193 protein-coding genes and 13 pseudogenes (2 of these 206 only partly in view) are annotated in these 226,380 nt (G+C 68.0%); 94 read left to right on the top strand and 112 right to left on the bottom strand.

Annotated elements, in window-relative coordinates; all coding sequences use genetic code 11:
• From GWK50_RS06020 to GWK50_RS06125, 22 genes are all read right to left on the bottom strand, one after another.
• On the bottom strand, positions 1–2,063 hold the 5' portion of the coding sequence (locus GWK50_RS06020) for a conjugal transfer protein TraG N-terminal domain-containing protein (protein WP_059400256.1). Its footprint begins 685 nt before the window's first position; 2,063 of the gene's 2,748 nt are visible here — the first part of the coding sequence; its start codon is at positions 2,061–2,063; its stop codon lies beyond the left edge, outside the window.
• A 21-nt stretch (positions 2,064–2,084) separates the two neighbouring features.
• A complete protein-coding gene (locus GWK50_RS06025) occupies positions 2,085–3,533 on the bottom strand; it encodes a conjugal transfer protein TraH (protein ID WP_059400257.1) in 1,449 nt (482 codons plus the stop codon).
• Between the two features lie 9 nt (positions 3,534–3,542).
• Positions 3,543–4,418 carry a conjugal transfer protein TraF gene (traF, locus tag GWK50_RS06030; protein ID WP_059400258.1) on the bottom strand — a complete coding sequence of 292 codons (876 nt, stop codon included), beginning with the start codon at positions 4,416–4,418 and terminating at the stop codon, positions 3,543–3,545.
• Between the two features lie 7 nt (positions 4,419–4,425).
• Positions 4,426–4,818: a hypothetical protein gene (locus tag GWK50_RS06035; RefSeq protein WP_059400259.1), complete on the bottom strand. Its 393-nt coding sequence runs from the start codon at positions 4,816–4,818 to the stop codon at positions 4,426–4,428.
• Complete coding sequence (traN, locus tag GWK50_RS06040) at positions 4,815–7,232, bottom strand: type-F conjugative transfer system mating-pair stabilization protein TraN (RefSeq protein WP_059400260.1); 2,418 nt, start codon at positions 7,230–7,232, stop codon at positions 4,815–4,817. Before traN ends, GWK50_RS06035 begins: the two co-directional genes overlap by 4 nt.
• A 7-nt stretch (positions 7,233–7,239) precedes the next feature.
• On the bottom strand, positions 7,240–7,965 hold the full coding sequence (gene trbC / locus GWK50_RS06045; RefSeq protein WP_242455308.1) for a type-F conjugative transfer system pilin assembly protein TrbC: 726 nt from the start codon (positions 7,963–7,965) through the stop codon (positions 7,240–7,242).
• 34 nt (positions 7,966–7,999) lie between these two features.
• Entirely contained in the window at positions 8,000–9,019 is a 1,020-nt protein-coding gene (locus tag GWK50_RS06050; RefSeq protein WP_059400262.1) for a TraU family protein, read from the bottom strand.
• Positions 9,016–9,636 carry a type-F conjugative transfer system protein TraW gene (gene traW, locus GWK50_RS06055; protein WP_242455309.1) on the bottom strand — a complete coding sequence of 207 codons (621 nt, stop codon included), beginning with the start codon at positions 9,634–9,636 and terminating at the stop codon, positions 9,016–9,018. Before traW ends, GWK50_RS06050 begins: the two co-directional genes overlap by 4 nt.
• A gap of 14 nt (positions 9,637–9,650) precedes the next feature.
• Positions 9,651–10,052 carry a hypothetical protein gene (locus GWK50_RS06060; protein WP_059400264.1) on the bottom strand — a complete coding sequence of 134 codons (402 nt, stop codon included), beginning with the start codon at positions 10,050–10,052 and terminating at the stop codon, positions 9,651–9,653.
• An 11-nt stretch (positions 10,053–10,063) separates the two neighbouring features.
• Entirely contained in the window at positions 10,064–10,651 is a 588-nt protein-coding gene (traF, locus tag GWK50_RS06065) for a conjugative transfer signal peptidase TraF (RefSeq protein ID WP_162015737.1), read from the bottom strand.
• Positions 10,648–11,001: a hypothetical protein gene (locus GWK50_RS06070; RefSeq protein WP_059400266.1), complete on the bottom strand. Its 354-nt coding sequence runs from the start codon at positions 10,999–11,001 to the stop codon at positions 10,648–10,650. Before GWK50_RS06070 ends, traF (GWK50_RS06065) begins: the two co-directional genes overlap by 4 nt.
• Positions 10,998–13,580, bottom strand: a complete 2,583-nt coding sequence (gene traC, locus GWK50_RS06075; RefSeq protein ID WP_059400267.1) for a type IV secretion system protein TraC — start codon at positions 13,578–13,580, stop codon at positions 10,998–11,000. Before traC ends, GWK50_RS06070 begins: the two co-directional genes overlap by 4 nt.
• A 7-nt stretch (positions 13,581–13,587) precedes the next feature.
• Entirely contained in the window at positions 13,588–14,259 is a 672-nt protein-coding gene (locus GWK50_RS06080) for a TraV family lipoprotein (protein WP_059400268.1), read from the bottom strand.
• Positions 14,256–15,104, bottom strand: a complete 849-nt coding sequence (locus tag GWK50_RS06085) for a DsbC family protein (protein ID WP_059400269.1) — start codon at positions 15,102–15,104, stop codon at positions 14,256–14,258. Before GWK50_RS06085 ends, GWK50_RS06080 begins: the two co-directional genes overlap by 4 nt.
• The gene (locus tag GWK50_RS06090) at positions 15,088–16,509 is read right to left on the bottom strand and encodes a TraB/VirB10 family protein (protein WP_059400270.1); all 1,422 of its coding nucleotides are present in this window, start codon (positions 16,507–16,509) and stop codon (positions 15,088–15,090) included. Before GWK50_RS06090 ends, GWK50_RS06085 begins: the two co-directional genes overlap by 17 nt.
• Positions 16,506–17,510 carry a type-F conjugative transfer system secretin TraK gene (locus GWK50_RS06095; protein ID WP_059400271.1) on the bottom strand — a complete coding sequence of 335 codons (1,005 nt, stop codon included), beginning with the start codon at positions 17,508–17,510 and terminating at the stop codon, positions 16,506–16,508. The genes GWK50_RS06090 and GWK50_RS06095 overlap by 4 nt, the downstream gene beginning before the upstream one ends.
• Complete coding sequence (traE, locus tag GWK50_RS06100; RefSeq protein ID WP_059400272.1) at positions 17,497–18,063, bottom strand: type IV conjugative transfer system protein TraE; 567 nt, start codon at positions 18,061–18,063, stop codon at positions 17,497–17,499. Before traE ends, GWK50_RS06095 begins: the two co-directional genes overlap by 14 nt.
• A gap of 13 nt (positions 18,064–18,076) precedes the next feature.
• The gene (gene traL / locus GWK50_RS06105; RefSeq protein WP_059400273.1) at positions 18,077–18,376 is read right to left on the bottom strand and encodes a type IV conjugative transfer system protein TraL; all 300 of its coding nucleotides are present in this window, start codon (positions 18,374–18,376) and stop codon (positions 18,077–18,079) included.
• Positions 18,377–18,406: 30 nt separating this feature from the next.
• Positions 18,407–18,769, bottom strand: a complete 363-nt coding sequence (locus GWK50_RS06110) for a hypothetical protein (RefSeq protein ID WP_059400274.1) — start codon at positions 18,767–18,769, stop codon at positions 18,407–18,409.
• Between the two features lie 196 nt (positions 18,770–18,965).
• Positions 18,966–19,757, bottom strand: coding sequence for an OmpA family protein (locus tag GWK50_RS06115; protein WP_059400275.1), 792 nt, complete (start codon positions 19,755–19,757; stop codon positions 18,966–18,968).
• Between the two features lie 26 nt (positions 19,758–19,783).
• On the bottom strand, positions 19,784–20,395 hold the full coding sequence (locus tag GWK50_RS06120; protein WP_082136755.1) for a lytic transglycosylase domain-containing protein: 612 nt from the start codon (positions 20,393–20,395) through the stop codon (positions 19,784–19,786).
• 166 nt (positions 20,396–20,561) lie between these two features.
• Positions 20,562–21,071 carry a hypothetical protein gene (locus GWK50_RS06125; protein WP_059400442.1) on the bottom strand — a complete coding sequence of 170 codons (510 nt, stop codon included), beginning with the start codon at positions 21,069–21,071 and terminating at the stop codon, positions 20,562–20,564.
• A gap of 241 nt (positions 21,072–21,312) precedes the next feature.
• On the opposite strand from GWK50_RS06125, the gene GWK50_RS06130 reads away from it, so the two are divergent.
• Positions 21,313–21,663: an H-NS histone family protein gene (locus GWK50_RS06130; protein ID WP_059400276.1), complete on the top strand. Its 351-nt coding sequence runs from the start codon at positions 21,313–21,315 to the stop codon at positions 21,661–21,663.
• Between the two features lie 43 nt (positions 21,664–21,706).
• On the opposite strand, the gene GWK50_RS06135 is transcribed toward GWK50_RS06130, so the two are convergent.
• From GWK50_RS06135 to GWK50_RS06155, 5 genes are all read right to left on the bottom strand, one after another.
• Complete coding sequence (locus tag GWK50_RS06135) at positions 21,707–22,330, bottom strand: DUF4400 domain-containing protein (RefSeq protein ID WP_059400277.1); 624 nt, start codon at positions 22,328–22,330, stop codon at positions 21,707–21,709.
• On the bottom strand, positions 22,327–24,225 hold the full coding sequence (gene traD / locus GWK50_RS06140; RefSeq protein WP_059400278.1) for a conjugative transfer system coupling protein TraD: 1,899 nt from the start codon (positions 24,223–24,225) through the stop codon (positions 22,327–22,329). Before traD ends, GWK50_RS06135 begins: the two co-directional genes overlap by 4 nt.
• 1 nt (position 24,226) lies before the next feature.
• Positions 24,227–26,056 (bottom strand): MobH family relaxase, encoded by a 1,830-nt coding sequence (gene mobH, locus GWK50_RS06145; RefSeq protein ID WP_082136756.1) that lies wholly within the window; start codon positions 26,054–26,056, stop codon positions 24,227–24,229.
• A gap of 96 nt (positions 26,057–26,152) precedes the next feature.
• Positions 26,153–26,800 carry a FlhC family transcriptional regulator gene (locus tag GWK50_RS06150; RefSeq protein ID WP_059400280.1) on the bottom strand — a complete coding sequence of 216 codons (648 nt, stop codon included), beginning with the start codon at positions 26,798–26,800 and terminating at the stop codon, positions 26,153–26,155.
• A 7-nt stretch (positions 26,801–26,807) separates the two neighbouring features.
• A complete protein-coding gene (locus GWK50_RS06155; protein WP_059400281.1) occupies positions 26,808–27,140 on the bottom strand; it encodes a hypothetical protein in 333 nt (110 codons plus the stop codon).
• A gap of 266 nt (positions 27,141–27,406) precedes the next feature.
• Between GWK50_RS06155 and GWK50_RS06160 the strand changes: the two genes are divergently transcribed.
• The gene (locus GWK50_RS06160; RefSeq protein ID WP_162015738.1) at positions 27,407–28,165 is read left to right on the top strand and encodes a S24 family peptidase; all 759 of its coding nucleotides are present in this window, start codon (positions 27,407–27,409) and stop codon (positions 28,163–28,165) included.
• A gap of 76 nt (positions 28,166–28,241) precedes the next feature.
• On the opposite strand, the gene GWK50_RS06165 is transcribed toward GWK50_RS06160, so the two are convergent.
• From GWK50_RS06165 to GWK50_RS06185, 5 genes are all read right to left on the bottom strand, one after another.
• Complete coding sequence (locus GWK50_RS06165; protein ID WP_059400283.1) at positions 28,242–29,303, bottom strand: DUF932 domain-containing protein; 1,062 nt, start codon at positions 29,301–29,303, stop codon at positions 28,242–28,244.
• Positions 29,304–29,615: 312 nt separating this feature from the next.
• Positions 29,616–30,632, bottom strand: coding sequence for a toprim domain-containing protein (locus tag GWK50_RS06170; RefSeq protein WP_059400284.1), 1,017 nt, complete (start codon positions 30,630–30,632; stop codon positions 29,616–29,618).
• Between the two features lie 144 nt (positions 30,633–30,776).
• Positions 30,777–31,085, bottom strand: coding sequence for a hypothetical protein (locus GWK50_RS06175; protein WP_059400285.1), 309 nt, complete (start codon positions 31,083–31,085; stop codon positions 30,777–30,779).
• Positions 31,082–31,294 carry a hypothetical protein gene (locus GWK50_RS06180; RefSeq protein WP_059400286.1) on the bottom strand — a complete coding sequence of 71 codons (213 nt, stop codon included), beginning with the start codon at positions 31,292–31,294 and terminating at the stop codon, positions 31,082–31,084. Before GWK50_RS06180 ends, GWK50_RS06175 begins: the two co-directional genes overlap by 4 nt.
• Positions 31,295–31,347: 53 nt before the next feature.
• On the bottom strand, positions 31,348–31,911 hold the full coding sequence (locus GWK50_RS06185) for a hypothetical protein (RefSeq protein ID WP_059400287.1): 564 nt from the start codon (positions 31,909–31,911) through the stop codon (positions 31,348–31,350).
• Between the two features lie 477 nt (positions 31,912–32,388).
• Here GWK50_RS06185 and GWK50_RS19805 point away from each other — a divergent pair, with 477 nt between their 5' ends.
• Entirely contained in the window at positions 32,389–33,354 is a 966-nt protein-coding gene (locus tag GWK50_RS19805; RefSeq protein ID WP_242455310.1) for a DUF1845 domain-containing protein, read from the top strand.
• A gap of 198 nt (positions 33,355–33,552) precedes the next feature.
• Here the strand turns inward: GWK50_RS19805 and GWK50_RS06195 are convergent, their stop codons facing one another.
• Together GWK50_RS06195 and GWK50_RS19810 are read right to left on the bottom strand one after the other, a co-directional pair.
• On the bottom strand, positions 33,553–33,903 hold the full coding sequence (locus tag GWK50_RS06195; protein ID WP_059400288.1) for an RNA-binding protein: 351 nt from the start codon (positions 33,901–33,903) through the stop codon (positions 33,553–33,555).
• 111 nt (positions 33,904–34,014) lie between these two features.
• Complete coding sequence (locus tag GWK50_RS19810) at positions 34,015–34,224, bottom strand: hypothetical protein (RefSeq protein WP_082136757.1); 210 nt, start codon at positions 34,222–34,224, stop codon at positions 34,015–34,017.
• Positions 34,225–35,042: 818 nt separating this feature from the next.
• Between GWK50_RS19810 and GWK50_RS06205 the strand changes: the two genes are divergently transcribed.
• Positions 35,043–35,273 carry an AlpA family phage regulatory protein gene (locus GWK50_RS06205; protein ID WP_059400289.1) on the top strand — a complete coding sequence of 77 codons (231 nt, stop codon included), beginning with the start codon at positions 35,043–35,045 and terminating at the stop codon, positions 35,271–35,273.
• Between the two features lie 228 nt (positions 35,274–35,501).
• Positions 35,502–36,329 (top strand): inositol monophosphatase, encoded by an 828-nt coding sequence (locus tag GWK50_RS06210; protein ID WP_059400290.1) that lies wholly within the window; start codon positions 35,502–35,504, stop codon positions 36,327–36,329.
• Between the two features lie 65 nt (positions 36,330–36,394).
• On the opposite strand, the gene GWK50_RS06215 is transcribed toward GWK50_RS06210, so the two are convergent.
• Positions 36,395–37,405 carry an AraC family transcriptional regulator gene (locus GWK50_RS06215; protein WP_059400291.1) on the bottom strand — a complete coding sequence of 337 codons (1,011 nt, stop codon included), beginning with the start codon at positions 37,403–37,405 and terminating at the stop codon, positions 36,395–36,397.
• Between the two features lie 694 nt (positions 37,406–38,099).
• On the opposite strand from GWK50_RS06215, the gene GWK50_RS06220 reads away from it, so the two are divergent.
• From GWK50_RS06220 to GWK50_RS20075, 10 genes are all read left to right on the top strand, one after another.
• Complete coding sequence (locus tag GWK50_RS06220; protein WP_082136759.1) at positions 38,100–39,254, top strand: acyl-CoA dehydrogenase family protein; 1,155 nt, start codon at positions 38,100–38,102, stop codon at positions 39,252–39,254.
• Positions 39,255–39,376: 122 nt separating this feature from the next.
• Positions 39,377–40,522, top strand: coding sequence for an acyl-CoA dehydrogenase family protein (locus GWK50_RS06225; RefSeq protein ID WP_059400293.1), 1,146 nt, complete (start codon positions 39,377–39,379; stop codon positions 40,520–40,522).
• Positions 40,523–40,615: 93 nt separating this feature from the next.
• The gene (locus tag GWK50_RS06230) at positions 40,616–41,137 is read left to right on the top strand and encodes a flavin reductase family protein (RefSeq protein WP_059400294.1); all 522 of its coding nucleotides are present in this window, start codon (positions 40,616–40,618) and stop codon (positions 41,135–41,137) included.
• Positions 41,138–41,159: 22 nt separating this feature from the next.
• Entirely contained in the window at positions 41,160–41,834 is a 675-nt protein-coding gene (locus GWK50_RS06235; RefSeq protein ID WP_059400295.1) for a glutathione S-transferase family protein, read from the top strand.
• Between the two features lie 54 nt (positions 41,835–41,888).
• Positions 41,889–42,275: a DoxX family protein gene (locus GWK50_RS06240; protein ID WP_059400296.1), complete on the top strand. Its 387-nt coding sequence runs from the start codon at positions 41,889–41,891 to the stop codon at positions 42,273–42,275.
• Between the two features lie 37 nt (positions 42,276–42,312).
• A complete protein-coding gene (locus GWK50_RS06245; protein WP_059400297.1) occupies positions 42,313–43,134 on the top strand; it encodes a hypothetical protein in 822 nt (273 codons plus the stop codon).
• Positions 43,135–43,238: 104 nt separating this feature from the next.
• On the top strand, positions 43,239–43,814 hold the full coding sequence (locus GWK50_RS06250; protein WP_059400298.1) for a malonic semialdehyde reductase: 576 nt from the start codon (positions 43,239–43,241) through the stop codon (positions 43,812–43,814).
• A gap of 306 nt (positions 43,815–44,120) precedes the next feature.
• Positions 44,121–44,996, top strand: coding sequence for a site-specific integrase (locus GWK50_RS06255; RefSeq protein ID WP_059400299.1), 876 nt, complete (start codon positions 44,121–44,123; stop codon positions 44,994–44,996).
• 269 nt (positions 44,997–45,265) lie between these two features.
• A complete protein-coding gene (locus GWK50_RS06260) occupies positions 45,266–45,508 on the top strand; it encodes a hypothetical protein (RefSeq protein ID WP_242455311.1) in 243 nt (80 codons plus the stop codon).
• Positions 45,509–45,721: 213 nt separating this feature from the next.
• Positions 45,722–46,069, top strand: coding sequence for a helix-turn-helix transcriptional regulator (locus GWK50_RS20075; RefSeq protein WP_082136761.1), 348 nt, complete (start codon positions 45,722–45,724; stop codon positions 46,067–46,069).
• A gap of 118 nt (positions 46,070–46,187) precedes the next feature.
• Here the strand turns inward: GWK50_RS20075 and GWK50_RS06270 are convergent, their stop codons facing one another.
• The 3 genes from GWK50_RS06270 to GWK50_RS06280 all read right to left on the bottom strand — a co-directional run bounded on the left by GWK50_RS06270 (position 46,188) and on the right by GWK50_RS06280 (position 47,207).
• Positions 46,188–46,709: a hypothetical protein gene (locus GWK50_RS06270; protein ID WP_059400300.1), complete on the bottom strand. Its 522-nt coding sequence runs from the start codon at positions 46,707–46,709 to the stop codon at positions 46,188–46,190.
• A gap of 116 nt (positions 46,710–46,825) precedes the next feature.
• Positions 46,826–47,023, bottom strand: coding sequence for a hypothetical protein (locus GWK50_RS06275; RefSeq protein WP_059400301.1), 198 nt, complete (start codon positions 47,021–47,023; stop codon positions 46,826–46,828).
• Positions 47,024–47,027: 4 nt separating this feature from the next.
• The gene (locus GWK50_RS06280) at positions 47,028–47,207 is read right to left on the bottom strand and encodes a hypothetical protein (RefSeq protein WP_139222803.1); all 180 of its coding nucleotides are present in this window, start codon (positions 47,205–47,207) and stop codon (positions 47,028–47,030) included.
• A 713-nt stretch (positions 47,208–47,920) separates the two neighbouring features.
• Between GWK50_RS06280 and GWK50_RS06285 the strand changes: the two genes are divergently transcribed.
• Positions 47,921–48,976, top strand: coding sequence for a DUF6236 family protein (locus GWK50_RS06285; protein WP_059400303.1), 1,056 nt, complete (start codon positions 47,921–47,923; stop codon positions 48,974–48,976).
• A gap of 62 nt (positions 48,977–49,038) precedes the next feature.
• Here GWK50_RS06285 and GWK50_RS06290 read toward each other — a convergent pair whose 3' ends face one another.
• Positions 49,039–50,508 (bottom strand): HNH endonuclease, encoded by a 1,470-nt coding sequence (locus GWK50_RS06290; RefSeq protein WP_092939579.1) that lies wholly within the window; start codon positions 50,506–50,508, stop codon positions 49,039–49,041.
• Between the two features lie 274 nt (positions 50,509–50,782).
• Between GWK50_RS06290 and GWK50_RS06295 the strand changes: the two genes are divergently transcribed.
• Complete coding sequence (locus GWK50_RS06295) at positions 50,783–52,024, top strand: DUF1173 family protein (RefSeq protein ID WP_059400444.1); 1,242 nt, start codon at positions 50,783–50,785, stop codon at positions 52,022–52,024.
• 39 nt (positions 52,025–52,063) lie between these two features.
• Here the strand turns inward: GWK50_RS06295 and GWK50_RS06300 are convergent, their stop codons facing one another.
• The 11 genes and pseudogenes from GWK50_RS06300 to GWK50_RS06345 all read right to left on the bottom strand — a co-directional run.
• A complete protein-coding gene (locus GWK50_RS06300; protein WP_059400305.1) occupies positions 52,064–52,777 on the bottom strand; it encodes a TetR/AcrR family transcriptional regulator in 714 nt (237 codons plus the stop codon).
• 104 nt (positions 52,778–52,881) lie between these two features.
• On the bottom strand, positions 52,882–53,811 hold the full coding sequence (locus tag GWK50_RS06305; protein ID WP_059400306.1) for a LysR family transcriptional regulator: 930 nt from the start codon (positions 53,809–53,811) through the stop codon (positions 52,882–52,884).
• A gap of 795 nt (positions 53,812–54,606) precedes the next feature.
• Positions 54,607–56,067 (bottom strand): annotated as a pseudogene (locus GWK50_RS06310) (IS91-like element ISPps1 family transposase); the annotation flags it as partial.
• A 9-nt stretch (positions 56,068–56,076) separates the two neighbouring features.
• A pseudogene (locus GWK50_RS20080) lies at positions 56,077–56,733 on the bottom strand (methyl-accepting chemotaxis protein); the annotation flags it as partial.
• A gap of 246 nt (positions 56,734–56,979) precedes the next feature.
• On the bottom strand, positions 56,980–58,440 hold the full coding sequence (locus tag GWK50_RS06315) for an alpha/beta hydrolase domain-containing protein (RefSeq protein ID WP_162015739.1): 1,461 nt from the start codon (positions 58,438–58,440) through the stop codon (positions 56,980–56,982).
• 372 nt (positions 58,441–58,812) lie between these two features.
• Complete coding sequence (locus tag GWK50_RS06320) at positions 58,813–60,360, bottom strand: IS91-like element ISPps1 family transposase (protein WP_011117152.1); 1,548 nt, start codon at positions 60,358–60,360, stop codon at positions 58,813–58,815.
• A 108-nt stretch (positions 60,361–60,468) separates the two neighbouring features.
• Positions 60,469–61,062, bottom strand: a pseudogene (locus tag GWK50_RS06325) (FAD-dependent oxidoreductase); the annotation flags it as partial.
• 143 nt (positions 61,063–61,205) lie between these two features.
• Complete coding sequence (locus tag GWK50_RS06330; protein WP_242455312.1) at positions 61,206–62,117, bottom strand: alpha/beta hydrolase; 912 nt, start codon at positions 62,115–62,117, stop codon at positions 61,206–61,208.
• A gap of 105 nt (positions 62,118–62,222) precedes the next feature.
• A complete protein-coding gene (locus GWK50_RS06335) occupies positions 62,223–63,449 on the bottom strand; it encodes an ABC transporter substrate-binding protein (RefSeq protein WP_162015740.1) in 1,227 nt (408 codons plus the stop codon).
• A 51-nt stretch (positions 63,450–63,500) separates the two neighbouring features.
• Positions 63,501–64,202, bottom strand: coding sequence for a transglutaminase family protein (locus GWK50_RS06340; protein ID WP_162015741.1), 702 nt, complete (start codon positions 64,200–64,202; stop codon positions 63,501–63,503).
• A gap of 238 nt (positions 64,203–64,440) precedes the next feature.
• Positions 64,441–65,643, bottom strand: a pseudogene (locus GWK50_RS06345) (IS91-like element ISPps1 family transposase); the annotation flags it as partial.
• Between GWK50_RS06345 and GWK50_RS06350 the strand changes: the two are divergent.
• Positions 65,641–65,910: pseudogene (locus GWK50_RS06350) on the top strand (RidA family protein); the annotation flags it as partial. The pseudogenes GWK50_RS06345 and GWK50_RS06350 overlap by 3 nt on opposite strands.
• A 324-nt stretch (positions 65,911–66,234) precedes the next feature.
• Here the strand turns inward: GWK50_RS06350 and GWK50_RS06355 are convergent.
• The 5 genes and pseudogenes from GWK50_RS06355 to GWK50_RS06375 form a co-directional block, all read right to left on the bottom strand.
• On the bottom strand, positions 66,235–68,028 hold the full coding sequence (locus GWK50_RS06355) for a methyl-accepting chemotaxis protein (protein ID WP_197904984.1): 1,794 nt from the start codon (positions 68,026–68,028) through the stop codon (positions 66,235–66,237).
• 130 nt (positions 68,029–68,158) lie between these two features.
• Positions 68,159–69,589: pseudogene (locus tag GWK50_RS06360) on the bottom strand (DNA gyrase subunit A); the annotation flags it as partial.
• A 189-nt stretch (positions 69,590–69,778) separates the two neighbouring features.
• Complete coding sequence (locus GWK50_RS06365; protein WP_011117152.1) at positions 69,779–71,326, bottom strand: IS91-like element ISPps1 family transposase; 1,548 nt, start codon at positions 71,324–71,326, stop codon at positions 69,779–69,781.
• A gap of 108 nt (positions 71,327–71,434) precedes the next feature.
• Positions 71,435–72,028, bottom strand: a pseudogene (locus GWK50_RS06370) (FAD-dependent oxidoreductase); the annotation flags it as partial.
• Positions 72,029–72,171: 143 nt separating this feature from the next.
• Positions 72,172–75,087 (bottom strand): Tn3-like element IS1071 family transposase, encoded by a 2,916-nt coding sequence (locus GWK50_RS06375; protein ID WP_003049965.1) that lies wholly within the window; start codon positions 75,085–75,087, stop codon positions 72,172–72,174.
• Between the two features lie 258 nt (positions 75,088–75,345).
• Between GWK50_RS06375 and GWK50_RS06380 the strand changes: the two genes are divergently transcribed.
• Positions 75,346–76,458, top strand: coding sequence for a hypothetical protein (locus tag GWK50_RS06380; RefSeq protein ID WP_162015742.1), 1,113 nt, complete (start codon positions 75,346–75,348; stop codon positions 76,456–76,458).
• Positions 76,459–76,898: 440 nt separating this feature from the next.
• Here the strand turns inward: GWK50_RS06380 and GWK50_RS06385 are convergent, their stop codons facing one another.
• The 3 genes and pseudogenes from GWK50_RS06385 to GWK50_RS06395 form a co-directional block, all read right to left on the bottom strand.
• Positions 76,899–78,251 (bottom strand): alpha/beta hydrolase, encoded by a 1,353-nt coding sequence (locus GWK50_RS06385; RefSeq protein WP_162015743.1) that lies wholly within the window; start codon positions 78,249–78,251, stop codon positions 76,899–76,901.
• A gap of 377 nt (positions 78,252–78,628) precedes the next feature.
• Positions 78,629–79,582 (bottom strand): annotated as a pseudogene (locus GWK50_RS06390) (IS3 family transposase); the annotation flags it as partial.
• Positions 79,583–79,781: 199 nt separating this feature from the next.
• Positions 79,782–82,697, bottom strand: coding sequence for a Tn3-like element IS1071 family transposase (locus GWK50_RS06395; RefSeq protein WP_003049965.1), 2,916 nt, complete (start codon positions 82,695–82,697; stop codon positions 79,782–79,784).
• A gap of 104 nt (positions 82,698–82,801) precedes the next feature.
• On the opposite strand from GWK50_RS06395, the gene GWK50_RS06400 reads away from it, so the two are divergent.
• Together GWK50_RS06400 and GWK50_RS06405 are read left to right on the top strand one after the other, a co-directional pair.
• The gene (locus tag GWK50_RS06400) at positions 82,802–83,314 is read left to right on the top strand and encodes a hypothetical protein (RefSeq protein ID WP_162015745.1); all 513 of its coding nucleotides are present in this window, start codon (positions 82,802–82,804) and stop codon (positions 83,312–83,314) included.
• A 204-nt stretch (positions 83,315–83,518) separates the two neighbouring features.
• Positions 83,519–84,019 (top strand): hypothetical protein, encoded by a 501-nt coding sequence (locus tag GWK50_RS06405; protein WP_162015746.1) that lies wholly within the window; start codon positions 83,519–83,521, stop codon positions 84,017–84,019.
• A gap of 522 nt (positions 84,020–84,541) precedes the next feature.
• Here the strand turns inward: GWK50_RS06405 and GWK50_RS06410 are convergent.
• The 3 genes and pseudogenes from GWK50_RS06410 to GWK50_RS06420 form a co-directional block, all read right to left on the bottom strand.
• Positions 84,542–85,894 (bottom strand): alpha/beta hydrolase, encoded by a 1,353-nt coding sequence (locus GWK50_RS06410; RefSeq protein WP_162015743.1) that lies wholly within the window; start codon positions 85,892–85,894, stop codon positions 84,542–84,544.
• A gap of 377 nt (positions 85,895–86,271) precedes the next feature.
• Positions 86,272–87,225 (bottom strand): annotated as a pseudogene (locus GWK50_RS06415) (IS3 family transposase); the annotation flags it as partial.
• Positions 87,226–87,424: 199 nt separating this feature from the next.
• The gene (locus tag GWK50_RS06420; protein ID WP_003049965.1) at positions 87,425–90,340 is read right to left on the bottom strand and encodes a Tn3-like element IS1071 family transposase; all 2,916 of its coding nucleotides are present in this window, start codon (positions 90,338–90,340) and stop codon (positions 87,425–87,427) included.
• 258 nt (positions 90,341–90,598) lie between these two features.
• On the opposite strand from GWK50_RS06420, the gene GWK50_RS06425 reads away from it, so the two are divergent.
• A complete protein-coding gene (locus GWK50_RS06425) occupies positions 90,599–91,711 on the top strand; it encodes a hypothetical protein (protein ID WP_162015742.1) in 1,113 nt (370 codons plus the stop codon).
• A 440-nt stretch (positions 91,712–92,151) separates the two neighbouring features.
• On the opposite strand, the gene GWK50_RS06430 is transcribed toward GWK50_RS06425, so the two are convergent.
• The 3 genes and pseudogenes from GWK50_RS06430 to GWK50_RS06440 all read right to left on the bottom strand — a co-directional run bounded on the left by GWK50_RS06430 (position 92,152) and on the right by GWK50_RS06440 (position 97,950).
• A complete protein-coding gene (locus GWK50_RS06430; RefSeq protein ID WP_162015743.1) occupies positions 92,152–93,504 on the bottom strand; it encodes an alpha/beta hydrolase in 1,353 nt (450 codons plus the stop codon).
• Positions 93,505–93,881: 377 nt separating this feature from the next.
• Positions 93,882–94,835, bottom strand: a pseudogene (locus GWK50_RS06435) (IS3 family transposase); the annotation flags it as partial.
• A 199-nt stretch (positions 94,836–95,034) separates the two neighbouring features.
• Complete coding sequence (locus GWK50_RS06440; protein WP_003049965.1) at positions 95,035–97,950, bottom strand: Tn3-like element IS1071 family transposase; 2,916 nt, start codon at positions 97,948–97,950, stop codon at positions 95,035–95,037.
• A 164-nt stretch (positions 97,951–98,114) separates the two neighbouring features.
• Here GWK50_RS06440 and GWK50_RS06445 point away from each other — a divergent pair, with 164 nt between their 5' ends.
• Entirely contained in the window at positions 98,115–98,852 is a 738-nt protein-coding gene (locus GWK50_RS06445; protein ID WP_017404467.1) for an aspartate/glutamate racemase family protein, read from the top strand.
• Between the two features lie 155 nt (positions 98,853–99,007).
• On the opposite strand, the gene GWK50_RS06450 is transcribed toward GWK50_RS06445, so the two are convergent.
• The 9 genes from GWK50_RS06450 to GWK50_RS06490 form a co-directional block, all read right to left on the bottom strand.
• A complete protein-coding gene (locus tag GWK50_RS06450; RefSeq protein WP_017404468.1) occupies positions 99,008–100,009 on the bottom strand; it encodes an aldo/keto reductase in 1,002 nt (333 codons plus the stop codon).
• Positions 100,010–100,087: 78 nt separating this feature from the next.
• A complete protein-coding gene (locus GWK50_RS06455) occupies positions 100,088–101,047 on the bottom strand; it encodes a Gfo/Idh/MocA family oxidoreductase (RefSeq protein WP_059400363.1) in 960 nt (319 codons plus the stop codon).
• Positions 101,048–101,087: 40 nt separating this feature from the next.
• Complete coding sequence (locus GWK50_RS06460; RefSeq protein WP_059400364.1) at positions 101,088–101,960, bottom strand: class III extradiol dioxygenase subunit beta; 873 nt, start codon at positions 101,958–101,960, stop codon at positions 101,088–101,090.
• A gap of 1 nt (position 101,961) precedes the next feature.
• Positions 101,962–102,411 carry a protocatechuate 4,5-dioxygenase subunit alpha gene (ligA, locus tag GWK50_RS06465; RefSeq protein ID WP_059400365.1) on the bottom strand — a complete coding sequence of 150 codons (450 nt, stop codon included), beginning with the start codon at positions 102,409–102,411 and terminating at the stop codon, positions 101,962–101,964.
• A gap of 12 nt (positions 102,412–102,423) precedes the next feature.
• Positions 102,424–103,344 carry an amidohydrolase family protein gene (locus GWK50_RS06470; RefSeq protein WP_059400366.1) on the bottom strand — a complete coding sequence of 307 codons (921 nt, stop codon included), beginning with the start codon at positions 103,342–103,344 and terminating at the stop codon, positions 102,424–102,426.
• Positions 103,341–104,273, bottom strand: a complete 933-nt coding sequence (locus tag GWK50_RS06475; RefSeq protein WP_017407889.1) for a DUF1932 domain-containing protein — start codon at positions 104,271–104,273, stop codon at positions 103,341–103,343. Before GWK50_RS06475 ends, GWK50_RS06470 begins: the two co-directional genes overlap by 4 nt.
• An 11-nt stretch (positions 104,274–104,284) precedes the next feature.
• On the bottom strand, positions 104,285–104,968 hold the full coding sequence (ligK, locus tag GWK50_RS06480) for a 4-carboxy-4-hydroxy-2-oxoadipate aldolase/oxaloacetate decarboxylase (RefSeq protein ID WP_059400367.1): 684 nt from the start codon (positions 104,966–104,968) through the stop codon (positions 104,285–104,287).
• A 1-nt stretch (position 104,969) separates the two neighbouring features.
• A complete protein-coding gene (locus tag GWK50_RS06485) occupies positions 104,970–106,004 on the bottom strand; it encodes an amidohydrolase family protein (RefSeq protein WP_059400368.1) in 1,035 nt (344 codons plus the stop codon).
• Positions 106,005–106,037: 33 nt separating this feature from the next.
• Complete coding sequence (locus tag GWK50_RS06490; protein WP_017404923.1) at positions 106,038–106,697, bottom strand: substrate-binding domain-containing protein; 660 nt, start codon at positions 106,695–106,697, stop codon at positions 106,038–106,040.
• A gap of 125 nt (positions 106,698–106,822) precedes the next feature.
• Between GWK50_RS06490 and GWK50_RS06495 the strand changes: the two genes are divergently transcribed.
• The 3 genes from GWK50_RS06495 (at position 106,823) to GWK50_RS06505 (ending at position 109,934) form a co-directional block, all read left to right on the top strand.
• On the top strand, positions 106,823–107,734 hold the full coding sequence (locus GWK50_RS06495; protein WP_017404924.1) for a LysR substrate-binding domain-containing protein: 912 nt from the start codon (positions 106,823–106,825) through the stop codon (positions 107,732–107,734).
• A 331-nt stretch (positions 107,735–108,065) separates the two neighbouring features.
• Positions 108,066–109,232, top strand: a complete 1,167-nt coding sequence (locus GWK50_RS06500; protein WP_026062255.1) for an ABC transporter substrate-binding protein — start codon at positions 108,066–108,068, stop codon at positions 109,230–109,232.
• A 405-nt stretch (positions 109,233–109,637) separates the two neighbouring features.
• Complete coding sequence (locus GWK50_RS06505; RefSeq protein WP_017404926.1) at positions 109,638–109,934, top strand: hypothetical protein; 297 nt, start codon at positions 109,638–109,640, stop codon at positions 109,932–109,934.
• 55 nt (positions 109,935–109,989) lie between these two features.
• Here GWK50_RS06505 and fahA read toward each other — a convergent pair whose 3' ends face one another.
• From fahA to GWK50_RS06530, 5 genes are all read right to left on the bottom strand, one after another.
• Entirely contained in the window at positions 109,990–111,312 is a 1,323-nt protein-coding gene (fahA, locus tag GWK50_RS06510) for a fumarylacetoacetase (protein WP_017404927.1), read from the bottom strand.
• Entirely contained in the window at positions 111,309–112,595 is a 1,287-nt protein-coding gene (gene hmgA, locus GWK50_RS06515) for a homogentisate 1,2-dioxygenase (RefSeq protein ID WP_026062256.1), read from the bottom strand. The genes fahA and hmgA overlap by 4 nt, the downstream gene beginning before the upstream one ends.
• A gap of 95 nt (positions 112,596–112,690) precedes the next feature.
• Positions 112,691–113,827: a porin gene (locus GWK50_RS06520; protein WP_017404929.1), complete on the bottom strand. Its 1,137-nt coding sequence runs from the start codon at positions 113,825–113,827 to the stop codon at positions 112,691–112,693.
• Positions 113,828–113,993: 166 nt separating this feature from the next.
• The gene (locus GWK50_RS06525) at positions 113,994–114,989 is read right to left on the bottom strand and encodes a tripartite tricarboxylate transporter substrate binding protein (RefSeq protein ID WP_017404930.1); all 996 of its coding nucleotides are present in this window, start codon (positions 114,987–114,989) and stop codon (positions 113,994–113,996) included.
• 39 nt (positions 114,990–115,028) lie between these two features.
• Positions 115,029–116,645, bottom strand: a complete 1,617-nt coding sequence (locus GWK50_RS06530; RefSeq protein ID WP_017404931.1) for an FAD-dependent oxidoreductase — start codon at positions 116,643–116,645, stop codon at positions 115,029–115,031.
• A 92-nt stretch (positions 116,646–116,737) separates the two neighbouring features.
• On the opposite strand from GWK50_RS06530, the gene GWK50_RS06535 reads away from it, so the two are divergent.
• From GWK50_RS06535 to GWK50_RS06545, 3 genes are all read left to right on the top strand, one after another.
• On the top strand, positions 116,738–117,628 hold the full coding sequence (locus tag GWK50_RS06535) for a LysR family transcriptional regulator (protein WP_017404932.1): 891 nt from the start codon (positions 116,738–116,740) through the stop codon (positions 117,626–117,628).
• A 353-nt stretch (positions 117,629–117,981) separates the two neighbouring features.
• Positions 117,982–118,302, top strand: a complete 321-nt coding sequence (locus tag GWK50_RS06540; RefSeq protein WP_103738494.1) for a hypothetical protein — start codon at positions 117,982–117,984, stop codon at positions 118,300–118,302.
• Positions 118,299–118,583 (top strand): DUF2798 domain-containing protein, encoded by a 285-nt coding sequence (locus tag GWK50_RS06545; protein WP_017404933.1) that lies wholly within the window; start codon positions 118,299–118,301, stop codon positions 118,581–118,583. The genes GWK50_RS06540 and GWK50_RS06545 overlap by 4 nt, the downstream gene beginning before the upstream one ends.
• 46 nt (positions 118,584–118,629) lie before the next feature.
• Here the strand turns inward: GWK50_RS06545 and GWK50_RS06550 are convergent, their stop codons facing one another.
• Complete coding sequence (locus tag GWK50_RS06550; RefSeq protein ID WP_059400370.1) at positions 118,630–119,931, bottom strand: citrate/2-methylcitrate synthase; 1,302 nt, start codon at positions 119,929–119,931, stop codon at positions 118,630–118,632.
• A gap of 111 nt (positions 119,932–120,042) precedes the next feature.
• On the opposite strand from GWK50_RS06550, the gene GWK50_RS06555 reads away from it, so the two are divergent.
• From GWK50_RS06555 to GWK50_RS06565, 3 genes are read left to right on the top strand one after another with little or no spacing between them, the layout of a single operon-like run.
• The gene (locus GWK50_RS06555; RefSeq protein WP_017404935.1) at positions 120,043–121,185 is read left to right on the top strand and encodes an aromatic ring-hydroxylating dioxygenase subunit alpha; all 1,143 of its coding nucleotides are present in this window, start codon (positions 120,043–120,045) and stop codon (positions 121,183–121,185) included.
• A 38-nt stretch (positions 121,186–121,223) separates the two neighbouring features.
• Entirely contained in the window at positions 121,224–121,544 is a 321-nt protein-coding gene (locus tag GWK50_RS06560; RefSeq protein ID WP_017404936.1) for a non-heme iron oxygenase ferredoxin subunit, read from the top strand.
• A 19-nt stretch (positions 121,545–121,563) separates the two neighbouring features.
• Entirely contained in the window at positions 121,564–122,766 is a 1,203-nt protein-coding gene (locus GWK50_RS06565) for an FAD-dependent oxidoreductase (protein ID WP_017404937.1), read from the top strand.
• 93 nt (positions 122,767–122,859) lie between these two features.
• Here GWK50_RS06565 and GWK50_RS06570 read toward each other — a convergent pair whose 3' ends face one another.
• Positions 122,860–123,564, bottom strand: a complete 705-nt coding sequence (locus GWK50_RS06570; RefSeq protein ID WP_017404938.1) for a helix-turn-helix domain-containing protein — start codon at positions 123,562–123,564, stop codon at positions 122,860–122,862.
• 134 nt (positions 123,565–123,698) lie between these two features.
• Here GWK50_RS06570 and GWK50_RS06575 point away from each other — a divergent pair, with 134 nt between their 5' ends.
• From GWK50_RS06575 to GWK50_RS06610, 8 genes are all read left to right on the top strand, one after another.
• Positions 123,699–125,498: an acyl-CoA dehydrogenase gene (locus tag GWK50_RS06575; protein WP_017404939.1), complete on the top strand. Its 1,800-nt coding sequence runs from the start codon at positions 123,699–123,701 to the stop codon at positions 125,496–125,498.
• A gap of 41 nt (positions 125,499–125,539) precedes the next feature.
• Positions 125,540–126,727: an acetyl-CoA C-acyltransferase gene (locus GWK50_RS06580; protein WP_059400371.1), complete on the top strand. Its 1,188-nt coding sequence runs from the start codon at positions 125,540–125,542 to the stop codon at positions 126,725–126,727.
• Entirely contained in the window at positions 126,724–127,605 is an 882-nt protein-coding gene (locus tag GWK50_RS06585; protein WP_059400372.1) for an NAD(P)-dependent oxidoreductase, read from the top strand. The genes GWK50_RS06580 and GWK50_RS06585 overlap by 4 nt, the downstream gene beginning before the upstream one ends.
• A gap of 269 nt (positions 127,606–127,874) precedes the next feature.
• Positions 127,875–129,977 carry a 3-hydroxyacyl-CoA dehydrogenase NAD-binding domain-containing protein gene (locus GWK50_RS06590; RefSeq protein WP_059400373.1) on the top strand — a complete coding sequence of 701 codons (2,103 nt, stop codon included), beginning with the start codon at positions 127,875–127,877 and terminating at the stop codon, positions 129,975–129,977.
• Positions 129,974–133,432 carry an indolepyruvate ferredoxin oxidoreductase family protein gene (locus GWK50_RS06595; protein WP_059400374.1) on the top strand — a complete coding sequence of 1,153 codons (3,459 nt, stop codon included), beginning with the start codon at positions 129,974–129,976 and terminating at the stop codon, positions 133,430–133,432. Before GWK50_RS06590 ends, GWK50_RS06595 begins: the two co-directional genes overlap by 4 nt.
• Before the next feature lie 94 nt (positions 133,433–133,526).
• The gene (locus GWK50_RS06600; protein ID WP_059400375.1) at positions 133,527–134,540 is read left to right on the top strand and encodes a tripartite tricarboxylate transporter substrate-binding protein; all 1,014 of its coding nucleotides are present in this window, start codon (positions 133,527–133,529) and stop codon (positions 134,538–134,540) included.
• A 4-nt stretch (positions 134,541–134,544) separates the two neighbouring features.
• A complete protein-coding gene (locus GWK50_RS06605; RefSeq protein ID WP_082136770.1) occupies positions 134,545–136,374 on the top strand; it encodes an EAL domain-containing protein in 1,830 nt (609 codons plus the stop codon).
• A 10-nt stretch (positions 136,375–136,384) separates the two neighbouring features.
• Positions 136,385–137,578, top strand: a complete 1,194-nt coding sequence (locus tag GWK50_RS06610) for an ABC transporter substrate-binding protein (RefSeq protein WP_162015747.1) — start codon at positions 136,385–136,387, stop codon at positions 137,576–137,578.
• Positions 137,579–137,685: 107 nt separating this feature from the next.
• Here GWK50_RS06610 and GWK50_RS06615 read toward each other — a convergent pair whose 3' ends face one another.
• A complete protein-coding gene (locus tag GWK50_RS06615; RefSeq protein ID WP_059400377.1) occupies positions 137,686–138,597 on the bottom strand; it encodes a LysR family transcriptional regulator in 912 nt (303 codons plus the stop codon).
• A 115-nt stretch (positions 138,598–138,712) separates the two neighbouring features.
• Between GWK50_RS06615 and GWK50_RS06620 the strand changes: the two genes are divergently transcribed.
• The 3 genes from GWK50_RS06620 to GWK50_RS06630 all read left to right on the top strand — a co-directional run bounded on the left by GWK50_RS06620 (position 138,713) and on the right by GWK50_RS06630 (position 140,953).
• Positions 138,713–139,684, top strand: a complete 972-nt coding sequence (locus GWK50_RS06620) for a tripartite tricarboxylate transporter substrate binding protein (protein ID WP_059400378.1) — start codon at positions 138,713–138,715, stop codon at positions 139,682–139,684.
• A gap of 7 nt (positions 139,685–139,691) precedes the next feature.
• Positions 139,692–140,666, top strand: a complete 975-nt coding sequence (locus tag GWK50_RS06625) for an alpha/beta fold hydrolase (protein WP_082136771.1) — start codon at positions 139,692–139,694, stop codon at positions 140,664–140,666.
• Between the two features lie 101 nt (positions 140,667–140,767).
• Positions 140,768–140,953: a hypothetical protein gene (locus GWK50_RS06630; protein WP_146052263.1), complete on the top strand. Its 186-nt coding sequence runs from the start codon at positions 140,768–140,770 to the stop codon at positions 140,951–140,953.
• A gap of 120 nt (positions 140,954–141,073) precedes the next feature.
• Here the strand turns inward: GWK50_RS06630 and GWK50_RS06635 are convergent, their stop codons facing one another.
• Both GWK50_RS06635 and GWK50_RS06640 read right to left on the bottom strand, forming a co-directional pair.
• The gene (locus tag GWK50_RS06635) at positions 141,074–142,075 is read right to left on the bottom strand and encodes a LysR family transcriptional regulator (RefSeq protein WP_059400381.1); all 1,002 of its coding nucleotides are present in this window, start codon (positions 142,073–142,075) and stop codon (positions 141,074–141,076) included.
• A gap of 112 nt (positions 142,076–142,187) precedes the next feature.
• The gene (locus tag GWK50_RS06640; RefSeq protein ID WP_139222804.1) at positions 142,188–144,410 is read right to left on the bottom strand and encodes an endonuclease; all 2,223 of its coding nucleotides are present in this window, start codon (positions 144,408–144,410) and stop codon (positions 142,188–142,190) included.
• Between the two features lie 229 nt (positions 144,411–144,639).
• Here GWK50_RS06640 and GWK50_RS06645 point away from each other — a divergent pair, with 229 nt between their 5' ends.
• From GWK50_RS06645 to GWK50_RS06670, 6 genes are all read left to right on the top strand, one after another.
• Positions 144,640–145,617 carry a tripartite tricarboxylate transporter substrate-binding protein gene (locus GWK50_RS06645; RefSeq protein WP_063840195.1) on the top strand — a complete coding sequence of 326 codons (978 nt, stop codon included), beginning with the start codon at positions 144,640–144,642 and terminating at the stop codon, positions 145,615–145,617.
• A gap of 309 nt (positions 145,618–145,926) precedes the next feature.
• Entirely contained in the window at positions 145,927–146,874 is a 948-nt protein-coding gene (locus tag GWK50_RS06650) for a hypothetical protein (RefSeq protein ID WP_139222805.1), read from the top strand.
• 327 nt (positions 146,875–147,201) lie between these two features.
• On the top strand, positions 147,202–147,891 hold the full coding sequence (locus tag GWK50_RS06655) for an autoinducer binding domain-containing protein (RefSeq protein WP_092939644.1): 690 nt from the start codon (positions 147,202–147,204) through the stop codon (positions 147,889–147,891).
• 99 nt (positions 147,892–147,990) lie between these two features.
• Positions 147,991–148,410, top strand: a complete 420-nt coding sequence (locus tag GWK50_RS06660; RefSeq protein WP_059400386.1) for a DUF4902 domain-containing protein — start codon at positions 147,991–147,993, stop codon at positions 148,408–148,410.
• A 48-nt stretch (positions 148,411–148,458) separates the two neighbouring features.
• On the top strand, positions 148,459–149,061 hold the full coding sequence (locus GWK50_RS06665; RefSeq protein ID WP_092939581.1) for an acyl-homoserine-lactone synthase: 603 nt from the start codon (positions 148,459–148,461) through the stop codon (positions 149,059–149,061).
• Positions 149,062–149,147: 86 nt separating this feature from the next.
• Positions 149,148–149,792: a hypothetical protein gene (locus GWK50_RS06670; RefSeq protein WP_139222806.1), complete on the top strand. Its 645-nt coding sequence runs from the start codon at positions 149,148–149,150 to the stop codon at positions 149,790–149,792.
• A gap of 89 nt (positions 149,793–149,881) precedes the next feature.
• On the opposite strand, the gene GWK50_RS06675 is transcribed toward GWK50_RS06670, so the two are convergent.
• A complete protein-coding gene (locus GWK50_RS06675) occupies positions 149,882–150,607 on the bottom strand; it encodes a TetR/AcrR family transcriptional regulator (RefSeq protein WP_082136773.1) in 726 nt (241 codons plus the stop codon).
• A gap of 541 nt (positions 150,608–151,148) precedes the next feature.
• Here GWK50_RS06675 and GWK50_RS06680 point away from each other — a divergent pair.
• From GWK50_RS06680 to GWK50_RS06720, 9 genes are all read left to right on the top strand, one after another.
• Entirely contained in the window at positions 151,149–152,156 is a 1,008-nt protein-coding gene (locus GWK50_RS06680) for a DEAD/DEAH box helicase (RefSeq protein WP_162015748.1), read from the top strand.
• Between the two features lie 42 nt (positions 152,157–152,198).
• Entirely contained in the window at positions 152,199–153,302 is a 1,104-nt protein-coding gene (locus GWK50_RS06685) for a helicase C-terminal domain-containing protein (RefSeq protein WP_162015749.1), read from the top strand.
• A 162-nt stretch (positions 153,303–153,464) separates the two neighbouring features.
• Positions 153,465–154,172 carry a hypothetical protein gene (locus tag GWK50_RS06690; protein ID WP_059400389.1) on the top strand — a complete coding sequence of 236 codons (708 nt, stop codon included), beginning with the start codon at positions 153,465–153,467 and terminating at the stop codon, positions 154,170–154,172.
• 206 nt (positions 154,173–154,378) lie between these two features.
• The gene (locus GWK50_RS06695; protein ID WP_059400390.1) at positions 154,379–155,236 is read left to right on the top strand and encodes an IclR family transcriptional regulator; all 858 of its coding nucleotides are present in this window, start codon (positions 154,379–154,381) and stop codon (positions 155,234–155,236) included.
• 107 nt (positions 155,237–155,343) lie between these two features.
• Complete coding sequence (locus tag GWK50_RS06700) at positions 155,344–156,894, top strand: AMP-binding protein (RefSeq protein ID WP_059400391.1); 1,551 nt, start codon at positions 155,344–155,346, stop codon at positions 156,892–156,894.
• Positions 156,895–157,019: 125 nt separating this feature from the next.
• Entirely contained in the window at positions 157,020–157,967 is a 948-nt protein-coding gene (locus GWK50_RS06705; RefSeq protein ID WP_063840196.1) for a tripartite tricarboxylate transporter substrate-binding protein, read from the top strand.
• Positions 157,968–158,004: 37 nt separating this feature from the next.
• Positions 158,005–159,132 (top strand): porin, encoded by a 1,128-nt coding sequence (locus GWK50_RS06710; protein ID WP_059400393.1) that lies wholly within the window; start codon positions 158,005–158,007, stop codon positions 159,130–159,132.
• 33 nt (positions 159,133–159,165) lie between these two features.
• Positions 159,166–160,140 (top strand): zinc-binding dehydrogenase, encoded by a 975-nt coding sequence (locus tag GWK50_RS06715; protein ID WP_059400394.1) that lies wholly within the window; start codon positions 159,166–159,168, stop codon positions 160,138–160,140.
• A gap of 33 nt (positions 160,141–160,173) precedes the next feature.
• Positions 160,174–160,944 carry a citryl-CoA lyase gene (locus GWK50_RS06720; RefSeq protein WP_059400395.1) on the top strand — a complete coding sequence of 257 codons (771 nt, stop codon included), beginning with the start codon at positions 160,174–160,176 and terminating at the stop codon, positions 160,942–160,944.
• A 278-nt stretch (positions 160,945–161,222) separates the two neighbouring features.
• Here GWK50_RS06720 and GWK50_RS06725 read toward each other — a convergent pair whose 3' ends face one another.
• The 14 genes and pseudogenes from GWK50_RS06725 to GWK50_RS06790 form a co-directional block, all read right to left on the bottom strand.
• Positions 161,223–161,684 carry a hypothetical protein gene (locus GWK50_RS06725; RefSeq protein ID WP_059400396.1) on the bottom strand — a complete coding sequence of 154 codons (462 nt, stop codon included), beginning with the start codon at positions 161,682–161,684 and terminating at the stop codon, positions 161,223–161,225.
• A 154-nt stretch (positions 161,685–161,838) separates the two neighbouring features.
• The gene (locus GWK50_RS06730) at positions 161,839–162,363 is read right to left on the bottom strand and encodes a hypothetical protein (protein WP_059400397.1); all 525 of its coding nucleotides are present in this window, start codon (positions 162,361–162,363) and stop codon (positions 161,839–161,841) included.
• Entirely contained in the window at positions 162,353–163,111 is a 759-nt protein-coding gene (locus GWK50_RS06735; protein ID WP_059400398.1) for a hypothetical protein, read from the bottom strand. The genes GWK50_RS06730 and GWK50_RS06735 overlap by 11 nt, the downstream gene beginning before the upstream one ends.
• Positions 163,108–163,560, bottom strand: coding sequence for a DUF6878 family protein (locus tag GWK50_RS06740; RefSeq protein ID WP_059400399.1), 453 nt, complete (start codon positions 163,558–163,560; stop codon positions 163,108–163,110). Before GWK50_RS06740 ends, GWK50_RS06735 begins: the two co-directional genes overlap by 4 nt.
• A gap of 200 nt (positions 163,561–163,760) precedes the next feature.
• Positions 163,761–164,057 carry a hypothetical protein gene (locus GWK50_RS06745; protein WP_059400400.1) on the bottom strand — a complete coding sequence of 99 codons (297 nt, stop codon included), beginning with the start codon at positions 164,055–164,057 and terminating at the stop codon, positions 163,761–163,763.
• Entirely contained in the window at positions 164,054–164,512 is a 459-nt protein-coding gene (locus GWK50_RS06750; protein WP_059400401.1) for a hypothetical protein, read from the bottom strand. Before GWK50_RS06750 ends, GWK50_RS06745 begins: the two co-directional genes overlap by 4 nt.
• 88 nt (positions 164,513–164,600) lie before the next feature.
• Positions 164,601–165,272, bottom strand: coding sequence for a hypothetical protein (locus tag GWK50_RS06755; RefSeq protein WP_059400402.1), 672 nt, complete (start codon positions 165,270–165,272; stop codon positions 164,601–164,603).
• Between the two features lie 87 nt (positions 165,273–165,359).
• Positions 165,360–165,974, bottom strand: a complete 615-nt coding sequence (locus GWK50_RS06760; protein WP_059400403.1) for a hypothetical protein — start codon at positions 165,972–165,974, stop codon at positions 165,360–165,362.
• 436 nt (positions 165,975–166,410) lie between these two features.
• Positions 166,411–166,740, bottom strand: a complete 330-nt coding sequence (locus GWK50_RS06765; RefSeq protein WP_059400404.1) for a hypothetical protein — start codon at positions 166,738–166,740, stop codon at positions 166,411–166,413.
• The gene (locus tag GWK50_RS06770) at positions 166,737–167,042 is read right to left on the bottom strand and encodes a hypothetical protein (protein ID WP_059400405.1); all 306 of its coding nucleotides are present in this window, start codon (positions 167,040–167,042) and stop codon (positions 166,737–166,739) included. The genes GWK50_RS06765 and GWK50_RS06770 overlap by 4 nt, the downstream gene beginning before the upstream one ends.
• Positions 167,043–167,590: 548 nt before the next feature.
• Positions 167,591–167,935 carry a hypothetical protein gene (locus tag GWK50_RS06775; RefSeq protein ID WP_059400406.1) on the bottom strand — a complete coding sequence of 115 codons (345 nt, stop codon included), beginning with the start codon at positions 167,933–167,935 and terminating at the stop codon, positions 167,591–167,593.
• A 59-nt stretch (positions 167,936–167,994) separates the two neighbouring features.
• Positions 167,995–168,456, bottom strand: coding sequence for a hypothetical protein (locus tag GWK50_RS06780; protein WP_059400407.1), 462 nt, complete (start codon positions 168,454–168,456; stop codon positions 167,995–167,997).
• Position 168,457: 1 nt separating this feature from the next.
• Positions 168,458–168,739: a hypothetical protein gene (locus GWK50_RS06785; protein ID WP_059400408.1), complete on the bottom strand. Its 282-nt coding sequence runs from the start codon at positions 168,737–168,739 to the stop codon at positions 168,458–168,460.
• Positions 168,740–168,999: 260 nt separating this feature from the next.
• Positions 169,000–169,416, bottom strand: a pseudogene (locus tag GWK50_RS06790) (error-prone DNA polymerase); the annotation flags it as partial.
• A 481-nt stretch (positions 169,417–169,897) separates the two neighbouring features.
• On the opposite strand from GWK50_RS06790, the gene GWK50_RS06795 reads away from it, so the two are divergent.
• The 6 genes from GWK50_RS06795 (at position 169,898) to GWK50_RS19830 (ending at position 176,020) form a co-directional block, all read left to right on the top strand.
• On the top strand, positions 169,898–170,608 hold the full coding sequence (locus tag GWK50_RS06795) for a hypothetical protein (RefSeq protein ID WP_059400410.1): 711 nt from the start codon (positions 169,898–169,900) through the stop codon (positions 170,606–170,608).
• A 277-nt stretch (positions 170,609–170,885) separates the two neighbouring features.
• The gene (locus tag GWK50_RS06800) at positions 170,886–172,199 is read left to right on the top strand and encodes a hypothetical protein (protein WP_059400411.1); all 1,314 of its coding nucleotides are present in this window, start codon (positions 170,886–170,888) and stop codon (positions 172,197–172,199) included.
• Between the two features lie 202 nt (positions 172,200–172,401).
• Positions 172,402–173,193 (top strand): hypothetical protein, encoded by a 792-nt coding sequence (locus GWK50_RS06805; protein ID WP_059400412.1) that lies wholly within the window; start codon positions 172,402–172,404, stop codon positions 173,191–173,193.
• 9 nt (positions 173,194–173,202) lie between these two features.
• Positions 173,203–174,027: a hypothetical protein gene (locus tag GWK50_RS19825; protein ID WP_242455313.1), complete on the top strand. Its 825-nt coding sequence runs from the start codon at positions 173,203–173,205 to the stop codon at positions 174,025–174,027.
• Positions 174,028–174,167: 140 nt separating this feature from the next.
• Complete coding sequence (locus GWK50_RS06815) at positions 174,168–175,067, top strand: hypothetical protein (protein WP_059400413.1); 900 nt, start codon at positions 174,168–174,170, stop codon at positions 175,065–175,067.
• A 443-nt stretch (positions 175,068–175,510) separates the two neighbouring features.
• Positions 175,511–176,020, top strand: coding sequence for a hypothetical protein (locus GWK50_RS19830; protein ID WP_242455314.1), 510 nt, complete (start codon positions 175,511–175,513; stop codon positions 176,018–176,020).
• 51 nt (positions 176,021–176,071) lie between these two features.
• On the opposite strand, the gene GWK50_RS06825 is transcribed toward GWK50_RS19830, so the two are convergent.
• Together GWK50_RS06825 and GWK50_RS06830 are read right to left on the bottom strand one after the other, a co-directional pair.
• Positions 176,072–176,497, bottom strand: a complete 426-nt coding sequence (locus GWK50_RS06825) for a type II toxin-antitoxin system PemK/MazF family toxin (RefSeq protein ID WP_059400414.1) — start codon at positions 176,495–176,497, stop codon at positions 176,072–176,074.
• Positions 176,494–176,763, bottom strand: a complete 270-nt coding sequence (locus tag GWK50_RS06830; RefSeq protein ID WP_059400415.1) for a hypothetical protein — start codon at positions 176,761–176,763, stop codon at positions 176,494–176,496. The genes GWK50_RS06825 and GWK50_RS06830 overlap by 4 nt, the downstream gene beginning before the upstream one ends.
• Positions 176,764–176,895: 132 nt before the next feature.
• Between GWK50_RS06830 and GWK50_RS06835 the strand changes: the two genes are divergently transcribed.
• From GWK50_RS06835 to GWK50_RS06880, 11 genes and pseudogenes are all read left to right on the top strand, one after another.
• Entirely contained in the window at positions 176,896–177,231 is a 336-nt protein-coding gene (locus GWK50_RS06835; RefSeq protein ID WP_059400416.1) for a hypothetical protein, read from the top strand.
• A gap of 41 nt (positions 177,232–177,272) precedes the next feature.
• Positions 177,273–177,551 (top strand): hypothetical protein, encoded by a 279-nt coding sequence (locus GWK50_RS06840; protein WP_059400417.1) that lies wholly within the window; start codon positions 177,273–177,275, stop codon positions 177,549–177,551.
• A gap of 117 nt (positions 177,552–177,668) precedes the next feature.
• Positions 177,669–178,403: a hypothetical protein gene (locus GWK50_RS06845; RefSeq protein ID WP_139222810.1), complete on the top strand. Its 735-nt coding sequence runs from the start codon at positions 177,669–177,671 to the stop codon at positions 178,401–178,403.
• Positions 178,400–179,356, top strand: coding sequence for a hypothetical protein (locus GWK50_RS06850; RefSeq protein WP_139222811.1), 957 nt, complete (start codon positions 178,400–178,402; stop codon positions 179,354–179,356). Before GWK50_RS06845 ends, GWK50_RS06850 begins: the two co-directional genes overlap by 4 nt.
• A gap of 315 nt (positions 179,357–179,671) precedes the next feature.
• A complete protein-coding gene (locus GWK50_RS06855) occupies positions 179,672–181,303 on the top strand; it encodes a helix-turn-helix domain-containing protein (protein WP_162015750.1) in 1,632 nt (543 codons plus the stop codon).
• A 159-nt stretch (positions 181,304–181,462) separates the two neighbouring features.
• Complete coding sequence (locus tag GWK50_RS06860; protein ID WP_162015751.1) at positions 181,463–182,503, top strand: N-6 DNA methylase; 1,041 nt, start codon at positions 181,463–181,465, stop codon at positions 182,501–182,503.
• Positions 182,504–182,752: 249 nt separating this feature from the next.
• Complete coding sequence (locus GWK50_RS06865) at positions 182,753–183,256, top strand: hypothetical protein (protein ID WP_059400422.1); 504 nt, start codon at positions 182,753–182,755, stop codon at positions 183,254–183,256.
• A gap of 41 nt (positions 183,257–183,297) precedes the next feature.
• Positions 183,298–183,822 carry a hypothetical protein gene (locus GWK50_RS06870; RefSeq protein ID WP_059400423.1) on the top strand — a complete coding sequence of 175 codons (525 nt, stop codon included), beginning with the start codon at positions 183,298–183,300 and terminating at the stop codon, positions 183,820–183,822.
• Positions 183,823–184,279: 457 nt separating this feature from the next.
• Positions 184,280–184,408: pseudogene (locus GWK50_RS20015) on the top strand (hypothetical protein); the annotation flags it as partial.
• A gap of 6 nt (positions 184,409–184,414) precedes the next feature.
• Positions 184,415–184,624: pseudogene (locus GWK50_RS19840) on the top strand (sulfite reductase); the annotation flags it as partial.
• Between the two features lie 137 nt (positions 184,625–184,761).
• Entirely contained in the window at positions 184,762–185,295 is a 534-nt protein-coding gene (locus GWK50_RS06880) for an ATP-binding protein (protein ID WP_175518477.1), read from the top strand.
• Positions 185,296–185,389: 94 nt separating this feature from the next.
• Here the strand turns inward: GWK50_RS06880 and GWK50_RS06885 are convergent, their stop codons facing one another.
• From GWK50_RS06885 to GWK50_RS06915, 7 genes are all read right to left on the bottom strand, one after another.
• Positions 185,390–186,076 (bottom strand): hypothetical protein, encoded by a 687-nt coding sequence (locus GWK50_RS06885; protein WP_162015752.1) that lies wholly within the window; start codon positions 186,074–186,076, stop codon positions 185,390–185,392.
• Between the two features lie 39 nt (positions 186,077–186,115).
• Complete coding sequence (locus GWK50_RS06890; protein ID WP_047783224.1) at positions 186,116–188,965, bottom strand: N-6 DNA methylase; 2,850 nt, start codon at positions 188,963–188,965, stop codon at positions 186,116–186,118.
• A complete protein-coding gene (locus GWK50_RS06895) occupies positions 188,958–189,488 on the bottom strand; it encodes a hypothetical protein (RefSeq protein WP_103738758.1) in 531 nt (176 codons plus the stop codon). The genes GWK50_RS06890 and GWK50_RS06895 overlap by 8 nt, the downstream gene beginning before the upstream one ends.
• Before the next feature lie 127 nt (positions 189,489–189,615).
• Positions 189,616–190,074 (bottom strand): hypothetical protein, encoded by a 459-nt coding sequence (locus tag GWK50_RS06900; RefSeq protein ID WP_047783154.1) that lies wholly within the window; start codon positions 190,072–190,074, stop codon positions 189,616–189,618.
• A complete protein-coding gene (locus GWK50_RS06905) occupies positions 190,071–192,146 on the bottom strand; it encodes a hypothetical protein (protein WP_047783153.1) in 2,076 nt (691 codons plus the stop codon). Before GWK50_RS06905 ends, GWK50_RS06900 begins: the two co-directional genes overlap by 4 nt.
• Positions 192,143–193,669 carry a site-specific integrase gene (locus GWK50_RS06910; RefSeq protein ID WP_139222813.1) on the bottom strand — a complete coding sequence of 509 codons (1,527 nt, stop codon included), beginning with the start codon at positions 193,667–193,669 and terminating at the stop codon, positions 192,143–192,145. The genes GWK50_RS06905 and GWK50_RS06910 overlap by 4 nt, the downstream gene beginning before the upstream one ends.
• A complete protein-coding gene (locus GWK50_RS06915; RefSeq protein WP_059400425.1) occupies positions 193,662–194,840 on the bottom strand; it encodes a tyrosine-type recombinase/integrase in 1,179 nt (392 codons plus the stop codon). Before GWK50_RS06915 ends, GWK50_RS06910 begins: the two co-directional genes overlap by 8 nt.
• 249 nt (positions 194,841–195,089) lie before the next feature.
• On the opposite strand from GWK50_RS06915, the gene GWK50_RS06920 reads away from it, so the two are divergent.
• Positions 195,090–195,803, top strand: coding sequence for a phosphoadenosine phosphosulfate reductase family protein (locus tag GWK50_RS06920; RefSeq protein WP_242455315.1), 714 nt, complete (start codon positions 195,090–195,092; stop codon positions 195,801–195,803).
• On the opposite strand, the gene GWK50_RS06925 is transcribed toward GWK50_RS06920, so the two are convergent.
• Entirely contained in the window at positions 195,788–196,129 is a 342-nt protein-coding gene (locus GWK50_RS06925; RefSeq protein ID WP_242455316.1) for a hypothetical protein, read from the bottom strand. The genes GWK50_RS06920 and GWK50_RS06925 overlap by 16 nt on opposite strands.
• A 406-nt stretch (positions 196,130–196,535) precedes the next feature.
• A complete protein-coding gene (locus tag GWK50_RS06930) occupies positions 196,536–196,973 on the bottom strand; it encodes an HU family DNA-binding protein (RefSeq protein WP_059400426.1) in 438 nt (145 codons plus the stop codon).
• A gap of 240 nt (positions 196,974–197,213) precedes the next feature.
• On the opposite strand from GWK50_RS06930, the gene GWK50_RS06935 reads away from it, so the two are divergent.
• A complete protein-coding gene (locus tag GWK50_RS06935) occupies positions 197,214–199,370 on the top strand; it encodes a ParB N-terminal domain-containing protein (protein ID WP_059400427.1) in 2,157 nt (718 codons plus the stop codon).
• A gap of 99 nt (positions 199,371–199,469) precedes the next feature.
• Positions 199,470–199,679 (top strand): hypothetical protein, encoded by a 210-nt coding sequence (locus GWK50_RS06940; protein WP_059400428.1) that lies wholly within the window; start codon positions 199,470–199,472, stop codon positions 199,677–199,679.
• Positions 199,680–199,828: 149 nt separating this feature from the next.
• Here the strand turns inward: GWK50_RS06940 and GWK50_RS06945 are convergent, their stop codons facing one another.
• Positions 199,829–201,049: an integrase domain-containing protein gene (locus tag GWK50_RS06945; protein ID WP_059400429.1), complete on the bottom strand. Its 1,221-nt coding sequence runs from the start codon at positions 201,047–201,049 to the stop codon at positions 199,829–199,831.
• Positions 201,050–202,587: 1,538 nt separating this feature from the next.
• Here GWK50_RS06945 and GWK50_RS06950 point away from each other — a divergent pair.
• The 7 genes from GWK50_RS06950 (at position 202,588) to GWK50_RS06980 (ending at position 209,592) form a co-directional block, all read left to right on the top strand.
• Positions 202,588–205,002 (top strand): copper-translocating P-type ATPase, encoded by a 2,415-nt coding sequence (locus GWK50_RS06950; protein ID WP_092939584.1) that lies wholly within the window; start codon positions 202,588–202,590, stop codon positions 205,000–205,002.
• Between the two features lie 727 nt (positions 205,003–205,729).
• A complete protein-coding gene (locus GWK50_RS06955; RefSeq protein ID WP_059400431.1) occupies positions 205,730–206,755 on the top strand; it encodes a PRTRC system protein D in 1,026 nt (341 codons plus the stop codon).
• Positions 206,742–207,056 (top strand): hypothetical protein, encoded by a 315-nt coding sequence (locus tag GWK50_RS06960; protein WP_059400432.1) that lies wholly within the window; start codon positions 206,742–206,744, stop codon positions 207,054–207,056. Before GWK50_RS06955 ends, GWK50_RS06960 begins: the two co-directional genes overlap by 14 nt.
• 230 nt (positions 207,057–207,286) lie before the next feature.
• Positions 207,287–208,306, top strand: coding sequence for a PRTRC system protein D (locus GWK50_RS06965; protein WP_059400433.1), 1,020 nt, complete (start codon positions 207,287–207,289; stop codon positions 208,304–208,306).
• A complete protein-coding gene (locus GWK50_RS06970; RefSeq protein ID WP_059400434.1) occupies positions 208,303–208,599 on the top strand; it encodes a hypothetical protein in 297 nt (98 codons plus the stop codon). Before GWK50_RS06965 ends, GWK50_RS06970 begins: the two co-directional genes overlap by 4 nt.
• 23 nt (positions 208,600–208,622) lie before the next feature.
• On the top strand, positions 208,623–209,075 hold the full coding sequence (locus tag GWK50_RS06975) for a CFI-box-CTERM domain-containing protein (RefSeq protein WP_059400435.1): 453 nt from the start codon (positions 208,623–208,625) through the stop codon (positions 209,073–209,075).
• Entirely contained in the window at positions 209,065–209,592 is a 528-nt protein-coding gene (locus tag GWK50_RS06980; protein ID WP_059400436.1) for a hypothetical protein, read from the top strand. The genes GWK50_RS06975 and GWK50_RS06980 overlap by 11 nt, the downstream gene beginning before the upstream one ends.
• A 137-nt stretch (positions 209,593–209,729) precedes the next feature.
• On the opposite strand, the gene GWK50_RS06985 is transcribed toward GWK50_RS06980, so the two are convergent.
• The gene (locus tag GWK50_RS06985) at positions 209,730–210,986 is read right to left on the bottom strand and encodes a site-specific integrase (RefSeq protein ID WP_059400437.1); all 1,257 of its coding nucleotides are present in this window, start codon (positions 210,984–210,986) and stop codon (positions 209,730–209,732) included.
• A 310-nt stretch (positions 210,987–211,296) separates the two neighbouring features.
• Entirely contained in the window at positions 211,297–212,010 is a 714-nt protein-coding gene (locus GWK50_RS06990; protein ID WP_162015753.1) for a Crp/Fnr family transcriptional regulator, read from the bottom strand.
• 63 nt (positions 212,011–212,073) lie between these two features.
• Between GWK50_RS06990 and GWK50_RS06995 the strand changes: the two genes are divergently transcribed.
• The 9 genes from GWK50_RS06995 to GWK50_RS07035 all read left to right on the top strand — a co-directional run.
• A complete protein-coding gene (locus tag GWK50_RS06995; protein WP_162015754.1) occupies positions 212,074–214,212 on the top strand; it encodes a TonB-dependent receptor in 2,139 nt (712 codons plus the stop codon).
• A gap of 78 nt (positions 214,213–214,290) precedes the next feature.
• A complete protein-coding gene (locus GWK50_RS07000) occupies positions 214,291–215,316 on the top strand; it encodes an ABC transporter substrate-binding protein (RefSeq protein WP_197904985.1) in 1,026 nt (341 codons plus the stop codon).
• Between the two features lie 94 nt (positions 215,317–215,410).
• On the top strand, positions 215,411–217,402 hold the full coding sequence (locus GWK50_RS07005) for a TonB-dependent receptor (protein WP_162015755.1): 1,992 nt from the start codon (positions 215,411–215,413) through the stop codon (positions 217,400–217,402).
• A gap of 174 nt (positions 217,403–217,576) precedes the next feature.
• Positions 217,577–221,707 carry a cobaltochelatase subunit CobN gene (cobN, locus tag GWK50_RS07010; RefSeq protein WP_347339504.1) on the top strand — a complete coding sequence of 1,377 codons (4,131 nt, stop codon included), beginning with the start codon at positions 217,577–217,579 and terminating at the stop codon, positions 221,705–221,707.
• 35 nt (positions 221,708–221,742) lie between these two features.
• On the top strand, positions 221,743–223,875 hold the full coding sequence (locus GWK50_RS07015; RefSeq protein WP_162015756.1) for a TonB-dependent receptor: 2,133 nt from the start codon (positions 221,743–221,745) through the stop codon (positions 223,873–223,875).
• A 28-nt stretch (positions 223,876–223,903) separates the two neighbouring features.
• Positions 223,904–224,806, top strand: coding sequence for a hypothetical protein (locus GWK50_RS07020; RefSeq protein WP_242455317.1), 903 nt, complete (start codon positions 223,904–223,906; stop codon positions 224,804–224,806).
• 39 nt (positions 224,807–224,845) lie between these two features.
• Positions 224,846–225,382, top strand: a complete 537-nt coding sequence (locus GWK50_RS07025) for a MotA/TolQ/ExbB proton channel family protein (RefSeq protein WP_162015757.1) — start codon at positions 224,846–224,848, stop codon at positions 225,380–225,382.
• Positions 225,379–225,765 carry a DUF2149 domain-containing protein gene (locus tag GWK50_RS07030; protein WP_162015758.1) on the top strand — a complete coding sequence of 129 codons (387 nt, stop codon included), beginning with the start codon at positions 225,379–225,381 and terminating at the stop codon, positions 225,763–225,765. Before GWK50_RS07025 ends, GWK50_RS07030 begins: the two co-directional genes overlap by 4 nt.
• Positions 225,765–226,380 carry the 5' portion of an ABC transporter permease subunit gene (locus GWK50_RS07035; protein WP_242455318.1) on the top strand. The gene runs 179 nt beyond the window's last position, so the window shows 616 of its 795 coding nt (coding positions 1–616); it begins with the start codon at positions 225,765–225,767; the stop codon falls past the right edge of the window. The genes GWK50_RS07030 and GWK50_RS07035 overlap by 1 nt, the downstream gene beginning before the upstream one ends.

Consider the following 226,380-nt stretch of genomic DNA (forward strand, 5'->3'; position numbering starts at 1 on the left):
ACCACCGTCATGAAGCTCCTGTCTCTGGAGACTCGATCGCCAAACTGCTTGAAGTCGGCCAACTGCTCCGCGGTCATTGAGCCAAGGGCCTTTTGCTCGGCCGAGGAGAGGCTCGAACTGTAGTTCTTATCCACGGCGCCCCCAACGCCGAGACGAGCAGAGGCCCCAAAGGCAATGCGCGCCGCCTGGGCCTGTGTTAGGCCTGTTGTGTCCGCCACGCTCTTGCTGACCTGGTCGAGCCGGTGGAGCGTCTCGCCGAACTGTTCGAAGCTGCTCGACGTGGAGCCGCTGCTGCTGCGCGAAGAGTTCAGCTTGGCCATGCCCTTGGTGAAGGCTTCCGCGAGGACGGCCGAGCGCTCGGAGCTGGCCGCGATGGCCTCGCCGCGCGCAGCATCCACCTGATGGCTCGCCTCCTGAACGTCCTGCTCCGACACCCGCATGGAGACTACCCTCGACGCGAAGCCCTGGTTGCGCAGCAGGCTGACCGCGGTCCTTCCGGTGAGCGCGTTCGACGAGAAGGTATTGCCGCTGAGGTCGTGCTGCCAGCTGCCCATGAAGGCCGAGGTGCGTTGCGGCGCGAGCTGCATCTGGTCCATGGAGATGTTGCCCAGCGAGGTGTTCCCGACGGTCGAAGCAGCGGTCGCGCCCGAGAGGCTGGCCTGAAGGCCCGACAGGCCGCCCACGAGCGCGGTGCCGAAGTTCTCCATGCGCTTGAGCGCGGCCCAGGCGACGAACGGGATGCTCATCGCCAGGTAGCCGACGATCGCCTCGCCGGAGAGCGCGCGCGAGTAGATGACGGAGGAGGTCTGGAGGGTCAGTGCCCGTGCGCCCGTGCCGAGGTCCGCCGCGGCGGCCAGGTCGTAGGCCGCATAAATGGAGGCCATGTAGTTCAGCACGGCGTAGAGAGGCGGCCACAACTGGATCCATATGAGGATCGTTGCGTAGCCTTTGATGGCCAGCATGGTCTCGCGCCCGCTGGTCAGCATCAGCAGCAGCACCATGAGCGGGAACAGGACGTAGGTCAGCGCTTCGATGACGTTGCGAAACACCGGCAGCGCCTGCTCGGCCACCTTGCCGTAGTTGAGCCACGAGGCGTTCATCTGCGCCACGGCCTGGGCGCGGCCCACGGCCAGCACCATCGCGGCAGGATCGTTGACCTTCTGCCCGATGATCTTACCCGTGTCCTCCAGTGCGTTGAGCATGGCGTTTTGCCGGATGATGTCGGCGGCGGTCGCCGAGGCATCGGCGATGCTGTTCTTGAGGTAAGCCTGTTGGACTTGCCCCGCGATGGCCGCCGCCGCCGCGGTCGCGGGGAGCGTGGGATTGAGCTGGAATGCCAGGCGTCCCTGGATCCGTTGGAGCTGTGCGGGCAGCCGTCCGTTGAGGCTCTGGTAGACGTTCGGGCAGGTGTCCACCCCCACATTGCCGTTCGCGCCGGTGAGCGTGCTGAAGCGCGCTGGGTTGGGTGAACCCATGAGCGCCCAGACGTCACCCGACGCAGAGAACGCGGCAGGGTCGAGCGTGCCGTCGATGAGGTCGTAGGTCGTGCAGTTGTGGATGAAGTTGATCAGGTCGGTGCGGAAGTCAGGGCTCTGGAACACCACGTTGCCGGTCTCCCGCACGAGGCGATTGCCGAACATCAGGCCGTTGCGCTGGTACGCCAGTTCCTCCGGCAGCGCCCCGGGGCCGGGGATCTGCTGGAACGCCGTCTCGAAGAGTCCCGTGATCGTGTGCCCGACGGTGCTGGTCATGCTGCCCAGCAGCGCCACGCCGAACGGCACGTTGTCCACGACACGGACCGCGGAGCCACCGGTCTTGTCCACGATCCCCACGGTCACCTTCGGCACGATCAGGATGCTGAAGACCAGCATCACGGAGGCCAGCCACTTCCACCCCTCGAGCTTTTCCGGGGCGAAGGCGTAGGCGATGAGCGCGGTGACGAAGCCGCAGAAGGCCACCAGCGCCACGGCCGATGCGTAGTCGCCGGACGAGTGGACGGCCGCGGTGGCGTTGAAGATCCCGAACAGGCTGTCCGCGTTCTGGTAGGCGTAGATCTCCCACATGGTGCTGCCGCCCCATCGCCACTACCGGGTCACGTAGGCGGCCTGCTGGCCGAGCATGTCCATCACGTGCTGGGGCATGCTGGAGCGCAACTGGCGCTCCAGCTGTTCGAGGTGGCTGGCCACGGCACGGTATGAGCCGACCTTCTGGTACAGCAGGCTCTTTTCCTGGCTGAGCAGCAGCAGGATCGCCTGTGCGCGCTGGCGGATCTGGTTGGCCTGCTCGCGCTGGGTTTGCTGGAGCGTGTAGTCCTTGGCCAGCGCTGCCATGCCCACGCGCAGGTTGCGCTCCAGGAAGACATAGGCGTAATCGGCCGCGATCACGTCGCGGTACTGGCCGATCAGGCTGTCGGCCAGGCCCGAGCCGGGAATGCTGGTGCCGACCGAGAGCATCTTGTAGACCGGCTCCGTGGTCTGGTTGACGAAGCCGACCTCGGCCGAGTTGTTGGGGATGGGCGTGCGCGTCGCGATCTTGTCGGCGATCGAGCGCATCATGGCCTCGACCTTGGCGGTGAAGGGCACATGGTTGTAGGCGGTGTTGAGCGAGACGACGTCGCACGCCGTGTAGTCGTTGCAGCGCAGCAGGTGCTGGATGACGTTGTCGCCCGTGCCGGCGGCCTGGCCGTAGAGCAGCTGGCTGATCGAGGTGAGCGTCGGCGCGACCGGCTCCGGGTCGCGGCCGGACTCTTCGGGATAGTAGATGACGGTGCCGACCATGCTCATGATCAGTTCCCGCCCCGCGTCGTCGAGCGCGGCGCCGGTGTACTGCAGGGCCTTCCAGGTGAGGTTGCCCACGAACGGCGCCTTGTTGCGCACGTTGGCATCGCCCGAGGAACGCGCGGAGGACAGGATGCTGGGCCGGTCCGTGCCGCAGCGCTTGCGCGCCGCGTCCCGGTCGCTTTCCAGGCCCATTTCCATCGCGAGGTCCGCGCAGGTCTCCTGCGAGCTGTAGCCCACGGCCTCGGCCGCGGTGCTGACAATCGCCTTGGCGGTCTCGCAGGAGTTGATCCGCGCGTTGTTGATCCATGTCTCCAGGCCCTTGGCCCACTTGGTCAAACCGCCGAGCAAGGGAGACACGGCCTCCAGCGCGAGCTGGAAGGCGATGCCGGGCAAGGCGGCCGTAATGTTTCTCAACATGGCTTTGAATTCCTGCGCGGAGATGTGGCTGAAGCTGCCCCCGAAGACGTCGATCCCGCCGCAGCCCGCCTTGGCCGACGGGAACTGGATGGCGGCGAGCTGGTAGACCTTGTTGGGGGAGCGCATCATGAGGTTGCCGCCCGTGTAGGTGTTGTAGGTCTGGCCCCGGAAAGCGCCCGGTGCGGTGTAGTTGCCGATGGCGCCGAGGTTGGCGAACATGTCGTTCACCTCGCTGTTGAGGTCGGCCCGCGCGGACTGGCCCGTGGACAGCATCGCCAGGGACACGGCCAACGCGATGGCCCTGCTGCGGTGGATGGAGCGCGAGGGGGATGGCACGGGAACCTCCTAGGGCAGGGCCAGGTGCTGCGTTGCGCCCGGCAACATGGCTTCGCCCGCGGGCGACGTGACGATGGAGATGCGCTCCAGCAACTGCGACTCGGAGAGAACGCCGGAGCCGATCTGGGTGATCTTTCCGGAGGCGGGGTGGGCCAGGAACACGGCCGGCACCTGGGCGACGCGCAGCGCGGTGGCGATGCCGTTGTCGGGACGCGCGCGCGGGAATGCCGGCATGGGACCGCCGTCGACGCTCACCGCCTCGACCCGGATGCCGTGGCGTGCCTCGAAGGCCTGGAGGGTCGGGGCGAAGGCGTGGCAGTAGGGGCAGTCGCTGCGATAAAAGAAGATGAGGACGTGGTCGGCGCCCAGGGCGGCCACGGAGCCGGAGCGCTCGGCCCGCTGCTGCTGGTCAAAGACCTCCAGCGCCTGCGCGTTGACCGGGCGGCCCTGCAAGGTCGGGTCGAGCGCCGGGGTGGCCCAGGCGATGCGCTGGGCCATGTCGGCGAAGTAGGAGGCGCGGTCCACCACCTGCATCTCCAGCTCCATGTAGCGCCGCACGTTGGTCTCGGTCGGACGCATGATCGCGATGTTGCGCAGGTCTTCCAGCGCCTTCTGCAGCCGTTCGAACTCCACGAGCTCGGGCGGCCGGGGCGGCGCCAGCGGCCGTGCGGGCATGGGCGGGGCGGGGCGGGCGGAGGGCTCGCGCTCTTCGGCGGGAGGGTCTTCGTAGAAGTGCCAGCCGCGCCAGGCGTCCGACCAGTACGGGCGCGGCTCATCCTGGAGGGATGCGGCGGCGCCGTTCGCTGCCGCCGCCGTGCCGCCGAGCAGCATCAGTGCCAGGAGCAGCAGCCGCTGACGCGGGCAAGGAGCGTGGCCGGTCCTCATGGTGCCCTCACCGCAGCGACTTCGGCGGCAAGCCGTCGAGGCAGTAGTTGATGCCGAACTCGATGGTCTGCCTGCGCGGCGCGGCCACGTCGGGCAGCTTCACGCCTTCCTGCCAGAACAGCACCTTCAGCCGGCTGCAGCCCGGTTCGCGATAGCGCTTCTCGGTCGACACATCGATGTAGATGGGCGAGGTGGCCTCGAAGCGCTGGGTGATCGCGTCGGCGATCTCGCCGACGAGGACGCCATGCGCCATGCCGTCCGCGGACTGCAGCGCCGCCAGCAGGACGGGGCGGGCGTCCGCCACGGGGGTGCGGAACGTCTCGGCGCGTGGCTGCGCCATCAGAAGCGGGAAGAGGGCGGCGCCCGCGAAGGCGGCGGCCCGGCGCGCGGCGCAGTTCATTGGCACCTCCCTTCGCCGTAGTAGCAGTTGCTGGCGCGACCGGCGGCGCCGCTCTGCATCGCGCCGACGTTGGGCATGTTCGGGACGATCGAGGCATAGAACTCAGTGAGGTCCATGCGCGCGAAGTCCAGGGCCTGCAACTGCGCGATCGTGAAGCCCGAGCAGTCAGGCGCCTCGGCCGTTCCCCACCACTTCATGACCTGCAGGCGACCCTGCTCGTTGATGATCCGGGCCAGCACGGAGTTGAAGCAGCACTTGCTCGTCGTGTGCGTGATGCAGGAGACGCACTTGCCCAGGATCCGGATGCAAGAGGAGCAGTACGTGCCGACCGTGTGGCACAGGCGGGCGCCTTCCTTCATGGCGAGCTTGCCTTCCTCTTCGTCGCAGGACATGGCGGCCATCACGACGTAGATCACGATCGCGATGACGAGGCTCCATGGGTCGAAGGCCACGACCACGCTCTCGCCCGCGTAGAGCACCGAGGAACCGGCGGGCAGCGCGGTTCCGTTCACGGCGACCGTGACGCCGTAGGTGGTGAAACTGCCGGAGAAGCCGCCGCCCAGGAGCAAGGCCTGCATGCCCTGGTACAGGAACTGGCGGTTGCCGGCGTTCATCAGGGCGTCGAAGACCAGGCGCGAGCCCACGCCGAACATGCTCTGGTTGCTCATGCCCTTGCCCGCGCCGTCCGACATGCAGCAGTTCTTCAGCAGCCGGTCCCTGCAGCGGTTGGCCTCGCCCCGGAACACCTGCAGGTTGTCGGTGTCGAGGTAGACCCCGGCCTCGCGCCCGGCTTCCAGGAAGGACATGGCGCGGGCGAAATCCGCGTCGTTGGTGTAGGTGGTGTTGAAGCAGCTGCCGGCAATGCAGAAGACGTCCTTCGGGCAGTTGCGTGCCGTGACCGCGGAGCCCGGGGCGACCGGGCAGCTGTAGGTGTTCTCGGTGATCTCGCACAGCCCCGTGGCCGGGTTCGGCTGGCGGCAGGTGGTGCCAGTGGGCGTGCAGCCCGCGGTGGCCAGGGGCGCGCATTCGTCCGTGGGCGCGCCGTACTGGCAGGAGAGCGAGGTCTCGTAGCGCCAGCAGGAGCGGGTGACCGGCGCGCCGTCGATCTCCTTGGTGGCTGGCCCATCGACGCAGCGCGCCGCGCCGGTGACGGCGCAGCGTCCTTCTGCGTCCAGCGCCGGGCACTGGTCGTCCCACTGGTCGGTCTCGATGACGGTCGTGTGCGGCCGCTCGTAGCCCAGCGTCATCTGCGGGATGTACCCGTACAGCGGGTTGAGCCGGAAGCCCACCACGGGGCGGCTGCCGGCCGGCCGCCAGTAGGACCCCTGGAGGGTGCGCGTGATGTCCTCGCCCGGCGCGTCCTCGGGGTCCTCGCTGGGGGCGTAGCAGCGTCCCTCCTCGAGGTAGGTGGTCTGAACATCCCCGGCATCGCCTGCGGCGCCGGTCGTGTGGCCGATCCGGTCGCCGCTTTGCGTGCCGGCGGGGCAGGCGCCATAGATCTCCAGGAAGGGCCGTTCGGTCGTGCATTGCATGTCCCCCGAATCGCCGCCGCCACCCGTGCAGACCTGCCGGTATTCCTGGGCCACATAGCCGGTGACCCGGCAGTCGTCGCCATTGCAGCGGTTGTTGGCGACCCAGAGGCCGTTTCTGCCGCCGCCCATCGGATCCCCGCCGGGCAGCGGCGCCACGATCTGCGGGAACACGTACGCGCTGGTCATGTCGACGTCGAAGAAGGCCACCGGCGCGCCGCCCGCGGTCACGCGCATGCGCTGCTGCGAGGCTGGCTGGTCCGGCTTGCACTGCACGCCGAGGCCGATCGCTCCCGCGGTTCCCTGGGCAAACCACTCCCCGGGCGGGCAACTGCTGGTGCGCGAGACCGCCACGGACAGCGTGCGCGCGCAGGACAGCGCGGAAGCGCCGGAATACTGCCGGCACACGCGGGTCTCCGTGGCCGGCGTGGCCACCGTGTCGACCTGGCAGCCGGCGTAGAAGCTGGCAATGTCCTCTAGCTGGGTGGACGGGTTGGACGCGATGCGGCGGGCATCCAGCACGGCGGGGTCGTACGGAGACACCGGCTCGCGCGGCGTGTGGGCCGAGGCCCGGGCACCCAGCAGCGCCTGGCACACGGGGTCGTTCGGAGTCATCGCGCAGCCCGCTAGCCGGGCGCTGGTCTGCCCCGAGAGGTTGGGCTGCCCGTAGTAGAGCCGCTCGGGCGGCGCGTTCGTGTAGCCCGGCACCACGGCGGAGGCGTCCGGGGCATTGATCGCGCCGCGGATGACGGGATTCGCGGCCTGGCCCGCAGCCGTGCCCTCGGCGTGCGCGCCGGTCTGCGCCGCGGTCTGGGTGGTTACGAAGCAGGCGAGCGTGGCCCAGACCACGGCCCGGCGCAGGAGGAGGGAGAGCGTGAGAAGCATGGTGGCGCTACTCCTTCAGCCGCCGCAGAAAGCCCGCCGCGTCGCCCTGGAACGCCGGCGCAGCGCGCACCATGTGCTCCAGCGCATAGTCCAGGCTCACGTCGCCGGCCGCGCGCAGGAAGGCCTCGGGCGGCGCGCAGGTGCCGCTGGCGCACGAGACCGGGCGCGTGCCGTCGCGCACCAGCACGAAGCTGGGCACGCGCTCGATCGAGAACCGGTCGTAGGCCTGCGGGTCGATCTGCACCGCCACCTGGCGCGTGCCGATGAGCGGCTGCACCTGCGCCACGGTCTCGCGCAGCGACCCCTGTGCGAGTCCGCGCAGGATCACGGAGGCGCGCGCGCGCGCGGCCTGGTCGATCAGCCGCTGCAGCGCAGGGCGCGGCATGGACAGGCTCACGAAGACCATCAGCCCAGGCCCCTGCGCCAGCCCTTCCGCGGCCTGCATGGCGCCCGCCTGCGCGGCATAGCCCCGCGCCAGGGCCTCGAGGTCGATCGGCATGTTCGTCGCGGGCCGGGGCAGCGCATCGATGGCGGGGGCCGGCGCCGGGGGCGCCGCCTTCAGCTCCGCTTCTGCGGGCATGCGGTGCTTGCGCCGGGCCTGATCGATGTCCTGCTCGGTGACGGTGGGCTGCTCGCGGCGCACCCGCTCGAGGTCTGCATCGGTGATGGCGGGCGCGGCCGGACCCACGACTGGCCCGGCGGCAGGGGATGCCGCCGCGTGGACGGCGAGCACGAACGCCAGGACGAGCTTCCGCCCGCGGAGAAGGTCAGTAGCCCACACAGCAGTTCCTCTTGCGAAACAGGATGAAGGCGAAGTCCTCGCCCTGAACGGGGTACTCCTTGCCGGCGCCCCAGGTGACGGTCTGGCGCCCGAACGGCTGGCAGCACTTGCCGGCCTCCTTCGACGTGGCCGGGATCGGGTAGGTGAGCTGGGTCTTGTAGGCGGCCTTGTCCATGACCGGCAGGAAGTACGGCCCGCACAGGCCGGCCTGGCCGTGCCAGCCCCAGGCGATGAGTTCCCGGTGCATCTTGGCCGTCAGCCGCTGGGCCATCAGCGCCGCCGTGCGTACCCCGCCCATGTGGTACGGCACGTGGCCGTTCATCGGGTAGAGGCCGCCCTGGCAGCCCGCGCACCAGAACATCTCGCGGATGCCAAAGCCCATCGAGGCGGCGACGCAGTCGGCGGCGCAGGCCGCGACCGCCACGGGGTTGGCGAACAGCACCGCGTCGGGATTGATGATCAGCGTGAGCTCGTCGTCGGCCCAGAGCGGGTCGACCTCGGTGAGGTATGCAAGGTCGAAGCTGCCCTTCTCCAGGCAGGGGAAGTCGGTCACCACCTCGAGGTAGTAGAGGATGGGGTTCACGTAGAAGTGGGCCTGGTAGAACGATCCGCCGTCGCCGTCGCCCTCGGGACGCGTGAAGCGCGCGGCCTCCGGCGCGGGGATGCCCGGGTCGAGGTCGATGCCGCCCAGCGAGGCCAGGCAGAAGGGCTTGCGCACCGCCTCGACGTGGCGGGCCGGTTCCCAGAAGCCGATCGACAGGCCGATCACCGGGTTGACGCCGCAGGTGCACAGCGGGCTGCCTGGGTTGTCGATGTCCTCCTGCGAACCGAAGTCGCCGATGCGCGCGCCCCCGATGCTCAGGGGCAGGATGCAGCTCCAGCAGATGTCGGTGATCGGGTTGGGAAACCTGCCGGTGCAGGTGGTCGCGCCCGCGGCCGCGCAGCCTCCCGCCAGGAGGAGCCCGGCCAGCCAACGGAGCGTGTGGGTGAGCAGGCGCGGTTTCATCGCTCCACCTCCATCTCGTCGATGCGCAGCCGCTTGCCCTCCTGGGACACCAAGGCGGGCACCTGCGTGATCCCCAGGCGCCGCGTGAGCATCCCCTGCTGGTCGTAGTAGACCGGGACGCGCCAGGCCTTCATGAGATCGAGGTAGGAGCCTGCGGTCAGGATGGGCTTGACCTTGCCCTGGTAGTGGGCGACCAGCTGGTGCGCGCGACGCACTTGACGGGCGTCGCGCGCGTCGAAGAACAGCAGGTGGCGCGACAGGGAGACGATGTCCAGGGGATTGGCCTGCGTGCCGGCGGCGAAGAGAAGCTCGCCGTGCGCGCCCAGGATGTTGCGGTCGAGCGTGTAGGTGGGGTCGAAGTAGAAGGAGCGCGGAAACGCCGTGGTCCGCACGCCGGGGACCGGCACCGGGTTCCTCACCGTGTCGGTGCCGCGTGCCCGCGCCTCCTGCTCGACGCGCGCCAGCTCGCCCGAGCGCTCCTTCTCGCGCAGCCGTTCCTCGATCATGCGCAGCAGGTGCGGCTCGGTGATCCCGTACGTCGGCCCCAGCGCGCCGAGGTCCGTGGCGCGGGCGGTCGTGCCGCCACTGGCCAGCACGACGAGCAGGGCGGCCGACAAGCAGCCGCCGGGTCTCATCGCCCGGCTCCACGAGGGCAGGGGACCTGGGCCACCAGCCGGTCGCGCGCGGCCTTGTCCTGCAGCTGGGCAGCGCGCATCAGGCCCATGAGCGCCGGGTGTCCCTCGCCTTCGGAGATGGCCTGGCGCAGTTCTGCCGTGGTCGGCGCGCGGCCGCAGCGCAGTTGCACGGCCGCGATGTAGGTGCGTGCGCCCTGTTCGGCCGACGGAGCGATCTGCCGCAGCAGGCCGAGGTAGTCGGTGATCGGCATGTCGCCCTGGGCGGTGGCCACGGTGGATGCGCCGAGCGGACCGAACGCCGGGCTGGTTTGGGCGGGCGCGGCGCTTGCGGCCAAGCCCATCACGGCCAGCAGCGCGATCAGGTTGGCGCGATGGACAGTGTGGAATGCGGGAGGCATGGTCCGGTTCCTCAGAAGATCGGCATCACGACGCCTACCACCTGCTCGTCGCGCACCAGGCCACTCTCGGCGTAGCGCGAGTCGAAACTGTGGAGGCCGATGCCCTGCACGTAGTAGTGGCCCGGAGGAATGACCACCGGCGCGATGGGCGCGAGCGGGTGCCCGTCGTAGGCGTGGGTCTTGGCCCGGCCCACGGCCTCGCCGTTGACGAAGACCGTGCGGTCGGAGACCGTCACGATGTCGCCGGGCAGGCCCCGCACGCGCTTGAAGAACGGCTGGCCGCGCAGGCCCCGGTAGTGCGCCTGAGCCTCGCCCGCGAACGCGAACACAATCAGGTCGCCGCGCCGTATGGGCTGCTGGTGGAACTGCCTGAGTGCCACGTGGTACGGCAGGCTCGGCGTCCAGTTGACGAGCAGGGGCACGCGCGGCGTCGGGTCCAAGAACAGGCGCACGTAGGCGAAACCCCAGACCGCGAACACCGGCAGGTAGAGGTACCAGCGCCGGCGCATGTGGCGCAGGAAGTCGATGAAGGATCGGGTGCGCTGGCGCCACCAGCCCGGCGCCAGTGCTGCGTCATCGGAGACGGTGTCCACGGTCATGGCTGTTCCACCTTCCGGCGCAATGCCGGCGTCAGGTCGCGGCTGTTCGGCGCTCCCGCGATCGCGCTCTTGATCACCACCAGGCAGCCGCATTCGCGAGGCAGCTCGTCCAGCGCCGCGGGCAGCCGCTGCGAGAAGCGGCGCGCGAGCGCGAGCGCCCTTTCGCGCTCGGCCTCTGTGCCGCCGCTGGTGAGCAACTGCGTGAATTCGGCTTCCTTCGTGCGGTAGACCTCGGAGAGATCCACCACGCCCACCACCAGGGCGGGGCGCAGCACCCAGCGGTCGTAGGCGGCGAGACCCGCGGCGAGCAGCAGCGCAGCGACCAGTGCATGCAGCAAAACGGCCTTCATAGCGCATGCCCCCGCTGGCGCAGCAGCTCGGTGATCGCCTCGTCGATCGACAGGCCCTGGGCGCGCAGTGCGTCGATGGGGGCGTTGTCCTCCAGCTTGTTCGAGAACAGAAGGTGCGTGGCCGGGTCCAGGATGTTGCGCGCCACCCCTTCGCCGACGGGCGAGGAGATGTAGACCTCCGAGAACGCGCCGGCCTCGGTGCGCAGCGAGTTGAGCAGGCGCTTCTTGGGCTCGTCCATCGACAGGCGGGCCTTGCGGTCCAGCATCTCGATCGATTCGGGCTTCTGGCGCAGCAGGAAGACCCAGTCCGAGCAGGCGAACGCCGCCTCCATCTGGGCCGACCCGTAGTAATCGTCGGCGCTCTGCGTGGCCGTGCCGAGGGCGCCGCCATACTTGCGCGCACGCCGGGCTGCCTCCTCGACCACAGCGGCCTTGATCGGGTCGTCGGCGCCGATGTCGCCCAACTGCTGCTTCAGCTCATCGATGAAGAGCACCTTGCGCCGGTTGCGCGTGAGGTACATCTCCCCCGTGATCTGGTGCAGCAGGAGGATGTTGACGACCGCGTGCAGGTCCGGGCGGCGCTTGAGTTCCTCATTCTCGATGACGATGAAATCGTTGCTGAAATCGACGTTGGCCCGGCCCTCGAAGAAGCGCTCGTACTGCCCACCCTTGGCATAGGGATTGAGCATGATGGCGAGATCCCGGATGCGCGGATCTCCCCGGACGCCCAGCTCCTCGATGGTCCCGGTCTTGAAGGCGTCGCGCAGGCCCGTGATCGTGAGGTCCCTGCCGTGCTCGCGCCAGAGCTTGAGGATCATGGCCGAGATGGCCTTGCGCTGGACCTCGTCCAGCGAATGCTGCATCGAGCACATCTTGCTGATGCCCGGCACCAGCATGTCGATGTCCTCGTTGATGTCGTGCACGATGGTGAACGGGTTCAGGCAGATGTCCACATCGGGCCGGAATTCGATGTACGTTCCCTTGGCCTTGCGGCAGAGCTTCTCGAAGCTGCGCCCGAGGTCCAGCATCCAGACCTTGGCGCCAATCGCGCGGTAGGACCACGCGAGCTCGTTCATCAGCACGGACTTGCCGCTGCCCGGCGCGCCGATGATCGCGAAGTTGTAGTTGCCGAGATCGTTGTCGAAGAGGTCCAGCGTCATGATCTGGCCGCGCCGGCCGCCGAACACCAGGGCCGGGGTGCGGGTGCCGCGCCATTCCGCGATCAACGGCGCCATGTGGATCGCGTTGGCCATGGTCTTGCGCGTGACGCGGCGCATCTTGGACAGGTCCTTGTGCATGCGCGGCGTCAGCGTCATGGGCAGGCTCGCGAGCAGGGCCTGGCGGTGCATGTAGGCGTCGGCGTTGAGCTGGAATCCGCGCGCGCGCCAGATCGCATTGGCTGCCTCGTGCGCCGAGGCGGCCTTGTCCGGCTGGGTGAAGATCGCGAGCTGGTGGTACAGGCTCACGAGATTGCCGCCGGTGTCCAGCGCATTGGCCGCCGCGGACCAGTCGTCGAGCTTCTTCCTCACATCCGGCATCACGTCGGCCATCCTGCTCTTGGCGTTCTGCGTGGCGCGCACGTGGTTCGCCGTGACCACCGACTTAGTGACGTTCGGATCGAGGATGTGCACCCCCAGCGTGATCAGGAACGGCGCGCTGTACTGCAGGGCCGGCTGCATCAGGTCACCAATGAGCGAACCCATCTGCCACAACGCGAACCGCTCGGGGAACGACTTGATGGAGTAGAAGCGCGCTTCCAGCATTTCCTCGCTCGTGCCCTTCCAGAACGTGATGCCCGACGGATGCGGATCCTGGACGGTGTCGAAGTCCACGATCTGGTCGCGGATCTCGCGCCCGTCGTCGTAATGCAGCCAGCGGTCGTCGTCGGCGTTCAGGTCCTCGGCGTCCGAATGGGCGATCCGGTCCGGGTTGGTGAACAGGGCGCACCAGTTGATCAGGTCGGCCGCGTCGCACACGCGGTTGGGCAGCATGGCCGAGCGCAGGGTCGCGGCCATCGAGTCGCGCAGCGTCAGCAGCGCGTCGCGGCGGTTGAGGTCCGCGGCGCTGCCCGGGAAGGACACGCTCAGCATGAGCCGGAAGTCCCGCAAGGTGTAGTGGAAGCCTGCGGTGAGCGAGGCCTTCGTGCCGCGCAGCAGGTGCTGCACGCGCTGGCGCGCGAGCCTGCGGAACAGGTTCTCGTTGGGCACCGGCCGGCCAAAGGGCCGCGCCTTCTCGGCCTGGTCCTCGTCCTCGATACGCAGGTTGGTGTACTGGCGCAGCTGCTGGCGGATGTGCGGCGAGGCGAACAGGTGGAACTGCAGGCCGGTGCCGGGCGGGCAGTTGGCGTACAGCGAGACCAGCACCTCGGACATGCGCTCGTCGGCGCCCGACTGCGGCATCACCTCGAGAAGGAAGCCCATCCCTTCGCGATTGACGAAGATCTTCTCCTCGGCCAGGTAGGCGGAATAGGGCAGCCAGCTCGCGAACTGCTCGGCCGGGATGTCGGCCGGCATCCCGAAGGGAAACAGGGGGGCGGCGTGGCGTTCGCCGTGACGTGCTTCGGTGGAAGGCAGGCGCATGGCGGCCTCACTGCGGTCGTGGCCCCGTGCCGGCCGGCGGTGGGCGCAGCAGCGGGAAGGAATTGAACGGCGCGGGGCGTTGCAGCGCGCTCTCTGCGGCGCCCGCCGGCCCGGCCTCCGCGGGTATCGGCCCGGCACCCGGCTCGGTGGTGCCGGAGGGGGTTGCGGGCACGGCGGGCGGGGGGCGCAGCGGCGCGTACTGGTCGCGGATGCGCTGGCGCACGTGGTCGATCTGCCAGCGACCGGCATCGACCTGGACGTAGACGAAGCCCTGGTCCCAGAGGTCGCCGTCCGCATCCTCCCACGGCTTGGTCCACAGCCGCAGCACCCGCGCCTCGGATCGCAGCGCCATGCCGGGCACGCCGCCGGCGGCGTCGATCGCGGGCGCGGCGGCCGCGAATGGTTGGCGGGGCGGTGCGGCGGCGGCCGGGACAGCGTCAGGAGCCCTGGCCTTGGCGCGGGAGGTGGACGGCTCGCCCGGCGCGGTGGCGGAGGCCCGCTGGCTCGGCAGGTTCTCGTGCAGGGCGTTGACGTAGGTTCCCGACACCGACTCGCAGGCCACCCCATCGGGGGCCGCGCAGGCGTACTTGGATCCGCCACTAAGCCCCGACATGTTGACGCACCCGGCCAGGGGGATCAGCGCGGCGAACGCACCGAGGTGCAGCGGCCGGGTCCTCATGGCCGTGCGCCCGCCGTGCCGGACTTCGTACCGGCCACCTTCGCGGCCTCCGCGAACCTGGCCTCCAGCGCGGTGCGCCCGATGTAGCCGTCCGTGCGGATGCCGTCGGCCCAGATCAGCGTCGGCGTACCCTGCACGCCCAGGCGGCGGGCCAGCTCGAGGTTGCGCCCGATGGGGTGGTCGCAGTGCGCGTCGGACCGCAGCAGGCTGGCGTCCGCCTGCAGCATCCACTGGCGCCAGGCGCGCTCGCGGTCGGCGGCGCACCAGATCGCGATCGGACGGGCCTCGCCCTGGAAGGGCAGGAGAAAGGTGTAGACCGTGACGTCGTCGATGCTGGCGAGCTCGGGCTCGAGCTGCTTGCAATAGATGCAGTTGGGATCGCTGAAGACCGCGACCTTGCGCCCCCCGTTCCCGTGCACCGTCCGGATCGCGTCGGCCAGCGGCAGCTGCTCCAGGGAGACGGTTGCCACCGTTCGAGACACCGGCTCGGACGGCCCGCCCGGGCCGGTGCTGCGCTGCGCGATCCGCGGGCCCGTGATGTCGCGCATGTCTTGCGTGTCGAAGAGGCGGCCGAAGACGAAGAAGCGCGGGTTGGCCGCCGGCACATAGGCGACGTTGCCGTTCATCCAGACCTCGTAGAGCCCTTCGACGTCGGTACGCGACACCTCGGTGAACTGCGTGCCGGGGTGCGCCTTGCGCAGCGCAGCGAGGAGCCGGGCCTCCTCGGGCGTCGCGGCGTTGCCGGCCGGCAGGGCGGCGAGCAGCGCCGCACACAGTGCGGCCTCAAAAAGCAATGCGGCGGTGCGCGAGCGGCGCAGGCGCACGGGTTCAGTAGTTGCCATCATCGGTGGCCTCCAGGTAGCGGGTTTCGGGGGAGGGGGAGGGGCCGGCGGTGGGCCCGGCCATGGCGGTCATCGGCACGTCGATGCGCACGCCCTTGGTGATCACCACGTCGATCTGGCGGCCGGCGTCCACCTCGATGACGGGGAAGGTGTTCTCGGCCAGCTTGATGTAGTACTGGGCGAGGCGGTCCAGCGCCTTGCCCACGCCCTGGCCCAGTCCAGCGCGGTAGGCGTCCGCGTTGCTGTCGGCGCTGGCGATCGTCCCCAGGGCCGAGGTGCTGTAGGTGGTGTTGGCGGTGGACAGTCCCTGGCCGATGCCGCTGACCACACCTGCCAGCAGGGCGTTGGCGAGCATCTGCCCTTGCTTGGTCACGAGGCGGCCGCGCATGCCGACCTTGCCGTCCTCGCCGTAGACGCTGCCCTGGATGCGCACCTCCAGCGTCGCGCCGTCGGCGCGCACGCAGGACAGGTTCTCGGTGCGCAGGTACGCGCGCTCGGAGCTGATGTCGCCGTAGCCGGCGGCGACCACGAAGCACTCGCGGTACTCGCCACGGAACCGGTTGGGAAGCACCGAGTTGTCCGAGAGACGGATCAGCACGGGATGCGGGTTGCTCTGCGACTGTCCGCCCGTGGGTGCGTCCAGGCCTCCGAGCAGGATTCCCCGCGTGAAGCTCACGGGCAGGAAGGTCGAGACGGTCTTCTGCGTGCTGGAGGACGCGCCTGGCGCGCCGTCTCGGGCAGCCTGTCCATCCCCGCTGCCGGTGGCCACCGCGCGGGACCGGTCCACCAGAGTGACGCGCGAGATGGTCGGCGTGGGAGGCACGGGAGGCGTGGGCGGCTGCAGGCTGGGCGCGCCGGCGGGCATCGCGCCTGCCCCCGCAGCCGACGGCGCCGGGGGCGGCGGCAGGCTCGCAGCAGGCGGCATGGCGACCGGGCTCGCCGGCGCGGGCGGCGGTGGCGGCGGCGCGGGTGGCGCAGGAGGGGGCGCGGCCGGGGGCTGCTGGTTCGCGGTCAGGCGCTTCTCCAACTCCGCGAAGCGCTGCATCGTCCGCCCCTCGAAGGCCTGGCGCTCCTTGTTGAGCCGGTTCTGCTCGTCGCGCTCGGTCTCGTACTGCGCGAGCTTGCGGCCCGCGGTGCCGACCCACTGGTCGAGCGGGTTGACCTGCGCGCCCGGCGGCAGCACGCCGATGTTGGTGACGTCGCCTGGCTGCACCTGGGGAGCGCTGCCGCCGCGCGGCTGCGGCCCCGGCCCGGCGAAGCTGAAGATCAGCCAGAGCAGTCCGATGCCGGCCGCGAGGATTGCGCCCAGCAGGGCGTACTGCCGCTGGCGCGGCGAGAAGCGGTCCATCAGTCCGCGCACGGCGTAGCCGGGCGGGCGGCCGCCCGGGGGCATGGAGGGCGCGTTCATCGTTCGCCTCCCCGCCGGATCACGTAGACGCTGGTGCTCTCGCCCGGCCGCAGGCTGTGGTGCTCGATCGCCACGCCGACGGTCTCGCCGCCGGCGCGGCTGTCGGGGCGGTCGAATTCCTGCTCGGCCAGCACCATCGGCGCCGCGCTGACGTTCTGGAGCAGGTACTTCTCGCCGGTCAGGCCCCGGCCCTCGTACTGGCGCAGCAGCGTGAGGCGTGCCTCGGCCCAGAGCTGGACCGGGCGGGAGCGCTCCTCGACCCGGACGTCCGGCGGCACGCGGTCGGACGCCATGGCCACCAGCAGCGCCTTCATCGCGCGCACGTGGCTGGGCGCGGGGCCCGAGGGGGCGGCCTCGGCGGCGGCCGGGCGCAGCGCGCGCGGCGTCTTGTCGCGGATGACGATGGTGTCTGCGGGCGTGTCCGAGCGGCGCAGCAGCAAGGTGTAGGTGGCGGAGGCCGAGGCCACGAAGAGGTTGATCGGCTGGGCCGCATCGCCGACCGGGCGGATGTAGATTTCGCCCTTGTCGCGATCGCACTCGACGATGACCTCCCCGGCCGGATTGACCGCGGGCGATGAGAACGCACCCGCGGGGGAGAGTCCGGGCGTGGCGGAGGGCGAGCCGGGCGAGGCTGGCGGTGCGGAAGCGGGCATCGGCGGGCCGCCGCAATGGCTGGAATGGATGTTGCCGAACACGTCGGTGATCGGCGTGCCCTCGATGCGGATGCGCGTGGGCTCCTTCAACGACACGATGGCCTCGGCGGCGACGCCGTCGCTCGCCTCGACGACCTGCAGCGCATGGGCATGCAGCCCGAAGGACAGGGCCGTGACGAGGAGGATCCGCCGCGCGGCGGGAGGCAGTCGCTTCCAGCGCTCGCGTGTCGGCGGCAAGGGCACGCGTGCTGGCGCGGTTGCGGCGCGCGCGGCCGGGCCTGCGCCGCCGACGGCGCGGCGGGCCACGGGCAGGCGCAGTGGCGTGCGCGCGGTGTCACTTGACCGCATAGGGCACCTCCTTGAATCCGATGACGTGCATGCGAGCGCCGGCATGACCGAAGTCGATGCGGTAGGCCTTGAGTTCGTTGGCGGTCTCGTAGCCGTTCACGAGGGTGCGCAGGCGTCCGCGCACGACCAGCGACTGCGCTTCCTCGCTGGCCACGAGCTGCTGCGGCGCGAATGCCGTCGCGGCGTTGATGCGCTTGAGGCGCTCCGCCTCGACTTCCTGGCGCGCCTTGAGCGCGCCGTATTGCGCCGGGTCGACGTAGCCGAGCAGGATGTCCTTCTTCCAGTCGATGGAGCTGGGGGTGACGTCCAGGATCAGCCAGGCGACGAAGCTGCCCATCTGCTCGAGGTACTCGCTCGATGCCTGGTCGGCCGTGACCCAGAAGGTCTTGCTCAGCGACGGTGGAACGACCACGGTGCGCACCGTCCCCAGGAGCTGGAGGATGACGATGAGCGCGACGAACAAGCCCGCGGCCAGCGCGCCCACGGCCAGGCCCAGTCCCCGGTTGCGCCGGCGTAGCTCCTTGAGGTCGCCGCTGAGTCGCTCGAAGTCCATGGTGCGCCTCGGCTCAGCCGACCATCCGGCGGAGATGGGACGGCGGCGTCACGCGCATCGACGTCGCCGGGTTGGTCGGCAGGTGCCAGTAGAGCCAGTGGAGGGCGAACGCGGGGTGCTTGTCCGCCTTGAGGCGCGATATCCAGCGCGAGATGGCGAACCCGGCGGCCATGCAGACCGCGAACGCCACCTTGCTCGACGACAGGTAGCCGACGAAGAACATGAACACGATGGGCGCGGCGACGTCCACGTCCCAGAAGCCCAGCTTCCAGCTGTCGTCGAGACGCCGCGGGATGTAGGTGTCCGCTTGCATGGGGGCCTCCGGAATCGGGTGCGCCGGGGCTCAGACGACCGCGCCCATGATCGCGCCGGCGATCACCAAGCCGACCGCCGCGAAAATGGCCAGGCCGACATAAAAAAGGACGGGGCCGAAGTTGCGCAGCGCCGACAGCGAGATCAGCGCGACCACGAAGCCGACGAAGCCCACGAGCGCCTTGATGCCGGGGCCGAGTTCCGCGATCTGCGTCAATGCGCTGGTGAGCGGCCCGGTGATGCCCGTGAAGGCCACCAGGTCGAGTGCATGGCTCGGGAACGCGAGCGCCAGTCCCGCGATGGCGAGCGCCAGCAGACAGACGAAGGCGATCAGCTTGCGCGCGGACGAGCGCCGGGCGGCCGGTGCGGGGGCGGAGAGGATGGCGATGCTCATGAAGAACTCCTTTGGAAATGAAGGACTGAGGGACGGGACGGCCGGATGGCGGGCCGGAGGCGCTCGGGCCGCCGGTAGCTGCCGGAGGTGGAGCCGCTGCGGCGCGGCGCGGTGGAGCCCGCGGGCTCTTCGGGTGGATCCGGGCGAAGGCCGCCGGGGGCCGGCAGCGTCCGGATGGCGTCCGTAGGGCGCGTCCTCATGGGGCGTCCTCCGGATCGGATGCCGAGAGCGTGATCTCGACGCGCCGGTTCGCGAAGCGGCCTTGCGCGGTGTCGTTGCTCGCGGCGTAGCAGCACGCTCCGGCGGCCTCGATGTCCACGGCCGCCGGCCAGCGCGGGAGGCGGTGGCGCAGGTGGTCGCGCACTGCGCGGGCGCGCGCCATTGCCAGCGCGTCGTTCACGGCCTGGGGTCCGGCGCTGTCGGTTCTGCCGACGATGCGAAGCCGGTGCAGCGCTCCGGCCTCCGAGGCCTGGCCGGCAGCGGTGTCCAACTGCGCCCTGGCCGCCTCGTTCAGCCGTGCGTCGCCGAACGGGAAACGCACGGTCACGGCGATGTCGCCGCGCCGCTGCGGCCTGGCTGCGCCTTCGGGCTCATCCGGTCTGTCGGGAGATGCGGGGGACGGCTGCGGCGTGGCCGGGACCGCGGTGCCGGCCTCGTGACCCTTCGATGCGGGAGCTTGCTGCGCGGAAGCTTTGCGCGGCGTCTCCGGCGAGGCGAGGGGCGCAAGCGATGCCGGCCTCGGGCCTTGCTCGGCATCGTGTTGCCGTGCGGGAGCAGCCTGCGCAAGGGTCTTGGGCGTGACGCGGGGGCACGCGTCGTCGCTGCACAGCACGAACGGTGCGAAGCGGGCTGTGTCCATCCGGGGGCCGCTTTCCGCCTGCGCGATGCGCAGCGCACCCGTGTGCGGTGCGGCCGCGGCCGGCGCCGCCGCCGAGGGGGCTGCCGGCGGACGCAGCAGGGCGCAGGCGCAGAGCGCGAGTGCGCCCATGCAGCCGGCGATCCAGGTCCCGCACCTCATGGCGCCACCCTCGGGCTGATCCGCACGTGGTAGCGCACGGAGGCCGCCGGGCGGGCCGCCGCTGCGACCGCCGTGCCTGTGCCCGTGCGCGTGCCGCCAGCGGCGGGACCGCGGGACGGGGACGATTGCGCAGCGACGGCGGCAGCCGGCATGGCGGCCGGTGTCTGCGGCAGCCGGCGGTAGACCTTCCACGCATACTCCGAACGGGCCCGGGCGCATGCCTCGCCCTTGAGTTGCGAGCACGCGGCGTTGTAGGCGCCTACCGCGTTCCACGTGACGCCGTGGCGCGCGAACGCATCGGCGAGCAGCCAGGCGCCGACCTGCAGGTTGGTGCAGGGGTCGTACAGATGCGCCTCGGTGATCCCATGGCGCGCGAGCTTCGGGAGGTGCGAGCTGTTGATCTGCATCAGCCCGATGTCCCGCGTGCCGGTGCGTGCCTGGTGCGTGTTGTTGACCGCGCGCGGATTGAGCCCGGACTCGACGCGGGCCACGGCATAGAGAAGGTGGGCGGAGATGCCGTAGCGTTGCGCCGCGACGTCCCAGCACGCGCTCGCCGTGCCCGGCGCGGCGTGCAGCAAGAGTGCGGCGATGAACGGTAGAGATCGCATGACTTGTCCCATGGATGGCGGTCCGCGCCCCGGGAACCGGAGGCGGAGGCGCGACCGGCGGGGCCGGGCAAGGTCGGATGCGGGTGGTCAGGATGCGGCGGTGCAGCCTGGCGGAGGGTCGGGCCGGCGGCGGGTCGCGCAGCCGGTCGGGGTCGGTGGCGCGGGGTCAGCGCTCTGCGTGTGCGGCGTGGGCCGAGGCCCCGCTCGCGCGCTCGGCCATGTTCAACCGGGCCTGGCGCAGAAGTCGGGCGCCGCTTTCATCGATGCGGCGTGCCTGCGCGACGCAGGCGGTGGTGAGCTGGTCGAGCTGGAAGTTCGGGTTCGGATGGCGGTTCGCCGGTGAGCGCTGCAGCTCGCGCAACTGCTCGTACTGCGCGCGCCACATCGATTCGCGCCGGCGCGCCGTGGTGGGAGGACGCAGGACCAGCTGGGTGCCCAGGAACCGGAAGACCTCCTGCTGGTCTGCCGAATTGGCCAGGCTCAACGAGACGGCGGCGCTGATCAGATCGGGGAAGCGGAAGGTGGGGCAGACGTTCGCCGCACTCTTGAGGATGCTGTACAGCCACGCGTATTCCTCGAGCCACAGCCTCGCCTCGACTATGGTGTCGGCGGGCGCCTGCGGGTTGGCAGGGCGGTGCTGGATCGGTTCGTCGCGCGATGACAGGGCATGGTCCATCTCGATCTCCTGAGCGTTGGCGCGGTCCTGGGACCGCGGCCGCATCGAACACAACTCGGTGCCATGAGCGTACGGGCGGCGGTCCATGCTGTCGCCCTGGAATGCGATGGATATGGGGGGGATTTCGGCGACAGCTCTCGGCAAGCGCGCTCGGACGTTGCCTTGGCGCCGCGCCAGCCCTGGGCTTGCGCGAGAGAGCCGCTAGCATTGGCACATCACAACCTGACTGGGAACGCTCTACATGGCCAAGAACGCTGCACGCACCTATGCCGACATCACCAAAGAGATCGAGTTGCTCCAGAAGGAAGCGCAGGACCTGCGCAAGAAGGAGGTCGCGGAGGTCGTGGCGCGCATCAATGAAGCGATAGCGCACTATGGCCTGCGCCCCAGCGATCTCAAGTTCGGTGGGCAACGCCCGAACGTCAAGGCCCAGGTCGCCGGCACCGCGAAGAAGGCGCCGGACAAGCGCAAGGCGCTGGCAGCGAAATACCGGGACGACAAGGGCAATGCCTGGACCGGCCGCGGGCCGCGTCCGCGCTGGCTGCGCGATGCCCTGGAGCAGGGCAAGGTGCTGGAGGACTTCGCGGTCTGAGGCCTGGAGGAACGGTGCTGGACTTCGGCTGCGCATCCGCCGGTCATGACCGGCGGTGGAAGTGCGCGATCGCGCGGGTGGCCAGGGCGCACACCAGAACGGGCGCTGCGGCCCAGGCGGCCGGATGCAGCGTCCAGGGCCAGACCATCGCCAGCACGCTCGCGCACAGCGTGAAGATCGCGGCGCTCACGCACAGGGCGAACATCTCCGGGTCGTGCTGCCGGAACTCCCTGGACTTGACGGCGCGCTCGAGGAAGGCGTCGGTGGCCAGCGCCAACGCGAGGAGCCAGTACTTGGGCAGCCACTCCAGCAGCATCGCGAGGCGGTAGGAGGCCAGAACGAGCAGCGCGTCGATGGAGCGGAAGTAAGGGTTGTTGAACAGCCGCTGGTTCACCCGCGCCATCTCCCGCCCGACGGCCTGGTCCACGCCCGTGTGCGCGGGGGCGCTTGACGCGGCGGGAACCGGCGAGGCGGCGGCGGCATCGGCCTGCAGCTCCATCATCCTGTCCAGCATGCGCTCGGCCGTGTCGGCTCCCCAGAAGTCGCTGTTTTGCTGATGCTCCTGGCGTAGCTGCTGCATGAAGCGCTCGGGCGGCTGTGCTGAGGGCAGGTACAGGACCAGCAGCAACAGTGCCGTCAGCGAGGCGATGGTGACGACGCGGATCATGATGGCCGTGCGCTACCGCGCCCGTGGTCGGGGTCGATGATCTGGAAGCGCCCCTTGATGCGCCTGCCGCCGGAGACGGATGCGAAGTAGTGCAGATTGGGCAGCTTGCCCAGGATGTCCGCCGGCACGGCTTCTTCCTGGGTCTCGGTGATCTGCGTCGAGTAGGACGACGAGAAGTCGCCGAGGTGTGCGTCGGCACCGTGGTTGAGGCCGACACGAACGGTATGGATGGCCGTGCGGCCGAAGGTCTCGACCACGAACTCCTGGGTCGGGCCGTCCTTGGTGCGCAGCGCGATCAGATTGTTGAGGTTGCCGAGCACCATGCGCGCCGCGTCCTCGCTCCCGAGGCGCCGCGCCAGGTCCGCCAGCGTCTGCATCGCGCAGGTAGTGTAGATGCCTCCCTCGGCGCCCTTGTTGAGAATCTCGATCAGGGGGAGGTTGATCACGTTGGAGACTTCGTCCACGAACAGCGAGATGCGCCGGTAGGCGCCCAGGTTGTAGCGCATGCCGGCGCGCGCGGCGAGGTCCGCGAGCGCGAGCGCTCCGATCGCCGACGCCACGGAGGGATCGGGCAGCGAGTCCACGCACATGTACAGCACGTGGCCCGCCTGCTCGATCTTCTCGAGGTTCATGATGGGGCGCGTGTCGTCGGCATCGAAGGGATCGGGCGAGAGGGTCTTGCCGAGGTCGCCCGAGGTGAGCATGGACAGCACCGGCAGCAGGTTGGCCGTGATCTTCTGGTAGTGCTCGCGGTCGTGCCTGAAGGTCCGCACCTGCGCGTCGATGGTCTTCGTGCGCTGCGCCTCCGGGACATGGTGCTCGTAGTACGAGACAAGCCCGAGCAGTTCGTTGCTCGATGCCTCGGAGGGACGGCGGATGTTCCCGCGCTGCGCGTCGTGCAGCAGCTTCTTCATCTCGGGCACTTCGCGCCAGCCGGGCCCCAGCATGGCGGCATAGTGCCGGCGCAGCGTTGCCTCCAGGATCGGCTCGATGCCGCCCTCGATGTAGCGCGTGAGCTTGAGCAGGTTGGGGCGCTCCTCCAACTCCACGAGGCCCTGGACGACCACGTTCACTGCGTCCCAGCCGAAGGCGCTGAAGGCACCGGCCGTGTCCGGCGGCATGATGGACTGGATGCGGGAGGCGACCTCGCTGGGCTTTTGCCAGTTGAAGGTGAAGTCGATGCGAATCCCCGTCTCGGGGAAGGCGGGATGGAATTCCAGGAAGGTGTCGGGCTCGCGATAGCGCTCGCAGGCCCATTTGACGACGCGCTTGAGGCGGTGGCTGTTCTTGGGGTCGATGACGATGACGACATCGCCGCGCCGCACCGCCTGGGTGATGAGGTTGGCGAGCGCGACGCCTTTGCCGGCCTGCGTCGTCCCGACGAGCAGGGTGCCCCCCTCCATGTTCTGCAGTGGCCGGTACAGCGGCCGCTCCTGCGGCTCGACGCCGTGGATGTACGGCAGGCCGATCTCGGCGTCCGGCTGGGGATCGACGCGGTATCCCAGCAGCTTCAGCAGGGCGGGCGGGACCAGATAGTCCCGGTAGTCGATCTTCGCGAGTTCGTACAGGCGTTGGGAATGGACAGGCTGCCACTCGAAGCCCTGGCCGATGTAGACGCTGTCGGGTCCTGCGAGCAGCCTTTCCAGCTGGGCGGGGACGATGACTTCCATCGCGTGGCCGGAAAGGGAAGCACGGACGACGAGCACGCGCAGGGCCTGCGCCGTTCTGGCAAGCGCGGCGAGAAGGCAGGCGATCGCCATCGGCGCCGCCAGCAGCCATGGCAGCGCCCGTACCGCGGCCTCGAACAGGGTCACGGCGAACGCCAGGTACCACGCCAGGCACGCATAGCCCTCGTAGGCGCGCCGCCAGGGCATCTCGTAGCGGCGTACGAGCATCTCAGCGATTCCCGCTGCCTGCGTCCGCCGCGGGCTCCATTCCCGAGACGAAGGGCGGCGCGATGGTCAGGCCCAGGCATGCCTCGCCGCCGAACACCCAGGTCGAGGTGGGCGCCGGTCCGTCGCCGCCGCCCGCCAGCATGCGTGCTTCGCGCAGCGCGCGCAGCGCCAGCGACGGCTCGACATGTCGGCGTTCGAATTCCGCGAGCGCCACGAACAGGCCGGCGGGCGTCGCTGCGGCCATCGGAGCGGCGCTGCCGGTGTTCAGGGCGTCGACGATGTCGACGAGGGCCGCGCGCACGTGCGGAGCCAGGCGCATCGGGGCGTGCAAGGCCAGGGAGGGCGCGACGGGAGGGTCCGCTTGCGCCGCGGAGGAGGCGTCGCTCGCAGATGCGCCCTGGACGGTCGACTGGGGGCCCCCGGTGTCCGCCGCCCGTTCGCCGGTCTCGGGCGCTGGCGTCCCTGGGCCTGCGGCGCCGAGGGCGCTGACCGGCAACTCGAGCTGGTGCGGCTCGGCCCTTGGAGACGCCGCGGGTAGCGGGCCGGGCGCGCGGGAATGCGCGGGCGTGGGCGTGGGCGTGGGCGCGGCACTGCCCTCCGGGGCGGCCCCGAGCTCGGCGGCGAGCGCGTCTGCCAGCGGTTCGGGCCTGGGTTCGAGGCCGGCCAGCACGGCAGCGGCCGCGGCGAGCTTGACCGCTTCCAGCGGTGTCTTGGCGCCGGGGGGCGCGATCGTCCAGAGCGGCTTGCCGTCGGCGCGCGTTTCGAAGACGCCTGCGCCGAGCAGCACCTCCAGCATCGTCTCGGGCGCCTTCGGGACGCCTGGCAGTTGGTCGGCTTCGAGCAGCTTGCGGACGTCAGCGGCCGCGTTCGGCCAGACGAGGAACAGCCCGTCGCGGCCGTACCAGACGCGGGAACGCTCGCTGTTCGGCAGCCAGGCGGGATGGGTCGCAACGAGGCGGCGCAGCGCATCCACGAGATAGCGCTCCAGGTGCGATCCGAGCTGGGGCTTGCCGTAGCGGTCGGCGCTGGCCTTGAGGAACCGGTCGATGACCAGGGCCGCGGAGCGGCGGACCAGCTCGGCCAGGATGTTGTGCTCGCGGTACAGCGGCATCCCCGACAGGCTTGCCATCATGTGCGGGACCACCACCGTGTTGCCCTGGGCCAGATGCTGCAGCGTCTCCACCGGCACGATCTGGGGCAGGACGAACAGCGAGAGGCCGGGGCTGTCGGGGGCGTTCGGGATCCACTTGAGGTAGTAGCGCGTCACGGCATGCTGCGACAGCCACGGGTGCAGGCCGAGCAGATAGGGCTGCCACTCGCTGCCCGCGTGGTCGGTCACGATCACCTGGCCCAGCGTGCGGTGGACTTCAGCGCACAGGCCTGCGATGAACGTGGCCAGGCGCCAGCGCGGCTCCAGGTGCCGGCGCGTCGTGATCGTGGCCCGGCCCGAGAAGATGTGTGCGTCCGTTCCCTGGAGCGCGAAGAAGGCCGTTTCCAGTCCCACTTGCAGAAGGCCGCCCGGCACATTGAAGTAGTTGGCGGGCGTGGCTGGCAGTAGGTGCACGAACGCCGCATAGCGGCGCACGAGCGGCAGCACATCGCGCTCGAAGGTCGGGCGATCGGTGCCGTAGCAGATCTTGATGCGCGACAGCAGATTCGCGTGCGCCGCCAGCAGTTCGTCGAGTCCAAGCGCCGGGAAGCCCGGATCCACCGCGGGGTAGGCGAAGGCGGCTGGCGCCTGCGGTGGCACGGCTGCGGGACTCTCCGGCGCGGCATCGCCGGGCTGCCCCGCAGGGGCTTCTCTTGGTGGAAATGCGTCGACGGGCTGCATGGCCGGTCCTCCGTCCGTGTGCGTGTCCTTCCTCTGTACGGGGGTGGTGCCGGCAACCGGCGAGGTGGGCGCGCGGGCGGATCCGCCGCGGCAGGGTCAGTCGCGCGAGGTGTGCAGCCGTGCGTTCGGAGCGAGGCGCCACTGCAGGCAGGCCGGGTCCGGCAGCGGTGGCGTGGGAAAGCTCATCTGCACCCGCGGGTCGCGGGGAAAGCGGACCATCAGCTTGCAGAAGGGGCAGTTGCCGGCCGCGTGCGCGGCGGCGCCCGCCTCGGCAAGGTGTTCGCTGCCGCAGACGGCACAGGTGACCAGGGAGAAGCAGACCTCCTTGGCATTCCAGATGCCGTCGAGGTGCCGCGCCAGGTCGAAAGCCCGATCGAAGCTGAGCCGGGGCGTGCGCCGGCAGATGCCGCGATAGTGGCGGTACGCGCCCAGCAACGCCTGGGCCGGGTCGAAGTCGAGGCCGCGCAGGCGCCGGTAGAGGCTTGCGAAGACCGATGCCTCCGTGCGGTCCAGAAGCGTGCCGCCGTGGTACCACTCCGGCGTCTCGGGCGAGCGCCCGCGCGGCGGCACGCAGTGGTCGGCATGGAGCAGGCGCAGGATCTGGCGCTGGTGGAGTCCGCTCACGATCTCGATCGTGCGCAGGCGCGCGCCGAGCTGCGCGCATTCCCTGGCGAGCCCGAGCCGCTGGAGCTGGCGCTCCGCGTGGCGTACCGGAGCGGTCGGCAAGGGGGGCGGCGGCACCATGTCGCAGTCACATGCAGGGCGCCTGCTCGGCGGCCGCCACCGGAGCAGCGGGCAGGATCGGCGCAGGCGGATGGACGGCGCAGAGGGCGCCGGCGAGTGGCAGGGGCGAGCGCAGAAGGGTGAACAGGTCGGCGCGCGGAGCGAACAGGGTCTCGTTGCCAACGTTGGCCACGATGGCGAGAATCTGTGTGCTGGACAGTGAGGCGAGGTATCGGGCGTCGGGCTCGCGCAGTCCAAACAGCCCGCAGGCCAGGGTGGGGTCGCGGCTGATGCTGTCGCGCATCGTCAGCAAGAGCGTGAGGTTGGAAAGCTGGACCTCCGAGAGATCGATGGCGACCATGGGTACCTCCTCCTTGGTGTGCCCCCTGGGGGCGAGGTGACGTGCCGTGCTCGGCGCCGATTGGCTGCAGGCAGGTTCGCGCCAGGTTCCGCCTGCATGCGCGTGCAGGCAGGTTAGAGCTTATGCTCTGAAGTGTGATTTTTTCAATAGAAATTGCTCTAAATTGTTTCGACAGGTACCGATGTGGCCTGGAAACCGGCAGATTCGGGGTGGCGGCGGACGATGGAGCGGTTGACGGTCACGAAATCGTGGCAAAGCTGGGTGGCATGGCAAAGAGCGAAATGAACAAGACATCGAGGACCAAATCCCGGGAACTGGAAGTGCAGGCAGCGGATGGGCGCGCCGACGAGGACGCGGCGCTGTCCGTCAGCCTGAAGGCCCGGCTGCTAGAGCGCCTGCGCGATGCCCGGATCCCGGAAGGGCACAAGCAGGCCGTGCACCTGGCGGAGATCACCGGCCGGGCCTACCAGACCACGCGCCGCTGGATCGACTGCACGGCGCCGGGATTGCCGGACCTCGCCTCTTTCAAGCTGCTGTGCACGGGCATGGACGGCGACCCCTCGTGGCTGTTGGGGCTGCTGGGCGAGAAGCGGTCCCTGCGCCAGGCCCTGGCCCCGACGGAACCCGCCGCCGCGCCGGACGGCGAGCCGGAGGAGTGGGTGCAGGATGTGGCGAGCGAGGTGCGCGACCAGATGTATGGCTGCTGCGCCAGGCGGATGCACGGCGACGATATGGAGCCGGACATCGCAGATGGCGACACGCTGTTCGTCGATTTCGCGGTCACCGAGTTCCGCGGCAACGGGAACTATCTGATCGCCTGCGACGGGCGCGAACTCGTGCGCACGCTCGAATACCGGCCGGGCACGGGCCTGGTGCTGGGCTGTGCCAACACCCGGTATCCGGAGACGGTCATCAAGGACGCCGCCGAAAGCACCCGGCGTCAGCTCAAGGTGCTCGGACGGGTCGAGGGCGTCATCCAGGTCCGCAAGTTCTGGAGGGGCTCGGCGCGGCAGGCGCCGCGCTGACCGCACACCGCCGACTGCGGCGAGGGGCCCCATCCCCGGGGCCGGGGATGGGGCCATGCCCGTGCGCCGCTGCGGTTCAGCTTGCTGCGGCGAGGCCTTCCCACTCGCGGGCCGGCAGCTCGATGAGCTTGCCCCCCAGTTCCTCGAACACGGTGGCCCGGTCGTAGTCCGGGATCTCCTGGCTGAAGTGCGTCACGGCATTCACCAGCCCGTAGCCGGAGAGCTCGCCGCCGCTGACCAGATGGCGCAGCACGCCGGCGCGCTCCCCATCGCTGAGCTCGTAGCGGTTGGCCAGCACCTGCACGCTCTTTGCGGGGTCGCCGCGCAGCTGGATGCCCTGGGTCCGTTGCATCTTGCGGGCCGCTTCCAGGAAGGTCGTTTCGGCCACCACGTCCTGGATGACGTCGCGCACCTTGAGGAAGAACGCCCGGTCGTCTGCGAGGAGCGTGTCTTCCTTGTAGACCTGGACGGCATTGTCCTCCGCGCCCAGTGCCCGCCCGATGTGGGTCTTGCGCAGCGCGCGCTCGGGAACGATCAGCCCGTTGCTGCACAGGACGCGGTACAGCAGCGGCTGCACCGACAGCGTGCCGTGCCCGACCTCGGAGTTGGTGATCGCGATGCCCGCCTGCACGATGTCGCCGGGTGCCATCGTGTAGGCCAGCGGCGGAACCACGACCTTGATGTACATCCTCGTGGGCGTGAGCTCCATCGACTCGAAGCGCACGTCGGGCAGGCCGCCCAGGATCGGGATCACCGCGTTGGCCAGGTCGTAGTTGTCCAACCGCCGGTAGCGGTCGGACAGGAAGGCGCGGGCCTGGCCATCCAGGGTTCGCACCATCTTGTGTCCTTCGTCGCACTGCAGCCAGGTGTTGACGTTGCGATCCAGCAGGTCCTGCTGCTCCGTGCGCATGCGCTCGAAGTACGCATAGGGAATGTTCAGCTTGCCGGCCAGTTGGCGGCGCGCGAGCTCGGTGACGGCGAAGCGGCCGCCATCGGGATGGTCGATGACCAGGCGCGTCTCGCCCTGTCCGTCGGTCTCGTGCCGCATCGCCGACGGGGGCAGCACCAGGTCCTTCTTGGTCTCGAGCTGGCGCGTCAGTTCGCGAGCAAGCTCCTCGAGGGTTCGTCCATTGCGCATTTGAATCTCCAAAGACAAATGCGGGGACGCGCCTCCCCTCGGGGAACGGTCCCCGCGGGGTGGTGAACGAAGCGGCGTTCGCCGCTTCACGGTGCGCGCGACGGATGCCGCGTGCCAACTCCAGGGCTGCCTTCGCCGCGCGATGCGCGGCTTGGTCTGGCAGCTACCAGCGGAGCGATGCTCCGGGAGATGCTCCAATGCCTTGTCGCTGACCTCGCCTGTGGCGAAAGTCACCGAGAAGGCGGGTCCGACCTCCGGTCGGACCCGTCCGGGATGGCCCGGGAAGGCGGCGCCTTCGCCGGGACCCCGCCGTCACGCGGCGCGTCTCATCTTTTGCACGATGGACCACCAGACCTCGGCCCAGTCGGCGCCCGGCTTGCGCGGGATGTGGACCTCGACCTCGCGCGCGGGGCCGTGCCGTGCCTCCTTGCGCAGGCGGCGCGCCAGGAAGTAGGAACTGGCCTCCCCGTCGAAGTCGGCGTCAGCGTCGTTGTCGCCGAAGATCAGCACCCGCCGCACGGTGTCCGGCAGCCAGATCCTCTCCAGGTTGCCCGCGCTCAGGCCGGGCCAGACCGGGATGTCCTTGAGCAGGTGCACCGCGATCGCGTTCTCGATGCCCTCGGTGAGGCCGAGCACCTCCGTGGGCTCGAACAGGCGGATGGCCGCGCCGTTGATGCCCGCGGTCAGGACCTTCTTGGCATCGGGCAGGGCCGCCTTGCGCCCGCCGCTCAGGTAGGTGCGGTGCAGCGACACCAGCTGGCCGTCCGGCCCGTCGATGCGCGCGAGCATCGCGGCGTACTCGGCCACGCGGCGGGTCTTGCCGTCGGCACCGCGCTCGTAGTAGCCCAGGCGCGGGTGGTAGCGCAGCGCGCTCGGATAGACGTCCATCCCGAGCCCGCGGCCGCAGAGATAGCGGTCCACCTCGTCGCCCCGCCGGATCTGCAGGCCTTCGTCCCAGATGCGGCGCGCGAGCAGCAGCATGCGCTCGGCGCCGGCCGGCTGCGCGTGGGACGCGGTCGCGGCGGGCAGGCCGCCGACGCACTCGTTGACCTTCTTGAGCGTGGTGACGAAGTCCCAGCCTTTGAGAGCCTGCAGCAGCTTGAAGCCACCGCCCGGCCCGCAAGAATCCCGGTTGCGGCAGTGGTAGTTGCCTTCGCCGTATCGGTCCGTGTACTGGAACCGGTCCGTGCCGCCGCACAGGGGGCACGGCAGGTTCTTGTGCTTGAGGATGCGCTCGTCCACGCCCAGGCAGCGCAGGATCTCGTCCCAGCGGCCGTGGGCGCGTGCCTTGACGTCCTCGATGCGCAGCTCGTATTCCGTCTCCGTCATGGCGACGTCCTGTGCGTTCCGGGCGGCCGCGCGCGTGCGGGCTGCCCAAGTGGTTCTATGCGATGCATGTTTTTCCTCCAATGGATGTGGCGCCCGCGCAGGCGGCCCCGGGGACCGGACCTCCCGCGCGGCAATGGCGCTGGCCTAACGGCCGATCTCGAACGTGAACAGCAGGCCGGCCTGCAGCGCCCGCGACACCGGGTGGTCCGGCCAGTCGGCGGCGCTCACGTACCGCGTGTCGGCAGCCATGGCCTCGCCGTCCTGCGAACGCAGCAGGTAGCCGCTGGGCCGCAGTGCGATGCGGTAGGACTGGATGCGCGAGCCGAGGACCACGAAGGTCCGGCCGGCGATGCCCGTGACGATCTCGCTTTCCTTGATGAGGAACTCGAGTTCCGCGGTGTCGCAGACCGGCACCAGCGGCCGGGAGCGCGCGAAGGTGGCTGCCTGTGTCATGGCTCCACCCCCTGTCCGGAGGTTTCCCTGGCGGGGAGGTCTGCGCACCGGCGCCGGGCCGGGCCCGCGCCGGGGAACGGCGCGGCAGCCGAGGCCGTGCACCGGGACTCGGCGCGGGCGGCCCGCGCTGCCTCGTCGTCCCATCGCGCGGCGACGCCGTAGGCGGCCAGCACGAGCACGAGGCACAGCATGATTTCGAATGAAGACATGGCATCTCCTTGGGTTGCGGAGCCCGCGTCCGCGGGCTCCAGGAAGAGGGGGATCAGGCGAAGAGGTCGCCCTGGAACGAGAGCCACTTGATCTGCTCGTTGATCCACTGGGGGTTCCGGGCGAGCCGAGCCTCGATCCAGCCCGGGTTGCTTGCGAACGCCTCCGCCACCCAGCGCGGGTAGCGTGCGAGCGACTCCATCAGCCACCCCTTCACGTTGCGCGCGATGTGATCGCGGATCTCCTCGCTGTCCACCCGGCCGCAATAGGCGATGGGCGAGAGCGGGCTGCAGCCCACCACGCGCAGGCAGTTGACGAACGAGAAGGGGAGGCGGTCCTTTTCCGGGTCGGTAAAGATCCAGCCCAGGGTCGCGAGCTTCTCGTCCAGCGGCGTTCTCGTGTTCGCCAGATCGCGCACGTCCTTGAGCAGGCGCCAATGGAGATACACGATCTCTTCCACCGTCCATTCGTGCGCGTCGTCGTCGCCGTCGGGATCGATGTCGGACCAGTCGGGCGCCCCGACGATCGAGGCACCCGCCAGCGCGGTGCTGGGGAGGATGTAGAAGACGTCCGCGGACGCTGGCGCGCGCGGGCGGCGGGATGCAATGCTTGTCGGCATGGCTGACTCCAGGAAGGGAGGAGGCAGCCCAATCCCCGTGAGGGGCGGGTGCCCCTCGGGGTGAATACTCTCGGCATGGCGCCGAGGCTCGCGGGTCAATGGACCCAGGCTGGTTTGTAGGTAGGCGGGTGATCCGCCGTGATCGGTGTGCCAGCTACCGGTCGGAAAGAGCTTTCGGCGCAAGGCCAGGCGCTTGCCTCGAAAGCCTGTTCCTGCCGGTGCCGCGGACGTGCGCGCGGCCAATGCTCCAGGGCTCGCAGTCGGGATCCGTCCGGTCGGGGTGTCCGCCGGGCCGGGCCCGCGGGCCAGCTACCGTTGGACAGCACCGTAGCGGGACGGCGGGGCGGGGTCAAGGCGCCCGGCGCCGCCCGCGCGGGCTGTCGCCGAAATGCGCCGGATTCGGGTTGGATTTCGGGTGGCGGCGCGCGCGGCGGGCGCCGAAGATCGGCCGCAGGAACCGAAGCACCGGAGGCGGCGATGGCTGATATCCAGATCGTGAAGACGGACCAGGGCGCGGTCAACGCCCGCATCCTGGCGCGGGAGGCCAAGGCCGACTTCCGCAGGGTCGAGGCGGCGAGCCTGAAGGTCCGCACGCATTTCACGAGCGCGGAGGCCAAGCGGTTGTTCGTGCGCATGTTCAACACGCTGCAGCTCAACGCCCACTTCATTTCCGTGATCGCGCGCACGCGCATCGACCACCAGGACGTCGAGAGGGAGGAGACCTCGCTGCGCGCCGACATCGACGCGGTCAAGAACAGGCTCAACCAGGCGCTCGACGGCGCGGAGGCCCTCTTCAAGGCCCATGGGATCAGCAGCTTCGCGACCTATGACACGCAGCCGCTGGAGATCGAGGTCGGCATCCTGTCCTCGAGCGGGCGGCGGTACCTCGAGGTGCTCAACCAGCTCGACCAGCTGATGCCCTTGCTGCAGACGCTGGAGATCCATGAGGTCATCAGCACCCAGGAGCTGGACATCCAGCGCGCCGCGCTGAAGCGCCAGATCAAGGACATCGCCAATTCGGCGCGCCGGCAGGCCACCGGTCTGCGCAGGCGCATGAATGCAATGGGGGCGCGTGATGGAGATCTGGGCGAGGTGGCCCCTCGGCCGGTTGCGCCAGCGGCCGGCGAACCGCGCATGGACGATGCCGCCGCGCTCGACGTCGGCAATGCCAGCCAGTCCGGGGGCGAGCCCGATCCCATCCTCCCGGCGGCGGAACCAGGGAGCGGGGCTGACGCTGCGCACGAGGCCATGGAGCACGCCATGGGTCCGTCCGTACTCAAGCGTGTGCGCCGCAAGCCGGCAGCCCCGGAAGCGAACGGGGAGGCTGGCAGTCAGCCCGGCGCCCAGCCGGGGGGCGACACGGCTGCCCTATCGGGTACCCCGCCGACTGCGGACGCAGGCGCGCCGGTGGATCCCCCGGCCGAGGTGGTGCCGCGGGAATAGTGCAGCGATCACGAACGGCAACGAGGCGGCGCAATCGCGTCCGCATCGCCGCGGACAAGCGCGCAGACCCTTGAAGGGACCGAACGAGGATGGGGCACAGCGCCATCGGCCCAGAGGCTGGGCGGCGGTCCACAGCGGGCCGGTGGAGGCGAAAAAAACCGGCCCAGATGGGCCGGTCTTTCTGCGGTGCGGCTGGGTTCAGTAGCGACCACCGCCGTAGCCGCCATCGCCGTAGCCGACATCCGAACGGCCGGCTGCACGGTAGCCCTGGGCACCATGGCCACCCGCACCACGACCCTCTTCGCGGGGGCGAGCCAGGTTGACGACGATCGAGCGTCCATCGACGGACCTGCCGTGCAAAGCGCTGATGGCGGCCTGGGCGTTCTCGGCGGAAGCCATCTCGACAAAGCCGAAGCCCTTGGAACGGCCGGTCTCACGGTCCGTCATGACCTTGGCGGAGGCGACGCTGCCGAACTCGGCAAAGTTGCTCTGCAGGCTGGAATCGGTGACGGAGTAGGGGAGGTTGCCTACATAGATCTTGCTGGACATGGAAAAGCCTTTATTCATGGGGCGCGCGCAAGGGCGCGCCGTTTGCGCTAGGGATGTGCATGTGGAGGCCACATGCGGACGGATGGAAGGGACGCGGTGGGGCGCAGTTGCTCAGCACGCCGGAGGGTGCTGCATGCACGTTTGCAGCCAGCCTTGGGTGACTGCGAAGATTCGCGCGGCTTCGCGAGAGGCAAAGGCTCTGTCAAAGCGGAACACTCGACAGTAGCTGCCGTTGCCTTGAGAGCGTTGGACCGAGACGGAGGCGCGGAAGCGGCCACAGTCGGTCTGGTGTGTCGCGGGCGAAACGACGTACTTGCCCATGGGAATGGCGGTATTTGGAATCGGGTTCAGTCGGCAACGCAGGCTGGAATGGACCTGCATGAGCATGGAGAAACGGGATAGGCTGCAGCTCTACAGACCCACCGGGCGGCAATAGCCGCAAAAGCTAGCCGCGCGGGACGATGTGGCGCCTTCGGCGGGCGTTGTCGTGGCTGCTGGGAACAGCCAGTTGAACTGGTTTGAGTATATCTCGATTCGTATGGACGAGAAGCTTGATATTCTTTTTGGTTTTATAAAAGCCCTGCCGCACCGATGCGCTCGGATTCCTTCGGCTCCGCGCGCGAGATGCCTGCCGCCGCTGTCTTTCGAGCCTGCCGCATTCTCCCCAGGCGAGGGCGAGGGAACGACTGCGCCGACACGAGACAAGGTCCGCTGCGGGAAGTCACTCCGACTTGTCTCCCGCGGCGTGGCATTCGGTGCTAGGACGTGGCGCCGCGGCCCGGCACCCTATGCCTCTTGGCGCAGGCGCGATATGGTTCCGGCAGCCCGCATGCGCCCGTGTTCTCCGCGGTGACTTCGGGCGGGGACAGCTGGATCTCCTCGACCCTCCAGCCCTGGAGCTGCTTGCGAATTCTCTTCCTCGCGCCTGCCCGCCGCCGGATGGTCTGCCGTCGCTCGCCGCGGTGACCAGAGGCGTCCGCCGAGCGCGGCCATGAACTTGTCGATCGCCACACCGTCCAGGGGACGTCCACGGTGTGCGCCAGCGTGTTGCGTCCCTAGCGTGGGTGTCATCCTGACCTAGCCCCACGTGAACGAGCGGGTCGGCCACCGACCGGCCTTGCCGGTGTAGGAGTCGAACCATGACCTACCCATCCGAACGTCCTGCCGTGCTGCCCGAGACGGGGTTTCTGCGCGAACGCCAGGTGCTGGTGTTCGTGCCCATCTCGAAGTCGACCCTGTGGCGCCGCGTCGACAGCGGCAGCTTCCCTGCGCCCGTGAAGCTGTCGCCCCGGGTCACCGCGTGGCGGGCCGAGGACGTGCGCCGCTGGATCGCGGACCAAGGAAGCCAGCATCCGCGCTCCCCGGCGTAGCGTCCCGCGAGCGCACGGCGCCGGTCGACCGCGAAGGAGCGGCCTGCGCGCGCATGCGCTCGGGTGGATCCGGAGGCACAGGTGCCCCGCCGTCCCGCACGTACGCGGCATCGCCATGGAAGCGTGGCCTGGCCCCGCTGCGCGCGCGGCCGCAAGGAAGGGACCCGCTGCACGCATTGCCGCTGCCCGTGCGGGGCCAACACTGAAACGCCGCAAGGAGGCTGGCATATGGCGTTTTCGATGGATGACCTGTTATGGATGGGCAAGGTGCTGCAGGCGGCGGGACAGGCCGAGCTGATGCCGCGCTTCAACCGCCTCGCGCCGGACCAGATAGCGCGCAAGACCTCGGCATTCGACGTGGTCACGCTGGCGGATGAACGCTCCGAGGCGGCGATCGCCAGCGACCTGGCGCGCCGGTTCCCGGGCGCGCTCATCGTGGGCGAGGAAGCGGCCGGCCGCGACCCGGAACTGCTGGAGCGCATCGGCGGCCGCGACCTGGCCTTCGTGGTCGATCCGCTCGACGGCACCCGCAATTTCGCCAGCGGTCTTCCGCTGTTCGGCGTCATGGCCGCTGCGGTGGTGCGCGGAGAGATCATGGCCGGCGCGATCCACGATCCGGTGACCGGCAGCACGGCCTACGCGTTCAGGAGCGGCGGCGCATGGCTCGAACATGAAGGCGGCGGGCGCCGCATCGATCTGCGGGTGGCTGCACCGGTGCCCCCGGACCAGATGGACGGCGTCATCGGCACCAACTTCCTGCCCGAGCCGCTGCGCACGCGCGTGAACCAGCGCCTGTCCTCGCTGTCGACCACCTGCTGGCTGCGTTGCGCGGCGCACGAGTACCGGCTTGCGGCGGCCGGGCAGGTCCACGCGCTGTTCTACAACAAGCTGATGCCCTGGGACCACGCCGCGGGCTGGCTGCTGCACCGCGAAGCCGGCGGGCACAGCGCGCATTTCGATGGCTCGCCTTTTCTCCCCGCGCACATGTCAGGCGGGCTGATCTGCGCGCCCGATGCGCGGAGCTGGCGGGACCTGAAGGCGGCGCTGCTGGATTGAGCAGGACGGGGTGGGCTGGGCCTCTCGCGGCCCGGCCGCCGCCGGGGCTGGCACGCGCCCGCCCGTCAGCGAATGGAGCGGCGCAGCGTCTGGGACGGCGCTTCGCCGAACTTGTGCTTGTAGGCGGCGGTGAAGTGGCCCAGGTGCGTGAATCCCCAGCGCATCGCCACCCCGGTGACCGTCTCGTCGCGGGAAGCCCCCTCGAGCAGTTCGGCGCGAACGCGTTGGAGGCGGATCGACTTCAGGAACGCCGCGGGGCTCGTGTCGCGGAAATTCTTGAAGCCGGAATAGAGAGCGCTGATGCTCACGCCCGCGTGTTCCGCGACGTCCGCGATGCTGACCTGCTCGCCTGCATGGGCGTGGATGTACTCCTCGGCGCGGCGCACGTAGTAGGGGGCCATCGGCGGCGTCGGGCGCCGCAGTTCGTCGCTGAGGCTGTTCGACTGTCCGAACAGCAGGGCGCTGACCAGCATCTGCTCCAGGTTGGATCGCGCCGCCGGCGACGCCAGCATGCCGCTGTCGTGGGCCGCCTCGCTCACCAGAAGCTCGATCAGGCGGCGCCAGGGCTCGATCTGGGAACCATCGAGCGCCATCCTGGGGGCGAACTTCACCGGCTTCGACAGGTCCCGTCCGAGATGCTGTCCGCAATGCCGCTCCAGCAGGGAGCGGTCGATCTGCACGATGATCTGGTCGCACCCCTTGTGCCCCAGCAGGTGCAGCGGCTCGGTGGGCGTGACCACGGTGCCCACGCCCGGGCTGGAATCGACGGTGGTGTCTCCGCAGCGCACGACGCACGAGCCCGAGATCGGCATCTGAACCAGGTAGGCGTTCTCCATGCGTCCGGGGCGGACCTCCACGGCGGCGCCGTAGCTGAGGCGGTGCAGCGAAATCGATCCCAGCGTGACGCGGTACATGCGCGTGTCCACGGCGTCCCCGGTGTCCAGGACCCGGAGCTCGTGCGGCGAAAGCACCTCGCCGACGCGGCTGCGGGCCTCGTCGGGGTCGTGCGTTTGAAACAGCTGGCGCGACAGCAGTGCCTGGGACCGGAAGGTCTCCGCAAACCCGGAACTTGGCATCCCTTGTCTCCTTGTCGGTCGACCCGTGCGGCGCATCGACGCGCGTCCGGGCATCTTCTCGTCAGCACCTTCCGCCCGCCGGCTGCCTTGCGTGGCTCGCCCAAGGCACCGGCTTCAATGCAGGCGAACCCAAAAAAATGATCATGATTGAAAATGATCTAGCTCATATCAATCCAAAATACCATGAAGCGCGGGGAAGTGGCATCGGGACATCCCGCAGCCCCCGAGGGGGCGGTTGCCGCAGCCCTGCCGGTAGTGAAGCCGGACTCCGCCCGCTTGTGGCGGCAGCGTGCCGGGCAAGGCACTCTCCGGCCGAGCGGGCGCCCGGGAAGGAGGAGGAGCCGCTGCGCGGCGGGTGCCCTGGCTTCCTGCCCGGATCGAGGCCCGACGCGCTCCGCGGCCGGCGCGCCCCGCGCGCTGGCACACGGCACATGCGATGTGCCATGGACGGGGCCGAGGAACCCGACACACATCAAGAAGATGTAGACCCGGGATAGCCGCTGCAAAAAGCGGATGGCGTGCTGGAGGGGGTGCTGAGATGCTATGCACCAAGAGACAACTCCGCTTGCGAAGGACCGGGCCGCGAAAGCAAAAGAGCCCGGCCGCGCATGACCTCACTCGGTCCTGAGTCCCGCCCGGCCCCGCCGCAGGCGGAGGAGTCTCCCGTACTCCACGTCCTTAGAAGGTGCCGAGAATGCCAAATACTGATTCCGAATTGATCCAGCGCGCGAGAGAGATCGCTCCGCGCATCCGAGCCCGTGCTGCCGAGGCGGCGGTCCGGCGCAAGCCGCACGACGATTCCATCCAGGAACTGATCGAGACGGGTATCGTGCAGATGTTCGTGCCCAAGCGCTGGGGCGGCGCCGAAGCGAGCCTGTCCACCGCGCTGGAGGTGATCGAGATCATCAGCGAGGCCTGCCCTTCGACGGGCTGGATCGCCGCCTTCTACATCATGCACAACATCTATGTGCCGAAGTTCCCGGAGCGGGCGCACGAGGAGCTGTTCGGGAAGAAGGGCTATGTGCTGCTGCCGGCGGCCTCGGCCCCCAACATGAAGGCGCGCAAGGTGGACGGCGGCTGGGAGTTGAGCGGGCGGGCGCTGTGGGGGTCGGGTGTGATGCATGCCGACTGGGTCATGATCGGCGGCATGGCCGAGGATGGCCAGCAGCGCGGCTTTCTGCTGCCCGTGGCGCAGGTCCAGGTCGAGGACAACTGGCACTTCGCCGGCATGTCGGGAACCGGCAGCAACGACTACGTCGCCACCAATGTGTTCGTGCCGGACCACCGTTCGGCCGCCATGGGCGAGTTCTACGAAGGTCCGACGGCGGGGTCCCGCCTTTACGACAACCCGCTGTACTCGATTCCCTTCTTCGTGCTGGTGTACTGCACCTTCGCTCCGGTGATCGTCGGGTGCCTGAAGGGGGCCTTGCGGGCCTACGAGGAAACCGTCGAGCGCCGGGTCCGCAACTTCACCGGGGCGGTGGTTAAGGAGCAGCAGCATGCCCAGATCATGCTGGGCGAGTTCCAGATCGCCACCCGTGCCGCCGACGAGCTGGCGCGTGCCGTCTACGGCCACGCCGCCGAGATCCTGGCCGGCCGTCCATTCACCGTGGACGAGCGTTTGAAGCTGAAGGGGCTGACGGCCTTCATCTCGAAGCACAGCCGGGAAACCGTGAACGCCATGATGGGCGCCTCGGGGGCGTCCAGCTTCCACAACGACCAGGCGCTGCAGCGCATCTGGCGTGATCTCAACACCGTGTCGGTCCATGCATTCGTCGACTGGGACGCGACCCGCGAACTGCACGGCAAACACCACCTCGGCCTGCCGCTGACCTACCCGCTCTTCTGAGCCCCGGGCGAGGGCGGGCGACCTTGCGGCGGGATGGCTCCGCCCTCCCGTCGCCGCGTCCCGCCGCGCGCTCGGCAGTGCCAGGCGCGAGTCGTTGAACCAGATTGAAAAAGGAATCCGAGATGTCAAACAACGCTGTACTGAATCCCTCGCCGAAGGCGAGCGCCACCGCCGCCGCGGCGCCATCGCACGCCGAGCTCCTGGAGCGCGCCCGCCGGATCAGCCGCAAGGCGGAGGCGCGCGCCGAGCAGACGGACCGCGAGCGCTGCATTCCGCGCGAGACCATCGCCGAGCTCTACGATGCGGACCTGATGCGGCTCGTGCAGCCGCCGCAGTGGGGCGGACTGGGCCGCAGCTTCCACGAACTGTACGAACTGGTTTACGAGCTCGCGCGCGGCTGCGGCTCGACCGGCTGGATCTACTGCGTGCTGGCGGGCCACTCCGTCGTGGTGGGCACCTTCCCCGCCGAAGCGCAGGCCGCGGTCTGGGGCGATGACAGGAAGGCCCTGGTTTCCTCCGCATTCGCTCCCACGCTGCAGGCGAGGAAGGTCGATGGGGGCTACGAGATCAGCGGCAAGTCGCCCTTCTCGAGCGGCACCGACCATGCGAGCTGGGCCTTGCTCGGCGGCGTGGTCCTCGACGAGAAGGGGGCACCGGCGCGCAAGCTGTTCCTGGTCCCCCGCAGCGACTATGCGATCCACGACGACTGGTTCGTGATGGGCCTCGCGGGCACCGGCAGCAAGACACTGGAGGTCGCCGGGGCCTTCGTGCCCGAGGTGCGCGTGGTCGACCTGCAAGACTTCTTCAGCGGCCTGGCGCCGCACAGCCTCCAGAGCGCGATGGTTGGCGCGGCGCGCGGCGGCATCGACAGTTTCGTGGAGAGCATCCGCAACAGCCCCGGCAAGTTCGGCGGGCGGCCGCCGGCGGAGCTGGAGCTGTTCCAGACGGTGGTCGGCAGCGCGGTCGGGGACGTGACCTATGCCTGGGAACTGCTCCAGAAGATCACGTGCGAGTGCGAGCCCATCGTGCTGAGCGGGCAGGCGATGCCGCCCGAGCAGATCCTGCGCAACCGCTCGGCAACCTCCACGATTTCCAGGCTGTGCCTCGGCGCGCTCGAGCGGGTATTCGAGCTCAGCGGGGGCCAGGGGATCTACAACAACCGCCTGTCACGCGCGCTGCGCGACGTCCGGGCGGCGGCCAACCACGCTGCGCTCAATGCGACGCTGGCGGGCAAGGATGCCGGCCTGCTGGCCCTCAAGCGCGGTTAGCCCCTGAAGACAACCCGGCCGCGCGGCCGGCCCTGCCGTCGCACATGGCGTCGGCCCGTGCCGCTGGCGCCCCCACCCACAAGAGCTCCCAAGATGACCCAATTGATTGAAATCGCCAAGCCCCCGGAAATCCCGGACCGGCTCAAGCGCGTGCTGCGCTTCACCCCCGCGCCCGTGAGCATCGTCACCAGCTTCGACGAGTTCGGAGAGCCGGTCGGGCTGGCCATGTCGGCCATCATGCCCGTGGCCCTCGAACCCTGCTCGATGGCCATCTCGATCAACCGCGACGGATCGGCGTACCGGCATGTCCGCGCGGCCGGCCTGTTCTGCGTGAACCTGCTCAACAGCGCCACGGAGCCGCACTTCCGGCCCTTCTGCGACCCCAGGCTGCGGGAGCAGCGCTTCAAGGACCCGGCATGGAAGGTCCACGAGGGGCTCTGGTATCTCGACGACGCGCCGGCGAGCATCTTCTGCAGGATCGAGCAGGTCGCGCAGTACGGAACGCACGACGTGGTCATCGGCAAGGTGTTCGACATGTTCTCGTCCGGCGACCAGGACATCCTCGGCTGGGGCGACGGCTCGCTGGGACGCCTCCTGCCAGTCACGCCCCATTGAGCCTCGCCGGAGACAAGCCATCATGAAGCTGTACGAAGTACCCTGGTCCATCCATCCCCGCCGCGTCGGCGTCTACCTTGCCGAGAAGGGCATCGAGGGCATCGAACGCGTGCAGGTCGCCCCGCCGCCGGACAGGACGCGGCGCATCATCGAAGGCGTGACGATCGCCGGCACCGTCCCGGCGCTCGACATCGGCGACGGGCAGGTCATCGGCTCCTCGCTCGCCATCCTGGAGTACCTGGAGGAACGCTTCCCTTCGCCCGACCTGATCGGCGCGACCCCGGTGGAGCGCGCGCGCACGCGGGAGTTCATCACCGTCATCGAGGAGGCCACCGTCTATCTGCGGATCTGGGCCTTCAACGGCAGCCGGCTGTTCGCGGCCGAGGTGGCGCAGGACAAGGCGGTCGCGCGGGCCGGGATGGCGGCATGGCTCGGCAAGCTGCAGCTGCTCGAGCGCATGGTGGCGGACCGGGGCGGGGCGTTCCTGACCGGCGATCGTCTGACCACCGCCGATTGCGTCGGCTTTGCCTTGCTGCAGACCACGACCGAGCTGTTCGGCGTCCCGATCCCGGAGGACTGCCCCAGCCTCCAGGGCTGGTATCGGCGCTTCTCCGCACGCCCGAGCGCAGCGGTGCCCGACTTCCCGCCGGTGCTCGGGCTGAGCCGGGGGCTGGTCCAGCAGACGCAGGAAGGCTGACCGGTGTCCGCACGGTCCGCCCGGATCCATCGCAAGAACATGAACGGAGTATCCATGGAGACATTCAGCGTCTGGGGAGCAGCGACTGCGAGGGTCGTCGTCGCCCTGTTCTACCTGGTCACGGCCCTCGGCCTGGCGAAGGACTTCAAGATGGTCACGGGACTCATGGCGGCCAAGGGCGTGCCGGTGCCGGGACCGCTGCTCATCGTCACGATCCTGGTCTGGGTCGCCGGCGGCGGCGCGCTGATCCTGGGCCGGGGCATCGTGCCTGCGGCGCTGGTCCTGCTCGTCCTGACCGCCATCATCACCCCGCTGAACCATAACTTCTGGGCCGCGCCGGCCCAAGAGCGCGCGAACGAGGTCCAGCATTTCGCGAACAACATCGCGATCATGGCCGGGCTGCTCGCGATTGCCGCGGCGGCGTCCGCACGGCCGCTGTAGGTGCGCGTGCGGCACGCAGAACCATGAGGCAGCCACCATGAGCACTCACCACATTGCCAGCGCCCAGCTGGGTCGCGGCGCACCGGCCCGGAGCGCAGGTGCCGCGTTCGCGGACCGCTGGATCTTCGTCTTCATGGCCGCGCTGTTCGTGGCCACGGCCCTGGCGGGCTTCGTCCCCAGCTCGATCGCCAAGCTCGCTTCCGTGCGCGCGGGCGAGCAGGGGCCGATGCCGCCCGTGCTGCACGTCCATGCCGTGTTGATGGGCGGCTGGCTGGCCCTTCTGCTCGTGCAGTCCGTCCTCGTGGCCACGGGCGCGCCCTGGCTGCACCGGCGGCTCGGCATGCTGGCCTTGCTGGTGGCTCCCGCCATGGTCCTCAGCGGCGTCCTGCTCGTGCCCGTCGTCGACCGGCCGATCCACCAGATGCTGGCGGCGCCCCCGGCCGGCACCGAACCCGCCCTTCTGCAACTGCTGCAGGCGTGGATCCCGAACCGGCCCCTGTCGCAGATCCGCGCCGGCGTCGTGTTTGCCGTGCTGATCGCCTGGGCCCTGTGGGTGCGAACCGGTGATCCGCAGACACACAAGCGCCTCCTGGTCCTGGCCACGGTCTGGCCCTTGGGCGCGGGCATCGACCGCATCCCGCTGCCTGGCACCTACCCGGAAAGCCCGGCCGCGTCCGACCTGTACACGCTGCTGTGGGTGGCGCCGCTGTTCGTCTACGACCTGGTCCGGCACCGCAGGGTCCCGCGCGCCTGGTGGATCTGGCTCGCGGTGTGTCTTCCGCTGTCGGCGGCCGTGCACCTGCTATGGGGCTCGGCCTGGTGGATGGCCCACGGGCCGGAGATCCTGGGCCTGCGCTGACCGGGCCCCAAGACCGCCGCCAGCACCCGGGGGCGCGGTGGCCACGTTCATCGCCGCGGCCGGGCCGGCCTGACGGCACCATTCTTCCGAGGAGCATCATTCCCATGAACATCACGACCGAGCAGATCTTCACCGAGGCGCGAAGCCAGAACGGCTTCCTCGACGCGCCGGTGCCCGACGCGATGCTGCGTTCCCTCTACGACCTCATGAAATGGGGGCCGACGTCCGTCAACTGCCAGCCGGCGCGCGTCGTCTTCGTGCGTTCGGAAGCGGAGAAGGCCAGGCTCGTGGAATGCGTGAGCCCGGCCAACCAGCCCAAGGTGCGTTCCGCGCCCGTGACGGCGATCATCGGCATGGACATGGCGTTCCACGAGCAGTTGCCCAGGCTGGTGCCGCACGTCGACGCGCGCAGCTGGTTCGCGGGCAACGCGCCCATGATCGAAGCCACGGCGTTTCGCAATTCGTCGATGCAGGCCGCCTACCTGATCATCGCGGCCCGGGCGCTCGGACTGGACTGTGGCCCGATGAGCGGCTTCGATGCCGACCAGGTCGACGCGCAGTTCTGGCCCGGCACGCAGGTCAGGACGAACGTGCTCTGCACGTTGGGCAAGGGCGACCCGTCCAAGGTCCATCCGCGGCTGCCGCGCCTCGCCTTCGACGAGGTCTGCCGGCTCGCCTGAAGGGCAGGCTTCGCCCGGCGCGGGTCTGCTGTCCCGGACCCGCGCGGGCCTCGCGCGGGCCTTGACCTGGGTCAATGGGACGGCCACGGGCTGTCCTCGGCGACGCGGTGTCCGCCGGCCGGCTTGGCGGGTTTCCGCTTCGGGCGCAAGGCGCTGCGATGGACAGCGCGGGCCTGCTCCCGAAATCGCCCCCAATTGGGAGCAATTTCGGGCTGGCGCCAGCGGGCGCGAATCCGGAGCATCGGGCTCAGATGGAAGCTGGGCGGATGGCTCGATATGGATTCGGAACGGTTGGAACTCTCCACCATGCTGCTGCTTGCCGTGCTCGGGGGCATGACCTACGAGGCGGTGGCCCGCGAGCATGGCATGACGCGCACCGGGGTCGAGCGGCGCGTCAAGGCGCTCGTGCTCCGGCTGGTCCGCGAGATCGGCGTCGAGGGCCTCAACGAGAGCCGCGCGGTGTTCGTGCGCACGCTGCGCGCGCACCGGCTGGCCATCGAGTCGGCCCTGCAGCGGTATGGGCCCATGGCGCCGGCCGGGAAGACGGATGCGCCCGTGATCCTCTCGGACGAGGACATCCAGGCCGCCATGCGGCGCGCGCGGCTGCACACGGCGACACCCGAGCGGGACGTGGCCATGGTGTGGATCCTGCTCGCGACCGGAGCGCGGCCCCTCGAGGTCGCGCGCATGCAGGTGCGGGACTACCTGAACGACGATGGCACCGTCAGGCTGCATTCCGAGGTCCGCGCCGAGGTGGCGGTGAACCGCCGCAGCCGCCCCCTGTACTTCACCAGCGTGCCGGCGCGCGAGGCCATCGACGCCTATCTCGCGGTGCGGGCCCCGGGATCCGCCGGGGCCCAGCCGCTGGCTTACCGGGGGCTGGACCCGGTGCAGGCACTCTTCCTGACGCAGGAAGGCGCTGCCTTTCCGATAGAGCGCATTCCGACCGCATCGGGCATGCGCTACCTCTGCGAGGAGATCCACTATGCCTATCGCAAGATCTTCCGGCGGATCGGCATCCCCGGCCTGTCGGCGCAGAACGTGCGCCACACGGTGATGCACCGCCTGGTGCGCCGGGGCGCGGACGAGGAGCAGATCGGCGAGCTGCTGGGGATCCGCGACGTGCGGCCGCCCCGGTGCCCGCGGCCGAGCCTGGAGCAGCTCATGGAGGGGCTGGTCTAGGGGGCGTGCTCGCTGCCCGGCAAGTCCCGGTTGCTCGCGGAGCGTTCACCTACGCCGCGGGGCCCGGCGCCCTGCGGCATGGCAGGAGGGTGGGGTCCGGCCTGCAGGAGTGCCGACGGCGCATGCGGGCAGCGTGACGACTGAGACCAGGATCGGACCGGGGACCGATGGCGGTCGCACCGGGGTGCGATTTGCCATGGCGAGGCGCGGCCGTTCGCACAACGGTCGAACTTTGCGTGAACATGGCAGTCCCACCGTCCCGGGAGTGCATGACGATGCTTCGTTGCGGCAACCAGATACGCCTGACCCGGCGCGAGGCCGAGGTCTTCAAAGAGATCACCGACTTCGAGCCGGCGGACATCCGCACGCTCGCCGATCTCGAGCGCTATGTCGCGCAATGCAAGGGCTACTACCATGGAACGTCGTATGCCACTGCCTTTCTGCACTGGCTCATCGACGGACAGCTCGACGCATGCGTCGGGCGTCCGGATGCGCGCCAGGGCGGCCGCTGAGGCGGTAGCGGCGTCGGCGGCGTCCGGCTGAAGGACGGGGCCTCACATTCCGGCCCGCGGCCATGGCGAACCGGGGGTATCCGGGAGGCGGTCAGCGCGCGCGAATGTCACTTATAGAGGGTGCACTCATAGCGAGTGCGCTTATAGCGAGTGCTCTCATATCGAGTAGCTCCATAGCAAGTGATCCGATAGCGTACGGATCAAAGGAGTGCTATGGAACTGGAATACGACCCCCTCGTGTGCTTTGGGCGCCACCTGGCAGCGACGCGCCGCAACGCCGGGGTGTCGCAGGAGGCGCTGGCCTACGACAGCGGCATGTCGAGGAGCTACCTCAGCGAGATCGAACGAGGCTTGCGCAACGTGGCGCTGCGCAACATCTGCGTGCTTGCAGAGACCTTGAGGGTTCCCCCGTCGGCGCTGCTGGAGTTTGACCGCACACCCTCCGCCGACAAGGCGCGGCGCAGTCCCAAGCAGCGCAGTGGCGCGCGGCTGGGCGACGAGGTGGCCACGAAAGGCGGGAGAACGGGGTTGGAGCGCGGAAAGAAGGGCAGGGCGGGGTGAGTGCGGCGTTTGTTGGCGCGCCAGCCCGCTGTCCAGTCGGGGCCGGGCGAGCGCCGATGCGCCCGTGCGCGCCGCATGGGCGGCGCGCAGGGCGTTCGGTCTCTGGCGGGCGGCGGGCTCAGCCTGCCGCCGATGGCCGCACCGCCGGGGCGGTGTCCTCTGCGGCGAGCGCGTGCGTGCCCGTGTCGGTCTTGTCCGCGGCCTTGCGGGCGCGTTCCCTGAAGGACTTCTCTGCCTGGGCGTAGGCGTCACTCTCCATCAGGCGCCTGACCTGGGGCGCTGCGGGCTCTTCTTCCATTTCCGGCAGGCAGGCCACGGCGACGTTGCGGCCTTGGCCCAGCGTCTCGGCGACCGCCCTCGGGAACGAAATGAACACGGCCCGCAGCAGGCTGCGCACGGCCCTGCCGATGCGGCGGTTGCGTGTCTCGCGGCTTTCATGGAGCCGGATGCAGCGCTGGCAGCACAGGTACAGGCCGCGATGGCGGCGCCGGAGCGTCTCGTCGCGTTCGAGTTCCGTCAGGATCTCCGCGGCGAGGGTCTCATCGCGGCGCACTTCGGGGTAGAACTCCACCCAGATCTTCTCTTCCTGCCGCTCGATGGTTTCGAGCCGGTGACGGGCAGGGGACTTCTCTTGGGGCATGGCTAAGCCTCCCGTGGTTGGTGTTGAACATCGGAGGACGCAGGGCCGCCCGGCGTGGCCGCGGAGGATCGCGAACGGCGCGGCGGCGGCGCCGTGCGTGCAGCGGGCTGCAGGCTTCAGCGCCGGAAACCCGAACGCGCCTGTTCGGCGATCCTCATCCATCGGCTGGCGATCCGTTCAAGGTACGCCAGGTCATCTGGTTCGATGTCGCCCAGCCTGCGCCGCTGGACGATCACGGCCCTCACGAGCCCCGGGTCGTCCTTCGCGAGCTGGACGACCGTGGCTGCGATCTGCCTGCGGTAGCGGTCGATCATGCGATCAGGCCTGGGCCGTGGCAGACTCGGCCTGGTCTTGCCGGGGAGCTTGCGCCGCCGTGCCGGACCAGGGCTTGAACAACATCGGAATCCGGCGGGGGGCCGGGAGCTGCGCGGCGCGCGACCCGGATCCGCCCAACAGCACGCACACGGCGCGCTGGGCTCTCATCACATTCGTGATCATGGTGTCCTCCTTCCATGAAAAAAGGGGGACACCGCTCCCCATGCCGGGGAAACATGTTCCCCGTCTGGGATGCCTCAGCGGGGCCGAGGCGCTTTGCGGCGATACCTGGCGGCACGCCATGAACGCCTGCGCCCTGGCGGGTGCGGCACTCGCTCTGGGCCGCATGGCGCAGCGACCGAAGCCGCTGCCCCATCCGGCACGCAGTGGCGCGCCTCAAGGAGAGGACGCGCCACGGTTCGCGGTCCGGCGCAAGGCCGGACCGGGTCTCTGGTCATTCGCATGACCGGGCCGGACGGATCCGGCGCACTGCAAGGCGAGTAACGATCGCGACGCCAGCGAGGCTGGACTTCATTGGGCCTGCGTGCAGGCCCCGATGAAGGCTGGGTGGACTCGATGCCCACGGGTAGCCATGGCACTATCGGTCCGCTTGGCCGCAGGCCGCAAGCGGGGCGCGGACACGCGCCACGTTTCCGTTCCGAAGGGCACGCGGCAGCAAGCGCTTCGGGGTGGCGACGAGCGACGCACCGTGCGGCGGCCGGGCGGGGGACCCGGACCCGCGGACGGACGGACCCACGGGCCGCCGGGTCCCGCCAGCCCATGCGCCGGTCCTGGAGGGGCTGGCAACGCGCCTGCGCCAGGCCGGGCCGCGGGGCGATACGATGCGCGGGGCCGGGCCCGCCCCGCATTCTTCCACTCCATGTCTCGCGAGCGATATGCCACAGGCGCTGCACTATCCCACCATCGAATTCAACGATCTCGACGCGCTCAAGCGCTCGCTGCTGGTCTGGGACCGCGTGCACCGCATCGTTCCCGGCGGATACGTCCCGCAGGACCCGCCGGAGGTGGCGACGGCGGTGGCCGAAGGGGTCATCCTGAACCTGGCCGTCGATGCCGCGGAGAAGTCGAGCGCGGCCCACCGCTTCCTGGACTTCTACGCGCTGCGGGAGTCCCAGCGGACCCGCCTGGCCTGGCCCGCCGGCTTCTCTTCCGAGGCGTTCACCCGCATCAATCCGGACAAGATCGACGCCAAGCTCCTGCCGCTGTTCGAGCAGCTGGCGCAGCGCCTGACCGCCGACGGCTTCCTCGAGGTGCCCCACGAGCATGCCGGCGGCTACATGTTCTACCTGGCGGCCTCGGTGGCGCAGCGCCGCGCGCTGGAGCTGACCACGGACTCCTCCGACTGCTGGGCCGTCGGGACCTATTTCGCGAACGACGGGGCCTTCACCGAGGCGGTTTCCGACGAGCGTGCCGACGCCTACCTCGCGAACCTGGCGGTCGTCGATCTTCTTCCCAGGGACCTCGCCGAGGTGCCCATCGACACCATCCTGCGCTACCGCGAGGACACGGTGGAGCTCCGGCATGCGTTTCAACGGGAGCTGCAGCAGCTGCAGGCGGAGATCTCCCGCTGCAAGAACAAGCAGCACGCCCGCTACATCGTGGCGGACTTCGTGCGGCGCTTCGAGCGGGCGAAGGCGGAGTACCGGGCGTCGCTGGGCTTCTTCCGGAAGGAGGGCGTATACAGCATCCTGTCCGTGGGGCTGCCCGTCGCGGCTGCCTTCCTCTCGCTCCCGGGGCTCGGGGGCGGCGGTCCGTACACGCCGTTCGGGCTGGGCGTGGGCACGCTGGCGGGCGCCGTGGCGGCCCTCGCGACGCGTGAACTGGTCCGCAAGCCGAAGTCGGTGGGGTCGTACCTGGTCGACGCCGAGCGGCTGACCCGCACGCCGAGCCTGCTGCTGCACCGCAAGTTCGAGGAGTTCATGAACGACTAGGGTCCCGCCGCCCTTGCTTCCGGTCGGCGGGGGCGGAGGGTAGGGGCGCGGCACAGGCGCCGCTAGGCCGGGGCCGGGGCCGGGGGCGGGGGCTGGTCGATGCGTTGCGCGTAGCGAAAGCTCAGGCTTTGCTGCTCTCCCGACACGGCGGCCGTTCCGCTGAGGTCGCGCACGCGGGCCTGGCTGCGGCCGTAGGCCTGGACATGGCCGGCCGTCCCGCCAATGTGCGGAAAGAAGGGGACCTCGCAATGGCCTTGCTCGATGAGCGCGCGGTCCTGGTCGTGCATCGGGAGCACGATCTGGTGCAGCACGTTGGAGAACTGCAGCACGAAGATCAGGTAGGGGCAGTCGGCATGGCCGGGGCGCCGGCGCAGCAGGGCGTACTGGAACTGGTCATTGGGCATCGGGCCCGGAAGAAACTGCTCCAGCAGCCGCAGCGGGCGGTAGGGATAGCTTTCGAAGGTGTGCGCGGGCGCCAGGATCCAGCGTTTCAGGTGATCGCATTCACCCGCCTCGGGCTCGGGCATGACGGCCAGCGCCATCTTGACGAGGCATTTGAAGACGCCCATGGGCACGTAGGGCTGGCGCTCGAGCTGCAGCGTGACGGTGCGCGTCTCCTCGTCCAGGCGGTGGCGCGGGTCCTTCTCTCCGAGGCGGATCGCCAGGTTCCGAGGGCCCCGCGCGTCGATGCGCATCTGGTGGTCGCGGGACTTGAACGAAGGCAGCCCCTTGCCCGTGACGCGCCCGGTGGCGCGCATGGGCAAGGTCCACTTGGCGTAGTCGTCCTCGACCATGCGCGCGAAGTGCCGGTTGCACGCGTCGCACTCCCGGCGGTCGATCAGGGCCTTGTTGCCGATCTGCTCCGGAAACGCATGGGCCTTGTCCCGGAAGGACGTCTCGGGGTCGGTCCTGCCGCAGTAGCGGCACCGCCGCGGCGAGAGATCGCCGCCGAGGTACTGCGGCCTGGACGTGGAGCGCAGGAGGCCATGCGCGATTTCGTCGTAGCGCTCGTCATACCACCGGGCCGCGGCTTCGTTCTCCCTGGTCGCGGCGGAAGCGTCCCCGCTCTCCTCGCGCAGCACGATGGCGGCGGAGTCCGGGTGGCGCGCGAGGTACGTGGCCAGGCATTCGGCGGTGCGCGGCACGAACACGACGTCGGTGAGGCCCGCCGTGGCCGCGAGTTCCTCCAGCAGATCCGGGTCCACGCCGGCGGCGAGCAGCGGTCCCGGCAGCCGGCCGACGCGGATCCGCTCCGTGACCAGGTAGAGCACGTGCCCCTCGAGGTCGCAGCGGTTGTCGCGCTCGAGCAGCCCGAGCGCGTCGGCGTCGCAGAGCCCGTCCAGCAGTTCCCGCAGGGTCTTCTTGCACGGGGCCGCGATGCCCATGTCGATGGCTCCGCGCTGGGCGAGCAGGTAGGAGCAGGTCAGCCACCCGGCGGCCAGCGCCGCGGGCTGCTCCGAGAGCGCGGGCGTGTGGATGCGGCGGGCGGCCGCCGTCGGGCGGCCTGGGGCGGGGCTGGGCGATGAAGGCATGGAGCGGAATCCGGGATGCGCCGCGCAGACCAGCTGCTCTTGCACCGTTCCTTCCGGCGCACCCCCTTTTGCGCCTATCGTAGCGCGGCTGTCGTGCTCCGCCGGGATGCGCGGGCCGCGGTGGCGGCGTGTGCCGGTCGCCGGACGCCGCGGACAGCGGGCCTGGCGCCGGGCGGACAGCGACATGGCGCCGATATCGCCTCGATTTCAGCGGCATTCCGGCTTGCGCCGCGCCGCATGGCGGCCGACGATGGGGCAAGCCATCCCTTCGCCCATGGACATCCAGCGGTTCGCCATCGCCGGCAGCGAATTCGATGCGGACGATCCCCGTCTGCAGGAGGCGCTCGCGCTGGCCTACGAGTCGCCGCAGCGGCCGCGGTGCCTGTGCTGTCCCGAAGGGGTGGAGATGTATGTCGCGCGCCACCGACAGTTCGTGCTCAAGCGCATGCCGGGCTCGGGAGGGCGGCACCATCCCGGATGCCCGTCCTACGAGCCCGATGCGCACCAGTCCGGCCTCGGCGAGCTCCTGGGCGAGGCCGTCGTCGAGTCCAGCCCGGGATGCTTCGAACTGCGCGTGAGCTTCCCCTGGAGCCGCGTGGCGGGCCGCGCGGTGCCGCGCGGCGAGGCGCAGGATACCGCCGAGGTGGCCGTCGGGCGGCGGCGCATGACCCTGCGGGCGCTGATGCACTTCCTGTTCCAGAGCGCGGGCTTCAACCGCTGGTCGCCCGCCATGGAGGGCAAGCGCAACCAGGGCGTCCTGCACAAGTACCTGCTGGAGGCCTCCGAGAGCATCACCATCCGGGGCGTGGCGCTGGCCGAGCGGCTGTACGTGCCCGAGCCGTTCTCGGAGAGCGGGCGCGAGGAGGCCGCGCGGCGGCGCAGGGAGAAGCTGGCCGTGCTGCATCCACGCGAGGGGCAGAGCCCCCTCGCGCTCGTGCTCGGTGAATTCAAGGCGTGCGACGCGACGGCGCTCGGCCGCCGGCTCTGGATCAAGCATGCGCCGGATGCCCCCCTGCTGGTGGCGACCCGGACCTGGGAACGCATCGAGCGTGCGTTCGCCCCGTTGTTCGAGGCCTGCGACGCCGACACCGGCAGACGGGTCCACCTCGTCATCGCGGCGCTGATCCGGGCGCGGCGCGAGCACACCTACGAGGTCGACGCGGCGAGCCTGATGCTCACCAGCGAGCAGTGGATTCCCGTGGAGGGCGTGCACGAGCTGGGCCTGCTGCATGCCCTCGTCGCGCAGCGCCGGCGCTTCGTCAAGCCGCTGCGCTACGACGCCCGGACGGCGGCCGCCTTCCCCAATGCGCTGCTGCTGGACGCCGGCGGCCAGCCCCTGCCGCTGCACGTGGTCAGTGCCTTCATGCCGGCGAAGGACCGCGCGACGAAGGAGAAGATGGCGCAGGCCGCGGGTGCGTGGATCTGGCGCCTCGACGAGCCCATGCCCGCGTTGCCAGAGGCGCGTTTGGCGCCGCCGGGGGGCGGCATGCGGGCGCTGCGCGGGGCGGGGCCGTGAACGGAGGGCAGGCGGGCCGGACGGCCTGGGTCCATGGGCCTACTTGCGCGGGAGCATGCCGGAGACGATCAGCGTCAGCGCGGCGCGCAGGTCGCGCAGCCCGCGCGCCATGCTGGGATGCGGGTGGGAGCGCAGCCACAGGTCCAGCTCTCCGTAGAACACGGAGCGCACGACGCGCGTCGCGAGCATCGGGTCCACGGTGCTGGCGAGCTCGCCCGAACGGATCGCGGCCTCGAACAGGTTGCTGAGCTCCCGCTGCACGATCTCCTTGCGCCGGTCCACGCTCACGCTTTGCGGCGTCGGGCCGATGTCCGCGTTGCCGCGCTCATGCAGCTTCAGCAGGCCGATCGGGGCCTCGGTGCTGAAGAAGCGCAGGAAGGGCTCGTACCAGCGCAGCAGCCGGTCGATCAGCGGGCCGGGCTTCTTGACCGCCGCCGAGGATTCGGCGAGGACGTCGTCCATGTCCTCGTTGAACACGAGAAACAGCAGATCGCGCTTGTCCTGCGCGTAGAGGAAGACCGTCGCGTGCGAGACCTCCGCGAGCTGGGCGATCTCCCGCGTGGTCGCGCCGTCGAAGCCCTTCGAGATGAACACGCTGCGCGCCGCGGTCTTGATGCGATGCAGCTTGTCCTGCTTGTGGCGTTCGCGCAGCCCGGCGGGCTTGTGGGGCTGCGGCTTGACGCCCGGCGCCTTTGCGCCGCGACGCTGTGCCTTTGCCGGTGACCTGGAGGGAGCGGGATTGGAGGAAGCCATGTTCTGTGGTGGAGCCGGCCGGGTGGGGCCATGACTGGGGTGGGAAAACGGTCCAAGGGGCCTGGGCCGGCAAGGCCCGCCGGCCGCGGGCGGTGGCGACCCCTCTAGGCGATCGCCCGCTCGCGCGCGCGGTCCTCGCCGAAGAGGTCGAAGACCACGCCGCGCAGCCACTGGTTGACGGGGGAGCGGTGCACCTTCGCATGCCAGAAGGCATTGATCGAGATCTCGGGCAGGGCCACGGGATGCGGCCGGGACGTCAGGCCGAACGGCTCGGCGAGCCGGTCGGCGAGCTTGTCCGGCACGGTGGCGATCAGGTCGGTGCGCTGCAGGATGTGGCCGACGCTCACGAAATGGGGGATGGTCAGGCGCGTGGTGCGGTCGACGCCGGCCCGGCGGATCAGCTCGTCCACCGTGCCGTGGCCGGTCCCTGCCGAGACGATCACGAGGTGCTGGGCGGCCTTGATGTCGGCCAGCGACAGCCGCTTCCGGTCCAGTGCGTGGCCCTGGCGGAACAGGCAGACATAGTGCTGCCGGAACAGCCGCCGCTGGAAGAAGCCCGCCTTGAGCTGGGGCAGGAGACCGATGGCGAGATCCACCTTCCCGGACTCCATGTCGTCGCGCAGGTTGACGGCGGTGTTGCGTACCGTGTTCAGTGTGGCGCCCGGCGCTTCGCGGGTCAGGCGCTCCACCAGCGCGGGAAGGAAGACGATCTCGCCGATGTCGGTCATCCCGATCGTGACCGGACGGTTCAGCTTCGCCGGGTCGAAGTCATTCTGCTGGTTGATGCCGCTGTGGATCATCGCCAGGGCGTAGCCGACCGGCTCGGCCAACTGCTCGGCGAAGGGCGTGGGGACCATCCCGGAGGAAGTGCGCAGGAACAGTTCGTCCCCGAACAGCCGGCGCAGCTTGGCCAGGGAGTTGCTGACGGCGGGCTGGGTGAGGTTGAGGTTGTCCGCGACCTTGGAGACCCGCCGCTCCACCATGAGCTGGTGAAACAGCACCAGCTGGTTCAGGTCGATGTCAGAGAGCTCCAAGGGATGTCCTCTCCACCGGGGTCGTGATGGACGCGGGCCTGCGCGCGGGCCGCGCGGCGCAACCCGTCCCGGCCCGCGTTCCGGCAGCCCCATGCTTCGGGCCGCCACTGTTTCTGCTGCTCAAGATGCTGTCTCCGTTGTGGACCCCAGGGGCCCTTATCACATGAACTGACTAGGATTATAAATAACCATGCTCATGTAAAGGATGAATCGGGCTGGGCGGAAGTTTTTGCGGCGTGCGCATCGGGGCGCAGGGCAGGGCGGGGCCGGCGGGGCCGGACAACGCAGAGTGATGGCGCGCAAAGGGCCTGGATGCGCGCAGCGGCGCGGGCTGGCGCGGGACGGCGGGTGGCCTTGCATCGCCCTGCGGCGGGGAGAGCCGGTGCCGCGCAGGCGGGTTCCGGGGGCGGAAGCGGGGCAACATCATTCGGAGTGATGTTGCACATTCAAGCGATTCTATTGGCTGATCTGCTGCGGGAGTCAATCATGGCGTTTGTTCGGTGCATAACAAAAAGCCAGCCCCACGCAGCATGGAAGTCCTCGTTCAGCCCCTCAATCGTGTCGTCCAGGTCGAGCCTGGGGCGAACCTCCTCGACGCCTTGCGCGCACGGATAGGAAATTCAACCGCATGAGGCCAAGTATGGCACGAGTTTTGGGCCTCGAAACACGTTCGGCCAAGGAAGGTTGAGCGCTCGCTTGCCGCTCAATGGCAAGAGCTTGGGAGGCAGTATGCATTTGGGCCTGGCGCGCGCGCAGCTGCTTCCCCGCAGCGATGGATACCGCCGCTTCACTGGGTCACCAATTGACGCGCTGGTCTACCTCGTCGGGTTGAGCTGCCAGATCCCAATCCGGCTCGCCTTGCGCACCATCATCCACCGGCGCGTCGCAGCCCTCCCACAGCGGTGGCCCGCGTGCCGGGGTGATGTGCGGGGGGGCAGACTCCACCCCGATGTGGTTCAGGATGTGGCGGATTTCGGCGCTGTGGGTGATGAAGGCAATGATGCGCATCTGCCCACCGCACATGGGGCACAGCAGCGGAAATGCCTCGTAGATGCGGGCAATCAGCACCGCCCACAAGTAATGCGCCGCTCGCTTCGGGCGTGCTTCAGGTTCGGGTGTGGGTGTGGCCGCGTTGCCCGGCGCCGCCACCCCAGGTACGCCCGCGCCAGGTTGTGCAGTCTCCACCGTGGCTGGTTGCGACGCAGCAGGCTGAGCCAGCGCCGTTACCGCCGCTCTCAGCGGCGAGTTTGGTGCCAGCACACCAAAGTAGCGGTGCCGGTGGGTGCGTGGCGGTGGCACCAGCGCGGCGATGCGGTCGATCAGTTCCAGCGGTGTGAGGTGCAGCTCATCTGCCTTGGCACCACGCTTGTCACTGGTGGGCTCGCTGCGCTGTTTGGCACAGCGGTACACCAGTTTGCTTCCCTCTTTGCGTAGGCGCTCCATGGAAAACGGTGGACGCGCGCAATAGCGCAGCAGCCGCTCCAGCGCAGCGCGGTCGTGGGCTTCGATGCAGACACCGGCGTCCACCGAGAAGCCGCTGTGTTTGTAGCCCAGCATGTCTTTGGCGTCACAGTTCTCCAGCAGGCCCCGAGCAACGAAGGCGCGCAGGATGCGTTTTTGCAGTGTGGTCTGCACTGGGGCCACGGTAGCCGCATCGATGCCGGTGGCCGCGTGAAAGATGACACCCGGCGATGAGATTCGAGGGGTCGCATCAGCATCGCCCTCGCCCTCCACTTCCTCAAACACCCCGTCCACCACACAAACGTGGAAGTGGACGTGTTCATTGAGGCTGGAGCCGAATCGGTGAATGAAGGCGATGGCACCGATGTGCAGGCCTGCCTTGTCCATATGGGCCGCACCGGGGCTGTGGGTCTGCAGAGTTTGTGCGATCACCCGCAGAAAGATGCGCAGCACCATGCTCAGCACCGCTCCGTCGCGTTGCATGAAGTACCGCAACCTCTTGGGCACGGAGAGCACCCACTGGCGCACCGGCAGGCGGGGGAAAACGTGGTCGCTCAGGTGTGCCGCCGTCTCCACCATCCGCCGCGTGGTGCACGAGGGGCAGACTCCCCGGCCTTTGCAGGAGAAGGCTACAAAGTAGTCGTGCCCACAGTCGCCGCAGCGAGCGCGGGCAAAGCCATGGGCAAAGATGCCGCACTCAAGATACTTGGCAAACGCTTTGCGCACGAAGGGCTTGGGGGTGTGGTGGTCGCCCTGGCCGTCGAACTGACCCGCGCTGGCCAACTCTAGCCAGCTGGCCTCGCTGGTGGCCGCATCGGCTCGTCCGGCCAGTTTCTTGACTTCGCCGGCCACCACGCTGAAACCCCGACCTGCCGGCCCGGCCCGGCTGGCTTCAATGGCCGCGTTCATGGCCAGCAGATTGGTTTGCTGGGCGATGGATTGGATGGTGGCGACGATGTTTCCGATCTGGGTTGCTTTGGCCTGCAGTTCAGCAAACACCTCGGAGGAGCCCATCACATGCACCTGCAGGCTGAGCACCGCACTTTCCAGGCGCTGCGTCGCGTTGGCGCTGTCGTTGATGCGCTGGCCCGAGGCCTGCGCCAGGGTGGTGGCGCTTGCCATGTCGGCCAAGCAGTGCGCGAGTGAATCGCTCAGTGCCCGGGTGTCTTGGGCCAGCTTGCTCAGTTGTGTCGCTTCGATCTGGGCTGGCGCCGAGTGTGGCGCCGGCTGTGGCGCTGGTGGGGGTGCTTCGGCCGGTGGCGGAACGGCAGGTGCCTGCAGCGCCATCCGCTGCCGCCCCGTGGGCCAGGCCAGCGCAGTGAGACACAGCGCCACCAGCCCGTGTAGGTAGCGGTGCGGCGCAGAGGTCTGTGGCGCGACCACTGCGCCCAGCGACAGCAGCCAGGCCATGGCCCAAGCGAGCCGCAGCCAGAACGCGCTGGCCTTCTTGGTCGTACGCATAGACGCATTCCTGTTGGGTGCCGGGCCGCCCGGGCAGGCGGTCCGTCGCACTTGGGGCCCAGTGTTAAGCGCACTGGGTACCCAACCACCGAAAGAGCGGGCGATCAAGCCATGACAAGGGCCCGGTTGATGCGATCGCCTATGTAGTGCGCTAGCGCATACACCGTCTGCGAAGGGTTGTAGCTACTCGAGGCAGGCAACAAGTTCGCATAGACGGCGGGTGCAGGGGCATCGCAGATGCCCCTTTCAGGGCGCACAACTGAAGGTCACAGCCGACGCCTCGGCTATCAGCCTGTCAGCGTCAGGCCTGAGCATGACGCGATCAGTGACGTTTTGGTCTGTTAAAGCGCGAAACTGGGCAAGATAGTTTGCTGGGCTACCGTAGCGAGAACACATCTCAGCGTCACTGAAATTGACACTGGATCCCGCCAACTGGCAAAAGAGGCTGCCACTGTTGGTTCCTAGGTTCATGGCCCTCGGAACGTCGAACAAGGCGGTGCGAAGTCCTCCCACAACCCGGTTGTCTGTGCCACGCTCAAATACACCGCCGCTGCCATAGACATAACGTGGCACTGAAGCAGGTGCTTGACCGCCACCGACCCAAGTACTGAGTGCAGAGAGTGCCGCCGACAAAATCGGGCCGTTCGGTACCTGACTCCATAGGGGTAACGTAGCGCAGTTGCCCGACTCGATCACGTTGGTTAGAGAGATTGCAGTACCTGCGCCATTGCGAAAGACACCATCACGCAATGTGCTTGGATCAATGTACCCCGTCAACTCAGCCAGCGATACATGCGACGCACCGGCAAGTTCCCACCAACGATTGTCCGCATCATCTGCCTGCGGTGGACCAGCCAGGGTGGCACTGAACTCTGTGCCCACAGACAGAACCTTGACGCCCACATCGGCCCGAAGCTGTGTGCCTCGGTCATACAGAAGGAAGCCTTCGTAGACCTTATGAAGGGGATGAATGGTGTTGTGATATCTCTCCAACTTCGCCGCCGACTGCGACTCACCAGCTGCAAGCACCCGCCTTACTTGCAAGCCCGGGAGCAATGTGGACGATCCCTTCTTTAGGGCCTGGCCGATCTGTGACATCACATCCCAGGCCAGGACATCCCCACCTGCCTGCACACCGCCCGCTGGGTCAATGTCAGTGCCCGTCTTTGGATCAACGTTTGGTGCATCGAGTGAAATGATCCCATAACGGGTTGAATTCCATCGCCGTAGCGTTTGAGCGCCAACGCGCTGAGCGGTGACGCCAACATAGGCGTACCCCTCACGCGTAATCAAGTCATGGGTGGCGCCGAAGACAACGTCGAGATCTTGCCCCGTGGTGACATTCAGCCACTCCACCACGACAGTGCCATTAAATTTTGCAGGGTCAGTGGGTGCACGGACCACAACACGGGTCGTATAGGGGTGCCCGCTGTCGATCACCTCCGCATCCGTCATGGGGTTGCTGATCCGATAGCGGCTGGCTGTTCCGCGAACGTAGAACTCCTTTTCAGAATAATTCGCGGCCTCCAGCGAGACTGGGCTGGCATTGAAGGTGGTTCCACCCGCTGTAATGGCCTCTATCGATGGAACAGGCACGCTGCTGCTGGTGTTGTCTTGGGAACCGCTACCGCCGCCGCAACCCCCTGCCAGTGCGGTTGCCAGGAGAGACGCCCAAAGGAATCGCAGTCGTTTGTGTGTAGATTTCATGCATGTCTCCGTTGAATATTTTGCAAATGGGCGCCCCGCCCATCCATGTCGGGATTGGCCGCTTCTGTGTGAGGGGGGGTGCTCTGTGCCTTCAGACTGGGGATGCTCTTTTACGGGCTCCAGTGATCCCGTCCAAGATGTAGTGCGCCAGTGCGTACACCGTCTCCGAAGGATTGTAGCCGATACGGATAGGAAATTCAACCGCATGAGGCCAAGTATGGCACGAGTTTTGGGCCTCGAAACACGTTCGGCCAAGGAAGGTTGAGCGCTCGCTTGCCGCTCAATGGCAAGAGCTTGGGAGGCAGTATGCATTTGGGCCTGGCGCGCGCGCAGCTGCTTCCCCGCAGCGATGGATACCGCCGCTTCACTGGGTCACCAATTGACGCGCTGGTCTACCTCGTCGGGTTGAGCTGCCAGATCCCAATCCGGCTCGCCTTGCGCACCATCATCCACCGGCGCGTCGCAGCCCTCCCACAGCGGTGGCCCGCGTGCCGGGGTGATGTGCGGGGGGGCAGACTCCACCCCGATGTGGTTCAGGATGTGGCGGATTTCGGCGCTGTGGGTGATGAAGGCAATGATGCGCATCTGCCCACCGCACATGGGGCACAGCAGCGGAAATGCCTCGTAGATGCGGGCAATCAGCACCGCCCACAAGTAATGCGCCGCTCGCTTCGGGCGTGCTTCAGGTTCGGGTGTGGGTGTGGCCGCGTTGCCCGGCGCCGCCACCCCAGGTACGCCCGCGCCAGGTTGTGCAGTCTCCACCGTGGCTGGTTGCGACGCAGCAGGCTGAGCCAGCGCCGTTACCGCCGCTCTCAGCGGCGAGTTTGGTGCCAGCACACCAAAGTAGCGGTGCCGGTGGGTGCGTGGCGGTGGCACCAGCGCGGCGATGCGGTCGATCAGTTCCAGCGGTGTGAGGTGCAGCTCATCTGCCTTGGCACCACGCTTGTCACTGGTGGGCTCGCTGCGCTGTTTGGCACAGCGGTACACCAGTTTGCTTCCCTCTTTGCGTAGGCGCTCCATGGAAAACGGTGGACGCGCGCAATAGCGCAGCAGCCGCTCCAGCGCAGCGCGGTCGTGGGCTTCGATGCAGACACCGGCGTCCACCGAGAAGCCGCTGTGTTTGTAGCCCAGCATGTCTTTGGCGTCACAGTTCTCCAGCAGGCCCCGAGCAACGAAGGCGCGCAGGATGCGTTTTTGCAGTGTGGTCTGCACTGGGGCCACGGTAGCCGCATCGATGCCGGTGGCCGCGTGAAAGATGACACCCGGCGATGAGATTCGAGGGGTCGCATCAGCATCGCCCTCGCCCTCCACTTCCTCAAACACCCCGTCCACCACACAAACGTGGAAGTGGACGTGTTCATTGAGGCTGGAGCCGAATCGGTGAATGAAGGCGATGGCACCGATGTGCAGGCCTGCCTTGTCCATATGGGCCGCACCGGGGCTGTGGGTCTGCAGAGTTTGTGCGATCACCCGCAGAAAGATGCGCAGCACCATGCTCAGCACCGCTCCGTCGCGTTGCATGAAGTACCGCAACCTCTTGGGCACGGAGAGCACCCACTGGCGCACCGGCAGGCGGGGGAAAACGTGGTCGCTCAGGTGTGCCGCCGTCTCCACCATCCGCCGCGTGGTGCACGAGGGGCAGACTCCCCGGCCTTTGCAGGAGAAGGCTACAAAGTAGTCGTGCCCACAGTCGCCGCAGCGAGCGCGGGCAAAGCCATGGGCAAAGATGCCGCACTCAAGATACTTGGCAAACGCTTTGCGCACGAAGGGCTTGGGGGTGTGGTGGTCGCCCTGGCCGTCGAACTGACCCGCGCTGGCCAACTCTAGCCAGGTCTCGTAGTGCTCGGCTACCATTTGGTAGAGCAGCGTGCGTTCGGGGTGGCGTGGGTTGTAGAGCTTGGGCTTGGAAGTGGCTGACATGAATACTGTACAAATGCACAGTATTCTGCGGCGATTGTTTGGGTACGCAAAGCACAAGGCCCGAACCGTCGCCAGTTCGGGCCTTGTCAGGGTAGCTTGGCTGCGGACTTACTTGCGCGCAGGCGGCACATCCGTGCAGCTGCCATGCGCCACTTCCGCCGCCATGCCGATGCTCTCGCCCAGCGTCGGATGCGGGTGGATGGTCTTGCCGATGTCGACAGCGTCCGCACCCATCTCGATGGCCAGGGCGATCTCGCCGATCATGTCGCCCGCATGCGTGCCGACCATGCCGCCGCCCAGGATCTTGCCGTGGCCCCGGCCAGCATGGCCGTCTCCTGATCCTGCTTCGGGGCTGTCGTCGAACAGCAGCTTGGTGACGCCTTCGTCGCGGCCGTTGGCAATGGCGCGGCCCGAGGCCGCCCAGGGGAACAGGCCCTTCTTGACCTTGATGCCCTGCTGCTTGGCCTGGTCTTCGGTCAGGCCCACCCAGGCCACTTCGGGGTCGGTGTAGGCCACGCTGGGGATCACGCGGGCGTTGAAGGCGGCGCTGGCCAGTTCCTTGTTGCCCTGCAATTCGCCGGCGATCACTTCCGCCGCCACATGCGCCTCGTGCACCGCCTTGTGCGCCAGCATGGGCTGGCCCACGATGTCGCCGATGGCGAAGATGTGCGGCACATTGGTGCGCATCTGGATGTCCACGTTGGGGTCTCCTCGTTTTCAGTGCAATAAGTGACGGTACGAAAAGCTAGCACTGGCGCGGAGGTGGTGTTGGTAGATCGTTGATTTCATTGACTTTCCTGTTCACTTTCAAATCTGCGATTCGTGGCGTCAAACCGTGGTCGGTTTCATCCATTGGTGCCAGTTATCGATGCATTTGGCCGCGAAGGCAGGATTTGGTCAGCAGATTGTGTCGGCGGCATCACTTCGTGCAGAAAGGTCGCGACGCTGGCGACAAAGGCATCGTTGGCGTCACCGGCAATCATGTGGCCGGCGCCCTTCAGGTCGACAAAGCGCGCCCGCGGCAAGGTTTGCACCAGGGCGCGTGCATCTTCCTCGGTGATGACGTCGCTGCGCTGGCCGCGCAGCAGCATGGTGGGCGCTTGCAGACCGCGCAGGGCGCGCTCGTAGCCGTCGGCGTCGCGCCGGTGGTTGTGGTTGGCCTCGCTCATCATGAGCGGATCCCAGTGCCAATTCCAGCGGCCTTGCGCATTGAGGCGCAGGTTTTTCTTCAAACCCTCGATCGGGCCTTCCATCGGTCGGCCCCGGTAGGCGGCAATATGCTGGGCGGCTTCTTCGAGCGACGCAAAGCCATCGGGCCGTGCCCGCATGAAACTCACGATGCGCTCGACGCCGGCTTCTTCCATGCGCGGCGCAATGTCCACCAGCACCAGCGCGTTGATCGGCGGCGCATGAGGGCGCCCGATGGCGGCCATGCTGGTCAAGCCCCCCAGGGAGGCCCCGACCACCGCCAGCGGCGTGCCCAGCTCGCGCCAGATGCAGCACATGGTGTCGGCGAGCGTCTCTATGCGGTAGTCGCCATCCGAGGCCCAGGCGCTGTCGCCGTGGCCGGGCAAATCCAGTGCCACGGTGTACCAGCCGACGTCACCCAGCACCTGCCCGGCCTTGCCCCAGGCATGGCGCGTCTGCCCGCCACCATGCAGCAGCAACACCGTGGGCGCACCCACCGGCCCATACACGTCGGCCACCAAGGGGCCACCAGCGAAGCCGGAAAACTCTCGCCGTTCGAAAATATTCATGCAGGATCCTTCCTCAACCGAACGCCGTCGTTCCGTGGTCCAGTCTTCCATGGAAGATATCTCTTCGAGAAAAGCACAACGGAACTTGGTTTCACCATCGCCACCTCAATAGACAAAGAGGGAACCGCCAGGCCTGATCATGGTCATTTCGACGTAACTCGATCCATGATGCCGTTCCGGTGCGAAGCGCAGGATAAAGCCGCCCAGATCCATGGCCTTCGCGCTCTCGACGGCGCCGATGAACTTTTCGCGAGTCAAATCAGGCCCCGCGAGCCGGAGCGCTTGGACAAAGGCTTTGGCCGACACATACCCCGTCATGGACGCATAGCCAATGTGCTTGTCCTTGCTGGCGGCCTTCATCAGTCGCCGGAATTCGCGCGAAACAGCGAGCTTCTCGGAAAACGGCGCCGGCATCGTCTGCGTGACGATGATGCCAGTCGCGTCCTTACCAAATTGGTTGATCAGGAGATTGGTGTCTGCTATCGACCACAACAGCAGTTGCGCCGCCACGCCGGTCTTCTTGAACTCACGTATGAATTCGATCGTAGCCTTGCCAGCCATTGCGACGATGACCGCCTGTGGACGAGCGCGCGCAATCGCCTGCGCCGCGGCGGCGGCGTCGCGAGCGTCGGTTTCGATCGGCGCGATCACTACCGGAGCCAGCTGTCGGTCTTTCATTGCCGCCTGCACGCCGGTCAGGCCCTCCTTTCCATAGGGATAGTTCTGATAGGCCACCGCAATGGAAGTAATCCCTAGTGTCGTCAGATGCTGGACCATCTTTTCGAATTCATTGCTGTACGACGCCATCACGGTAAACAGGTACCGGTTTGGCGTACGGCGTACGCTATCCGCCCCCGTGAACGGTGCAAACAAGGGCACACGCTTGTCCGCCAGCAGCGGCAACACCGCCATGACGTTGCCGGTTCCGAGATTTCCGACGATGGCGAACACGCCGTCTTCGGTGATCATCTTTTCGGTGTTGGATAGCGATCGCTGGGGTACATACCCATCGTCCATTTGCACGAGCTTCAAATGGCGGCCGAAGACGCCCCCCCCCCGATTCACTTCGTCAACGCACACCTTGAAGCCTTCGCTGAAGTCAGTGCCGATCGCTGCACGCGGCCCAGTCAGCGACACACTCTGACCGATTAGAACGGTCTGCGCTGTTACGCCAGTCTCTGCTCGAGAGAGCCCGGTCCCCAGCAGCGTCACACAAAGGGCGGCAAAAACCTGCACAGTCTGCAGGGTTACCCGCACGTCTGGCAGCCGAAGCTGAAGCCACGGTCGAGGATCACTCAACGAGTTTGCGAATTTCGATTTTCTCAGGTTCATGGTTATCTCCTTGTGTCAACTTAAGAATCTGGTCAACTCACTTCATGACAGTCACGATCCCAGGCCCACTTCTTGTTCAAAGTCGGCACCATTGCCTGCAACCTGACCCCAGTCGGCGAAGCTCTTGTAGTTCTCACGCCAAGCGCCCAGCAGTTCCTCGCGCGGGAGATCGGCGTAGGCGCCCCGGTCCTGCACATACTCCATGTGACGTCGGCCGTTGACGTCAAATTCATGAAGGACCGAATCGACGCTACCGTCGAACTCCAGCGGCCGAATGCCTGCTTTCTCGCACAAGGAGCGGTTGAAGGCGGGCGTGGCCTTGAGCCATTGACCGTCGAGCCACAACTCGGTGTAGCCGTGAAAGACGAACAGATCGGTGCCCATCATGTCGTACAGTCGCTTGCTGGTCAGATGGTTTCGCACGTCGGCATAACCCAGTCGCGATGGCACGCCCAACACGCGGGCCGCCGCCGCCAGCAGTGCTGCCTTGGGCACGCAGAAGCCGCGGCCCGCCGCGATGACATGGCTGGCCTTGAGGCCATTAATGCTGGTGTCGAAGTGGTACGGGTCATAGAGAAACTCATCGCGCACGGCATAGTAGAGCTTGACCGCGATTTCACGCGGCGTCATCGCGGTGCCAGCAACCCGGCGCGCGAACGCAATCACCGCCGGGTGCTCGCTGTCCACATAGCGGCCGGATGCAAGGCAGCTCGACAGGTCGTTCGAATTCGTGGTTTGTAGCGGCGCGTTCATGTCATCGATCCTCCATGCTCATCCTCGCTCAGGCACTTCGGCGCCTGCGAACGGATAGGAAATTCAACCGCATGAGGCCAAGTATGGCACGAGTTTTGGGCCTCGAAACACGTTCGGCCAAGGAAGGTTGAGCGCTCGCTTGCCGCTCAATGGCAAGAGCTTGGGAGGCAGTATGCATTTGGGCCTGGCGCGCGCGCAGCTGCTTCCCCGCAGCGATGGATACCGCCGCTTCACTGGGTCACCAATTGACGCGCTGGTCTACCTCGTCGGGTTGAGCTGCCAGATCCCAATCCGGCTCGCCTTGCGCACCATCATCCACCGGCGCGTCGCAGCCCTCCCACAGCGGTGGCCCGCGTGCCGGGGTGATGTGCGGGGGGGCAGACTCCACCCCGATGTGGTTCAGGATGTGGCGGATTTCGGCGCTGTGGGTGATGAAGGCAATGATGCGCATCTGCCCACCGCACATGGGGCACAGCAGCGGAAATGCCTCGTAGATGCGGGCAATCAGCACCGCCCACAAGTAATGCGCCGCTCGCTTCGGGCGTGCTTCAGGTTCGGGTGTGGGTGTGGCCGCGTTGCCCGGCGCCGCCACCCCAGGTACGCCCGCGCCAGGTTGTGCAGTCTCCACCGTGGCTGGTTGCGACGCAGCAGGCTGAGCCAGCGCCGTTACCGCCGCTCTCAGCGGCGAGTTTGGTGCCAGCACACCAAAGTAGCGGTGCCGGTGGGTGCGTGGCGGTGGCACCAGCGCGGCGATGCGGTCGATCAGTTCCAGCGGTGTGAGGTGCAGCTCATCTGCCTTGGCACCACGCTTGTCACTGGTGGGCTCGCTGCGCTGTTTGGCACAGCGGTACACCAGTTTGCTTCCCTCTTTGCGTAGGCGCTCCATGGAAAACGGTGGACGCGCGCAATAGCGCAGCAGCCGCTCCAGCGCAGCGCGGTCGTGGGCTTCGATGCAGACACCGGCGTCCACCGAGAAGCCGCTGTGTTTGTAGCCCAGCATGTCTTTGGCGTCACAGTTCTCCAGCAGGCCCCGAGCAACGAAGGCGCGCAGGATGCGTTTTTGCAGTGTGGTCTGCACTGGGGCCACGGTAGCCGCATCGATGCCGGTGGCCGCGTGAAAGATGACACCCGGCGATGAGATTCGAGGGGTCGCATCAGCATCGCCCTCGCCCTCCACTTCCTCAAACACCCCGTCCACCACACAAACGTGGAAGTGGACGTGTTCATTGAGGCTGGAGCCGAATCGGTGAATGAAGGCGATGGCACCGATGTGCAGGCCTGCCTTGTCCATATGGGCCGCACCGGGGCTGTGGGTCTGCAGAGTTTGTGCGATCACCCGCAGAAAGATGCGCAGCACCATGCTCAGCACCGCTCCGTCGCGTTGCATGAAGTACCGCAACCTCTTGGGCACGGAGAGCACCCACTGGCGCACCGGCAGGCGGCGCGTGCCGTGGCCATCGACCTCATGGGCACGCTGCAGGCGGCCTGTGGCGGCGACCTGAACCGCGTCAAGCGCATCGTCAAGGTGATGAGCCTGGTGAACTCCACCGGCGATTACACCGAGCAGCACCTGGTCACCAACGGCGCCAGCGAGCTGCTGGGCGAGGTGTTTGGCGAAGCCGGTGTGCACGCGCGCAGCGCCTTCGGTGTGGCGCAGATTCCGATGGGAGCCTGCGTGGAAATCGAGCTGATCGCCGAACTGGCCTGATCACCCGGGCCGCCGCCTGGCCCTGGCTGCACCGCCCTTAGAACGTGTTTACGATCTCCCAGGGGTCGCGCAGCGGTCTTTGCGGGATGGGATGCAAGGCGCGGGGCGCAGTGGATAGCTTGGCTATCCACAAGCGCCGCAACGCCGCAGATCGCCCGCAAAGACCACTGCCCAAAGGGTTGGAGCGAAATCGGGCGATTGGACGCCCCGTCTGCTTGCATGGGCACGAGCCCATGCGGCACATCCGACGCATCCACTCATCCCGATTGCGCTCCAACGCGGTCCCTGCGAGATCGTAAACACGTTCTTACGGGCGGTGTCGCGTCAGAAGGATTCCCAGTCGTCCTCACCCCCGGCGGGCGCCACACGGGGCGTTGCAGCGGGCGCTGAAGACGAGGCCTTGGACGGCCGTGCAGGTGCAGCGGCGGCAGGCTGGGCCAGCCGCACCGCGGCCTTAGGTGCCTGGGCGCGTACCGCAGGCTTGCGGGCTGCAGTTGCACTCGCCGCAGCGGGTGCAGGAACCGGCGCTGGCGCCGGGGCACTGCGCACCGCAGGGGCACCCGCTTGCACGCCACCGCCCTGGACCTTGAACACCGACACGGTCTGCGCCAGTTGCTGGGCCTGCTCGCGCAGGCTCTGCGCGGCGGCCGTGCTTTCCTCCACCAGCGCGGCGTTCTGCTGCGTCATCTGGTCGAGGTTGACCACCGCCTGGTTGACCTGGCCAATACCGGTGCTCTGCTCGGTGCTGGCCGCCGTGACCTCGCCAATCATGTCGGTGACGCGCTGCACCGACTGCACGATCTCCCGCATGGTGCCCCCGGCGTCCTGCACCAGGCGCGACCCCAGCTCGACCTTCTCGACCGAAGCGCCGATGAGCTGCTTGATCTCCTTGGCCGCCTCGGCGCTGCGCCCGGCCAGGCTGCGCACCTCGCTGGCCACCACAGCAAAGCCGCGGCCCTGCTCGCCCGCGCGTGCGGCCTCGACGGCCGCGTTGAGCGCCAGGATGTTGGTCTGGAAGGCAATGCCATCGATCACGCCGATGATGTCGGCAATTTTCTGGCTGCTGCGATGAATGTCCTCCATCGTGGACACCACCTCCTTGCCCACCTCGCCACCCCTGCGCGCCACCCCCGATGCCCAGGTCGCCAACGCACTGGCTTGCTGGGCGCTGGCCGCACTTTGCTGGATGGTGCTGGTGAACTGCTCCATGGCGGCGGCGGTTTCCTGCAGGTTGCTGGCGGTCTGTTCGGTGCGGGCTGACAGATCATGGTTGCCTGCCGCAATCTGGGAGCTGGCCGTGGCAATGCTGTCGGTGCTCTGGCGCACCTGGTGCACCATCTGGCCCAGGGCCTCGCTCATGGCGTACAGCGAGCGCAGCAGGTCGCCAAATTCGTCCGTGCGGGTCACGGTTTCCCGGGCGCTGAGATCACCGCCAGCGATGCGCTGGGCCAGGGCGCCCGCCTCTGCCAGGGGGCGCTGGATGCTGCCAATGAGGTAATACGCTCCCAGCCCGATACAGATCAGCAGCGCCAGCACCATGGCGCCAGCCAACTGGACGGTCAGCATGCGCTCGCCCGCCAGTTGCTGCTGCCGATCCACCGAACTCTGCTGCTGCATCTTGACGAAATCCCGCAGGGTCTGCAGGTAGGCCGCCACGGCCGGGTTGTACTGTTGCGTGATCAGTTTCACAGCCTCGTCGTGGCTGCCATCGGCCTTGAGCTTGCGGGCCTGGACGCGCAGATCGATCATGGTCTTGCGGGCGGCTGCGATCTTGCCCATCTGCGCCTTGTCGGCGTCCGACAGGGCCATGGCTTCGAGCGACTTCTGCACCTCGCTGATCTGTGCCGATGTGGCGGCAATGTCGTCCTTGAACTCGGCCTCGACGGCGGGGTCGTTGCTGACGATGAGCGCCTGGGTGCGCGCCGCATTGGTTTCGGTCAGGCCGGTCCAGCGGATGGCCGCCTCGACGCGCGCCGTGGCTTCCTTGATGGCCACATCGGCCTGTGCCTGCATCTTGGCCGAGCGATAGGCCGAAAAACCCATGACGAACACCAGCATGAGCACGATGGCAACCACCGCCACCCAGAGTTTGTGCGCCATGCGCAACTGCTTCACCATGTGCAACTCCCGTTTTTATTGGTTATGACATCGTGCGCCATTTTTCTCTTTTTTACAACTGCGCAATCACCGGCCCGGCACCGCTCCAAAGAGCCAGGCGCACCGCCACATCCACGGTGCGCCCTCCCTGTTATTCCACCCGCGTGACAGCCGTGGGCTTAAACCCCAGGTCGGCCACCTTGCCCTTGCGCGCACGGGCCGCGCGGGCGTTATTGAGCGACCGGATCTCCAGTGTTTCCTCGCGCGGCTTGGCGCCACGGCCCATGCCTGCGATGCGGATGCTGCGCGTGTAGGCCGCCGCACCGGCGAGCTGGTCCTTGGGCTCCAGGTCGATCAGCACCAGGCCGCGCCCGCCCTTCTCCATGCTTTTCAACTCACCCATCTCAAACGTGAGGATGCGTCCGCCCGCCGAGGCGCAGGCCACATGCGTGGCCGGTGCCAGCGGCTGGCTGCCGCTGGAATGTGCGGCGTGCGAAGGCGCGCACACCGTCTCGCCCTCGCCCACGGTGATGAAGGCCTTGCCACCGCGCTGGCGCGAGACCATGTTCTCCACCGTGGCCAGGAAACCGTAGCCGCCCGTGCTCGCCAGCAGCAGCAGCGCCGTGGCCGGGCCGGCAAAATAGTGGGCGATGGTGGTGCCGGGCTCCAGGTCGATCAGCGTGGTGACGGGCTGGCCGTCGCCGCGTGCGCCGGGCAACTGCGCCACGGGTACCGAATAAATACGGCCGTTGCTGCCAAACACCAGCAACTGGTCCACCGAGCGGCATTCGAAGGTGCCATAGAGCCCGTCACCCGCCTTAAAGGCGAAGCTCGCGGCCTCGTGGCCGTGGCCGGTGCGCGCGCGCACCCAGCCCTTCTGCGACACCACCACGGTGACGGGCTCGTCCACCACGCGCGCCGAGACCACGGCCTTCTTCTCGGCCTGGATCAGGGTGCGGCGCGCGTCGGCAAACTGCTTGGCGTCCTGCTCGATTTCCTTGACCATCAGGCGGCGCAGCGCGGCCGGGTTGCCCAGAATTTCTTCGAGCTTGCCCTGGTTCTCGCGCAGCTCCTTCAGTTCCTGCTCGATCTTGATGGCTTCCAGGCGTGCCAACTGGCGCAGGCGGATTTCCAGGATGTCCTCGGCCTGGCGGTCGCTCAGGGCAAAGCGCGCGATCAGCGCAGCCTTGGGCTCATCCGACTGGCGGATGATGGCGATCACCTCGTCGATGTTGAGCAGCACGGTCTGCCGCCCTTCAAGGATGTGGATGCGGTCCAGCACCTTGTCCAGGCGGTGCTGGCTGCGCCGCGTGATGGTGGTCTGGCGGAACGCAATCCACTCGTCGAGCATCTGGCGCAGCGACTTCTGCACCGGCTTGCCGTCCAGGCCCACCATGGTGAGGTTGATGGGCGCCGAGGTCTCCAGACTGGTGTGCGCCAGCAGCGCGGTGGTCAGCTCCTGCTGCGGCACCTTGCCGGTCTTGGGTTCGAACACCAGGCGCACGGGCGCGTCCTTGCTCGACTCGTCGCGCACGCCGTCGAGCACGGCCAGCATGCTGGCCTTGAGCTGGTTCTGCTCCTGGACGGATAGGAAATTCAACCGCATGAGGCCAAGTATGGCACGAGTTTTGGGCCTCGAAACACGTTCGGCCAAGGAAGGTTGAGCGCTCGCTTGCCGCTCAATGGCAAGAGCTTGGGAGGCAGTATGCATTTGGGCCTGGCGCGCGCGCAGCTGCTTCCCCGCAGCGATGGATACCGCCGCTTCACTGGGTCACCAATTGACGCGCTGGTCTACCTCGTCGGGTTGAGCTGCCAGATCCCAATCCGGCTCGCCTTGCGCACCATCATCCACCGGCGCGTCGCAGCCCTCCCACAGCGGTGGCCCGCGTGCCGGGGTGATGTGCGGGGGGGCAGACTCCACCCCGATGTGGTTCAGGATGTGGCGGATTTCGGCGCTGTGGGTGATGAAGGCAATGATGCGCATCTGCCCACCGCACATGGGGCACAGCAGCGGAAATGCCTCGTAGATGCGGGCAATCAGCACCGCCCACAAGTAATGCGCCGCTCGCTTCGGGCGTGCTTCAGGTTCGGGTGTGGGTGTGGCCGCGTTGCCCGGCGCCGCCACCCCAGGTACGCCCGCGCCAGGTTGTGCAGTCTCCACCGTGGCTGGTTGCGACGCAGCAGGCTGAGCCAGCGCCGTTACCGCCGCTCTCAGCGGCGAGTTTGGTGCCAGCACACCAAAGTAGCGGTGCCGGTGGGTGCGTGGCGGTGGCACCAGCGCGGCGATGCGGTCGATCAGTTCCAGCGGTGTGAGGTGCAGCTCATCTGCCTTGGCACCACGCTTGTCACTGGTGGGCTCGCTGCGCTGTTTGGCACAGCGGTACACCAGTTTGCTTCCCTCTTTGCGTAGGCGCTCCATGGAAAACGGTGGACGCGCGCAATAGCGCAGCAGCCGCTCCAGCGCAGCGCGGTCGTGGGCTTCGATGCAGACACCGGCGTCCACCGAGAAGCCGCTGTGTTTGTAGCCCAGCATGTCTTTGGCGTCACAGTTCTCCAGCAGGCCCCGAGCAACGAAGGCGCGCAGGATGCGTTTTTGCAGTGTGGTCTGCACTGGGGCCACGGTAGCCGCATCGATGCCGGTGGCCGCGTGAAAGATGACACCCGGCGATGAGATTCGAGGGGTCGCATCAGCATCGCCCTCGCCCTCCACTTCCTCAAACACCCCGTCCACCACACAAACGTGGAAGTGGACGTGTTCATTGAGGCTGGAGCCGAATCGGTGAATGAAGGCGATGGCACCGATGTGCAGGCCTGCCTTGTCCATATGGGCCGCACCGGGGCTGTGGGTCTGCAGAGTTTGTGCGATCACCCGCAGAAAGATGCGCAGCACCATGCTCAGCACCGCTCCGTCGCGTTGCATGAAGTACCGCAACCTCTTGGGCACGGAGAGCACCCACTGGCGCACCGGCAGGCGGGGGAAAACGTGGTCGCTCAGGTGTGCCGCCGTCTCCACCATCCGCCGCGTGGTGCACGAGGGGCAGACTCCCCGGCCTTTGCAGGAGAAGGCTACAAAGTAGTCGTGCCCACAGTCGCCGCAGCGAGCGCGGGCAAAGCCATGGGCAAAGATGCCGCACTCAAGATACTTGGCAAACGCTTTGCGCACGAAGGGCTTGGGGGTGTGGTGGTCGCCCTGGCCGTCGAACTGACCCGCGCTGGCCAACTCTAGCCAGGTCTCGTAGTGCTCGGCTACCATTTGGTAGAGCAGCGTGCGTTCGGGGTGGCGTGGGTTGTAGAGCTTGGGCTTGGAAGTGGCTGACATGAATACTGTACAAATGCACAGTATTCTGCGGCGATTGTTTGGGTACGCAAAGCACAAGGCCCGAACCGTCGCCAGTTCGGGCCTTGTCAGGGTAGCTTGGCTGCGGACTTACTTGCGCGCAGGCGGCACATCCGTGCAGCTGCCATGCGCCACTTCCGCCGCCATGCCGATGCTCTCGCCCAGCGTCGGATGCGGGTGGATGGTCTTGCCGATGTCGACAGCGTCCGCACCCATCTCGATGGCCAGGGCGATCTCGCCGATCATGTCGCCCGCATGCGTGCCGACCATGCCGCCGCCCAGGATCTTGCCGTGGCCCCGGCCAGCATGGCCGTCTCCTGATCCTGCTTCGGGGCTGTCGTCGAACAGCAGCTTGGTGACGCCTTCGTCGCGGCCGTTGGCAATGGCGCGGCCCGAGGCCGCCCAGGGGAACAGGCCCTTCTTGACCTTGATGCCCTGCTGCTTGGCCTGGTCTTCGGTCAGGCCCACCCAGGCCACTTCGGGGTCGGTGTAGGCCACGCTGGGGATCACGCGGGCGTTGAAGGCGGCGCTGGCCAGTTCCTTGTTGCCCTGCAATTCGCCGGCGATCACTTCCGCCGCCACATGCGCCTCGTGCACCGCCTTGTGCGCCAGCATGGGCTGGCCCACGATGTCGCCGATGGCGAAGATGTGCGGCACATTGGTGCGCATCTGGATGTCCACGTTGGGGTCTCCTCGTTTTCAGTGCAATAAGTGACGGTACGAAAAGCTAGCACTGGCGCGGAGGTGGTGTTGGTAGATCGTTGATTTCATTGACTTTCCTGTTCACTTTCAAATCTGCGATTCGTGGCGTCAAACCGTGGTCGGTTTCATCCATTGGTGCCAGTTATCGATGCATTTGGCCGCGAAGGCAGGATTTGGTCAGCATAGCGGTCAACCGGGAAGCGAAACACACCCCGCAAGTTGATGCTCTCCAGCCTGGTGGGCGCAATCTTCCCGATCAGTTCCGGTGGAATGACCTGGCGGCGGTTCGACCAGCGATCCAGGACCGCCTGCATCTGTGAGGTATTCCACGCCATCACGATGTTGGCCATCAGGCTCAACGCATCGGCCACAGCCTGCATTTCATCGACACGTTTGGCCTGCGCCGGGCTGATCCGGCCGGTATAAATGGCGCGCTTGAGGGCGTTAACAGCCTCGCCCCGATTGAGCACCCGGCGCAACTCGTTCCTGAAAGCGTCCTTGACAAAGTAGTCAGCCAAAAACGCCGTACGCAGCAACCGCCCCAATTGCACGCCAGCCTCATAGATTGGATCGCCCTGGGCGGCAGAACCGAACCGCGCAAGAGCTGCCACCGCACTGGCATGTCCGCTCATGACCGAGGCTGCCAGGTGCACCAGACTATCCCAATGCTTTTCGATCAAAGCGACGTCGACATTGGCTTCGCACACCGCAGCGATTTCTGCGGGCACTTTGGTGCCGCGTGGCACAAAGAGGTGGCGCTGTTTGAGTTCCTTCAACCGCGGGCAAAGATCAAAACCAAGCAAACGGGCATGTGACATGGCAAAGTCGGTGTAGCCATGGGTATCCACAGCAAGCTGGCTGGTCTCCAGCTTTTCTTGGCGGATGACACCTTCAATGGCCACGCCCGCCTGGCGCTCATTGAGCACAAAGGGCTGCGCATGGAAGATGCCCCACCGGTCTTTTACATGGGAGTAGATTCCAATGGAAGGTGTGTTGCGCCGAGGATCAAGCCGGGCTTGCCACACCCGTTTGGTGGTCTCCATGCTCATCATGTCAGAAGATGCCAAATCGGACCGCCCCCAGGTGGCGGCAATCGGGTGTCGCTGCATGAATTCCAGCACAGCCTGGCAGGCCTGGCTCAGACGCCGTTCGTCCCGCGCCCAGCGCATGGCCTGGCGAATGCTGGTGGCAGACAATTGCGGAATCATGCGCGCGCATTCGACCGCAGTCAGACTGGTGCCGTGGGCCATGATGCCGGCATAGACCATCAGCAGCTCGTCGGTAGAGCGCGGCTCACGTCCGAGCATGATCCAGCTAAAGCGCACCTGGGCGTCAACGGCCAGAATCACTTCCGGCAATTGAACCTCACCGATGCGGTGATCCAAAGCCGCGCGCAGCTTGGTCACTTCTGGGTCTTCGTCCTCTGCGGGCAATGGCGACAAATGGAGTTCATCATCCACGCGCAGTACGCCACTGCGGGCTGCAGCGGCCACCGCATCGACACCGGCAGTTACTCTGGCCAGCAAAGGCTTCAAGAAAGTGGCAGCCTTGCTGGGTAACGATAGACGGGCATAGTGTTTCTTGGACTCTGCCTGCCAACGCTCGTCCGTGAAGAACAAGCGCGCACGACCCCGAAAGCTCAGGCTGTGCTCAATCCAGACCGAGCCATTGCGCACCGCGCGGCGCAGGGCAAACAGGGTGGCCACCTCCAACGCCTGAAACGCCCGTTCCCGGTCTGGGCTGGAGATCGAAACCTGCCAGATCATTCCCAGACTTGGTGCCACCACTTCAACTGGCAGCTTTCTGGATCCTTTGAGATATAAAGCTTGCAGCTTGGCAAGGTACTCGATGGCAGGATGCTCGCCGGTGGCCTGCCAGGGCAGCTTTGCAATGGCGACGAGCAACGACCGCACGGGGCGAATTCCATCAATCAATCCCTCGCGGACCAGGGAGGCCCTGCTCGGTGGTTTGCGTTTCTGGGTTTCGGTGATCAAGGCTTCAAGACGGGCACGCAACTCAGCATCTGGCACCGCACCTTGCGCGCTCAAGGCAACAAGTTCGCCGAGCAGCGTTTTGTACATTGCGGCCCAATTGACGGTAGCGGGGACATCGGCGGCAGCCTGACGCCACAGATCGGCGATCCGGCGCTGCACCATAAGGATCAACTGGTCTGTGGTGGTGAACAGGCAATACCGAAGAAAGCATGCGACCTCCACGGTGCGCGCTGGCTCTTTGATCTTGGCTCCGGCTGAGGGCGGCCTGGAGACAAGTCGGCGCGCGTAGCGGCGCAAGATGAGATCGGGGATGTCTGCCAGGTGCTTATGAACGTCCAGCGTGTAAAGCAGGTCGATGCGCTCCAGTACCTCGCTGATTTGGCGGGTTGAGTGTTTCGCCGGTGCAGCCCATAGCCAACTCTGCTGGGTTTGTCCATCTGGGCGCAGCTCTGAAACTGAGGCTCGCCAGCGATCAAGTGTTGCTGGATCAACGCTGGCGGCGATGGCGGTGCCTGTTTCAACTTCAAGCTGGGCAAGTGCCGCCGCAATCAGTGTCCGAATTGCCCGCTCGTGCACGATCACCAGCTTGTTCTTGTACAGCCATTGACGCGCCCGCACGAGTAGCTGATCGCGGTCGGCGCAGCGCGCCACTTCGTCGCGCAGTTCACGTACCAGTGAGCGGCGCTGGTGCTCGCTCATCCACTGGAATCCAAGGACCGTGCAGGCTACTTGTTGGTGATCGAATAGCGTGCGCCCGCGTTCATACATGGCTCTCAGCGAGGCGACTTCTGGTGCTGCAATGCCAAGCTCGTTGCCAAGGTGGCGCCACAAGGCTACTGGAATTACCCGAAAGGCACCGAGCAAACGCCCACTCATGCGCAGGAAACCAATATGGAGCGCCAGACCAAGCTTGTGGGAATCACCTCGGCGTGCATTGATTGCGTCGCGCTCGGCACCATCGAAGGTGAAAAATGCCTTCATCTCGAAGTCGCTGATATCGCGGGGGAGCCCACGCATCCCCAAAAACGTTGTGTGCCAACCCTGCATCGTGAACCTCAAAAGTGGGAGGCCACCATACCCGTTTACAAAGCGAACAGGAAAGTCAATGAAATCAACGGTCTACCCAGACCACCCCCGCGCCAGTGCTAGCTTTGCGTACCGTCACTTATTGCACTGAAAACGAGGAGACCCCGGCAAGCAGTTCTCGACGCAGTTCCAGACGGTGACCGGTTCCTGCGCAGTGCAGTCGAGCGCCATCGTCTTTGGCTCAAGGAGTTTGGCGAGAAGGGCGTCGCTAAGAGCCTCGTGGATGCATCAGCCTCATTGCAGTCGGTCGCCACCATTGCCGAGTTCGAGTCCATCTGCAAAACACTGGCGGGCATACCGTTGCCGATCGGGGTGTTCTCGGAGGAGCGGCCACGCATTCCGGCCGGTCCGAAACAAGTTGAAGAGCGCCCACGGCCTACTGAGCTCTCAGTAGCCTTCTTGAAGTTCCAGCTTGGTGGCCAACCAGCGGCCAACATCCACCACCTGGTTCCGCGCGAATTGCATGACATGGAGATCGAGGTCAGAGTCTCTCGATGGCCAGAGGGTGCCACGCACCTGGTGCTGACGCCGATCTCGGCAGAGCCCAGGAGCACCTACGAGCTCTCCGAGTTCACGTTCACGAAGCCGTCCACAGAGCCGCCGTACACGCTCATCCAGACGGGTCGTGCGGCTCTCCAGATCGCACAGGGACTGAAATCGAGGCCTTTCGAGTTCAAATACACGGCGGCATTCCAACCTGCCAGCGCAGAGCAGCCCGTTGCTGTCGTCGGCCACCGTACGCTTTTGGTGGAGGGCTTCGACATACGGGTCAACTCGATAACCGGCTATCAGCCTGTCGACGAAAAGATCCTGTTGATCCGCGATCTACTAAGACGGGAAGGCTGGGCAAATGCCGAGGAGCTGTCGGACATTCTTGAGCTGCTGACCAGTCTGGGCAATCTTGCTGGGAGAGCAGTTCAAGACGCCGTGTTCGATGGCGCGTGGGGCGAGAAAGAATTCCAAGTCCAGGTTCGAAAGGACCTTCGCCGGTCGCCTCGCATCGGGTCGGATCTGGAGGAGCACGCCGCGGCCGCAGGGGGCTTCACTGACTTGAGCCTTCGAGGAATCACGATCGAGCTCAAGGAGACGGACACGCGGATCAAACAGATGGAAGACTGCCGCAAGTTTGTCGAGCAAGCTGCCAGCTACGCGGTGGCCAAGGGCAAGCGCGTAGCTCTTTTGTGCATTCTGGATACCAGCGCCAAAGACTCTGCGCCTTGGTCGGCGGCCGACGGCATCGACGTTCTGATGTCAGCACCGCCAGCCAACGTGGCGGTCATCACGCTCGTCATCCAGGGGAACATCACTCGTCCGAGCAAGTTGTCCCGTTGAGGCCTTAGTCGCCTCGCTGGATGTCAAACGCGCACGACATCGTCAGTCAAGTTCCGGGTCTGAATTGGCAGCCCCTTGCAGGTTCTTGCTCGAGTCGCAGCTTTCCTTGGGGGCCTTGAAACTGACCACATCGAACTGAACCGCCCCGGGGCGATTCAAACAAGGAGCCGAGATGCCGCAAAGGAGTCGTTGCTGAACCTCAGCAATCAGTCTTGACCCGACTTTCGCCGCCACCGGCGCCACGACCGCTGCTAGGTGCAATCGCCAGTTTGAGCACCGCGACCCGCTTTATCGAAGCTCCTCGCCCGTTCTCCTTGACAACGGCACGGGTCTCCTGATGCCGGCAACCCACCGATCGGTTGAACAACGCGTCTCCTGAAGATGCGCATAGGTCCGCCAATCCTCTCGGTCTCGCAGGTCGGAGTACAGCAGAACATGGTTTACTTGAACCTAGCTCTAGTCCAGTTCCCAACGTAGTCGAACAGATTCTTCACACTGTTCGAATAGGCCCCATCCGGCGCACCGCAGTTGCCGCATGGCGTGAATCCGTGGGTAGCGCCTTCGATAAAAACAAGGTCCTTGTCGGTGCTCTTCGAATTCTCGAACTCCTCTTCCGAGTCGCGGATGAACAGATAGCCACCCATGCCGGCAACCAGAGTCGGCGCCGAGATGGACCTCACGGCACAGACGGTGGAGTTGTTGCTGGAACAGTGGTCAATACCATCCAGCGAGTTGTTCGACATCACCGCTTGTGTGCTCAGGAAGGAGCGGATGCTCAAGAGCTTGGTGCCGCGATCGAACGCATTGGTTGAATCCTTCGTCTGCAGCTCAACCGGGCTGACCGACACCACCATCTGTTCCGAGATGGAGCCGTCGTTCTTGAGCAGCTTGCGCGGCAGCTTGGTAAAGCGTAGCTTGTCTTTGGGATCCAGGCTGTGCAACTGTGATGCGCCGCCAGGGCCAGCACCGGGATTGCCACCATGCGGGATGAGGAAGATGTCGTTGTCTGGATACGGGCCGCTACCGGCTTGGAGCGCACGGCGCTTTGCGAGCGCCGATTCGATCAACGCGTTCATGCGCTTCGACTGGGCGGCGTAGTAGCGGGCCTGGAAGTCGGCCGTGTACGCGGAGGCACCGCTGGGGTTATATCCATTCGCGGGGTTATAGGGGTCCAGCGCGGGATCGAAGCTCTTCGGCGTTTCATTGACGACCGACCCGTTCAGACTGCGCAACAAGATGACTGGCACGCCCGGGTGCGCGTCGGCCAGCACCAGTGCATCGCCTTTGGGCAGGTTGGCGAGTTCATCGCGGCAAGGAACGAGTTTCTGCGGGCTCTTGCAGAATGCGGTGCCATTTTCTGCAACGGCCTGGTAGTAGCTGAGGGTTGGCCCCCCGCCGCTGTGACCGAACAAGACCACCTTCTCGATACCTGCCTGCTTGCGCAGGTATTCCATGCCGGCCTTGACATCCAGTGCGATGAGGTCCCAATCAACAAGGAATTCGTTGTTGTCGAAGCGCGTGTTCATGCACAGCGCGGCAAAACCTCGCTTGGGCAATTCTTGGCATCCAGGGTGCTGCAGATAGTTGCTCGTGCGATGCACGATCAGGAACGCAACGCGCGGCGCAGGCCCGGAATCTGGCTTGTAGTACATGGCCTTGGCGGGGCCAAGACCGATGTAGGTCGGATTGCCTTGCGCCTGGCTGGATGCCGCCGCAAACACCGTCAGGCCAGCTACTGCAATCTGGAGAAGCTTTGCAGCTCTCTTCCAACCCGAACAAAGCTTCTGATTCACATGGGCCTCCATATTCTGTACTGGCACTTCGCCGAACTCGCGGCCGAATTGCGTGGGGAATCAAACTACCGAACTACCGAACTACCAAACGATCAAACTGACGTATGCCCGAAAAGTCCCAGAGGTCAGGACTTCCGTAGGCGTCCTCTCGCGAGCGACGCTTCGAGGACGCCAGGTGGCGCGTGATGATCCGCCCTGCATCGGTCCAGGCCAATAGATTTGAATCGATAGGCCGGAACGTGTCAATGACTTTGCTGCACCGCTTGTCATAAATTTACTGCGCAGTGCTGGGTTGTTCTCTGGACGTTGGCCTCCGATGGTGGTGGGTTGATCCAGGCTGCGGTCGGCAGCGCATGGGGTTTGGGACGACGGCCCTTGAAGCGCTTCGGTGTCGCGAGGAACGCGGCATCCAGCGCGACCTGACGCGCATCGCGCAGGGCCGGTGCCTGACCGTAGTGCACCGCTTGCGGCGTCATGTAGCCGATGCCCGAGTGCCGGTGCTCGGTGTTGTACCAAGAGAAGAATGCTTGGCAGTGGAGCCGAGCGTCCTCGATGCAGCCGAACCGCGCCGGGAAGTCAGGCCGGTACTTCATGGTCTTGAACTGCGACTCCGAATACGGGTTGTCGTCCGAGACGTGCGGCCTGCTGTGGCTCTTGGCGATGTCCAGCTCCACCAGCAAGGCGGCCACCGGCTTGGAGCGCATGGCCGCCCCCCGGTCGGCGTGCAGCGTGAGCATGCCGCGCTGCACGTCGTGGCGCGAGACGGTGTCGGCGATCAGCTGCTCGGCCAGATCGGCGCTCTCGCGCTCGGCGAGCATCCAGCCCACCACGTGGCGGCTGAAGATGTCCAGGATCACGTACAGATGGAAGCAGGTCCATTTGGCCGGCCCTTTCAGCTTGGTGATGTCCCAGGACCAGATCTGGTTCGGAGCGCTGGCCAGCAGTTCGGGTTTGACGTAGGCCGGGTGGGTGAGCTGGCGGCGACGCTCGCACGAGCCGCCTTGGGTGTTCAGCAGGCGGTACATGGTGCGCACCGAGCCCAGGTATCGCCCCTCGTCGAGCAGCGTGGCGTGCACGGCCGCAGGGGCGGTGTCGGCGAAGCGTTCGCTGTTCAAAGTGTCCAGCAGCAGCGTGCTCTCTTGCGCATCCAAGGCCAGCGGTGGGCGCACTCGCACCGCGCGAGGAGGCCTGGGTCCGACCATGGCTGCGCGCCTTGCCTGGGCCCGCTGGCGGGCCGGCACGCCGCGCGGCAGGCCCAGGGCGCGGCATGCGGCGCCAGCGCCCAGAACGGGGCTGAGTTCGAGCACTGCGGCGATCACGGCAAGTCGCCGGTGGCGTCCATCGAGTTGCCCAGCAAGGCAGCAAGTTTTTTTTGGACATCGATCACGGGGTCTCCTCGTTTTCAGTGCAATAAGTGACGGTACGAAAAGCTAGCACTGGCGCGGAGGTGGTGTTGGTAGATCGTTGATTTCATTGACTTTCCTGTTCACTTTCAAATCTGCGATTCGTGGCGTCAAACCGTGGTCGGTTTCATCCATTGGTGCCAGTTATCGATGCATTTGGCCGCGAAGGCAGGATTTGGTCAGCATAGCGGTCAACCGGGAAGCGAAACACACCCCGCAAGTTGATGCTCTCCAGCCTGGTGGGCGCAATCTTCCCGATCAGTTCCGGTGGAATGACCTGGCGGCGGTTCGACCAGCGATCCAGGACCGCCTGCATCTGTGAGGTATTCCACGCCATCACGATGTTGGCCATCAGGCTCAACGCATCGGCCACAGCCTGCATTTCATCGACACGTTTGGCCTGCGCCGGGCTGATCCGGCCGGTATAAATGGCGCGCTTGAGGGCGTTAACAGCCTCGCCCCGATTGAGCACCCGGCGCAACTCGTTCCTGAAAGCGTCCTTGACAAAGTAGTCAGCCAAAAACGCCGTACGCAGCAACCGCCCCAATTGCACGCCAGCCTCATAGATTGGATCGCCCTGGGCGGCAGAACCGAACCGCGCAAGAGCTGCCACCGCACTGGCATGTCCGCTCATGACCGAGGCTGCCAGGTGCACCAGACTATCCCAATGCTTTTCGATCAAAGCGACGTCGACATTGGCTTCGCACACCGCAGCGATTTCTGCGGGCACTTTGGTGCCGCGTGGCACAAAGAGGTGGCGCTGTTTGAGTTCCTTCAACCGCGGGCAAAGATCAAAACCAAGCAAACGGGCATGTGACATGGCAAAGTCGGTGTAGCCATGGGTATCCACAGCAAGCTGGCTGGTCTCCAGCTTTTCTTGGCGGATGACACCTTCAATGGCCACGCCCGCCTGGCGCTCATTGAGCACAAAGGGCTGCGCATGGAAGATGCCCCACCGGTCTTTTACATGGGAGTAGATTCCAATGGAAGGTGTGTTGCGCCGAGGATCAAGCCGGGCTTGCCACACCCGTTTGGTGGTCTCCATGCTCATCATGTCAGAAGATGCCAAATCGGACCGCCCCCAGGTGGCGGCAATCGGGTGTCGCTGCATGAATTCCAGCACAGCCTGGCAGGCCTGGCTCAGACGCCGTTCGTCCCGCGCCCAGCGCATGGCCTGGCGAATGCTGGTGGCAGACAATTGCGGAATCATGCGCGCGCATTCGACCGCAGTCAGACTGGTGCCGTGGGCCATGATGCCGGCATAGACCATCAGCAGCTCGTCGGTAGAGCGCGGCTCACGTCCGAGCATGATCCAGCTAAAGCGCACCTGGGCGTCAACGGCCAGAATCACTTCCGGCAATTGAACCTCACCGATGCGGTGATCCAAAGCCGCGCGCAGCTTGGTCACTTCTGGGTCTTCGTCCTCTGCGGGCAATGGCGACAAATGGAGTTCATCATCCACGCGCAGTACGCCACTGCGGGCTGCAGCGGCCACCGCATCGACACCGGCAGTTACTCTGGCCAGCAAAGGCTTCAAGAAAGTGGCAGCCTTGCTGGGTAACGATAGACGGGCATAGTGTTTCTTGGACTCTGCCTGCCAACGCTCGTCCGTGAAGAACAAGCGCGCACGACCCCGAAAGCTCAGGCTGTGCTCAATCCAGACCGAGCCATTGCGCACCGCGCGGCGCAGGGCAAACAGGGTGGCCACCTCCAACGCCTGAAACGCCCGTTCCCGGTCTGGGCTGGAGATCGAAACCTGCCAGATCATTCCCAGACTTGGTGCCACCACTTCAACTGGCAGCTTTCTGGATCCTTTGAGATATAAAGCTTGCAGCTTGGCAAGGTACTCGATGGCAGGATGCTCGCCGGTGGCCTGCCAGGGCAGCTTTGCAATGGCGACGAGCAACGACCGCACGGGGCGAATTCCATCAATCAATCCCTCGCGGACCAGGGAGGCCCTGCTCGGTGGTTTGCGTTTCTGGGTTTCGGTGATCAAGGCTTCAAGACGGGCACGCAACTCAGCATCTGGCACCGCACCTTGCGCGCTCAAGGCAACAAGTTCGCCGAGCAGCGTTTTGTACATTGCGGCCCAATTGACGGTAGCGGGGACATCGGCGGCAGCCTGACGCCACAGATCGGCGATCCGGCGCTGCACCATAAGGATCAACTGGTCTGTGGTGGTGAACAGGCAATACCGAAGAAAGCATGCGACCTCCACGGTGCGCGCTGGCTCTTTGATCTTGGCTCCGGCTGAGGGCGGCCTGGAGACAAGTCGGCGCGCGTAGCGGCGCAAGATGAGATCGGGGATGTCTGCCAGGTGCTTATGAACGTCCAGCGTGTAAAGCAGGTCGATGCGCTCCAGTACCTCGCTGATTTGGCGGGTTGAGTGTTTCGCCGGTGCAGCCCATAGCCAACTCTGCTGGGTTTGTCCATCTGGGCGCAGCTCTGAAACTGAGGCTCGCCAGCGATCAAGTGTTGCTGGATCAACGCTGGCGGCGATGGCGGTGCCTGTTTCAACTTCAAGCTGGGCAAGTGCCGCCGCAATCAGTGTCCGAATTGCCCGCTCGTGCACGATCACCAGCTTGTTCTTGTACAGCCATTGACGCGCCCGCACGAGTAGCTGATCGCGGTCGGCGCAGCGCGCCACTTCGTCGCGCAGTTCACGTACCAGTGAGCGGCGCTGGTGCTCGCTCATCCACTGGAATCCAAGGACCGTGCAGGCTACTTGTTGGTGATCGAATAGCGTGCGCCCGCGTTCATACATGGCTCTCAGCGAGGCGACTTCTGGTGCTGCAATGCCAAGCTCGTTGCCAAGGTGGCGCCACAAGGCTACTGGAATTACCCGAAAGGCACCGAGCAAACGCCCACTCATGCGCAGGAAACCAATATGGAGCGCCAGACCAAGCTTGTGGGAATCACCTCGGCGTGCATTGATTGCGTCGCGCTCGGCACCATCGAAGGTGAAAAATGCCTTCATCTCGAAGTCGCTGATATCGCGGGGGAGCCCACGCATCCCCAAAAACGTTGTGTGCCAACCCTGCATCGTGAACCTCAAAAGTGGGAGGCCACCATACCCGTTTACAAAGCGAACAGGAAAGTCAATGAAATCAACGGTCTACCCAGACCACCCCCGCGCCAGTGCTAGCTTTGCGTACCGTCACTTATTGCACTGAAAACGAGGAGACCCGGCAAGCAGTTCTCGACGCAGTTCCAGACGGTGACCGGTTCCTGCGCAGTGCAGTCGAGCGCCATCGTCTTTGGCTCAAGGAGTTTGGCGAGAAGGGCGTCGCTAAGAGCCTCGTGGATGCATCAGCCTCATTGCAGTCGGTCGCCACCATTGCCGAGTTCGAGTCCATCTGCAAAACACTGGCGGGCATACCGTTGCCGATCGGGGTGTTCTCGGAGGAGCGGCCACGCATTCCGGCCGGTCCGAAACAAGTTGAAGAGCGCCCACGGCCTACTGAGCTCTCAGTAGCCTTCTTGAAGTTCCAGCTTGGTGGCCAACCAGCGGCCAACATCCACCACCTGGTTCCGCGCGAATTGCATGACATGGAGATCGAGGTCAGAGTCTCTCGATGGCCAGAGGGTGCCACGCACCTGGTGCTGACGCCGATCTCGGCCAAGCTCTTTTCTTTCTCTCGGGGGGGGTGTGCTGGGTGAGCCCAGGAGCACCTACGAGCTCTCGAGTTCACGTTCACGAAGCCGTCCACAGAGCCGCCGTACACGCTCATCCAGACGGGTCGTGCGGCTCTCCAGATCGCACAGGGACTGAAATCGAGGCCTTTCGAGTTTCAAATACACGGCGGCATTCCAACCTGCCAGCGCAGAGCAGCCCGTGCTGTCGTCGGCCACCGTACGCTTTTGGTGGAGGGCTTCGACATACGGGTCAACTCGATAACCGGCTATCAGCCTGTCGACGAAAAGATCCTGTTGATCCGCGATCTACTAAGACGGGAAGGCTGGGCAAATGCCGAGGAGCTGTCGGACATTCTTGAGCTGCTGACCAGTCTGGGCAATCTTGCTGGGAGAGCAGTTCAAGACGCCGTGTTCGATGGCGCGTGGGGCGAGAAAGAATTCCAAGTCCAGGTTCGAAAGGACCTTCGCCGGTCGCCTCGCATCGGGTCGGATCTGGAGGAGCACGCCGCGGCCGCAGGGGGCTTCACTGACTTGAGCCTTCGAGGAATCACGATCGAGCTCAAGGAGACGGACACGCGGATCAAACAGATGGAAGACTGCCGCAAGTTTGTCGAGCAAGCTGCCAGCTACGCGGTGGCCAAGGGCAAGCGCGTAGCCTTTTGTGCATTCTGGATACCAGCGCCAAAGACTCTGCGCCTTGGTCGGCGGCCGACGGCATCGACGTTCTGATGTCAGCACCGCCAGCCAACGTGGCGGTCATCACGCTCGTCATCCAGGGGAACATCACTCGTCCGAGCAAGTTGTCCCGTTGAGGCCTTAGTCGCCTCGCTGGATGTCAAACGCGCACGACATCGTCAGTCAAGTTCCGGGTCTGAATTGGCAGCCCCTTGCAGGTTCTTGCTCGAGTCGCAGCTTTCCTTGGGGGCCTTGAAACTGACCACATCGAACTGAACCGCCCGGGGCGATTCAAACAAGGAGCCGAGATGCCGCAAAGGAGTCGTTGCTGAACCTCAGCAATCAGTCTTGACCCGACTTTCGCCGCCACCGGCGCCACGACCGCTGCTAGGTGCAATCGCCAGTTTGAGCACCGCGACCCGCTTTATCGAAGCTCCTCGCCCGTTCTCCTTGACAACGGCACGGGTCTCCTGATGCCGGCAACCCACCGATCGGTTGAACAACGCGTCTCCTGAAGATGCGCATAGGTCCGCCAATCCTCTCGGTCTCGCAGGTCGGAGTACAGCAGAACATGGTTTACTTGAACCTAGCTCTAGTCCAGTTCCCAACGTAGTCGAACAGATTCTTCACACTGTTCGAATAGGCCCCATCCGGCGCACCGCAGTTGCCGCATGGCGTGAATCCGTGGGTAGCGCCTTCGATAAAAACAAGGTCCTTGTCGGTGCTCTTCGAATTCTCGAACTCCTCTTCCGAGTCGCGGATGAACAGATAGCCACCCATGCCGGCAACCAGAGTCGGCGCCGAGATGGACCTCACGGCACAGACGGTGGAGTTGTTGCTGGAACAGTGGTCAATACCATCCAGCGAGTTGTTCGACATCACCGCTTGTGTGCTCAGGAAGGAGCGGATGCTCAAGAGCTTGGTGCCGCGATCGAACGCATTGGTTGAATCCTTCGTCTGCAGCTCAACCGGGCTGACCGACACCACCATCTGTTCCGAGATGGAGCCGTCGTTCTTGAGCAGCTTGCGCGGCAGCTTGGTAAAGCGTAGCTTGTCTTTGGGATCCAGGCTGTGCAACTGTGATGCGCCGCCAGGGCCAGCACCGGGATTGCCACCATGCGGGATGAGGAAGATGTCGTTGTCTGGATACGGGCCGCTACCGGCTTGGAGCGCACGGCGCTTTGCGAGCGCCGATTCGATCAACGCGTTCATGCGCTTCGACTGGGCGGCGTAGTAGCGGGCCTGGAAGTCGGCCGTGTACGCGGAGGCACCGCTGGGGTTATATCCATTCGCGGGGTTATAGGGGTCCAGCGCGGGATCGAAGCTCTTCGGCGTTTCATTGACGACCGACCCGTTCAGACTGCGCAACAAGATGACTGGCACGCCCGGGTGCGCGTCGGCCAGCACCAGTGCATCGCCTTTGGGCAGGTTGGCGAGTTCATCGCGGCAAGGAACGAGTTTCTGCGGGCTCTTGCAGAATGCGGTGCCATTTTCTGCAACGGCCTGGTAGTAGCTGAGGGTTGGCCCCCCGCCGCTGTGACCGAACAAGACCACCTTCTCGATACCTGCCTGCTTGCGCAGGTATTCCATGCCGGCCTTGACATCCAGTGCGATGAGGTCCCAATCAACAAGGAATTCGTTGTTGTCGAAGCGCGTGTTCATGCACAGCGCGGCAAAACCTCGCTTGGGCAATTCTTGGCATCCAGGGTGCTGCAGATAGTTGCTCGTGCGATGCACGATCAGGAACGCAACGCGCGGCGCAGGCCCGGAATCTGGCTTGTAGTACATGGCCTTGGCGGGGCCAAGACCGATGTAGGTCGGATTGCCTTGCGCCTGGCTGGATGCCGCCGCAAACACCGTCAGGCCAGCTACTGCAATCTGGAGAAGCTTTGCAGCTCTCTTCCAACCCGAACAAAGCTTCTGATTCACATGGGCCTCCATATTCTGTACTGGCACTTCGCCGAACTCGCGGCCGAATTGCGTGGGGAATCAAACTACCGAACTACCGAACTACCAAACGATCAAACTGACGTATGCCCGAAAAGTCCCAGAGGTCAGGACTTCCGTAGGCGTCCTCTCGCGAGCGACGCTTCGAGGACGCCAGGTGGCGCGTGATGATCCGCCCTGCATCGGTCCAGGCCAATAGATTTGAATCGATAGGCCGGAACGTGTCAATGACTTTGCTGCACCGCTTGTCATAAATTTACTGCGCAGTGCTGGGTTGTTCTCTGGACGTTGGCCTCCGATGGTGGTGGGTTGATCCAGGCTGCGGTCGGCAGCGCATGGGGTTTGGGACGACGGCCCTTGAAGCGCTTCGGTGTCGCGAGGAACGCGGCATCCAGCGCGACCTGACGCGCATCGCGCAGGGCCGGTGCCTGACCGTAGTGCACCGCTTGCGGCGTCATGTAGCCGATGCCCGAGTGCCGGTGCTCGGTGTTGTACCAAGAGAAGAATGCTTGGCAGTGGAGCCGAGCGTCCTCGATGCAGCCGAACCGCGCCGGGAAGTCAGGCCGGTACTTCATGGTCTTGAACTGCGACTCCGAATACGGGTTGTCGTCCGAGACGTGCGGCCTGCTGTGGCTCTTGGCGATGTCCAGCTCCACCAGCAAGGCGGCCACCGGCTTGGAGCGCATGGCCGCCCCCCGGTCGGCGTGCAGCGTGAGCATGCCGCGCTGCACGTCGTGGCGCGAGACGGTGTCGGCGATCAGCTGCTCGGCCAGATCGGCGCTCTCGCGCTCGGCGAGCATCCAGCCCACCACGTGGCGGCTGAAGATGTCCAGGATCACGTACAGATGGAAGCAGGTCCATTTGGCCGGCCCTTTCAGCTTGGTGATGTCCCAGGACCAGATCTGGTTCGGAGCGCTGGCCAGCAGTTCGGGTTTGACGTAGGCCGGGTGGGTGAGCTGGCGGCGACGCTCGCACGAGCCGCCTTGGGTGTTCAGCAGGCGGTACATGGTGCGCACCGAGCCCAGGTATCGCCCCTCGTCGAGCAGCGTGGCGTGCACGGCCGCAGGGGCGGTGTCGGCGAAGCGTTCGCTGTTCAAAGTGTCCAGCAGCAGCGTGCTCTCTTGCGCATCCAAGGCCAGCGGTGGGCGCACTCGCACCGCGCGAGGAGGCCTGGGTCCGACCATGGCTGCGCGCCTTGCCTGGGCCCGCTGGCGGGCCGGCACGCCGCGCGGCAGGCCCAGGGCGCGGCATGCGGCGCCAGCGCCCAGAACGGGGCTGAGTTCGAGCACTGCGGCGATCACGGCAAGTCGCCGGTGGCGTCCATCGAGTTGCCCAGCAAGGCAGCAAGTTTTTTTTGGACATCGATCACGGGGTCTCCTCGTTTTCAGTGCAATAAGTGACGGTACGAAAAGCTAGCACTGGCGCGGAGGTGGTGTTGGTAGATCGTTGATTTCATTGACTTTCCTGTTCACTTTCAAATCTGCGATTCGTGGCGTCAAACCGTGGTCGGTTTCATCCATTGGTGCCAGTTATCGATGCATTTGGCCGCGAAGGCAGGATTTGGTCAGCATAGCGGTCAACCGGGAAGCGAAACACACCCCGCAAGTTGATGCTCTCCAGCCTGGTGGGCGCAATCTTCCCGATCAGTTCCGGTGGAATGACCTGGCGGCGGTTCGACCAGCGATCCAGGACCGCCTGCATCTGTGAGGTATTCCACGCCATCACGATGTTGGCCATCAGGCTCAACGCATCGGCCACAGCCTGCATTTCATCGACACGTTTGGCCTGCGCCGGGCTGATCCGGCCGGTATAAATGGCGCGCTTGAGGGCGTTAACAGCCTCGCCCCGATTGAGCACCCGGCGCAACTCGTTCCTGAAAGCGTCCTTGACAAAGTAGTCAGCCAAAAACGCCGTACGCAGCAACCGCCCCAATTGCACGCCAGCCTCATAGATTGGATCGCCCTGGGCGGCAGAACCGAACCGCGCAAGAGCTGCCACCGCACTGGCATGTCCGCTCATGACCGAGGCTGCCAGGTGCACCAGACTATCCCAATGCTTTTCGATCAAAGCGACGTCGACATTGGCTTCGCACACCGCAGCGATTTCTGCGGGCACTTTGGTGCCGCGTGGCACAAAGAGGTGGCGCTGTTTGAGTTCCTTCAACCGCGGGCAAAGATCAAAACCAAGCAAACGGGCATGTGACATGGCAAAGTCGGTGTAGCCATGGGTATCCACAGCAAGCTGGCTGGTCTCCAGCTTTTCTTGGCGGATGACACCTTCAATGGCCACGCCCGCCTGGCGCTCATTGAGCACAAAGGGCTGCGCATGGAAGATGCCCCACCGGTCTTTTACATGGGAGTAGATTCCAATGGAAGGTGTGTTGCGCCGAGGATCAAGCCGGGCTTGCCACACCCGTTTGGTGGTCTCCATGCTCATCATGTCAGAAGATGCCAAATCGGACCGCCCCCAGGTGGCGGCAATCGGGTGTCGCTGCATGAATTCCAGCACAGCCTGGCAGGCCTGGCTCAGACGCCGTTCGTCCCGCGCCCAGCGCATGGCCTGGCGAATGCTGGTGGCAGACAATTGCGGAATCATGCGCGCGCATTCGACCGCAGTCAGACTGGTGCCGTGGGCCATGATGCCGGCATAGACCATCAGCAGCTCGTCGGTAGAGCGCGGCTCACGTCCGAGCATGATCCAGCTAAAGCGCACCTGGGCGTCAACGGCCAGAATCACTTCCGGCAATTGAACCTCACCGATGCGGTGATCCAAAGCCGCGCGCAGCTTGGTCACTTCTGGGTCTTCGTCCTCTGCGGGCAATGGCGACAAATGGAGTTCATCATCCACGCGCAGTACGCCACTGCGGGCTGCAGCGGCCACCGCATCGACACCGGCAGTTACTCTGGCCAGCAAAGGCTTCAAGAAAGTGGCAGCCTTGCTGGGTAACGATAGACGGGCATAGTGTTTCTTGGACTCTGCCTGCCAACGCTCGTCCGTGAAGAACAAGCGCGCACGACCCCGAAAGCTCAGGCTGTGCTCAATCCAGACCGAGCCATTGCGCACCGCGCGGCGCAGGGCAAACAGGGTGGCCACCTCCAACGCCTGAAACGCCCGTTCCCGGTCTGGGCTGGAGATCGAAACCTGCCAGATCATTCCCAGACTTGGTGCCACCACTTCAACTGGCAGCTTTCTGGATCCTTTGAGATATAAAGCTTGCAGCTTGGCAAGGTACTCGATGGCAGGATGCTCGCCGGTGGCCTGCCAGGGCAGCTTTGCAATGGCGACGAGCAACGACCGCACGGGGCGAATTCCATCAATCAATCCCTCGCGGACCAGGGAGGCCCTGCTCGGTGGTTTGCGTTTCTGGGTTTCGGTGATCAAGGCTTCAAGACGGGCACGCAACTCAGCATCTGGCACCGCACCTTGCGCGCTCAAGGCAACAAGTTCGCCGAGCAGCGTTTTGTACATTGCGGCCCAATTGACGGTAGCGGGGACATCGGCGGCAGCCTGACGCCACAGATCGGCGATCCGGCGCTGCACCATAAGGATCAACTGGTCTGTGGTGGTGAACAGGCAATACCGAAGAAAGCATGCGACCTCCACGGTGCGCGCTGGCTCTTTGATCTTGGCTCCGGCTGAGGGCGGCCTGGAGACAAGTCGGCGCGCGTAGCGGCGCAAGATGAGATCGGGGATGTCTGCCAGGTGCTTATGAACGTCCAGCGTGTAAAGCAGGTCGATGCGCTCCAGTACCTCGCTGATTTGGCGGGTTGAGTGTTTCGCCGGTGCAGCCCATAGCCAACTCTGCTGGGTTTGTCCATCTGGGCGCAGCTCTGAAACTGAGGCTCGCCAGCGATCAAGTGTTGCTGGATCAACGCTGGCGGCGATGGCGGTGCCTGTTTCAACTTCAAGCTGGGCAAGTGCCGCCGCAATCAGTGTCCGAATTGCCCGCTCGTGCACGATCACCAGCTTGTTCTTGTACAGCCATTGACGCGCCCGCACGAGTAGCTGATCGCGGTCGGCGCAGCGCGCCACTTCGTCGCGCAGTTCACGTACCAGTGAGCGGCGCTGGTGCTCGCTCATCCACTGGAATCCAAGGACCGTGCAGGCTACTTGTTGGTGATCGAATAGCGTGCGCCCGCGTTCATACATGGCTCTCAGCGAGGCGACTTCTGGTGCTGCAATGCCAAGCTCGTTGCCAAGGTGGCGCCACAAGGCTACTGGAATTACCCGAAAGGCACCGAGCAAACGCCCACTCATGCGCAGGAAACCAATATGGAGCGCCAGACCAAGCTTGTGGGAATCACCTCGGCGTGCATTGATTGCGTCGCGCTCGGCACCATCGAAGGTGAAAAATGCCTTCATCTCGAAGTCGCTGATATCGCGGGGGAGCCCACGCATCCCCAAAAACGTTGTGTGCCAACCCTGCATCGTGAACCTCAAAAGTGGGAGGCCACCATACCCGTTTACAAAGCGAACAGGAAAGTCAATGAAATCAACGGTCTACCCAGACCACCCCCGCGCCAGTGCTAGCTTTGCGTACCGTCACTTATTGCACTGAAAACGAGGAGACCCCGGCAAGCAGTTCTCGACGCAGTTCCAGACGGTGACCGGTTCCTGCGCAGTGCAGTCGAGCGCCATCGTCTTTGGCTCAAGGAGTTTGGCGAGAAGGGCGTCGCTAAGAGCCTCGTGGATGCATCAGCCTCATTGCAGTCGGTCGCCACCATTGCCGAGTTCGAGTCCATCTGCAAAACACTGGCGGGCATACCGTTGCCGATCGGGGTGTTCTCGGAGGAGCGGCCACGCATTCCGGCCGGTCCGAAACAAGTTGAAGAGCGCCCACGGCCTACTGAGCTCTCAGTAGCCTTCTTGAAGTTCCAGCTTGGTGGCCAACCAGCGGCCAACATCCACCACCTGGTTCCGCGCGAATTGCATGACATGGAGATCGAGGTCAGAGTCTCTCGATGGCCAGAGGGTGCCACGCACCTGGTGCTGACGCCGATCTCGGCAGAGCCCAGGAGCACCTACGAGCTCTCCGAGTTCACGTTCACGAAGCCGTCCACAGAGCCGCCGTACACGCTCATCCAGACGGGTCGTGCGGCTCTCCAGATCGCACAGGGACTGAAATCGAGGCCTTTCGAGTTCAAATACACGGCGGCATTCCAACCTGCCAGCGCAGAGCAGCCCGTTGCTGTCGTCGGCCACCGTACGCTTTTGGTGGAGGGCTTCGACATACGGGTCAACTCGATAACCGGCTATCAGCCTGTCGACGAAAAGATCCTGTTGATCCGCGATCTACTAAGACGGGAAGGCTGGGCAAATGCCGAGGAGCTGTCGGACATTCTTGAGCTGCTGACCAGTCTGGGCAATCTTGCTGGGAGAGCAGTTCAAGACGCCGTGTTCGATGGCGCGTGGGGCGAGAAAGAATTCCAAGTCCAGGTTCGAAAGGACCTTCGCCGGTCGCCTCGCATCGGGTCGGATCTGGAGGAGCACGCCGCGGCCGCAGGGGGCTTCACTGACTTGAGCCTTCGAGGAATCACGATCGAGCTCAAGGAGACGGACACGCGGATCAAACAGATGGAAGACTGCCGCAAGTTTGTCGAGCAAGCTGCCAGCTACGCGGTGGCCAAGGGCAAGCGCGTAGCTCTTTTGTGCATTCTGGATACCAGCGCCAAAGACTCTGCGCCTTGGTCGGCGGCCGACGGCATCGACGTTCTGATGTCAGCACCGCCAGCCAACGTGGCGGTCATCACGCTCGTCATCCAGGGGAACATCACTCGTCCGAGCAAGTTGTCCCGTTGAGGCCTTAGTCGCCTCGCTGGATGTCAAACGCGCACGACATCGTCAGTCAAGTTCCGGGTCTGAATTGGCAGCCCCTTGCAGGTTCTTGCTCGAGTCGCAGCTTTCCTTGGGGGCCTTGAAACTGACCACATCGAACTGAACCGCCCCGGGGCGATTCAAACAAGGAGCCGAGATGCCGCAAAGGAGTCGTTGCTGAACCTCAGCAATCAGTCTTGACCCGACTTTCGCCGCCACCGGCGCCACGACCGCTGCTAGGTGCAATCGCCAGTTTGAGCACCGCGACCCGCTTTATCGAAGCTCCTCGCCCGTTCTCCTTGACAACGGCACGGGTCTCCTGATGCCGGCAACCCACCGATCGGTTGAACAACGCGTCTCCTGAAGATGCGCATAGGTCCGCCAATCCTCTCGGTCTCGCAGGTCGGAGTACAGCAGAACATGGTTTACTTGAACCTAGCTCTAGTCCAGTTCCCAACGTAGTCGAACAGATTCTTCACACTGTTCGAATAGGCCCCATCCGGCGCACCGCAGTTGCCGCATGGCGTGAATCCGTGGGTAGCGCCTTCGATAAAAACAAGGTCCTTGTCGGTGCTCTTCGAATTCTCGAACTCCTCTTCCGAGTCGCGGATGAACAGATAGCCACCCATGCCGGCAACCAGAGTCGGCGCCGAGATGGACCTCACGGCACAGACGGTGGAGTTGTTGCTGGAACAGTGGTCAATACCATCCAGCGAGTTGTTCGACATCACCGCTTGTGTGCTCAGGAAGGAGCGGATGCTCAAGAGCTTGGTGCCGCGATCGAACGCATTGGTTGAATCCTTCGTCTGCAGCTCAACCGGGCTGACCGACACCACCATCTGTTCCGAGATGGAGCCGTCGTTCTTGAGCAGCTTGCGCGGCAGCTTGGTAAAGCGTAGCTTGTCTTTGGGATCCAGGCTGTGCAACTGTGATGCGCCGCCAGGGCCAGCACCGGGATTGCCACCATGCGGGATGAGGAAGATGTCGTTGTCTGGATACGGGCCGCTACCGGCTTGGAGCGCACGGCGCTTTGCGAGCGCCGATTCGATCAACGCGTTCATGCGCTTCGACTGGGCGGCGTAGTAGCGGGCCTGGAAGTCGGCCGTGTACGCGGAGGCACCGCTGGGGTTATATCCATTCGCGGGGTTATAGGGGTCCAGCGCGGGATCGAAGCTCTTCGGCGTTTCATTGACGACCGACCCGTTCAGACTGCGCAACAAGATGACTGGCACGCCCGGGTGCGCGTCGGCCAGCACCAGTGCATCGCCTTTGGGCAGGTTGGCGAGTTCATCGCGGCAAGGAACGAGTTTCTGCGGGCTCTTGCAGAATGCGGTGCCATTTTCTGCAACGGCCTGGTAGTAGCTGAGGGTTGGCCCCCCGCCGCTGTGACCGAACAAGACCACCTTCTCGATACCTGCCTGCTTGCGCAGGTATTCCATGCCGGCCTTGACATCCAGTGCGATGAGGTCCCAATCAACAAGGAATTCGTTGTTGTCGAAGCGCGTGTTCATGCACAGCGCGGCAAAACCTCGCTTGGGCAATTCTTGGCATCCAGGGTGCTGCAGATAGTTGCTCGTGCGATGCACGATCAGGAACGCAACGCGCGGCGCAGGCCCGGAATCTGGCTTGTAGTACATGGCCTTGGCGGGGCCAAGACCGATGTAGGTCGGATTGCCTTGCGCCTGGCTGGATGCCGCCGCAAACACCGTCAGGCCAGCTACTGCAATCTGGAGAAGCTTTGCAGCTCTCTTCCAACCCGAACAAAGCTTCTGATTCACATGGGCCTCCATATTCTGTACTGGCACTTCGCCGAACTCGCGGCCGAATTGCGTGGGGAATCAAACTACCGAACTACCGAACTACCAAACGATCAAACTGACGTATGCCCGAAAAGTCCCAGAGGTCAGGACTTCCGTAGGCGTCCTCTCGCGAGCGACGCTTCGAGGACGCCAGGTGGCGCGTGATGATCCGCCCTGCATCGGTCCAGGCCAATAGATTTGAATCGATAGGCCGGAACGTGTCAATGACTTTGCTGCACCGCTTGTCATAAATTTACTGCGCAGTGCTGGGTTGTTCTCTGGACGTTGGCCTCCGATGGTGGTGGGTTGATCCAGGCTGCGGTCGGCAGCGCATGGGGTTTGGGACGACGGCCCTTGAAGCGCTTCGGTGTCGCGAGGAACGCGGCATCCAGCGCGACCTGACGCGCATCGCGCAGGGCCGGTGCCTGACCGTAGTGCACCGCTTGCGGCGTCATGTAGCCGATGCCCGAGTGCCGGTGCTCGGTGTTGTACCAAGAGAAGAATGCTTGGCAGTGGAGCCGAGCGTCCTCGATGCAGCCGAACCGCGCCGGGAAGTCAGGCCGGTACTTCATGGTCTTGAACTGCGACTCCGAATACGGGTTGTCGTCCGAGACGTGCGGCCTGCTGTGGCTCTTGGCGATGTCCAGCTCCACCAGCAAGGCGGCCACCGGCTTGGAGCGCATGGCCGCCCCCCGGTCGGCGTGCAGCGTGAGCATGCCGCGCTGCACGTCGTGGCGCGAGACGGTGTCGGCGATCAGCTGCTCGGCCAGATCGGCGCTCTCGCGCTCGGCGAGCATCCAGCCCACCACGTGGCGGCTGAAGATGTCCAGGATCACGTACAGATGGAAGCAGGTCCATTTGGCCGGCCCTTTCAGCTTGGTGATGTCCCAGGACCAGATCTGGTTCGGAGCGCTGGCCAGCAGTTCGGGTTTGACGTAGGCCGGGTGGGTGAGCTGGCGGCGACGCTCGCACGAGCCGCCTTGGGTGTTCAGCAGGCGGTACATGGTGCGCACCGAGCCCAGGTATCGCCCCTCGTCGAGCAGCGTGGCGTGCACGGCCGCAGGGGCGGTGTCGGCGAAGCGTTCGCTGTTCAAAGTGTCCAGCAGCAGCGTGCTCTCTTGCGCATCCAAGGCCAGCGGTGGGCGCACTCGCACCGCGCGAGGAGGCCTGGGTCCGACCATGGCTGCGCGCCTTGCCTGGGCCCGCTGGCGGGCCGGCACGCCGCGCGGCAGGCCCAGGGCGCGGCATGCGGCGCCAGCGCCCAGAACGGGGCTGAGTTCGAGCACTGCGGCGATCACGGCAAGTCGCCGGTGGCGTCCATCGAGTTGCCCAGCAAGGCAGCAAGTTTTTTTTGGACATCGATCACGGGGTCTCCTCGTTTTCAGTGCAATAAGTGACGGTACGAAAAGCTAGCACTGGCGCGGAGGTGGTGTTGGTAGATCGTTGATTTCATTGACTTTCCTGTTCACTTTCAAATCTGCGATTCGTGGCGTCAAACCGTGGTCGGTTTCATCCATTGGTGCCAGTTATCGATGCATTTGGCCGCGAAGGCAGGATTTGGTCAGCATAGCGGTCAACCGGGAAGCGAAACACACCCCGCAAGTTGATGCTCTCCAGCCTGGTGGGCGCAATCTTCCCGATCAGTTCCGGTGGAATGACCTGGCGGCGGTTCGACCAGCGATCCAGGACCGCCTGCATCTGTGAGGTATTCCACGCCATCACGATGTTGGCCATCAGGCTCAACGCATCGGCCACAGCCTGCATTTCATCGACACGTTTGGCCTGCGCCGGGCTGATCCGGCCGGTATAAATGGCGCGCTTGAGGGCGTTAACAGCCTCGCCCCGATTGAGCACCCGGCGCAACTCGTTCCTGAAAGCGTCCTTGACAAAGTAGTCAGCCAAAAACGCCGTACGCAGCAACCGCCCCAATTGCACGCCAGCCTCATAGATTGGATCGCCCTGGGCGGCAGAACCGAACCGCGCAAGAGCTGCCACCGCACTGGCATGTCCGCTCATGACCGAGGCTGCCAGGTGCACCAGACTATCCCAATGCTTTTCGATCAAAGCGACGTCGACATTGGCTTCGCACACCGCAGCGATTTCTGCGGGCACTTTGGTGCCGCGTGGCACAAAGAGGTGGCGCTGTTTGAGTTCCTTCAACCGCGGGCAAAGATCAAAACCAAGCAAACGGGCATGTGACATGGCAAAGTCGGTGTAGCCATGGGTATCCACAGCAAGCTGGCTGGTCTCCAGCTTTTCTTGGCGGATGACACCTTCAATGGCCACGCCCGCCTGGCGCTCATTGAGCACAAAGGGCTGCGCATGGAAGATGCCCCACCGGTCTTTTACATGGGAGTAGATTCCAATGGAAGGTGTGTTGCGCCGAGGATCAAGCCGGGCTTGCCACACCCGTTTGGTGGTCTCCATGCTCATCATGTCAGAAGATGCCAAATCGGACCGCCCCCAGGTGGCGGCAATCGGGTGTCGCTGCATGAATTCCAGCACAGCCTGGCAGGCCTGGCTCAGACGCCGTTCGTCCCGCGCCCAGCGCATGGCCTGGCGAATGCTGGTGGCAGACAATTGCGGAATCATGCGCGCGCATTCGACCGCAGTCAGACTGGTGCCGTGGGCCATGATGCCGGCATAGACCATCAGCAGCTCGTCGGTAGAGCGCGGCTCACGTCCGAGCATGATCCAGCTAAAGCGCACCTGGGCGTCAACGGCCAGAATCACTTCCGGCAATTGAACCTCACCGATGCGGTGATCCAAAGCCGCGCGCAGCTTGGTCACTTCTGGGTCTTCGTCCTCTGCGGGCAATGGCGACAAATGGAGTTCATCATCCACGCGCAGTACGCCACTGCGGGCTGCAGCGGCCACCGCATCGACACCGGCAGTTACTCTGGCCAGCAAAGGCTTCAAGAAAGTGGCAGCCTTGCTGGGTAACGATAGACGGGCATAGTGTTTCTTGGACTCTGCCTGCCAACGCTCGTCCGTGAAGAACAAGCGCGCACGACCCCGAAAGCTCAGGCTGTGCTCAATCCAGACCGAGCCATTGCGCACCGCGCGGCGCAGGGCAAACAGGGTGGCCACCTCCAACGCCTGAAACGCCCGTTCCCGGTCTGGGCTGGAGATCGAAACCTGCCAGATCATTCCCAGACTTGGTGCCACCACTTCAACTGGCAGCTTTCTGGATCCTTTGAGATATAAAGCTTGCAGCTTGGCAAGGTACTCGATGGCAGGATGCTCGCCGGTGGCCTGCCAGGGCAGCTTTGCAATGGCGACGAGCAACGACCGCACGGGGCGAATTCCATCAATCAATCCCTCGCGGACCAGGGAGGCCCTGCTCGGTGGTTTGCGTTTCTGGGTTTCGGTGATCAAGGCTTCAAGACGGGCACGCAACTCAGCATCTGGCACCGCACCTTGCGCGCTCAAGGCAACAAGTTCGCCGAGCAGCGTTTTGTACATTGCGGCCCAATTGACGGTAGCGGGGACATCGGCGGCAGCCTGACGCCACAGATCGGCGATCCGGCGCTGCACCATAAGGATCAACTGGTCTGTGGTGGTGAACAGGCAATACCGAAGAAAGCATGCGACCTCCACGGTGCGCGCTGGCTCTTTGATCTTGGCTCCGGCTGAGGGCGGCCTGGAGACAAGTCGGCGCGCGTAGCGGCGCAAGATGAGATCGGGGATGTCTGCCAGGTGCTTATGAACGTCCAGCGTGTAAAGCAGGTCGATGCGCTCCAGTACCTCGCTGATTTGGCGGGTTGAGTGTTTCGCCGGTGCAGCCCATAGCCAACTCTGCTGGGTTTGTCCATCTGGGCGCAGCTCTGAAACTGAGGCTCGCCAGCGATCAAGTGTTGCTGGATCAACGCTGGCGGCGATGGCGGTGCCTGTTTCAACTTCAAGCTGGGCAAGTGCCGCCGCAATCAGTGTCCGAATTGCCCGCTCGTGCACGATCACCAGCTTGTTCTTGTACAGCCATTGACGCGCCCGCACGAGTAGCTGATCGCGGTCGGCGCAGCGCGCCACTTCGTCGCGCAGTTCACGTACCAGTGAGCGGCGCTGGTGCTCGCTCATCCACTGGAATCCAAGGACCGTGCAGGCTACTTGTTGGTGATCGAATAGCGTGCGCCCGCGTTCATACATGGCTCTCAGCGAGGCGACTTCTGGTGCTGCAATGCCAAGCTCGTTGCCAAGGTGGCGCCACAAGGCTACTGGAATTACCCGAAAGGCACCGAGCAAACGCCCACTCATGCGCAGGAAACCAATATGGAGCGCCAGACCAAGCTTGTGGGAATCACCTCGGCGTGCATTGATTGCGTCGCGCTCGGCACCATCGAAGGTGAAAAATGCCTTCATCTCGAAGTCGCTGATATCGCGGGGGAGCCCACGCATCCCCAAAAACGTTGTGTGCCAACCCTGCATCGTGAACCTCAAAAGTGGGAGGCCACCATACCCGTTTACAAAGCGAACAGGAAAGTCAATGAAATCAACGGTCTACCCAGACCACCCCCGCGCCAGTGCTAGCTTTGCGTACCGTCACTTATTGCACTGAAAACGAGGAGACCCCAACTGAAGGGCGCATCGGCATGACCGCCCCAGCACTCGACTACGGATCGGGCGGGCGCATCGGCGTGCTGCTGCCCTCCGTGAACCAGGCCGCCGAGCCGCAACTGCGCGCGATGCTTCCCGCCGACATCGCCATCGCGGTCACGCGGCTGAAGCTCGTGGACAGTTCGGAGGCGAGCCTGCTGGGCATGGCCCGGGATGTCGAGCCGGCGGCCGAGCTGCTCGCGGACGCGGGCGTCGACATCGTGGTGTTCCATTGCACCGCCGTGTCGACCTACAGCACCGAGCTGGAGGCGTCGATTCTCGCGCGCATCCAGTCCGCGACTGGGCTGCCCTGCGTGGCCACGTCGCAGGCCCTGGTGGCGGCGCTGCAGGCCCTGCCCGCGCGGCGCGTGGTGCTGCTCTCCCCGTACACGGCGGCCGTCAATGACCGGGAGGCGGCTTACTTCGCCGAGCATGGATTCGAGATCCTCGGCAACGCCGGCCTGGATTGCCGCACCGGCCGCGAGATGATGGCCATCGCGCCGCAGGCGTGGCATGCGTTCGCCACGCGCCATGCCCATGCGCGGGCGGACGCATACGTCCTCAGTTGCACCACCGTGCGGACGGCCGAGACCATCGAGGCCCTGGAGCGTTCCCTGGGACGGCCCGTCGTCACGAGCAACACGGCGGTGGCCTGGTACTGCATGCGCAAGCTTGGCGCGCTGCCGGGGGTTCCAGGCTACGGCCGCCTGCTGGCCCGCGCCGGAGCACCCTGACGCGGTCCGGGGCGCGGCCCGACCGCCGGAGGAGGGCGGGGTGAACCTCACAACCTCGCGCCTGGGCATTCCTGCCCTCGCACCGTGTGGAACCGGCAGCAGGGCGCCCGCAACACCGCGAAGGCGGGCTCGCGGACGCCAGGGGCCTTCGCGGTTCAGAAGGCTTCGGTGTCGACCTCGTTCGCGCTCTGCGCGCTGTAGCGCTGGCCGACCACGGTAAGTTCGTTGATCAGAACGTTCAGCCGCTCGATCACCGCGGCGTGCAGCCGCATGTTGGCGGCGCCCAGGTCGTCCAGCAGGTGTTCCACGCTCGTGGTGCCGGGAATGGGGACGATGTGGCCGCCCTGGTGCAGCAGCCAGGCCAGGGCCAGCTGTGCCGGGGTGCAGCCCGCGTCCCGCGCGATCCTGCGGTAGCCGTCCAGCAGCTTCAGGTTGGCCGCGTAGGCCTCGGGCGCGAAGCGCGGCATGGCGCGGCGGATGTCCTTCTCGTGGAGCGCACCCACGTCCACGAGTTCGCCGCAGAGGAAGCCGCGCGCCAGGGGACTGAAGGCAACGAAGGCCGCGCCCAGCTCGCGGCACGCGTCGAGCACCGCGATCTCCGGGTTGCGCGTCCACAGCGAGTACTCGGTCTGCACGGCGGCGACGGGGTGCACGGCGTGCGCGCGGTGCAATGTGGCGGCGGAGACCTCCGACAGGCCGATGGCCCGCACCTTGCCTGCCGCGACCAGCCGCGACAGCTCGCCCACCGAGTCCTCGATGGGCACCTGCTTGTCCCAGCGGTGCAGGTAGTACAGGTCGATCACGTCGGTGCCCAGGCGGCGCAGGCTGTCCTCGCAGTTGCTGCGCAGCGTGGCGGGGCGGCCGTCGATCACGCGGCGCGTCACGCCGTCCTCGCCCTTCACGCCGGCCATGCCGCCCTTGCTGCACAGGGTGATGCGCTGGCGATGGGGCCGGAGGACGCGGCCCACCAACTCCTCGTTGGCACCGAAGCCGTACAGCGCCGCCGTGTCGAACAGCGTCACGCCGGCATCCAGCGCCGCCAGCAGCACGCGCTCACCCGTGTCGGCGGAGACGGGCGCGCCGTAGGCGTGCGAGAGGTTCATGCAGCCCAGACCGATGGCGCTGACTTCGAATGGGCCGAGGGTGCGTGTCTGCATTGCGCTTCTCCCAGGAAGAACGCCCGCGGCGCTTGCCGTGCAGGCAGTGGAAACGATACAGTGCCAAATGGCGCGGACTCAGTTGAGTTGCCGTTCCAGGCCGTTCAGCACCTGGTAGCACGGCAGGACCTGTGCCACGCTGGCATTGGGCTCCCGGCCTTCCTTGATCGCGGCGAAGAACTCGCGGTCCTGCAGCTCGATGCCGTTCATGCTCACGTCGACCTGGCTCACGTCCACCGGCGTCTCGGGGCCCTTGCTGTGCGACTGCACCAGGTCGTCGTAGCGCGCGATGTAGGTGGCGGTGTCGCCGATGTAGCGGAAGAAGGTGCCCAGCGGGCCGTCGTTGTTGAACGAGAGGCTGAGCGTGCAGATGGCGCCGTTGGCTGCCTGCAGCTGGATGCTCATGTCCATCGCGATGCCCAGCTCCTTGTGAATCGGGCCCTGGATCGCGTTGGCCTTCACGATCGGGCTGCCGGCCTGGTAGGCGAACAGGTCCACGGTGTGGGCGGCGTGGTGCCACAGCAGGTGGTCGGTCCAGCTGCGCGGCTGGCCCAGCGCGTTCATGTTGGTGCGGCGGAAGAAGAACGTCTGCACATCCATCTGCTGGATATTGAACTCGCCCGCCTTGATCTTCTTGTGCACGTACTGGTGGCTGGGGTTGAAGCGGCGGGTGTGGCCGCACATGGCGACGAGGCCGGTCTGCTTCTGCAGGGCGGCGACCTTCTCGCCGTCGGCCAGCACGTCGCACAGCGGGATCTCGACCTGCACGTGCTTGCCGGCTTCCAGGCAGGCGATGGACTGGCTGGCATGCATCTGCGTGGGGGTGCAGAGGATCACCGCGTCCACTTCCTTGATGGCCAGGCTGTCTTCGAGCTTGGTGGTCACGTGCTGGATGCCATACTTGTCGGCCACTTCCCGGGTCTTGGCCAGGTCGCGGCTGACGAGGGAGACGACTTCGACACCGTCGATGTTCTTGATGCCGTCCAGGTGCTTGATGCCGAAGGCGCCGGCGCCGGCCAGGGCTACTTTGATGGTCATGGTGGGGGTCCTTTACGGGTTGATTCGAAATCAGCCAGCCTCAGGCGGGCTGATTCTCCAGGATCAGGTGGCCCACCGCGGTGTTGCTGGCGGGCACATGGAAGAAGCGGTACACCACCTTGGGCGCAGGTCCGCCAGCGACGTCGGCCATGGCGCCGCGGGCGATGAGCCACATCACCAGCTCGATGCCTTCGCTGCCGGCCTCGCGCACGTATTCGATGTGCGGCACCTTGGCCAGCTCGGCGGGCTCGGCGATGAGGCGGTCCAGGAACCGGTTGTCCCAGTCCTTGTTGATGAGGCCGGCGCGCGGGCCCTGCAGCTGGTGGCTCATGCCGCCCGTGCCCCAGATCTGCACGTTGAGGTCTTCGTCGAACGACTCGATGGCCTTGCGGATCGCCTTGCCCAGCTGGAAGCAGCGGTTGCCCGAGGGCACGGGGTACTGCACCACGTTGACGGCGAACGGGATGACCTTGCAGGGCCAGCGATAGTCGGACTGGGGGGGCTGACCGAACATCAGCGACAGCGGCACGGTGAGGCCGTGGTCCACGTCCATCTTGTTGACGATGGTGAGGTCGAAGTCGTCCTGGATGACGGACTGCGCGATGTGCGCCGCCAGCGCCGGATGGCCGTGGACGGCGGGCACAGGGCGCGGGCCCCAGCCTTCGTCGGCGGGCTGGTACTCGGCGGCCGTACCGATGGCGAAGGTCGGGATCATGTCCAGGCTGAACGCGGTGGCGTGGTCGTTGAAGACCAGGAACACCACGTCGGGCTTCTGGGCCTTTTCCCATTCCTTGGAGAAGTCGTAGCCCGCGAACAGCGGCTGCCAGTACGGTTCCTGGGTCTTGCCCAGATCGATGGCGGCGCCGATGGCGGGCACGTGGGAGGTGTAGACGGATGCGGTGATCTTGGCCATGTCAGTTGCTGCCCGTGGTTTTATGGCCGGCCTTGCCTTGGGGTTGGTGTTGCGGCTGGGCGTCGCCGTCCTCGCCGAGAAAACGGTTGCCCTCCGGGGAGCGGCCGCCACCGACCATCATGTTGCGGTATTCCTCCTCGGTCATGCCGGTCATGCTGCCGGCCATCTGCTGGAAGCTCTTGCCGTCGGTGGCGCCGATCTTGGCCAGGAAGTAGATGTTGCCGCCCGTGCGCATGCACCAGTTGAGGTCGCGGGCCAGCACGGCCTGCTTCTGTTCCTCGGTCATGGCCCATTCGTCGAGGTAGGCGCGCTCGTCGGCCTTGAAGCGCTCGCGGTTCTCTGCCTTCATCAGCGACATGCAGAACTGGTTGAGCCAGTAGCCTTTGCGGGACTGCTCGGCATCGAAGATGATGGTGCCGGGCACGTCGAGGTAGGGTTTGTCGAGGGACATGGCGCGCTCTCCTTACTTCGCCTCTTCGGGCCAATACAGGCGCATGGGGTTGTCCACGAGCAGCTTCTTTTGCAGCTCGGCCGTGGGCGCGATGTGGGGGATGAAGTCCACCAGCAGGCCGTCGTCGGGCATGTGGTCCTTGAGGTTGGGGTGCGGCCAGTCGGTGCCCCAGAGCACGCGGTCGGGGAACTCCTCCACCACCTTTCGCGCGAACGGCACCACGTCCTGGTAGGCCGCCTGCTCGCCGTTGAGCGCCTTCGGCCCGGTGACCGACAGGCGCTCGGGGCAACTGACCTTGCTCCACACGTTGGGGTGCTGGCGCATGAACTTCAGGAACAGCTCGAACTCGGGCCCATCGATGGGCTTGGTCACGTCGGGCCGGCCCATGTGGTCCACCACCACGGTGGTAGGCAAGGCCGTGAAGAAATCCCACAGCTCGGGCAGGTCCACCGCCTCGAAGTAGATCACCACATGCCAGCCGAGCTTGGCGATGCGGCCGGCGATCTCCAGCAGCTCGTCCTTGGGCGTGAAGTCCACCAGGCGCTTGACGAAGTTGAAGCGCACGCCGCGCACACCGGCGGCGTGCAGGGCCTGCAATTCTTCATCGGTCACCGAGCGCTTGACCGTGGCCACGCCGCGCGCCTTGCCACCGCTGGACAGGCAGGCATCGACCATGGCGCGGTTGTCGGCGCCGTGGCAGGTGGCCTGCACCACCACGTTGCGGGCAAAGCCCAGGTGGTCGCGCAGCGCGTACAGCTCGTGCTTCGAGGCATCGCAGGGCGTGTACTTGCGCTCGGGCGCGTAGGGGAACTCCGCGCCCGGGCCGAACACGTGGCAGTGCGCGTCCACGCTGCCGGGCGGCACCTGGAAGCGGGGCTTGCTGGGTCCGGCGTACCAGTCGAGCCAGCCTGGGGTTTTCGTGAAAGTGCTCATGCGGTGGGTTCCTTGAGAGATTGCAACAGGCGGTCGGCCTCGGCGCGCCAGTCGGCGGCGCGCGCGAATCCCGGAGCGCCGCGTTCGCCGAACGACCCGGCGTCCGCGCGGTCCGCCATCCAGGCCTGGCGCTCGGCTGTGCCCTGCGCGGAGAAGGCGGGCATGCCCGCTTCGCGCACCGTGTTCGCGGACTCGTGCATCTCCTCGCTGCGGCGGCGGCCATGCTCGATCACGCGCTGGAAGAAATAGGCGCCCTGCTTCTCCCAGTCGATGCCGGGAAAGGTCTCCTGGAGCGAGGCGATGACCGCGTCCTCCACGCCGTAGTGCCGCGCGGCCGTGAAGCTCTCGATCACCATCGCCTCCAGGCCCTTGACCATCACGCTGCGGCACATCTTGGTGGCCGAGGCCACGCCCAGCCGGTCGCTGACGACCTTGGCGACGAAGCCCAGCGGCGCGATGGCCTCGGCCAGCGCCCTGGCCGAGGCGCCGCCCAGCAGCAGCGGGACCTTGATGCGGTAAGGTGGAATGCTGGTCATCACCGCGCCTTCGACGTACCGGGCACCGGCCGCATCAATCAGCGCGCCGGCCGCCTGCTTGGCACCCGGGGAGGCCGAGTTGAAGTCCAGATAGAAGGCTTCCTTGCGCACCTGCGGAGCGCACGCCCGGGCCACGTCCAGCGTCTGGCTGGCGGTGACGGCGCTGATCACGAAGTCGGCAGTGGCCGCGAGCCGGGCGTGGCTGTCGAGCAACTCGACGCCATGGGCCCGCGCGTGCTCCAACAAGGGCCGTTGTAGCGCACCGCCGAGCTTGCGGTCGTAGGCCGAGACGCGCAGCCCCTGGGCGCGCAGGTCCTCGCAGAGAATGCGGCCGACCTCGCCGTAGCCGACGAGGCCGATGTGCCAGTCCTGCGCCGATGCGGGGATGGGCATGGCGTAGGTCCTCAGTCGATGTAGCGCAGCCCGGCCTTTTCGAGCCCGGGGCGCATGTTGTACATATCCAGGCCGAGCACGCCCGAGGCGAGCTTGGCGCGTTTCTCGCCCTCGAAGCTCTCGCGCTTGCGCGCGGCCTCGAGCGTCTCGGCGGCGCGCGCGGCGGGCACGCAGACCACGCCATCGTCGTCGGCCACGATCACGTCGCCCGGCGTGACCCACATGCCGGCGCACACCACCGGGATGTTGACCGAGCCCAGCGTGGCCTTGATCGTGCCCTTGCTGGAAATGGCGCGGCTCCACACGGGGAAATTCATCTCCTGCAGGGTCTTCACGTCGCGCACGCCGGCGTCGATGATGAGCGCCCGCGCACCGCGCGCCTGGAACGAGGTGGCCAGCAGGTCGCCGAAATAGCCATCGGTGCATTCGGAGGTGACGGCCGCCACCACCACGTCGCCGGGCTGGATCTGCTCGGCCGCCACGTGCATCATCCAGTTGTCGCCGGGCTGCAGCAGCACGGTGACGGCTGTGCCGCTGACCTGCTGGCCGCCGTAGATGGGGCGCATGTAGGGCTTGAGCAGGCCCACGCGGCCCATGGCCTCGTGCACGGTAGCCGAGCCGAGGGCAGCCAGGCCGTCAGCGGCTGCGCGATCGGCGCGGGTGATGTTGCGGTAGACAACGCCTAATTCGTACATGTCAGAGCCCCTTTGCCTTCAGTCGTGAATCGAGTCGGGAGAACACGCGGCGCACATTGCCTTCGTAGATCTGGTGCTTGTCGTCGCCGCTCAGGATCTTCGACGCTTCGATGTAGCGCTTGGTGTCGTCGTAGTAGTGGCCGGTGGTGGGGTCGATGCCGCGCACCGCGCCGATCATTTCGGAGGCGAACAGCACGTTCTTCACCGGGATCACGGTGTTCAGCAGGTCGATGCCCGGCTGGTGGTACACGCAGGTGTCGAAGAAGATGTTGTTCAGCAGGTGGTCTTCGAGCAGGGGCTTCTTCATCTCCTGCGCCAGGCCGCGGAAACGGCCCCAGTGGTAGGGCACGGCACCGCCGCCGTGCGGGATCAGGAACTTGAGCGTGGGGAAGTCCTTGAACAGGTCGCCCTGGATGCACTGCATGAAGGCCGTGGTGTCGGCGTTCAGGTAGTGCGCGCCCGTGGTGTGGAAGCACGCGTTGCAGCTGGTGCTCACGTGGATCATGGCGGGCAGGTCGTACTCCACCATCTTCTCGTAGATGGGGTACCAGTGGCGGTCGGTCAGCGGCGGGCTGGTCCAGTGGCCGCCCGAGGGGTCGGGGTTGAGGTTGATGCCCACCGCGCCGTATTCCTTGACGCACTTCTCCAGCTCGGGGATGCAGGTCGCGGGGTCCACCCCGGGGCTTTGCGGCAGCATGGCCACGGGCACGAAGTTGTCGGGGAACAGGGTGGAGACGCGGTGGCACAGCTCGTTGCAGATGGCCGCCCAGGTGCTGGAGACATTGAAGTCGCCGATGTGGTGGGCCATGAAACTGGCGCGCGGCGAGAACAGCGTGATGTCGCTGCCGCGCTCCTTCATCAGGCGCAGCTGGTTGGTCTCGATGGACTCGCGCAGCTCGTCGTCGCTGATCTGCAAATCGGCGACCTTGGGCATGGCGGCCGGGTCCTTGATGCCGGCGATCTGCTGGTTGCGCCAGTTCTCCAGCGCCTTGGGTGCCGTGGTGTAGTGGCCATGGCAGTCGATGATGAGGCTCATTGCGTTGTGCTCCTTGGATCTTGGTGTTCGGGTTCAGGCAGGGTCCATGCCCTGGCGTTGCTTGGCTTCGGCCGCCGCTGGCGATGCGAAGAAGTCGAGCAGCGCCTTGGCGGCCTCGGGCTGCTGGCTGGAGGCAGCGACGCCCGATGAAAAAATGGTGGTGATCTGGATCGCAGGCGGCAGCGGGCCCACGATGGTGATGCCCTCCACGTGCAGCAGCTCGCTCAGTTGCTGGAAGCCGAGCTCCACATCGCCACGTGCCACCAGGGAGCCCACGGGCACGCCGGGCGGGGCCTGCACCATGCGGCCGGCCACCTGGTCGGCAATGCCCCAGCGCTCGAACAGTTTCGCCAGCGCCACGCCGCTCGGGCCGGTGGAATAGCTGATGCTGCGCGCGGCCAGCACGGCACTGCGCACTGCGTCTTCCGAGCCGATGTCGGGCAGCGGCGCGCCCGCGCGCACCGCCACGGCCACGCCGGAGCGCACCCAGTCGGTCCTGCTGCCGGCCACGACGGCGCCGGCCGCGATGAGCTTGTCGATGGCGTCAGAGGCAAGCACCACCACGTCGAAAGCCTCGCCGGCCTGCACCCGCTTGGCCGCGTCCACGCCGCCCACGGCCTCGATGGCTGCGCGCTGGCCGGTCTGCTGCTCGTAGGCGGCCAGCAGCTCGGCCAACACCTGGCGGGTGGCCATGGAGGAGATTCCACGAAGCGGAGCATTCATAGGATTGTTTGGTGGCTAAGTATTTTGGGGTATTCTGCTGCAATTCCAGCTATACAAGAAGTGGCGGATTGGTCTACCAGATATCTCATTTGTCGATGGATCTGAAGCAGCTCGAGTACTTTGTGCGGGTCGCCGAAATGGGCAGCTTCACCCATGCCGCGGCGGCCCTCGGCATGGCCCAGTCGGCCCTGAGCCGGCAGGTGCGCCTGCTGGAGGTGGAGCTGCGCCAGAACCTGCTGGTGCGCAATGGCCGCGGCGTCACGCCCACGGAGGCGGGCCGGTTGCTGGTCGACCATGGGCGGGGCATCCTGCACCAGATGGCCCGGGCGCGGGAGGACATGGAGCGCCTGCGCGGCGGCGTCTCGGGCGCCGTCGCCATCGGGCTGCCCAGCAGCGTGGCGCGCGCGATGGCGGTGCCGCTCATGCGCGCCTTCCGCAAGGAATTGCCGGAGGCTCGGCTCTCGATCAGCGAAGGGCTTTCGAGCGAACTCCTGAGAGGACTGGTCAGCGGTCGCCTGGACATCGTCGTGCTCTACAACGGCCAGCCGGTGCGCGATGTGGATGTGTCGCACCTCATGGACGAGGATCTGCTGCTCGTGCGCGCCCGCCCGCGCGGGCTGGCCGAGGACCCGCCGCCCGGCCCCATCGCGCTCGCCGAGCTCGCGCGGCTGCCGCTGGTCATTCCCTCGCGCCCCAACGCGATCCGCATGCACGTGGAAGCCGAGATGGCGCTCATCGGCTGCCGGCCCGAGATCGCGCTGGAGATCGACGGGGTCGCCGCCATCCTGGACATGGTGGCCGACGGGGCCGGGTACGCGGTGCTGCCGCGCAACGCGCTGCTCAATTCGCCTGTTCCTTCTGCCTACAGCGCCCAGGTCATCGGTGCGCCGCCGCTGCGCATAGCGCTGTCCCTGGCGACCAGCCTGCAACGCCCCGCCACGCAGGTCCAGAAGACCACGCTGGACCTGGTGCGGCTGACGGTCTCCGAAGTCCTCCGGCCGGCGTGAAGGCCCGGTCGGCCCGGCTCGGCGTGTCCGATGCCCGCCGGGCCGTCCGTGGTGACAGCCTTGCAGGCCACGGCCTTTCGGCGCATATGGCCCGGTGCGGCGCAGCCGCCCTCGGCGAGATGCAGGACGCATGCGGGCAGTACCCCGCCCGGCGATGCAGGCCTCTGTCCGTGCGGAAGTCGCACCCGCGCGGCGGACTCACATTGACTGAGACTCAATCTATCAAGCGCGCGACAAAGTGTTTAGAGTCGCCTCGCAAAAAGTCAGCGCGACCGGCCGGCGTGGGGCTGCGGCACCGATCGCGCGCACCAATGATGGAGAGAGGCAGACAATGAACACTGAACCTACGGGTACCGACCGAGCGCGGCGCCGCACCTTTTCGTGCATCGGAGGGGTGCTCGCAGCGGCGGCCGTCGGATTGCCGTTCCGAGCGCGGGCGGCGGCGCGCGAGATCCAGATCGCGATGCTGCTTCCTTTGCAGGGAGGACAGGCGCGCCAGGCCGAGATGATCAGGCAGGGCGTGGACGGAGCGCTCGAACAGGCGAACCGCGCTGGAGGGATCCGGGGGCAGCCCGTCAAGCTCCTGGCCATCGACAACGGGTACCAGGCCGAGAAGACCGTCGAGGCCATCGGGTCGCTGGCGGCAAGGGAATCCGTCGTCGCGGTGACCTCTTTGTTCGGCGGCCCGATCATCGGCGCCGCCATTCCGGCGGCGACCCGCGCGGGCGTGCCGATCGTCGGCGTGCTGCACGGAAACGATGCATTCCGCCGCCCGGGGACCGAGATCGTCACCCATGTGCGAGCGACGTTCGACGCGGAGACCCGCGCGATCGCCGCGTTGTTTCCCACCATTGGCCGGAGCCGCTTCGCCGTGCTGCACGCGACCGACAACTCGGGCACGGCGTTCCGCGCGCAGTTCGAGTCGGTGCTGAAGGCGCAGGGACTGCCGCTCGTCGCCGCCGTGCCCTATGCGCGGGACGCCACCGACTACACCGAGCAGGCGCGGAGCATCGAGCGCAGCGGCGCCGACGTAGTAGTGGTCGGTGGCGTGACCGCGACCGGGATCGCCGCCATCCGCGCCAAGGTGGCGACGAAACTGTGGGCGCAGATGGTCTGCCTTTCCACGGTCGATGAGCGCTCGGTGTGGGAGCAAGTGGGCGCCGATGCGGTTGGCACGGCCTTCTCCAGCGTCGTGCCGAACCCCTATGCGACGCTGCTTCCCCTGGCGCGCGAATACCAGGCAGCGATGAAGGCCCGGAACTACGACCGGCTGTCCCTCAGTTCGTTCGAAGGCTACATCAACGCGCAGGTGCTGCTGGAAGGCCTGCGGCGCGCACCCGGGCTGACGCGCCCCGCGCTCCAGGCCACCCTGCGCGCGATGCAGGGGGTGTCCCTCGGCGGCGTCTCCTTCTCCGCGCCGACCGAGGGAAAGATCGCCAGCGGCATCGACGTGGCCGACATCCTGGTGATGACGCACAACGGACGCATGCTGCGCTGAGTACGCGGCCGGGACGGCTCGGATCCCAGCGCCGCTGCGCATTGGCGGCCGCGCCGCCGCGCGTGGAGCGACCGGCCATGTGCCCCGGCCGTACCTGCATGTGCCTCGGGGCGCGGATGGGTCTGCGGCGCACGACATCCGCCGGCGGGAGAGGAGGGCCGCAGCGGTGGATCGCTTCCGGCCGTACCCGCGGATCCCCCGCGTCGGAGGGCGGCGCGGGTGCGTCCGGGTTTGCGCGAGATCAACATTCGTCCAGGACGCCGCCCGCGGCGGTTGACGGCCGGCCGCGGCAGGCCTAGATTAATAGTTAGGCGACTAACAAAAAATCGCCTGCGCCTGCGGAGACGGCAGAACCTGCAGGGCCGCCCAGCCTGCATCCGCCGACGATGGCAGAAAGGAACGATCATGGACAAGCTTCTGGGGATTCTCGTGATTTTGACGCTTCTTGGCGGTGCGGCCACGCTGCTGTGGCTGAACCTGCAACCCGAGTGGTGGAGGCTCCGGCATCCCGGCGCGCTGGAACTGCGGAAGTTCACCGCCCGGCGTCAGGTGCAGGCGGCAAGGACCCAGGACGACCTGCCGGCGACCCGGGCGGCGGAAGTCCGGTGCACGTTCTGCGACCACGCGCCGGCATGCGCGCAGCGCCTGGCGGCCGGGCACACGACGCCGGTCAGCGAGTGTCCCAACCTGCCTCGCCGCTGAATTGCAGGACGCGCCCGGGTGCCAGCTTGGCAGTGCAGGGCAGCGCGCGGCGAGGCTAGGGTGCGCGCTTCGGCGCGTGGATGGTGCTGGCGCATGCGCCGAAGCCGATGCGTCGCGCTCCGCTGCGTTCGCACCAGGCGCGCAGGATGACGGTGTCGCCGTCCTCCAGGAAGGTTCTGTGCTCGCCCGAGGGCAGGGCGATGGCCTGCCGTCCACCGGCAGTCCGCTCGAGGAGCGAGCCGGCCTGTTCTGGATGTGGCCCGGACAGCGTGCCCGATCCGAGCAGGTCGCCAGGCGCGAGGTTGCAGCCGCCGACCGTGTGGTGGGCCACGAGCTGGGCGGGGGTCCAGTAGGCGGCCTCCACGAAGCTCGAGCGCGACAGGCGCGCTGGCAGCAGGCCCGACCGGGCCATCGCCTCGGTCTGGAGCAGCACCTCGAGCTGCACATCGACCGAGCCGCTGGCCCGGTTCCGTTCGGAATTCAGATAGGGCAATGGCTCGGGGTCGCCGGGCGCACGCGGACAAGCGGCCCGGAACGGCGCCAGCGCCTCAAATGTCACGACCCACGGGGCGAGCGTGCTGCCGAAGTTCTTGGACAGGAAGGGCCCCAGCGGCTGGTACTCCCAGGGCTGGATGTCGCGCGCCGACCAATCGTTGAACAGCGCGACCCCGAACAGGTGGCTCTCGGCGCTGCCGATGGCAATGGGCTCGCCGCGCCGGTTGCCCGGGCCCACCAGGAAACCGAGCTCCAGTTCGTAGTCCAGGCGCCTGCTCGGACCGAATTCCGGGTCGCCGGCCTCGGCCCTGCTCTGGCCGAGCGGGCGGTAGATCGGTTCGCCGCTGACGACCACGGAGGAACTGCGGCCGTGGTACCCGATGGGAACCCATTTGTAGTTCGGAAGCAGCGGTGCGTCCGGCCGGAACAACCGGCCGACGGCGGTGGCATGGTGGATGCCGATGTAGAAGTCGGTGTAGTCGCCGATGGCCGCGGGCAGGGCGTATTCGGCCGAGCGCTGGGCAAGAAGGCATCCCTCCAACCTGCCGCGCTCCGTGGCTCCCGTGCGCAGCGCGCGCGAGAGCGCCAGGCGCAGCGCCGACCACGCGGCGGGCCCCATGGCCATGAAGTCGTTGAGGCGCTTGCGCGAGGCGGCCACCGCGGCATCCCGCGCATCGCCGGCGAGTGCGCCGCTGGCGGCCGCGGCGGCCAGGTCGAGGATCTGGTCCCCGATGGCCACGCCGCCCCCAAACGGCCCGGAGGAGCCGCGCCGGCGGAAGACGCCGAAGGGCAAATTCTGGATCGGGAAATCCGTCGTGTCCTCGTTCGCGGACCCGACCCAGCTGCGCAGGTCCGGCGCGTGGGTTTCGTTCACCCGCGTCATGGCCGCGCCGGATCGAAGTGCTTCCCGAGGTTCTGCCAGCAGCGGAAATAGTCCTCCTGCAGCTGGGCGGTCTCCAGGGCGAACGTCGTCGGCCTGAAGACGTCGCACGACTCGAACATGAAGGCCATCGTCTCGGTGAGGTAGTCCGGCCGGGAGGTGTCAGCGGCACTGGCCTTGGCGAAGGTGTCGGCATCCGGTCCGTGCGCGCTCATGCAGTTGTGCAGGGACGCGCCGCCGGGCACGAAGCCCTCGGCCTTGGCGTCGTAGGCCCCGTGGATCAGCCCCATGAACTCGCTCGCGACGTTACGGTGGTACCAGGGCGGCCGGAACGTGTTCTGGGCCACGAGGATGCGCGGCGGGAACACCACGAAGTCGATGGTGTCGACGCCCGGGGTGTCGCTGACGGACTGCAGCACCAGGAAGATGGACGGATCGGGATGGTCGTAGCTGATCGAGCCGATGGTGTTGAACCGCCGCAGGTCGTACTTGTAGGGCGCGTGGTTGCCATGCCAGGCGACCACGTCGAGCGGGCTGTGGCCGATGCGCGCGCTCCACAGGTTTCCCTGGAAGCGCGCGACCAGCTCGAAGTCGCCTTCGCGGTCTTCGTAGGCCGCGACCGGCGTGCAGAAGTCCCGGGGATTCGCCAGCCCGTTGGAGCCGATGACACCGAGGTCCGGCAGCTTGAGGGCGGCGCCGAAGTTCTCGCACACGTAGCCCCGCGCCTGGGCGTCCAGCAGCCGCACCTGGAAGCGCACGCCCCGGGGGATCACGGCGATCTCCTGGGGCTCGAGCTGCAGACGGCCCATTTCCGTTGCCAGCTCGAGGCGACCAGCCTGGGGCACGAGGAGCAGCTCCGCGTCGGCGTCGTACAGGAACCGCGTCTCCATCGACCGGTTGGCGGCATAGAGGTGGACCGCGCAGGACGCGTTGCACGCCATCGTCGTCATGCCCTCGATGAAGTCCGTCGGCCGCTCGGGCATAGGAAGCGGGTCCCAGCGCAGCTGGTTGGGCGTCACGGGGCCGTCGCCGGCCCGGCTCGTCCACCGTCCCGCATCCACGAGGGCGAAAGGATGGTGCAGCGTCGAAGGCCGGATGCGGTAGAGCCAGGCGCGGCGGTTGGCGTGGCGCGGCGCGGTGAACGCCGTGCCGGAGAGCTGCTCGGCGTACAGGCCGTACGGCGCGCGCTGCGGGGAGTTGCGCCCATGGGGGAGCGCCCCGGGGAGGGCTTCGGTGGCGAACTCGTTGCACATGCCGGTCTGGTAGGCGGGTTGTGGTTCAGTCATGGCGATGGCCTGTCCTTGGTTTGATTCAACATGCGGCGGCGCTCCTGCGCCACGCAGGCGCCTGAGCGCACGACCTGGGCGTCTGCCGTGTCTGTTCAGAACGCGTGGCGCATGCCCAGTGTGAGCGTGGTGGAACGGTGGTCGCCCGCTCCCCCGAGCCCTGCGGGCTGCTGGGCCGATCCGGAACCCAGCGCGTAGCGCGAGCCGTTCTGGTTGCCGACCGCGCCCAGCGAGGCATAGGCCATCGTGCGCTTGGAGAGCGTGTATTCGCCGCCGATGGCCAGCCATGTGGCGTCCCGTTGGCCGGTGGCCGCCGCGTAGGCCGAGCGGTCGGAAATCCGCACGGCCTGCACGATGGCGGTGAAGGCACCGAAGGGCACGCGGGCCCCGAGGTTGATCAGGCGGAACTCGCTGGCCGCGGCGCCCGTGACGCCCTGGGCGCGGGCGAGCGCGCCGGTGCAGGTGCCGCAGCTGTTCTTTTCCGCGGTGTAGCCCGCGAAGATCTTGGCGGCGCCGAAGTCGTAGCTGCCCCCGGCGACGACGGCGTCGATCCGGCCGTTCGCGTTGTCCGCGCCCTGCTGTCGTGCCCAGGCCAGCACCGCGTCGACCGGACCGTTGCGGTAGGTCGCCGAGGCGCTGTAGGCGCGTCCAATGGTGGGCTGATTCTCCCCGGCCGCGGCCATGGCGCGAAACGTCAGCGGTCCCAGCCTGGGCGTCACGTAGCCCACCGCGTTGTCGAAGCGGGCGCTGACGGCCAGGGGCAGCAGCTGGCGGGTCGCGTCGGTGCTGCGCGTGATGGCCAGATGCCCGCCGCTGCCCATCCACGAGAAGGCGTCGACGCCGGACTGGGCCACGTAGTAGGGCGTCGGCAGGCGCCCGGCCGTCACGGTGCCCCAGGCGGTGCTTGCCAGGCCGACGGAGGCTTCCCGGCCGAATGCGCGGCCGCCCTGGCCCAGGGTGCCATCGTCCAGATTGATGCCTTGCTCCAGGCGAAAAACCGCGGACAGGCCGCCGCCGAGGTCCTCGACGCCGCGGAAGCCGAGCCGGCTGCCCAGCGCGCCGCCCGACACCAGCCGGCGGGACGAGCCGGCGCCGTTGTTAGACCATTCGACCCCGGCGTCGGCCACGCCGTAGATCGTGACGCCGGACGCCGGCGCGCCTCCTTGCGCATGCGCGGGTGCGAGCCCGAGCGCGAGCAGGCCTGCGGCCGCCGCGGAAAGGGAATGCTTCATGGTTGTCTCCTCGTTGTGATGGGATGGGGCCTGACGGGCCACGCTGCGGGCGATGCGCTGCCCGGCGGGCGGGTGCTCCGCGCCGTCAGCCAGCTGCAATCGGGTGTTAGAGGGCGGCGCGGCGGCGCCGGCGGCGGCGATCAGCCGCCGGCCTCGCCGCTGCGCCTCACTCGGCGCGTGCGCCGGTGTCCTTGATGACCTTGGACCAGCGCGCCATGTCTTCCTGCATGAGTGCCTGGAGCGCGGCCGGCGTCGATGGGGCGGGCTCCAGGCCCTGGGCTTCCAGCGCCGCCTTGACCGCCGGATCCCGCAGTGCCCGGCCCGCCGCCTCCTCGATCTTGGCCACCACGTCGGGCGGCGTGCCCGCCGGCGCGACCAGGCCGATCCAGACCTCGCTGCGGAAGGCCTTGAAGGGGCCGCCCGCGCTGGCGACGGTCGGGACGTTTGGCAGGTAGGGCAGGGGCTGCTCGCCGGCCACCGCGAGCGGGCGCAGGGCGCCGGTCTTGATGTGCGGGAGCACCGAGTTCGCGACGCCGAAGAGCACCTGGATCTGTCCGCCGATCAGGTCCGTGACCACGGGCTGCGCGCCGCGGTAGGGCACGTGCACCATGTCGATGCCGGCCAGGCTCTTGAAGAGCTCTCCGGTCAGGTGGTGCGGCGTGCCGACGCCGGCGGACCCATAGGACAGCTTGCCGGGCTGGGCCTTGGCCAGGGCGATCAGCTCCTGGGTCGACTTGGCGGCGAGGCCGGGGTGGACGACCAGGACGAAGGGCACGCGGCCCAGCTGCGTGACGGGAACGAATTCCTTCACGGGATCGTAGCCCGCGCGGCCGTCCGGATAGAGGAAGGGGTTGGTGACGAAATTGTTGGCCACGACGAGCAGGGTGTGGCCGTCGGGAGCCGCCTTGGCCGCCTGCTTGGTGCCAACGTTGCCGCCCGCGCCCGGGCGGTTGTCGACGATGACGGGCTGCTTCCAGTACTCGCCGAGCTTCTGGCCCACCGTGCGCGCCAGGGCGTCGTTGCTGCCGCCGGGCGTGAAGGGCACGACCAGCGTGACCGGCCTGCTGGGATAGCCGTTGGCATGTGCGCACAGTGCGATGCACGAGCCGAGAAGGGCGGCGGCCATCGCCTTGATCGCGCGGCCGGGCAGTTCAGTCTTCATGGGGTTGTCTCCTTTTTGTTTCGTGGAAGGGGCTTGCGGCTAAGCGGCGCCGCGGACCGTGTCGACCACCTGGCCGGCGTGCTCCACGTGCGAGCCGCGCCATGCGACATGCCCGTCGGGACGCACCAGGACCAGCGGGCGTTCGTAGGCTCTCGCCACGTCGGCCTGCTCGATGGATTCGAGGCGGAACGGAACTCCCCTGGCGGCAAAGGCCTGCGCGAGCGTGTCCGCCTCGCCCCGCAGGCCGCCGTCGAAGCACAGGAGCACGAAGGTGCGGCCGAACAGGTCGAGCGTCGAGCGGCCGTCGCTGAGCCAGACGTGGGGCGCGCGCGCGCCGGGCCGCGTCGTGGGGATGTACGTCGAGTACTCGTCCGGGGTCGGGGGCGTGCCGTCGGAAACGCAGATCGGCGAGCCCTCGTAGCGGTGGCCGATCTGCAGGCCCAGCGACTCCCACTCCACGCGCGTCGACTCGCGCAGGCGCCGGCCGAGGTCCCGGCGCACCTGCTCGCCTTCGGCGCTCAGGTCGCACACCGCCGCCGGGCTGGGCGTGTCCTGCCAGGCCCTGAAGTTCTGCGTGGAGAAGCCGATGTTGCGCTGCGCGACGGGCCGGCGCTCGGTCTCGTAGCTGCGCAGCAGGGCCGGGCCGCCCCAGCCGTTGAGGAGGCCCTCGAGCTTCCAGCCGATGTCCAGCACCTCCTGCGCCCCGGTGTTCATGCCCATGCCACCGGTCGGAGACATGGTGTGGGCGGAATCGCCCACGAGCGCGACGCGGCCCTCGAAGTAGCGATCGGCGAGCATCTCGCTGCGCCGCCAGGGGATGGCCGAATCGACCACGAACTCCACGTCGTCGCGACCGAGCGCGCGCCGGACCCAGGCGGCGGGGTCGAAGTTCGCGAGGTCCATCTTCTCTTCCGATCCGAGCACCGTCAGGCGCCAGATCTCGTTCCCGTCGACGACGGTCAGATTGCCCCACGTTCCCTCCGGGCCGACGAAGAGGTAGCGCTCGGCCGGCCCCATCTTGTGCTCGTGCACCAGTCCCGGCGCGTGGATCAGGACGTTCACCGAGTAGCTGAGCAGCCGGCCCTCCATCCTGATGCCGACCTGCTCGCGGACCTGGCTGGTAGCGCCATCGCAGCCGAGCAGGTAGTCCGCGCGGATGGTGACAGGCTCGCCCGTGTTCAGGTCGGTGACGGTCGCCGTGACGCCCTCGCCGTCCTGCTGAAGCGAGACGAAGCGGTGCTTGAACAGCAGCCTGGCCCTGGGTTCGGCGCGGGCGGCGTCGGTCAGGATGGGCTGCAGCCACAGCTGCGGGCAGCGCTGCTTCTTCTCGGGCGTCTCGGGCGGCGTGGGCGCGTCGCGCATGCTCGGGTAGCTCTCCCGATCGAGCAGCAGCCCGTTGAGCGACGTGCAGAAGACCATCGAGAGGTCGTAGTCGTCCGGGAATCCGCAGTCGCGCACGCGCTGCGCCAGCCCCCAGCGTCGGAACAGCTCCATCGTGCGCACCGCGATCAGGCCGGTGCGCGGGTGCTCGATCGTGCCGTCGCCCTCATCCACGAGGATCGACTCGATCCCCCTCCATCCCAGCTCGATGGCCATCGACAGGCCGATGGGCCCTCCGCCCACGATCAGCACGGGCGTCTTGATCTCTGTCCCCATGGGGTCTCATCCTTTCTCGTTTGGTTGGGGAAATGATCACCGGCACGCTCATCATTGTCTAATCGATATTGGAGAGAAATAGAATTCAGGATATGAATATCAAAACGTTCGACCTGAACCTGCTGCGGGTCTTCGACGCCATCTATGCCGAGCGCAATGTGTCGCGGGCGGCGAGCGTCGCGGGCCTGTCGCAGCCCGCAATGAGCAACGCGCTGCTGCGGCTGCGCAAGGCCTGCTCCGATGCGCTGTTCGTGCGGACCACCGGCGGGATGGAGCCGACGGCCCTGGCCGACGAACTCATCGGCCCGGTCCGCCAGGCGTTGGCGATCCTTCAGCAGTCGTTGGAAAGACCGAACGGCTTCGAGCCGAAGGCGTCGGAGCGCACGTTCAAGATCCTCCTGTCCGACGCGGGGGAGGGCATCGTTCTGCCGCGGCTGATCTCGGCGGTGCTGCGGGAGGCGCCGCACGTGCGCATCGAGGCGCTGCGGCGGCCCAACGACCAGTACCAGCAACTGCTGCAGAGCGGCGAGGCGGATCTCGCGATCGGCAACCTCGCCTTTCTGAAGTCGGGCTTCTACCAGCAGCGCCTGTTCGGCGATCCCTACTGCTGCCTGGCGCGCAAGCGGCATCCGTTCATCGGCCCCGGCTTCCCGCTGCAGGCGTTCCTGACGGCCCAGCACGTCGCCGTGGCCACGGGCAATGCGGACGACCTGGTGGAGCGCGCGCTCTCGAAGATGCGCGCCAAGCGCGACGTCATCCTGCGCGTGACCCACTACCACGTCGCGGCGGATGTCGTCGAGCGCTCCAACCTGGTCGTCACCGTGCCCCGCAACGCGGCGCGTAACGCCCGTGGCGTGCAGATCCTGCCGGTGCCGCTGAGCATTCCCGCGGCGGACGTGCGCCAGTTCTGGCACCGGAGGGCGCACAAGGATCCGGCCAACCAATGGCTGCGTGGCACGCTCGCCAAGCTCGCGTTCGACTAGGCCCGACGGGCAGGCTTCGGGTGCGGCGGAGCCAGTGCCCGGATGCGGCCGACCCCGCTCGAACGATGCCGGCGGCGAACCGGGGCTCTCCCCGTGGCTTGAGGCTGGCTCGACGGCGAGCCGTCGTATTGCGGATGCCCACCCATCGCGAACCGCGATCGCTGGGCAGGCGTCCCTCCGGCACCGCGCTTTGACCTTCATCAGAGGACCCGCGTATTCTTTCTTCGGCCTCCGCGACAGCTCGCTTTGCGTGTTGACACCTCCACCCTCGCCGGGTAACTTTGGTTTGGCAACTAACAATAGCGCTGCCATTGCTGGGCAGCGCAACGAAACAACCCGATGAAGGAGGATCCATGCAGACGAAGGACCAACCCGATGCCCAGGGTCAGATGCGGCGCAGTACAGACAAGTCCTTCGCGCAGGACCGGCAAGCAGCAGGAGCGGTGCATTTCCTGAGCGCGCGGCGGCTTCCCTCCCGCGCGGACACCTCCGCCATCGGCAGCCGCGACCGGCGCGCGGCATGCGGCGCTTCGCCGCTGCGCCGCAACCACGCCAGGATGACGGGCGGGCGTTCCATGGCCGTGTGCTGGAACGTCCGGCGCTACGGCAGTCCGGACTGCGCCATCCGCAGTCCCGAGGGCAGTGCAGGCCACACACCACGGGCCTACCCATGAAAAACGAGTGTCCTCCTTCGGCGGCGCAGGCCCGCACGGTGTTCGGCTTCGCCAAGCTGCCAGCCGCCTACGCGACGCTGGTGATGCCGCTGCTGCTCTCGATCCTGATGACCTTCGTGGTGTCGGCCGTGTCGACCCTGCGCAGCATCGGCCTGGCGCCCGGCTTTCTCTACATCTGGCTCAGCGCGTGGGCACTGTCATGGATCATCGCCTTCCCGACGCTGCTCTTCGCGCTGCCTCTGGTGCGCAGGGCCACCGCAGCGCTCGTGATGCGGGACTGACCGGAGGGAACCTCCTCGCCCACGCCCGCCGCGGCCGAGGGCTGCCTTACCGCGGAAGGTGCTGGCCCATGTACTTCGCGCGCGGCCGCAGCATGGCGCCCGTCAGGCGCTGCTCCATCGCGTGGGCGATCCACCCGCTGGTGCGCGCCAGGGTATGCAGCATCGCGCCGCTGCCATTGGGCAGACCCATCGCCTTGCACAGGATCACGAGGGCGGCGAAGACGTTCGGGTGCTGTCCCGCCTGCCGCGCGCCGGTCACCAGCGCCTGCACCTTCGGCAGATCCGGTCCGTGCGCGCTGAGGTCGTCTACGAGCTCGAGCAGCACGGCCGAGCGCGGGTCCTCCCCATCGTAGAGGGGATGGCCGAAGCACGGCAGCTCATTGCCCTTGAAACCCGAGGCCGCCGCCAGCGGCAGGGCGTCTTCGGGCGCCAGGCCGCAGGGCAGGGCGTCGATGAGCGCCTCGACCTCCACGGCGCCCCCGACCTGCATCGGCCCGGACTGGGTCAGCATCGCCGTGGCGACGCAGGCGTGCAGGTCCGCGCCCGTCGAGGCGCAGATCCGCGCCGCGAAGGTCGGTGCCGACAGCTCGTGTTCGGCGGACATCACGAGCGCGGCGTCGATGGCCCGCACGGCATCGGGCCGATCGCCCAGGCCCAGCCCGCGGGCGACGCACTGCGCCACGAACTCGCCGTCGCGGGGCGGGGAGAAGCGCGGCTCGGGGCCGAAGACGCCAGCCGTGCCCGCCAGCCACTGCAGCAGGCGGCGGCAGGCCGCGAAACCGGCCGCCTCCACGTCGTCCTCGGCCCGCTCGAACGCGGACAGCGAGGTCGTCAGCATCGCCAGGAGCTTGAGCGGCGTGACGTGCTCGGCCGATTGCAGCGCCATGCGGACCAGCGACTCAGGCTGCCGGGTGTCCTGCGGGGCCGGCCACGGGACATCGCGGGTGCGCGGCAGCCCCGTCCAGATGAGCTCGCTCGCGAACTCGAACGACCGTCCGTCACGCACCAGGTCGCGCGCGAGCACCCCCCGGTAGCGTGGGCCCTGGGCGGTGAGCTCGCTGATCCACGTCTGCGCGATCGGCTCGCCGTAGCGCAGCGACTGGGAGACCTGCGGCCCGCCCGCGCGGGCGACGGCCCGGCTCCTGAGCTTCTCGACGTCGGCCTTGCGGTAAAGCTTGGCCTTCACGCCCGGGCGCTGCTTGGTCTTGATGAGGCCGCGGCTCACGTAGGTGTACAGCGTCTCGCGGCGCACGCCGAGGATCGACATCGCTTCCGCGCTCCCGACGTATTCGACGTCATTGATCTGGCGGCGCTGGCGTGCGTTCTCGGAGCTGTTCTTGGCTGGCATAGGGTTCCTACGGCTATTTATATCGATTCTCACATCGATCTATACATAGATCAATGTATTGCCTAGTATTCGTTACGTTTACTCAACGAATCTTTTGAAAGGACGACCACGATGCAAGTAGCCGAACACCAACTCCTGGACCTGCGCCCCAAGTTCAAGGAGACCCGCAAGAAACTGCTCAGCGCCCGGCACCTGCCGGGCGAGGTGTACAGCTCGCCCGAGATCTACGCCATGGAGAAGGAGCAGATCTTCATGAAGTACTGGCTCTCCGTGGGACGCGTCGAGGAGATTCCCGATGTCGGCGACTACTACACCTTCCAGGTGATGAAGGAGTCGATCGTGGTGTCCCGTCCCGCGCCCGACCAGGTCGTCGCCTACATGAACCAGTGCCTGCACCGCGGCGTGGAGATCGCCGTCGGCCGCGGCAACGCCAAGGAATTCAGCTGCCCGTACCACGCTTGGCTCTACGACGTGAGCGGCAAGCTCGTCGTCGCGCCGGGCATGAAGGCCTCGGAGGTCGAGCTGAAGAACTGCAGCCTGCGCCAGCTTCACGTCAAGGTCTGGCGCGGCTGGATCTTCGTGAACTTCAGCGACGAGCCGATGTCTTTCGACGACTACATCGCTCCCTTCGAGCAGCCGCTGTGGTGGTTCCAGACCGACCATTGCAAGCTCGCCCAGAAGGTCGAGATCGACGTCAAGTGCAACTGGAAGTTCCTGGTCGAGAACCTGATCGACATCTACCACGTCGGCGTCATCCACAAGGGGACCTTCGGCGGCTTCGTGAAGGGCGAGCAGGTCCGCTTCAACCTGGTCGAGAACGGCGGCTGGCACACCCAGTACGAAGCCAGGCCGCACTCGAAGTCCGGCGAGCAGGTCTTCCCGACGCTGCCCTGGGCGCAGGACAAGCCCAGCGGGATCGCCTGCAAGGCGGGCATCTATCCGAACCTGAACCTGTCGATGCGTGCCGACAGCGTGCGCATGTGGCACATCTGGCCCATCTCTCCCACGGAGACCAAGGTCATCTGCTATCTGCTGTTCCCTGAAGGCGCCTTCTCGATCCCGAACTATGACGAGGAGATGGAGAAGTACGTGGGTTTCGTGCGCCAGATCATCGCCGAGGACGCCGTGATGGTGGAGGGCATGCAGAACACCGCGGGGTCGAAGTTCTTCCAGCCCGGCCCGATGTCGCCGCTCGAGGAGGCGCTGTATCACATGGAGAACCACTACATCGACGTGATGACGTCGCAGGCGTAGGGCAGCGGGTGCGGCAAGACAACAATCCGGGAGACACCATGGACGGTGAATGGATCAGGGTCGGCAACGTGGCCGACATCGACGAAGACGACACGCACCCGGTCGAGATCGACGGCAGGCGGGTGTGCCTCTACAACCTCGGCGGCGAGATCTTCGCCACGGACGGCACCTGCACCCACGGCGACGCGGACCTTTCGCTGGGCATGGTGGTCGATTCCTGCCTCATCGAGTGCCCCCTGCACGAGGGCACCTTCGACATCCGAAGCGGCCGGGCGGTGGGCGCGCCGTGCACGGATCCGCTGCGCTGCCATCCGGTCAAGGTCGAGCAGGGAGTCATCTTCCTGCGGCCCGCGCACTGAACGACGGCAGGGAGCACCCATGGATGTCGTCATCATTGGAGCCGGCCAGGCCGGCGCCTGGGTCGCCCGGTCGCTGCGCGAAGCGGGACATGAAGGGGGCATCACGCTCCTGGGGCGCGAGCCGCACGCGCCCTACGAGCGGCCCCCCTTGTCGAAGGCGGTGCTCAGCGGGGCGGAAGAGCACCCGCCGGTGCTGCTCGGCCCGCAGCAGTGCGACGCGCTGCGCGTGGACTTCCGGCCCGGCGTCGAGGCCGTCGGCATCGATCGCACCGGCCACCAGGTCAGCTGCGCGGATGGCTCTGCGGTCCGCTACGACAAGCTCGTGCTGGCCACCGGAGGGCGACCTCGGGCGCTGTCGTGTCCCGGCGCCGACCTGCCCGGCGTCCATGCGCTGCGCACGATCGAGGATTGCCAGGCCATCGCCAGGAAGCTGGTGCCGGGCAACCGGCTGCTGATCGTGGGCGGCGGGTGGATCGGGCTGGAGATCGCCGCGACGGCGAGGAAGAAACAGGTCGAGGTCATGGTGCTGGAGGCGGGGCCGCGCCTGTGCGCGCGGTCGCTGCCGCCCCGGTTCTCGGCGTTCCTGCTCGACAGGCACCGCCGGGAAGGCGTCGACGTCCGGCTGGCGACGACGGTCGCGTCGATCGAAGCGGGCCGCCAGCGCGCGCTGGCCGTGGAACTGCCTGGCGGGCCGCAGGAGTTCGACGCGGTGGTGGTCGGGATCGGGCTTGCGCTCGACACCGGGCTGGCCGAGGCCTGCGGGCTCGAGGTCCGGGACGGCATCGTCGTGGACCAGGCCGGCCGCACCTCCGACCCAGACATCTATGCCGCGGGCGACGTGGCCAACCAGCCGAACACCTGGGCGGGCGGCCGTCTGCGATGCGAGTCGTGGGCCAATGCCCAGAATCAGGCCATCGCCGTGGGCAAGGCCATTGCCGGCGGCGAGGTGGCGTACGACGAGATTCCGTGGTTCTGGTCGGATCAGTACGACCTGAACCTGCAGGTGCTCGGCGTGCCGTCGAACGAGCTCGAGGGCACCCTGCGCGGCTCCGCCGAGGAGGGGGCGTTCTCCGTGTTCCAGATCTCTGAGGGCAGGCTGCGCAGCGTGCTGTCGGTGAACGTGCCGCGCGACATCAAGGTGGCCAAGCGCTGGCTCAAGCAGGGGACCTGCCCGCCGCCGGAGGTCCTCGCCGACCGCACGGTCCGCCTGGACAAGCTCTGAGCGGGCTGCTCGCGGGGCGGCCCGGTGCCGCTGCCGCCTGCAGCCCGGCCACTGGGCGCGTGCGCAGGAGGGATCGGCGCGGGAGCGCCGACGCTATTCGACCCGCAGCTGCGCGGCGACCATCGCGCTCAGGCTGTTCGCGAACTCATCCACGCTGATCTTCTCGGCCCGGTACTTCCAGCGCTTGACGTACCAGTCCTGGATGACGCTCTGCAGGTGCGCCGCCAGCAGGAAGGCTTCCCGGTCGCCCATCTCGCGCACCTGCCGGATCTGCCGCGCCATGGCGGCCTGGAAATCCACCTCGGCGGCCCTGGCCACCTTGCGCTGATCAGCCTCGAGCACGCGCGACTCCATGTACACGAAATAGAACCACGGCTGCAGCAGCTCGGACATGAAGACGTGCGCCCGCAGGCTGCTGTCCAGACGCACCAGCGGCGCCAGAGACGCCTCGTCGAACCAGCGAGGGATCTCGCCGCCGATGTGCCGGATCAGGTCCTCGACCATGGCGGCCAGGGCGTCCTTGCTCTGCAGGTAGCCGTAGAGCCCGCCCATGGACAGGCCGGTGGCCTTGGACAGGTCCCGCAGCGTCATCGCGCCGAAGCCCACCTGGTTGGCCAGCTGGAAGGAGGCCTCGAAGATGGCCCGCAGATTGGCCAGCGCCACCGGCACGCGCTTGACCGTGATGGCGTGCGCGTTGCGCGCGTACACCAGCTCCCACAGCGTGTCGGGCGGGATGGGGTTGATCCGCTTGAACTGTGCGAAGGTGAATCGGGGCTCGAGACCGAGGGACAGGGGCATGGCGGGAAGGCGTGGACGCGGTCGGGTGGGGGGCGGGGCAGGTTGCCCGAATTGACCGCCGGTCGGGAATGATTGTAAACTCCCTCAAAAACCGAGCGAGCGCTCGGTGTTTATTTCGAGCGAGACAACCCCACATGGCCACTGCCACCATCAGCGAGCGCGAGCTCGCCTTCCTGCTTTACGAAGTCCTGGACACCGCGGGCCTGCTGCGGCGCGAGCGCTATGCCGAGCACTCGCGCGAGGTCTTCGACGCCACGCTGGAGACGGCGCGCCAGCTGGCCGAGGATTTGCTGGCGCCGCATCTGCGCGAGGGCGACGAGAACGAGCCACAGTTCGAGAATGGCCGGGCCCGCCTCGTCGCGCCGACCCGCGCGGCGTGGCAGGCCATCGCGGATGCCGGGTTCCTCAGTGCGCACTGGGAGCAGGCCGAGGGCGGGCTGCAGCTGCCGGAGGTCGTGCTGCGCGCGGCGATGAGCGCCTTCTACGCGGCCAACGTCGGCACGGCGGCCTATGCGATGCTGACGATCGGCGCGGCCAATCTGCTGCGCACCTTCGGCAGCCCACAGCTCCGGGCCCGCTACCTCGCGCCGCTGGGCGACGGCCGCTTCGCCGGCACGATGGCATTGACCGAGCCGTCGCAGGGTTCCGCCCTGGGCGACATCAAGACCTACGCCGTGCCCCAGGCCGATGGGAGCTACCGCGTTTTCGGCCAGAAGATGTTCATCTCCGGCGGCGAGCAGGACCTCACCGAGAACATCGTGCACATGGTGCTCGCGCGCATCCAGGGCGCGCCGCCCGGCGTCAAGGGCATCTCGCTGTTCCTGGTGCCCAAGATCCTGCCCGGCGAGCACGGGGCGGCGGACACGCCGAACGACGTGGCGCTGGCCGGGCTGCTGCACAAGATGGGCTGGCGCAACACCACCTCCACCGTGCTGTCCTTCGGGGAGAAGGGCGGCGCGGTGGGCTGGCTGGTCGGCCGCGAGCACCAGGGCCTGGCCCACATGTTCCAGCTGATGAACGAGGCGCGCATCGGCGTCGGCGTCATGTCCGCCAGCATCGCCTGGCGCGGCTTCAGCGAGTCGCTGGCCTACGCGCGCGAGCGGCCGCAGGGCCGCCTGCCGTCGAACAAGGATCCGCTGTCGCCGCAGGTCAAGCTGGTCGAGCACTCCGACGTGCGCCGGATGCTGCTGGTGCAGAAGGCCTACGCCGAGGGCAGCCTGGCCCTGTGCCTGTACGCCTGCAGCCTGTTCGAGGACCAGCACACCCATCCGGAGCCGCCGGCGCGCGCAGCGGCCGGCCGGCTGCTCGACGTCCTCACGCCGGTCGTGAAGTCCTGGCCTGCGCGCTACGGCGCGGCGGCCAACGACCTGGCCATTCAGGTGCTCGGCGGCGCGGGCTACACGCGCGACTACCCGCTGGAGCAGCTGTACCGCGACCAGCGCCTGAACATGATCCACGAGGGGACCGAGGCCATCCACGGCATCGATCTGCTCGGCCGCAAGGTGCTGGCGGAGCAGGGCGCGGGGCTGCGCCTGTTCGTCGACACCGTGCGCCAGGACGCCGGGCGCGCCTCCGAGGCGGGCCTGGGCGACGAGGCGGCGGCCCTGTGCGCGGCGCTGGACCGCCTGGTGGAGGTCAGCGCGGGGCTCGCCGCGCTGCAGCGCAGCGAGCCCGACCTCGGCCTGGCCAACGCCACGCTGTACCTCGACGCGTTCGGGCGCGTGACGCTGGCCTGGATCTGGCTGCTGCAGGGGCGGGCGGCGGCGCGCGCGCTGCCGGCCGCCAGCGGGGAGGCCGCCGACCACTACCGCGGCAAGCTGCAGGCCATGCGCTACTTCTTCCAGTGGGAGCTGCCGCAGACGCACGCCCAGTGGGCGTTGCTCGCGCGTGCCGACCGCTGCGCCTACGACATGCGCGACGCGTGGTTCATCTGAAGCCGCGACGCATTCCCTTTCCATCTCCACCGCAGGACCTTATGAGCCAGGCCGTCATCGTTTCCGTCGCGCGCACCCCCATCGGGCGCGCCTACAAAGGGGCATTCAATGCCATCAAGTCGCCCACGCTGCTGGGCCATGCCATCGGGCACGCCGTCGCGCGCGCCGGCGCCGGCCCGGACGAGGTCGACGACGTCGTCGTGGGCACGGTGCTGGGCGCCGGCACGGCCGGCATGAACCTGGCGCGCAACGCCGCGCTCGCGGCCGGGCTGGGCGTGGCGGTGAGCGGCCAGACCCTGGACCGCCAGTGCGCTTCCGGGCTCATGGCGGTGGCGACGGCCGCCAAGCAGATCATCGTGGACGGCATGCGGGTCGTGGTCGCGGGCGGCCAGGAAAACATCTCCGCGGTGCAGAAGGGCTACTTCGACTGGGCCTCGGCGGAGGCGGACCCCGCCGTCCAGGCCAAGGTGCCGCACGCCTACATGCCCATGCTGCAGACGGCGGAGTTCGTCGCCAGGAAGTACGGGATCGGCCGCGAGGCGCAGGACCTGTACGCGCTGCAATCGCAGCAGCGCACGGCGGCGGCCCAGCAGGCTGGACGCTTCGACGCCGAGATCGTGCCCCTGCCGTCGCGCATGGCCGTGGTCGACAAGGAGACCCAGGCCGTCAGCCACCGCGACGTGACCCTGGCCCAGGACGAGGGCAACCGCCCGGAGACCACGCTCGAGAGCCTGGCCGCGCTCAAGCCCGTGATCGAGGGCGGCAGCGTCACGGCGGGCAATGCCAGCCAGCTCTCCGATGGCGCCGCCGCCTGCGTGCTGATGGACGATGCGCTCGCGGCGCAGCGCGGCCTGAAGCCCCTGGGCATCTACCGGGGCATCGCGGTGGCCGGCGTGGCGCCGGAGGAGATGGGCATCGGGCCCGTGCTGGCGGTGCCCAAGCTGCTGCGCCAGCACGGCCTCACCGTCGACGACATCGGCCTGTGGGAGCTGAACGAGGCCTTCGCCTGCCAGGCGCTGTACTGCCGCGACCGGCTGGGCATCGACCCGGAGCGCTTCAACGTCAACGGGGGCGGTATCTCCGTGGGGCATCCCTACGGGATGAGCGGCGCGCGGCTCGTGGGCCACGCGCTGATCGAGGGGCGCAGGCGCGGCGCGCGCTATGTGGTGGTGACGATGTGTGTGGGCGGCGGCATGGGCGCGGCCGGACTTTTCGAGGTGGTGGCATGAACGGAATCAAGAACTCCCTGGCGGGCAAGACCCTCTTCATCACCGGCGCGAGCCGGGGCATCGGCCTGGAGATCGCGCTGCGGGCCGCGCGCGACGGCGCCAACGTGGTCATCGCGGCCAAGACCACCGAGCCGCACCCCAAGCTGCCGGGCACCATCTACACGGCCGCCGAAGCGGTCGAGCAGGCCGGGGGCAAGGCCCTGGCGCTCGTGCTGGACGTGCGCGACGAGGAGCGGGTCAAGGCGGCCGTGGCGCAGGCGGCCGAGCACTTCGGCGGCATCGACGCCTGCATCAACAACGCGTCGGCGATCAACCTGGCCAAGTCCGAGGACATCGACCTCAAGCGCTTCGACCTGATCCAGCAGATCAACATGCGCGGCACCTTCGTGACCTCGCGGGCCTGCATCCCCTACCTGCGCCAGAGCAGCAACCCCCACATCCTCGCGCTGTCGCCGCCCTTGACCCTGCGCGCCGACTGGTTCGCGCAGCACCTGCCCTACACGATGTCCAAGTACGGCATGTCGATGGTGATGTTCGGGCTGGCCGAGGAACTGCGCGAGGCCTGCATCGCCTGCAACGCGCTGTGGCCGCGCACGACCGTGGCCACGTCGGCGGTGGAGTTCGCGCTCGGCGGCGACGCGATGCTGCGGCAGTCGCGCAACCCGCAGATCATGGCCGACGCCGCCCACGCCATCCTATGCCGGCCCGCGCGCGCCTACACCGGGAATTTCGTGCTGGACGACGACGTGCTGGCCGAGGAGGGCGTGACCGATTTCGATCGCTACCGCAACGATCCGGCCAGCGCGCTGCTGCCCGACATCTTCGTGGACCCCGAGGCGCCGCTGCCGCCGGGATCGAGCTACGCCCCGGCGTCCTGACGCGCGCCGGGCGACCGGCGACTGCGCGTTAGTGCCTATTCCGGTCCGCGCGCAGATGCAGGATAATGAGCACGATTATAAATAGTCGTGCTCAATTTACATGGGGAGACGAAACAGCTTCCGCGGGCGACGCCGGCGGCCAACGGGCCGGGCGTTCGCCCCCGCAGGAGCGTGGTGACCGGGCCGTCCGCCCGGGCCGGTGGCGTCTCCGTACCGAACGCGAGATTCTCGAACAACACCCACGCCCGGACCGCTCCACGTCTTCCGCCATGACCTCTCCCATCACCTTCTCCCGCGACGGCCGCATCGGCCTGGTCGAGATCCACAATCCTCCGGTCAACGCCCTGTCCATCCCCGTCGTCGACGGGCTGGCATCCGCACTGGAGCAGTTCGAGGCGACCCCCGACCTGGACGCGCTCGTGCTGTACGGCCGCGGGCGCACCTGGGTGGCCGGCGCCGACATCACGGCCCTCGAGCAGCCCGGTTTCCCGACGGCGCGCTTCAACACCTTCCTGGCCCGCCTCGAGGCGCAGGCGCGCCCCGTGGTCGTGGCGTTGCACGGCACGGTGCTCGGCGGCGGCCTGGAGCTGGCCATGGCCTGCCACCACCGCGTGGCGCAGCCCCAGACGCGCCTGGGCCTTCCCGAGGTGAAGATCGGCATCATTCCGGGCTCCCTGGGCACCCAGCGCCTGCCCCGGCTCGCCGGGGCCGAGCTTGCGCTGGAGCTGATCTCGAGCGGGCGCATGATCGGCGCGGCGCAGGCGGCCTCGGCCGGACTGGTGGACGCGATCGCCGAGGGCGAGCCGCGCGCCATCGGGCTGGCCGCGGCCCGGGCCGTGCTCGCGGCGGGCGCGCCGCTGCGCCGCGCCAGCACGCTGACCGCCGCGCCGGCCTCCGCCGAGGCGCTGGACCGGGCGGAGGCGGCCGCCGCGAAGAAGCCCGGCTGGCCGCAGCTCGCCGCCGCCGTGCGCTGCGTGCGCGCGGCCCAGGAACTGCCGTTCGCGCAGGGCGCGGCGGTCGAGGCGGCCGAGTTCGAGCAACTGGTGCCCTCGCCCTCTGCGCGCGCGCTGCGCCACCTGTTCTTCGCCGAGCGCGAGGCGATGAAGATCCCCGGCCTGCCGCGCGACACGGCGTTGCGCCCCGTCCGCAAGGTCGGCATCGTCGGCGCCGGCACGATGGGCGGCGGTATCGCGATGAACTTCGCCAACGCCGGTATCCCCACGGTCGTCGTGGAAGTCTCCGACGAGGCCCTGCAGCGCGGCCTGGGGCTGGTGCGCAGGAACTACGAGGCCAGCGCCGCCAAGGGGCGGCTCACGCGCGAGCAGGTCGACCAGCGCATGGCGCTGCTGCAGGGCGCCCTCGACTACGCCGCTCTGGGCGACTGCGACCTGGTCATCGAGGCGGTGTTCGAGGACCTCGCCCTCAAGACCGAGGTCTGCGCCAGGCTGGGCGCGGCCGTCAAGCCGGGCGCCATCATCGCCACCAACACCTCCACGCTGGACGTGGACGCGCTCGCGCGCGCCACCGGCCGCCCGGCCGACGTGGTGGGAATGCACTTCTTCAGCCCGGCCAACGTGATGCGGCTGCTGGAGGTGGTGCGCGGCGCGGCCACCGCGCCGGACGTGCTGGCCACCGTGATGAAGCTGGCCTCCACGATCGGGAAGGTGCCGGTGGTCTCGGGCGTCTGCTACGGCTTCATTGGCAACCGCATGGCCGAGGTGTACATGCGCGAGGCGGAGTTCCTGATCCTGGAGGGCGCCGAGCCGGCGCAGGTGGACGCGGCCGTGGAGGCCCTGGGCATGGCCATGGGGCCGTGCCGCATGCTCGACATGGCCGGCGTGGATGTCGGCGCCCGCACCGTCATCGAGTACGGCAAGGCTGGCGGGCTACCGCCGGATCCGAGCTACCGGGCGCTGGTGCGCAAGCTGTTCGAACTCGGCCGCTTCGGCCAGAAGACCGGCGCCGGCTACTACCGCTACGAGGGGCGCAGTCCGCTGCCCGACCCGCAGGTGACCGCGATCGCCGCGGCGCTGGCCGCGGAACACGGTATCGCGCGGCGCGAGCGCATCGGGCCCGAGGAAATCGTCGAGCGCCTGATGTACCCGCTGATCAACGAGGGCCTGAAGATCCTCGACGAGGGCATCGCCTACCGGCCCGGCGACATCGACGTGGTGTGGGTGGCGGGCTATGGCTTCCCCGACCACCGCGGCGGGCCGATGTGGATGGCCGGGGAGATCGGGCTGGACGTCATCGCCGGCCGCCTGGCGCACTACGCCGCGCAGCGCGGCAACCCCTACGGCTATTGGACGCCGGCCCGGCGGCTGGCGGCCGCCATCGCCGGCGTAGCCCACGAGACACAGGAGACACCATGAAGATTTCATCGACCTTGCAGGAGGTCCAGCCGGACCGCTATGGACAGGAGGCGGACAGCGCCCTCCTGTCGGGCACGGAGGCCCTGGCGCGGCTGCCGCTGGAGCAGCGCTGGCGCGACCGGGCCGCCGGCCTCAACACCGGGGGCTTCATCTCAGGCTACCGCGGCTCGCCGCTGGCCACCTACGACATGGAGCTGCTGCGCCTGAAGGACCGGCTCGAGGCGGAGAACATCAAGTTCCAGCCGGGCGTCAACGAGGACCTCGCGGCGACGGCCGTGTGGGGCACGCAGTTCGTCCAGCTGTATCCCGGCGCCAAGGTCGACGGCGTGTTCGGCATCTGGTACGGCAAGAGCCCGGGCGTGGACCGCAGCGGCGACGCCCTGATGCATGCCAACACCGCGGGCACGGCGCCGCTCGGCGGCGCCATCGCGCTGGTCGGCGACGACCACGCCGCCAAGTCCTCGTCGCGCTCCGCGCAGTCCGACCTGCAGCTCAAGGCCCTCGGGCTGCCTATCCTGTATCCCTGCAACACGCAGGAGATCCTGGACTACGGCCTGCACGCCATCGCGATGAGCCGCTACGCCGGCTGCTGGGCATCGCTGAAGCTCGTCACCGACGTCGTTGAGACGACCAGTGTCGTCGACGTGCGCCCCGCGCGCCTGCAGGTCGCCCTGCCGCCGCTGCCCACCGACCCGCCTGCAGGCCTGCACATCAAGCGCAACGAGCCGCCCCTCGAGATGGAGGCGCGCCTGTACGAGCACCGCATTCCCGCGGCGCTCACCTATGCGCGGGCCAATGGCCTGAACCAGATCCGGCTTCAACCGAAGCAGCCGCGCCTGGGCATCGTCTCGGCCGGCAAGAGCTGGAGCGACGTCCGCGCGGCGCTGGCGCTCCTCGGGCTGGACGATGCCGGGGCGGAAGCGGCCGGCCTGCGCCTGCTCAAGCTCGGGCTGATCTGGCCGGTCGATCCGCAGATCACCGCCGAGTTCGTCCAGGGCCTGGAGGCCGTGCTGGTCATCGAGGAAAAGCGTCCCTTCATCGAAGAGCAGCTGCGCGCCATCCTGCAGGAGCTGGGGGGCGGCGCGCAGGTGCGCGTGGTCGGCAAGGCGATGCCGCCCGGCATGGGACGGCCCGAGCCCGGGCAGCTGCCGATCTCCGGCGAGCTCTCGCCCCAGATCGTCGCGCGCTCGATCGCGCTGCTCGCGGGCATTCCGTCCACCGACGCCGTGCAGATGGCGCCGGCCTCACCGGGCCCGGTGCGCATGCCCAACTTCTGCTCGGGCTGTCCGCACAACACGTCCACCGTGGTGCCCGAGGGCAGCCGGGCGATGCCCGGCATCGGCTGCCACGGCATGGCGATGTGGATCCGCCCGGAGACCACGGGCACGGTCACGCACATGGGCGGCGAGGGGATGTTCTGGGTCGGCCAGTCGTCCTTCACCGACGAGCGGCATGTCTTCGTGAACATCGGCGACGGCACCTTCTACCACTCGGGCAGCCTGGCGCTGCGCCAGGCGGTGGCGGCGCGCGTGCGCGTGACCTACAAGGTCCTGTACAACGGCTACGTCTCGATGACCGGCGGACAGCACCACGATGGCGACGTCACCGTGGCCCGGATCATCGACATCGCGCGCGCCGAAGGCGTGGGCCGCATCGTCGTGGTCACCGACGACACCGGACGCTACGACGGGGTGACGCTGCCCGATGGCGTGACGCTGCGCCCGCGCGTCGAGCTCGATGCGGTGCAGCGCGAGCTGCGCGAGTTCGACGGCGTGTCGGTGCTGGTCTATGACCAGGCCTGCGCCACGGAGCTGCGCCGGCTGCGCAAGCGCAAGAAGGCGCCCGACCCCGACAAGCGCACCTTCATCAACGCCGAGGTCTGCGAAGGCTGCGGCGACTGCGGCGTCAAATCCAACTGCATGTCGGTCGAACCGCTGGAGACCGAGCTCGGCCGCAAGCGGCGGATCAACCAGTCCAGCTGCAACAAGGACTTCTCCTGCGTGGAAGGCTTCTGCCCGAGCTTCGTCACCGTCCACGGCGGGCAACTCAGGCGCCCGGCGCGCGGCGGGGCCGCCGGTGGCGACTGGCCGGCGCTGCCGGAGCCGACGCTGCGCGGCGTGGAGGGCGGCTACAACGTCCTGCTGGCCGGCATCGGCGGCACGGGCATCGTGACCGTGGGCACGGTCCTGGGGCAGGCGGCCCAGCTCGACGGCCTGGCCACCAGCCTCCTGGACCTGACCGGCCTGGCGCAGAAGTACGGCGCCGTGATGACGCACCTGCGCTTCGCGACCGATGCGGCCGCGATCCCGAGTTCGCGCCTCACGGTCGGCGAGGCCGACGCGGTGATCGGCTGCGACCTGATCGTGACGGCGAGCCAGGAGGCCTTGTCCAAGGTCGCCGCCGAGCGCAGCTTCGTCGTCGTGAACACGGCGGTGAACCCCACCGGCGAGTTCACCAAGTCCCCCGACTGGGATCCGCACGCCGAGCAGTTGCTCAACCGCCTCGGCGAGCGCACCCAGGGCCATCTGCACGCGCTCGACGCGAGCCGCCTGGCCACCACCCTCATGGGCGATGCGATCGCCATCAACATGTTCCTGGTCGGCTTCGCGTGGCAGCACGGCCGCATCCCGGTGACGCTGGCGGCGCTGCAGCGGGCGATCGAGCTCAACGGCGTCGAGGTCGATTTCAACCGCCAGAGCTTCGAGTGGGGCCGGCGCGCCGCCGTGGACCTCAAGGCGGTCGAGCGCGCCGCGGCCAAGGCCTCGGATGGCCAGGTCATCCAGTTCGCGCCGCGGCCGCTGCAGCGCGTGGAAGACATTGTGGAGGACCGCAGCCGCCGCCTGACCGACTACCAGAACAGCGCCTACGCGCAACGCTACCGCGATCGGGTGGCCAAGGTGCAGCGCAAGGACGCGGCCATCGGCGCCAACGGCCGCCTGGCGCGCGCGGCCGCGCGCTACTACTACAAGCTGCTGGCCGAGAAGGACGAGTTCGAGGTCGCCCGCCTGTACAGCGCGCCGGAGTTCCGGCGCTCGATCGAGGCGCAGTTCGAGGGCGACTACAAGCTGCACTTCCACCTGGGGGCCTGGCCGTTCGGCCGGCGTGACGCCGAGGGCCACTGGCACAAGCGCGAGGTGGGACCCTGGATGCTGTCGGCCATGGGCGTGCTGCAGCGGCTGCGTGGCTTGCGCAACACCTGGCTCGATCCCTTCCGCCGCACGCCGGAGCGCAAGCTGGCCCTGGGCCTGCTCGCGCGCTACGAGGCGGATCTCGATCTGATCCTCGGGCAGGCGGCGCCGGAGACGGCTGATGCGGCGGTCGAACTCGCGGCGCTGCCCGAACGGATTCGCGGCTACGGCCATGTGCGCCAGGCGCACGCGGACAAGGTCGAAGGAGTGCGGGCGGAGCTGCGCGAGCGCCTGGCTCGCCAAGGGGCGGAGCAGCTGGCGGCCTGACGCGCACCGGGCCGGAGCGTGTCTCCGGCCCACCCAGGCGCCCCGGAGAGGGCGCACTGAGTAAGTAGAACAAAACGAGACCAGGAGACATGTCATGAGCACAGCTTCGCTGCGGCACCCGCCGCCGCCCCCGCGCGCGTCCCGCCGCACGCTCCTGCGCGCCGCGGGCGCGGCGGCGGCCTGCCTCGCCGCCCCGGCCCTCGCACAGCCGGGCGCCGTCGTGAAGTTTACGGTGGGCTACCCGCCCGGGGGGCTGATGGACGCCATCGCGCGCTTGCTGGCGCAGGGATTGGAACGGGAACTTCGGCGAACCGTGATCGTGGAGAACCGCCCCGGGGCGGGCGCGCGGCTGGCCGCAAGCCTCTTCAAGCGCCAGCCAGCGGACGGAACGAACCTGATGCTGGCCACGGACTCCCTCATGGTGCATGCGCCGCATGTGTTCACGAGGCTCGGCTTCGACGTGTTCCAGGACTTCACGCCGGTGGCGGCGGTCTCGAGCTTTTCCTATGTGCTGGCCACGGGTCCGGACCCCAGGGCCGACTCGCTGGGGGCGCTGGCCGAATGGCTCCGCAGAAGCCCTGATCGCGCGGCGTTCGGCCACCCCGGCGCGGGCAGCGCGCCGCATTTCTTCGGACTGGTGCTGGGCGAGAAGTTTGGCGTGCCGCTGACGGCCGTGCCCTACCAGGGCGGCGCCCCCCTGCTGACGGCGCTGGCGTCCGGCGGGCAGATCACCTTTGGCGTCAACGCGCTGGCCTCGGACATGCTGGAGTTCCACCGGTCCGGCAGGACGCGCATCCAGGCCGTCACCGGCGACCAGCGCAGCGCGCTGCTTCCCGACGTTCCCACCTTCGGTGAACTCGGCTATCCGTCCGTGCCCCGCGGCTGGTCGGCCCTCTACCTGCCGCACGACGCGGCGGCGGAGGTGGTGTCGCGCCTGAACGAGGCGCTCCAGGCGGTGCTGGCGCAACAGGAGGTGCGCGAGCGCATCGCCGGCTTTGGCATGCAGACCGAGAGCGGCAGCGCGCAGCGGTTGGCCAGGCTCGCCCGCGCGGACTACGCTACCTGGAAGCCCATCATCGAGAAGTCCGGCTTCAAGCTGGACAGCTGACGCGATGACAGGCACGGATGGACAAAAGGGGCCCGGGCTCCTCGAGGATGCATCCCCGGTCCCGGCGCGGCATCTGCCGCACCGGGAAACCCTGGCGCTTGCGGCCATGGAGGCATCTCCCGACGGGATCCTGATGGTGGACCGGGCAGGGCACATCGTCATGGTCAATGCGGCCATGGAGGCCATCTCCGGCTATGCGTCCGAGGAACTGTGCGGACAGTCGGTAGGCATCTTCCTTCCGCCGGCCGCCCGCGACGCGCACGCCCGCCAGCTGGAGGCGTATTTCCGGTCGCCGTCGGGCAGGCCCATGGGCAGGGGACAGGATTTCCGGATCATGCGCAAGGACGGCAGCCTGACGGCCGTGGCTATCGCGCTGGGCCACACGGATGTCTCCGGCGGAACCGCCGTGGCATTCGTGCGCGATATCTCGGACGTGCGCGGGCTGGAGGCCAGGATCCGCTTCCAGGCCACCCACGATACGCTGACGGGCCTGGCCAACCGCTGGCAGTTTGGCCTGGAACTCGAACAGGCCATCGCCGTTTCGGAGCGAACGGGCCAGTCCTTCGCGTTGTTGCTGCTGGACCTGGACGACTTCAAGGCCATCAACGACGGCTATGGGCATGCCGCGGGCGAACGGCTGCTGCTGGAGGCGTCGCGGCGGCTCCAAAGCGCGCTGCGTGCCGGCGATACCGTGGCGCGGCTCGGTGGCGACGAGTTCACCGTGGTCCTGCCCGCGATCGCGCAGCCCCAGGACGTGGAGCAAGTGGCCGCCAAGCTGCTCGGTGTCCTGTGCCAGCCCTACCGGATGCACGGCTTCGATCTGGCGTTCAGCGCCAGCCTGGGAATCGCCGTGTATCCCAGGGATGCGCGGGACGCCACCACGCTGCTGCGCTACGCGGACATGGCCATGTACCACGCCAAGAATTCCGGCCGCGCCAGCTACGCCTTCTACGCGCACCACATGGGCTGGCGCATGGAGGAGAAGCTCCAGCTGCGCGAGCAGCTCAAGATCGCGCTGGACTCCGACGGGCTGGAACTGCACTACCAGCCGCAGGTCAATGTGGCCACGGCCGAGGTCGAATCAGTGGAAGCACTGCTGCGATGGACCCATCCCCAACTCGGGGAGATCCCGCCCAGCCGTTTCATCCCCGTGGCGGAGGCCACGGGCATGATCCTCGCACTGGGTGCCTGGGTGATCGACCGCGCGTGCCGGCAGATCGCCGCGTGGACGGAGGCCGGCCTGCCGCTGCGTGTCGCGGTCAACCTGTCGACGCAGCAACTGCGCCAGGTGGACCTCGTCGAGCAGATCGAGCGCAGCCTGGCTCGGCATGGCGCGCGTCCCGATCTCCTGGAGATCGAAGTGACCGAATCGGAAGCCATGGCGGATCCGGAGCAGGCCAGGCAGGTGCTGTGGCGCCTGCAACGGCTGGGCATCTCCATCACGCTGGACGATTTCGGGACCGGTTATTCCTCGCTGGCCTATCTGAAGCATCTGCCGGTGTCGCGCATCAAGATCGACCGCGATTTCCTGCGCCCTTTGTTGCGCAGCCCCGAAGATGCCGCCCTCGTGCGGGCCATCGTCGTGCTGGCGCAGACCCTGGGCCTGCGGGTGGTGGCCGAGGGCGTGGAGAGCACCGAGCAGCTTTCGCTGCTCGTGCGCTACGGCTGCGATGCGTACCAGGGCTGGCTGTTTTCCAAGGCCGTGGCGGCGCACCAGATTGCCGGGCTGCTGCGGTCGGCGCCGCCGGACGACGCGCTCCCGCCCACCCATATCGATGCGGCGAACGAGACGTGGGCCCGCCGCATCCCTTCTGAAGTCCAACTGTCCAAGTAGGAGAACCGCCATGGGAAATGCATTGGTGCATTCGGGAGACGCAGCGCAGCCTGGATCGAAGCCCCGCCCCGGATGGGCGCGGCGCCGTCTGCTGCGCGCCGCGGCCTGGCTCGCGCTGGCACCAGCCGGCTGGGCCTTCGCCGCCGAGCCGCTGGTCATTGGCCAGTCCCTGCCCCTGGGCAGCGCCGACGACGGCAGTGCCGCGCGCGCCAGTGCGGGCGCCCGGGCCTACATCGAGTTCGTCAACGCCTCGGGAGGCATCCGCGGGCGGCAGCTCAAGCTGCTCACCTTGGACGATGGAGGCGACCCGCGCCGCCACGTCGACAACCTGCGCCAGCTGGTCACCCAGCACAAGGCGGTCGCGTTGCTCAACTGCGTGGGCGATGCCGCCTGCGCGGCGGGCGCGCAGGTGGCGCGCACCGAGAAGGTGGCGCTGATCGGCCCGATGTCGGGGGCGGCAGCCCTCGGCCGGGACGCCAACCCTTATGTGTTCCGCACGCGCGCGACCTATGCGATGGAGGCGGAGGCGCTGACCAAGCAGATGCTGGCGCTCGGCACGAGCAAGGTCGTGATCGTCACCGACCGGCTTCCCGTCTCCGAGGGCGCGGCCGCGCTGCAGGAGGCCTTCGCGCGGCAGCGCATCGCATCGACCGTGCTCGACGTGGCCCCTTCCGCGTCGGCATCGGTGGCGCGTTTCCGCTCCGAGGCCACTTCGGGCAGGTACCACGCGATGTTCGTGGACATGGGCGTGGAGGGCTTCGCACTCGTATCCAGGCTGAGCCAGGAAGCCAGCGACCGGTGGCCGTTGTTCGTCACGACCTTCGCCGCGGGCAACGTGAACTCGCTGCTGACCGGGTTCTCGGGCAGGGTGGTGGGTTTCACCTCGGTCGTTCCCAACCCCGAGGTCGCGTCGATCCAGTTGACCCGGGACCTGCAGGAGCACGCGGAGCGTTTCGCGGGCGGCGGACAGGCGGTGACCTTCGCCGGGATGGAGGGCTACATCAACGCGCGCATCTGCGTGGACGCGCTGCGGCGCGCCTCCGCGGCGGGCATGGTCGACGCGCGCGGCGTACTCGCCGCCATGAACACCATGGGCAGCGTCGATCTCGGGGGCTTCACCGCGAATTTCTCGGCCTCGCCCTCCGCCGCCTCCGACCGGGTCGATATCGTCGTGCGGTCGCGCAGCGGGCACCTGTTGAAGTGACGCCGGCATCCCGCCGCCTCGGCGCTGACTGCCTAGCCCTGCGTGAATCTCGTGCAAGGGTCCGACTGCAGAGACGGCCGATCACCGAGGTAGAAAGTCCCCGGACTTCAGTGACCGGATGCCAATAGTTGTGGCGCCACCTGACGCAGCAGCGTGCGAAGCCACTTGTTCGCGCCGTCGCCATGGACCCGACGATGCCAATGCTGAACCACGGTGAAGCGGGGCTGGGCAATGGGCAGCGCGAAAACGTGCAGACGCGGCCTATCCGGATGGAGGGCGACAAGGCTCTCGGGTACGGCCGCCACCAGGTCGGACTGCGCAACGAGCGAGGGCACGGACAGAAAATCCGGAACCTGTAGCTGCACTCGGCGGGAAGGCGAGAGAGCGGCCAGCGCGGCCTCGATGCGTCCGATGGCCGGGCCGCGCGGCGTGACCACACAATGCGCGCTGCGCAGGTAGCCGCTGACCGTCTGCAGCTCTGCGCGCAATGGATGGGATTTGCGCGCAATGCCGACGTACTGCTGCTCCAGCAGCCGTTGGCGATAGAGGTTCGGATGGGCCTTGCTGGGCGTGCCGATCACGAGGTCGATCCGGCCCGCCTCGAGCTCGGCCCACACCTCCTCGCCGCCTGCACGCACGATCTCCAGTCCGATGCGCCAGTCTTCGTTGGCGATGCGCCGCAACAGGCCGGGCAGGAACACAAGTTCCGCCACGTCGATCATGTGGATGCGGAAGACCCGGCTGGAGCGCTGCGGATCGAAAGACTCGCTCAGTCTCTGGACGCGCTCGAAGTCGAGCAGCAGACGCTCGGCCTCGGTGGCAAGCTTGATTGCCAGCGGCGTGCGCGTCAACTGGTTTCCCGATCGCTCGAACAGCGGGTCGCCATAGTGCGCGCGCAACCGGGACAGCGCATGGCTGACCGTCGATTGGCTCAGGTTGAGGCTCGCTGCTGCGGCAGTCACGCTGCCATGCCGGGCCAGCGCTTGCACCACCCGCAGCAGGTCAATGTCGAGGGCCATGCGTCAATTTCAGGGTTATCGATGCCGTCGATGGATTCTATGGCCCACGTCGTTGGGCGTCGCGCCGAGCCGTTCCTAAGATGGCTGTGGATTCGCCCACAACAAGGAGACACGCATGCTTCGTCAGTTCGTTCGATTCATTGCCGCCGCGCTCGCGTTTGGCGCGTGCGGCGTTCAAGCTCAGCCGCAGACGGGTTTTCCGGTCAAGCCCGTTCGCATCGTGATTCCCTACCCGGCGGGAGGACCAGTCGATGCTGCGGGCCGCCAGATTGCCAAGGGCATGCAGGAGATGCTCAAGCAGCCCGTGATCGTCGACAACAAGCCGGGAGCCAGCAGCACCATTGGCAGCGCCGAGGTTGCACGGGCCCCAGCGGACGGCCATACGGTGCTTCTGACGCTGGCCGATAGCTTTACCTACGTTCCTCACCTCTTCAAGAAGCTGCCCTACGACCCCTTTAAGGACTTCGCATTCGTCACCCAGTTGGCGCTGACACCGCCTGTGCTGATCTTGCGGACCGACGCGGGTGTCTCAGGGCTGAAGCAAATTGGCCCGGGCGGTGCTGCGCTCAACTACGGCACGTGGGGCCCAGGGAGCTACCCGCACCTGATCGGCTCGGCGCTAGCCCGGCAGACGCGCGGCAACCTGACCATCGTCGCCTACAAAGGAGGTGCGCCCGCCGCGCAGGATCTCATGGGCGGACATATCCAGATGACGATCGCCAGCATTCCGCAGGCTTTGGACATCCAGCAGAAGGGCCTTGCCACCATTTCCGCCATCGCCGGCACGCAGCGTTCACCGCTGATCCCCGACGTCCCCACCTTCGTCGAGCTGGGCTTCACCGATCCGACTTTCGCGGTCCCGATCTGGCTGGGCCTGGCCGCACCCGCCGGAACTCCCGTGTCCGTGGTGAGCCGGCTTCGGGATGCCGCGGTCGCGGCGCTGAAGCTGCCGGAGACGCAGAAGTTCCTCCAAGGCTTCGGATGGCGCGCGCTGGGCAACTCGCCGTCCGAGTTCCGCGCGGCGGTGGAGCGCGAGGGGCCTGTGATCGCGGAAGCCATGAGGCTCGCGGGCGTACAGCCGGAGTAGCCGAGCGATGCCGTCGAAGGGTTGTACCCATGCCGAGGAGTGGCGCATCCCCAGCACCTCGGATCCTGATGCGTGTCTGTTTGTCCGAAGGCGCGGCAAGCCCGGATCGGTGCCCGCGGTGTTGGTTCACGGCTTCTTTCAGCCGGGGTCGGCCATCCTGGACGTTCCCGGCTATTCGCTCCAGCAGGCGCTTGCGGACGCGGGGCTGCGTGTCTATCTGTTCGATCTTCGTGGCTATGGCCGTTCGAGCCGCCCGGCCTTCATGGAAGTCCCGCCCCAGCACAGCCGCCCTGCGCTGGGCTGCATGGCCGATGCGGTCGCAGACCTCGCCGACGTCGTGGCGTTCGTGCGAAAGCAAGAGGACGTCGCCTGCGTGGACCTGATCGGCTATTCGTGGGGCACGGCTCGCAGCGCCAACTTCACGCTGGCGGCCCCGGGGTGCGTGCGCCGCCTGGCCCTCTACGCGCCGGTCTGGCGCCCCGCCGCTGGCGCCGCGGCGAACGTCGGTGACGGCAAGGTCCCCCCAAACCTCGACCCCCGCCTTGGCGGCTACACCGTCGTGTTGCGTGGTGCGCTGAGGCGTGGATGGGACTGGGAGATTGGCGCTGCCGACGCGGCGGAGTATCGAGACCCCGCTGCGCTGGCGTGTGCGGAAAGCTCGCTGATGGATTCCGACCAAGGGCGTGGCAGCTCTGCCGAAGGCTTCCGCGCACCCATGGGCCCAAAGGTGGATGCGCTTCAGGTGCTCCGGGGAGGACAGCTCTTCGATGCACCCCGGCTGCGCCACGACCTCCTTCTGGTGCGAGGCGCGCAGGACAAGCTCTCGAGCGAGGGTGATGCCGCGGCCCTCTTTGAGTCTCTCGGGTCGCCGCACAAGCGGCTCGTGACCATAGACCGGGGTACGCACCTTCTGCATCTGGAGCATGCGCGGTGGCGGCTGGTGGACGAACTGGCGGGATTCCTCGCGGGCGACAGGGTGTGAACTGCGCGGTCGGACTGTGGCCTCCAGTCATCCGCGTCCCGGGTTCCGCGAGCCCGTAGTTCGCTCTCGGGCTGGTGGGCTCCATCAAGACGCGCATCTGCGTGGACACGCTGCAGCGCGCCTCCGCGGCGGGCATGGTCGACGCGTGCGGCGTACTCGCCGCCATGAACAACATGGGCAGCGTCGATCTCGGGGGCTTCACCGCGAATTTCTCGGCCTCGCCCTCCGCCGCCTCCGACCGGGTCGACGTCGTCGTGCGGGCGCGCAGCGGGCACCTGCTGAAATAGCACGGGCCGCCGTTCGTTTCCCGCCTACGCCCGCGAGCAAGTGCGCGTGCGACCGCTGCGCCAGCAGTTCTCCAGTGCATCGCACCGATCGCCGATGGGCCGTGTCCGTGCGAACCGGCCCTAGTCGCGGCGCGAGGGCCGCCGGGCCGCCGGCGATGCGCTGGCGGTCCCTGAGCGGCCGGGGGTCGCTTGACCGCCTCGCGCCGAAGCCCCGGTACGGAGGACATCGATCAGCATGTCCATGGACGCGGTCCGGGTGCGGTCCTTCAGCGTGACGAGCCCCATGGCCACGGCAAGCGGGTTCTGGTCTTCCAGCTGCGACAACTCGCGCACCTGGAGGCTGCACAGCCCACAGCCCGGGCGCTCCGCGCCCATGGCCTGCGGCGCGGCGAGGATGACGGCATCGGTCCGAAGCGCGTACTCGCGCAGGACGATGACGCTCTCGCATTCCAAGGCCAGCGGCAGCATTCCCTTCTCGTCGCGGGCGATCAGCTTCGCCAGCCGGGCGCTCAGGATCGCGGGGATATGGACGGAGGCGAGCCGCTGCGCCCGCAGCTCCCCGAGGGTCACGGTCGCGCGGCCGGCCAGGGGATGGCCTTCGCGGCACATCAGGCTGAGCCGCATGCGCCCGATCGGCTCGACCGCGCAGCGTTCATGGTCGATGAGCTCGCGCACATCGGCGACGAAGAAGTCGAGTTGCTCCTCCATCAGCCTTCTTTGCAGCTCCCGGGTGTGCGCGACGTCCAGCCGCACGCCGACGCGCGGGTGGGCTTGCTGGAACGCGGCGATGGCGGGGAGCACCACCGCCGGCGCGGACAGCGGGCCCGCGCCCACGACCAGGTCGCCGAGCTCGCCCGTGCGCAGGAGCCGCAGCTCCTCGGACAGCTCCTCGCTGCTCAGCAGGAGCCTTTTGGCCCTGGCGAGCACCCGCTCGCCTGCCATCGTGAGCCGGACCCCGTTCGCCCGCCGGTCGAAGAGGGGCATCGACACGGACTCCTCGAGGGCGGCGACGCTGCGGCTGAACGCGGAGGCCGACAGGAAGGCCCGCTCCGCCGCGCGCCCGAAGTGCTGTTCCTCGGACAGCAGCACCATGTGGTGGAGCTGTTTCAGGTTGATGGGCATCGCTGTCGCCTCCTGTGTTGCGCATGGCCGCCAGGCCCGCGCGCTCCCGGCATCCGCGCGGTTCACTCGCGGGACACGGGGTCCGCCAGATCCGGTGGGCCGCCATGGCGCTTCAGGGCGCGGCGGTCGCCGAGGCCGGCGCCTCGGTGCCGTCCTGCGGTGCCTGGGGGTCCTGGGCCGCGTCGAAGGATTCCTCGAGGAGCCGGGCCATGTCCTCCAGGTTCATCACGAACTGCGCGAACTCCAGCCGGCGGTCCTTGAGGGCGATGCCGCGCCTTGCGGGGGCCATGGCGGCATGCTGCGTCTGGAGTACGGACTTCCCATCCAGGTAGTCGAGCAGGTCGTCGACCTCGAAGGCCTCGGCGCGCCAGAAGCGGCGCGGCGGCTCTCCGGGACCTCTTCCCACGTAGCCGCGCACCAGCAAGTTGATCAGCTCGTGCGCCTGTCGCACCGGGTGGGCGCCGCAGCGGTAGCCGCTGAAGGCGCGGTTGGCCGTGACCACGCAGGTGCGCACGCGCGCCGGGGCGGTGGCGTCCCAGCCAAGCGCCTTGAAGAGCCGCGCCTGGTTGCCGGGTTCCGCGAGCCATAGGGCGCGGAGGTCCAGTTGCTCCTCTGCCTTCAGGACCAGGTCGTAGCTGTTGCGCAGCTCGTGCGGCGAGCACGGGTGGTAGGCGTTCTTGCATTCGATGACGAAGAGCACGCCATCGCGGTAGCAGAAGATGTCGGTCTCGCGCCTGCCGCTGATGTTGAAGTCGAAGCTCTCCCGCACGAGAAAGCCCGCTTGCCGCAGCGCCGTCGCCACGGCCACCTGCATCGGATCGTCGGCCGCCGCGGTCACGCCCTTGATCCCGCTGGCGTGCATGATGCTGCGCGCGAGGTTGGACTTGGCCACGATCGCCGGTGGAATGGCGATATAGTCGCCCTTGGGGTCCAGCGAGTGCACGAACGGCCGGTACTGGAGGTCGATGTACACGTTGGCGCCCGCCGCGGAGTTCGTCGTCGGCAGCGACAGCAGCGAGATCAGCTCCTGCGCCTTCTCTGGCGACATCACGACCTGCAGCATCCGCAGCAGATCCGCGCGTGGCGCGACCATCACGGTGGACCGAAGCCCCAGGACCCTGCGCTTCACTGGGTCGTCCACCGTTTCCAGCTTCTTGCGGAACATGGTGTCGATGAGGTTGAACAGCCGTTGCGCCTTGAGCAGGTCCATGATGGAGAGCTGCCCGCTGACCCGCAGGTCGGTGCTGCCGGGCGGCTGGAAGGTGTCGATCAGGGCGCCTTGGAGGAGAGGGAACTCCTCCAGGAACGGGCCGTCGACATTCAGGATCTCGATCAGCGGCGCAAGACTTGGCAGCGTGATCACGAACCGCTCTACGGGCTCTGTCCGGAGCGAAACGAACTCCAGCAGGCCGGCCTGGAAGAACGCGGACAGCGCGTCCTGGAACGAGGGCAGCTTCGGCTGCTCACCGCCCAGGTGCCGCTCGGACGAGGCCGCGCGTATCAGCAACTGCTGGTCGGCCTGGATGTAGCCCAGCCGGACGGATCGTTCGAATTCGGGATCGATGGCCGAGACCAGCACCCCGGCGGGGGTGGCTTGCGCCTTGTACGGAAGGCCATCGAGCAGGACCTCCGCGTCGATCAGCTCGTTGAGCCTCAGGGCGTCCACCAGCAGGCTGGAATAGACGCCCTCATGCGCCGATGCGGCGTGGTCGTCGGTCCAGGTCCACGTCCGGGCGCCGATGCCGGGACCGTCCCGCGAGATCATGTAGAGCCGGGAGAACGCCGATGCGAGCTCGGTGGCGCTCCAGCGCAGCGGCTGGCTCTCGTCGGCCTGCTCGCTGCCCAGCCAGTTGATGGAGAACGAGGAGTTGACGAGCGCCAGCAGGGTCTTGAGGGCCGCGCCTCGGCGCGCCTTCAGGCGGTCGACGATGCTCCGGTGGATCTGCCTCGCGGGCCCGGCGAGCGCCAGCAGCGCCTGCACGGACTGCAGGTACTGGACCTGCTCGGACGGCAGCGGCGAGGTCGCGGACAGTTCGAGCGCCGCCGCCACGATCTTCTTCAGGCAGCCGCCGTCGTATCCATAGCGCGAAGCGCGCAACAGGCCGTCCTTGCGCATGCGCGCGAGCCACGTGCTGCCGTCGAGGCGCAGCAGGGCCAACGTGGACGCCACGGCGTCGCGGCGGTCGTTCGCTGCGATGCACCCGGCCAGGCGCTCGTAGAGAGCCTTGGCCTCTTCACGCGTGGCGGTGGGCGCCGGCAGTGCCTGGGCCGCCGCCGCCATGGCGGACAGGGTCGGTGCCTTCAAGAGTTCGGCGATGCATGCGGCCAGGTCCAAGAGGGGCTCCTTCGTGTATTCAGCGCGGGCCTGGCCCGACCGGCCGCCTTCGTCGCCGGCTGCCGCGCCGTTGGCGCGCGGCACCTCCATCTTATTGCAAGGATTGCAACGCTAGGCGGCTTAAATTGCATTGGACGCAAGCTGCCGCCTTGGCTACTCTCCTGGCGAACACGGTACTGGGCGGCCCCGCGCGCACCGGCCCGCAACAAAAGAGACAAAGGAGACAGCGATGGCGTATTCGAGGAGAAGGATCCTGCAGGCCGGGTCGGCTGCGATGGCGCTGGCCGCGTCCGGTCCGCTGCGCGCGGCGCCGGGGCCCGAACTGGCGCGCATCCTCGTGGGCTTTCCGCCGGGCACGACCACGGATGTCGTTGCCCGCAAGATCGGGGACCGGCTCGTCAACGACTATGCGCCGGCCGTCGTGGTGGAAAGCCGCCTCGGGGCGGGCGGTCAGCTCGCCGTGGTCGCGGTCAAGGCCGCGGCGCCCGACGGCGCCAGCATTCTCGTCACCCCCATGTCGATGCTCGGCGTCTATCCGTTCACCTACCGCAAGCTTCCCTATGACCCGGCGGCGGATCTCGCGCCGGTGTCCATGGCCGCAACCCTCGATTGCGGCATCGCGGTCGGCCCCGCGGTCCCGGAGCAGGTGCGGACGGTGAACGACCTGATGGCCTGGTACAAGGCGCACCCGGACCGCGCCAGCATGGGCTCGCCCGCCACGGGGTCGACGCTGCATTTCGCGGCCATCTCGCTCGGCAGGGCGGCGGGCGTGGAGATCACCCACATCGGCTACAAGGGCTCCGGCGCGGCGATCACGGACATGATCGGCGGCAACCTTCCGGCGCTCTGCAGCCCGCTGGGCACTTTCCTGAACCAGCCCAGGCTGCGGCTCCTCGCGACGACCGGGTCCGAACGGAGCCGGTTCACGCCCAAGGTGCCCACGCTGGTGGAGCAGGGCTTCAAGAACATGGTGTTCCAGGAGTGGTACGGCGTCTACCTGCCCGCCGGGGCACCCGCGTTCGCGGTGCAGAAGCTCCATGCGGCCGTGCACCGCGCGCTGGCGTCCAAGGAGGTGGAGGAGAGCTTCGCGTCCTTCGGGATGGAGGTGTCGCCGTCCACGCCTGCGCAACTGACGGAGGCGCTGCGCGATGCCCAGAAGAAGTGGGAGCCGATCGTCAAGAGCATCGGCTTCAGCGCCGACAGCTGAAGCGCACGCTCCCGGCCCTGCCATCCGGCCGCGACCCGCCGCAGCCGCGCCGGCGCTGCGCGCGGCACCGGCAACCGCAGCGGCCCCTGGGTGCCGCCGCTGCATCCATCGCTTCGCCCGCACGCATCCGCCCGCACGCATCCGCCTGCACGCATCCCACTGCCTTACCCCGGGGTCGGCCGGCCGCCTTCGCCCGCGACACTGCGCGACCGCCCCGGCTGGCAGACCAGCCCGGGGCCCTGCGGCTGGCCACGGCCGGGGGTTGAAGCCCGGTGCGAGGCGTGGAAGATGCAGGCGGAGGTGTCAGACATGTCCTTTCGAATGCAGTTGGCCTCGCTCCCGGACGGCGCGGGGTCCTTTGAGGTGTTGAGCTTCGCGACGGTGCGTCGCCCGGCGCATGGCGCCGCGCGCCCCTTCGACCCCGTGCTCGCGGCCACCGTGGGCACGCAGCTGGAGTACGGCAACCTTTTTGCCTATCTGTTCCGCCGGTTCGGCTATCCCAACGAGCCCTGGGACCGGCGCAACGAGCTGGCGCGCTATCTGCTCTCGACGCGCCGCGCCGACTTGTTCCTCGGCGTGGCGCCCCGGCTCGACGGCCGCGCCGATCTCAGCCTGGTCTTCCTCGGCCCCGCGGGACTTGGACAGGCGGCCCGGTCCTTCTGCAGCGCGCCCGTCGAGGCCTGGGAGGGCAGGGCGATCGCGCACGGCGCCCCGAGGGACTGGCCGGGGTGGCTGGGGCCCGCCTCTGCCGCCTCCAGAGCAAGCACCGACCCGCCAGGGAACCCCGCGGACGGCCCGGCACGCCGGCTGCGCGAGGCGCTGCGGCCCCGGCCCGGCGATCCTCCCTCCGTGGCGCTGCGCAAGCGCCGGTACCTGCAGCGCTGCCATGAGCTCTACGCGCGCGTCGAGCCTGCGCCACGGCCGCTGCAGCGGCCCGCCGCATTGAAGGACTGGTCCGATGCGGATCCGCTCAAGCCCTACGCCCTGGCCGCCACACAGGCGCTGCGCGAGCTGAAGCGCGACGTGCGGCTTGGCGACGGCGCGATCGATGTGTTCGGGGCCCGGGCGCCCACTCGGCGCGCGCTCGCCGGCGCGGAGTCCGCCGACCTGTCCTGGAACGCGCTCGTGCCGCAGAACGCCCCGCTCGTCGCCGAGTTGCAGCGGGCGCTCGTGCGCCTCGGCAGAGGCGACGCGCGGCTGGGTGTGGCCCGCGCATTGGCCCTGCTGCAGCGCGAGCCCGGGCGCGCCAGCCGCTGAGGAGCGTCGCATGCAACCCACCGGACGACCGAACAGCGCCAGCGGCTGCCGTCCGGTGGCCTGCGTCTGCCCGCTCCAGGGGACGGTCCGCCGGAATAACCTGCCCGATTTCCGTGCAATCGCAGCAAAATCGGTAGTTGCGTTGCCCGGCACTGCGTGTCGGGCGGCCTGCCGACAGCAATATCCGCTGGCGGCGGGGAGTCGTTGGCCGCCCACAAGGTAGACCAGTGTGTTCCATGTCCATGCACGGTGCGCCCGCCGCCGTGGGGATTCTCTGGAAGGAGGGTGGGCGGGAGAAGAGCCATGGAGAACTGGGCGGGATCCCTGATGCAGGCCATCGACCCCGACGGCGCCGAGGACGAGGTGTTCGCCCATATCGCGTTCGCCGCCAGGGGCCTGGGCTTCGAGTGGTGCGCGTTCGGGCTGCGCGTGCCCCTGCCGGTGACCGATCCGAAGGTCATGCTGGTCAACGACTACCCCGCGGTGTGGCAGCACCGGTATCTCGAGGCGGGCTACGTGCGCGTCGACCCCACGGTGCTGCACGGGCGCAGCAGCCAGGTGCCGCTCGTCTGGAGCGAACAGGTCTTCGCATCGACCCCGGGGCTGTGGTCCGAGGCGCAGTCCGCAGGCCTGCGCTACGGCTGGTGCCAGTCGAGCCTGGACGCGTACGGGGTGACGAGCATGCTCAGCCTGTCGCGCTCGTCCGAGCCGATCACCGGCACGGAGATGGCGGACAAGCGGATGCAGATGTCCTGGCTGGTGAACATCGCGCACATGGCACTGGGCCGCCACTTCAAGCCCAGGCTGTACGGACCGCCGGGCGCCGACCTGACGGCCCGGGAGACGGAAGTGCTCAAATGGACCATCGACGGCAAGACCGCCGGGGAGATCGCGCTCATCCTCTCGATCAGCATCGATACGGTGAACTACCACGTCAAGAACGCGACCCTCAAGATGAATTCGCCCAACAAGGCAACCGCCGCCGTTCGCGCGCTCGCGATGGGCCTGCTGTCGTGAGAAGCGCAGCGACGGTTTGACGGGCCGCCGCCGCTCTCCGAAACTGTCGGGTGCGCGCGGCGGAGCGCCCGGCCCGCGGCATAGGCGCACGATGACGACATGACATGGCAATACGGTCCCGCGTACGGTGAAGGTCCCTGGCTGTCCAGCACGGATGGCTTTGTGCGGCTGTCGCTGGACGCCATGCTCGACCTTCGGCTGGAGCACATGCTTTCGCGGCTGGAACAGGACCCCCAGGACATTGCGCGGTGCGGCGCACAGACCGCGATCTGCGGCTACAGCGAGTGGTTCAGCCGCGCCGCGCCGTGCCTGAGCATCGGCTGGGACTGGCGGCTGGTGTGCGCGCCGGGCGTGCTCGGGCTGGCGCGCGTGGGCTGGCCCCGCAGCAACGTCATGTTGATCGACCGGCATGGCGCCGACTACGCCTGGCGGCGCAATCTCGAAGTCCTGGGCACCGTGGTGGACGCGCTGCCGTGGCGCGACAACCCGCGGCAGGTCCTGTTGCGCTGCACGCTATAAGTGTCCTCCAGCAGTTGGTAGTACCGCAAAGCGCGGGCTGACGATGCAATGGCGGCTCGTCAGTCGTTGCTGGAGGCCGATGTGGAGATTATTGAAGGCACCCCGAGGTCCCTGTCGCCGGAATTGTTCGAGGGCATTGCGCGTTACCGGCACAAGGTGTTCATCGAGACGCTCGGATGGGAGCTTCCGGCCCGCGAGGGGCTGGAGCTGGACCAGTTCGACCGCCCCGACACCATCTATCTGGCCGCCCGCGAGTACGACGGCCGCCTGGTCGGCACCGCCCGCCTGATGCCGACCGACAAGCCCTATCTGCTCGGCGAGGTGTTCCCGCAGCTGATGGGGGGCGTCGAGCCGCCGCGGCGCGCCGACGTCTGGGAACTGTCGCGTTTCGCGGCCGTGGATTTCGCGCAGGCGGGGGCCCATCCCCTGGGCCAGTTCTCGTCGCCGGTCACCCTGCAGCTGCTGCGCGAGGTGCTGCGTCTGGCGGCCGACAACGGCGTCCAGCGCCTGATCACGGTGTCTCCGCTCGGCGTGGAACGGCTGCTGCGGCGAGCCGGCTGTGCCGCCCACCGCGCGGCGCCGCCGGTGGTGATCGGCGGGCAACCGCTCTTCGCGTGCTGGGTCGAAGTGCAGGGACGGCTGTCGAGCTGATGGACCCCATGTGCGATCCCACATGCAGGTTGCCGGCAGATCTCGGTCCGCCTGGCGCCCCACCGCCGCCGTCTGCGGCAGCCGACATGGCGCCGGATGCCCGTGAACCGGGTCCGCGGCGCGCAGGCGCCGCGGTGCAGCCGCCACAGACCCATGGCCAGCTTTCGCTCCTGATCACCGATGGGGCGGTATGGGACCTTCGGCGCGCCGCCCGGCGCAGCGGATGCCGTCTCGCCGAAATGCTGCTGGCGATGTTCGGCCTGGCGCTCGACCGGCAAGGACTGCATGGGGAGGCATCGATCACCGTTCTTTGGCCGGAACCGGGCCAGGGTGGGGCGATGCAGCGCGGCGTCGCCGGTGGCGCCGTGCAGCCGCGCGACGAGACGGCCATGCCGAAGGACATGCGCCGGGCGATCGCGGGCGGTGCTGGCCCCGGCATGGCATACGCCGACGCGCGGGGCGGCGTGGCTTTCCGGTACACGCGGTGCTGGCTGGGAGAGGCGACCATCGCGCGGCTGCTCGAGTCCGACGCGTCAGGTGATCGGGGCGGTGATGGCGGGTTCGATCTGCTGCTCGCGATCAGCGAGTTCGATGACGAACTGCTGCTGGAATGCTTCTACCGGACCGCTGCGACGACCGAACCGTCCGCCCGCCAGTTGCTGCAGGCTTATGTGAGCGACCTTGCAGACATCGCGCGCTCGTCTTCCGAGCCCACCGGCGCACGTGGCTGATCCCCTGGGCCGACCCCTGCCGGCCCGGGACGCGAGGTGCTTCGTCGGCGGGCCGGTTGGAGAGAGGCAAAGGCCGAAGCAGGAGGAACTCACGCCGCGGGCGACGGTACCGATGGCGTGGCGCGCCAACCGTGCAGCAGTGCCTCGACGTGCAGGCTGAGAAAGCGCTGCTGGTCGAAGTCGTTGGGCTGCGGGGTGCGCAGTCCTCCCGCATGCTCCCACAGCGAGAGGAAGAGCATGGGTGCGAGCACGAGCTTGACGGCGTATTGCATTTCGGGAATGCGCAGCTCGCCGCGTTCGACACCCCGCCGCAGGATGCGGCCGACCAGTTCGTTGCCGGGCTCGATGACCTCGCGCCGGTAGAAGTCCGACAGCTCGGGGAAGTTCTGTGCCTCGCACAGCATCAGCTTGGAGATGCCCGCGGCCGGCGTGTCCCCCACGCGCCGCCACCACACCTGCATGCAGTAACGCAGCAGTTCTTCCGTGCTGCCCTCGAAGCTGTCCAGCTCGCGGCCCCATTCGGCGAAGCGTCCTGCGATGACCTCGCGCACCACGGCCTTGAGCAAGTCTTCCTTGGTGGAGAAGTACAGGAACAGCGTGCCCTTGGAGACGCCCGCCCGGGCTGCCACTTCGTCGACGCGGGTGGCGGCGAACCCCTTCTCGACGAACAGCGCGAGCGCCGCCTCCAGCAATTCGCCCGGGCGCGCCTGCTTGCGCCGCTCGAACCTGGAGCCTGTCGCGGAAATGGAAGTGGTGGAGTCCAACGTGCGGTTCTTCTTGTGATCGTGCGGTGGTTGATTGGGCCACACCTGCATGCGGCGTCAATCCGGAGGTACCTGGGGCAGTTCGGGCGCGGCGGAGTCGGCTGCGGCCCCGCGCCGCCCGGCATCGGGACGGGCAGGGCCGCGGCACCGGCCTCAGGGCGCGGTCCGTGACGCCTCGCGATGCCGCGCCCGCAGGTGCATGCGCATGCGCCGCGCGTGCTCGCCCTGCGGGTCCGGCAGCAGATGCTGCTGGATCTGCCAAGCCGCAGCGTCTCCAGCACGGCGCTTTCGGCCTGTGGATCCCACAGCACGGACGGGGCGCCGGTAGCGGCTCGCCGGGCGCGGCGCTAGAGGGCACGTGCCCCCGGGGAAGGAAGTGCCGCAGTTGCGACCTTGACGCGGCCACAGGGCGTGCTGCAGCGTATCCGCCGGGATAAGGAGCCAGCGCCGGAAGCCTGGAATCGTTGCCGGTCCCGCGGCGGCACTTGCTCGGGTCCAGGGCGCTGCGCCGCAGCCTGCGATGCCATGCGCTGCCTGCGCCTCGCGGTCGCCGCCGGGGTTGACCGGGCCGAAACGGGGGCGATGCTGGGCCATGCTCACCCCCGACGAGAAGCAGCTGATGCAACGGTGTCTCGACGCGATCCGCGAACGATCGCCGGGGTTCCGCGCGCGCCGCCCGCAGCTGCAGATGATCGCGGCGGTGGCGCACGCGCTTGCCCGCGTCGATGCCAGCGACGCAGAGCGAAGCGACGGAGCGCACCTCGCCGTGATCGAGGCCGGAACGGGCACCGGCAAGACGGTCGCCTATCTGCTGCCCGCACTGGTGCTGGCGCACTTGCGCGGCCGCAAGCTGGTCGTGTCCTCGTCCACCGTCACGCTGCAGGAGCAACTGCTGCACAAGGACGTGCCGGACCTGCTGCGCTTTCTGCCGTTCCCGGTCTCCTACGTCGTGGCCAAGGGCCGGCGGCGCTTCCTGTGCCCGGCGCGGCTCGCGCAGCGTCTGGACCAGCAGGCCGCGGTCGAGCCGCGCGACGCGCCCGGGCAGCAAGACGACGCGGCGGCGGACGGTGCCGGCGTGCGGCCGCTGCGCTGGTTCTCGCGCCTGGCCGAGGCCTTCGATGCCGGCCGCTGGTGCGGAGACCGCGACGCCTGGCCGCAGGTGATCCCGGAGTCCGTCTGGGCCAGCGTCACGACGGACCGCCCGGGCTGCCTGGGCAGCCGCTGTCCGAGCTATGCGCGCTGCCCCTTCTACCAGGCCCGCCAGCGTGCCAAGGAGGCCGACCTCACCATCGCCAACCACGACCTCGTGCTGGCGGCAGCGGACATGGAGCCCGGCAGCACGCTGCCCGATCTGCGCGAGGCGCTGGTAGTCTTCGACGAGGCGCACAGCCTGCCCTCCAAGGTGGTGGACCACTGCGCCTCGCGCCACTCCGTGTGCAGTGCGGCCTCCTGGGTGTCCCATGCGGCCCGCGATGCCCGCGCCGCCGTCACGGCGCTGCGGCTCGGCCGGTTCGGCCCGGATCTCCCGGATCCTGCCCTCCCTGCCGCGCGGCTGTGCGCGGCGCTGGAGCGCCTGCTGGAGGCCGTGGGGCGGCACTGAGAGTTCGCTGGCCAGCAACGCATCAGCCGCTTCGCAGGCGGCGTGCTGCCTGTGGAGGTGCGGAAAGCGGGCGCTGCCGTGCTGGACGCAGCGCGCGCGATGGGCCAGGACCTTCTGACGCTCCGCACGGCGCTCGTGGACCGCGCAGGCGATCGTGCCGAGGCCGTGCAGCCGCACCTGGCCACGCTCGGGGGGTACTTCCCGAAACTGGAGGAGCTGGTCGCGACCTGGGACTGGATGCTGTGCGACGAGACGCAGCATCCGCTGCCCGTGGCGCGCTGGGTGGAGCGCCATGCGGGTTCGGGCGGTGGCGACGACTTCCTGGTCTGCGCGGCGCCGATCAGCGGCGGGCCGCGGCTGCGGGAACTGCTGTGGAACAAGGTCGGCGCTGCGGTGTTGACGTCGGCGACCTTGCGCGCCTGCGGGCGCTTCGCCATGTTCCTGGAGGAGGCGGGACTGCAAGGCTATGCGGCACTGGAACCTTTGGCGCTGGCATCGCCGTTCGACTATGGGCGCCGGGCGGTCCTGCATATCCCGGGAGTGCGCGCCGATCCCCGCGATGCGGCCGCCCATGGGCAGGAGATCGTGCGGCGTCTTCCTGCCTTGCTGGCGCGCCAGCGCGGCTCGCTGGTGCTGTTCGCCTCGGCCCGGCAGATGCGCGAGGTCCAGGCAGCCTTACCCGACGAACTGAAGGCCTGCGTGCTCATGCAGGGTGAATGCTCCCGGCGCGAGCTGCTCGAGCGCCACCGTGCCCGGATCGATGCGGGCGAGCGCTCGGTGCTGTTCGGTCTGGCCAGCCTGGCCGAGGGCGTCGATCTGCCGGGCGAGTACTGCACCCATGTCATCTGCGCCAAGCTGCCGTTCTCCGTGCCGGACAACCCGCTGGAAGAGACGCGCCGCGAGTGGATAGAGGCACAGGGGCGCTCCGCATTCCTGGAACGCAGCGTGCCGGAGGTCGGCATCCGGCTGGCGCAGGCCACGGGGCGGCTGCTGCGCACGGACGACGACCACGGCACGGTGACGGTGCTGGATCCGCGGCTCGGGAGAACGCATTGGGGCCGCATGCTGCTGCGCGGCCTGCCGCCGTTTCGCATCGTCATCGGCGACCGGCCGCTCGATGCGCCCGGCTTGGCCGAGGCGGCCTGACGTGGCGCGGGCGGCTCAGGCGACCCGCACGGCGGCAGCATGGAGCGGTGTCCGCCCGCGGCCGCCCCCTGGCCAAGCGGCGAACCGGACGGCGCGGCGCTGCTCAGCTGTGGCGGCATGCCCTCGGTTCCGGTACAACGCATTCGCAGGAGGAGAGAGATCATGCGCGTCATCAGGAAACCCCGGTATCCCGAGATCAACCAGCTCACCACGAAGCTGATCGTGGGCGTCATCGCCATTGCGATCGCTTCCGTCACCGGCTGGGTGTCCACACTCGAGCGCCCGCTCGCATCCATCAGCGAGTCGTATTTCGCGGGCGACTGGTCGCGCAACATCTTCGTCGGCTTCCTGTTTGCGATCTCGGCCTTCCTGCTCTCGTACAACGGGCAGACCCGGGCGCACATGGTCCTGTCCCGGGTGGCGGCGCTGGCGGGCCTCGGCGTGGCCATGTTTCCCTGCAAGTGCGGCGGCCGCGAGGAGATCATCCCCTATGTCCACTATGCCTGCGCCGCCGTCATGTTCTCGGTGCTGGCGTATTTCTGCATCGCGTTCTACCGGCATGCGCGCAGCAAGCCCCACCGGCAGGCGCACTGGCGCGCGAGGCTGTACCTCGCATGCTTCTGGGCCATGGTCGCGGCCATGGCCGTGCTGCTGGTCAATGGCATCTGGGGTGACGATCTGGGCATCGAGGCGCGGCTGCCGCGCATCGTGTTCTACGGCGAGGCGGTGGCGCTGTCGGCCTTCGGGGTGTGCTGGCTGGTGGCCAGCCGGGTGCTGCCCGGGCTGACCCGGCCCGAGGAGCGCCATCGGCTGCTGGCCGAGGACCCTCCCGGCGCGGACGACCGCGGCGGCGAGACGCCACGGTCGTGACGCTGGATCCGCAGTCCCTCGCGCCGCGGTGAGCGGCCGCGCCCGCGCGGAGCGCCCCTGACGGCGCTGCGCACCCTTGCCGGACAGTCCGCCGGATGGGGCGTCGGCCCGCTGCCGCTCGCACGCCCCTGGGAAGGGGCGGCGGGGTAAGGCTGCAAAATATGACAAGAATCGTCCGGCGCTCTGGTCTCGGTCCGGGCACAGGCATGGCATCCGAAACCATCTTGGGAGACATCATGGTTGTACCGTTTGATCACGGCGCCAGGCGTGACGGCGCACAGACGCTGGGGCGGGGCCTGCGGATCGCCTCGCTGATCATGCAGGCGGGCCAGGGCGGACTGGGTCTCTCGGACGTGGTGGAGGCCACGGGCCTGAACAAGTCCACGACCCATCGGCTGCTGTTGGAGCTCGTCGGCGCCGGACTGCTGTCCCGTGACGAGCAGCGCAGGTACCGGCTCGGGCCCCTGGCCTACGAGATGGGATTGGTCTCGTCCTACCGCTACGACGTGCGCCCGCTGTGCGAGACTTCGCTGGACCGCATCGCCTGCAGTACGGGCGACACCGTGTTCCTGGGCAAGCGGTGTGGCGCCTCGTCCGTGTGCATCGACCACCGCATCGGCGCCGAAGTGCGCCCGCCCATCGTGCCGCCGAAAGGCCGCGTCCATCCCCTGGGGGTGGGCTCGATGGGGATGGCGGTGCTCAGCCAGCTGAGCGACGAGCAGGTGACCGTGATCAACGCGGCGAACCGCAAGCGGCTGGAGGCCTTCGCCGGCGTCTCCTCGGCCTACGTCCAGGAGATGGTGGAGCGCACGCGCGCGCTGGGTTTCGCCCGGATGGCGAACCATGTGGCGCACGGGGTGGTGTCGCTCGGCGTGAGCATCAACGACGGGTCGGGACGGCCCCTGCTGGCCATCAGCGTGGCCACGACCCTGGGCCGCATGAGCCGCAGCCATGAGCAGTCGGTGCTGGACGCGCTCTATGCGGAAGCGCTGGTCCTGCAAGAGAGCCTGCTGCAACGCTCCCGCTTCCCGGCCGACGCTTTCGCCGTCCCCGTCACGCCCTAGCGCGCGGCCATTCGCGCGAAGTTCCCTGTATGTGGAACTTCGCGGCACCACGGGCGCGCCGCCCTTCCTAGACTTCGGTGCAACCGATGTGGATGGAAGGGAAAGCAATGCAGGCAAACGCGATGGCGTCGATGGGAGAGGCGCTGGTCCATGCGTTCGAGCGCTCCGGCGCCAGGGTGGCGATCGAGTGCGACGGCGCCGAGGTGACGTATGCGCAGCTGGCGTCGGACGTCGCCAGGACGATCGGCGCGCTGCGGGCCCTGGGCTTGAAGCCGGGCGACCGGATCGCGCAGATCGCGGCGAACGGCTATGAGGCCTTCCTGGTGGTCGCGGCGGCCTACGTCGGAGGCTTCACCCTGGTGCCGCTGCAATACAACGGCGATCTGGAGGACCATCGCTTCGCCATCGAGGACAGCCGGCCCGCCCTGGTGATCGTCGATGCAGGGCGTGCCGGCCGCGCGCAGCAATTGGCGGCGTCCTGCGGGCACGCATTCCTGCGCGCGACCCACGACGAGCTGGCCACCGCGGCCGCCGGGCAGCCGCAGCGCCCGCTGCGCTCGTTCGCCGGGGCCGCGGACCCGCAGGGCTGCGCCCGCCTCAACTACACCGGCGGCACGACGGGCAAGCCCAAGGGCGTGATGATCGCCTCGGCCGCGCTGACCTACGCCACGATGCTGCACGTCATCGCCAACGGCTACGACGGCGATACCCGGCTGCTCGTGGCCTCGCCGATCTCGCACGGCGGCGGCTCGTTCATCCCCCCGGTGCTGTGGATGGGCGGGCGCGTCGTCATCCACAACGGGTTCGATGCGGCGCGCGTGACCGCGGAGATCGCCAGCGGCCGGGTCAACTCGCTGTTCCTGGTGCCGACGATGCTGTACGCCTTGCTCGACCACCCGGACGTGGCCCGGATCCAGCGCGGGCAACTGCGCAGGGTCACCTACGGCGCCGCTCCGGCGTCGCCCGCCCGCCTGCGGCAGGCGCTGGAGCTGTTCGGGCCGGTGCTGGTCCAGAGCTACGGTCAGTCGGAGGCGCCCGGCGCCATCCTGTACCTGTCGGCGCAGGAGCATGTGCACGAGGATCCGCAGCGGCTCATGGCGGCCGGCAAGCCCTATCCGGGCGTGAGCATCAAGCTGGTCGGCCAGGACGGCCAGGCGCGCACCGGCTCCGGGGAGGTGGGCGAGATCTGCGTGCGGGCGCCGCACGTGATGCTGGGCTACCTGAACAACCCCGAGCTGACCGAGGCGACGATCAGGGACGGCTGGCTGCATACCGGTGACCTGGCCCGCGTGGACCCGTACGGCTTCTTCCATATCGTCGACCGCGCCAAGGACATGATCATCTCCGGCGGGTTCAACGTCTATGCGTCGGAGGTGGAAAGCGTCCTGGAGGCGCACCCGGACGTCAAGGCCTCGGCGGTGATCGGCGTGCCCGACGAACGCTGGGGCGAGGCCGTGAAGGCCTTCGTCGTGCCGCAGCCCCAGTGTTGCCCCGCCGAGGCGGATCTCATTGCCTTCGCCAAGGCGAACATCGGCTCGATCAAGGCGCCCAAGACGATCGAGATCACGGGCAGCCTGCCGGTGACGAAGGTCGGGAAGATCGACAAGAAGGCGTTGCGCGCGCCGTACTGGGAGGGCAAGGCCCGCGGAGTGAACTGAGCCTGCCGCGCTGCGGCCGGCCACGCAGCACCGTGTATCGGAGAGCCGCCAGCCGGTGCGGCCGCGCACCGGGTGGGGCAGGGCTGCTGTCCAAGGGAAGAACGGAAGACATCAAGGAGACAACGATGAAACGCAGATCGATTTTGCTGGGCGTGCCGCTGGGCGCCATCGCCCCCGCCATCTTCGCCAGCCCCAGGCCGGTCACGGTGGTCGTTCCGTACCCTGCTGGAGGCACCACCGACAAGGTGGGCCGCTACGTGGCGAATGGGTTGACGGAGAAGCTGGGCCAGAATTTCCTCGTGCTCAACAAGCCCGGCGCCGGCGGGACCATCGGCATCAGCGAGGTCGCGCGTGCGCCGGCCGACGGATCGATGCTCGGGATCGTCTACGACTCGCACGCCGTGGACCACCTCGTCTACCCGAGCCTTGCCTACCATCCGTTCAGGTCCTTCGAGTTCGTCAGCCTCGTGGTGACCGCGCCGCACGTGCTGGTCACCTCCGCCCGCACGCCCTACAGGACCCTGGACGACCTCATCGCCGCCGGCAAGGCGGGCCCGAACAAGGTGACGTACGGCGCGATCGGCGAGGGCACGTCGACGACCTTGAATGCGGCGCTGTTCGCCGAGAAGGCCGGCTTCCAGGCGCTGCGCGTGCCGTACAACGGCGGCGGTGGCGCCTACCTGGCGGATCTGCTGGCCGGGCGCTTCGACTACATCATGGGCGCCTTGCCGGCGGCCCTGGCCCATATTGAGAGCGGTCAGCTGCGCGCGCTCGCGTACGGCGGGCCCACCCGGTCCACCTTGCTGCCGGAGGTCCCGACGCTCAGTGAGACCTTCCCGGGCATGGAGGCTGCGTCCTGGGTCGGCGTGGTCGCTCCCGCAGGGCTGCCCAAGGCCAGGGTCGACCAGCTGAGCGATGCGATCCGCGCTGTGGTGCTCAGCGAGCCGCTGCGGCACAAGCTGGTGGCGGAGGGCTTCGTGGTGCAAGGGTCCACCAGTGCCCAGTTCCTCGAGCGCGCGCGCGCCGATTCCGAACTCCAGAGCCGGCTGCTCAAACGGGGCGCGAACAAGTAGCCCCCGACCGGCACCACCAGAACAAGAGGAGACAACCATGAAACACGCCATCGCGGCGGCGGGGGCTTGCTTTGCCCTGGCCGCCTCCCACTCCCACGCGCAGACCAACGTGGTGGTCTACGGCGTGCTCGACGTCGGCATGGACTACGGCAAGGCCGGATCGTTCAGCCAGGTGCGTCAGCTGTCCGGCGGGCTGGTCGGCTCGCGGCTGGGATTCCGCGGAACCGAGGACCTCGGCGGCGGCCTGTCGGCGGTGTTCCGCCTCGAAAGCGGCATCAACGCCGACACCGGCACGTTCGCCCAGGGCGGCCGCGCGTTCGGGCGGGAGGCCACGGTGGGGCTTTCCTCCAAGGACTGGGGCACGATCCGCCTCGGCCGCATGGGCAGCACCTTCTATGTGGCATCGCTTTCGGTCAATGCATTCCAGGCCGGCCAGTCGGGCTCGGTGTCGGCGATCACGAGGAGCACCGCGACGAGCGACAAGTACCCGCTGCACCTGATCGCCGCGGCCCGCTCCGACAACGCAGTGCACTACACCTCGCCGTCCTGGGGCGGCGTGCAGCTCCAACTGCACGGATCCGCCGGCGAGAAGAGCACCACGCAGGGCAGCATGGTCGGGGCCACGCTGCAGTACAACGCACGCCCCTGGAACGTCCTCGTCTCGGTGGCCAAGCAGCGCGGCGCCGGCAGCACGGACCGGGTGGGCGCGGCGCGCGGCCTGATGGTGGGCGGCAGCTACGACGCGGGCTTCGCAAAGGTCTTCGCCGGGTACACGCGCGAGAAGAACGACTGCCTCACCTGCACCGGCGTGCTGGAGCGCATGGAGGGGCTGACCGCCCGCGGCGCGGGCGACTTCACGCTGCTGAACCTGGGGGTGCGCGCGCCGGTGGGTGCCTGGACGCTGATCGGCGAGGTGTTCTACCTGCGCGACCGCAGCGACTACGCGGCGCCGGTGGGCAACAGGGATGTGCCGTGGCTGGCGCTCGGCGCGGAGTACGCACTGTCCAAGCGCACCACGCTGTGGGGATCCGTCGGGGCGGTGCGCAACCGCAACGGCTCCCAGTACGTGCTGTCGACCGGGCCCGCGCCGCGTCCGGCGAACGCGGTTCCCGCGGGCAACCCCACCGCCAAGAACATCGGCATCGGGATCACCCATGCGTTCTAGTTCCTTCGCCGCCGGCGGCCGGGAGGCGCGCCGATGAAAGCCGTCGTGGTGGTCGATTCGCCGCAAGGCAAGACGCTGCAGGTGCGGGAGGTGGCCGCGCCGGTGCCCGGGCCGGGCCAGGTGCTGGTGCACGTCCATGCCGCGGCCCTGAACCGCTCGGACCTGAGCCGTACGCAGAAGCACTATGCGCCGCGTCCAGTCCACATCGCGGGCAACGAGATGAGCGGCGAAGTCATCGCGCTGGGCCCGGGGGTGACGCGCTTCGCGCCCGGCGACCGCGTCATGGCCTTGGCCGACGGCAGCTACGCCGAACAGGTGTGCGTAGACGAAGACGTGGCCCTGAGGGTGCCGGACGCGCTGCCGCTGCTCGACGCCGCAGCCGTGCCGGTGAGCTACCTGACGGCGCACGACGCGCTGCGCAGCGCCGGCCACCTGGCCGGCGGCGAATCGGTCCTCATCCACTCCGTGACCTCCGGCGTGGGAATCGCCGCGGTGCAGATCGCGCGGGTGCTCGGCGCGGGCCTCGTCATGGGCTCGACGCGCCGTGCCGACAGGGCCGAGCCGCTGCGCGCGCACGGCCTGCAGGAGATCGTGGACCTGGCGCGGGCGCCCGACTTCTCGCGCGCCGTCCTGGAGAAGACCGGCGGGCAGGGGACGGCGCTGATCCTGGATGCGATCGGCGGCGGCGTGCTCGCCCAGAATCTGGCCGCGGCGGCGGTTCGCGGGCGCATCGTGGTGCTCGGCATGCTGGGCGGCACCGAGGACACGCTCGACCTGAACCTGCTCGCTTTGCGCCGGCTGCAGCTGATCGGCGTGTCCTTCCGCAGCCGCAGCCTCGCGGAGCGGGCGCAGGTGTGCCGGCGGTTCGAGGCGGAGCTTGGGCCGCGCCTCGCGGACGGCACGCTGCGCCCCGTGATCTCCAGGACGTTCCCCCTGGACGAGGCGCTGCAGGCCCAGGAGTTCATGCGCGGCAACCTGCACCTGGGCAAGATCGTCCTGCTGCCGTGAGCGACGCGAAAGACAAAAAGGAAGGTATCCGCCATGAACGTGACAGCCATCGGCCACGCGAGCACCCACACGGTCACGCTGCGCGGCCATGACCTGGCGCACGAGGTCCTCGGCAAGATGGACTTCGTGGAGGCGCTGGTCCTGTGCGTGCTGGGCCGCAGGCCGCGCGCCGAGGAGAAGCGGATGATCGACGCCATCCTCGTGGTGGCCCTGGACCATGGCCTGACCCCGCCGGCCATCGCCGCCCGGATGGCCTATCTCGGCGCACCCGAGTCGCTGGCTGGCGCCGTCGCGGCGGGGCTGCTGGGCGCGGGCTCCCGCTTCCTGGGCCCGGCGTCGCTGGCGGCCGAGCAGTTCGCCGGCTGGACGGCGGGCCTGACCGACGGCAACGGCCCTGAAGCCTACGCCCGGCTCGCGCGCGAACTGGCCGCACCTTCGGCGGGAACCCGGTTTGTCGGCTTTGGCCATCCGGTGCACACCGAGGGCGATCCCCGCGTCCCCGCGCTGCGGCGCATCGCGCAGGAGAACGGCTTCCACGGCAAGGCATGGCGCCTGGCCGACGCCATCGTGCAGGAACTCGAGCGGCAGGGCCGGCGCCTGCCGCTGAACGCGGCCGGCGGGACGGCGCTGTGCGTCCTGGGCATGGGGCTCGAGCCACGGCTCGCGACGTGCCTTGCGCTGATCGGGCGCTGCGGCGGACTGGTCGCGCATATCCTCGAGGAAAGCGCGGCGCCGCTGGCACAGGACGCCTGGCGCTTGATCGACACGCAATTCACCGCGCCGCCCGCGGACATCCGCCGGTGATCCCGGCGGGACCCGGGGATGGCGCCTCGGCAGCGCCCGGCCGGGCCAGGCGCCGCATGCTTGCGCCGAAGATCGTCGGCGCGTCCCAGCGGCCGGTGCGTTCATCCAGGCTTCAGGCGGCCTGAAAGGGCCAGGCGGCGGTGTCCGCCAGGGACAAACCGGCCGCCTCCGCGTCGAAGAGGCAGGCGCTCCGGAGGAAGCCTGCCTGGTGGCTCATGGGAACATGCCGCCTGGGTGATGCCCGGCGGCGCAGCGCCCCGCCGCTCGCGTGCTCCGGGCTACAGCGGGAACGCCGCGAGCAGCTCGGCGAAACTCAGTTGCGTGGGCAGCGCCGGAGCCTCATCCCGGCGGTACTGCTCGGGCACCTCCTGCGGCAGCATCTCGCCGCGTTGCACGGCGCGCTGGAGCAGGTCGTGCCGCTCGATCCAGAGCAGTTCATAGCGCGCGATCGCGTCCCATTCGGCCGGGGTGTTGCCCTCGACCTCGTAGGCGTGGTCGCAGGCGCGGGCATCGGTGTCGTCGTAGCGGACGCAGACCTCGCGGTAGGCGCCGAAATCGTGCGGAAAGCTCCGCACTGTGAACCGGGCCGGCACGTCGTCGGCCAGCGGGTACAGGCGCTCCAGCATGCGCAGGAACACCCGGCACTCGCGCCGCGAGCGCTCGTCGTAGTCGGCCCGGCCGACCTGGGCGCAGGCCTCCTCGCAGGGCGAGGGGCCGATGGTCATCAACTGGTAGGTCATGGGATATCTCCGAAAGAAGTGGCGGGCCGCCGGCCGGCATCGGCGACGGCGGCCCGGAGGTAAGGGCGCATTCCGGCCGGGCGGCCGGAATGCGCGCAGCAGGGGAGGGCGAGGACGCACTGAAGGCGCCGTCGCTGCCCCCGCCTTGCCCGGCTTACGTCAATCCCCAGGCCGCGCAGGCGAGGTCTCCGTCGAAGGGGCAGTGCTCAAGCAGCGTGGCGATGGCCGCGCGCTCCAGCGACACGGTGAGCGTGTCGAACCCCTCGGGATACTTGGCAAGACCGGTGTAGAGGTCGAATTCGCCGTCTTCCAGCGCTTCCTCGACGAGGCTGCTGGCGGCATCGAGGTCGAACTCACCATCCGGGAACGCCTCCTCTGGTCCGTTCAGCCCAGGAACCGCGCGGACCGCCGAGGCCTGGCACCGGATGCAGCGGTAGAAGCCCCCGCTGTCGTCGTACTCGGATGTGACCTCGAACGACAGCGTGACGGCGTCGAGCCAGGCGTGCTGGAGGAAGAGCGCCGCCAGCGTGGCGCCCGCCCAGCTGCGGTCGAGCCGCTCGCGATCGGCATGCGCCGCCCGGTAGCGGGCTTCGGCCCCGATGCCGGCGGCATTGAGCGCCACGGCGCCGTCGGCGCCCGCGAGGTAGGCGGGCTGCTCTTCTGTGGATTCAGTGGACATGGGTGTTCCTCGTTCTGCGGTGGTTTCCCTCTGAGAACACCACCGCGCTGGGTTGGATGTGGATCAGCAGCGGGTACCACCAGGACGGCACGGTGCAGACCTGGTGCCAGTCGCCGCGGCCGTCGTTGTCGCTGACGTGGACCTCGATGCAGCGCTCGCAGGCGAGCATCTCGGCCACGAACGTCGGCTCATGGCGTCCGGTGGCAGTCGCCAGGATGTGCAGGTGCGACAGATCGAGCGCGTAGGGCACGCCCGACTCGAACACCGCCCGGTATTCGGACCAGCTCGAGACCAGCCACGTGTCGCCCGGCGTGGGGTAGTGGCCCTCGATGCCGACCGGGCAGCCGAACAGGTCGGCGCAGCGGCGCGCGTGCTCCAGCGCCATGGACAGCGTCGCTTGCGCGCGCCGGCCGGCGTGCGCCGTGTACGCGGGCGCCCCGAGCCTGCGGCTGATGCGCGCCGCCTGGACGAACCAATCGGCGTGCAGCGTGAAGCCGCTGAGGTCGGCGAAGCGGCGGTCCGCGAGGACATGTACGTTGGCGTGCAGCCGGAAGCGTGTGCGCGGATGGGCCATGCGCAGCGCGTCGGCCCGGTCCTCGGTCAGGCAGCCCGTCGATTGCGGCACCAGCTGGACGTGCTCGGCCGACAGCGGTCCGAATAGCGGTTCGCCGATCGGAGCGTGCAGGAGCGCCGCGGCCGCTTCGTGGCGCATCCCCGGCCAGCAGGCCAGCGAGACATGCGCCTTCACAGCCGGACCTCCTGGTAGTCGGAGTCGGTAAAGTACGCCCGGTGCTCGATGACCACGCTGCCATCGGCCGTGTCGAAGACGACCTCGCCCGAGGCGCCGTCGCCGTTCTCCCAGCCGCCGAAGTGCTCGTCGACAAGCTCCATGGCGACGTCCGTGATGGCGTCGTCCAGGGGCCAGTCCTTCAGCGTCACCGTCATCTGCCAGGTGCCGCCGGACCATTCGCAGGTCTCCCTGTACTGGAGGACCTCGGGAATGGGCTCCAGCGTCCTGCCGTCCGGCAACTCGTATTGGACGCCTTCCGGGCCGCCGTTGTCGCCGGAGCCGGTGTAGCTGGCCACCGCGCGCGCGACGCCGTCGGCGCGCAGCGCGTCGAAGATCGCCGCCCGGTTGGCGGCGATGCGCTGCGGTGCGGAGAGCGGGGCGCTCTCCCGTTGCTCGTTGTCTTGCATGTCGTTTCCTCGAATGAAGGGGGCGCACGCGTTCCTCTCGGGACGGCGGCGCCCCAGGGGGTCATTGAAAGAGCCCGCCCTGACGGCGGGCTCGCTGTGGCGGCGCCTCGGGGCGAGGCGCCGTGATGGGGGCGCGCCAGTGGCGCGAGCGCGGACGCGGCCGGGTGTCCCGGCTGTCCGCTTTTCGCACCGTGGCGCGGCTAGGGCCGGCTCGGCGGCTGCGGTGTGCCCAGCAATCCGGCGAGCAGCGCGTCGTCCCTGGAAGGCCCGCCGCTGCCGGCGGGCAGCCGCGCGACGGTGTATCCCTGGGCGCGAAGCTGGCGGATGACCTCCGGCGCGTGGTGCGAGAACACCTTGCCGGTGCCCTCGGTGTGCGCAGTCAGCACGCGCCAGGCGTCCTCGCCGGCCTTCGTGTTCGGCAGGAACAACGTGAACAGCCCGTCGTCGCGCCAGCCGAGGTCGGGTGGGCCCGCCGCGGGCTTCGGACCGCGGCTCATCGCCGGTCCCGCGCCGCGGGCGCTTCCGTGAAGGCGACGACCCATTCCTCGGCGCCGTCGTTCACGTGGCAGGCGATGGCGAAGCGCCGCTGGCGCTCCGTCACACACTCGGGAAAGTGCGCGATGAGGTGCGCCACGCAGCGCACGTCCCAGTGATCGATGAGGCGGTGGCCACGGCGCCGCACGTGCAGCAGCCACTGCGACCAGTCGGTCCGGCCGGCCAGCGCCTGCGATCGGGCCCGCTGCCCCAGGGGCGAGCGTTGCGCGCTCTCTGCCGCGAGCGCCCTCAGCACCGCGCGTTCCTCGGCTTCCAGCAGCGTGTAGGGAATGAGCATGCGCACGGCGCGGCCGCCATCGAAGCCGACCGCGCCGTGCGAGGGATCGCAACGGGCGATCCGCTGGTCCAGCGCGCACTTGGCGCGCTCCTTGAGCGTCTCGAAAGGGATCTCGTACATGGTGTCTCCAGGCCGCCGCCCGCCAAGGGGGTGGTGGCATCGGGAAGAAGGGAAGGCGGGACGGCCCGTCAGGGCCGCCGTTGCCGCCTCACTGAAAAATCCGCGGCTCCACGGTCTCGCCGCACATGAAGGCGAGGTAGGCGCCAGCCCGGCCCGCGTCGGAAAACGCGGCGGCGACGGTGCCGCCCTGCAGCACCTGCCAGGCACGCGCTTTCTCCTCGGGGGTGTGGCGCAGCGCCAGCTTCGGCAGGCGGTAGGCGCGGTGCCGGTAGAGGTCGCGGCCGGTGTCCCACTCGACGATGCGCAGCAGGCAATCGGTCAGGATGGACCCGCCGCCGCCGGCGCCCGGCTCGACCAGCAGCGGCACCTTGAGGGTGCCGGTGGAGCGGCCGATGCAGCCGACGACGCCGTGTTCCTCCAGCCAGCACCGGCCGGTGGCGGTGTCGCCGAGCATCAGCCGCACCTTGCGGCCGTCGCGGCGGCAGGCTTCCAGCACGCGCGCCGCCTGAGGATCGGTGCCCGGCCCGAAATACGTACACCCGGCCAGCGGCGAGCGCCCCCAGGCGTGGACAGCCGTGCAGTATCTGGCGTAGCCGGCGAGCGTTCCGTGCTCGCCCTCCGCGAAAGCCAGATCCCGGCGGCCGAGCCGCTCGGCGATCAGGTCGGCATGGCCGCGGGCATTGTCGAAGCCCAGGCAGCTGTAGCCGTCGCCGCTCGGGATGACGTACAGCTGCATATCGGCATTCAGCGTCACATCCATGGTGGATTCCTCCGGTGAAGGCGGAACCCGGCCCTGCGCGGGACGGGCCCCGCGGGGTGGGTGAATGGTGGCGCCGTGGTGCCGGTGTCAGGCGACCAGGCGCGCCGGACGGCGTGCCGCAGGGTCGGCGAACAGGCGCCGCAGCGCCGTGGGATCGCCAGCGGTCAGCGCCGCGCAGGCGTGCTCGACCGCGCTCTCCACCTCGGGCGTGCTGGGCTCGGTCGGCAGGATGCTGGCGAGCACCATGTCCTCGCCGCCGAGGAACCTCAGCTCGCCGTCCGCGGCGTGGTGCAGCACCTGCCACACGGGCCGGGGCTGCGCGCACAGGTGCCCACGCACCAGCTGCGCGGCCTGGGCGAGCGTCTCGGTGAGCTCGACCCGCTCCAGTTCGCCGACGTCATGGCTGTAGAAATGGACCAGGTGGTGGCTCGGCTGCAGCGCCGTGAGCGTGTCCAGCGGCGGGCCGCCGCGGACCACGGGCGCGCCATCCGGCGCCGCCATGGCCAGGGGCGCGGTCTCCACGTGCTGGCAGCGCTCCAGATGGTCGAGCTTGAGCAGCAGCGCATCGGCGTGCGCGCGGTGCTCGTGCGACAGGTGGGTGCGCATCGCGAGGATCTCCTGCGTCATCACGCGCAGCTCTTGAACGATGGCGCGCTCGGCGCGGCGCTCGATGGCGCACAGGATTTCGGTGATGTTGGGCATGGGATGGCCTTTCTGAAAACGAGATGGGCCGCGACCCGCGAGCGGGTACGGCACGTTTGCGCGGACAGGGCCGCTGAGAAGGGGGAGGCGCCGCGCTGGGCGCGGGCGCAGTGGCTGGGGCCGGCGGGGCCGGCAGGCGATCGGCCGCCCGAGGGCGGCGATGCAGAGGGCAGCGGTGCAGTGCACCAGGCGGGTAACGACCGCAACGCCCGAGGTGCTCGGGAACGCACAAGGCGTGCTCGGGCGCGGGCCCGACAAGCGCCTTCAGCATGCCAGGGGCCGCGCAGGCTGGCGAGAGGGCGGCCGCGCTCGCGGCCGGAAACGGCGCCCGCGCGCGCTGATTCAGGGTGGCGGATCAGGCGCCGGGCATGGACGCCGTGGCAGGCGGGGGGATGGGAACGGCACCGGCCCGCGCATGCGGGCCGGTGCCGTCGGATCACCCGGCCGCCAGCACCGTCGGTGGCTGATCGCCGTGGTGCTCGACGACCAGGTTGCCGATGTTGCGGCACTGGTCGAGGAAGATGCTCTCGATCATGCCGACCGGCACCGCGATCCCGAGCGCTTCCAGCCTGTCGGCCACGGTGTTGATGTCGGTCCAGTCGTGGGCCGGATCGTCGAGGCTGGCATAGAGGAACTGCTCGTCCTCCCAGGGCGGCAGGTCGGCATAGAGGACCTGCAGGAACAGCTCGCGCAGCGGCCGGTCGTAGCCCGCCACCACGGTGACCTTGCGGCCGCGGTGCTCCAGATGGGCGATGTGGCGGCTCATGGCGCGTCCTCCGCGCCGTCGAACGCCGGCAGGCCGTCGACGGCTGGCGCATCCGCGTCGAACTTGATCCACACGACCCCGGCGGGCCGCGCGATGCGGAAGATGGCGGCCAGATCGGGCTCCTCCGGCGTCGTGTCCTCGGTGCCCACGTGGACGAAGCCGCCGTAGTCGTTGGGGTACGCGACGATGGACAGCCTGCCTTCGGCGAGCCGCTCGCGTGTCGGGCCGCTGAGGTGGACGATCGAGATCGCCGCCAGGGGCTCCAGGTGGCGCAGCAGGGATCGGGACAGCGCGGTCCTCATGACGCGCCTCCCTGCGCCTTGGGCGCCGGCGTGCGTGGGCCGCGGGCCCGGCGGGCGCGGCGGAAGACCATGCCGCACTGGCGGCAACGGAACCAGGTGCTGCGCCCCAGCGATCCGAGGAGGCAGCCGTCGCCCTGGCAGACAGGGCAGGGCGGGAAGGTGGCATGCGGCATGCTCGCCTCCGCTCAGGACATCGTGGCCGGAGTCCGGCCGTGGACAGGATGGGTCATGGAGTTCTCCTTGCAGATGGGCAGGGAACGCCGCGACCCCAGCGGGAAGCAGCATTCCCGTGGGAAAGAGGGCGCGATGCGCCCGCGGTCTCTGGTGCAGATAACGCCTGCGGCGCCCGGCGTCGGCCGGGAGGGCTTCCGCAGGAAGGCGCGGAAGCAAGGGACCAGCAGATTGTGGGCGGCTCCCGCCGCTGCAGGAAGCCGCCGCCCACCGCTCGCCCGCGCAATGGCCCCCGTAGACGGGGCATTGCGCGTGGCGGCAGCGCTCGGGGGCGCGGCACGCGCAGCGGCCGGGGCGGGGTGGCGTCGGCAGACCGCTCAGGGACCCGACAGCGCCAGCAGCTCGGCATAGAGGGCTTCGGCGGCGCGGGCGGTGCGTGCCTGCGCGCACCGGTCGAACCAGGCGTGGCCTGCGGGCACGCTGAACCGGGCGCCGCCCCCCTGCGCGATGGTCGCCAGCACGCGGCTGACCCGCACGCTGTAGGTGCCGTCGTCGAACACGACGCGCGTGCCGTTCCACCCCAGGCCGAGGGCCTGGTTCATGGCCTCGGCCGTGGCCTGGAAAAGTGCTTCGTGGCTGGCGCCGGGGTTGGCGGCGCGAAGCGCCGTCTCCACCGAGTTCCAGAGATTCATCGCGCCTTCGATGGCGCTGGGAATGGACATGCGGTACTCCTTGCAACGGAAGGCGGCCAGGCGATGCCTGCCCGCCGGTGGATGTGGCTTCAGGGGCGCGGCGTGCCGGGAGGCTTCCCGGGGTCCACGACGCGGGCGTCCGGCCCGAAATGCAGGCCGCTGATCAGGTAGTGCCGGCCGGTGGCCAGTGCGCGCACCTCGATCGCGTTCGGCGTGTGGACGCGGGCGACCTCGCATTCGCCCAGCCGTTGCGTCGCGACGAGGTCTCCGATGCCCAGCGCGCCCTCCCGGGCGAGTCGCACCAGTCGCAGGGTGCCGGGCGGGACGGGCTCGCTCTGGGGCGGCTCGCTGTACGAGCCCAGGAAGCGGCGGCGGCAGATGTGCCGGGCCGATTCGCGGTTCTGCGCATCGACGGCTTCTCCGTAGGTCCTCGCGTAGCCGTCGAGCAATTCGTCGAGCATCGCCTCGGTGCGCAGCTCGGCGCAGGCGTCCAGCCGCTCGATGGCCACCTTGGCCCAGAGGGGGAGGTACCGGTAGGGGGTCGGGCCCATGTCAGTGCTCCGTCGCTGGGGAGGTCTCGTCGACTGGCTCCGCACCCAGGCGGGCCAGCAGGCGGTTCATCTGCGGGATGCCGAAGTCCTGCGGCTCGAAGGGGCGGCCTCCGGGGCACAGGCCTTCGGCCTGGACGCTCTGCAGCGCTTCGAGCTTGTCCGCGCGCAGGCGGTAGAGGGCGTCCACGACGAGCTGCGCGTCGTCGTCGCCGAGGACCTCTTCGAGGTCGGAGGGGTCTCGGTCCGGTGCCGCATCGGCACCGGCATGGTCGGGAGTGGGCATGGTGTTCTCCAGGTGAAAAGGGGAACACCCGCCTCCCCAGGGAAGCGGTGTTCCCAGGGGAGTCGGCGAGCGCGGGTCGCGCTCAGGTCGGGGCAGGTGACGTCTGCGGCGCCCGGCCAGGGCCGGGAGGCGCCTCCTTGAAGGAGACAGCGCGCGAGGTCATTGTGGGCATCGCCGGCGGCACGCGGCGCGGCGCAGCGCGCATGCCCGCGAAACCGCCCCAGTACGCGGGCGGTTCGGGTGGCGATGCGGCGCGGCCTTCAACGGAAATCCCGCGACGTCGTCGCCAGCCGCCCCAGCAGCGGCGTGAGGTCGGCCAGCCGGTGCGCGACGAGGTTCTTCACGTCGCCCTCGCGCTGCCATTTCCCGTACACCGCGGCCAGGCGCGAGCGCAGCACCTCGGGCCGCTGCTTTTCCCGCAGCGACTTCCACACGGTGACCTGCACGTTGCCGGTCTCGGCCTCGAGGCTGACGAAGATGGTGCCGTTGGCCGCCTCCGGCTGCCGGCGCACCGTGCCGATGCCGGCGCAGCGCACGAAACGGCCGTCGGGCACGTCCTCGAGGTCGGCCGCCCTGGCCAACTGGCGCCGGGCCAGGGCAGGGCGCAGCAGCGCCAGCGGGTGGCTGCGCAGCGTCAGGCCGACCGTGGCGTAGTCGTGGCCCAGCTCCCCGCCCTCCCTCCAGCGCTGCGGGCAGTGCCGGTGAGGGTGCTGCGGTGGTCGATCACCTTCCGCACGCCGCGGCGCTCGTCCCGCTGAAACAGTGCGCCGCCGCCGTGACCACCCGGCGTGCATCGCCCGGGCGTGGTGGCGGGCGTCCGCCAGCCGCGAGGCCCTGCGTAAGGATTGAAGGAAGTGGTGGCCAGTGATAGAGTGAACGCGCTTGCGGTGCCATGCACCGGCGTGGGCAAGCTGCCAGCCCGCTGGTCGATCCAGCGAATCGCAGCCCTCAGAGACCACGGACTCCCGCCCGTTGTGCGACCCCGCCGCCCTTCCGATGGACGGCCCGACACCCGACCCGCGGCATCCCTTTCCAGGATGGCCCGTTTCTTTGTGTCCCGCGTGCCTGCGCATGCGGGATCGTCTTACCCTTTCCGCGGGAAGCTGCCACTTCCCCGAAGGGATCGGCGTGGCCCCGCGCGTTCTTCAAGGAGCCACCATGACCCATCCCGAATCGAACCCGGGCGCTTCCGGCACTGAGCCCCGCGAGGTGCCTGCGGGCACAGCACCGCCGTCAGCGGCATGCGCATGCCCCGAGACCGCCGGTAGCCATCGCGCCGCGGCCCTCGCGGCGCTGCGGACCGATGGCCTGGCCATTGGCGAGTGCATCAGGACGCTGGCCGTCCCCAATGACGATCCCTACGTCACTGCGGCCCGCGAGGCCATCCGATGGGACGACGACGTGGAGATCGACGACGAGACGACCACCTCGGTCGGCGACGGCGGCGCCTGGGTCCTGGCGTGGCTGTGGGTCAGCGACCACCAGGCCGGCGTTCTCTCGCACAGCGAGATGCTGGAGGAACTGGCCGAGCACGCGGGCCAGGCCCTCGCCGCCGTCCACGGCCTCGACAAGGAGACCTTCGCGCTGCGCGAGAACCAGCTCCTCTGGCTGGAGGAACTGGTCACCCACCATGCCGAAGAGATCGATGCGATCACGTCGGTACGGCCCACGGCCGAACCCGGCGCCATCCTGTGGGTCGACGAGACGGGGAGCGCCCTGTGGTTCGTTCCTTCCGAGGCGCTGCTGCATCTGCTTGGGCTCGCCAGGAAGGCCGGCCTGGCGCCGAAGCTCGCCGAACATTGCGAGCGCTTCTGCGCGCAGTACGGCAGGACGCTGGACGCGGTTCTGACCGTGATCCCGCTGGGCTGATCCGGTCGGGACAGGCACAGGCGCCGCCGGCGTTGCATCGGCCAATGCCGGATGGCCTCGATTTTTCCGGGCTGGGCTTGCCTGCGTACGCGGCGGCTCGGCCCGCCCTGGCCGGCGCCTGCCGGCCTTCGCTCTGGGCACCGGACCGCCGTGCGCGGACCGGGCGCCAGACCTTCATCGCCGTCCGACGCGCCGATCGGGCGCCGGACATGTTTCAACCCCCGCGGGACGCACTCCCGCAGGGGGCGGCCCCGCGACCTGTTCAATGGGACCGTCAATGAACAAGCACCAAGTCATGGCTCTTTCCAACCTGCGGCCGGAGACGGTCGTTGCCGTGGAAGGAGTTCCGTTCACCAGCCGCGCGCTGGCACTGCCTGGCGTCGAGGCAGCACGCGAGTCGCTGTCCGAAGTCGCCCCCGGCGGCGCGGCCGATGCGGACGAAGGGATCGACGTCAAGGCCGGATGCCGCCTGGAGCCCGACACCGAGGCCCGCATGGTCGTGATGGAGCAATTCATCGTGGCCGGCGGCCTGTGCCACGACGACGATGCCGGGCACTGCAACCCCCTGACCGAAGACCAGGGCAACGGCAGCCTGTACCACCGCGGGCGCCGCGCGCGCCCTGGCGAGGAGGCGTCCTTTTTCGAGGCGCTGGGCCGCGACGGCGAGGGCAACAAGGACCTCGCCGCGGAATGCGTGTCCGACCTCCTGGCCGGACAGGTCTGCGCGTCGATCCGTTCGAACCGTTCGCTGATGGCGACACTCGGCAATCTGCTGCGCAGCCGTGGCCGGGCGGCCGCCAGCTGGGACGCGGTCCTCAAGACGGTCGCGCAGGCCATCCACCAGGAAGGCTGGGCGTACGCGCTGGACTACGTGGCGCAGTGGTTCCTCGACGTGCCGTGGTGGGCCGAGCTGCCGCAGGCCTGGCGCGACAAGCTCAAGGACCTGTCCAGCCTGCTCGACGAGCGCGAGGCCGAGGCCGCGTGGAAGCGCGCCCGCGCCGCGGGCCGCATCGGCAGCCCGCTCGCCGTCCTGCTCGACATCTACGAGCATGGTGGCGTGGTCTACAGCGTCGCGGGTCAGGGCATGCAATGCCCCTGGGACACGACGCGCGGCGGCGCCATCTGGGTGCCGGACCAGCAGGCCGAGGACAACATCCGTTGCAACGTGCTGCGGGCGCTGGGCGGCGGCGAGGTGCGCTGGTTCGGCGCCACCGGCGGCGGGAACGAACCGCCGGTCGTTCGCCATTCCAACGACGGCGGGCACACCTGGGACGGTGACCATGCGACCGAGGCCGGCCCTCTGGCCGCGTGGGCCGACGCGCGCGGCCTGAGCCTCGCGCCGGCCGAGCTCGCGGCCACGCTCGCCGAGGAGGCCACGCGCTACTGCCAGGCCGTGCTGGAGGAATACAACGCCTGGGTCAACGGCGAGGTCTACGGCGTCGTCGTCTACGTGCTAGACCGCGCCACCGGACGGCGCATCGAGGACCGCGACGAGGAATGCTGGGGCTTCATCGGCCATGCGTATGCCGAGGAGACCCTGGAGGACACGGTGCTGTCCACGGTGGTGCGCCTGGGCGCCGCGGCGCACTAGCCGCGCAACGGCTGCCGCGGCCGGCCACTGTCCCATCCGGGGCGTGGCGCCGTGGCACTTCACATCCGTTCAGTCCCGGCGTACGGGCTGGGCACAAAAGGCCGTAGGCGGCAAGGCGCCGCCGCGGCGTCATCGATCACCCCCCGGGGCGCCGTGCCCCTCGGGGGCAGGCCGCCCCTTCACTTCCTGAAGGAGAAATCACATGAGCAACGACATGAGAGATCTTGTCGACAGCCTCCTGGCGTACGCGCTGAGGTACGCCGCCGACGACGGCAAGGCCGCCAGCGCCAGTTGCTGGGACCTGGTCGCCCAGGCGCGGCGCTGCCTGCGCGAGACCGAGCACCAGCGTAGGCCGGGCGAGGACGCAGAGGATGCCGAGGCGAACCGCGGGACGGCGCGCGCGCGAGCGCTGAACGCGCTGCGCCGCGACGGCCTGACCATCGGCGAGTGCCTCCAAGTGCTCGCCGCGCCCGAAGACGACCCGTATGTCTCGGCGGCCCGCGAAGCCACGGCGTCGAACGCGGACATCCGGATCGACGTCCACACGGCCACGGCGCGCGGAGAGGGCGGCGCGTGGGTGCTGTCCTGGCTTTGGATCAGCGACCGCCAAGCCGGGGTGCTTTCGCACAGCCAGATGCTGGAGGAAGTGTGGCGGCGTGCGGGCGACCTGCTCACGGGCGCGCACGGGCTCGATGACGGTACGGCGTGGCTGAGGAACAACCAGGTGCTCTGGCTCGACGCCGTGTGCGCCAGGTTCTCCCGGGAGATCGACGGCGTCGAGGCCGCCCGGCCCGGCGCCGGATGCGGCCCCATCGTGTGGGTCGATGAGCGGCGGCGCGAACTGCGGTTCGTGCCCTCGGAGGCCGTGCTGCAACTGCTGGCGCTGGCGCGCCGGGCGGGGCTCGAGCGCCATGTGGCGGAGCACTGCGAGCGCTTCTGTTCGCTGCACGGCCGCGCGCTGGATGCGTTGCTAGCTTCCGTCCCGCTGCGCTGACGCGGCGCAATGAACAAGGAGATGGACATGCCTCGATATGGCGTTTTTCAAGATGGCGGTCGCTATGACGACCTGGGCACACTCTGCGAGGCGATCGGCCTCGCAGAAGAGTTGATGGGAGGCATCCCGGTCGGCGAGTGCTCGACCTTCACCGTGGAGCGCGACGGCCGACTGCTGGCGAGCGTGACGAACCGCCGCATCACCGGGACCTTCCACAAGGAATACTGGAGCGCAAGGGAGGAGGCGGTGGAGTGCGAAGCGCTCGAGTTCGACGCGACCGGCCACGTGCTACGCATGGCGGGCGGAGAGCTGCGCGCGCTGCGCGACAACCGGGATAGCAGCGACGCGGTGGGGCAGGCGCACGTGGCGTGGAACGGTCCTTTCCGGGTCACCCTCGTGGAATCGGTGTGCGAGTTCTTCGGCGTGGACGACGTGGCGGACATCACCGACGAGGCCCTCGCGTTCGCGCGCTGGCGCTGGTACGAGGAAGCGCCGGTGAAGGCCTGCGTCCATCTGACGGTGGCGCTGCAGGTCCGCGTCGCGGCGGGAGCGAGTCTCGCCGAGTTCGTCGGGCGCCTCGACTGGGGATTCCATTCGCGGACCGTCGGCGTCTCGGTCACCGACGCGGAGATCCTCGGCGCGGAGCAGCCCGGGGACCCGGACGCCGCCGCCTTGTCCGAGGACGAGATCGCTGACTTCCTGTGCCGGCGAATCGAGAACGGTGAGCTGGCCGCCGAGGACATTCCCGTGCGCCTCGCACGGTACGGGCTGATGCAGCCGCTCGCCTTCGTCGAGGAGATGCGGGAGCGCATGGCGTCGGAGAAGGGCGGATAGCCGTCCCTGGCAGGACATCGACGAACCGTGGATCCCCCGCGCAGCTCGGCTGCCGGGGGATCGTCGCGTCCGCAGGCGCCGCCGCGCTTGAAATGAAGGCGGCGCGCGGGAGACTGGACGCGCAAAGGAGCCATCCGGCCATGTCATCCATCCTCAGCTTTCCAGAGCGCGGCCCATGGGGCAACGCGCGCTACCGGGGCAATTGCTCCGGCCATGTCTACCGCGCCTTGTTCGAGATGCTGCGGCCCCGCAGCTTCTGCGATCCCATGGCGGGCAGCGGCACCTCGGTGGAGGTGGCGCGCGAGCTAGGCATCCTCGCCCACGGCCTGGACCTGCGCATGGGCTTCAACGCGCTGCGGCACTCGATCCTGGCCACCATCGGCGGCGAGCCCGTGGACGCCTGCATCTCGCACGTGCCCTATGGGCCCATGATCGTCTATTCGGGCGAGGTCTGGGGCACGCAGGCGCATCCGGACGACCTGAGCCGCTGCGCCGACGACGAGGACTTCCACGAGAAGCTGCAGGTCGTGCTGCTCAACCAGCGCGCCGCCGCGCGTCCCGGGGGGCACTACGGCACCATCATCGGGGACCGTCGGCAGGGCGGGCGCTATGTCTCCTACCAGGCCGAGGCCATCGCGCGCATGCCCTCGGACGAGCTCGCGGCTGTGCTGCTGAAGGCGCAGCACAACGTGCGCAGCGATGCGCGCGCCTATCGCGGCATGGCGCTGCCGCGCATCACGCACGAATACATCCTGCTGTGGCGGCGCCGCGAGACGACGGTGTTCGGCGTGCTGCGCGGACTCGCGGCGGGGGCGCACCAGCGGCTGCGCTCGACGTGGCGCGCCATCGTCCACCTGTGCCTCATGCAGTTGGGCGGGCAGGCGGAACTGGCCACGCTTTACGAGGCCGTGCGCGGCGCGGCGGCGAACCGCTGCGAGGCGAACCCGCATTGGCAGGCCAAGGTGCGCCAGGTGCTCAATCGCTCGGAGCATTGGTTCGAGTCGCCCGGGCGGGGCGTCTGGCGGCTCAAGGACGCCTGAGGCTTCGCGAGGCAGCCGCGCGCGGCGGAGGTGATCTTGTCCGCGGCGCCCGCGCGGTGGCCGGGCCGTGGAAGAAACACCCCGGGCGCAATGCATGCGGCCCGGGGTGGCAAGACGCTCCGCAGTGGCGGCGGAGCGCGGCCTGCTCGGGGAGGAAAGCAGGGGGCTCGGCCCGGTGCCGATCGTAGCAGCGGCATGGCCGGACCAGCACCCTTCGGACCGTTGGAGCCCCGAAGGCGGTGGGCCAGCGGGCCATTCGGGCGGGCGCGGGTGCGCCCTTGATGGCGCCGATGCCGGGGCCAGACTGGCCGCATGACCATACCGTCTCGCTCCACCAAAGCCCCTGCAGGGAACCGCCGCCCGCCGACGGCGGCAGCGCCGCGCACCGCGGTGCGCCGGCCACCGGGGCCGTGCGCCGCCGACGCGCCGGGGAGGTGACCGCCATGGGCTATCTCAATCCCTTGCTGCGCTTGCCGGCCGCGCAGGGCCTGCAGGCGCTGGGTGCCCCGGAGCGTGCAGCGCTGGCGCGGCTCCTGATGGATCTGCGCGCCCAGGCCAACGACGAGGCCGAGAACGCGTGGCGCCGCCGCAAAGGCCCCATGGCCTGCTATTGGCGCGCGGTCGCGACGTATGCCCGTCACATCGCCCACGTGCTGCGCATGCCCCGGCGCCCGCGCCGCAGCCACGGTGCGGATGCCACGATGGCGCTGCCCAAGATCCACGCGGCCGCCATGACCGCGCAGGACATCGTCGCCGTCTTCGAGGACCTGTCGGTCCGCAACCGCAACCCGCCGCTCGACGAGGCCGTCGTGGGGCTCGCGCGCTGGATGTCGCAACGGCGCACGCGCCTGACGGACGAGGACTTCACGGCGCTCGCCGCCGTGGGCGGCGCGATCTACGAAGCCGCGCTGCAGCACCGGATGGCGGCCGGGTCGTTCCCGTCGATCCGGTGAACGGCTGGAGCCCCGCCCAGGCGGGCGAAGTCCGGAGAGTCGCGACGGGCCTCAGAAGGCCTTGGGCTGACTCCTGGCCTCCAGGATGGCCGACTGCAGTTTGCGCTTCACCACGGCGTCCTGGAGGTCGAGCCGGCCCCGCCGGGGATGTTTCGGCGTCTTGCCAGGCGCAGGCGCGAACCAGGCATCATCGAAGGGCAGCCGGTGGTGGTTGACCAGGTCGAACTTGGTGGCCTTGGTCAGGCCTGTCTTGGCGCTGGCATCGATCACGAACTCGCCCGGATACACCGCCGTCGTGTTCTGCGAAGTGGCGTACGCCACCACGACGACGGAACCCGCGGGATCGTCGGCCGCTTCCTCGACCTGAAGCACCAGGGCCGGCCGGTCCTTGGGGCCCGGCACGCCCACTTGCTGGGGAAAGCGGCATTCGACGATGTCGCCGGGCTTCGGGCGGGGTGTCCAGTAGGTCGCGCTCACAGCAGCGAACCGATGACCCTGCCTTTGCCCTTGGGCTCGGCCTTCGCGATCGCCTGGTGCTGGGTCCGGGTGAGCGGCAGGAGCTTCTCCGTGTCCTGCTCGACAAGCACCTCGTCCCTGAGCCTGGCGAGCGCGTAGAGAACCGTCTGGGTCTCGTTGAAACCCAGTTTCCTGGCAATGGCCTTCAACGCGTCGCGCGACACCGTCGTGAGGGTGTCGTCCTTGAAGTTCAGCTTCAGCGGCTGCTGGCCGGTGGTGGTGGGCATCGCACGATCCTTGTCATTTCGGTATATGCATAGGATATATATTTTTAGGGCATCCTGCAAACCGCCCGCCACCGGGGGACGTCGAGCGCGGACAGGGGCCAGGGCTATGATCTTTCCAGTGAAACAAGGGGTATGAAGATGGCGGATACCAGTGGGCCGGACGCCTCGACGCAGGAAGAGGCGCAGGCGCAACGATGGCTGGACGAGCTCCGGCGCGAGGTGCGCAGCGCGGCCGAGGGGCGCACGTCCGACGTGCAGCGGGGCGCCGAATCGCCGGCCGTCGCCGCCGCCCTGTTCGACAAGTTCGGCGGCGGCATCTGTGCGGCCGCCCATGTCCTCGGCCTTGACACCGGTGGCCTGCAGCGCGAGGTCGATGCGCTCGCCCGCCAGATCGATCCCGACTTCGATGCCCATCCCAAAGCGCGCTGGGCGGCGCGGCCGGGGGCGTTCTCGTTCGAACGTGACTAGGTGAGAGGTGCCGAGCGGGGTGGTCGGCCGAGGCCGGGGCCGTGAACGCTGGCGCGCTCGACGCCTGGCTGCAGAACCAGGGCTACCGCCAGTTGCGGCGGATCGGCGGCGTGGTCTGCGGCGTCCGTCGCTTCAACTTCACCTTCGGCCTTGTGGTCGGCCTCACCTGGGAAGGCTACGAGCGCCGCTATTGCTACGGGCACGGACAGGACGCGCTCGCGGCGCTGGGCGCGTGGGACGGCGAGGACCATCCTTGCGGTCCATGGATCAAGTGCAAGGGCGCCGGCATCGACCTGCTCAACCCGGCCCTGCAGGTCTGAGGGCGGCTGCGGAGCGCCCACCGCATCGGGAAAGAGGCCGGCGCGCGGGAACCGGCCGCATGCGCCCTTGAAGGCGCAAGGCGAGGCGATAGCCTGGAAACACACAGGAGCCTCGCCATGCCATCTTCCCTTCTCGATCTTCCATCGCGCGACGCGCCGGCCAAGCGCCCGCCCTGGCCCGACTGCACGACGCGCAGACAGACGCCCTCATCGGCGCCGTCCGCACCCTGCGCGCACCCCGGGGCGTTGTCGGCCAAGCAGGCGCACCCGCACCCGCGTGAGGACGGGGTCGTCCCGCCGGCCGCCGCGCAAGCGTCCCTGCGCTGCCGCCTGTGCACCTGCATCCTCGGTGCGGAGGAGGACGACGACCCCTCGCTGGCGCTGTGCGGCGCCTGCAAGCGCCGGCCCGAGGCGCGCCGCCTGGGGCTGGGCCAGCCCGGCGCCTCGCCGCCCACGGCGCCCGCGGCCCTGGCCGCGCGCGCGCCGTCGGCGCCTGCGCGCGAGTTCACCGAAGCCGAGCGCGCGCTGATCCGCAAGGTGCACGGCTTCATGCCGGCCCAGCAGTTGCTCGCGCTGCTCAACGAGCGGCTCGCCTGCGACCTCGGCCCCGATGCCACGCCGTACGGCATGGACCAGCTGCATGCGCAGATCGGCACCTTCACGGCGGCAGCCCCTGCGGGCGGCCACGGCTGGGCGGCCCAGCGCAAGCTGATCGCCCAGGCGCGCCGCTCGGGGCTGCTGGCCGCCATCACGGAGCAGGTCATCGACGACTTCGCCGTGGTGTTCTCGCTGAACCCCAAGCAGGTGCTCTGCCTGCGCGACACGCTGCTGCAGCCGGAGGACGGGCAATGAACCACCCTATGGTCCCCCACGCCGTCATCCGGCGCGAAGAGATGCTGACCGCGCACCTGGACCTCGGCGGCGCGCCGATCGACCTGGCCGAGTACGCCACCACGGGCCTGCTGGCGGTCGCGGTTGGCCCGCGCGGCATGGGCAAGACCAATGCCGGCCTGCTGATGGCCGAGCAGCTGTCGGCCCAGGGCTGGGTCAGCGTGCTGATCGACCCTGAAAGCGAGATGGAGTCGCTCTACGGCGCGGCGGTGCGCGACGCGGAGCATCTGGCCGCGCTGCTGCAAAGCCGCGCGCAGTCCATCGTCGTGGTCAGCGCGCGCGATGCCACCGCGTTCCTGCCCTATGGCCGCGCCATCCTCGACGCGGCCGAGCGCATCCGAAAGCCGCTGTTCGTCGTGGTGGACGAGGGACAGTTGTTCAGCACCGCCAAGAAATGCGCCGAAGATGCGGGCGAGGCCGCCGGCATCATCAACGAGTTCGCCGGCCGGGGCCGCAAGCGCGCCCTCGACCTGTTCATCACTGCCTTGCGGTACACCGGCACGCTGCACCGCACGCTCTTCGCGAACAAGAACCTGACCTTGATCGGCTGCCAGGAGGACGCGACTGCCTGGGCGGCACTGGCGCCGCAGTTCCGGGCATCGCGCATCGAGTTCACGGACCTCAATGCGCTGGCGCCGGGCGAATTCTTCTGTCTCTCGCGCCGCGGCGTCGAGAAGGTGCGCATGCCGATGGCGCAGGCGTTGGCCAGGGTGGCGCCCAAGGCCCGGCCCGTGCGCCGGACCCTGCCGGCCACCTTCAGCCAATGGGACCGCGCCATGCGGGGCATCCCGACCGGGCGCCTGCAGGCCTTGACCGATCCGGTGGTGGGCCTGCTGGGCGCCATCGCGGGGCTGTCCACCCAGCAGATGCTGGCCGGCGCTGCCGCGCTGCAGGACGAACTGGAGACGCGATGATGGAACGGCACGATGCTGCCGCGCTTGTTCCGGGCGGCGCGGACGAGGAACCGCGCTGGGTGGACTTCGTGCTCGCGCACGGCTGGCGCGCGGCCGTGCACCATCTGGCCACCGTGCTCGGGGTCGCCCGAGGCGGTCGCGTCGGTGCGGCGGACGGGCGCCTGCGAGAGGCGGGACAGGCCGCTCGACTTCGCCGAACTGTTCGCCCTGCGGCACGGCCGCGCTCCGGCCGAGGAGGAATGGCCCGCGCCGCGCAGGACGGGGCGGGGCGGCTACGAGTGGCAGGCGCCGGAGGTCGCTCTGCTGGCTGGGCTGGTGGGCCAGCTCGGGACGGAAGAAATCGCGCAGGTGCTCACGGCGCGCCTGCGCGAACGCACGGGCGATGCGGCCGCCGAGCGCACCGCCGTGGCCGTGCAGGGGCGCGTCCATCTGATCGGCCTGCAGTCGGGCGACGTGCTCGGCGGCATCACGACCACCGAGGCCGGGCGCGAGGTTGGCTCGACGGCGCTGATCCACCAGGCCATCCGCAGCGGCGCGCTCGCCGCGCACAAGGTCGGCCGCCGGCTCGTGATACCGCACGCGGCCTGGGCCGCCTGGAAGGCGCAGCGCGCCGCGCCACCCGAGGGCTTCGTGCGCCTTGCATCCCTGCGCGAACCCCTGGGCATCCGCAGCGACAAACTGTCCGAGTTCGCGCGCATGGGCCATGTGCCGACGGCCCTGCGCTGCAACCCCTTCGGGGTGCCCGGGCCGTCCACGCAGTTCGGCACCTGGCACATCGCGGCCGACATGGCGCGCCAGCTCATCGCGGACCGGCGCGCGGGCCGGCCCATGCCCTGGCATGGCAAGCCCCTGGCCGACAACCTGCGGGCCACCTGGCGCCGGTGGCAGCAGCGGCGCCACCCCGAGGACTGCGCGACCTGCCGGGACATCTGGGGCGTGCAGGGGGCGCCGAAGGACTTCGACGACTTCGCGGCGCGCTACCCGGGCCTGGCCCAGGGCGCCAAGCGCCACCTGACGCGGCCCTGGACGCCCGGAAGCACGGTGGCGGAGGTGGCCGCGGCGGCCTGCTGCCCGCAGAGCCACGTGCGCCGCGCCATCGCCAGCGGCGTCCTGGCGGCCGCGTCCTGCAACGGCACGCTCTACGTGACCCGCACCGACGCCACGCGGTGGATCGCTCGCCGCTGCCCCAGCGGCGAGGGAGAACGGTCCTGGATCGCGCTGGAGACGGCCTGTCGCCAGTACCTGTTCACGCCGCGCGAACTGCGCCAGCACATCGCGGCGGGCACCCTGGGCTCCAAACACGGCACGGAGGGCGCGATGCGCGGCAGGGACTACGTGCTGCGCCAGCAGTGCGCGCAGTTGCGCGAGCGGCTGGGGTTCAGCGAAGCGGAGGCCGCGCGCCGCGTGGGCGTCTCCATCGAGCGCCTGCGCGTGCTGCTCGACGGGCTCACGTGGCGGACGGCCCGGGGCATCCCGCTGGTGACGGTGCAGGCGGCCATCAAGCGGCGGGAATCCCAGGAGGGCCACACGCTGGAAGAGGCGGCGGCACTGCTGGACGTGCCGCTGGCCTGGGTGAAGGCGCGCAAGCGCGACGGCACCGTCCGCGTGGCGCAGGCGCGCTGGGACCGGCGCCGCCAGTACCTCACCGGGCCGATGGTGGAGCGGCTGCGTGAAGCGCTGCGGCATCCCCAGGCAGTGCGCGAGCCGCAGGCCCCCGAATGGCTGAGCCTGGGCGCCGCCGCGCGCGAGGCCGGGGTGAGCGCCACAACCATCCAGCACTGGGTGAACGCAGGGGAGCTGGCGTACCGGGGCACGCCGGGCCAGCGGCGCTACCACCAGGAGGCCTTGCGCGCACGGGCCCGGCGCCACTGGGCCACCTGCCGGTTCCACCGCGCCCGGCGGCCGGCGTGGCTCGAGTGCGCGCAGGACCCGTCCCCGACCCCCTGAGCGGCAGCGCCGGCCTGGAGCCGCCATCGGCGCTGTCCGATGCGCCGGCGTCCAGGCCACGGCCCTGGCCGGGCCCCGCCGGACGCGGGGTTGATCCGCCTGCTTTGCCTTCGAACCTGTCTCCGACGCCTCGCCATCGCGAGGACGAAGGAGAACGTGATGAAGCAACACCCTTCCGGCCGGGAAGGCCGGGGAATCGAGGATCCACGGCGCGAGCTTGTCGCGCTGCTGCAGGGCATGGCGCCGCGCTGGAGCGTTCGCGACGTGTTCGCCGACTTCATCGAGCTGTCGTGCCTGTCGATCAGCAACGCGGTGGACAAGGCCCAGTTCGACCAGCGGGAGGCCCGCTACCACGACATCGTGAAGAAGTACCCGCGCGAGGACTTTGAGCGCTTTCCGCGCATGCTGGGGTACCTCTCCCTCGCGATGGAACAGTGCTGCGCGCAAGGCGAGTTCGAGGACCTGCTCGGCAGCCTGTACATGACGCTGGACCTGGGCAACGACAGGGCGGGCCAGGTGTTCACGCCGTTCCACGTCTCGCAGCTCATGGCGCGGGTCCTCGTGGGGGACGCGGCCGCCGCCAGGGGCGAGGTCGAAGCCAATGGCTTCGTCGACGTCATGGAGCCCGCCTGCGGGGCAGGGGGGATGGTGATCGCGATGGCCGACGCGCTGCATGCGGCGGGGCTGAACTACCAGAAGGTCCTGCACGCCACGTGCGTCGACATCGACGTGCGGTGCGTCCACATGAGTTTCCTGCAGCTCGCGCTGCTGCACATCCCGGCCGTCGTGGTGCATGGCAACTCGCTGAGCGGAGAGGTCTGGAGCCGGTGGCATACCCCGGCCCATGTGCTCGGCGGCTGGCGATACCGCCTGCAGCGCCGGTTCGCCAGCGAGGAGGCATCCGCGCCCGAGGGGCAACCGGCCGCCGGAGCCGGCACCGGCGAGGTGCCGCGGCATGGGGGCGATGGAGGCCACGGGGCTTCGGCGTCGGCGACGCGCACGCATGCCGCCGCCCGCGAGCCGGGCTCCGCGCCGCACCTGCCACGCGCGCACGTGCAGAGGCTGCTGTTCGGGCCTGACGGCACCCAGGATACGGCGCGGCCGCCGCCCGGCGGGGTTGAACCCGCGCGCAAGCGCGGGAAGCTTGGGCAACGCGGCGACAGCGGCCGCCCCGACGACGAAACACCCCCTTCATCATGAACACGACCCGATTCTGCGAAGAAGTGCGGCGCCTGCTGCAGGCCGATGGCTACGAGGTCCACCGTGGCCGGCCGGAGGACGGCGCCGATCTGGCCGGCGCGTGCTGGTTCACCTGGATGCGGCCGGGCATGGCTAGCGCCGAGGTCGGCCCCACGGTCGCAGGCGAGCGGGAGGCGTGGGCAGCGGCGCTCGCACCGCCTGGACAACAGCGCCATCGCGCTGCAGCGGCTCGAGACGCCCCTGCCGCCGATGGGCCCCTTCGAAGCCGCGCGCCTGCCCGATGGCGCGTTCAATCCGCGTGTGCTGGCCGCGCGCTTCGGGATCGACGTGGAAGCGGCGCGCGCGCAGGCTGCGGCGCTTAGGCGCCAGCGCGTCTACGTGAACGAGCGCTACCAGGTCAACGTCCAGCGGATCGCGGCGCCCTTCGGGCCGGACACCAGCGACATGCTCTGGCTGTCGATCAAGCGCCGCGACCGCGCGCCCATCCACGACTGGCGCGATCTGCAGCGGATCAAGAACGCCATCGTCGGCGAGGAGCACGAGGGCTTCGAGGTCTATCCGGCCGAGTCGCGGCTCGTGGACACGGCGAACCAGTTCCATCTGTGGGTCTTCGCCGACCCCCAGGTGCGGCTGCCGGTCGGGTTTCGCACCCGCGAGGTGATGGATGCGCGCGCCGCAGCGGCGCAGGGGGCCCGGCAGCGGCCGCTCGATGGCGCGGCCCCTCCCGCGCACGCTGCCAAGGATGAGGACTGAGCGGCCGCGAGGCCGCACCACCACACATAGGAGCATTTGCCATGGAAATCAGAATCACGGATGCCGACGGATTCGGTCGCCTGTCGCCGAAGGCGGACCTGGCCATCGTCGTCATCACCCGCGCCGACATCGAGGCCTTCCGCGTCGGCAGCACGGTCGAGCGGCTCCTGCTGTTCAGCGATGACGCGAACCAGGTGATGCGCTTCGCCGGCCGCATGGTGATCCAGGTCGAAGGCTACGACGACGATCCCCGGCCGCTGCCGCTGATCCCCGAATGCGTGCGCTTCTTCCGCGCGGTCGATGCGCAGTGGGGCTATTGGCTGCACTTCCTGCTGCCCCTGCCCGACCAGTTGAAGCTGATCGTGCTGATGCTGGTGGACGCGGAGCCGCAGCCCGGGCAGGGCGCCGCGGTCAGCTACCGGATGCGCGCGCCCGAACAGCTGGGCCGCGTGATGCACCGCCTGTTCCATGCGATGAACACGTTGCACGAGACCTTCGACGTGCCGCGCGCGCTCAATGAAGCGATGACCGAGGCGCTGGTGGCGGCGTTGGAGTTGCCGGGCTGACCCCGACCCCGGTCCTCAGCCTGTGCGTGCACTCGCCGCAGCAGCTTTCGCGGCGGGTGATGCTGATGCTGCTGCAGGTCGTGGAGGGTCGCACCGACGGCCTGTAGCCGCCGCCAGCATTCCGGTGCAGCGCACCAAGCCGGGCACTGCCGCATGTCGGCTGCTGCGTTCTGGTGCAGCAAGCGCAGGCTTGTCGGTGTACCGGCGCTATATCCGTGGAGGTATATCGCTGGCACAAGTCTTGCGACACCGGATCCATGATCTAGGCAGATCCATGGACCTCGCCCGATGTTGGGCGTGATTCAGGCAGGACAACGGCGTCCGCACGTTCCTTCATCGCTTCAGCGCGGTGGTCAGGAAGGTGCGGACGCGTTTTTTTTGCGCATTCGACAGGCTGCTGTTGCCGACCGCCGCAGGACCCCCTGCGCCGCGCGCAGCGGCTCTCCGGGAGGACGGGATGAACTCGGCGACCACGACCTCGGTGAAGACCGTGTGCCCCTATTGCGGGGTGGGCTGCGGCATGGCCCTGGACGTGCAGGGTGGCAAGGTGGTCAAAGTCTCCGGCATCAAGACCCACCCCACGAACTTCGGACGGTTGCGGGAGCAGGGCGCGCTGCTGTGGGCCTGGTTGCAGGAGGGCGCGCACTTCTATGTTTGCGGCGATGCCGGCCGCATGGCCAGGGACGTGGATGCAGCGCTCCGGCAGATCGTGCAGGAGCATGGCGCCATGACGGCGGATGCCGCCACGGACTACCTGGCCTGTATGTCGAGAGACCGGCGCTATGCCCGCGACGTCTATTGAGGAGAACGTGCGCTGCTGTTCAGAGCGCGCGGGACGACAGCCTCCCTGCAGCCCCGGCGGCAAGCTGGAGGCGAATGAGGAGGGCGCGCGTGCGGGGCCGCCCTTGAATGCGCGCTGTTCGCAGGGATGCTGGGAGCATGACAACCCGCCCTGGCTCCGTTCCCGCACCGCGCTTCGACATCGCCCGCGATCCCATGATCGACGCGGCACTGGCGGAGCACGCGCCGGCCTATGTGGGGGTGAGCGGTGGCAAGGACAGCCAGGCGCTCGCGTACCGCGTGTGCAGCCATCTCGACGCCATCGGGCATATGGGGCAGCGGGTCCTGATCCACAGCGACCTGGGCCGGATTGAGTGGAAGGATTCGGCGCCGGTGTGCGAGCGCCTCGCGCAAAGGCTGGGCTGGGAACTGGTGACCGTCCGCAGGCCGGCCGGCGACATGGTGGACCGCTGGGGGGTGCGCTGGGAGACCAACGTGCGGCGTTACCGAGCGCTGTCGTGCGTCAAGCTCATCATGCCGTGGAGTTCGGCGTCCTCCAGGTTCTGTACCAGTTATGGGGAACGAGACATTGTAAATAGCGCATGCCCCATGTCGAACTGCCATCCTCGAGCAGCAGCAAACGCAATTGGATTGCGACCTTACGGTCGGAGGCGAAGAGGAAGTGTGAATTGACACGAGAGTGTGTGTTGGAACCTCGTGAATCTGTTGGATTCAGCAGTGGGAGCAGGTGTTCACGGCTTTGCAAACTTTCAGCCCGGTCATCGCACTAGAGCGTCATCTTCACCCACAGGTGGCGCAAGTGGATTGAAGGCAGACTGTTCCGGCTATGCACTGACTCATGTACCGCAATGCCGGCCGTGGGGTCTTGACCATGAGTTACCAGCGCATCGGCGACCGACCAGCCGGGAGTACCACTGGTGTGTAAGTCATGAATCCAGCCACTGATCAAAGCAAGCCAATGATCGAAGCTTTGTTCCTGCACGTACGCGATCAAGGCTGCACGAACATGCGCAGCACCATGCTTGCCCTCCTTGTAGCGTTGGATACCTCCACCCACTCCAACGCGTGTCACGACGTATTCGCGCTCGTCTCGTCCCGAGCCGACGGGAATGGGCAGTCGCTTGCATTCAATTGGCAAAATCGTCTCGAAATCACTGTAGCTCCGACCTTGCACGATCAGCGCATCGCCTGCAGCCGCAGCCACGAGATCGATCTTGCGCGAGACATGTGTCTCATCAGCTTCCTCCACACGAAATTGCAGGCAATCCCAGCCTGGAGTCTTGCGTGCTGCACTGTTGAGGTGGGCGCACAGTTGCGACGTAAGCATCGTCTCGCTGGTGCGTAGAGGTCGATCAGGCCGGTCTCGCCAGCGGGGGAGCTGTCCGAGAATAAAGTCCAGGATGGCGGCACGAGATTGGCCTTCGGCAAGAAACCCCGAGGCCAATTGGCCCAATGCGTGAGAGGTAGATCCGTCCGCCAGCATCGCGCCTCGCTAGTAGCCCTGGGCCCGCAGATCTGCCAAGATGTCATCGGCATCGCGCAGTCCGACGGAGCGCATCCAGTAGCGCAAACGGTCAGGTTTCAGTATGAACAGGAAACGGTGGTCATACAGTCGGCAGATGCGCGTGAGAGCCAGGTGCTGGTGCGATGGTGCGTGCAGCAAAGCCGAGATGCGGTCTCGCAGTTCTTCCGCCCCTGACCAATCGATCTGAGCGTCGCCAAACGCGTAGGCTTGGCACACCGCACCCGACCAACTGAACTGGCCACGCAGCCCGAAGCTGGGTGACCCGTATAGTGCGTTGACCTGATTCGCCAGAACCTCCGCGTACACCTGGAGGTCTTCATCGGCGACCTGGCGCATCGCTATCGACGATTCCCCCAGCCGTATCAGATCCGACTGGTAGTCCACGATGTCGTCGACCACGATGCGCTCGTTGTCGCTCAGATCGAACGATCCGTCAGCAGGGTATGGAATCGAGTAGATATCGTCGGCCTGCAGCGCAGTCGCCTTTTGAGCGAACAGCCCGGGGCTGGTCAGAGCCAAATAGGCCCGCAGAGTGCGCTTTTCGGCGCTCATCCAACGATCAATGGCGTTGAGCTTTGGCAAGTCCTTCTGCGGCGCGCAGAAGCCAACCATCCGCTGGCTATACGTTAGGTAGTGCCCTTGCCATACTGCGTGGGCGAGGTGCATCTGTTCACGCACCAGCAACATTGGCGGGGTGAAGCGTCGCTCGGTATACGCCGAGCGGAAAAACTCGTCTTTCAGGGGCTGAATCTGGGACTCGTCGATGCCGCTTGTCGTCAACGCCTTGGAGGGCAGATAGGGATGTCCTGTTAGATGGGGCGCGCGCTTACGCTGGACTTTTTTGCCAACAATGAAGCCTTCGCCAACGTCCCAATCCCGCTGTTCCGCATATTGGCGCAGCGTGCGCATCTGTGCTAACCGGTTCACAAGCGACAAGGTTCGACCGCCTCCCAGGAGGTTTGCACGCCAGAGGCGGTCGTTCGTCTGTGCAACGCGATATGGCACGACGTGCAGGTCGTAGTAGTCCAGATCCAGTCCCTGCTCGGCGTCAATGCGGCCGGTTCGGCGGAACGTTGCATGGAGCAAAGTGGCGGTGTCGGGACGGACTCGCTTTTGCGCCACGACAACAATGACTTTGGTATCGGCATCGCCCTTCTGGAAAAGGCCACGCACCGAAACGAAGTCCAGGATCTCGCGCACCCAGTAGCGCTCCAGGTACTGCTGCCGAAACGCGAGCGCATTCTGGTTGTACAAAAAGTTGTACTGCTGCAGCATGGAGATCGTTGCACCGTCCTCCATGATCTCGCTGGCCTCGTGCAGAAAGAGGTAGCCCGCCTGCTTGTCGGGGAGTTTCTTGTGATGCTCGGTTTGATACCGTGCATAGGCCCGTTGGGTGGCCGGTGTCTGCAGTGTGGACGCGAACGGTGGATTGCCCAGGACGGCCCCAATTCGGGCCGGCAACTGCCCGGCCTCTTTGGCTGCAAAGAAACAGCCATGATGCAATGTCTGTTGACGCAGGTTCGGGAACAGCTTGATGCTGCGCCGGATCTGTGCCGGCTGCAAGGCGTCGCACATGGCCAAGCACAGGCTGAAACCGGCGAGTTCGACGGCGTCCTCCTCAAGATCGACCCCATGGACGAAAGCCAGCAAGCTCTGCAGCACATGCTTGTCCGGGCGCCGCCACTGATGACGCAGGCGCCAGTGCAACACTAGGCGCTTGTAGGCCTCCACCAGGAACACGCCGGAGCCGCAAGACGGATCCAGCACCACTTGGTTGTGCGAAGTGATGTGGTCAAGTGCATCCCAGTTCAGGGCTTCCTCCACCAGGAACCGCACTAGGAATGGAGGGGTGTAGACCGAGCTGTCCTCGTTCTCCACAAACAACTGGTAGATCTGGCTGATCAACTCGACCGGCAAGTCCCGGAACGAATACAGATCCCACAGCGACAGCTGGCCCGTCTGATTCTCACGTGCTTCGATCATTCGAGCGAAGCGCTCCAACTGCTGGGTGCTCAGAAGCTTGTCCACTTCCGACGGTTCCAGTGTGAACACGTTGCCGTTGAACCGGTCTTCCAAGGCTGCAAGCAACTTGACCAGAGCCGGTCCGTTACCCAAAACCTCGAAAAAGCGTTGTGCATCGGGCTGAAAAGCTGCAAAAAAACCTTCGCCGAAAACGCCTCGTTGTTCTAGGTAGGCAATCAGCAACGACAGGATCAACAACCGGCGACGCAAACGCTTCGGAAGAATGTTCTTCTCGTCGAGATAGCTGCTCAGCCGCTTGAACGCATCGAACAGGCTTTTGTGTGCTGCCTTGCTGTTCGACAGAAGCAGGTCACAGGTTGCAGGATCCGTCCACAGTGTTCCGCTACGGATACTGTCCTCATCCCACCAGGGATCGAGCTCTATTGCCGTAGCCAGATCCAGATACTTGATTGGGTTGCACTGGATGCGCCCGTCATCAGTGAGAAAGTCGGGACGATGCGCACAACGGAACAACTGCAGCAATCCTGGCGTACGCCGATACACCAAGGGCACGCCACCCCAACTCCAGAGCATGCGGTGACGCTCGGCAAACTCCCGATCATCAGCCAACGTGTTGACGCCATAGATGAAGGCTTGCGCCGAGGCACGTCTACCGTGCTGTTCAATCTCGAAGAACACGGCGTCAGCCCCGTACTCGGCTGCCTTCTCCATGGTGGCGACTTCTTCGGGTGGACGGCCATCGGGCAGGTAGCCGAGTACCCGCACAAGCCCCTTTACTTGTGCGCCGGTGTCTGGTCGCAGCCAAGCATCCCACCAAGGCGGACGATTACCCATGGTTCGACCGCTCTCGATGTCGAGGCACCATCTCACGCGCGACACGTCCTTGACGTCCGACAGCCTTTGCGGTGGCGGGGTTGTGTTGCGTGCCAGTGGCGGAGAGTCCCACGTCTCGCTGTACCAGCGGCGTCGGTAGTAGATAGGAGTCGATGGCCAGGAAAATAGGTCCCAGCGCGACAACCAAGCCATCGTCGATCAGAGGTGCTGTATCGACGTATTCGCATGTTGCATCGTGGGCCCGCAAGATCAAGCAGGCCTGCTTGCTGACTTTGCGCGGTGCCGTCAAGCTCGCAGCGATCGATTCGCAGAGAGCAGAGACGATGCTTCTCCTAAGACCATACACCGTCTCCAGCCGACAGAGCACCACCACCAACATCACATCATGGTTTGAGTACACGCGAGCCACCCGCGCCTCAGCATGCCTACGCGCGAAACGTGGCAATTCAGCCAGCAGCCCGCGCATCTGGTCGCGCGAGTAGCCCGTGAGTTCGCACAGGTCGCTGATGGTTATGGATCGCATCTGCGTATTTTACACGCAGACATGCGTATGATCAACGCAGCTCTATGCATTTGCAGCGCAGAACGGTCCGGTTCTGCGAGGAGTGATATCTCCGTTCAGAGCACGAGGCGTGCCAATCATTCTTGAGCTACGTCGAGCCAGTGTGATGTGGTTGGTGGGGAGGTGTGCGATTGCCCCTGCGGTTCAGTGGTGGCAGCGGCTGATCCAGGAAGTGCTGGGTCAGCCCGCGCGAGCTGGCGTGGTAGGCCCACCGATGGAACTGCTCGAGCAGCAGCATCTCGCGCCTGCGGAGTTCCGCGTTCTCCTGTTGCAGGCGATGAACCCGATCCATCGCGGCCTGCAAGGCAGCGGATACAGGCCGGCCCGGCTTGACTCTCACCGACGCTGGAGTCGCGTTGCGGCAGACGTCGTACGCGATGCGGATCGGAGCGTGCTTGAACAGGGCCTGCCGTGTGTAGGCGCAGCCAAACCGTTTTTCGGCGGCCTGGATGAGCGCCGGCCACGTCAGCCGGCCCTCCCAGGCGCGGACCATCGTCAGGATGGCCTCTACCCGCTCTGGCGTGAGGTTAGGGGAACGTCGTGTCATGAATGGGATTTCCTGGATGAGGGGGTGGAAGTTGCGCCGGTCGGCGCTGCGAGCCGCAGAGCGTCGACGCCGGCCAGCCGATCACGGGCGGCGCTCTCGGAGAGGGAATCGGCTCCGCCGGTGCTGAGCTGGATCACAGCGCCGTCCTCGATCGCCGGGTCCCGCAAGATGGTCAGCAACTGGTCCAGCCGCTCCACGGTGGCTAGGTGGGTGGCAACCCAGTCCGCCGCGCCGTACACCCCCTCGGCAGCGGCGGCCTGCGCGGTCCTGAGTTGCGCCGACGCCTGCTCCAACGCGGCGGCCACGCGTTCGGTCTTGCCATCGATCCCCTTGATGCAGACGTGCTCCCGGCAGTCCAGGCAGTTGCGGAACATCTCGCACGGAGCCGAGGCGAAGTCATGGATGCAGAAGCCGTACAACGTTGTATGCGCTGTCGGCACGGCCATCGCCGCGTATTCGTCGCGCGACACCGGTAGATGCTTCGGAATCTCCGCCAGCGGGCCGATGACTTTCGCGTGATCGCCCACCACAGAACGGATGTGTGCCACGATCTCCTGGCTGGAGACGTGGTCGTAGGCCGCGTTCTGACGGATGTCCCTGCGGCCGCTCCACTTGGCGATGTCCACCTGGGACAGATTCGCGCCCTGGGCCAGGGTATTGAGCCAGTGCCGGAACTGGTGGCTCTTGATGGACAGCGTGCGATTCGGGTCGAGCCCGACGCGCTGGAACACGGTGACACTGCCGGCCTTGGCGTTCTGGCCGAGCCCATTGCCCACATGGTGGTACTTCAGCGGCTCCAGCATGCACGAGCTGCCGACACCGGTTCGGAACAACCTCGCGGGGATGACCAGCAGCGCCTCACCGTACTTCAGTCCGGTCCTGGCGTCTGCATAGGGAAAGTGCGGCGGCAACTGGTGGACGACGTGGCGCTCGAAGTCAGCGAATCGAACCACCATCGCTGGGATGTGGCCCGCCACGCGCACCACCATCGTGACGGGAAGCCCCGCGCTCTGCACCCAGGTGCGCGCGTGGTTCCGCTTGCTCACACCCCCGAGTCCCAGGAGATCGGCGATGTCCTCGAAGTCGATGAACTCCTGCGTGCGCAGGTGCTCCCATTCCGGCGGCAGGTAGATCCGCGTCGGGTTCGCCTCGTACCATCGGGCGAGGTGGCGGGCGTGTTCCGTGAGGCCGCGAATCCTGCGCAACGCCTCGCGCACCACGTCCGCCATCCCGGGCAGGATCAGCTTGACGTGGCCGTCGTAGCCTTTGGAGCCCGCCCAGCGCAGGCCAAGATGTCGTACCTCGCCATCGCCCGGAACGTCCACCTCGCAGTCCGCAGGCAAGGCCAGCACCTCGTTGAAGCGCTCCGGCGCGGCGCACAGGATGGCCGCCACGGACGTGATGAGCACGTCCCTCGGGTCGGATGCCAGATGGAATGCGCGCGCCAGGGCGTCCAGGGCTGCGGGGGCAGGCATCAGCCTGCGCTTGCGGGCCTCGAAGGCTTCGCCGATGCGACCGTAGGTACTGCCCCGGCGCATCGCGTAGCGCCAGGTGCCGGTCGTGTGGGCGCACAGCATCCGGTCTTCCAGAAACCGGGCGATCTGCCCGAGGCGGAAGCCGATCCCGTCGAGGGATGCATCGCCGCGGCCGTCGTCCATGGCAGTCACGGCGGCGTCGAAGGTGGTCCGGTCGATCTCTGCTGCGGAGGCGAGCCGCTGCTTCCTCATGGCAATGCCGAGTACGTGGAACGCCTGCACCGCCCGCAGCGCCGCGCTTGCCGAGCGCTGGGCCAGCTCGCTTCGCACGTAGGCCTTGGCCAGCGCGCGAACCTTGGGCGACAGTGTTTGCCCGCCGGCGCCGGGCACCTTGATGAAGAAGAAGCGCACGCGGGCCTGCTTGGCCCGCCGGTCCCCCTGGGCCAGGTAGTGCTCGGTCACGTCCCAGCAATCCGAATCGAACTCCAGGTCCTTCCCGAAGGCCGTGAGTTCGTTCCGAGCGTTGGCGATGAAGGCGTCCAGCTTGGCCTGCGCATCGCGCAATGCCCTGGGTTTCAGTCGGGTCACGGTGGTCATGCGGCCTCCCGTTCATGCTGAGAGTCCCGGCAACGCTGGACCACCTCGGCCACCGCAAGGATCGTCAGGTCGTTCACGGAGGCGACGCGAAGGTCGGTCGATGTCGCCAGCGCCGACCGCTCGCTGAGCAGGCCATCGAGCAGCGCCTCATGAGGGGCGTCGATCCAGGGGTGGAAGTACGAGCAGGTGTAGCAGGCCAGTGGCGCAGCGAGACGGCAGAAGTCGTGCTTGCCGCACCGGCCGATCGCGTCGAACGCTTCGGCCGACACGTGGTGAACGAGCCGTCCCTCGCTACTGTCGTCGCGCACTGCCAGGGTGCCGGCGAAGGCCTGGGCAAGCGGAGCGATCTGCAACGCAAGTGCCTTGTCGATGCGCTCGATCATGGCCGACCGCGTTTCGACATAGACCAGGCTGGAATCGAACCAACTGTGATCCAGCAGGTCCGCGATGACGGGCGCCGAGCATCCTTCGGCCGCCGCCCGGGTGCCGAGCGTGCGTCTCAGGCGGATGGGCGACATCACCAGAGGTTTCCCCGTGCGATGGGAGACCACTTCCAGTTTCTGGAACAGCCGACAGAGCTTGTCGCTGACGCCCCGGCCGGTGAAGTGGCCGAGCAGCCCGATCTCGGCCATATGCGGGGTTCTGGTGAACTGCGCCGAGGGGAAGATGGGCGCCTCGCCCACAGGCAGCCCGTGTCGCTGTGCCCAGTCCGCCGCTGCCTTGCATTGCGCCTGCACCAGGGCGCCGAGGCCGCTGGACAGCTCGCGCGGCCTGAACAGCGTTCGGGGACGGATGCCCTTGCCTTGCTTGAGGCGGGTGACCTGCAGGATGAAGATGCTGCTGCCGTCCTGCCGCTGTGTCGCGCTGAAATCCTTGCACTTCATCGCTGCGAGTTGCAACGGCCGGGTGCCCAGGGTCACGGCCAAGGTCAGGAGGGTGTAGTCGGCCAGGCCAAGGTGGCCGGCAGCGAACTCGCGCCGCATGGCCGTGGTGACACCCTCGTACTCGATGTCGGTCAGCGGGCCGGCGTCCACGTCCATCATGCGCACGGCATTGCCGACCTCATGCGTCTGCGTGACCAGCCGGGGCAAGGCACGATGGAGGTCGACGTCCAGCCCCGGGGTTCCCAGTTCCACCCACAGCAGCAGGTGTTCCTTGAGCCGGCGCAGCCGGTAGCGCTGTCGTACTTCGAGGGATTCACCGTACCGAACCACGTCGTTCAAGGCGATGGCGTCGAGGGGGTGTGGCGGCGCTGCGTGGCGAAGCAGCCTCCGGTATGCCGACAGCGCCTGGGCGGCACGCGATGGTGAGATCGAGACCAGCAAGGCGGCGCACACGTCCTTGATGCACTGCCGCAGCCGGGTTGACGCCCCGGGCAGGTTGTCGAAGTTGAAGGAAGCGATTCCTCCGGCCGTCGGAATCTTCCAGATGTCGTCGGCGGGATCGAACAGGTAGCCGTCGAGCGTCCGCGACATCGTGCGGTTGCAGGACCTGGTCGAGGTGCGGATGGGTTGTTCAGGCATCGCGAGACACCTCCTCGCCCAATACCTTGCGCTGGATCTCCACCGAGGCCTGCACTGCCAGGCGGCGGGTGCGGCGGTGCAGGTAGGTTTCTGCGCTGCGCGAGGATTCGGACCATCCCATGGCGTGGTTGCGTGCCCGGCGCTCGTCGCCCGGCGTCATCCCGGCGCGGTCGGCGATCTCAGAGAAATCCTCGTTCCAGGTGTGCCGCAGTACATGGGAGGAGAACGCATCACCAAGCTGGGGATGGTGCCGTCGCAACCCCTGGAAGATCTTTGTCACGGCAGACAGCGACAACGGATCGCCTGTGGCGGTGACGAACAGGAAGTCGTGCCGGAGCGCGCCAGCGATCCTGGCGCGGTGCTGCACGATGTGCTGGTGCGTCAGGTAAGCCAGTTCCTCGCTGATGCCGATGCTGCGCTCGCGCGTCTTGGTGTTCGGCTGGGCCATCCGGGGATCGGTCTTGTCATCGGGCCGACGCACGACGTCGGCCAGGTTGCGGCGAAAGTCGATGCTGCGTATCCGCAGGCCCAGCAGTTCCCCACGCCGCAGGCCGGTGCCAAGACCCCAGAGAGCCAGCAGCCGGTTGCGGTCGCGCAGGAACGCGGTCGACCAAGGGTTCTCCGCCGATGCGGGGTCGATGGCATGGAGCAGAAGTGCTCTGGCCTGCGCGTCCAGGCCGACCCGATGCCTGCTGGAGCGCGCCGAAGGTGCGCGGGCGGTCAGCCGCGCAAGGAACTCGCGCAGCATCACCATGTAGTTCGCCCGCTGTTCGAGGGTGGCGCACGTTTGTGAGGCAGCGGCCTGACCCAGCCACGACAGATAGGCGCGGCAGTATTGCAGCCGGATGGCGGCCGTGCTGACGGCGACCGTGGCTGGCGTTGCTCGCGCCAGAGGGGCCTCTTCTTTGCGATCGGTTCCGCCACTGCGAAGTGGCAGATACGCCAGCGCGGCGAGGTCATCCAACTCGTGCAAGTCGAGGAACCGAGCGTTGGCGAAACGATTCTGCAGGTCAATGCCGCGGAGGTCTTCAAACGCGAGGAGGAACTGGACCCCTCGCAGGGCCTGTTCGATGGTCGCGGGAGAGCCACTGCGCGGGCGAACCTCCGTCATGGCATAGACGCAGGCGGCGAACACCGGCATGCCGGTGTTCGCCGACACCAGCGCGGGCATGCGCTCGCCGGTGCTGAACAGGATGGTGCGGATGCGATGGTGGGATTGGAGTTGTCTTGAAGGGGATGCTCGGAATCTGGGAATCAAGGTGATCGCTTTCGGAGTTAACAGATGGGTCAAAGTACCCCATAACGCCAGGCAACCATGTCCTGCTCTGTGAGTGTCAACAGCCCCGCGCCCCTCTTGGATCAAGGGGGTTCAGGGAGGTTGTTCACACAAAGCAGATTCGGTCGCCCTAATACCTCGGAGATGAAGACGCAGATCATCGCCAGGGCAATCCGCGCACGGCACCCTGTCGGCCCCGTAGTCTCCGCGCTCGGGCTGCGCTGGGAGGAGAGCGCCGCGCGGTCGCGCCAGCCGGTCGCCAAGCGCGATGCGGCGCTGACCCGCGCGCGCGGCCTGGGCCTGACCTGGAACGCCATCATCCATTGGCCGCGCCGCGACGTGCTCGACTACATCAGCCTGCACGGCGGCGTGCTGCACGAGGCCTACCGCATCTACGGCAGCAGCCGCGTGTCCTGCGCCTTCTGCGTGCTGGCCTCGCGCAGCGACCTGGGCGCCGCATCGCGCTGCGGGGACAACGCCGCCGTCTACCGGGAACTGGTGGCGCTGGAGGCGCGCAGCACGTTCTCGTTCCAGCCGGGCGGCTGGCTGGGCGACGTGGCCCCCGACCTGCTCGACGCGCCGCTGTGGGCCGGGGTCGCCGAGGCCAAGGAGCGGGCCGCGGCGCGGCAGGCCGCGGAAGCCGAGATTCCCCCGCACCTGCTCTATGAAGCGGGCTGGCCGGTGTGCATGCCGACGCCCGCCGAGGCCCGCCACCTCGCCTCGGTGCGCCGACGTGTGGCGCGGGCGGTCGGTATCGCGGTGGATTGTCTCGACGGCGCGGCCGTCAGCGCTCGCTATGCCGAACTGATGCGCCAGCGCGCGCAGCGGGGCGCGCGGGCTTCTCAGTTCACGTGCTGATGCACGAGCCGCAGGAACTCGGGACGCAGCATGCGCCCGGGGTCGACCTTGAGCGCGTCGCACAGGCCGCTCGGCCAGATTAGTTCGGCCCGCTCGCCGTCCAGGGCCAGGACCGCACGGTCGAATGCCTTCCTTGACGGCGTTCCCGTGCCGATGGCCTGCAGCTCCGTGACGGTTCTCTCCTCGATCCAGAGCCAGTGGCTGCGCGTGCCGACCGGCAGGTCCGCGCGCGTCAGCTCGATCTCGGCCAGGCTGCCATGGGGGGCATCTAGCAGCAACAGAACGGAGAAGGAGACGGGAGCAGACACGGAAAGCAAGACGGACAAAGCGCGTATTGTCCCCGACCCGGGTTCGTGGCGGCAGCATGTGGACGGGCCGGCAGGTGCGCCGGGCACGCAAGTGCCAGTGGTGTGCGGGGCCGGGCGAGGCTCCCACCCATGGACTACGTCACGGGCCTCGTTGCGGTGCGATCCGCCTGCAGCGGCATCGCCTCCGACGCGGCAGCGCTCGGATGAGACCTCGAATTTCCGCGTGGTTGCGGAAGGACTGCCGGGTGCCCCGGCAATGGATGGAGCGGGAGACAGGCTGCTGGCGATGCGAACAGGCGCCGGCTCCCTGCCCGATGTCGCCGCGAGGGTTCGCGCGATTGCGCAACCGCGGCGACCCGGTTGCGCAGCCGCGCGGACCCGCAACCGGTTCCGGATCCGGACGCGCGCCCGGACCCGGACGGGGTCAGAGGGCGGCGTCCTTGAGCTTCTTGAGCGCGCGGGCCTTGATCTTCACCGATGCCGGCTTGGGCGGGAACCAGCGCTCCTCGCCGGTGAACGGATCCTTGCCGAAGCGCTTCTTCTTGGCCGGCACCTTCACCACGTCCAGCTTGAGCAGGCCGGGCAGCGTGAAGGTGCCCACGCCCTTCTTGTCGACCGAGCCGAGGACGGCCGTTTCGAGCGCGGCCAGGACCGCCTTGACCGACTTGGCGTCCACGTCGGCCTGCGCGGCGATGTGATTGACCAGCGCGGTCTTGTTGAGCGCGTCCTTGATGGGCTTGATGGGCGCGGCGGCCTTCGCCGCAGGCGCATCGGCCCGGGCGGTCTTCTTTGCGGGAGCAAAGGCCCTCGCGGTCTTCTTCGCAGGCGCAGCGGCCTTGGCGGTTGTCTTCGCAGTTGCCATGGAATGTTTCCCTTCTTTTGCGTTTGCGGCTGGGGGCGCATGCCCCCGCGTGCATCGAAGCTGCACAGCGGGAATTCTAGAGGGGGCTCGTCGGGCGCTCCCGTTGCCGCGCCAGCCGGTCCCGCGCGCCGCTGCGGGGGGGCAGCCGCGCGTGCCCTTGATGAAGCGCCGGCGGGTGAGAACCTGGACTCACGGACGAGGCATCCCGCCGCGTCCGGCGTCCATCCATCAGGAGCACCCATGAAGATTTCCAAAGCGGAAGTCGAGGCCATCATCGAGGCCTCGCCGCGCACCTACATCCCCTTCAACCAGCTGGTCCTTTCCGTCGACTACCAGGCACGCACGCCCAGCCCTGCGCCGGGCGGCAAGCCGCAGATGAGCCTCACCGAGCTGGCCGCCTCCATCAAGGAATGCGGCGTGCTGCAGAACCTCATCGCGGTCAAGGGCCCGCGCAACCTGCACGAGGTCTGCGCGGGCGGCCGCCGCCTGCAGGCCATCGGGCTGCTGGTGGCCGCAGGCGACCTGCCGGAGAACTACCCCGTGCCCGTGCTGGTCGTGCCCGCCGACCGGGGGCTGCTGTCCAGCCTCACGGAGAACACGTACCACGTGCCGATGCACCCGGCCGACGAGTTCCTCGCCTTCGCCAAGCTCATCGGCATGGGCAGGTCCGTCGAGGACGTGGCGGCGGCGTTCGGCGTCACGCCGCTGGTGGTCAAGCGCCGCATGAAGCTCGCCTCGGTGTCCCCCAAGCTCATGGCGCAGTACCGCGAGAAGAAGATCGACCTCGAATGCCTCATGGTGCTGGCCTCGGTGGACGACCACGAACGCCAGGAACAGGCCTGGGCCGGGCTCGATGCGTGGAACCGCCACCCCGACCACCTGCGCCGCATCCTCACGCAGGGAGAAATCGAGTCCGACCGCAACCCCGTGGCACGCTACGTCACGGTCAAGGCCTACGAGAAGGCGGGCGGTCCCACGCGGCGCGACCTGTTCAGCGAAGACGAGAAGAAGGTCTACCTGCTCGACCCGGTGCTGCTCGACCAGTTGGCCGTGGCCAAGCTGCAGCGCAAGGCCAAGCAGGTCGGCGCCGAGGGCTGGAAGTGGGTGGACGTCCGCGCCCGCTACGTCAGCGACGAATACGCCAAGCATGGCGAGTTGCGCAAGGCCGCGCGCGAGCCCAGCGCCGAGCAAGCCGCCGAACTGGACAACCTGGAGGCGCAGGTCGCCGAGCGCACCCAGCGCATGGACGACATCTGCGACCAGGAGGAAGACGACAGCGCCGCCGAGGAAGAGTACCGCCGCCTGGAAGCCGAGTGCGACGACCTGAACGCCAAGATGGAGGCGATCACCGAGGCGCTGTCGGTCTGGCCGCCCGAACTCATGTCGCAGGCGGGCTGCGTGGTCTACGTGGGCACCGATGCCGCGCCCGCCGTGCGCTACGGCCTGATCCGCCCGGACGACCGCGCCGACATGGCGCAACTGGCCCAGGCCACGCGCAACGGCAGCGCGCTGGCCGGCGAGGGCGATCCCGCGCTGGTGTCCCTGCCCGCCGCGAAGACCCGGCCCGTCCATTCCGACCGCCTGACGCGCAACCTCACCGCGCACCGTGTCGCGGCGATCCAGGCGGAACTGCTGGGCCGTCCCGACGTGGCGGTCGCGGTGGCCACTGCGCAGATGGCGACCAAGCTGCTGATCGACGGCTACCAGCACCTGTACAGCAGCGGCGATCCCCTCACGCTGGGCGTCTCCGACACCCACGCGATCCTGCACCAGGACGCCGACGACATCAAGGCATGCGCGGCGTGGCAGGCGCTGGAGGCCGAGCGCAAGCACTGGCAGGCGCTGCTGCCGCAGAAGGTGGATGCCGTGCTGCCCTGGATGCTCACCCTGGATGCGGCGGCCATCTCGCGCCTGTTCACCTTCCTGGTCGCGCTCACCGTCAGCGGCGTCTATCCCTCCGAGCCGAAAAAGCAGCGCACCGATGGCCTTGCCCTGGCGCTGGGCCTGGACATGAGCAAGTGGTGGAAGGCCACGGCGGGGTCCTACTTCAACCACGTGTCCAAGGCCCGCATCGCCGAAGTCGTGACCGAGGCGGTCAGCGCCCAGGCCGCCGCCCCGCTGCAGGCGCTCAAGAAGGACGCAGCGGCCAGCGGTGCCGAGCAGGCGGTCGCCGCGACCGGATGGCTTCCCGCCATGCTGCGCCTGCCGTCCCCGGACGATGCGGCGCAGCCGGATGCGGCACCCGCCGACGAGGACGAAGGCGAGAGCGACGACGTGCCGGGGCCGCAGGCCGGCGCAGCAGACGACGCCCCGGGCGCGGCCGGGACCGGCGAGGGCGATGCAGACGCCGACGCCGCTGATCCGCAGCCCAAAGAGGCCGTGGCCGAGGGTGCCTGATCCCCGGGCCAGCCCCCCCAGCCCGCGCAGGGCCGAGAGGGCGGCCTACTCAAGCACAACCGCCCCGTCCGGGGCACATCGACGACAGGAGTACAAGGCATGAACATGAAGGACTGGCGGGTTCTCGTGGTCCGCGACGGCGTTGCCGTGGACATCGGTAAGGTCAGCGAGACGGACGAACCCCTTGCCCGCTGCGCTGCCCTCTGGCGGTACGGGGTCAGCGAAGAGGAAATCACCGTGGGCGAGGCGCGGCGGCGCGGCGCCCGGATCTATCCCGACGAGGACTTCGAGGTGTTGCCGATGCCATGAGCCTCGCGAAGCCCATGTAGCTTGCGCCCCCGGTTGGTCCATTGCGGACGCCGGGGGCGTTTTTGTTGCCGGGGCAGTCTGGCCGTTGCTGCGGCGAAGCACAGGCGCTGCAGCAGCATGGACCGCCGAATACCCCTCGGGCTTCCCCTTCATGGCTGCCTGACGGCAGAGGGATTCGCAGCGCCTTCGTCGCCGGCCGTGCCCTGGCCGCGGGACGGGCCGTCCACCGTGGCCCGTGCCGTAGGACGCAGCGCGCGGACCGATCCGATGTACGCCCCGGCCGCGCGATTGCGGGCATGGCCCGCCATCTCGGCGATATCCTGCTGCGCGGCCTCCCGCACATCCTTCGGCGGGAGCGTGCCTCCCCGCACCGGGGGCTGGGTGCCGGTGCCATTCACCCAGACCTCCACGAAGACCTCGTGCCGAAGCCCGTGGCCGGTCGCGCCGCGTTCCTTGAGGGACAGGCCAAAGCGCCGCATCACGTAGCTGAAGTGGTTGAGGTTCTGTTTGAGGTCGCGCGACGGGTTGCTCAAGTGGGCGTCGGCAGCACCGGCCACGGACTTCGCATACGCGAGGGCCTGCCGCTGCTGCGCCGTGGCGATGGCCACGAAACGGGGTCGGCCCCCCTTGCTGCCCTGGCACACCCAGAGGTAGCTCTCGGCCTTCTGGCGCTCCGGCGGCAGCCTGGTGGCCGAGAAGGGCACCACGCAGGCATGGGGCCGCATCATGACGGCTTCCTTGCGGCGCAGCCCGAAGGCACGAATCAGCCGCAGGGCCGCTCCCACGTGGCGGTCGTAGGCGCACACCTGCGCGATCAGGGCTTCGATGTCGATCCCGGCACCGCTCCAAGTCCTGTCGCGCTGCGCGACTTCGTGCCGCTGGTATTCCGTGACGTCCAGGCCATAGGCGTCCGGCTTGCGCACGAGCCCTGGCTTCCCGATCCATTGCGCCAGCCCCCGCAGGAAGCTGAGGTAGGTCTGGATGGTCGCGGCCGCGAGCCTATCCTGGCGCCACAGGCTCACCATCGCCTGGATGTGGCGCCCCCCGATGTTGCGCGGGTCGGGCATCGTGGGGAACCCCGCCTTGGCCTGGAGGTCGCGCAGGAAGCGCCGCAGGAACACCGCCCGGTCGTGGCGCGTCTTGTGCGACACGCTCTTGAGCATGGCCGTGTGCTGTTCGTTGAACAGCTTCAGCAGGATCTCCAGTACTTCCTCGGGCGGCGTCGATCCCGGCGGATGGCGGGCCAGCACGTCGGCGGCGCTCAGGCCCGACCAGTCCCGGTGGCGCCGCCCGGGGTGGCGGCGGGATGTGTTCTTCGGCCGCGCGGGCCGCCTGCGGTTCCGGGTGGGCGAAGGGGCATGGGCATTCATCGGTCTCTCTCCTGTCGTGCGGCCCGCGTCCCGAGCGCGTGCCATCGGGTGTGAAAGGAAATCCGGGGGGTGTTGCGTGCCGTCGCTGGGGAATTCCGGTGCCAGCGGCGGACGGTGGCCGATGCGTCGAGCGCCGTGCGCGGCCACGCCGCACGGCACCTACCCAGGGTTTCGCTGCACGGCTGCCAGGGGCAGCGCGGCGGCGCGGTCGTTCTTAAAAATGAACACGGGTTGATCCGGTCCTGCGCGCGCGTTTCCGCGGCAAACACAGGGTGGGGTGCGCCAATGACCTTGGAGGTTCACGGCCTTGGAGGTCCGTGAGCGCCGCGCACCGGTCTGGCCGGTGCACGTCTGCGGGATCAGTGCTGGATTCGTAGCGCCACCCATCTGCTGGGTCGCTCTCCTGACCGTGGCCGGAGAGCGTCAGATGTCCGAGCGGGGACACACGTGGAGCCCATCAGGGCAAGCACGACCGTGTGCCGCGCGATGCGCGTGCTCGGAAGGTGGCGGGAACAGTGCCTGGGCATCGGGTGCCCGGCGAACGGTTTGACCTGCACCGCGACGCGTCCTTGGAGGACGCCCAGCCGCAAGGGCTGGCAGGTCGCGGGCTTTCACTACGAATGGATTCCTCGGAGTGCTGCTCTGTGGCAGGACTCGGTCCGGGCTCGGGGCCGGGACATGAGGGGCGGGTAACGACCGCTACGCCTTTTTGCGCTCCACCGATGGGAGCGAGGGCAAGGAGCCTTCGGGAGCCCTCAGTGGACACCGGCGCTGCGGCGTCGTCAAGGCCATGCGCGGGGCTTCGGGGTGGCGATCACAGCTTCCTGCGAGGCCGCTCTATGTCTGGATTCCCCCTGGGGGGCGCTCGCGCGAGAGGGGGTTGACAAAGAGGGGGTATGACTCTGGTTGTGAATCCGACCTGGAAGGCGGCGCCGGCGATACGGCGTGAGACGCGATGAGGCGAAGGCCGCAGTTGAAGGATGCTCGAACAACGGCGCGGAGCGAGCGCTTCGAAGTGCGGGCGCCTGAACTGTCCTTGAAGCAGCGGCGAAGGGCGGTCTGACCGCATGGCGAGCGGAAGTTTTGTCCAGACGGCTCTCGGCACGCCCCTTTGCAGCTCCTCGCCCAGCCACAGCCCCACCCTGGACGGCTACGGAAGACGCTTGACCCTCTCACAGTGTCAAGGTCGATAGTCTCCCCATCAACCTCGACGTGAACTCCTGATGGGTCGTCTCAAAGTCCTCGACATGAGCCACAGGCACTGCGGCAGTACGATCGCAAGGTCCTTAGCCGGCAGGGAAAGACCTGCCGCGATCGAAGGCCGACATCCCTGGGAAACAGGTGTCGATCCCGGTAGCCGTGGCTGGGATGGTGGCGATCGCACAGAGGGTCTGCATCCAGGGTTGTCCGCAGGTGCGGTCCGCGGTCGGAACGGCAGGGCCAAGAGCGCCGCTGCCGCTGCGGCTTATCTCCGAGAGTTTTGTGCCGGGCGCATGGGTGAATTTTGGCCTGCACCTGGTGGGAGCGACATACAAGCCATGGACAAGAACGCGACCTCCTCCTCCGCCAAACATGTTCACAGCCATCACGAGCACGAGGGGCCATCTCGCGCCGCCGAGCCAATGGCTCCGGCGCCGCGCGCGGGCTACGCCTGCCCGATGCATCCGGAGGTGAGACAGGCGGAGCCCGGGAAGTGTCCGAAGTGCGGAATGTTCCTGGAGCCGGTCGGCCTCCCGCCCGGCCACGGCGGACCCGGACCTGCGCAGCACGGGCATGACCATCATCGGCATCACGCGGCGGCACCGCTGGCTGCACCTGCAGCGGCGGGCAAAGGTGACAAGGATGCGGAATACACGTGCCCGATGCACCCGCAGATCCGCCAGAGGGGACCAGGGAACTGCCCGATCTGCGGAATGGCGCTGGAGCCGGTGATCGCGACGGGCACCACGGGCGAAAGCGCCGAACTGCGCGACATGACGCGCCGGTTCTGGATCGGGCTGGCGCTGGCGCTGCCCGTGTTCGTCCTGGAAATGGGCGGTCACCTCGTGGGCTGGCATCTCCTTCCGGCGCAAACCTCGAACTGGTTGCAGTTGCTCCTTGCCACGCCGGTGGTCCTCTGGGCAGGCTGGCCGTTTTTTGCGCGCGGCTGGGCGTCGATCCGGAACCGCAGCCTCAACATGTTCACGCTCGTCGCGCTGGGAACGGGTGCCGCCTGGCTCTACAGCATCGTCGGCACGCTTGCGCCCGACCTGTTTCCCGCCGAACTGCGGGGCCATGAAGGCGCGGTGCCAATCTACTTCGAGGCAGCGGCTGTCATCACGGTGCTGGTGCTGCTCGGTCAGGTCCTGGAACTGCGCGCGCGCGAGAAGACGTCGGGCGCCATCAAGGCCTTGCTCGACCTGGCGCCGAAGACGGCCCTGCGCGTGCGGGCGGATGGCAGCGACGAGACGGTCCAGATCGACACCATCCAGGTCGGCGAGCGCCTGCGGGTGCGGCCGGGCGAGAAGGTGCCCGTGGACGGGGAACTGATCGAGGGCAAGGGAACGGTCGATGAGTCCATGGTCACGGGTGAACCCATGCCGGTGCCCAAGGCTGCCGGTTCCAAGGTCACCGCCGGCACCCTTAACCAGACGGGCGGCTTCGTGATGCGGGCGGACAAGGTCGGTGCCGACACACTGCTCTCCCAGATCGTCCACATGGTGGCGGCCGCACAGCGCAGCCGCGCGCCGATCCAGCGCATGGCCGACGAAGTGGCGGCCTGGTTCGTGCCGATCGTCATCGCCGTGGCCTTGCTGACCTTCGTCGTCTGGCTGGTGTGGGGGCCCGACCCCTCGCTCTCCTACGCGCTCATCACTTCGGTTGCCGTACTCATCATCGCCTGCCCCTGCGCCCTGGGGCTGGCCACGCCCATGTCCATCATGGTGGGCGTCGGCCGAGGGGCCCAACAGGGCGTGCTGATCCGTGATGCCCAGGTCCTCGAACGAATGGAGAAGGTCGACACCCTGGTCGTGGACAAGACCGGGACCTTGACCGAGGGGCGGCCGAAGGTCGTGCACATCGAGGCGGCCGAAGGCTTTGGACGCGACGACCTGCTCCAGAAGCTGGCCAGCGTGGAGCGGGCGAGCGAGCATCCGCTGGCGATGGCAGTCGTCCAGGCTGCCCAGGCACGAAAGCTCCCGTTTTCCGAAGTGAGCAACTTCGACTCGCCCGTGGGCAAGGGCGTCGTCGGACGGGTCGACGGTGTGGACCTGATCAGCGGGGCAGCCAAGTTCCTGAAGGAGCGCGGCATCGACGTTTCGCCCTTGGAGGCGGCGGCGGAGAAGCAGCGTGCCAGGTCGGCGACGGTCATCTTTGTTGCGCTGGGCGGCAGCCTGGCGGGCTTCGTGGCGATCGCGGACCCCATCAAGGAGACCACGCCGGAGGCCCTGCGAGGACTGCGCGAAGCCGGCGTGCGCATCGTCATGCTCACGGGCGACGGCAGGACCACGGCGGACGCCGTTGCCAGAGAGCTTGACATTGACGAAGTGGTCGCGGAGGTGTTCCCCGAGGACAAGGCAAAGATCGTACAGCGCCTTCGGGGCGAGGGCCGCGTGGTGGCCATGGCCGGTGACGGTGTCAACGACGCGCCGGCGCTTGCCGCGGCCGAGGTCGGCATCGCGATGGGCACCGGGACGGATGTGGCGATGGAAAGCGCCGGGGTAACCCTCCTCAAGGGCGACCTGACGGGAATCGTCCGTGCGCGGAAGCTGTCGCACGCCACCATGCGGAACATCCGGCAGAACCTTTTCTTCACCTTCGTCTACAACGTGGCGGGCATTCCGCTCGCCGCGGGCGCGCTCTATCCCTTCCTTGGGATGCTCCTCTCGCCCGTGGTGGCCGCCGCCGCCATGGCGCTGTCGTCCGTCAGTGTCATTGTCAATGCGCTACGGCTGCGGACTGCAAAGGTGGATTGAGATCAGCCAGCGACGAATGCAAGCTGCAGGCATTGAGCCCGGCACCCGTAGCCGCAACTTCAGCCGAAGCGGCGCCAGGCGCTGGAACCGATCGCGCAGGACCACACCCGCCACGCCAGCCGCGAGAGCATCGAGCTCAAGCGGAAGGGCCCAGCCCGGGGTGGCGTACCGCCTGCAGGGTTCCATCCGATCGGTGGGATGGCTGATGTCGGATTGCCGGGGTAGTTCAGGCCACGCACCGGCGCGCGCCACTTCGAAGGCAGGCTGGCGACGATGCCCAGAGCCCACGCTCTTCGGCCGTTGACAGGAACTCGCTTGGGTAGGCCGGTCGCATCGGCTGCGCTGGCGCAGCGGCGACGTCCTTCCGGCTCGCGCGGGAATTCGACGCGGAGCAGACCCATCATGCACCGGTCGACGAGAGCGGCCTGACGGCACCTGCCCTGAAGCACCTGGTGCCACTGCGCCGGGCCAGCGGGCGAAGCCGCGGGCGGTCGGCGGCGGAGCCCGCTACCGGGGCAGACGCCTTTCGGCCAGACCTCGGCTTGCGCCGCCGCAGGCTTGCGCACAGGCGCCGCCGTGGCGCGCACCGGCACCAAGGCATGCCTCGCGGGCCGTCCGGTGGAGCTGTCGGCGAAATCCGCTCACAAACGCTCGACTTTCTCGTTGCGCATCCGGAGCGCGGTAGACGACCCTTTCGGATGTTTGTGTCCACGGCAAGGAGCCTGCAATGAGCAAGATCGTCAGGGCCATCGACGTCGGCTTCGGCAACACGAAGTTCGTCGTCGGGCACACGGAGCAGGAGATCAAGTGCGCGTCCTTCCCGTCGCTGGCCTATACCAGCGCCAAGGACCCGGCGACGAGGCCGGCAGCCGAGCGCCGCAGGACGGTGGCCATCCCGATCGACGGAACCTTCTACGAGGTCGGGCCGGAAGTCCACCTGGCGGCGGACACCTTCCGGGCGACGCAGTTGCACGACCAGTACGTCGAGACGCCCGAGTACATGGCGCTGGCGCGCGGTGCGATGGCCTACATGAAGCTCAGCGCGATCGACCTGCTCGTGGTGGGGCTGCCGGTGTCGTCCTTCCAGGCACGCAAGGCCTATCTGGAGAAGGCGATGGTGGGCGTGCACGATCTCGGCGGCGGCAAGACGGTGGAGGTGAGGAAGGCCGTCGCCGTGGCCCAGCCGCAGGGCGCACTCGTCTACTACACGGCAGCGTACCACAAGCAAAAGAGCATCGAGCACGAGCAGAGCCTCATCATCGATCCGGGCTCGCGCACCTTCGACTGGCTGCTGTCGCGGGGCATGCGGCTGGTCCTGAAGGTCAGCAACTCCGTCAACCGCGGCATGTCCGATGTCCTCAAGACGATCGCCCAGGAGATCAGCAGCGACATCGGCCGGCCCTACAGCGACCTGCCTGCCATCGATGCGGCCTTGCGCACCGGCAAGCCGCTGATGATCTACCAGAAGCCCTACGACCTCGCTCCGATCCTGCCGACCGCGCGCGCGGTCGCGCGCCGCGCCGTCTCGTCGATGATGGAGTGGATCACGGAGGACTACAGCATCCAGAACGTGATCCTCGTCGGTGGCGGCGCGTTCATGTTCAAGGACGCGGTCAAGGCGGCGTTTCCGAACCACAAGATCTACGTGGTGAAGGAGCCGATGTTCGCCAACGTGAAGGGCTTCCAGATCGCGGGGGACAACCTCCTCAAGGCCCAGGGCACTGCCGGCGAGGACCGAGATGGACAGCGATGAGACACGCCGGTCGCAGGCCTTGCGCATCCGCGTCACCCTGGAGCTGAGCCGCAGCGACGATCCTCTCCTGTTCGACGCACTCGTGCAGTTGAAGAAGGGGCGCAGGCGCGTCGCGCGGCTGCGCACCCTGGCCCATGACGGTCTGCTGGCGAGCCAGCTGAAGCTGTCGGGTCCCGCCGCGCCAGCGCCGGCGCAAGCCGGTCCCGCCCTCGGCAGCGAGGACGGGGGCGAGCATGCAGACCTCGCGGCCTTGGACCCCAGCGTGACCTCCGGGCTCTTTGAAGCGCCCCTGAGGGAATGAGCCTCGGGCCGAGCCCTCCGATCCCAGACGCCCCCTTGACGCGTGGGACTCCCGTGAGACCGTGGTGAGACGGAATGCGCAGCGCCCGGCCTGTATGGGACGGCGCGGGACGAACTGAGACCGTGGTCGGGGTGGAGTCGCGCCCGAACGGAATCATGGGATGCCCAGGCGCGGTCCGCGTGGGCGCCGTCGATGGCCGCCCGTTTCGCAACACAGTTCAGGAGAACCATATGAATCCAGTGGTCAGGGCCGTAGACGTCGGGTTCGGCCATACCAAGTTCGTCACGGGGGTGGCCGGCACCGAGATCCGGTGCACGAGCTTTCCTTCGCTGTGCTATCCGGCGGCGAGGGATTCCTCCAAGGCCGCCGCGATCGAGAGCCGCGCGACGATGTGCATCCCCATTGGCGGCCTGTTCTACGAGGTGGGGCCGGATGTCGTGCTCGCCGGCGATGCCTTCCGGCCTTCCCAGATGCACGACCGCTACACGGAGACGCCGGAGTACCTGGCGCTGCTCAGGGGTGCCCTTCGCATGATGAAGGTGTCGGAGATACACCTGCTCGTCGTCGGTCTGCCCGTGGCACTGCTGGCGGCGCGCAAGGCAAAGCTCGAGCGGGCCATGACGGGGACGCACGATGTCGGCGGAGGCCGTCGGGTGGTCGTGCACAAGACCATGGCGGTCGCGCAGCCGCAGGGTGCCCTGGTCTACTTCGCGTCCGTCGCCGGCAAGATGGACCGGATCGCGGGGGAGAACAGTCTCGTGCTCGACCCCGGATACCGGACCTTCGATTGGGTGGTCGCGCGGGGCGTGCGCTTCGTGCAGAAGCGCAGCCATTCCGTGCCCCGAGGCGTTGCGGACGTGCTTCAGGCACTGGCCTCGGAGATCACCTTGGACATCGGCGTTCAGTACAGAGACCTCGATGCGGTCGATGCGGCGCTGCGAGCGGGCAGGGCGCCCACGATCTACCAGCGGCCGTACGACCTGCAACGGATGCGGCCGATGGTCGAGAAGATCACCGGCCAGGCGATCTCGTCGATGCTGCACTGGATCGGAGATGCGACGGGCTTCCACAACATCGTGATGGCCGGTGGCGGCGTCCATCTGTTCAAGGGCGCCGTCCGGGCGGCGTTTCCGCGCCAGCGGGTGCTGGTGCTCCGGGACGGCATGTTCGCCAACGTGCGCGGGTTTCAGATCGCGGGGATGAACTACCTTGCCGGCCGCAGCGGCGCCGATGCCGGAGGTGTGCGATGAGCGAGGAAAGCCGCAACGATGGCACGATCCGGCTCCTGTTCGAGATGTCGCGGGACGACAACCCGCCGCTCTACGACGACCTGATCCGGTTCGGCAAGGGCGTGAAGCGGGTGAACCGGCTGCGTCTGCTGGCACATGAGGGCTTGCGCGCCGTCACCTTGCCGGCGCCGGCGCCCGCAGGGGAGGCGATCGCGGGCCGTCCCGCCACAGAGGCGCCGCAAGCAGTTGCCCCCGCGGGCTTCGGGTCCGGTGCCGTGACCGACCTGGTGTTCGCCGAGCCGCTGGGCGAATAGGGGGCGGTATGGGACATGGAACGATGGATCGCGGCGAGAGCAGCGGTGTCAGTGCATCCGAGTTGGCCGCCATGGGCATGTGCGAGCGCAGGGTGGCTCTGGATCACCGCCACGGACGGAAGGTCTCCGCCGCGCAGCACGAAGCGCTCCAGCGGGGCCTGCGCCTGCACGCCGCATTCGACGCGCAGGCCGCGGCGGAGCGGCCCGGCCGGCGGGGCCGGTGCTTCATCGCGACCCACATCTTCGGAAGTGCCGCCCCGCAAACCGAGGTCCTGCGACGCTATCGGGACGGCGTGCTGCGCACCAGCGGCCCGGGATGCCGCCTGATCGTGTGGTACTACCGCGCAGCGCCGCTCGTCTGTGCCTGGCTTTGCCGCCATCCGTGGGCCTGCATCCCGCTTCGCCACGCCCTGTCGCTGATGGTCTGGTACGCAGGGTGGCGCTGCCGGCGCATGGAGGTGCATCATGTCCGCTGAAGTGGTCGTCGCATGCGGGCTTGCTGTCGGCCTGCTGCTGTGGAGCGCACGGCGTTGGCTCATGGGCCGCCCCAACGGCTGGGCCCGCCTTCCCGGAGAGCTGCGGCGCGCCGAGCTCATCTACAGCGAGCGGCCTTTCCGCGTCGGGGAGCCAGAGGCGATTTCAGCGAAGGTCGACCGTGCGTACCGGCGCCGGGATGGGGTGTTCGTGCTGCTGGAGCTCAAGACGCGCGCGCATGCGCGGGCCTATCCCTCGGACGTGATCGAGCTGTCTGCGCAGCGGATGGCGCTGGGCAGCGAGTCGGGGCAACCCGTCGCGTCGCATGCGTACGTGCTCATTCAGGCCCCGGACGGGCGGTTTCTAGGCTGCCGACGCGTGCGCCTCTTGCCCGCGCGAGAGGTGGTGGCGCTGGCCAGGCGTCGCAGGCAACTGCTGAGGGGAGCCCTTCAGCCACGTGCGAACGGGGCTCCGCATCTGTGCGGGGACTGCGCTCACAGCCAGCGCTGTGGCCGATAGCCGGGCCATCGAACGCAGCGCTTGCCGCTCCGAGGTATCTGCGAGGACGTCGACGGTTGGGCCAGGGCCGGACGGACCGCATGGCTCTACGCCATTGAGGAATCGGCGAGCGCTTTGCGGTCTCCTTTGGGCGGCCGTCAAGCGGCCAGCACGCATTGGGGACGGTTCGCAGCAGCTTCGCATCTGGCGATGAACTCGGCCCAGCGTTCGAGCGCCACGCGGCGTTCGGGTATTTCCTCGCGAACGTCGTAGATGCCTTCCACACCCTTGAGCACGTGGTTGAGCGCGATCTCTGAGATCTCCCGGCTGATGCCCATGTTGCGCATGTGGCCCTTGGCCGTGCTGCGCGTGTCGTGCGGCGTGAAGCGCCGGATCTCGATGTCGCCCCGCTCGAAAGCGCGCGTGATGGCGGCCCACAAGGTCGTGCCGCCCACATGGATGTCGCCGCCGAAGCGCCGCCTGCGGCGCTCCACGCGGCAGGGCAGCACCCAATCGGAGTCGCCCGCCAGTTCCTTGAGCTCCTTGAACCAACCGACCACCGTGGGCGTGAGGGGCACGAGAAAGCCTGCCCGTGTCTTGACCACGGTATCCGGCACCCACCAGTCTCCCTTGTCGAGATCCACGTGCTCCCAGCGGGCCTTCGACAGTTCGACGGAGCGGACGCAGGTCGCCAGCAAGATCCGGAAGGCCAGGGCGTTCTCGAAGCCGATGTCCTCGATGTCCTTCAGCAGGATGCAGAGTTCGTCTTCCGAGAGCATGACCCGCTTGCGCACGGGTGGACGCGGTCCCATCAAGGAGGTGATGTCGATCCCCAGGGCCGGATTCGAATAGATCAGCTTCTTGCCACAAGCGTGTGCGAACAACTGCTTGCAGGAGGTCAGGATCCGCTTCGATACGGTCCAACTGCGTTCCGCGGATTCGATGACATGCACGACGTGGGCTGGCGAAACCTTGTCCACGCGCATCGAGCCGAGCTTGGGTAGGATCACGTTTTCCAGATCCCACTTGCGGTAGTAGATGGTGCCCACGGCGAGATCGTCCGGACCGAGCTTCTTCTCCTTGAAGTCTGCAATCAGCGCGCGGACCGTCCAAGACATCTTGGACTCCATCTTCACGACCTTCTTACGGTTCGCGGGGTCTTCGCCTCGGTCGATGGCTGCGCGTTCCTCGCGCGCTATCTGCCTGGCCTTAGCAAGGGAAACGTCCGGGTAGTTGCCTATCGTCAGCTCTCGCCGACGACTACCTGGCAGGCTGTACCGGAGCACCCAGGCCGCGGTTCCCGAGGCGGACAGCGTGAACGTCAGTCCGTCGCCATCGGACTTGGCGACCGGCGCTCCCTGCTTCATCCAGTGCTTGATCTGGATGTCGTCGAGTAAATGAACTTGCTTGCCCATGTTTGCGTCTCCCACCCCAGGCAAGGCCTCACCTGCGGCTATATTGGAGACACTCTACGCCGTTCCAGGACTGGTAGCTAGACCTAGAGAATCCGCCTAGCTACCAGCGTAGCTACCGGCAGATCACGCGCTTGGATGCGCTCTCGTGAGACGCTATGATCCAATAACTCATTGTCAGCAAAGGAGATTTAATACTTTGCTGACACGTCGTTGGAGGATGTGGGGCCACTGTTGATATTCCAGGTGGCAATTTGCATGGCAGGCTCGGGCGGTGGAAAGCGCCCGATGGTAGCGCTTGCGCGCTGCATTTTCAGAACGTGCGCACCAGCGCCCCGGCCAGGCGGCGCAGCGGGGTGGTGTCCAGCAGCGTCCAGTGCCTCCGCTCGCCGCTGAGCCATTCACGCGCCTGCCACTGCGCCAGCAGGCGGCTCAGGGTTTCGGGGCGTATGCCCAGGTGGGCCGCCATCTGGCGCTGGCTGCCGGGCAGCTCCAGGCGGGGGCCCTGGTCGGCGGCCAGGCGCAGCAGGTAGGCGGCCAGGCGCTGGGGGGCGCTGCTCACGGTCAACCATTCCACCTCGTTGATGTAGTGGTAGAGCCTGCGGCTGAAGTCCTCGAGCAGGCGCAGCGCCAGGGCAGGGTGGCTGGCGCAGGCCTGCTGCAGCATCTGCCGCTCCATGCGCCACACCGAGGTGCCACCCACGGCCCGGGCCTGCATGGGATAGCGGCCATGCGCCATGAACATGGCCACCTCGGCCACGCATTGGCCTGCGCCAAAGCGGTGGTACACGCGCTCGTTGCCGTCGCAGCCAAAGCGCACCAGCTCCACATGACCGCGCTCCACCAGCAGCCAGTGCAGGGCAGGGTCGCCTTCGTGAAAGACCACTTCCCCGGCCTTGTAGTGGCGCATTTCGGCACGCACGCACAGCCCCTGCAGAAGGTCGATAGGCAACTCGCGCAGCAGCGGGTGCAGGGCCAAGCGGTGGATCACAAGCTGCGGCGAGCTCTGGATGTTGACAAAAGTCATTGTCGGATACAGGTGGTTTCTCGGATCATATTGCAAATGCGAATTACTACCAACAATATTTACATGCAACCGATCCTCTCCCCGAACTCCACCGGCTTCGTCCTGCGGGCCACCGCCGGTGTAGTGCTGATGTCCGCCCTGGCTGCGCAGGCCCAGACCCAGAATGCGGCCAGCCTGCCTTCCGTCACCGTGCAATCGAGCCGCTCCAGCGCCGAAATGCCTGCGCGCAAAACACTCGAGCAAGAGCGCGAGCAACTGGCGCAGGTGCCCGGCGGCACCAACCTGGCCGAGCCGCAGAAAGAGGCGCGCCTGGCCACGTTGCGCGACGCGCTGGATTACCAGCCCGGCATCATGCTGCAGGACTTCTTTGGCGGCACCGACCAGCCGCGCCTGGGCATCCGCGGCTCGGGCATTCAGAGCAACCCGGTCAACCGCGGCGTGCTGCTGCTGCAGGACGGCCTGCCGCTGAACGAGGCCGACGGCTCCTTCATCATCGGCTTGGTCGAGCCGCGCAACGCGGCCTACATCAGCGCCCGGCGCGGCGCCAATGCCACCACGCCGGGCGCCACCACCCTGGGCGGCGAGGTGGACTTTGTCTCGCTCACCGGGGCCGACGAGCGCGGTCGCGTGCGCGCCGAAGTGGGCAGCTTCGGCCGCCAGGGACTGCAGGGCGCCGTGGGCGCGGTGGGCGAGCGGCTCGACGGCCGCGTGTCCGTCAGCAGCGACCGCTACGACGGCTACCGCCACCACTCCGCTTCGCAGCGCGATGCCTTGCAGGCCAACGTGGGCTTCCAGGGCGACGGTGGCTTCCAGAACCGCACCTACCTGAACTGGACCGACCTGGCCTTCCAGATTCCCAGCGTGGTGCCCAAGGATCGCGTCACCAGCAACCCGCGCGGCGTGATGGGCGACGGCAAGACGCCGCAGGACCAGTTGCTCAACGTGTACAAGCGCGACCCGCGCCGCGAGGCCTCGCAGTTGCGCCTGGCCAACCGCTCTACCTGGGGCAGCGAGGCCCTGCGCCAGGAAGTGGGCGTGTACTGGCAGGATACCGACGACCTGTTCAACAACCAGACCAGCCACACCGTGACCCACAGCCGCACCCTGGGCGCGCAGTGGCAGGCCAGCGGCCGTCCGGGCGGGCAGGCGGGGGCCGTGGGCTGGCGCACCGCGCTGTCGTGGGCGCAAAGCCAGATGGAGCGCGACCTGTATGCCACCAACCCGGCCAACGGCCAGCAGATGCAGCGCTTTGGCTCCTACGACCTGGATGCCCGCAACCTGCAGGCCCTGGCCGCTGCCGACTGGCGCGTGGCCCCGGGCTGGACGGTGCTGGGCAGCCTGCAGTGGAGCCAGATCACGCGCGACGCCGCCAGCCGCACCAGCGCGGCCCAGCTTGACCAAAGCTGGAATTTCGCCACGCCCAAGCTCGGCGTGAACTGGGACCTGTCGCCCGCCACGCGCCTGTGGGCCAACCTCAGCCGCAGCCAGGAGGCGCCCACCTACTGGGAAATCCTCAGCGCCACCGTGGCGCCCAACAACCCGGCTGCCGCCAGCGCCGAACTGGTGCGCCTGAAGATGCAGCGCGCCACCACGCTCGAACTCGGAGGCCAGGGCCGCCTGGGCGAGGGCGCGCAGGCCCTGCAATGGAACGCGGCGGTCTACCGCAGCGTGGTCGCCGACGAACTCATCTCCACCACCGACGCCAACGGCATCAAGGTCGGCACCTACAACTACCGGGGCGGTACGCTGCACCAGGGCGTGGAGCTGGGCCTTGCGGGCAGCCAGCGCTTGGGCACCGGCGCGCTGGACTACCGCGCAAGCTGGACCTACAGCGACTTCCGCTTCCGTGCGGGCGAGTACGCCGGCAAGCAGATCGCCGGCGTGCCGCGCCACCTGCTCAACGCCGAATTGATGGTGCGCATGGGTGCCTGGCGCTTCGGCCCCAACCTGCGCTGGGTGCCGGTGAGCACGCCCACCGACCACGCCAACACGCCGGGCACGCAGCAGGAGTCGTATGCGCTGCTGGGCCTGAAGGTCGAATGGCGCGAAGGCCCCTGGGCCGTGTACCTGCAGGCCGACAACGTGACCGACCGCCGCTACGCCAGCAGCTACGCCATCCGCAACCAGGCCACCGCCGCACAACCGGGCTACCTGCCCGGCCTGGGGCGCAGCCTCACCGCAGGCTTGACCTACAGGTTCTGATTTTTTGATTTTCCGGTGCGCCCTTGCGGCCCGTGCCTCGGCGGCACCGGGCCGCGATGGGCGTGGAGCACGACGACCATGCACGATGATTTTCTGATCCCACAGGCCCCGCTTTCGCGCCGCCAGGCCCTGGCCTGGCTGGCCGCGCCCCTGGCCGCCGCGCCCGCGCTGGGCATGGCCGCGCCGCTGCCGCAGCTCACGCTGGCCGGGCCGCCCGCCATCGTCTCGGCGCCGCTGATCCACATGGCTGAAACCAACGCATTGCAGGGCGTGGCGCAGCGCACCGTGTTCACTGCCTGGCGCGACCCCGACCAGTTGCGCATGATGGCCATGGGTGGCAAGGCCGACGTGCTGGCCATGCCCAGCAACGTGGCCGCCAACCTCTACAACCGGGGTGCCGGGGTCGCATTGCTCAACATCTCCACCTGGGGCTCGCAGTGGATCGTCACGCGCGATGCGGCGCGCAAGACGCTGGCGGCTTTCAAGGGCGAGGAAATCGCCGTGCCCTTCCGGGGCGACATGCCCGACATCGTGCTGCAGCTGCTCGCGGCCAAGCAGGGGCTGGACCCGCTGCGCGACTTCCGCATCCGCTACGTGCCCACGCCCATGGAGGCCATGCAGTTGCTCATCACGCGCCGCGTCTCGCACGCGCTGCTGTCCGAGCCCGCCGTCTCGCTGGCGCTGCGCAAGACCCAATCCTTCCCCGTGGGCCTGATCGCGCCCGAGCTGCACCGGGGCGCCGACATGCAGCAGGAATGGGGCCGCCTGTACCAGCGCCCCGCGCGCCTGCCGCAAGCGGGCATCGCCGCCGTGGGCGCCCTGCGCGCGCAGCCCGAGGCGCTGGCCGCCGTCACGCGGGCCTACGCGCAATCGCTGGCCTGGTGCCGCGACAACGCGATGGAGTGCGGCCGCATGATGGCCCGCCACATCGACCTGCTCACCCCCGAGGCCGTGGCCGATGCCATCGCCGTGAGCCAGATGGACGCCGTGCCCTTGCCGCAGGCGCGCGAGGAGCTGGAGTTTTTCTTCGGCCAGCTCATGGCGCGCAACCCCGGCTTGCTCGGGGGCAAGCTGCCCCCCGCCGCGTTCTACGCGCCCGGCTGAAGCCGCCCGCTGTTTTTCCTTTTCTCGAATGCATCCCTGGCAGCCGCCGCCACCTGGGTCTTCACTGGTTTTCTCGACTCAGGAGTTTTTCACCATGGTTCTTGACGTTTCCCGTTCTCTCTCCCGTGGCGCCCTGGCGCGCCGCCCCGTGGCCCTGGCCGCGCTGCTGCTGCTGGCGGGCGCGCAGGCGCGGGCCCAGTCCGCCACGGCGCCCGAGTTGTTGGCACAGGCCTCCGCCACGGCGCTGCCCGCCGTCACCGTCACCGCCACCCTGGCCGAGCAGGACGTGCGCACCGCGCCCGCCAGCGTCACCGTGATCGGCCGCGAGGAGCTGGAGGCGCGCAACGCCGCAGACCTGCTCGACGCCGTGCGCGGCGCGCCCGGCCTCACGCTCTCGCCGCGCCAGGTGGGCGGGCGCAAGACGCTGGCGCTGCGCGGCCTGGAGGGCAAGCACACGCTCACGCTGATCGACGGGCGGCGCATCAGCGCCTCGGACGACGTGGTGGGCCACTCCGACTACCAGTACGGCTGGCTGCCCCTGTCGGCCATCGAGCGCATCGAGGTCATTCGCGGGCCCATGTCGGCGCTCTACGGCTCCGAGGCGCTGGGCGGCGTGGTCAACATGATCACGCGCCAGCCCAAGGACCGCTGGATCGGCTCGGTCGGCATCACGGGCAGCAACCCCACCAGTGCCAGCGAGGGCGAGCCCACGGGCAAGGCCTCGGTGTTTGCCGCCGGGCCGGTGGGCGAGCGCCTCACGCTGCGCGTGAACGGCGAGGTCTCGCACGCCGCGCCGGTGGCGGACCGCAAGGACCCGCGCGTCTCCGAGATCGAGGGCCACCACTCGCAGGCCGGTGGCCTGAGCGCCAGCTTCGCGTTGACGCCGCAGCAAACCCTGGAGGCCGGCTGGACGGGCAAGAACGAGCGCCGCTTCTACGACACCACCTCCACCACCAAGGGCGCCTACCGCAGCAGCTACGACATCGACCGCACGCAGGCCCATGTGGGCTGGGAAGGGCGCTTCGACCAGTGGCGCGGCCGTGTGCGTGCCTACCGCAGCGAGATCGACATCGTCAACACGGCCAGCAACGGCGTGGCGCCCACGCGGCCGCAGAACATGACGGACGACGTGCTCGACGGCCACGCCAGCTTCAAGCTGGGCAGCCACCAGCTCACCGTGGGCGGCGAGTGGCGCGATGAAACCCTGGTCAACGCGGGCCTGAAGAACGGCAGCGACTCGGCCACGCACAAGGCCCTGTTCGTGCAGGACGAAATCGCCCTGACCGATGCGCTCATGCTCACCGCCGGCCTGCGCGCCGACAACCACCAGCTCTTTGGCAGCGAGCTGAGCCCGCGCGCCTACCTGGTGTGGGAGGCCAGCCCGGCGCTCGTCGTCAAGGGCGGCTTCGGCCATGCCTTCAAGGCGCCCACGCTCAAGCAGATCTCGCCCAACTACGTGGGCGCCGAAGGGCCGCATACTTTCATGGGCAATGCCAACGTGAAGCCAGAGTCGTCCAACTCCTTCGAGGTGGGCGCCGACTGGCAGGCCGCGCCCGGCTGGACGCTGCGCGCGACGGCCTTCAACACCGAGGTGAAAGACCTCATCACGTACCGCCTGCTGAGCACTGTCGGTACGCGGCGTACCTACCAGTACGACAACATCAACGCTGCGCGCATCCGGGGCCTGGAGGCGGGCGTGGCCTGGGACATCACCCGCGCCTGGAGCTGGAGCAACGACCTCACGCTGCTCAACACGCGCGACAAGACCACGGGCAAGAAGCTGGCCGATCGGCCCTCAAGCAGCCTGACCTCGCGTCTGGAGTGGAAGAACGCCAGCGGCTGGAGCGCCCGCGTGGCGGCCGAGTTCATCGGCAGCCAGACGGCCACCGACGGCAAGCCATTGCCTTCGTACGCGCTGTGGAGCGCCAGCGTGGGCAAGCAGATCGCGCTGGACGGCCAGCGCAAGCTGGCGTTGCGCGCCGGGCTGGAAAACATCGGCAACGTGAACCTGGCGGAAAAGTCCGCCAGCTTCGGTTACGCCGAGCGTGCCCGCCGCCTGTTCGTGTCGGCGCGCGTGGATTTTTGAAGAGGGGAGTGTGTGAAGCGATAAGGACTGTGCAATGAACCACCCCCGGCCTCCTCTCTGGTGGGGACGCGAGCGCCGGGGTGTGCGCCACACCATGCCTGAATGCTACTAAAAACATAGCTGTTGGCGCTTGCTGAATAAGCGCCAGAGGCCAATTTCATTCAAAGAATTCCAGTGAACCCCCTGTCCCTTCTTCGCCGCTGGCTGGCGCTGTGCCTGCTGGCCTTTCTGCCTGTATGGCCCGTGGGCGTAGCGCAGGCGGCCTCGGTGCTGTTCATCGCCACCTCCAACGTGCCCCCGGGCAAGTTTCGCCTGCTGGCCGACATTGCGCGCCCGCACGGCATTGATGTGCAGGTGCGCTACCTGGGCAAGATCCCGGCCGATGCCGATGCCGGGCTGTTCCAGGGGCAGGACATGGTGTTCTTCGACACCTACCAGCAGGACGACGTGCGCCAGCACCTGGCCCGCGCACTGCCCGGCCTGCGCGCGCCGCACGCCTGGCTGTACGACGCACGCCCGGCCTGGGGCGGTGGGGTGAACGAAGCCCTGGGCCGGCGCCTGGCCCAGTACTACAGCAACGGCGGGCGGCAGAACTTCGAGGGCTTTGTGGCCACCGTGGCTGCCTATTTGAAAGGCCAGAGCGCACAGGGCGTGCCCGACCCGGTGATCTTCCCCAAGACGGCGGTGTACCACCCGCGCGCGCCCGGCCAGGTGTTTGCTGACCCGCTGGCCTACCTGCGCTGGGCGGGGGTGGACCCCACCGACCCGCAGCGCCGCCCCGTGGTGGCGCTGGCCGTGCACCAGCAGTACATCGCCTCGGTGCAGGCCGACTACATCGACGACCTCATCGCCCGCATCGAGGCCGCAGGCGCCGTGGCGCTGAGCTTCTACAGCCCCATGATGGACGCGGGCAGCCTGGACCGCATGCTGCGCCCCCAGGGCAAGGCGCTGGCCGACGTGCTCATCAACACCCAGATCATGCTCATGCCCGAGATGCGCCGCGCCGAGTTCGAGCGCCTGGGCATCCCCGTGCTGCAGGCCATGACCTACCGCCGTGGCGACGCCGCGCACTGGCAGGCCAACCCCCAGGGTGTGCCGCTGATGGACGTGCCGTTCTACCTTGCGCAGGCCGAATACGCGGGCGTGACCGACATCCAGGTGGCCTCGGCCAGCGGCGTGGGCGACGCGCCCATCGCCACCATTCCCGCCCAGGCCGACGCCGTGGTCGGCAAGGCGCTGCGCCTGGTGGCGCTGCAGCGCAAAGCGAACGCCGACAAGCGCCTGTCGGTGTTCTTCTGGAACTACCCGCCGGGCGAGAAGAACCTCTCCGCCTCTTTCCTCAACGTGCCGCGCAGCCTGCAGACCACGCTGGCCGCGCTGCGCGCCCAGGGCTATGACACCGAGGTGCCGTCCGAGCCCGAACTCATCGCCAAGCTCCAGCGTCTGCTGGCCCCCGCCTACCGCGCGGGCGAGCTGGAACCCCTGCTGCGCGAGGGCCTGGCCGCGACCGTGCCCGTGGCGCGCTACCGTGCCTGGCTGGGCCAGCAGCCCGCCGCCGTGCAGACTGCCTTGCGCGAGCGCTGGGGCGAGCCCGAGGCGTCTTCCATGGTCTTGCGCCAGGGCGGCCAGGCCATGTTCGTGGTGCCGCGCCTCATGCTGGGCAAGATCGCCCTTCTGCCGCAGCCGCCGCGCGGCGACAACGAGCCCAGCGAAGTTGCGGCGCAGGCTAACGCCGGCGAAGCTGGGGTTAAGCCGCAAAGCGGCGGCCGAAGCCAAAAGTGGGTGTCCAAGGAAAAAGCCCTCTACCACTCCAGCAACGCCTGGCCCTCGCACTACTACCTGGCCGCCTACCTGTGGGCGCGCGAGCAGCAGGCCAGCGACGCGCTGGTGCACTTCGGCACGCACGGCAGCCAGGAATGGCTGCCCGGCAAGGAGCGCGGCCTGTCCGTCTCTGACCCCGGCATGCTCGCCGTGGGCGACCTGCCGGTGGCCTACCCCTACATCGCCGACAACATCGGCGAGGCCCAGCAGGCCAAACGCCGGGGCCGCGCCGTCATCATCAGCCACCAGACGCCGCCCTTCAAGCCCGCCGGGCTGCACCAGGCGCTCACCCACATGCACGACCTGCTGCACGCCTGGGTGGCGCAGGACGAGGGCGTGGTCAAAGACAAGATCAAGGCCGACCTGCTGGCCGCCGCCGCCAAGGAGCGCATAGCCCTCGACATGGGCTGGACCGCCGAGCGCGCCCGCGCCGAGTTTCCCGCCTTTGTCGATGCCTTGCACAACCAGTTGCACGAGCTGGCCGAAACCGCCCAACCCCTGGGCCTGCACACCCTGGGCCGCGCGCCCGAGGCCCAGCACCGCCTGGCCACCGTGCTGCTGATGCTGGGCCGCCCGTTCTGGGAGGCCGCCTGGCTGCACGCGGGCAAGCCCGCCGCCGATGCCGATGAAGCCCTGCTGACCGACTACGACAAGCTCCCCGGCACCGCGCCCTACCAGTTGCTGCAACGCCATGTGGTGCAGGGCGAAAGCACGCAGGGCTTGAGCGCCCCGCTGCGCGAGGCTTTGGACAAAGCCCGCACCTGGTACGCCGCCATCGGCGCCGACCAGGAGCTGCCCGCGCTGCTCACCGTGCTGGCGGGCCGCCACCTGCCCACGTCCTACGGCGGCGACCCCATCAAGAACCCCGACGCCTATCCCACGGGCCGCAACCTCTACGGCTTCGACCCCTCGCGCGTGCCCACCAAGCAGGCCTGGGCGGCAGGCAAGGAGGCAGCCGAGCAGCTCATTGCCGAGCACCGGCGCCTCACCGGCAAGCAGCCCAAAAAGCTCGCCGTGTCGCTGTGGTCGGTGGAGACCATGCGCCACCAGGGCCTGCTCGAAGCCCAGGCGCTGTGGCTGCTGGGCACCGAGCCCGTGTGGGACGAGGGGGGCCGCGTCACGGGCGTCAAGCTCGTGCCGCGCAAAGAGCTGGGCCGCGAGCGCGTGGACGTGGTGCTGTCGGCCACCGGCCTGTACCGCGACCACTTCCCCAACACCATGAAGATCCTGGCCCAGGCCGCGCAGCTGGCCGCCCGCGCCACGGGCGACGGCGACGAGGCCAACCCCGTGGCCGCCCACACCCGCGCCATCGCCGCGCGCCTGCGCGCCCAGGGCCTGCCCGACAAGGCCGCGCAGGCGGCGGCCGAAACGCGCATCTACTCGTCCGAATCGGGCAAATACGGCACCGGCCTGGACGACGCCACACTCGCCACCGACACCTGGAAGGGCAAGCAGGAGGGCGACCGCAAGCTCGCGCAGCTCTACCTCTCGCGCATGCAGTTCGCCTACGGCGCCGATGAATCCACCTGGGGCAGCCTGCAGGGCAACGGCTTCAAGGGCCAGGACGGCCAGCCCATCAACCTCTACGCCGAGCACCTGCGCGGCACCGAGGGCGCGGTGCTTTCGCGCACGTCCAACACCTACGGCATGCTCACCACCGACGATCCGTTCCAGTACCTGGGCGGCATCGGCCTGGCCGTGCGGCACCTCGACGGCAAGGCGCCGCAGCTCTACATCAGCAACCTGCGTGGCGCGGGCAGCGGGCGCGTGGAAGGCGCGGCGCAGTTTTTGGCCAAAGAGCTGGCCACGCGCCAGTTCCACCCCGGCTACATCAAGGGTCTGATGCAGGAGGGCTACGCCGGCACGCTGCAGGTGCTGGACGCGACCAACAACTTCTGGGGCTGGACGGCCGTGGCGCGCGAGATCGTGCGCGACGACCAGTGGCAGGAGATGGTGGACGTGTACGTGCGCGACAAGCACCAGCTGGGCCTGAAGCAATGGTTCGAGGCGCACAACCCGCACGCGCTGGCGCAGAACATCGAGCGCATGTTGGAGGCTGCGCGCCAGGGCTACTGGCAGGCGGACGCCCAAACCGTGGCCGAGCTGAAAGACCGCTGGCGCGACCTGTCCCAGCGCTTTGACGTGCGCACCGACAACGCCGCCTTCGAGCGCTTTGTAGGCGCAGGCCAGGGCGCTGCAGGCTTTGGCCTGAACCTGGGGCATTCACCCGCTGATCCCGCCGCCGCAGCGCAGAGTGCGGCCGCGCCGCCGCCCGCCGCCGAAGCCGCCCCCGCCGCTCCGCCCCCACCCCCGCCGCCCATCAGTGGCATGCGGCTGGAGCAGGTGGCCGACAAGCCGCCCGCGCCGGACGCCAACACTTGGCAGACGCTGTGGGTGGCGCTGGTGCTGGGCGCCGTCATGCTGGGTGGCGGCTGGTGGCAGCGGCGTTATTCTTTTCAAGCAAAATTGGCCTCTAGCGCTTGATGGATAAGCGCTAACAGCTATCAAAATAATAGCAAATGCCTAGTTTTATATCTGCCCATGCCCGCCTGCTGGCCGCCGCGGTGTGCGCTGCCTGCGCGGCCCCCGTGCTGGCGCAGCAGCCTGCACCGGCATCTCCACCGGCCAGCGCGCCCGAGCGCCAGCTGGGCGAAGTCACCGTGCGCTCGGCCAGCAGCGCCATGGAAGACCAGCGCAACGCCGCCACGCAAAAGACCATCATCGACCGCAAGGAGATCGAGGCCCTGGGCGGCCTCACCGTGGGCGAGCTGATCCGCAAGCTGCCCGGCATCGACGCGGGAGAGCACGGCGCCGATGGCGGCATGAACGCCCGCGCCCGGGGCATGTCGCGCGACGGGGTGCAGTTCCTCGTCAACGGCGAGCGGCCCACGGCCAATGCGCGCTTTGCCCTCACCGAGGTGGGCCGCATGCCCTCGGGCGAGCTGGAGCGGGTGGAGATATTGCGCGGCGGCTCGGCCGAGTTTGGCGGCGCCGCGCCCGTCACCGTCAACCTTGTCATGCGCCGCCCGGTGGCGCGCGCGGCCACCAGCGTCAAGCTGGCCGTGGGCCAGCGTGGCAGCCTGGCCAACGGCCAGTTCACCGCCAGCCACGGCGGGGGCGAAGGGGGCTTTGGCTGGCTGCTGCCGCTCACGCTCAACCGCCACGCCATGCCGGTGGACCAAAGCAGCACGCGCACGTTGGCGGGCGGCGCACAGCATCAGAACGTGGTGCAGGACGCGGAGCAGGGCCGCTACAGCATCAACGAATTCATCCTCTCGCCGCGCCTGGCCTGGCGCGGTGCCACGGGCCAGTTCACGCTGTGGCCCAGCCTGTACTACAACGAGGGCGACCGCGCCACGCACACCGTGCGCTCGGACGGAACGCAGCGCCACGACAGCGAAGACAACAGCACCCGCATTGCCCGCCTGCGTGGCGAGGCCGAATGGCGCGCCTGGGGCGGCAAGTGGACGGGCCGCGCCGCCGCCATGCAAGGCCAGCGCAACGCCGATCGCAATCGACTGGGCACGGGCGTTGCATGGCAAGAAACCGAGCGCCGCGAAGACCGCGAACACAGCGCATCGCTGCGCTACGACCGGCCCGTGGGCGAGCACCTGCTCTCGGTGGGCCTGGACGCCGCCAGCCACCGCCGCGACGACTGGCAGGCCCTGAGCGGTGCCTACGCCAGCGACACCCGCTTTGCAGGCCGCGCCCGCCAGGGCACGCTGTGGCTGCAGGACGAATGGCAATTGGCCGAGGCGCTCACGCTCACCAGCGGCCTGCGCGGCGAGCGCATGGCCATCCAGGCGCAGGAGCGCGACAGCCGCCACGGCGCGGTCGATCCGTCGCTGGCCCTGCGCTGGGAGGCGGCGCCGGGCTGGGTGGCGCGCAGTTCGCTGTCGGGCGCCATCCGCTTCCCCAAGCTCGACGAACTCACGCGCGTGGCCTCGCGCAGCACGCTGGCCAACACCCCGCTGGAGCCCGACCGGGGCGGCAACCCCTGGCTGCGGCCCGAACGCGTGGCCAACCTGGAGGCCGGGCTGGAGCGCCATGTGCCCGGCGGCGTGTGGGGCATCAACACCTACCTGCGCCGCACGCAGGACTTCATCGAACGCCGCACGCTGTGGGAGGCCGGGCGCTGGGTCGAACGCCCCTTCAACGAAGGCGACGCGCGCCACTGGGGGCTGGAGCTGTCGGCCAAGCTCACGGGCGAGGCGCCCTGGCTGCAGGGCCTGATCGGCCGCCAGGGCAGCGTGCGCGCGCAGTTCACGCTGCCGCGTGGCGAGGTTCAGGATGCCGTGCTGGGCCTCACCCGCGCCCCGCGCGAGCTGCCGCGCTACCAGTTCACGCTGGGCTACGAGGGCAGCCTGCCTGCGTGGCAATCCACCTGGGGCTTTCAGTGGCAGCACCAGGCCGCCCTGCGCACCCAGGTGCCCGGCGAGGTGCAGGCCACCACGCAATCGCGTAACCTGCTGGATGCACACTTCGTGCGCCGCCTCACGCCCGCGCTCAACCTGCGCCTGTCGGTGCAGAACCTGCTGGGCACCAGCACCTGGCGCACGGCTTCGTCCGCCCAGGGCGGCCAGCCCTGGGCGCTGACCACCAGCGACCATGGCCAGCGCACCTGGCTGCTGGCGCTGGAAGGCAAGTGGTAAGCGTATTCACCCACACACAAGGTTTCCCATGGCACCGCAAGCAAGTTCATTCCCTCTTCGTCACCTGACCGTTGCACTGGCCTGTGCGGGCCTGGCGCTCGCGCTGGCAGGCTGCGCCGGCGCGCCGCCGCAGGCCGCCGCGCCGCGCCAGCCTCAGGGCCAGCCGGGCTACTCTGCCCAGGCGGCCCAGGCCACGCAGCCTGCGCTGGCGCAGTATTCGCTGGTGCACGCCGCGCACCTGCCGCACCTGGCCTGGGCGCTCAAGGGCCAGACCACGGCGCTGGCCCTGAACGAGGTGCAGCGCGGCACCCTGGCGGCCCTGGCCTTCGAGGTGCGCGACCAGTTGCAGCCCCGGCTGGAGCAGGCCCGCGCCGCGGAGCAGGACATCGCCCAGGCCGCGCTCGCAGGCGCCAGCGTGCAGCAGTTGGCCGCACGGCTGGACCGCCTGCAGCAGCTCAAGCGCGAGGCCGCGCAGGCGCAGATCGACGCCACCCAGCGCATCCGTGCCACGCTGGACGCCGCCCAGTACCAGCAACTGCGCCAGCGCGCGCTCGCCCTGGCGCCAGCCGCGCCCGCCATGCCTGAATACTCGCTGCTGCTGCCCGCCCACCTGCCGCACCTGATGCCTTATGTGCCCCAACTGGACGCATCGGCCGAGCACCGGCAGGCCCTGTCGCGCCATGCCGACGAGCAGGTGCGCCCCGCGCTGCGCCCGCGCCTGCAGCAGGCCCAGCAACTGGAGCAGGAGATTGCCCGCGCCGCGCTCGATGGCCGCAGCGCGCAAGACCTGGCGCCCCAGCTCGACCGCCTGGCCCAGCTCAAGCGCGAGGCGGCAGAAATCCACCTGCGCTGCATCGCCCAGGTGCGCCAGACCCTGCCGCCCGGCCAGTACGCGCGCCTGCTGGCGCTGGCCCAGCCCGCGGCGCGTTGATCCACTTTCCCATATCACGATTTCACGGAGTTTTTTCGCATGAGCCATTTGCTTGAATCCCTGATGTACCAGGCCAGCCAGGTCTTTCTGTTCCCCACCCTGGTGGTGATTGCCGTGCTGTTCGTCTATGCCTTCTTTCTGTTGGGCATGTTTGCCATGCAGTGGTGGCAGCGCCGCCAGGGGCAGGGCGGCCAGCCCACGCGCGGCCACCACCTGCTGGCCTGGGCGCAGGCCCAGCCCGGCGCCAGCGCCGACGAACTGGACGTGAAGGCGCACCAGTTGCTGGAACTGCCGCGCATCGCCACGCGCGTGGCGCCCATGCTGGGGCTGATCGCCACCATGATCCCCATGGGCCCGGCGCTCAAGGGCTTGTCGGACGGCAACCTGGGCCAGGTGTCGGACAACCTGGCAGTGGCCTTTGCGGCGGTGATCCTGTCGCTCATTGCCGCCGCCATCACCTTCTGGGTGGTGTCGGTGCAGCGGCGCTGGCTGGCCGAGGAACTGGTGTGGCTGCAGCGCCAGGGCGTGCGCACCCCGGCCGCAGGCCACCTGGCCGAAGCAGGGAGTGAAGCATGAAATTCCTCGACGAAACCGAAGCCGACGACCCCATCCTCTCGGTCGTCAACCTCATCGACGTGTTCCTGGTGGTGATCGCCGCGCTGCTCATCACCGTGGCCAAGAACCCGCTGCTCAGCCCTTTCTCCAAGCAGGACGTCACCGTCATCACCGACGCGGGCAAGCCCACCATGGAAGTGATCCAGAAGCGCGGCGAGAAGATCGAAAAATACAAGGCCAGCGGCGAGATCGGCGAGGGCGACGGCGAGAAAGCCGGCGTGGCCTACCGCATGAAGGACGGCTCCATGGTCTATGTGCCCGAAGGCGGCGCGGCGGACCAGGCCACAGCCCCTGCACCCCTCAACAACCTGGGCGCAGCCCCCGGCGGCATGGGGCCTCGCTGATGCTGCGTGTGCTCTGGCGCGTGCTCTCGGGCCTGCCCGCCTACCTGTGGAGCGGCTGGGGCGCGGCCGCCAGCCTGTTGCTGCTGCTGGCCACCTGGGAGGCCGTGGCCGCGCTGTACGACCCGCTCATCCTGCCCGACCCGCTCACCGCCTTTGCCGCGTTGGGGGCGCAGGTGCAGCAGGGCGCCGCCGGGCCCGCGCTGTGGGCCACGGCGCGGCGCGCCTTCATGGGGCTGGTGCTGGCGCTGGGCGTGGGCAGCGTGCTCGGGCTGTTGGCGGGCCTCTCCGTCACGGCCTCGGTGCTGTCGCGCCCGCTGGTCACGGTGCTGCTGGGCACGCCGCCCATCGCCTGGCTGGTGCTGGCCATGCTGTGGTTCGGCATGAGCGACGGCACGCCCGTGTTCACCGTGTTCATTGCCTGTTTCCCCGTGGTGTTTGCCAGCGCGCTGCAGGGCACGCGCACGCTCGATTTGCAGCTGCGCGACATGGCGCGCGCCTACCGTCTGCCGCTGGGCATGGCGCTGCGCGAGGTGTATGGGCCGCATGTGCTGTCGTACCTGTTCCCGGCCTGGGTCACCGCGCTGGGCAGCGCCTGGAAGGTGGCCGTGATGGCCG

It is taken from the genome of Acidovorax sp. 210-6, assembly GCF_010020825.1.
Lineage (GTDB): Bacteria > Pseudomonadota > Gammaproteobacteria > Burkholderiales > Burkholderiaceae_C > Simplicispira > Simplicispira sedimenti.

What these genes read in the sequence shown, in the direction of transcription:
- GWK50_RS06770 (WP_059400405.1), bottom strand. Translation starts at nt 167,042, where the DNA reads ATGAGGACCGCGCTGTCCCGATCCCTGCTGCGCCACCTGGAGCCCCTG.
- GWK50_RS19830 (WP_242455314.1), top strand. Translation starts at nt 175,511, where the DNA reads ATGGGCTATCTCAATCCCTTGCTGCGCTTGCCGGCCGCGCAGGGCCTG.
- GWK50_RS06485 (WP_059400368.1), bottom strand. Translation starts at nt 106,004, where the DNA reads ATGAGCCTCATCATCGACTGCCATGGCCACTACACCACGGCACCCAAG.
- GWK50_RS06540 (WP_103738494.1), top strand. Translation starts at nt 117,982, where the DNA reads ATGCAGACGAAGGACCAACCCGATGCCCAGGGTCAGATGCGGCGCAGT.
- GWK50_RS06395 (WP_003049965.1), bottom strand. Translation starts at nt 82,697, where the DNA reads ATGCAGGGTTGGCACACAACGTTTTTGGGGATGCGTGGGCTCCCCCGC.
- GWK50_RS06250 (WP_059400298.1), top strand. Translation starts at nt 43,239, where the DNA reads ATGAACATCACGACCGAGCAGATCTTCACCGAGGCGCGAAGCCAGAAC.
- GWK50_RS06975 (WP_059400435.1), top strand. Translation starts at nt 208,623, where the DNA reads ATGGATCGCGGCGAGAGCAGCGGTGTCAGTGCATCCGAGTTGGCCGCC.
- GWK50_RS06950 (WP_092939584.1), top strand. Translation starts at nt 202,588, where the DNA reads ATGGACAAGAACGCGACCTCCTCCTCCGCCAAACATGTTCACAGCCAT.
- GWK50_RS06625 (WP_082136771.1), top strand. Translation starts at nt 139,692, where the DNA reads ATGCCGTCGAAGGGTTGTACCCATGCCGAGGAGTGGCGCATCCCCAGC.
- GWK50_RS06445 (WP_017404467.1), top strand. Translation starts at nt 98,115, where the DNA reads ATGACCGCCCCAGCACTCGACTACGGATCGGGCGGGCGCATCGGCGTG.
- GWK50_RS06970 (WP_059400434.1), top strand. Translation starts at nt 208,303, where the DNA reads ATGAGCGAGGAAAGCCGCAACGATGGCACGATCCGGCTCCTGTTCGAG.
- traD (WP_059400278.1), bottom strand. Translation starts at nt 24,225, where the DNA reads ATGCTCGTACGCCGCTACGAGATGCCCTGGCGGCGCGCCTACGAGGGC.
- GWK50_RS06660 (WP_059400386.1), top strand. Translation starts at nt 147,991, where the DNA reads ATGACATGGCAATACGGTCCCGCGTACGGTGAAGGTCCCTGGCTGTCC.
- GWK50_RS06585 (WP_059400372.1), top strand. Translation starts at nt 126,724, where the DNA reads ATGAACGGAATCAAGAACTCCCTGGCGGGCAAGACCCTCTTCATCACC.
- GWK50_RS06315 (WP_162015739.1), bottom strand. Translation starts at nt 58,440, where the DNA reads ATGAAATCTACACACAAACGACTGCGATTCCTTTGGGCGTCTCTCCTG.
- GWK50_RS06595 (WP_059400374.1), top strand. Translation starts at nt 129,974, where the DNA reads ATGAAGATTTCATCGACCTTGCAGGAGGTCCAGCCGGACCGCTATGGA.
- GWK50_RS06495 (WP_017404924.1), top strand. Translation starts at nt 106,823, where the DNA reads ATGGATCTGAAGCAGCTCGAGTACTTTGTGCGGGTCGCCGAAATGGGC.
- GWK50_RS06900 (WP_047783154.1), bottom strand. Translation starts at nt 190,074, where the DNA reads ATGACACGACGTTCCCCTAACCTCACGCCAGAGCGGGTAGAGGCCATC.
- GWK50_RS06690 (WP_059400389.1), top strand. Translation starts at nt 153,465, where the DNA reads ATGCGCGTCATCAGGAAACCCCGGTATCCCGAGATCAACCAGCTCACC.
- GWK50_RS06710 (WP_059400393.1), top strand. Translation starts at nt 158,005, where the DNA reads ATGAAACACGCCATCGCGGCGGCGGGGGCTTGCTTTGCCCTGGCCGCC.
- GWK50_RS06805 (WP_059400412.1), top strand. Translation starts at nt 172,402, where the DNA reads ATGAGCAACGACATGAGAGATCTTGTCGACAGCCTCCTGGCGTACGCG.
- GWK50_RS06335 (WP_162015740.1), bottom strand. Translation starts at nt 63,449, where the DNA reads ATGAACCTGAGAAAATCGAAATTCGCAAACTCGTTGAGTGATCCTCGA.
- GWK50_RS06490 (WP_017404923.1), bottom strand. Translation starts at nt 106,697, where the DNA reads ATGGCCACCCGCCAGGTGTTGGCCGAGCTGCTGGCCGCCTACGAGCAG.
- GWK50_RS06225 (WP_059400293.1), top strand. Translation starts at nt 39,377, where the DNA reads ATGTCAAACAACGCTGTACTGAATCCCTCGCCGAAGGCGAGCGCCACC.
- GWK50_RS06520 (WP_017404929.1), bottom strand. Translation starts at nt 113,827, where the DNA reads ATGAAGCATTCCCTTTCCGCGGCGGCCGCAGGCCTGCTCGCGCTCGGG.
- GWK50_RS06760 (WP_059400403.1), bottom strand. Translation starts at nt 165,974, where the DNA reads ATGCCCAACATCACCGAAATCCTGTGCGCCATCGAGCGCCGCGCCGAG.
- GWK50_RS06945 (WP_059400429.1), bottom strand. Translation starts at nt 201,049, where the DNA reads ATGAATGCCCATGCCCCTTCGCCCACCCGGAACCGCAGGCGGCCCGCG.
- GWK50_RS06165 (WP_059400283.1), bottom strand. Translation starts at nt 29,303, where the DNA reads ATGCGCAATGGACGAACCCTCGAGGAGCTTGCTCGCGAACTGACGCGC.
- GWK50_RS06130 (WP_059400276.1), top strand. Translation starts at nt 21,313, where the DNA reads ATGGCCAAGAACGCTGCACGCACCTATGCCGACATCACCAAAGAGATC.
- GWK50_RS06500 (WP_026062255.1), top strand. Translation starts at nt 108,066, where the DNA reads ATGAACACTGAACCTACGGGTACCGACCGAGCGCGGCGCCGCACCTTT.
- GWK50_RS06570 (WP_017404938.1), bottom strand. Translation starts at nt 123,564, where the DNA reads ATGCCCCTGTCCCTCGGTCTCGAGCCCCGATTCACCTTCGCACAGTTC.
- GWK50_RS06270 (WP_059400300.1), bottom strand. Translation starts at nt 46,709, where the DNA reads ATGCCCCAAGAGAAGTCCCCTGCCCGTCACCGGCTCGAAACCATCGAG.
- GWK50_RS06720 (WP_059400395.1), top strand. Translation starts at nt 160,174, where the DNA reads ATGAACGTGACAGCCATCGGCCACGCGAGCACCCACACGGTCACGCTG.
- GWK50_RS06650 (WP_139222805.1), top strand. Translation starts at nt 145,927, where the DNA reads ATGTCCTTTCGAATGCAGTTGGCCTCGCTCCCGGACGGCGCGGGGTCC.
- traC (WP_059400267.1), bottom strand. Translation starts at nt 13,580, where the DNA reads ATGCGCCTGCCTTCCACCGAAGCACGTCACGGCGAACGCCACGCCGCC.
- GWK50_RS06420 (WP_003049965.1), bottom strand. Translation starts at nt 90,340, where the DNA reads ATGCAGGGTTGGCACACAACGTTTTTGGGGATGCGTGGGCTCCCCCGC.
- GWK50_RS06375 (WP_003049965.1), bottom strand. Translation starts at nt 75,087, where the DNA reads ATGCAGGGTTGGCACACAACGTTTTTGGGGATGCGTGGGCTCCCCCGC.
- GWK50_RS06525 (WP_017404930.1), bottom strand. Translation starts at nt 114,989, where the DNA reads ATGAAGACTGAACTGCCCGGCCGCGCGATCAAGGCGATGGCCGCCGCC.
- GWK50_RS06530 (WP_017404931.1), bottom strand. Translation starts at nt 116,645, where the DNA reads ATGGGGACAGAGATCAAGACGCCCGTGCTGATCGTGGGCGGAGGGCCC.
- GWK50_RS06580 (WP_059400371.1), top strand. Translation starts at nt 125,540, where the DNA reads ATGAGCCAGGCCGTCATCGTTTCCGTCGCGCGCACCCCCATCGGGCGC.
- GWK50_RS06240 (WP_059400296.1), top strand. Translation starts at nt 41,889, where the DNA reads ATGGAGACATTCAGCGTCTGGGGAGCAGCGACTGCGAGGGTCGTCGTC.
- GWK50_RS06060 (WP_059400264.1), bottom strand. Translation starts at nt 10,052, where the DNA reads ATGCCTCCCGCATTCCACACTGTCCATCGCGCCAACCTGATCGCGCTG.
- GWK50_RS06115 (WP_059400275.1), bottom strand. Translation starts at nt 19,757, where the DNA reads ATGGGCGCACTCGCGCTCTGCGCCTGCGCCCTGCTGCGTCCGCCGGCA.
- GWK50_RS06125 (WP_059400442.1), bottom strand. Translation starts at nt 21,071, where the DNA reads ATGGACCATGCCCTGTCATCGCGCGACGAACCGATCCAGCACCGCCCT.
- GWK50_RS06285 (WP_059400303.1), top strand. Translation starts at nt 47,921, where the DNA reads ATGCCACAGGCGCTGCACTATCCCACCATCGAATTCAACGATCTCGAC.
- GWK50_RS06195 (WP_059400288.1), bottom strand. Translation starts at nt 33,903, where the DNA reads ATGTCCAGCAAGATCTATGTAGGCAACCTCCCCTACTCCGTCACCGAT.
- traE (WP_059400272.1), bottom strand. Translation starts at nt 18,063, where the DNA reads ATGGACTTCGAGCGACTCAGCGGCGACCTCAAGGAGCTACGCCGGCGC.
- GWK50_RS06215 (WP_059400291.1), bottom strand. Translation starts at nt 37,405, where the DNA reads ATGCCAAGTTCCGGGTTTGCGGAGACCTTCCGGTCCCAGGCACTGCTG.
- GWK50_RS06050 (WP_059400262.1), bottom strand. Translation starts at nt 9,019, where the DNA reads ATGAAACCGCGCCTGCTCACCCACACGCTCCGTTGGCTGGCCGGGCTC.
- GWK50_RS06155 (WP_059400281.1), bottom strand. Translation starts at nt 27,140, where the DNA reads ATGGTCGCCATCGATCTCTCGGAGGTCCAGCTTTCCAACCTCACGCTC.
- GWK50_RS06295 (WP_059400444.1), top strand. Translation starts at nt 50,783, where the DNA reads ATGGACATCCAGCGGTTCGCCATCGCCGGCAGCGAATTCGATGCGGAC.
- GWK50_RS06990 (WP_162015753.1), bottom strand. Translation starts at nt 212,010, where the DNA reads ATGACTTTTGTCAACATCCAGAGCTCGCCGCAGCTTGTGATCCACCGC.
- GWK50_RS06800 (WP_059400411.1), top strand. Translation starts at nt 170,886, where the DNA reads ATGAACAAGCACCAAGTCATGGCTCTTTCCAACCTGCGGCCGGAGACG.
- GWK50_RS06675 (WP_082136773.1), bottom strand. Translation starts at nt 150,607, where the DNA reads ATGCAGGTGTGGCCCAATCAACCACCGCACGATCACAAGAAGAACCGC.
- GWK50_RS19825 (WP_242455313.1), top strand. Translation starts at nt 173,203, where the DNA reads ATGAACAAGGAGATGGACATGCCTCGATATGGCGTTTTTCAAGATGGC.
- GWK50_RS06860 (WP_162015751.1), top strand. Translation starts at nt 181,463, where the DNA reads ATGAAGCAACACCCTTCCGGCCGGGAAGGCCGGGGAATCGAGGATCCA.
- GWK50_RS06205 (WP_059400289.1), top strand. Translation starts at nt 35,043, where the DNA reads ATGACCTACCCATCCGAACGTCCTGCCGTGCTGCCCGAGACGGGGTTT.
- GWK50_RS06365 (WP_011117152.1), bottom strand. Translation starts at nt 71,326, where the DNA reads ATGTCAGCCACTTCCAAGCCCAAGCTCTACAACCCACGCCACCCCGAA.
- GWK50_RS06035 (WP_059400259.1), bottom strand. Translation starts at nt 4,818, where the DNA reads ATGAACTGCGCCGCGCGCCGGGCCGCCGCCTTCGCGGGCGCCGCCCTC.
- traL (WP_059400273.1), bottom strand. Translation starts at nt 18,376, where the DNA reads ATGCAAGCGGACACCTACATCCCGCGGCGTCTCGACGACAGCTGGAAG.
- GWK50_RS06230 (WP_059400294.1), top strand. Translation starts at nt 40,616, where the DNA reads ATGACCCAATTGATTGAAATCGCCAAGCCCCCGGAAATCCCGGACCGG.
- GWK50_RS07030 (WP_162015758.1), top strand. Translation starts at nt 225,379, where the DNA reads ATGAAATTCCTCGACGAAACCGAAGCCGACGACCCCATCCTCTCGGTC.
- GWK50_RS06995 (WP_162015754.1), top strand. Translation starts at nt 212,074, where the DNA reads ATGCAACCGATCCTCTCCCCGAACTCCACCGGCTTCGTCCTGCGGGCC.
- GWK50_RS06795 (WP_059400410.1), top strand. Translation starts at nt 169,898, where the DNA reads ATGACCCATCCCGAATCGAACCCGGGCGCTTCCGGCACTGAGCCCCGC.
- GWK50_RS06600 (WP_059400375.1), top strand. Translation starts at nt 133,527, where the DNA reads ATGAGCACAGCTTCGCTGCGGCACCCGCCGCCGCCCCCGCGCGCGTCC.
- GWK50_RS06755 (WP_059400402.1), bottom strand. Translation starts at nt 165,272, where the DNA reads ATGGATGTGACGCTGAATGCCGATATGCAGCTGTACGTCATCCCGAGC.
- GWK50_RS06930 (WP_059400426.1), bottom strand. Translation starts at nt 196,973, where the DNA reads ATGGCAACTGCGAAGACAACCGCCAAGGCCGCTGCGCCTGCGAAGAAG.
- GWK50_RS06965 (WP_059400433.1), top strand. Translation starts at nt 207,287, where the DNA reads ATGAATCCAGTGGTCAGGGCCGTAGACGTCGGGTTCGGCCATACCAAG.
- GWK50_RS06745 (WP_059400400.1), bottom strand. Translation starts at nt 164,057, where the DNA reads ATGAGCCGCGGTCCGAAGCCCGCGGCGGGCCCACCCGACCTCGGCTGG.
- GWK50_RS06210 (WP_059400290.1), top strand. Translation starts at nt 35,502, where the DNA reads ATGGCGTTTTCGATGGATGACCTGTTATGGATGGGCAAGGTGCTGCAG.
- GWK50_RS06120 (WP_082136755.1), bottom strand. Translation starts at nt 20,395, where the DNA reads ATGCGATCTCTACCGTTCATCGCCGCACTCTTGCTGCACGCCGCGCCG.
- GWK50_RS06655 (WP_092939644.1), top strand. Translation starts at nt 147,202, where the DNA reads ATGCAGGCCATCGACCCCGACGGCGCCGAGGACGAGGTGTTCGCCCAT.
- GWK50_RS06835 (WP_059400416.1), top strand. Translation starts at nt 176,896, where the DNA reads ATGAAGATGGCGGATACCAGTGGGCCGGACGCCTCGACGCAGGAAGAG.
- GWK50_RS06535 (WP_017404932.1), top strand. Translation starts at nt 116,738, where the DNA reads ATGAATATCAAAACGTTCGACCTGAACCTGCTGCGGGTCTTCGACGCC.
- GWK50_RS06470 (WP_059400366.1), bottom strand. Translation starts at nt 103,344, where the DNA reads ATGAGCACTTTCACGAAAACCCCAGGCTGGCTCGACTGGTACGCCGGA.
- GWK50_RS06955 (WP_059400431.1), top strand. Translation starts at nt 205,730, where the DNA reads ATGAGCAAGATCGTCAGGGCCATCGACGTCGGCTTCGGCAACACGAAG.
- GWK50_RS06180 (WP_059400286.1), bottom strand. Translation starts at nt 31,294, where the DNA reads ATGTCTTCATTCGAAATCATGCTGTGCCTCGTGCTCGTGCTGGCCGCC.
- GWK50_RS06460 (WP_059400364.1), bottom strand. Translation starts at nt 101,960, where the DNA reads ATGGCCAAGATCACCGCATCCGTCTACACCTCCCACGTGCCCGCCATC.
- GWK50_RS06960 (WP_059400432.1), top strand. Translation starts at nt 206,742, where the DNA reads ATGGACAGCGATGAGACACGCCGGTCGCAGGCCTTGCGCATCCGCGTC.
- GWK50_RS06750 (WP_059400401.1), bottom strand. Translation starts at nt 164,512, where the DNA reads ATGTACGAGATCCCTTTCGAGACGCTCAAGGAGCGCGCCAAGTGCGCG.
- hmgA (WP_026062256.1), bottom strand. Translation starts at nt 112,595, where the DNA reads ATGACTGAACCACAACCCGCCTACCAGACCGGCATGTGCAACGAGTTC.
- GWK50_RS06895 (WP_103738758.1), bottom strand. Translation starts at nt 189,488, where the DNA reads ATGCGATCCATAACCATCAGCGACCTGTGCGAACTCACGGGCTACTCG.
- GWK50_RS06170 (WP_059400284.1), bottom strand. Translation starts at nt 30,632, where the DNA reads ATGACGGAGACGGAATACGAGCTGCGCATCGAGGACGTCAAGGCACGC.
- GWK50_RS06505 (WP_017404926.1), top strand. Translation starts at nt 109,638, where the DNA reads ATGGACAAGCTTCTGGGGATTCTCGTGATTTTGACGCTTCTTGGCGGT.
- GWK50_RS06850 (WP_139222811.1), top strand. Translation starts at nt 178,400, where the DNA reads ATGAACCACCCTATGGTCCCCCACGCCGTCATCCGGCGCGAAGAGATG.
- GWK50_RS06340 (WP_162015741.1), bottom strand. Translation starts at nt 64,202, where the DNA reads ATGAACGCGCCGCTACAAACCACGAATTCGAACGACCTGTCGAGCTGC.
- GWK50_RS06845 (WP_139222810.1), top strand. Translation starts at nt 177,669, where the DNA reads ATGCCATCTTCCCTTCTCGATCTTCCATCGCGCGACGCGCCGGCCAAG.
- GWK50_RS06610 (WP_162015747.1), top strand. Translation starts at nt 136,385, where the DNA reads ATGGGAAATGCATTGGTGCATTCGGGAGACGCAGCGCAGCCTGGATCG.
- GWK50_RS06725 (WP_059400396.1), bottom strand. Translation starts at nt 161,684, where the DNA reads ATGACCTACCAGTTGATGACCATCGGCCCCTCGCCCTGCGAGGAGGCC.
- GWK50_RS06775 (WP_059400406.1), bottom strand. Translation starts at nt 167,935, where the DNA reads ATGTCCATTCCCAGCGCCATCGAAGGCGCGATGAATCTCTGGAACTCG.
- GWK50_RS06780 (WP_059400407.1), bottom strand. Translation starts at nt 168,456, where the DNA reads ATGGGCCCGACCCCCTACCGGTACCTCCCCCTCTGGGCCAAGGTGGCC.
- GWK50_RS06620 (WP_059400378.1), top strand. Translation starts at nt 138,713, where the DNA reads ATGCTTCGTCAGTTCGTTCGATTCATTGCCGCCGCGCTCGCGTTTGGC.
- GWK50_RS06355 (WP_197904984.1), bottom strand. Translation starts at nt 68,028, where the DNA reads ATGGTGAAGCAGTTGCGCATGGCGCACAAACTCTGGGTGGCGGTGGTT.
- GWK50_RS06905 (WP_047783153.1), bottom strand. Translation starts at nt 192,146, where the DNA reads ATGACCACCGTGACCCGACTGAAACCCAGGGCATTGCGCGATGCGCAG.
- GWK50_RS06635 (WP_059400381.1), bottom strand. Translation starts at nt 142,075, where the DNA reads ATGCCCATCAACCTGAAACAGCTCCACCACATGGTGCTGCTGTCCGAG.
- traF (WP_059400258.1), bottom strand. Translation starts at nt 4,418, where the DNA reads ATGAGGACCGGCCACGCTCCTTGCCCGCGTCAGCGGCTGCTGCTCCTG.
- GWK50_RS06110 (WP_059400274.1), bottom strand. Translation starts at nt 18,769, where the DNA reads ATGAGCATCGCCATCCTCTCCGCCCCCGCACCGGCCGCCCGGCGCTCG.
- GWK50_RS06615 (WP_059400377.1), bottom strand. Translation starts at nt 138,597, where the DNA reads ATGGCCCTCGACATTGACCTGCTGCGGGTGGTGCAAGCGCTGGCCCGG.
- GWK50_RS06730 (WP_059400397.1), bottom strand. Translation starts at nt 162,363, where the DNA reads ATGTCCACTGAATCCACAGAAGAGCAGCCCGCCTACCTCGCGGGCGCC.
- GWK50_RS06645 (WP_063840195.1), top strand. Translation starts at nt 144,640, where the DNA reads ATGGCGTATTCGAGGAGAAGGATCCTGCAGGCCGGGTCGGCTGCGATG.
- GWK50_RS06815 (WP_059400413.1), top strand. Translation starts at nt 174,168, where the DNA reads ATGTCATCCATCCTCAGCTTTCCAGAGCGCGGCCCATGGGGCAACGCG.
- GWK50_RS06980 (WP_059400436.1), top strand. Translation starts at nt 209,065, where the DNA reads ATGTCCGCTGAAGTGGTCGTCGCATGCGGGCTTGCTGTCGGCCTGCTG.
- GWK50_RS06605 (WP_082136770.1), top strand. Translation starts at nt 134,545, where the DNA reads ATGACAGGCACGGATGGACAAAAGGGGCCCGGGCTCCTCGAGGATGCA.
- GWK50_RS06175 (WP_059400285.1), bottom strand. Translation starts at nt 31,085, where the DNA reads ATGACACAGGCAGCCACCTTCGCGCGCTCCCGGCCGCTGGTGCCGGTC.
- traN (WP_059400260.1), bottom strand. Translation starts at nt 7,232, where the DNA reads ATGCTTCTCACGCTCTCCCTCCTCCTGCGCCGGGCCGTGGTCTGGGCC.
- GWK50_RS06680 (WP_162015748.1), top strand. Translation starts at nt 151,149, where the DNA reads ATGCTCACCCCCGACGAGAAGCAGCTGATGCAACGGTGTCTCGACGCG.
- GWK50_RS06185 (WP_059400287.1), bottom strand. Translation starts at nt 31,911, where the DNA reads ATGCCGACAAGCATTGCATCCCGCCGCCCGCGCGCGCCAGCGTCCGCG.
- GWK50_RS06320 (WP_011117152.1), bottom strand. Translation starts at nt 60,360, where the DNA reads ATGTCAGCCACTTCCAAGCCCAAGCTCTACAACCCACGCCACCCCGAA.
- GWK50_RS06940 (WP_059400428.1), top strand. Translation starts at nt 199,470, where the DNA reads ATGAACATGAAGGACTGGCGGGTTCTCGTGGTCCGCGACGGCGTTGCC.
- GWK50_RS06665 (WP_092939581.1), top strand. Translation starts at nt 148,459, where the DNA reads ATGGCGGCTCGTCAGTCGTTGCTGGAGGCCGATGTGGAGATTATTGAA.
- GWK50_RS06290 (WP_092939579.1), bottom strand. Translation starts at nt 50,508, where the DNA reads ATGCCTTCATCGCCCAGCCCCGCCCCAGGCCGCCCGACGGCGGCCGCC.
- GWK50_RS06590 (WP_059400373.1), top strand. Translation starts at nt 127,875, where the DNA reads ATGACCTCTCCCATCACCTTCTCCCGCGACGGCCGCATCGGCCTGGTC.
- GWK50_RS06085 (WP_059400269.1), bottom strand. Translation starts at nt 15,104, where the DNA reads ATGATGGCAACTACTGAACCCGTGCGCCTGCGCCGCTCGCGCACCGCC.
- GWK50_RS06565 (WP_017404937.1), top strand. Translation starts at nt 121,564, where the DNA reads ATGGATGTCGTCATCATTGGAGCCGGCCAGGCCGGCGCCTGGGTCGCC.
- GWK50_RS06670 (WP_139222806.1), top strand. Translation starts at nt 149,148, where the DNA reads ATGGCGCCGGATGCCCGTGAACCGGGTCCGCGGCGCGCAGGCGCCGCG.
- GWK50_RS06555 (WP_017404935.1), top strand. Translation starts at nt 120,043, where the DNA reads ATGCAAGTAGCCGAACACCAACTCCTGGACCTGCGCCCCAAGTTCAAG.
- GWK50_RS06880 (WP_175518477.1), top strand. Translation starts at nt 184,762, where the DNA reads ATGACAACCCGCCCTGGCTCCGTTCCCGCACCGCGCTTCGACATCGCC.
- GWK50_RS06475 (WP_017407889.1), bottom strand. Translation starts at nt 104,273, where the DNA reads ATGCCCATCCCCGCATCGGCGCAGGACTGGCACATCGGCCTCGTCGGC.
- GWK50_RS06160 (WP_162015738.1), top strand. Translation starts at nt 27,407, where the DNA reads ATGGCAAAGAGCGAAATGAACAAGACATCGAGGACCAAATCCCGGGAA.
- GWK50_RS07020 (WP_242455317.1), top strand. Translation starts at nt 223,904, where the DNA reads ATGGCACCGCAAGCAAGTTCATTCCCTCTTCGTCACCTGACCGTTGCA.
- GWK50_RS06550 (WP_059400370.1), bottom strand. Translation starts at nt 119,931, where the DNA reads ATGCCAGCCAAGAACAGCTCCGAGAACGCACGCCAGCGCCGCCAGATC.
- GWK50_RS06545 (WP_017404933.1), top strand. Translation starts at nt 118,299, where the DNA reads ATGAAAAACGAGTGTCCTCCTTCGGCGGCGCAGGCCCGCACGGTGTTC.
- GWK50_RS07000 (WP_197904985.1), top strand. Translation starts at nt 214,291, where the DNA reads ATGCACGATGATTTTCTGATCCCACAGGCCCCGCTTTCGCGCCGCCAG.
- GWK50_RS06150 (WP_059400280.1), bottom strand. Translation starts at nt 26,800, where the DNA reads ATGGTGCCGCCGCCCCCCTTGCCGACCGCTCCGGTACGCCACGCGGAG.
- GWK50_RS06235 (WP_059400295.1), top strand. Translation starts at nt 41,160, where the DNA reads ATGAAGCTGTACGAAGTACCCTGGTCCATCCATCCCCGCCGCGTCGGC.
- mobH (WP_082136756.1), bottom strand. Translation starts at nt 26,056, where the DNA reads ATGCAGCCCGTCGACGCATTTCCACCAAGAGAAGCCCCTGCGGGGCAG.
- GWK50_RS06740 (WP_059400399.1), bottom strand. Translation starts at nt 163,560, where the DNA reads ATGCAAGACAACGAGCAACGGGAGAGCGCCCCGCTCTCCGCACCGCAG.
- GWK50_RS06915 (WP_059400425.1), bottom strand. Translation starts at nt 194,840, where the DNA reads ATGCCCGCGCTGGTGTCGGCGAACACCGGCATGCCGGTGTTCGCCGCC.
- GWK50_RS06135 (WP_059400277.1), bottom strand. Translation starts at nt 22,330, where the DNA reads ATGATCCGCGTCGTCACCATCGCCTCGCTGACGGCACTGTTGCTGCTG.
- GWK50_RS06700 (WP_059400391.1), top strand. Translation starts at nt 155,344, where the DNA reads ATGCAGGCAAACGCGATGGCGTCGATGGGAGAGGCGCTGGTCCATGCG.
- GWK50_RS06255 (WP_059400299.1), top strand. Translation starts at nt 44,121, where the DNA reads ATGCTGCTGCTTGCCGTGCTCGGGGGCATGACCTACGAGGCGGTGGCC.
- GWK50_RS06220 (WP_082136759.1), top strand. Translation starts at nt 38,100, where the DNA reads ATGCCAAATACTGATTCCGAATTGATCCAGCGCGCGAGAGAGATCGCT.
- GWK50_RS06575 (WP_017404939.1), top strand. Translation starts at nt 123,699, where the DNA reads ATGGCCACTGCCACCATCAGCGAGCGCGAGCTCGCCTTCCTGCTTTAC.
- GWK50_RS06095 (WP_059400271.1), bottom strand. Translation starts at nt 17,510, where the DNA reads ATGCGGTCAAGTGACACCGCGCGCACGCCACTGCGCCTGCCCGTGGCC.
- GWK50_RS07015 (WP_162015756.1), top strand. Translation starts at nt 221,743, where the DNA reads ATGCCTAGTTTTATATCTGCCCATGCCCGCCTGCTGGCCGCCGCGGTG.
- GWK50_RS06830 (WP_059400415.1), bottom strand. Translation starts at nt 176,763, where the DNA reads ATGCCCACCACCACCGGCCAGCAGCCGCTGAAGCTGAACTTCAAGGAC.
- GWK50_RS06985 (WP_059400437.1), bottom strand. Translation starts at nt 210,986, where the DNA reads ATGGGCAAGCAAGTTCATTTACTCGACGACATCCAGATCAAGCACTGG.
- GWK50_RS20075 (WP_082136761.1), top strand. Translation starts at nt 45,722, where the DNA reads ATGGAACTGGAATACGACCCCCTCGTGTGCTTTGGGCGCCACCTGGCA.
- GWK50_RS06785 (WP_059400408.1), bottom strand. Translation starts at nt 168,739, where the DNA reads ATGCCCACTCCCGACCATGCCGGTGCCGATGCGGCACCGGACCGAGAC.
- GWK50_RS06245 (WP_059400297.1), top strand. Translation starts at nt 42,313, where the DNA reads ATGAGCACTCACCACATTGCCAGCGCCCAGCTGGGTCGCGGCGCACCG.
- GWK50_RS06870 (WP_059400423.1), top strand. Translation starts at nt 183,298, where the DNA reads ATGGAAATCAGAATCACGGATGCCGACGGATTCGGTCGCCTGTCGCCG.
- GWK50_RS06280 (WP_139222803.1), bottom strand. Translation starts at nt 47,207, where the DNA reads ATGATCACGAATGTGATGAGAGCCCAGCGCGCCGTGTGCGTGCTGTTG.
- ligA (WP_059400365.1), bottom strand. Translation starts at nt 102,411, where the DNA reads ATGTCCCTCGACAAACCCTACCTCGACGTGCCCGGCACCATCATCTTC.
- traF (WP_162015737.1), bottom strand. Translation starts at nt 10,651, where the DNA reads ATGACCGTGGACACCGTCTCCGATGACGCAGCACTGGCGCCGGGCTGG.
- GWK50_RS07005 (WP_162015755.1), top strand. Translation starts at nt 215,411, where the DNA reads ATGGTTCTTGACGTTTCCCGTTCTCTCTCCCGTGGCGCCCTGGCGCGC.
- GWK50_RS06080 (WP_059400268.1), bottom strand. Translation starts at nt 14,259, where the DNA reads ATGAGGACCCGGCCGCTGCACCTCGGTGCGTTCGCCGCGCTGATCCCC.
- GWK50_RS06070 (WP_059400266.1), bottom strand. Translation starts at nt 11,001, where the DNA reads ATGAAGGCCGTTTTGCTGCATGCACTGGTCGCTGCGCTGCTGCTCGCC.
- GWK50_RS19810 (WP_082136757.1), bottom strand. Translation starts at nt 34,224, where the DNA reads ATGGGCAAGTACGTCGTTTCGCCCGCGACACACCAGACCGACTGTGGC.
- GWK50_RS06715 (WP_059400394.1), top strand. Translation starts at nt 159,166, where the DNA reads ATGAAAGCCGTCGTGGTGGTCGATTCGCCGCAAGGCAAGACGCTGCAG.
- GWK50_RS06275 (WP_059400301.1), bottom strand. Translation starts at nt 47,023, where the DNA reads ATGATCGACCGCTACCGCAGGCAGATCGCAGCCACGGTCGTCCAGCTC.
- GWK50_RS06560 (WP_017404936.1), top strand. Translation starts at nt 121,224, where the DNA reads ATGGACGGTGAATGGATCAGGGTCGGCAACGTGGCCGACATCGACGAA.
- GWK50_RS06865 (WP_059400422.1), top strand. Translation starts at nt 182,753, where the DNA reads ATGGGCCCCTTCGAAGCCGCGCGCCTGCCCGATGGCGCGTTCAATCCG.
- GWK50_RS06260 (WP_242455311.1), top strand. Translation starts at nt 45,266, where the DNA reads ATGACGATGCTTCGTTGCGGCAACCAGATACGCCTGACCCGGCGCGAG.
- GWK50_RS06695 (WP_059400390.1), top strand. Translation starts at nt 154,379, where the DNA reads ATGGCATCCGAAACCATCTTGGGAGACATCATGGTTGTACCGTTTGAT.
- GWK50_RS06440 (WP_003049965.1), bottom strand. Translation starts at nt 97,950, where the DNA reads ATGCAGGGTTGGCACACAACGTTTTTGGGGATGCGTGGGCTCCCCCGC.
- GWK50_RS06910 (WP_139222813.1), bottom strand. Translation starts at nt 193,669, where the DNA reads ATGCCTGAACAACCCATCCGCACCTCGACCAGGTCCTGCAACCGCACG.
- GWK50_RS06705 (WP_063840196.1), top strand. Translation starts at nt 157,020, where the DNA reads ATGAAACGCAGATCGATTTTGCTGGGCGTGCCGCTGGGCGCCATCGCC.
- GWK50_RS06455 (WP_059400363.1), bottom strand. Translation starts at nt 101,047, where the DNA reads ATGACCATCAAAGTAGCCCTGGCCGGCGCCGGCGCCTTCGGCATCAAG.
- GWK50_RS07025 (WP_162015757.1), top strand. Translation starts at nt 224,846, where the DNA reads ATGAGCCATTTGCTTGAATCCCTGATGTACCAGGCCAGCCAGGTCTTT.
- GWK50_RS06300 (WP_059400305.1), bottom strand. Translation starts at nt 52,777, where the DNA reads ATGGCTTCCTCCAATCCCGCTCCCTCCAGGTCACCGGCAAAGGCACAG.
- fahA (WP_017404927.1), bottom strand. Translation starts at nt 111,312, where the DNA reads ATGACGCGGGTGAACGAAACCCACGCGCCGGACCTGCGCAGCTGGGTC.
- GWK50_RS06450 (WP_017404468.1), bottom strand. Translation starts at nt 100,009, where the DNA reads ATGCAGACACGCACCCTCGGCCCATTCGAAGTCAGCGCCATCGGTCTG.
- GWK50_RS06890 (WP_047783224.1), bottom strand. Translation starts at nt 188,965, where the DNA reads ATGGGTAATCGTCCGCCTTGGTGGGATGCTTGGCTGCGACCAGACACC.
- ligK (WP_059400367.1), bottom strand. Translation starts at nt 104,968, where the DNA reads ATGTACGAATTAGGCGTTGTCTACCGCAACATCACCCGCGCCGATCGC.
- GWK50_RS19805 (WP_242455310.1), top strand. Translation starts at nt 32,389, where the DNA reads ATGGCTGATATCCAGATCGTGAAGACGGACCAGGGCGCGGTCAACGCC.
- GWK50_RS06330 (WP_242455312.1), bottom strand. Translation starts at nt 62,117, where the DNA reads ATGAATATTTTCGAACGGCGAGAGTTTTCCGGCTTCGCTGGTGGCCCC.
- GWK50_RS06765 (WP_059400404.1), bottom strand. Translation starts at nt 166,740, where the DNA reads ATGAGCCGCCACATCGCCCATCTGGAGCACCGCGGCCGCAAGGTCACC.
- GWK50_RS06920 (WP_242455315.1), top strand. Translation starts at nt 195,090, where the DNA reads ATGAAGACGCAGATCATCGCCAGGGCAATCCGCGCACGGCACCCTGTC.
- GWK50_RS06090 (WP_059400270.1), bottom strand. Translation starts at nt 16,509, where the DNA reads ATGAACGCGCCCTCCATGCCCCCGGGCGGCCGCCCGCCCGGCTACGCC.
- GWK50_RS06935 (WP_059400427.1), top strand. Translation starts at nt 197,214, where the DNA reads ATGAAGATTTCCAAAGCGGAAGTCGAGGCCATCATCGAGGCCTCGCCG.